The sequence below is a fragment of the Haloplanus ruber genome (genome assembly GCF_024494725.1).
In the GTDB taxonomy this organism is placed as follows: Archaea; Halobacteriota; Halobacteria; order Halobacteriales; family Haloferacaceae; genus Haloplanus; species Haloplanus ruber.
The window spans coordinates 1-221900 of the sequence record NZ_JANHDK010000002.1 but is presented as its reverse complement, the minus strand read 5'-3'; the positions used below and the strand labels follow the sequence as shown (position 1 = coordinate 221900).

236 protein-coding genes, 8 tRNA genes and 2 pseudogenes (1 of these 246 running past the window's edge) are annotated in these 221900 nt (G+C 67.5%); 150 read left to right on the top strand and 96 right to left on the bottom strand.

What is annotated here, in order from left to right:
- The 3 genes from NO878_RS09270 to NO878_RS09260 all read left to right on the top strand — a co-directional run.
- Positions 1-25, top strand: partial view of a DUF7561 family protein gene (locus NO878_RS09270; RefSeq protein ID WP_256405710.1) — the end only. The gene continues 185 nt to the left of window position 1, outside the view; 25 of the gene's 210 nt are visible here — the last part of the coding sequence; the start codon falls outside the window, past its left edge; it ends in the stop codon at positions 23-25.
- 48 nt (positions 26-73) lie between these two features.
- Positions 74-1852, top strand: a complete 1779-nt coding sequence (locus tag NO878_RS09265; protein WP_256405935.1) for a helicase C-terminal domain-containing protein — start codon at positions 74-76, stop codon at positions 1850-1852.
- A 128-nt stretch (positions 1853-1980) separates the two neighbouring features.
- Positions 1981-2181 carry a DUF7317 family protein gene (locus NO878_RS09260; RefSeq protein ID WP_256405709.1) on the top strand — a complete coding sequence of 67 codons (201 nt, stop codon included), beginning with the start codon at positions 1981-1983 and terminating at the stop codon, positions 2179-2181.
- Here NO878_RS09260 and NO878_RS09255 read toward each other — a convergent pair.
- A complete protein-coding gene (locus NO878_RS09255) occupies positions 2178-3284 on the bottom strand; it encodes a 60S ribosomal export protein NMD3 (RefSeq protein ID WP_256405708.1) in 1107 nt (368 codons plus the stop codon). The genes NO878_RS09260 and NO878_RS09255 overlap by 4 nt on opposite strands.
- 91 nt (positions 3285-3375) lie before the next feature.
- On the opposite strand from NO878_RS09255, the gene htpX reads away from it, so the two are divergent.
- The 5 genes from htpX to NO878_RS09230 all read left to right on the top strand — a co-directional run bounded on the left by htpX (position 3376) and on the right by NO878_RS09230 (position 7618).
- Positions 3376-4248, top strand: coding sequence for a zinc metalloprotease HtpX (gene htpX / locus NO878_RS09250; RefSeq protein ID WP_256405707.1), 873 nt, complete (start codon positions 3376-3378; stop codon positions 4246-4248).
- A complete protein-coding gene (gene pspAB / locus NO878_RS09245; RefSeq protein ID WP_256405706.1) occupies positions 4248-4859 on the top strand; it encodes a PspA-associated protein PspAB in 612 nt (203 codons plus the stop codon). Before htpX ends, pspAB begins: the two co-directional genes overlap by 1 nt.
- Positions 4860-4978: 119 nt before the next feature.
- The gene (gene radA, locus NO878_RS09240; RefSeq protein ID WP_256405705.1) at positions 4979-6010 is read left to right on the top strand and encodes a DNA repair and recombination protein RadA; all 1032 of its coding nucleotides are present in this window, start codon (positions 4979-4981) and stop codon (positions 6008-6010) included.
- A gap of 86 nt (positions 6011-6096) precedes the next feature.
- Entirely contained in the window at positions 6097-7227 is a 1131-nt protein-coding gene (locus NO878_RS09235; RefSeq protein WP_256405704.1) for an NAD(P)/FAD-dependent oxidoreductase, read from the top strand.
- A 1-nt stretch (position 7228) separates the two neighbouring features.
- A complete protein-coding gene (locus tag NO878_RS09230) occupies positions 7229-7618 on the top strand; it encodes a helical membrane plugin domain-containing protein (protein ID WP_256405703.1) in 390 nt (129 codons plus the stop codon).
- Positions 7619-7620: 2 nt separating this feature from the next.
- On the opposite strand, the gene sufU is transcribed toward NO878_RS09230, so the two are convergent.
- The 3 genes from sufU to NO878_RS09215 form a co-directional block, all read right to left on the bottom strand.
- A complete protein-coding gene (gene sufU / locus NO878_RS09225; protein WP_256405702.1) occupies positions 7621-8040 on the bottom strand; it encodes a Fe-S cluster assembly sulfur transfer protein SufU in 420 nt (139 codons plus the stop codon).
- Positions 8041-8128: 88 nt separating this feature from the next.
- Positions 8129-9103, bottom strand: a complete 975-nt coding sequence (locus tag NO878_RS09220) for a transcription initiation factor IIB (RefSeq protein WP_256405701.1) — start codon at positions 9101-9103, stop codon at positions 8129-8131.
- A 251-nt stretch (positions 9104-9354) separates the two neighbouring features.
- Positions 9355-10098 carry a DNA polymerase sliding clamp gene (locus NO878_RS09215; protein ID WP_256405700.1) on the bottom strand — a complete coding sequence of 248 codons (744 nt, stop codon included), beginning with the start codon at positions 10096-10098 and terminating at the stop codon, positions 9355-9357.
- Between the two features lie 160 nt (positions 10099-10258).
- On the opposite strand from NO878_RS09215, the gene NO878_RS09210 reads away from it, so the two are divergent.
- Both NO878_RS09210 and NO878_RS09205 read left to right on the top strand, forming a co-directional pair.
- Positions 10259-10906 carry a helix-turn-helix domain-containing protein gene (locus tag NO878_RS09210; protein WP_256405699.1) on the top strand — a complete coding sequence of 216 codons (648 nt, stop codon included), beginning with the start codon at positions 10259-10261 and terminating at the stop codon, positions 10904-10906.
- Positions 10907-11098: 192 nt separating this feature from the next.
- Entirely contained in the window at positions 11099-11866 is a 768-nt protein-coding gene (locus NO878_RS09205) for an RlmE family RNA methyltransferase (RefSeq protein ID WP_256405698.1), read from the top strand.
- Between the two features lie 15 nt (positions 11867-11881).
- On the opposite strand, the gene NO878_RS09200 is transcribed toward NO878_RS09205, so the two are convergent.
- A complete protein-coding gene (locus NO878_RS09200; protein WP_256405697.1) occupies positions 11882-12625 on the bottom strand; it encodes a queuosine precursor transporter in 744 nt (247 codons plus the stop codon).
- Positions 12622-12798, bottom strand: coding sequence for a ribbon-helix-helix domain-containing protein (locus NO878_RS09195; protein WP_256405696.1), 177 nt, complete (start codon positions 12796-12798; stop codon positions 12622-12624). Before NO878_RS09195 ends, NO878_RS09200 begins: the two co-directional genes overlap by 4 nt.
- A gap of 162 nt (positions 12799-12960) precedes the next feature.
- Between NO878_RS09195 and eno the strand changes: the two genes are divergently transcribed.
- A complete protein-coding gene (gene eno / locus NO878_RS09190) occupies positions 12961-14232 on the top strand; it encodes a phosphopyruvate hydratase (protein WP_256405695.1) in 1272 nt (423 codons plus the stop codon).
- Positions 14229-15572 carry a glycerate kinase type-2 family protein gene (locus tag NO878_RS17175; protein ID WP_256405694.1) on the top strand — a complete coding sequence of 448 codons (1344 nt, stop codon included), beginning with the start codon at positions 14229-14231 and terminating at the stop codon, positions 15570-15572. Before eno ends, NO878_RS17175 begins: the two co-directional genes overlap by 4 nt.
- A gap of 7 nt (positions 15573-15579) precedes the next feature.
- On the opposite strand, the gene tatC (NO878_RS09180) is transcribed toward NO878_RS17175, so the two are convergent.
- Positions 15580-17805, bottom strand: coding sequence for a twin-arginine translocase subunit TatC (tatC, locus tag NO878_RS09180; RefSeq protein WP_256405693.1), 2226 nt, complete (start codon positions 17803-17805; stop codon positions 15580-15582).
- 122 nt (positions 17806-17927) lie between these two features.
- Here tatC (NO878_RS09180) and tatC (NO878_RS09175) point away from each other — a divergent pair, with 122 nt between their 5' ends.
- Positions 17928-19397 carry a twin-arginine translocase subunit TatC gene (tatC, locus tag NO878_RS09175; protein WP_256405692.1) on the top strand — a complete coding sequence of 490 codons (1470 nt, stop codon included), beginning with the start codon at positions 17928-17930 and terminating at the stop codon, positions 19395-19397.
- A 91-nt stretch (positions 19398-19488) separates the two neighbouring features.
- Positions 19489-20118, top strand: a complete 630-nt coding sequence (locus tag NO878_RS09170) for a histidine phosphatase family protein (RefSeq protein ID WP_256405691.1) — start codon at positions 19489-19491, stop codon at positions 20116-20118.
- Between the two features lie 44 nt (positions 20119-20162).
- Here the strand turns inward: NO878_RS09170 and larE are convergent, their stop codons facing one another.
- Complete coding sequence (gene larE, locus NO878_RS09165) at positions 20163-21035, bottom strand: ATP-dependent sacrificial sulfur transferase LarE (protein ID WP_256405690.1); 873 nt, start codon at positions 21033-21035, stop codon at positions 20163-20165.
- Positions 21036-21166: 131 nt separating this feature from the next.
- On the opposite strand from larE, the gene NO878_RS09160 reads away from it, so the two are divergent.
- The 6 genes from NO878_RS09160 to rpiA all read left to right on the top strand — a co-directional run bounded on the left by NO878_RS09160 (position 21167) and on the right by rpiA (position 28938).
- Positions 21167-21559: a hypothetical protein gene (locus NO878_RS09160; RefSeq protein WP_256405689.1), complete on the top strand. Its 393-nt coding sequence runs from the start codon at positions 21167-21169 to the stop codon at positions 21557-21559.
- 82 nt (positions 21560-21641) lie between these two features.
- Complete coding sequence (locus tag NO878_RS09155; RefSeq protein WP_256405688.1) at positions 21642-23651, top strand: helix-hairpin-helix domain-containing protein; 2010 nt, start codon at positions 21642-21644, stop codon at positions 23649-23651.
- Positions 23652-23876: 225 nt separating this feature from the next.
- Positions 23877-25001, top strand: a complete 1125-nt coding sequence (locus tag NO878_RS09150; protein ID WP_256405687.1) for an ORC1-type DNA replication protein — start codon at positions 23877-23879, stop codon at positions 24999-25001.
- Between the two features lie 46 nt (positions 25002-25047).
- Positions 25048-26433, top strand: coding sequence for a PQQ-binding-like beta-propeller repeat protein (locus NO878_RS09145; protein WP_256405686.1), 1386 nt, complete (start codon positions 25048-25050; stop codon positions 26431-26433).
- 302 nt (positions 26434-26735) lie between these two features.
- Positions 26736-28016, top strand: a complete 1281-nt coding sequence (gdhB, locus tag NO878_RS09140) for a glutamate dehydrogenase GdhB (RefSeq protein ID WP_256405685.1) — start codon at positions 26736-26738, stop codon at positions 28014-28016.
- Between the two features lie 229 nt (positions 28017-28245).
- Positions 28246-28938, top strand: coding sequence for a ribose-5-phosphate isomerase RpiA (rpiA, locus tag NO878_RS09135; RefSeq protein ID WP_256405684.1), 693 nt, complete (start codon positions 28246-28248; stop codon positions 28936-28938).
- A gap of 49 nt (positions 28939-28987) precedes the next feature.
- Here rpiA and NO878_RS09130 read toward each other — a convergent pair whose 3' ends face one another.
- The gene (locus NO878_RS09130) at positions 28988-29155 is read right to left on the bottom strand and encodes a DUF1931 domain-containing protein (protein ID WP_256405683.1); all 168 of its coding nucleotides are present in this window, start codon (positions 29153-29155) and stop codon (positions 28988-28990) included.
- 152 nt (positions 29156-29307) lie between these two features.
- On the opposite strand from NO878_RS09130, the gene larB reads away from it, so the two are divergent.
- The 5 genes from larB to NO878_RS09110 all read left to right on the top strand — a co-directional run bounded on the left by larB (position 29308) and on the right by NO878_RS09110 (position 33077).
- Positions 29308-30078 (top strand): nickel pincer cofactor biosynthesis protein LarB, encoded by a 771-nt coding sequence (gene larB / locus NO878_RS09125; protein WP_256405682.1) that lies wholly within the window; start codon positions 29308-29310, stop codon positions 30076-30078.
- 140 nt (positions 30079-30218) lie between these two features.
- Complete coding sequence (locus NO878_RS17295; RefSeq protein ID WP_424020075.1) at positions 30219-30368, top strand: DUF7563 family protein; 150 nt, start codon at positions 30219-30221, stop codon at positions 30366-30368.
- A gap of 135 nt (positions 30369-30503) precedes the next feature.
- Positions 30504-30755, top strand: coding sequence for a GIY-YIG nuclease family protein (locus NO878_RS09120; RefSeq protein ID WP_256405681.1), 252 nt, complete (start codon positions 30504-30506; stop codon positions 30753-30755).
- 174 nt (positions 30756-30929) lie between these two features.
- Positions 30930-32297: a phosphoglucomutase/phosphomannomutase family protein gene (locus tag NO878_RS09115; protein ID WP_256405680.1), complete on the top strand. Its 1368-nt coding sequence runs from the start codon at positions 30930-30932 to the stop codon at positions 32295-32297.
- A gap of 81 nt (positions 32298-32378) precedes the next feature.
- A complete protein-coding gene (locus NO878_RS09110) occupies positions 32379-33077 on the top strand; it encodes a DUF7546 family protein (protein ID WP_256405679.1) in 699 nt (232 codons plus the stop codon).
- Here NO878_RS09110 and samp2 read toward each other — a convergent pair.
- Entirely contained in the window at positions 33066-33662 is a 597-nt protein-coding gene (gene samp2 / locus NO878_RS09105) for a ubiquitin-like small modifier protein SAMP2 (protein WP_424020076.1), read from the bottom strand. The genes NO878_RS09110 and samp2 overlap by 12 nt on opposite strands.
- A gap of 78 nt (positions 33663-33740) precedes the next feature.
- On the opposite strand from samp2, the gene NO878_RS09095 reads away from it, so the two are divergent.
- Complete coding sequence (locus tag NO878_RS09095) at positions 33741-34712, top strand: replication factor C small subunit (RefSeq protein WP_256405678.1); 972 nt, start codon at positions 33741-33743, stop codon at positions 34710-34712.
- A gap of 27 nt (positions 34713-34739) precedes the next feature.
- On the opposite strand, the gene NO878_RS09090 is transcribed toward NO878_RS09095, so the two are convergent.
- Complete coding sequence (locus NO878_RS09090) at positions 34740-35447, bottom strand: DUF429 domain-containing protein (RefSeq protein WP_256405677.1); 708 nt, start codon at positions 35445-35447, stop codon at positions 34740-34742.
- Between the two features lie 128 nt (positions 35448-35575).
- Between NO878_RS09090 and alaS the strand changes: the two genes are divergently transcribed.
- The 8 genes from alaS to NO878_RS09050 all read left to right on the top strand — a co-directional run bounded on the left by alaS (position 35576) and on the right by NO878_RS09050 (position 43083).
- Positions 35576-38344 carry an alanine--tRNA ligase gene (alaS, locus tag NO878_RS09085; RefSeq protein WP_256405676.1) on the top strand — a complete coding sequence of 923 codons (2769 nt, stop codon included), beginning with the start codon at positions 35576-35578 and terminating at the stop codon, positions 38342-38344.
- Between the two features lie 70 nt (positions 38345-38414).
- Positions 38415-38666 (top strand): hypothetical protein, encoded by a 252-nt coding sequence (locus tag NO878_RS09080; protein WP_256405675.1) that lies wholly within the window; start codon positions 38415-38417, stop codon positions 38664-38666.
- 62 nt (positions 38667-38728) lie between these two features.
- On the top strand, positions 38729-39499 hold the full coding sequence (locus NO878_RS09075) for an alpha/beta fold hydrolase (RefSeq protein WP_256405674.1): 771 nt from the start codon (positions 38729-38731) through the stop codon (positions 39497-39499).
- 31 nt (positions 39500-39530) lie between these two features.
- Positions 39531-40226: a type 1 glutamine amidotransferase gene (locus NO878_RS09070; RefSeq protein ID WP_256405673.1), complete on the top strand. Its 696-nt coding sequence runs from the start codon at positions 39531-39533 to the stop codon at positions 40224-40226.
- Positions 40227-40265: 39 nt separating this feature from the next.
- Positions 40266-41054: an HVO_0234 family beta-propeller protein gene (locus NO878_RS09065; RefSeq protein WP_256405672.1), complete on the top strand. Its 789-nt coding sequence runs from the start codon at positions 40266-40268 to the stop codon at positions 41052-41054.
- Positions 41055-41091: 37 nt separating this feature from the next.
- Positions 41092-41943 (top strand): ribose-phosphate diphosphokinase, encoded by an 852-nt coding sequence (gene prs, locus NO878_RS09060; RefSeq protein ID WP_256405671.1) that lies wholly within the window; start codon positions 41092-41094, stop codon positions 41941-41943.
- Positions 41940-42587, top strand: coding sequence for a uracil-DNA glycosylase (locus NO878_RS09055; protein WP_256405670.1), 648 nt, complete (start codon positions 41940-41942; stop codon positions 42585-42587). Before prs ends, NO878_RS09055 begins: the two co-directional genes overlap by 4 nt.
- A 76-nt stretch (positions 42588-42663) precedes the next feature.
- Positions 42664-43083 (top strand): HIT family protein, encoded by a 420-nt coding sequence (locus NO878_RS09050; RefSeq protein WP_256405669.1) that lies wholly within the window; start codon positions 42664-42666, stop codon positions 43081-43083.
- Between the two features lie 435 nt (positions 43084-43518).
- Here the strand turns inward: NO878_RS09050 and NO878_RS09045 are convergent, their stop codons facing one another.
- Positions 43519-43770 (bottom strand): TrmB family transcriptional regulator, encoded by a 252-nt coding sequence (locus NO878_RS09045; RefSeq protein ID WP_256405668.1) that lies wholly within the window; start codon positions 43768-43770, stop codon positions 43519-43521.
- Between the two features lie 288 nt (positions 43771-44058).
- Between NO878_RS09045 and NO878_RS09040 the strand changes: the two genes are divergently transcribed.
- The 3 genes from NO878_RS09040 to NO878_RS09030 are packed head-to-tail and all read left to right on the top strand — an operon-like array spanning position 44059 to position 46342.
- Positions 44059-44526, top strand: coding sequence for a hypothetical protein (locus NO878_RS09040; protein ID WP_256405667.1), 468 nt, complete (start codon positions 44059-44061; stop codon positions 44524-44526).
- 37 nt (positions 44527-44563) lie between these two features.
- The gene (locus tag NO878_RS09035; protein WP_256405666.1) at positions 44564-45076 is read left to right on the top strand and encodes an MOSC domain-containing protein; all 513 of its coding nucleotides are present in this window, start codon (positions 44564-44566) and stop codon (positions 45074-45076) included.
- 51 nt (positions 45077-45127) lie between these two features.
- Positions 45128-46342 (top strand): iron-containing alcohol dehydrogenase family protein, encoded by a 1215-nt coding sequence (locus NO878_RS09030; RefSeq protein ID WP_256405665.1) that lies wholly within the window; start codon positions 45128-45130, stop codon positions 46340-46342.
- Here the strand turns inward: NO878_RS09030 and NO878_RS09025 are convergent, their stop codons facing one another.
- Entirely contained in the window at positions 46343-46786 is a 444-nt protein-coding gene (locus tag NO878_RS09025) for a peroxiredoxin (RefSeq protein WP_256405664.1), read from the bottom strand.
- A 47-nt stretch (positions 46787-46833) separates the two neighbouring features.
- Entirely contained in the window at positions 46834-47754 is a 921-nt protein-coding gene (locus tag NO878_RS09020) for a hypothetical protein (protein ID WP_256405663.1), read from the bottom strand.
- 122 nt (positions 47755-47876) lie between these two features.
- Between NO878_RS09020 and NO878_RS09015 the strand changes: the two genes are divergently transcribed.
- The gene (locus NO878_RS09015; RefSeq protein ID WP_256405662.1) at positions 47877-48623 is read left to right on the top strand and encodes a ParA family protein; all 747 of its coding nucleotides are present in this window, start codon (positions 47877-47879) and stop codon (positions 48621-48623) included.
- On the opposite strand, the gene NO878_RS09010 is transcribed toward NO878_RS09015, so the two are convergent.
- Entirely contained in the window at positions 48624-49139 is a 516-nt protein-coding gene (locus NO878_RS09010) for a DUF7858 family protein (RefSeq protein ID WP_256405661.1), read from the bottom strand.
- 162 nt (positions 49140-49301) lie between these two features.
- Between NO878_RS09010 and NO878_RS09005 the strand changes: the two genes are divergently transcribed.
- Complete coding sequence (locus tag NO878_RS09005) at positions 49302-50165, top strand: transcription initiation factor IIB (protein WP_256405660.1); 864 nt, start codon at positions 49302-49304, stop codon at positions 50163-50165.
- Here NO878_RS09005 and NO878_RS09000 read toward each other — a convergent pair.
- From NO878_RS09000 to NO878_RS08970, 7 genes are read right to left on the bottom strand one after another with little or no spacing between them, the layout of a single operon-like run.
- The gene (locus NO878_RS09000; protein ID WP_256405659.1) at positions 50144-50848 is read right to left on the bottom strand and encodes a MinD/ParA family ATP-binding protein; all 705 of its coding nucleotides are present in this window, start codon (positions 50846-50848) and stop codon (positions 50144-50146) included. The two genes, NO878_RS09005 and NO878_RS09000, sit on opposite strands and share 22 nt — an antisense overlap.
- Positions 50845-51627, bottom strand: a complete 783-nt coding sequence (locus tag NO878_RS08995; RefSeq protein WP_256405658.1) for a DUF7857 domain-containing protein — start codon at positions 51625-51627, stop codon at positions 50845-50847. Before NO878_RS08995 ends, NO878_RS09000 begins: the two co-directional genes overlap by 4 nt.
- A 17-nt stretch (positions 51628-51644) precedes the next feature.
- Positions 51645-52469 (bottom strand): DUF7856 family protein, encoded by an 825-nt coding sequence (locus NO878_RS08990; RefSeq protein ID WP_256405657.1) that lies wholly within the window; start codon positions 52467-52469, stop codon positions 51645-51647.
- A 27-nt stretch (positions 52470-52496) separates the two neighbouring features.
- Positions 52497-52835, bottom strand: coding sequence for a DUF7855 family protein (locus NO878_RS08985; RefSeq protein WP_256405656.1), 339 nt, complete (start codon positions 52833-52835; stop codon positions 52497-52499).
- 51 nt (positions 52836-52886) lie between these two features.
- Positions 52887-53165 (bottom strand): DUF7854 family protein, encoded by a 279-nt coding sequence (locus NO878_RS08980; protein WP_256405655.1) that lies wholly within the window; start codon positions 53163-53165, stop codon positions 52887-52889.
- Positions 53165-56860 (bottom strand): LAGLIDADG family homing endonuclease, encoded by a 3696-nt coding sequence (locus tag NO878_RS08975; RefSeq protein WP_256405654.1) that lies wholly within the window; start codon positions 56858-56860, stop codon positions 53165-53167. Before NO878_RS08975 ends, NO878_RS08980 begins: the two co-directional genes overlap by 1 nt.
- Positions 56861-56907: 47 nt before the next feature.
- Entirely contained in the window at positions 56908-57510 is a 603-nt protein-coding gene (locus NO878_RS08970; RefSeq protein ID WP_256405653.1) for a conditioned medium-induced protein 4, read from the bottom strand.
- 126 nt (positions 57511-57636) lie between these two features.
- Here NO878_RS08970 and NO878_RS08965 point away from each other — a divergent pair, with 126 nt between their 5' ends.
- The 5 genes from NO878_RS08965 to NO878_RS08945 all read left to right on the top strand — a co-directional run bounded on the left by NO878_RS08965 (position 57637) and on the right by NO878_RS08945 (position 61673).
- Positions 57637-59058 carry an esterase-like activity of phytase family protein gene (locus NO878_RS08965; protein ID WP_256405652.1) on the top strand — a complete coding sequence of 474 codons (1422 nt, stop codon included), beginning with the start codon at positions 57637-57639 and terminating at the stop codon, positions 59056-59058.
- Positions 59059-59158: 100 nt separating this feature from the next.
- Positions 59159-59743: a biotin transporter BioY gene (locus NO878_RS08960; RefSeq protein WP_256405651.1), complete on the top strand. Its 585-nt coding sequence runs from the start codon at positions 59159-59161 to the stop codon at positions 59741-59743.
- A complete protein-coding gene (locus NO878_RS08955; RefSeq protein WP_256405650.1) occupies positions 59740-60438 on the top strand; it encodes an energy-coupling factor ABC transporter ATP-binding protein in 699 nt (232 codons plus the stop codon). Before NO878_RS08960 ends, NO878_RS08955 begins: the two co-directional genes overlap by 4 nt.
- A complete protein-coding gene (locus NO878_RS08950; RefSeq protein WP_256405649.1) occupies positions 60435-61142 on the top strand; it encodes an energy-coupling factor transporter transmembrane component T family protein in 708 nt (235 codons plus the stop codon). The genes NO878_RS08955 and NO878_RS08950 overlap by 4 nt, the downstream gene beginning before the upstream one ends.
- A gap of 51 nt (positions 61143-61193) precedes the next feature.
- Positions 61194-61673: a cupin domain-containing protein gene (locus NO878_RS08945; protein WP_256405648.1), complete on the top strand. Its 480-nt coding sequence runs from the start codon at positions 61194-61196 to the stop codon at positions 61671-61673.
- A 27-nt stretch (positions 61674-61700) separates the two neighbouring features.
- Here NO878_RS08945 and NO878_RS08940 read toward each other — a convergent pair whose 3' ends face one another.
- The gene (locus NO878_RS08940) at positions 61701-62861 is read right to left on the bottom strand and encodes an acyl-CoA dehydrogenase family protein (protein WP_256405647.1); all 1161 of its coding nucleotides are present in this window, start codon (positions 62859-62861) and stop codon (positions 61701-61703) included.
- 56 nt (positions 62862-62917) lie between these two features.
- The gene (locus tag NO878_RS08935) at positions 62918-63265 is read right to left on the bottom strand and encodes a hypothetical protein (protein ID WP_256405646.1); all 348 of its coding nucleotides are present in this window, start codon (positions 63263-63265) and stop codon (positions 62918-62920) included.
- 124 nt (positions 63266-63389) lie between these two features.
- Between NO878_RS08935 and NO878_RS08930 the strand changes: the two genes are divergently transcribed.
- The 7 genes from NO878_RS08930 to NO878_RS08900 all read left to right on the top strand — a co-directional run bounded on the left by NO878_RS08930 (position 63390) and on the right by NO878_RS08900 (position 70882).
- Positions 63390-64511: a tRNA (guanine(26)-N(2))-dimethyltransferase gene (locus NO878_RS08930; protein ID WP_256405645.1), complete on the top strand. Its 1122-nt coding sequence runs from the start codon at positions 63390-63392 to the stop codon at positions 64509-64511.
- 238 nt (positions 64512-64749) lie between these two features.
- Positions 64750-65280, top strand: a complete 531-nt coding sequence (locus tag NO878_RS08925; protein ID WP_256405644.1) for a hypothetical protein — start codon at positions 64750-64752, stop codon at positions 65278-65280.
- 60 nt (positions 65281-65340) lie between these two features.
- On the top strand, positions 65341-66021 hold the full coding sequence (locus NO878_RS08920) for a class I SAM-dependent methyltransferase (protein WP_256405643.1): 681 nt from the start codon (positions 65341-65343) through the stop codon (positions 66019-66021).
- Between the two features lie 2 nt (positions 66022-66023).
- A complete protein-coding gene (locus tag NO878_RS08915; RefSeq protein ID WP_256405642.1) occupies positions 66024-66452 on the top strand; it encodes a disulfide bond formation protein B in 429 nt (142 codons plus the stop codon).
- 53 nt (positions 66453-66505) lie between these two features.
- Positions 66506-67765, top strand: coding sequence for a YihY/virulence factor BrkB family protein (locus NO878_RS08910; RefSeq protein WP_256405641.1), 1260 nt, complete (start codon positions 66506-66508; stop codon positions 67763-67765).
- A gap of 42 nt (positions 67766-67807) precedes the next feature.
- On the top strand, positions 67808-68662 hold the full coding sequence (locus NO878_RS08905; protein WP_256405640.1) for a phosphatase PAP2 family protein: 855 nt from the start codon (positions 67808-67810) through the stop codon (positions 68660-68662).
- 225 nt (positions 68663-68887) lie between these two features.
- Entirely contained in the window at positions 68888-70882 is a 1995-nt protein-coding gene (locus NO878_RS08900; RefSeq protein ID WP_256405639.1) for a PKD domain-containing protein, read from the top strand.
- A 53-nt stretch (positions 70883-70935) separates the two neighbouring features.
- On the opposite strand, the gene glnA is transcribed toward NO878_RS08900, so the two are convergent.
- Positions 70936-72309 (bottom strand): type I glutamate--ammonia ligase, encoded by a 1374-nt coding sequence (gene glnA, locus NO878_RS08895; protein WP_256405933.1) that lies wholly within the window; start codon positions 72307-72309, stop codon positions 70936-70938.
- 126 nt (positions 72310-72435) lie between these two features.
- Between glnA and lrp the strand changes: the two genes are divergently transcribed.
- Positions 72436-72900: an HTH-type transcriptional regulator Lrp gene (gene lrp, locus NO878_RS08890; RefSeq protein ID WP_256405638.1), complete on the top strand. Its 465-nt coding sequence runs from the start codon at positions 72436-72438 to the stop codon at positions 72898-72900.
- 42 nt (positions 72901-72942) lie between these two features.
- Here lrp and NO878_RS08885 read toward each other — a convergent pair whose 3' ends face one another.
- Positions 72943-74031: an aminopeptidase gene (locus NO878_RS08885; protein WP_256405637.1), complete on the bottom strand. Its 1089-nt coding sequence runs from the start codon at positions 74029-74031 to the stop codon at positions 72943-72945.
- Between the two features lie 109 nt (positions 74032-74140).
- Between NO878_RS08885 and NO878_RS08880 the strand changes: the two genes are divergently transcribed.
- A complete protein-coding gene (locus NO878_RS08880) occupies positions 74141-74707 on the top strand; it encodes a cyclodeaminase/cyclohydrolase family protein (RefSeq protein WP_256405636.1) in 567 nt (188 codons plus the stop codon).
- Here NO878_RS08880 and NO878_RS08875 read toward each other — a convergent pair.
- The gene (locus NO878_RS08875; RefSeq protein ID WP_256405635.1) at positions 74704-76845 is read right to left on the bottom strand and encodes a heterodisulfide reductase-related iron-sulfur binding cluster; all 2142 of its coding nucleotides are present in this window, start codon (positions 76843-76845) and stop codon (positions 74704-74706) included. The two genes, NO878_RS08880 and NO878_RS08875, sit on opposite strands and share 4 nt — an antisense overlap.
- A gap of 88 nt (positions 76846-76933) precedes the next feature.
- Here NO878_RS08875 and NO878_RS08870 point away from each other — a divergent pair, with 88 nt between their 5' ends.
- A complete protein-coding gene (locus tag NO878_RS08870) occupies positions 76934-77068 on the top strand; it encodes a hypothetical protein (protein WP_256405634.1) in 135 nt (44 codons plus the stop codon).
- Positions 77069-77172: 104 nt separating this feature from the next.
- Here NO878_RS08870 and NO878_RS08865 read toward each other — a convergent pair whose 3' ends face one another.
- Positions 77173-77409 carry a DUF2249 domain-containing protein gene (locus NO878_RS08865; RefSeq protein ID WP_256405633.1) on the bottom strand — a complete coding sequence of 79 codons (237 nt, stop codon included), beginning with the start codon at positions 77407-77409 and terminating at the stop codon, positions 77173-77175.
- Between the two features lie 40 nt (positions 77410-77449).
- Here NO878_RS08865 and NO878_RS08860 point away from each other — a divergent pair, with 40 nt between their 5' ends.
- Positions 77450-78013, top strand: a complete 564-nt coding sequence (locus NO878_RS08860) for a cupin domain-containing protein (protein ID WP_256405632.1) — start codon at positions 77450-77452, stop codon at positions 78011-78013.
- A gap of 62 nt (positions 78014-78075) precedes the next feature.
- Complete coding sequence (locus tag NO878_RS08855; protein ID WP_256405631.1) at positions 78076-79104, top strand: threonine aldolase family protein; 1029 nt, start codon at positions 78076-78078, stop codon at positions 79102-79104.
- A gap of 5 nt (positions 79105-79109) precedes the next feature.
- Here the strand turns inward: NO878_RS08855 and NO878_RS08850 are convergent, their stop codons facing one another.
- Positions 79110-80051, bottom strand: coding sequence for a cation diffusion facilitator family transporter (locus NO878_RS08850; protein ID WP_256405630.1), 942 nt, complete (start codon positions 80049-80051; stop codon positions 79110-79112).
- Between the two features lie 76 nt (positions 80052-80127).
- Between NO878_RS08850 and NO878_RS08845 the strand changes: the two genes are divergently transcribed.
- The 3 genes from NO878_RS08845 (at position 80128) to NO878_RS08835 (ending at position 82271) form a co-directional block, all read left to right on the top strand.
- Positions 80128-80691 carry a metallophosphoesterase gene (locus NO878_RS08845; RefSeq protein ID WP_256405629.1) on the top strand — a complete coding sequence of 188 codons (564 nt, stop codon included), beginning with the start codon at positions 80128-80130 and terminating at the stop codon, positions 80689-80691.
- A 192-nt stretch (positions 80692-80883) separates the two neighbouring features.
- Positions 80884-81045, top strand: coding sequence for a DUF7859 family protein (locus tag NO878_RS08840; protein ID WP_256405628.1), 162 nt, complete (start codon positions 80884-80886; stop codon positions 81043-81045).
- 59 nt (positions 81046-81104) lie between these two features.
- Positions 81105-82271: an inorganic phosphate transporter gene (locus NO878_RS08835; protein WP_256405627.1), complete on the top strand. Its 1167-nt coding sequence runs from the start codon at positions 81105-81107 to the stop codon at positions 82269-82271.
- A gap of 1 nt (position 82272) precedes the next feature.
- On the opposite strand, the gene NO878_RS08830 is transcribed toward NO878_RS08835, so the two are convergent.
- Positions 82273-83652, bottom strand: coding sequence for a hemolysin family protein (locus NO878_RS08830; protein WP_256405626.1), 1380 nt, complete (start codon positions 83650-83652; stop codon positions 82273-82275).
- A 102-nt stretch (positions 83653-83754) separates the two neighbouring features.
- Between NO878_RS08830 and NO878_RS08825 the strand changes: the two genes are divergently transcribed.
- The 3 genes from NO878_RS08825 to NO878_RS08815 are packed head-to-tail and all read left to right on the top strand — an operon-like array spanning position 83755 to position 85126.
- Positions 83755-84042, top strand: a complete 288-nt coding sequence (locus NO878_RS08825; protein WP_256405625.1) for a glutathione S-transferase N-terminal domain-containing protein — start codon at positions 83755-83757, stop codon at positions 84040-84042.
- A complete protein-coding gene (locus NO878_RS08820) occupies positions 84042-84554 on the top strand; it encodes a redoxin domain-containing protein (RefSeq protein WP_256405624.1) in 513 nt (170 codons plus the stop codon). Before NO878_RS08825 ends, NO878_RS08820 begins: the two co-directional genes overlap by 1 nt.
- On the top strand, positions 84554-85126 hold the full coding sequence (locus NO878_RS08815) for an L-threonylcarbamoyladenylate synthase (RefSeq protein WP_256405623.1): 573 nt from the start codon (positions 84554-84556) through the stop codon (positions 85124-85126). The genes NO878_RS08820 and NO878_RS08815 overlap by 1 nt, the downstream gene beginning before the upstream one ends.
- Before the next feature lie 10 nt (positions 85127-85136).
- On the opposite strand, the gene NO878_RS08810 is transcribed toward NO878_RS08815, so the two are convergent.
- On the bottom strand, positions 85137-85805 hold the full coding sequence (locus NO878_RS08810) for a CRISPR-associated protein Cas4 (RefSeq protein ID WP_256405622.1): 669 nt from the start codon (positions 85803-85805) through the stop codon (positions 85137-85139).
- An 82-nt stretch (positions 85806-85887) separates the two neighbouring features.
- On the opposite strand from NO878_RS08810, the gene NO878_RS08805 reads away from it, so the two are divergent.
- Together NO878_RS08805 and NO878_RS08800 are read left to right on the top strand one after the other, a co-directional pair.
- On the top strand, positions 85888-86376 hold the full coding sequence (locus tag NO878_RS08805; RefSeq protein WP_256405621.1) for a hypothetical protein: 489 nt from the start codon (positions 85888-85890) through the stop codon (positions 86374-86376).
- Positions 86377-86506: 130 nt separating this feature from the next.
- Entirely contained in the window at positions 86507-87349 is an 843-nt protein-coding gene (locus NO878_RS08800) for a winged helix-turn-helix transcriptional regulator (protein WP_256405620.1), read from the top strand.
- Positions 87350-87518: 169 nt separating this feature from the next.
- On the opposite strand, the gene NO878_RS08795 is transcribed toward NO878_RS08800, so the two are convergent.
- Positions 87519-88001: a hypothetical protein gene (locus NO878_RS08795; RefSeq protein ID WP_256405619.1), complete on the bottom strand. Its 483-nt coding sequence runs from the start codon at positions 87999-88001 to the stop codon at positions 87519-87521.
- Between the two features lie 306 nt (positions 88002-88307).
- On the opposite strand from NO878_RS08795, the gene NO878_RS08790 reads away from it, so the two are divergent.
- A complete protein-coding gene (locus NO878_RS08790; RefSeq protein ID WP_256405618.1) occupies positions 88308-89429 on the top strand; it encodes a sensor histidine kinase in 1122 nt (373 codons plus the stop codon).
- A 66-nt stretch (positions 89430-89495) separates the two neighbouring features.
- Positions 89496-91040, top strand: coding sequence for a bacterio-opsin activator domain-containing protein (locus tag NO878_RS08785; protein WP_256405617.1), 1545 nt, complete (start codon positions 89496-89498; stop codon positions 91038-91040).
- Between the two features lie 83 nt (positions 91041-91123).
- Here NO878_RS08785 and NO878_RS08780 read toward each other — a convergent pair whose 3' ends face one another.
- Positions 91124-91699 carry a response regulator gene (locus NO878_RS08780; protein WP_256405616.1) on the bottom strand — a complete coding sequence of 192 codons (576 nt, stop codon included), beginning with the start codon at positions 91697-91699 and terminating at the stop codon, positions 91124-91126.
- Between the two features lie 151 nt (positions 91700-91850).
- On the opposite strand from NO878_RS08780, the gene NO878_RS08775 reads away from it, so the two are divergent.
- Together NO878_RS08775 and NO878_RS08770 are read left to right on the top strand one after the other, a co-directional pair.
- Positions 91851-92198 (top strand): winged helix-turn-helix domain-containing protein, encoded by a 348-nt coding sequence (locus NO878_RS08775; RefSeq protein ID WP_256405615.1) that lies wholly within the window; start codon positions 91851-91853, stop codon positions 92196-92198.
- Positions 92199-92464: 266 nt separating this feature from the next.
- On the top strand, positions 92465-92815 hold the full coding sequence (locus NO878_RS08770) for an ArsR/SmtB family transcription factor (protein WP_256405614.1): 351 nt from the start codon (positions 92465-92467) through the stop codon (positions 92813-92815).
- A 114-nt stretch (positions 92816-92929) separates the two neighbouring features.
- Here the strand turns inward: NO878_RS08770 and NO878_RS08765 are convergent, their stop codons facing one another.
- Positions 92930-94846 (bottom strand): HAMP domain-containing sensor histidine kinase, encoded by a 1917-nt coding sequence (locus NO878_RS08765; protein ID WP_256405613.1) that lies wholly within the window; start codon positions 94844-94846, stop codon positions 92930-92932.
- Between the two features lie 437 nt (positions 94847-95283).
- On the opposite strand from NO878_RS08765, the gene NO878_RS08760 reads away from it, so the two are divergent.
- Positions 95284-96945 (top strand): ATP-binding protein, encoded by a 1662-nt coding sequence (locus tag NO878_RS08760; protein ID WP_256405612.1) that lies wholly within the window; start codon positions 95284-95286, stop codon positions 96943-96945.
- 34 nt (positions 96946-96979) lie between these two features.
- On the opposite strand, the gene NO878_RS08755 is transcribed toward NO878_RS08760, so the two are convergent.
- Positions 96980-97717 carry a DUF7847 domain-containing protein gene (locus tag NO878_RS08755; protein ID WP_256405611.1) on the bottom strand — a complete coding sequence of 246 codons (738 nt, stop codon included), beginning with the start codon at positions 97715-97717 and terminating at the stop codon, positions 96980-96982.
- A gap of 150 nt (positions 97718-97867) precedes the next feature.
- On the opposite strand from NO878_RS08755, the gene NO878_RS08750 reads away from it, so the two are divergent.
- The 4 genes from NO878_RS08750 (at position 97868) to NO878_RS08735 (ending at position 100770) form a co-directional block, all read left to right on the top strand.
- Entirely contained in the window at positions 97868-98779 is a 912-nt protein-coding gene (locus NO878_RS08750; protein WP_256405610.1) for an ABC transporter ATP-binding protein, read from the top strand.
- Complete coding sequence (locus tag NO878_RS08745; RefSeq protein WP_256405609.1) at positions 98776-99582, top strand: ABC transporter permease; 807 nt, start codon at positions 98776-98778, stop codon at positions 99580-99582. Before NO878_RS08750 ends, NO878_RS08745 begins: the two co-directional genes overlap by 4 nt.
- Positions 99579-100397, top strand: coding sequence for an ABC transporter permease subunit (locus NO878_RS08740; protein ID WP_256405608.1), 819 nt, complete (start codon positions 99579-99581; stop codon positions 100395-100397). Before NO878_RS08745 ends, NO878_RS08740 begins: the two co-directional genes overlap by 4 nt.
- A gap of 109 nt (positions 100398-100506) precedes the next feature.
- Positions 100507-100770: an MTH865 family protein gene (locus NO878_RS08735; RefSeq protein ID WP_256405607.1), complete on the top strand. Its 264-nt coding sequence runs from the start codon at positions 100507-100509 to the stop codon at positions 100768-100770.
- Positions 100771-100847: 77 nt separating this feature from the next.
- On the opposite strand, the gene NO878_RS08730 is transcribed toward NO878_RS08735, so the two are convergent.
- The 3 genes and pseudogenes from NO878_RS08730 to NO878_RS08720 all read right to left on the bottom strand — a co-directional run bounded on the left by NO878_RS08730 (position 100848) and on the right by NO878_RS08720 (position 102435).
- On the bottom strand, positions 100848-101255 hold the full coding sequence (locus NO878_RS08730) for a hypothetical protein (RefSeq protein WP_256405606.1): 408 nt from the start codon (positions 101253-101255) through the stop codon (positions 100848-100850).
- A gap of 93 nt (positions 101256-101348) precedes the next feature.
- Positions 101349-101768 (bottom strand): annotated as a pseudogene (locus NO878_RS08725) (DUF234 domain-containing protein); the annotation flags it as partial.
- 558 nt (positions 101769-102326) lie between these two features.
- Positions 102327-102435: transfer RNA gene (locus NO878_RS08720), tRNA-Ile, on the bottom strand.
- Between the two features lie 249 nt (positions 102436-102684).
- Here NO878_RS08720 and NO878_RS08715 point away from each other — a divergent pair.
- Together NO878_RS08715 and NO878_RS08710 are read left to right on the top strand one after the other, a co-directional pair.
- A complete protein-coding gene (locus tag NO878_RS08715) occupies positions 102685-104112 on the top strand; it encodes a sulfatase (protein WP_256405605.1) in 1428 nt (475 codons plus the stop codon).
- A gap of 2 nt (positions 104113-104114) precedes the next feature.
- On the top strand, positions 104115-104540 hold the full coding sequence (locus NO878_RS08710; RefSeq protein ID WP_256405604.1) for a GtrA family protein: 426 nt from the start codon (positions 104115-104117) through the stop codon (positions 104538-104540).
- A 33-nt stretch (positions 104541-104573) separates the two neighbouring features.
- Here NO878_RS08710 and NO878_RS08705 read toward each other — a convergent pair.
- A tRNA-Asn gene (locus NO878_RS08705) sits at positions 104574-104646 on the bottom strand.
- Between the two features lie 111 nt (positions 104647-104757).
- On the opposite strand from NO878_RS08705, the gene cca reads away from it, so the two are divergent.
- Positions 104758-106107: a CCA tRNA nucleotidyltransferase gene (gene cca / locus NO878_RS08700; protein ID WP_256405603.1), complete on the top strand. Its 1350-nt coding sequence runs from the start codon at positions 104758-104760 to the stop codon at positions 106105-106107.
- Here the strand turns inward: cca and NO878_RS08695 are convergent, their stop codons facing one another.
- The 4 genes from NO878_RS08695 to NO878_RS08680 all read right to left on the bottom strand — a co-directional run bounded on the left by NO878_RS08695 (position 106108) and on the right by NO878_RS08680 (position 109629).
- Complete coding sequence (locus NO878_RS08695; protein WP_256405602.1) at positions 106108-107109, bottom strand: histone deacetylase family protein; 1002 nt, start codon at positions 107107-107109, stop codon at positions 106108-106110. It lies immediately after the preceding gene.
- Positions 107110-107541: a histone gene (locus tag NO878_RS08690; RefSeq protein WP_256405601.1), complete on the bottom strand. Its 432-nt coding sequence runs from the start codon at positions 107539-107541 to the stop codon at positions 107110-107112.
- 78 nt (positions 107542-107619) lie between these two features.
- Positions 107620-109068 (bottom strand): single-stranded DNA binding protein, encoded by a 1449-nt coding sequence (locus tag NO878_RS08685; RefSeq protein WP_256405600.1) that lies wholly within the window; start codon positions 109066-109068, stop codon positions 107620-107622.
- Positions 109069-109191: 123 nt separating this feature from the next.
- On the bottom strand, positions 109192-109629 hold the full coding sequence (locus NO878_RS08680) for a hypothetical protein (protein WP_256405599.1): 438 nt from the start codon (positions 109627-109629) through the stop codon (positions 109192-109194).
- 124 nt (positions 109630-109753) lie between these two features.
- Here NO878_RS08680 and NO878_RS08675 point away from each other — a divergent pair.
- Positions 109754-109826, top strand: a tRNA-Arg gene (locus NO878_RS08675).
- A 148-nt stretch (positions 109827-109974) separates the two neighbouring features.
- Here the strand turns inward: NO878_RS08675 and NO878_RS08670 are convergent.
- The gene (locus NO878_RS08670) at positions 109975-110397 is read right to left on the bottom strand and encodes a hypothetical protein (RefSeq protein WP_256405598.1); all 423 of its coding nucleotides are present in this window, start codon (positions 110395-110397) and stop codon (positions 109975-109977) included.
- Between the two features lie 76 nt (positions 110398-110473).
- On the opposite strand from NO878_RS08670, the gene NO878_RS08665 reads away from it, so the two are divergent.
- Entirely contained in the window at positions 110474-111091 is a 618-nt protein-coding gene (locus NO878_RS08665; RefSeq protein WP_256405597.1) for a DUF309 domain-containing protein, read from the top strand.
- A gap of 219 nt (positions 111092-111310) precedes the next feature.
- Here NO878_RS08665 and azf read toward each other — a convergent pair whose 3' ends face one another.
- Complete coding sequence (gene azf, locus NO878_RS08660) at positions 111311-112099, bottom strand: NAD-dependent glucose-6-phosphate dehydrogenase Azf (protein WP_256405596.1); 789 nt, start codon at positions 112097-112099, stop codon at positions 111311-111313.
- A gap of 87 nt (positions 112100-112186) precedes the next feature.
- On the opposite strand from azf, the gene NO878_RS08655 reads away from it, so the two are divergent.
- A complete protein-coding gene (locus tag NO878_RS08655; protein ID WP_256405595.1) occupies positions 112187-112522 on the top strand; it encodes a dihydroneopterin aldolase family protein in 336 nt (111 codons plus the stop codon).
- A 78-nt stretch (positions 112523-112600) separates the two neighbouring features.
- Positions 112601-113002: a DUF5790 family protein gene (locus tag NO878_RS08650; RefSeq protein ID WP_256405594.1), complete on the top strand. Its 402-nt coding sequence runs from the start codon at positions 112601-112603 to the stop codon at positions 113000-113002.
- Here the strand turns inward: NO878_RS08650 and NO878_RS08645 are convergent, their stop codons facing one another.
- Genes NO878_RS08645 through NO878_RS08630 form a run of 4 tightly spaced genes read right to left on the bottom strand, consistent with a single transcriptional unit; the run spans position 113003 to position 116631 of the window.
- Positions 113003-113734 carry a creatininase family protein gene (locus NO878_RS08645; RefSeq protein ID WP_256405593.1) on the bottom strand — a complete coding sequence of 244 codons (732 nt, stop codon included), beginning with the start codon at positions 113732-113734 and terminating at the stop codon, positions 113003-113005.
- Positions 113735-113770: 36 nt separating this feature from the next.
- Positions 113771-115696, bottom strand: a complete 1926-nt coding sequence (locus tag NO878_RS08640; RefSeq protein ID WP_256405592.1) for an ABC transporter ATP-binding protein — start codon at positions 115694-115696, stop codon at positions 113771-113773.
- 55 nt (positions 115697-115751) lie between these two features.
- Complete coding sequence (locus NO878_RS08635; protein WP_256405591.1) at positions 115752-116054, bottom strand: DUF7538 family protein; 303 nt, start codon at positions 116052-116054, stop codon at positions 115752-115754.
- Between the two features lie 37 nt (positions 116055-116091).
- Complete coding sequence (locus NO878_RS08630; RefSeq protein ID WP_256405590.1) at positions 116092-116631, bottom strand: DUF192 domain-containing protein; 540 nt, start codon at positions 116629-116631, stop codon at positions 116092-116094.
- An 87-nt stretch (positions 116632-116718) separates the two neighbouring features.
- Between NO878_RS08630 and NO878_RS08625 the strand changes: the two genes are divergently transcribed.
- Positions 116719-116792: transfer RNA gene (locus NO878_RS08625), tRNA-Val, on the top strand.
- Positions 116793-116837: 45 nt separating this feature from the next.
- Here NO878_RS08625 and NO878_RS08620 read toward each other — a convergent pair.
- The gene (locus NO878_RS08620; RefSeq protein WP_256405589.1) at positions 116838-117182 is read right to left on the bottom strand and encodes a hypothetical protein; all 345 of its coding nucleotides are present in this window, start codon (positions 117180-117182) and stop codon (positions 116838-116840) included.
- A 40-nt stretch (positions 117183-117222) separates the two neighbouring features.
- On the bottom strand, positions 117223-118215 hold the full coding sequence (locus NO878_RS08615; protein ID WP_256405588.1) for a hypothetical protein: 993 nt from the start codon (positions 118213-118215) through the stop codon (positions 117223-117225).
- A gap of 105 nt (positions 118216-118320) precedes the next feature.
- Here NO878_RS08615 and NO878_RS08610 point away from each other — a divergent pair, with 105 nt between their 5' ends.
- The 4 genes from NO878_RS08610 to NO878_RS08595 are packed head-to-tail and all read left to right on the top strand — an operon-like array spanning position 118321 to position 122139.
- On the top strand, positions 118321-119715 hold the full coding sequence (locus tag NO878_RS08610) for a signal recognition particle protein Srp54 (RefSeq protein WP_256405587.1): 1395 nt from the start codon (positions 118321-118323) through the stop codon (positions 119713-119715).
- Between the two features lie 45 nt (positions 119716-119760).
- Positions 119761-120960 (top strand): MFS transporter, encoded by a 1200-nt coding sequence (locus NO878_RS08605; RefSeq protein WP_256405586.1) that lies wholly within the window; start codon positions 119761-119763, stop codon positions 120958-120960.
- A 39-nt stretch (positions 120961-120999) separates the two neighbouring features.
- Positions 121000-121581, top strand: coding sequence for a magnesium transporter (locus NO878_RS08600; protein WP_256405585.1), 582 nt, complete (start codon positions 121000-121002; stop codon positions 121579-121581).
- Complete coding sequence (locus NO878_RS08595) at positions 121582-122139, top strand: magnesium transporter (RefSeq protein WP_256405584.1); 558 nt, start codon at positions 121582-121584, stop codon at positions 122137-122139.
- Here the strand turns inward: NO878_RS08595 and NO878_RS08590 are convergent.
- From NO878_RS08590 to NO878_RS08580, 3 genes are read right to left on the bottom strand one after another with little or no spacing between them, the layout of a single operon-like run.
- The gene (locus NO878_RS08590) at positions 122136-122510 is read right to left on the bottom strand and encodes a secondary thiamine-phosphate synthase enzyme YjbQ (protein WP_256405583.1); all 375 of its coding nucleotides are present in this window, start codon (positions 122508-122510) and stop codon (positions 122136-122138) included. The genes NO878_RS08595 and NO878_RS08590 overlap by 4 nt on opposite strands.
- A 43-nt stretch (positions 122511-122553) precedes the next feature.
- Positions 122554-122970 carry an RNA-binding domain-containing protein gene (locus NO878_RS08585; protein ID WP_256405582.1) on the bottom strand — a complete coding sequence of 139 codons (417 nt, stop codon included), beginning with the start codon at positions 122968-122970 and terminating at the stop codon, positions 122554-122556.
- The gene (locus tag NO878_RS08580; RefSeq protein ID WP_256405581.1) at positions 122967-123518 is read right to left on the bottom strand and encodes an AAA family ATPase; all 552 of its coding nucleotides are present in this window, start codon (positions 123516-123518) and stop codon (positions 122967-122969) included. Before NO878_RS08580 ends, NO878_RS08585 begins: the two co-directional genes overlap by 4 nt.
- Before the next feature lie 111 nt (positions 123519-123629).
- Here NO878_RS08580 and NO878_RS08575 point away from each other — a divergent pair.
- Positions 123630-123729, top strand: a tRNA-Arg gene (locus NO878_RS08575).
- A gap of 237 nt (positions 123730-123966) precedes the next feature.
- Here NO878_RS08575 and NO878_RS08570 read toward each other — a convergent pair.
- On the bottom strand, positions 123967-124263 hold the full coding sequence (locus NO878_RS08570) for a type II toxin-antitoxin system RelE family toxin (RefSeq protein WP_256405580.1): 297 nt from the start codon (positions 124261-124263) through the stop codon (positions 123967-123969).
- Positions 124253-124450: a hypothetical protein gene (locus NO878_RS08565; protein ID WP_256405579.1), complete on the bottom strand. Its 198-nt coding sequence runs from the start codon at positions 124448-124450 to the stop codon at positions 124253-124255. The genes NO878_RS08570 and NO878_RS08565 overlap by 11 nt, the downstream gene beginning before the upstream one ends.
- A 312-nt stretch (positions 124451-124762) precedes the next feature.
- On the opposite strand from NO878_RS08565, the gene NO878_RS08560 reads away from it, so the two are divergent.
- Together NO878_RS08560 and NO878_RS08555 are read left to right on the top strand one after the other, a co-directional pair.
- Positions 124763-125308: a hypothetical protein gene (locus tag NO878_RS08560; RefSeq protein WP_256405578.1), complete on the top strand. Its 546-nt coding sequence runs from the start codon at positions 124763-124765 to the stop codon at positions 125306-125308.
- Between the two features lie 171 nt (positions 125309-125479).
- Positions 125480-126292: a bacteriorhodopsin gene (locus NO878_RS08555; protein ID WP_256405577.1), complete on the top strand. Its 813-nt coding sequence runs from the start codon at positions 125480-125482 to the stop codon at positions 126290-126292.
- A 24-nt stretch (positions 126293-126316) separates the two neighbouring features.
- Here NO878_RS08555 and NO878_RS08550 read toward each other — a convergent pair whose 3' ends face one another.
- Entirely contained in the window at positions 126317-126679 is a 363-nt protein-coding gene (locus tag NO878_RS08550) for a DUF5518 domain-containing protein (RefSeq protein ID WP_256405576.1), read from the bottom strand.
- Between the two features lie 40 nt (positions 126680-126719).
- Entirely contained in the window at positions 126720-127304 is a 585-nt protein-coding gene (locus NO878_RS08545; protein WP_256405575.1) for a DUF7474 family protein, read from the bottom strand.
- Positions 127305-127444: 140 nt separating this feature from the next.
- Between NO878_RS08545 and NO878_RS08540 the strand changes: the two genes are divergently transcribed.
- Positions 127445-128530, top strand: coding sequence for a DNA primase large subunit PriL (locus NO878_RS08540; protein ID WP_256405574.1), 1086 nt, complete (start codon positions 127445-127447; stop codon positions 128528-128530).
- 14 nt (positions 128531-128544) lie between these two features.
- On the opposite strand, the gene NO878_RS08535 is transcribed toward NO878_RS08540, so the two are convergent.
- Positions 128545-128742 (bottom strand): DUF7472 family protein, encoded by a 198-nt coding sequence (locus NO878_RS08535; protein ID WP_256405573.1) that lies wholly within the window; start codon positions 128740-128742, stop codon positions 128545-128547.
- A gap of 197 nt (positions 128743-128939) precedes the next feature.
- Here NO878_RS08535 and NO878_RS08530 point away from each other — a divergent pair, with 197 nt between their 5' ends.
- The gene (locus NO878_RS08530) at positions 128940-129635 is read left to right on the top strand and encodes an SWIM zinc finger family protein (protein WP_256405572.1); all 696 of its coding nucleotides are present in this window, start codon (positions 128940-128942) and stop codon (positions 129633-129635) included.
- Here NO878_RS08530 and hjc read toward each other — a convergent pair.
- Complete coding sequence (gene hjc / locus NO878_RS08525) at positions 129632-130054, bottom strand: Holliday junction resolvase Hjc (protein ID WP_256405571.1); 423 nt, start codon at positions 130052-130054, stop codon at positions 129632-129634. The two genes, NO878_RS08530 and hjc, sit on opposite strands and share 4 nt — an antisense overlap.
- A gap of 48 nt (positions 130055-130102) precedes the next feature.
- Positions 130103-131380, bottom strand: a complete 1278-nt coding sequence (locus tag NO878_RS08520) for an adenosylhomocysteinase (protein ID WP_256405570.1) — start codon at positions 131378-131380, stop codon at positions 130103-130105.
- A gap of 92 nt (positions 131381-131472) precedes the next feature.
- Between NO878_RS08520 and NO878_RS08515 the strand changes: the two genes are divergently transcribed.
- Positions 131473-132582, top strand: coding sequence for a sensor histidine kinase (locus NO878_RS08515; RefSeq protein WP_256405569.1), 1110 nt, complete (start codon positions 131473-131475; stop codon positions 132580-132582).
- On the opposite strand, the gene NO878_RS08510 is transcribed toward NO878_RS08515, so the two are convergent.
- On the bottom strand, positions 132579-133868 hold the full coding sequence (locus NO878_RS08510; protein WP_256405568.1) for an amidohydrolase: 1290 nt from the start codon (positions 133866-133868) through the stop codon (positions 132579-132581). The genes NO878_RS08515 and NO878_RS08510 overlap by 4 nt on opposite strands.
- An 83-nt stretch (positions 133869-133951) precedes the next feature.
- Between NO878_RS08510 and NO878_RS08505 the strand changes: the two genes are divergently transcribed.
- The 3 genes from NO878_RS08505 (at position 133952) to hisG (ending at position 136844) form a co-directional block, all read left to right on the top strand.
- Entirely contained in the window at positions 133952-134599 is a 648-nt protein-coding gene (locus tag NO878_RS08505) for a hypothetical protein (RefSeq protein WP_256405567.1), read from the top strand.
- Positions 134596-135897: a hypothetical protein gene (locus NO878_RS08500; protein WP_256405566.1), complete on the top strand. Its 1302-nt coding sequence runs from the start codon at positions 134596-134598 to the stop codon at positions 135895-135897. The genes NO878_RS08505 and NO878_RS08500 overlap by 4 nt, the downstream gene beginning before the upstream one ends.
- 101 nt (positions 135898-135998) lie before the next feature.
- On the top strand, positions 135999-136844 hold the full coding sequence (gene hisG / locus NO878_RS08495) for an ATP phosphoribosyltransferase (RefSeq protein ID WP_256405565.1): 846 nt from the start codon (positions 135999-136001) through the stop codon (positions 136842-136844).
- On the opposite strand, the gene NO878_RS08490 is transcribed toward hisG, so the two are convergent.
- Both NO878_RS08490 and NO878_RS08485 read right to left on the bottom strand, forming a co-directional pair.
- Positions 136816-137253, bottom strand: a complete 438-nt coding sequence (locus tag NO878_RS08490) for a DoxX family protein (protein ID WP_256405564.1) — start codon at positions 137251-137253, stop codon at positions 136816-136818. The two genes, hisG and NO878_RS08490, sit on opposite strands and share 29 nt — an antisense overlap.
- Positions 137254-137303: 50 nt before the next feature.
- The gene (locus tag NO878_RS08485; RefSeq protein ID WP_256405563.1) at positions 137304-138338 is read right to left on the bottom strand and encodes a CPBP family intramembrane glutamic endopeptidase; all 1035 of its coding nucleotides are present in this window, start codon (positions 138336-138338) and stop codon (positions 137304-137306) included.
- 122 nt (positions 138339-138460) lie between these two features.
- On the opposite strand from NO878_RS08485, the gene NO878_RS08480 reads away from it, so the two are divergent.
- Entirely contained in the window at positions 138461-138742 is a 282-nt protein-coding gene (locus NO878_RS08480) for a hypothetical protein (RefSeq protein WP_256405562.1), read from the top strand.
- Here NO878_RS08480 and NO878_RS08475 read toward each other — a convergent pair.
- Both NO878_RS08475 and NO878_RS08470 read right to left on the bottom strand, forming a co-directional pair.
- Positions 138689-139063, bottom strand: a complete 375-nt coding sequence (locus tag NO878_RS08475; protein WP_256405561.1) for a DUF7473 family protein — start codon at positions 139061-139063, stop codon at positions 138689-138691. The genes NO878_RS08480 and NO878_RS08475 overlap by 54 nt on opposite strands.
- Positions 139064-139072: 9 nt before the next feature.
- On the bottom strand, positions 139073-139633 hold the full coding sequence (locus tag NO878_RS08470) for a TATA-box-binding protein (RefSeq protein ID WP_256405560.1): 561 nt from the start codon (positions 139631-139633) through the stop codon (positions 139073-139075).
- Between the two features lie 123 nt (positions 139634-139756).
- Between NO878_RS08470 and NO878_RS08465 the strand changes: the two genes are divergently transcribed.
- A complete protein-coding gene (locus NO878_RS08465) occupies positions 139757-140770 on the top strand; it encodes a TIGR01177 family methyltransferase (RefSeq protein ID WP_379823593.1) in 1014 nt (337 codons plus the stop codon).
- A gap of 7 nt (positions 140771-140777) precedes the next feature.
- On the opposite strand, the gene NO878_RS08460 is transcribed toward NO878_RS08465, so the two are convergent.
- Both NO878_RS08460 and NO878_RS08455 read right to left on the bottom strand, forming a co-directional pair.
- Positions 140778-141374 (bottom strand): protein sorting system archaetidylserine decarboxylase, encoded by a 597-nt coding sequence (locus NO878_RS08460; protein WP_256405558.1) that lies wholly within the window; start codon positions 141372-141374, stop codon positions 140778-140780.
- Complete coding sequence (locus NO878_RS08455) at positions 141371-142387, bottom strand: AAA family ATPase (protein WP_256405557.1); 1017 nt, start codon at positions 142385-142387, stop codon at positions 141371-141373. The genes NO878_RS08460 and NO878_RS08455 overlap by 4 nt, the downstream gene beginning before the upstream one ends.
- 150 nt (positions 142388-142537) lie before the next feature.
- Here NO878_RS08455 and rnz point away from each other — a divergent pair, with 150 nt between their 5' ends.
- Positions 142538-143455: a ribonuclease Z gene (gene rnz / locus NO878_RS08450; RefSeq protein ID WP_256405932.1), complete on the top strand. Its 918-nt coding sequence runs from the start codon at positions 142538-142540 to the stop codon at positions 143453-143455.
- A 6-nt stretch (positions 143456-143461) separates the two neighbouring features.
- Here rnz and NO878_RS08445 read toward each other — a convergent pair whose 3' ends face one another.
- A complete protein-coding gene (locus tag NO878_RS08445) occupies positions 143462-143644 on the bottom strand; it encodes a hypothetical protein (RefSeq protein ID WP_256405555.1) in 183 nt (60 codons plus the stop codon).
- A gap of 120 nt (positions 143645-143764) precedes the next feature.
- Here NO878_RS08445 and NO878_RS08440 point away from each other — a divergent pair, with 120 nt between their 5' ends.
- From NO878_RS08440 to thsA, 8 genes are all read left to right on the top strand, one after another.
- Positions 143765-144136 carry a hypothetical protein gene (locus tag NO878_RS08440; protein WP_256405554.1) on the top strand — a complete coding sequence of 124 codons (372 nt, stop codon included), beginning with the start codon at positions 143765-143767 and terminating at the stop codon, positions 144134-144136.
- Positions 144137-144188: 52 nt separating this feature from the next.
- Positions 144189-146156: a DUF460 domain-containing protein gene (locus tag NO878_RS08435; protein ID WP_256405553.1), complete on the top strand. Its 1968-nt coding sequence runs from the start codon at positions 144189-144191 to the stop codon at positions 146154-146156.
- A 129-nt stretch (positions 146157-146285) separates the two neighbouring features.
- Positions 146286-146900, top strand: a complete 615-nt coding sequence (locus NO878_RS08430) for a DUF2391 domain-containing protein (RefSeq protein WP_256405552.1) — start codon at positions 146286-146288, stop codon at positions 146898-146900.
- Between the two features lie 37 nt (positions 146901-146937).
- Positions 146938-147939 carry a tyrosine--tRNA ligase gene (locus NO878_RS08425; protein WP_256405551.1) on the top strand — a complete coding sequence of 334 codons (1002 nt, stop codon included), beginning with the start codon at positions 146938-146940 and terminating at the stop codon, positions 147937-147939.
- A 57-nt stretch (positions 147940-147996) separates the two neighbouring features.
- Complete coding sequence (gene eif1A / locus NO878_RS08420) at positions 147997-148287, top strand: translation initiation factor eIF-1A (protein WP_256405550.1); 291 nt, start codon at positions 147997-147999, stop codon at positions 148285-148287.
- Between the two features lie 39 nt (positions 148288-148326).
- Positions 148327-149190 carry a serine/threonine-protein kinase Rio1 gene (rio1, locus tag NO878_RS08415; RefSeq protein ID WP_256405549.1) on the top strand — a complete coding sequence of 288 codons (864 nt, stop codon included), beginning with the start codon at positions 148327-148329 and terminating at the stop codon, positions 149188-149190.
- A 46-nt stretch (positions 149191-149236) separates the two neighbouring features.
- A complete protein-coding gene (locus NO878_RS08410) occupies positions 149237-149767 on the top strand; it encodes a KH domain-containing protein (RefSeq protein ID WP_256405548.1) in 531 nt (176 codons plus the stop codon).
- 195 nt (positions 149768-149962) lie between these two features.
- Positions 149963-151627, top strand: a complete 1665-nt coding sequence (gene thsA, locus NO878_RS08405; protein ID WP_256405931.1) for a thermosome subunit alpha — start codon at positions 149963-149965, stop codon at positions 151625-151627.
- 167 nt (positions 151628-151794) lie between these two features.
- On the opposite strand, the gene NO878_RS08400 is transcribed toward thsA, so the two are convergent.
- Both NO878_RS08400 and sufS read right to left on the bottom strand, forming a co-directional pair.
- On the bottom strand, positions 151795-153486 hold the full coding sequence (locus NO878_RS08400; protein WP_256405547.1) for a globin-coupled sensor protein: 1692 nt from the start codon (positions 153484-153486) through the stop codon (positions 151795-151797).
- Positions 153487-153561: 75 nt separating this feature from the next.
- On the bottom strand, positions 153562-154839 hold the full coding sequence (gene sufS / locus NO878_RS08395) for a bifunctional cysteine desulfurase/selenocysteine lyase SufS (protein ID WP_256405546.1): 1278 nt from the start codon (positions 154837-154839) through the stop codon (positions 153562-153564).
- Between the two features lie 122 nt (positions 154840-154961).
- Here sufS and NO878_RS08390 point away from each other — a divergent pair, with 122 nt between their 5' ends.
- Positions 154962-155633 carry a DUF4352 domain-containing protein gene (locus tag NO878_RS08390; RefSeq protein WP_256405545.1) on the top strand — a complete coding sequence of 224 codons (672 nt, stop codon included), beginning with the start codon at positions 154962-154964 and terminating at the stop codon, positions 155631-155633.
- On the opposite strand, the gene NO878_RS08385 is transcribed toward NO878_RS08390, so the two are convergent.
- The gene (locus NO878_RS08385) at positions 155630-155920 is read right to left on the bottom strand and encodes a DUF424 domain-containing protein (RefSeq protein ID WP_256405544.1); all 291 of its coding nucleotides are present in this window, start codon (positions 155918-155920) and stop codon (positions 155630-155632) included. The genes NO878_RS08390 and NO878_RS08385 overlap by 4 nt on opposite strands.
- Before the next feature lies 1 nt (position 155921).
- Positions 155922-156653, bottom strand: coding sequence for a tetratricopeptide repeat protein (locus NO878_RS08380; protein ID WP_256405543.1), 732 nt, complete (start codon positions 156651-156653; stop codon positions 155922-155924).
- 80 nt (positions 156654-156733) lie between these two features.
- Between NO878_RS08380 and thpR the strand changes: the two genes are divergently transcribed.
- Positions 156734-157285 carry an RNA 2',3'-cyclic phosphodiesterase gene (gene thpR / locus NO878_RS08375; protein ID WP_256405542.1) on the top strand — a complete coding sequence of 184 codons (552 nt, stop codon included), beginning with the start codon at positions 156734-156736 and terminating at the stop codon, positions 157283-157285.
- A 258-nt stretch (positions 157286-157543) separates the two neighbouring features.
- Positions 157544-157840 (top strand): DUF8011 family protein, encoded by a 297-nt coding sequence (locus tag NO878_RS08370; protein WP_256405541.1) that lies wholly within the window; start codon positions 157544-157546, stop codon positions 157838-157840.
- A 403-nt stretch (positions 157841-158243) separates the two neighbouring features.
- Here NO878_RS08370 and NO878_RS17170 read toward each other — a convergent pair whose 3' ends face one another.
- The gene (locus NO878_RS17170) at positions 158244-159263 is read right to left on the bottom strand and encodes a zinc-dependent alcohol dehydrogenase family protein (protein WP_256405540.1); all 1020 of its coding nucleotides are present in this window, start codon (positions 159261-159263) and stop codon (positions 158244-158246) included.
- Positions 159264-159470: 207 nt separating this feature from the next.
- On the opposite strand from NO878_RS17170, the gene NO878_RS08360 reads away from it, so the two are divergent.
- The 9 genes from NO878_RS08360 (at position 159471) to NO878_RS08320 (ending at position 163832) form a co-directional block, all read left to right on the top strand.
- On the top strand, positions 159471-159623 hold the full coding sequence (locus NO878_RS08360) for a 50S ribosomal protein L39e (RefSeq protein ID WP_049937522.1): 153 nt from the start codon (positions 159471-159473) through the stop codon (positions 159621-159623).
- Positions 159624-159902 (top strand): 50S ribosomal protein L31e, encoded by a 279-nt coding sequence (locus NO878_RS08355; RefSeq protein ID WP_256405539.1) that lies wholly within the window; start codon positions 159624-159626, stop codon positions 159900-159902.
- 1 nt (position 159903) lies between these two features.
- Positions 159904-160575, top strand: coding sequence for a translation initiation factor IF-6 (locus NO878_RS08350; protein WP_256405538.1), 672 nt, complete (start codon positions 159904-159906; stop codon positions 160573-160575).
- Positions 160576-160611: 36 nt separating this feature from the next.
- Complete coding sequence (gene rpl18a / locus NO878_RS08345; RefSeq protein ID WP_256405536.1) at positions 160612-160788, top strand: 50S ribosomal protein L18Ae; 177 nt, start codon at positions 160612-160614, stop codon at positions 160786-160788.
- On the top strand, positions 160788-161246 hold the full coding sequence (pfdA, locus tag NO878_RS08340) for a prefoldin subunit alpha (protein ID WP_256405930.1): 459 nt from the start codon (positions 160788-160790) through the stop codon (positions 161244-161246). Before rpl18a ends, pfdA begins: the two co-directional genes overlap by 1 nt.
- A 6-nt stretch (positions 161247-161252) precedes the next feature.
- On the top strand, positions 161253-162338 hold the full coding sequence (gene ftsY, locus NO878_RS08335) for a signal recognition particle-docking protein FtsY (protein ID WP_256405535.1): 1086 nt from the start codon (positions 161253-161255) through the stop codon (positions 162336-162338).
- Positions 162339-162376: 38 nt separating this feature from the next.
- Positions 162377-162898: an Ntn hydrolase family protein gene (locus NO878_RS08330; RefSeq protein ID WP_256405534.1), complete on the top strand. Its 522-nt coding sequence runs from the start codon at positions 162377-162379 to the stop codon at positions 162896-162898.
- A gap of 190 nt (positions 162899-163088) precedes the next feature.
- Entirely contained in the window at positions 163089-163700 is a 612-nt protein-coding gene (locus NO878_RS08325; protein ID WP_256405533.1) for a hypothetical protein, read from the top strand.
- A 58-nt stretch (positions 163701-163758) separates the two neighbouring features.
- A tRNA-Phe gene (locus NO878_RS08320) sits at positions 163759-163832 on the top strand.
- 334 nt (positions 163833-164166) lie between these two features.
- Here the strand turns inward: NO878_RS08320 and NO878_RS08315 are convergent.
- The 8 genes from NO878_RS08315 to thiD all read right to left on the bottom strand — a co-directional run bounded on the left by NO878_RS08315 (position 164167) and on the right by thiD (position 173694).
- A complete protein-coding gene (locus NO878_RS08315) occupies positions 164167-164547 on the bottom strand; it encodes a Rieske (2Fe-2S) protein (protein WP_256405532.1) in 381 nt (126 codons plus the stop codon).
- Between the two features lie 246 nt (positions 164548-164793).
- On the bottom strand, positions 164794-165735 hold the full coding sequence (locus NO878_RS08310) for a sugar kinase (protein WP_256405531.1): 942 nt from the start codon (positions 165733-165735) through the stop codon (positions 164794-164796).
- A 52-nt stretch (positions 165736-165787) separates the two neighbouring features.
- A complete protein-coding gene (mutL, locus tag NO878_RS08305; protein WP_256405530.1) occupies positions 165788-167920 on the bottom strand; it encodes a DNA mismatch repair endonuclease MutL in 2133 nt (710 codons plus the stop codon).
- Between the two features lie 55 nt (positions 167921-167975).
- A complete protein-coding gene (locus NO878_RS08300; protein WP_256405529.1) occupies positions 167976-168443 on the bottom strand; it encodes an FKBP-type peptidyl-prolyl cis-trans isomerase in 468 nt (155 codons plus the stop codon).
- Between the two features lie 58 nt (positions 168444-168501).
- Entirely contained in the window at positions 168502-168855 is a 354-nt protein-coding gene (locus NO878_RS08295) for a 4a-hydroxytetrahydrobiopterin dehydratase (RefSeq protein ID WP_256405528.1), read from the bottom strand.
- A gap of 54 nt (positions 168856-168909) precedes the next feature.
- A complete protein-coding gene (locus NO878_RS08290; RefSeq protein WP_256405527.1) occupies positions 168910-169500 on the bottom strand; it encodes an NAD(P)/FAD-dependent oxidoreductase in 591 nt (196 codons plus the stop codon).
- Between the two features lie 95 nt (positions 169501-169595).
- Positions 169596-172208: a DNA mismatch repair protein MutS gene (mutS, locus tag NO878_RS08285; protein ID WP_256405526.1), complete on the bottom strand. Its 2613-nt coding sequence runs from the start codon at positions 172206-172208 to the stop codon at positions 169596-169598.
- A 73-nt stretch (positions 172209-172281) separates the two neighbouring features.
- Positions 172282-173694 carry a bifunctional hydroxymethylpyrimidine kinase/phosphomethylpyrimidine kinase gene (gene thiD / locus NO878_RS08280; RefSeq protein ID WP_256405525.1) on the bottom strand — a complete coding sequence of 471 codons (1413 nt, stop codon included), beginning with the start codon at positions 173692-173694 and terminating at the stop codon, positions 172282-172284.
- 196 nt (positions 173695-173890) lie between these two features.
- On the opposite strand from thiD, the gene NO878_RS08275 reads away from it, so the two are divergent.
- The 3 genes from NO878_RS08275 to NO878_RS08265 all read left to right on the top strand — a co-directional run bounded on the left by NO878_RS08275 (position 173891) and on the right by NO878_RS08265 (position 177338).
- Complete coding sequence (locus NO878_RS08275) at positions 173891-175012, top strand: helix-turn-helix transcriptional regulator (RefSeq protein ID WP_256405524.1); 1122 nt, start codon at positions 173891-173893, stop codon at positions 175010-175012.
- A gap of 128 nt (positions 175013-175140) precedes the next feature.
- On the top strand, positions 175141-176763 hold the full coding sequence (locus NO878_RS08270) for a DUF7096 domain-containing protein (RefSeq protein WP_256405523.1): 1623 nt from the start codon (positions 175141-175143) through the stop codon (positions 176761-176763).
- Positions 176760-177338: a response regulator transcription factor gene (locus NO878_RS08265; RefSeq protein ID WP_256405522.1), complete on the top strand. Its 579-nt coding sequence runs from the start codon at positions 176760-176762 to the stop codon at positions 177336-177338. The genes NO878_RS08270 and NO878_RS08265 overlap by 4 nt, the downstream gene beginning before the upstream one ends.
- Positions 177339-177397: 59 nt before the next feature.
- Here the strand turns inward: NO878_RS08265 and NO878_RS08260 are convergent, their stop codons facing one another.
- The gene (locus NO878_RS08260; protein WP_256405521.1) at positions 177398-178153 is read right to left on the bottom strand and encodes a DICT sensory domain-containing protein; all 756 of its coding nucleotides are present in this window, start codon (positions 178151-178153) and stop codon (positions 177398-177400) included.
- A gap of 102 nt (positions 178154-178255) precedes the next feature.
- Here NO878_RS08260 and nucS point away from each other — a divergent pair, with 102 nt between their 5' ends.
- From nucS to NO878_RS08240, 4 genes are all read left to right on the top strand, one after another.
- The gene (nucS, locus tag NO878_RS08255; RefSeq protein WP_256405520.1) at positions 178256-179002 is read left to right on the top strand and encodes an endonuclease NucS; all 747 of its coding nucleotides are present in this window, start codon (positions 178256-178258) and stop codon (positions 179000-179002) included.
- Positions 179003-179102: 100 nt separating this feature from the next.
- Positions 179103-181796: a phosphoenolpyruvate carboxylase gene (gene ppc / locus NO878_RS08250; protein ID WP_256405519.1), complete on the top strand. Its 2694-nt coding sequence runs from the start codon at positions 179103-179105 to the stop codon at positions 181794-181796.
- Positions 181797-181869: 73 nt separating this feature from the next.
- The gene (locus NO878_RS08245; protein WP_256405518.1) at positions 181870-182400 is read left to right on the top strand and encodes a 50S ribosomal protein L16; all 531 of its coding nucleotides are present in this window, start codon (positions 181870-181872) and stop codon (positions 182398-182400) included.
- Between the two features lie 43 nt (positions 182401-182443).
- On the top strand, positions 182444-183307 hold the full coding sequence (locus NO878_RS08240; RefSeq protein ID WP_256405517.1) for an ATP-grasp domain-containing protein: 864 nt from the start codon (positions 182444-182446) through the stop codon (positions 183305-183307).
- Here the strand turns inward: NO878_RS08240 and NO878_RS08235 are convergent, their stop codons facing one another.
- Positions 183308-183688: an Hsp20/alpha crystallin family protein gene (locus NO878_RS08235; RefSeq protein ID WP_256405516.1), complete on the bottom strand. Its 381-nt coding sequence runs from the start codon at positions 183686-183688 to the stop codon at positions 183308-183310. It abuts the gene before it with no gap.
- A 125-nt stretch (positions 183689-183813) separates the two neighbouring features.
- Between NO878_RS08235 and NO878_RS08230 the strand changes: the two genes are divergently transcribed.
- Complete coding sequence (locus NO878_RS08230; RefSeq protein ID WP_256405515.1) at positions 183814-185025, top strand: phosphoglycerate kinase; 1212 nt, start codon at positions 183814-183816, stop codon at positions 185023-185025.
- A 120-nt stretch (positions 185026-185145) separates the two neighbouring features.
- Here NO878_RS08230 and NO878_RS08225 read toward each other — a convergent pair whose 3' ends face one another.
- Positions 185146-186171: a type II glyceraldehyde-3-phosphate dehydrogenase gene (locus NO878_RS08225; RefSeq protein WP_256405514.1), complete on the bottom strand. Its 1026-nt coding sequence runs from the start codon at positions 186169-186171 to the stop codon at positions 185146-185148.
- 50 nt (positions 186172-186221) lie between these two features.
- Complete coding sequence (locus NO878_RS08220; protein ID WP_256405513.1) at positions 186222-186971, bottom strand: response regulator; 750 nt, start codon at positions 186969-186971, stop codon at positions 186222-186224.
- Positions 186972-187084: 113 nt separating this feature from the next.
- Between NO878_RS08220 and NO878_RS08215 the strand changes: the two genes are divergently transcribed.
- Complete coding sequence (locus NO878_RS08215) at positions 187085-188035, top strand: aminopeptidase (protein ID WP_256405512.1); 951 nt, start codon at positions 187085-187087, stop codon at positions 188033-188035.
- A gap of 63 nt (positions 188036-188098) precedes the next feature.
- Here NO878_RS08215 and NO878_RS08210 read toward each other — a convergent pair whose 3' ends face one another.
- Positions 188099-188590: an Lrp/AsnC family transcriptional regulator gene (locus tag NO878_RS08210; protein ID WP_256405511.1), complete on the bottom strand. Its 492-nt coding sequence runs from the start codon at positions 188588-188590 to the stop codon at positions 188099-188101.
- A gap of 226 nt (positions 188591-188816) precedes the next feature.
- Between NO878_RS08210 and NO878_RS08205 the strand changes: the two genes are divergently transcribed.
- The 5 genes from NO878_RS08205 (at position 188817) to NO878_RS08185 (ending at position 193757) form a co-directional block, all read left to right on the top strand.
- Positions 188817-189269: an NAD-binding protein gene (locus NO878_RS08205; protein WP_256405510.1), complete on the top strand. Its 453-nt coding sequence runs from the start codon at positions 188817-188819 to the stop codon at positions 189267-189269.
- Positions 189266-191440, top strand: coding sequence for an amino acid permease (locus NO878_RS08200; RefSeq protein ID WP_256405509.1), 2175 nt, complete (start codon positions 189266-189268; stop codon positions 191438-191440). The genes NO878_RS08205 and NO878_RS08200 overlap by 4 nt, the downstream gene beginning before the upstream one ends.
- A 71-nt stretch (positions 191441-191511) precedes the next feature.
- Positions 191512-192174 carry an HVO_0476 family zinc finger protein gene (locus tag NO878_RS08195; RefSeq protein WP_256405508.1) on the top strand — a complete coding sequence of 221 codons (663 nt, stop codon included), beginning with the start codon at positions 191512-191514 and terminating at the stop codon, positions 192172-192174.
- A gap of 7 nt (positions 192175-192181) precedes the next feature.
- Positions 192182-192829, top strand: a complete 648-nt coding sequence (locus tag NO878_RS08190; protein ID WP_256405507.1) for a protein-L-isoaspartate(D-aspartate) O-methyltransferase — start codon at positions 192182-192184, stop codon at positions 192827-192829.
- A gap of 154 nt (positions 192830-192983) precedes the next feature.
- Positions 192984-193757: a protein-L-isoaspartate O-methyltransferase family protein gene (locus NO878_RS08185; protein ID WP_256405506.1), complete on the top strand. Its 774-nt coding sequence runs from the start codon at positions 192984-192986 to the stop codon at positions 193755-193757.
- Between the two features lie 16 nt (positions 193758-193773).
- Here the strand turns inward: NO878_RS08185 and NO878_RS08180 are convergent, their stop codons facing one another.
- The gene (locus NO878_RS08180; RefSeq protein ID WP_256405505.1) at positions 193774-194217 is read right to left on the bottom strand and encodes a DUF7382 domain-containing protein; all 444 of its coding nucleotides are present in this window, start codon (positions 194215-194217) and stop codon (positions 193774-193776) included.
- Positions 194218-194293: 76 nt separating this feature from the next.
- Between NO878_RS08180 and NO878_RS08175 the strand changes: the two genes are divergently transcribed.
- Complete coding sequence (locus tag NO878_RS08175; RefSeq protein WP_256405504.1) at positions 194294-195325, top strand: ATP-binding protein; 1032 nt, start codon at positions 194294-194296, stop codon at positions 195323-195325.
- Positions 195326-195653: 328 nt separating this feature from the next.
- Here the strand turns inward: NO878_RS08175 and NO878_RS08170 are convergent.
- Positions 195654-195726, bottom strand: a tRNA-Asp gene (locus tag NO878_RS08170).
- A gap of 246 nt (positions 195727-195972) precedes the next feature.
- Here NO878_RS08170 and NO878_RS08165 point away from each other — a divergent pair.
- The 9 genes from NO878_RS08165 to NO878_RS08125 all read left to right on the top strand — a co-directional run bounded on the left by NO878_RS08165 (position 195973) and on the right by NO878_RS08125 (position 206718).
- Complete coding sequence (locus NO878_RS08165) at positions 195973-196203, top strand: DNA-directed RNA polymerase subunit H (RefSeq protein ID WP_256405503.1); 231 nt, start codon at positions 195973-195975, stop codon at positions 196201-196203.
- A complete protein-coding gene (locus NO878_RS08160; RefSeq protein ID WP_256405502.1) occupies positions 196200-197759 on the top strand; it encodes a DNA-directed RNA polymerase subunit B'' in 1560 nt (519 codons plus the stop codon). The genes NO878_RS08165 and NO878_RS08160 overlap by 4 nt, the downstream gene beginning before the upstream one ends.
- A 1-nt stretch (position 197760) precedes the next feature.
- Complete coding sequence (gene rpoB, locus NO878_RS08155) at positions 197761-199587, top strand: DNA-directed RNA polymerase subunit B (protein ID WP_256405501.1); 1827 nt, start codon at positions 197761-197763, stop codon at positions 199585-199587.
- Between the two features lie 9 nt (positions 199588-199596).
- Complete coding sequence (locus NO878_RS08150) at positions 199597-202530, top strand: DNA-directed RNA polymerase subunit A' (RefSeq protein ID WP_256405929.1); 2934 nt, start codon at positions 199597-199599, stop codon at positions 202528-202530.
- Positions 202523-203740: a DNA-directed RNA polymerase subunit A'' gene (rpoA2, locus tag NO878_RS08145; protein ID WP_256405500.1), complete on the top strand. Its 1218-nt coding sequence runs from the start codon at positions 202523-202525 to the stop codon at positions 203738-203740. The genes NO878_RS08150 and rpoA2 overlap by 8 nt, the downstream gene beginning before the upstream one ends.
- A 79-nt stretch (positions 203741-203819) precedes the next feature.
- Positions 203820-204245: a NusA-like transcription termination signal-binding factor gene (locus tag NO878_RS08140; RefSeq protein ID WP_256405499.1), complete on the top strand. Its 426-nt coding sequence runs from the start codon at positions 203820-203822 to the stop codon at positions 204243-204245.
- 183 nt (positions 204246-204428) lie between these two features.
- Complete coding sequence (locus NO878_RS08135; protein WP_092635289.1) at positions 204429-204857, top strand: 30S ribosomal protein S12; 429 nt, start codon at positions 204429-204431, stop codon at positions 204855-204857.
- Positions 204857-205483, top strand: a complete 627-nt coding sequence (locus NO878_RS08130) for a 30S ribosomal protein S7 (RefSeq protein WP_256405498.1) — start codon at positions 204857-204859, stop codon at positions 205481-205483. Before NO878_RS08135 ends, NO878_RS08130 begins: the two co-directional genes overlap by 1 nt.
- A gap of 41 nt (positions 205484-205524) precedes the next feature.
- The gene (locus NO878_RS08125) at positions 205525-206718 is read left to right on the top strand and encodes an iron-containing alcohol dehydrogenase (RefSeq protein WP_256405497.1); all 1194 of its coding nucleotides are present in this window, start codon (positions 205525-205527) and stop codon (positions 206716-206718) included.
- On the opposite strand, the gene NO878_RS08120 is transcribed toward NO878_RS08125, so the two are convergent.
- Entirely contained in the window at positions 206715-207479 is a 765-nt protein-coding gene (locus NO878_RS08120; protein WP_256405496.1) for a DUF5781 family protein, read from the bottom strand. The two genes, NO878_RS08125 and NO878_RS08120, sit on opposite strands and share 4 nt — an antisense overlap.
- 164 nt (positions 207480-207643) lie before the next feature.
- Here NO878_RS08120 and NO878_RS08115 point away from each other — a divergent pair, with 164 nt between their 5' ends.
- From NO878_RS08115 to NO878_RS08080, 8 genes are all read left to right on the top strand, one after another.
- On the top strand, positions 207644-209833 hold the full coding sequence (locus NO878_RS08115) for an elongation factor EF-2 (RefSeq protein WP_256405495.1): 2190 nt from the start codon (positions 207644-207646) through the stop codon (positions 209831-209833).
- Positions 209834-209914: 81 nt separating this feature from the next.
- Entirely contained in the window at positions 209915-211108 is a 1194-nt protein-coding gene (locus tag NO878_RS08110; protein WP_256405494.1) for a sensor histidine kinase, read from the top strand.
- A gap of 170 nt (positions 211109-211278) precedes the next feature.
- Positions 211279-211881 carry an amino acid-binding protein gene (locus tag NO878_RS08105; RefSeq protein WP_256405493.1) on the top strand — a complete coding sequence of 201 codons (603 nt, stop codon included), beginning with the start codon at positions 211279-211281 and terminating at the stop codon, positions 211879-211881.
- The gene (locus NO878_RS08100; RefSeq protein WP_256405492.1) at positions 211878-212831 is read left to right on the top strand and encodes a homoserine dehydrogenase; all 954 of its coding nucleotides are present in this window, start codon (positions 211878-211880) and stop codon (positions 212829-212831) included. The genes NO878_RS08105 and NO878_RS08100 overlap by 4 nt, the downstream gene beginning before the upstream one ends.
- Positions 212832-212972: 141 nt before the next feature.
- Positions 212973-214238 carry a translation elongation factor EF-1 subunit alpha gene (gene tuf, locus NO878_RS08095; RefSeq protein WP_256405491.1) on the top strand — a complete coding sequence of 422 codons (1266 nt, stop codon included), beginning with the start codon at positions 212973-212975 and terminating at the stop codon, positions 214236-214238.
- Complete coding sequence (gene rpsJ, locus NO878_RS08090; protein ID WP_251327913.1) at positions 214239-214547, top strand: 30S ribosomal protein S10; 309 nt, start codon at positions 214239-214241, stop codon at positions 214545-214547.
- Between the two features lie 81 nt (positions 214548-214628).
- Positions 214629-214700 (top strand) — tRNA-Ala (locus tag NO878_RS08085).
- A gap of 154 nt (positions 214701-214854) precedes the next feature.
- Positions 214855-215202, top strand: a complete 348-nt coding sequence (locus NO878_RS08080; protein WP_256405490.1) for a nuclear transport factor 2 family protein — start codon at positions 214855-214857, stop codon at positions 215200-215202.
- Positions 215203-215483: 281 nt separating this feature from the next.
- Here NO878_RS08080 and NO878_RS08075 read toward each other — a convergent pair whose 3' ends face one another.
- Complete coding sequence (locus NO878_RS08075; RefSeq protein WP_256405489.1) at positions 215484-216131, bottom strand: DUF7344 domain-containing protein; 648 nt, start codon at positions 216129-216131, stop codon at positions 215484-215486.
- A 68-nt stretch (positions 216132-216199) separates the two neighbouring features.
- Positions 216200-218434 carry a bacterio-opsin activator domain-containing protein gene (locus tag NO878_RS08070; RefSeq protein WP_256405488.1) on the bottom strand — a complete coding sequence of 745 codons (2235 nt, stop codon included), beginning with the start codon at positions 218432-218434 and terminating at the stop codon, positions 216200-216202.
- Between the two features lie 179 nt (positions 218435-218613).
- Here NO878_RS08070 and NO878_RS08065 point away from each other — a divergent pair, with 179 nt between their 5' ends.
- Positions 218614-220506 (top strand): methyl-accepting chemotaxis protein, encoded by a 1893-nt coding sequence (locus tag NO878_RS08065; RefSeq protein WP_256405487.1) that lies wholly within the window; start codon positions 218614-218616, stop codon positions 220504-220506.
- A gap of 16 nt (positions 220507-220522) precedes the next feature.
- Here NO878_RS08065 and NO878_RS08060 read toward each other — a convergent pair whose 3' ends face one another.
- The 4 genes and pseudogenes from NO878_RS08060 to NO878_RS08045 all read right to left on the bottom strand — a co-directional run.
- Positions 220523-220834, bottom strand: coding sequence for an ASCH domain-containing protein (locus NO878_RS08060; protein WP_256405486.1), 312 nt, complete (start codon positions 220832-220834; stop codon positions 220523-220525).
- Positions 220835-220876: 42 nt separating this feature from the next.
- Positions 220877-221100 (bottom strand): annotated as a pseudogene (locus tag NO878_RS08055) (peroxiredoxin family protein); the annotation flags it as partial.
- A gap of 11 nt (positions 221101-221111) precedes the next feature.
- Entirely contained in the window at positions 221112-221456 is a 345-nt protein-coding gene (locus NO878_RS08050; RefSeq protein ID WP_256405484.1) for a hypothetical protein, read from the bottom strand.
- 120 nt (positions 221457-221576) lie between these two features.
- On the bottom strand, positions 221577-221900 hold a 324-nt coding region (locus NO878_RS08045), incomplete at its 5' end, for a PGF-CTERM sorting domain-containing protein (protein WP_256405483.1).

Genomic DNA, 221900 nt, shown 5'->3' with positions numbered 1-221900 from the left:
CGACGTGGCGGCACTGTCCGACTAGCCCGCCGACGTTCGACAGTATTACCTGCGGCGCCCGGCTGTGGCCACCGTGGACCCCGAGCGCATCCCGCCTTCGTTTCCGGCCCCGTCGTTCCGTGGCAACCAGCGCGAGGCCTTGGCGGACATCCGCTCGGCTTTCGCCGCGGGCAACGACGTGGTACTCGTGCGCGCACCCACCGGGAGCGGGAAGTCGCTGCTCGCCCGCGCCGTCGCCGGAGCGGCCCGGACGCCCGCCGAAGCCGACCCCGCCGAGCCGACCGGCGCATACTACACCACGCCCCAGGTGTCACAGCTCGACGACGTGGCCGCCGACGACTTGCTCGACGACCTCAACGTGATCCGGGGGAAAGGCAACTACACCTGCATCCTCCCCGACGAGACGACGACGCCCGTCGACCGCGCGCCCTGTGCCCGGGAGTCGGGCTACGACTGCACGGTACAACACCGGTGTCCCTACTACGCCGACCGCGCCATCGCCTCCAACCGGTCTATCGCGGCGATGACACTCGCCTACTTCATGCAGACCGCCGGCTCGGAGGTGTTCGGCACCCGTGACGTGGTGGTGATCGACGAGGCCCACGGCCTCGCAGAGTGGGCGGAGATGTACGCCACCGTCGACCTCCGGCCCGACACCGTCCCGGTCTGGGACGAGGTGGGCGTGCCCGATGTGGACGGCGCCGCCGACCCGCTCGACCGGACGGCCCGCTTTGCCGAGACGCTCGCTGGCGTCTGTGAACGCGCTGCCACGGAGCTGACCACGTCGTCGGAGCTGACACCGGGCGAGGCCGCCCGCCGCGACCGGTTACAGGACCTCCGCTCCGATCTTCAGTGGTTCGTCTCCGACTACCGCGACCCGACCAGCGCGACCACCTGGGTCGTCGACCAGCCCGACGGTGAGGAGAGCGCCATCACGATCAAACCACTCGACCCCGGGCGATACCTCCATCACACCGTCTGGGACCGCGGAACCAAGTTCGCCCTCCTCTCGGCGACCATCCTGGATAAGGCGGCCTTCTGCCGCGGCGTCGGTCTCGATCCCTCGAACGTCGCACTGGTCGACGTTCCACACACCTTCCCCTTGGAGCATCGCCCGCTCTACGACGTGACCCAGGGAAAGATGACCTACGAACACCGCGACGAGACGCTGCCCGACGTGGCCCGTCTGCTGGTTCGGCTCATGGCGCGCCACCCGGACGAGAAGGGCCTCGTCCACTGTCACTCCTACGCGATCCAGGACCGACTGGCCGACCACCTGTCGGACTTCGGGGTCGACGCCCGCCTCCGCACCCACGACCGGGCGAACCGCGACCAAGCGCTCGCGGACTGGCAAGCCGTCGACACCCCCGATGTCTTCCTCTCAGTGAAGATGGAGGAGGCGCTGGACCTGCGCGGTGACCTGGCCCGCTGGCAGGTGCTCTGTAAGGCCCCCTACCTCAACACCGCTGACTCACGGGTGGCCCGTCGCCTGGAGGACGGACAGTGGGCGTGGTACTACCGGGTCGCCCTCCGGACGGTGATCCAGGCCGCGGGACGGATCGTGCGGGCGCCCGACGACCACGGCGCCACCTACCTCGCGGATTCGAGCCTCCTCGACCTCTTCGAACGCGCCCGGAGCGACACCCCGTCTTGGTTCGCCGACGCCGTGGATCGGATGCGACGGCCGACTCTCCCGGCGTTCGACCCCGCAGCGGCGCTCGACGGCACGGACACGACGCCCGGAACACAGAGCGGCGGCCGGACCGCGCCCCCATCCGGAACGGCGTCCGGCGGGTCCGAATCGAGCGACGGCGGCGACGACCACCCGCTGTCGGACGTGTGGGGCGAGTGATCCGTGGTATCGGTTCGCATATATTGATTGGCCACTTGTTTCCTTATCCACGGCAGAACCTATCATACGCTGTCTGTGTACCTAGAAAGGTTTAGGTACCTACGACTATTTCTCGGATACGTACCCAAATGCGCACACACTCGATTGAGTCGTCGGTGATCCTGTATCGCAACGGCACGCTCACGCTCTCGCAGGCCGCGCGGCACGCGGGCTGTTCCAACGACGAGATGGCGAGCGCGGTGGATGCATACACGCGGCGTGTGGGGACCGACGCCGACAGCGCCGACGCCGATGTCGGTGGCCGTGGCCTCCTCGCCGACGCCGACTAGTCGGGCAGCAGGTGGAGACCGGCCCGCGTCTTGACGACGGGGACCGTCTCGGCGTCTGCGTCGAAGAATGCCGGGCGCGACACGGTCTTTGCCTCGTAGGTCTCCGGGTCGAGCACCTGTACCGCGTGGGCGTCCTCGACGGCCACCACCGTCGTCTCGACGGCGTCCTCGCGGGTCGTCAGCCGTCTGGCGGCGAGTTCCTCGTCGTCGAACGACGCCTCGTAGGGGTCGCCGGAGGCCAGGCGAACCCCTTTCAGATTCCCGCTCACGCTCCGAACGAGCACCGGCCCCGCGTCGTCGTCCGGGGCGATCACGTCGCCGGGCGTGAACTTCGGCAGTCGTACCGCGTAGGTGACTCGGTAAACCTCGTTTCCGTCGCCGTCCTCGGTGACGAGGGTGGGGTAGCTCTCGACGCTCCCGCCGAGTTCACGGACGATCCGAGTTGCGACCCCTTCACCCATCTGTGTCGTGGAGATGCGGATGTCCACGCCGTCGTCGACCTCCTCCACCTCGGTAATGAAGGCGTTCCGATCGCCCGCCGACTCCCGGTCACCGATGTACGCCTCCGCACGCTCGACGGCGCGATTCCGCTCCGCCGCTGTGGGCGTCCGGTCGGTGGCCCGTACCTGGACGATGGCGTTGTAGTAGCCGCCGGCGATGCGCCCACAGCGGTCGCAGGTCCCCCGTGATATCTTCACGGGGACGACGACCGACTCCTCGAGAGGTGTCTCGCGCACCACGCCGGTGAACTGGCAGTGCATCCGGATGGTGTTCTCGTCGACTTGTTCGGGGTCGACCGCCCACGTGACGTTTCGGGCGTCGACGTGTACGCCGAGGGCCTCCCGAACCTCGTCGACGGCCACGTCGGTGTAATCGCGGGCGTCGACGTCCACCCACCGGTTCCCTCGGTGGACGGCGCCACAGCCGGAACAGACCAGCACCTCGATCCGCTCGGGGGCGTCCACGAGCGCGAAGTCCTCGAAGTAACAGGCGTCGCAGAGCCGGCGGTCCCGGTCACGGGGTTCGCCGGGCAGTGGCTCCGCTCGCGTCGGCACCGGGTCGCCACAGCGCGGACAGAACTCCCGAGACTCGGTGTCGCTCATCGCCAGATCGTAGTCGCCCACGGCGGTTAAGCCCCGCGACACGCGGTCGGATGTCGATAACGTTTACCGGTGTCCGCCCCTACTGTTGAGCATGGAGTGGAAACCCGACTGGGGCCTTCGAGGCCGGATGGTCCTGACGATGTTCCTCCTTTTCGTCCTCTACATCGTCTTCGTCGTGATCCTGTCGCGGTACATGGGGCTGTTCAGCGTCGTCCTCGTGATGGGGCTGTTCTCGCTGGGACAGTTCTTCTTCAGCGACCGCCTCGCGCTGTACAGTATGGGCGCGAGACGCGTCGACGCCGACGAGTATCCACGCCTGCACGCCATGATCGAGCGCCTCTGTCAGCAGGCCGACCTCCCGAAACCGGACGTCGCGGTTGCGGATACGAAGATGCCCAACGCCTTCGCTGCCGGCCGCTCGCAGCAGCACTCGACGGTCTGTGTCACCGAGGGTCTCCTCCGCACCCTCGACGAGGAGGAACTCGAAGGCGTGATGGCCCACGAACTCGCCCACGTGAAAAACCGGGACGTGATGGTGATGACGATTGCCTCCTTCCTCTCGACGCTCGCGTTCATGGTCGTCCGGTGGGGGTGGCTGTTCGGCGGCGGCCGCAACCGTCAGGGCGGGGGCGGCGTCGTCGTGGCGGTCCTCGTCTCTCTGGTCGTCTGGGTCGTCTCCTTCCTGCTCGTCCGGGCGCTCTCGCGGTACCGCGAGTACGCCGCCGACCGGGGAGCCGCCGCGATCACCGGCCGTCCCTCGGCACTCGCCTCGGCGCTTCTGAAGATTTCCGGGCGGATGGACGACGTCCCCGACCGTGACCTCCGTGAGCAGTCCGAGATGAACGCCTTCTTCGTCATCCCGCTCCGGAACGGTGTCGTCGGCCGCCTGTTCTCGACGCACCCGTCGACCGAGAAGCGTGTCGACCGCCTGCGCAACCTCGAAGGCGAGATGGAACGGCGCTGATGGGCCTGTTCGATGCGCTCCGGTCGGTCCTCGGCGTTCGTACCGACGCCGACGCGACCCGCGAGGCCGACCCCGAGGATCTGTTCGGCATGAGCACTGCCTATCTCACGATGGAGGCCGACCTCGATTTCGTCCCCGTCGACGCCGCGGCACTCTGCTTTTCCGCTGTCGATAGCACCGACTTCGACGCGACGGTCGACGACGTCGAGGAGATCCTTCACGCCGGCGAGGCCGAGACGGGGACGCGTTTCTACCGCCACACGGACGATCACGGCTACCACTGGGTCGTCCTCGAGGACGACGACCCCGAGGACCTGGTGACGAGTGTCCACTTCGCCGCCGACACGTTCGTCGAGCAGGGGTACGGCTCCCGCCTCCTCGCGGCGGTGTTCGGCTTCGAGCGCCCCCGCGACGGCGCCCGCGCGTACTGGATCTACTCCTTCCGCCGCGGCGCGTACTACCCCTTCGCCCCGCAGTCGGGTCGTGACCGTGACAACCGCCTGGAGTTCAAACTCCAGTCCGTCCTCGACGGCGAACTCGACGTGGAGGACGACGAGAGTTACTGGTATCCGCTGTGGCCCGACGACGACGGCGGCCACCCGTGGACGTAGCGCGCCACTCCGGATGAACTTCCGCGTTCCGTGATATCGAGGGCCACGCCCTCGTGCCGTTTTACTTTCACCACGGTGTTAACGAGGCTTTATGTGCGGAGGGGCACAAGCGAAGTCACATGGCAGAAGACGACCTCGAGAACCTTCCGGGAGTCGGCCCGGCGACGGCCGATAAGCTGACCGATGCGGGCTTCGAGAGCTATCAGAGCATCGCGGTGGCGAGTCCCGCGGAGCTCTCCAACACGGCCGACATCGGCGAATCGACGGCGAGTGACATCATCAACGCGGCCCGCGAGGCAGCGGACATCGGCGGGTTCGAGAGCGGGGCGGCCGTGCTCGAACGACGCGAACAGATCGGCAAACTCACCTGGAACGTCTCCGAAGTCGACGACCTACTCGGCGGCGGCGTCGAGACCCAGTCCATCACCGAGGTGTACGGCGAGTTCGGCGCCGGTAAGTCCCAGGTCACCCACCAGCTTTCGGTCAACGTCCAGTTGCCTACCGAGTACGGTGGTCTCCGCGGAAGCGCCATCTTCGTCGACAGCGAGGACACGTTCCGTCCCGAGCGCATCGACGACATGGTCCGGGGCCTCGACGACGAGATCATCCAGGCGACGATGGACGACCGCGACATCGAGGGATCGCCCGGCGACGAGGACGCGATGGAGGCACTCGTCACCGACGTACTCGACAAGATCCACGTCGCCAAGGCGTTCAACTCCAACCACCAGATCCTGCTCGCCGAGAAGGCAAAGGAACTCGCGAGCGAACACGAGGACACCGAGTGGCCCGTTCGCCTGCTCAACGTCGACTCCCTCACCGCGCACTTCCGTGCGGAGTACGTCGGTCGGGGCGAACTCGCGGACCGCCAGCAGAAGCTCAACAAACATCTCCACGACCTGATGCGGATCGGTGACCTCTACAACACGGCCGTCCTCGTCACCAACCAGGTCGCCTCGAACCCCGACTCCTACTTCGGCGACCCGACCCAACCCATCGGGGGCAACATCCTCGGTCACACCTCGACGTTCCGGATGTATCTGCGGAAGTCGAAAGGCGACAAGCGGATCGTCCGCCTCGTCGACGCGCCCAACCTCGCCGACGGCGAAGCCGTGATGCGCGTCAAAGACGAGGGCCTCGTCCCCGAGTAGGCACGATCTGGGGGATTCCCACGTTATTGTACTCACCGCACAATTTTACGTAGTAGCGGCACGTCGTCCGACTCGGTGATCGATCAATGACCGAACGGATCGTCGTCCTCGGCGGGGGGACCGGAGGAACCGTCCTCGCGAACAAGCTCGCATCGAAACTCGACACCGGGGACGCGGCGGTGACGCTCGTCGACGAGACTGGCGTCCACGTCTACAAACCCGTCTGGCTCTACGTGGCCTTCGGCGACGCGGAGCCGGCGGACGGCCGGCGTCCGCTCGACGACCTGCTCGACCGGCAGGTACGGCTCCGAACGGGGCGGGTGACGGACATCGACACCGACGCGAAGCGGGTGACCGTCGATGGAACGTCGGCGCTCGATTACGACCACTTGGTCGTCGCGACGGGGGCACGACTCGTGCCCGACCGGATTCCCGGTCTCGTCGAGGGCGCCCACGATTTCTACAGCGAGGACGGTGCCGAACGGCTCCGTGACGCCCTCGCCACGTTCGACGGCGGCCGTGTCGTCCTGTCGGTCGCCGGGATGCCGCACATGTGCCCGGCCGCGCCGGTGGAGTTCACGCTGATGGTCGAGGACTGGCTCCGCGACCGGGAGGTGCGCGCGGAGAGCGACGTCGTCTACACGGCGCCGACCGAGCGGTCACACAAACTCCCGCCGGTCGCGGACTGGGCCGACGAACGCTTCGACGCCGCGGGCGTCGAGAGCCACACCGATTTCGCGGTGGCACGCGTCGATCCGGGCGAGCGGACGCTCCACGCGACCGACGGGCGAACGCTCGACTACGACCTACTCGTGACCATCCCGCCGCACGCGGGCGTCGACCTGGTTGCCGAGGCCGGTCTCGGCGACGACGGCTGGGTCGAGACCGACCCGCGGACGCTCGAAGCGGCCCGCGCCGACGACGTGTACGCTATCGGCGATACGACTGATATCGAACGGCCGATGGCAGGAAGCGTCGCCCACTACCAGGCGGGTGTCGTCGCCGACCGGATCGCGGCCCGGGTCCGGGGCCACCGGCCGACAGCGACCTACGACGGCAAGGTGCTCTGTTTCCTCGAAGCTGGTATGGACGAGGCGACGTTCGTCTCGTTCGACTACGACTCCCTCCCCGACCTGCGCGCGGAGTCGGCACTCGTCCACTGGGCGAAAGGCGCGTACAACGAGTCGTACTGGCTGACCGCACGGGGGTTGATCTGAGATGAGCGACGACGACCTGGCGGCTGCCGTCGCCGAGGACCCCGAAGCGGTGGCGGCGTTCGTCCGCCGTCTCGACGATGTGAACGAACTACTCGACGTGCTTGCCCTCGCGACCGAGGCGGCCGACGACGAGATGGTGTCGTCGGTGGCGGGCACCGCCGGTTCGTTGGGTGAACTGGCCGACGAAGCGACGGAGCCGGAGACGATCCGGGGGGCGCGGACGCTCCTGCGAGCGCTCGGTGACGCGGGCGACCCCGAGACGGCCTATCGAGAGGTCGGTGTCGTCGGTCTCCTGCGGGCGCTCCGCGATCCGGAGGTCAAGCGTGGACTGGCGTTTCTGGTGGCGCTCGCGCGAGGGATCGGGCGAGAACTAGAGCGGGGAGAGGAGTAAGGCTACTCCTCGGTGGTCGTCTCGTCGATGTCGAGGTCGCCCTCGTGAATCTTCGCGCCGTCCTGAATCACCTTCTCCGCGAGGACGGCGCATTTGATCCGCATGGGGCTGATGTCGACGCCGAGCATCTCCACCACGTCGTCACGGTCCATCTCGGCGAGTTCGCCGAGCGTCGTGCCCGGGAGACGCTCGGTGAGCATGCTCGCACTCGCCTGGCTGATCGCACACCCGTCGCCGGAGAAACTCACGTAGTCGATGGTCTCCCCGTCGTCGTCGAGGCGCACGTCAATTTTGATCGTATCGCCACACGACGGGTTCTCGCCGACGTGGGTGAACGTGGGATCCTCGAGTTCCCCGTGGTTGCGAGGGTTCTTGTAGTGATCGAGGATCTGCTGTCGGTACATATCCGATCCCATACCCATGAGTAGCTTCAGGTAGGGTACTTTCGCGTAAAAGGATTCCGGGGTACGGGGACCCGTGTGGGCCACTGTGAGCCGGTTTCGGGTCGCCTCAGACGGCGGCCGCTTGGCCGGCGTCCTCGTAGGCTTGGAGGAGTTCGCGGTACCGGTTGCGGATGGTGACCTCGCTGATGTCGGCCACCTCGCTTACGTCTCGCTGGGTGATCTCCTCGTTGGTGAGCAGCGGCGCGGCGTAGACGGCGGCGGCCGCGAGGCCGACCGGGTTCTTGCCGCTGTGGAGTCCGCGTTCCTTTGCCGCATCGAGCATCCGCCGTGCCAGTCGGTCGGCCTCGTCCGAGAGGTCGAGGTCCGACGTGAATCGGGTGACGTAGCTCACCGGGTCGGCCGGGGCGACTTCGAGGTTGAGTTCCCGCACCACGTACCGGTAGGTGCGCTTGAACTCGCGCTCCTCGACCCGGCTGACGCGGGCCATCTCGTCGATGGTCCGCGGGACGCCCGCCTGCCGAGCGGCGGCATAGAGTGCGCTGGTGGCGACGCCCTCGATGGAACGTCCCGGCAGGAGGTCGTCCTCCAGCGCCCGTCGGTAGATGACACTCGCGGTCTCGCGGACGTTCTCGGGGAGGCCAAGCGCCGAGGCCATGCGGTCGATTTCACCGAGGGCCTGCCGCAGGTTACGCTCCTGGTGGTCCTGGGTCTGGAACCGCCGGTTCCACGTTCGCAGGCGCTGCATCTTCTCGCGCTGGCGCGAACTCAGCGCCTTTCCGTAGGCGTCCTTGTCCTGCCAGTCAATCGTCGTCGACAGCCCCTTGTCGTGCATCATCTTCGTCGTCGGCGAGCCGACTCGGGACTTCTCGTCGCGCTCCCGGGCGTCGAAGGCCCGCCACTCGGGGCCGCGGTCCACCTCGTCGGCCTCGACGATGAGTCCACACTCGCTACAGGCCGTCTCGCCGTGTTCCTCGTCGGTCACCAGCGCGCCGCCACACTCGGGACAGACGTGTTCGGTCGTCGACTCTTCGTGCTCTTGAATTTCGGTACTCTCGGTCGTCCAGATACGTGCTTCTGTCATGATGAGGTAATCGCCACCGACGGCCGAGACGGGGACCGTGCCGCCGTGACGGTTCTTAACCCACAGTTAGTGTTCTAGGTATATAAAACAACCGCTGAAATGCACGAGAGTACATAAACAACCCGCAATTCGTGACAGCAAACGTATGATATCGGCGGTCGGGAAAAATCCGAACGATAATAAATGATGGGGTGGCCGATCGCGGCGCCGGTCGACGTGGAACGGGGTCGTGAGCGGCGGGCGCTCGACGGTTATTCGCTCTGGATGCGCGGCGCGAGCATGAACGTCACCTGTCCCAGACCTTCGGCGAACTCGTAGTGGAGTTTCACCGGGAACTCCTCGCCCAGTTCGACCGTTACCTCGGCGTCGCCGGGGATGGCCTTGTTCATGTCCTTGAGATAGTCGAGCGAGAACAGCGAGTCGGCCGGACCGGCCTCTAGGTGAATGAGGTCTCCAGGACCCATCTCGAAGTCGACGTCGTCGGTGTCGCCCTCGGCCTCGATGTGGAACGTCTCCGCCCCCTCGTCGACACGGAGGTCGATGTGGTCGGAGACCATATCGGCGGCGGTGATGCCGCGGTCGAGTTGGTTGCCCTCGACCACGATCTCTGCGGGCAGATCGAGGTCGGGGATATCCGGCTCCTGGCGGATCGAGTCGGGATCGATGAGCGCCAGCGTATAGGAGAGCCCGTCGATCCGAATGTGGAGTTTGCGGGTCTCCTCGTCGAGTTCGAGGTGGACGAGGTCACCGGCGTTGCCCATCCCCGCGATATCCTCGAGTCGGGCGAGGTTGACGCCGATGACGCCGCCGTCGGCCTCGTAGGACTCGAACGCCGCGGCGTCCAGTGAGAGGTCGACCATCCCCACGTTCGCCGGATCGACCGCCCGAATCGACAGGCCGTCCTCGTTGAGCCGAACCTTACACTCGTCGACCAGCACGCTCACGGAGTCGAGGGCGTCCCGGAGCGTCGACGCGCTCACGATGGCCTTGAACATGTACCCGGTGGTACGCCCCGGGCGTTAAAAATACCCGCTGTTCGTCGCGGGCGAGCGCGCGTGTCTGCCTCCGGTTTATACGAACACCCCGATGGCGAAGGAAACTTGGTTAACCAAGCATACCTGCTATGAACCCTCGTTGGATACTGCTGTACACTCTATGGCCATCATCGTCGAACTGCGAATACCGACCCACCAGTTCGAGTTCGGTCGGCGACTCCCGGTTGGCTCCGGGGAGACCGAACTCGAACGGGTGAACGCAGTGGAAGACTGTTCGGCGCCGGTCTTCTCGCTGTCCGACCTCGCCACCGACCATCTCGACGGCCGCGACCCGTTCGCCGATACGGACGGCTACCGGTTCGAACCCGTCGACGTGTCCGGGGACTGCTCACTCCGTCTCGTCTCGTGGGACGCCGAGGCCGAACCCTTCTTCCGACTTCTCGACGACCACGGCGGCTCCATCCGTCGCGGCACGGGTGCCTCGGAGGCGTGGACGTTCGAGGCGGCGTTCCCGAGTCACGACGACTTCTCGTCGTTTCGATCCGCCACCGATGATCTCGACGCTACTATCGAAATCGAGCGCGTCTACAACCCCACCTCGGGGACCGGCGCTTGGTACGGACTGACACCCAGACAGCGACGAACGCTCGAACTCGCGGTCGACCGCGGCTACTACGACATCCCCCGGCGCTGTACGACCATCGAACTGGCCGACGACCTCGGCATTTCGGATCAGGCCGTCACCGAGCGACTGCGCCGCGGCATCGTGACCTTCGTCACCAACGCCCTGTTGTCCGAAGACGGGTGACGATCCTCTCCCCCTGTGAACGGCCGCGCCGGGGCGACACTGGAGTCATCGGTGGCCAAGGCGACCGCTAGCGACGGATCGAGGCTACGCATCCGACGTGCATATCCGGGTCGACCGCCTCGGTTCGCGTATGAACGTGGACACACACCCGTCGGCCGTCCGTTCGCGGCCGCGACGTCCGGTGAGTCGCCCATGACCGGGCGCGACGAGTACTACAACCGCTCGAAACAGGAAGGGTATCGTGCCCGGTCGGCCTACAAGCTCAAACAGCTCGACGAGGCGGCGGGCCTGCTCGCCCCGGGCAACGTCGTCGTCGACCTCGGGGCGGCGCCCGGCGGCTGGCTTCAGGTTGCCGCCGAGGCGGTCGGCGAAAGCGGCACCGTCGTCGGCGTCGACCGCCAGCGCATCCGGCCGCTCGATCACGACGTTGTCGAGACGCTCCGGGGCGACATGACCGAGGCCGAGACGGTCGACCGCCTCCGCGAAACCGTCGGCGACGCCGGCGCCGACGCCGTCGTCTCCGACATGGCGCCGAACATGACCGGCGAGTACTCCGTCGATCACGCCCGGTCGATCCACCTCGCCCGGCAGGCCCTCGGCGTCGCCGAGGACGTCCTCGCGCCGGGCGGCGACCTGGTCGTGAAGGCCTTCGACGGCCCGGACCTCGCGGCCCTCCGTACCGATATGGACGACTCCTTCGAGTACGTGCGCTCGATCCGGCCCGACGCCTCCCGGGACTCCTCTTCGGAGGTGTATCTCGTCGCCAAGGGGTATCTCACGGCGCCAATCACCGCCGGCGACGAACTCGTCGTCGACGTCGTCGACCGCGGCGACGAGGGCGACGGCATTGCCCGCGTCGACGGCTTCACCGTCTTCGTTCCCGACGCCGAGGTGGGCGACCGGGTCGAGGTGCGGATCGACGAGGTCAAGCCGCGGTTTGCCTTCGCCGAGCGGGTCTGAGCGGACGCCCCCGGATTACTCGCGCTCGGGGTCGCCCGTCGCGGCGGCCGCGGCCTTCGCGGCCGCGTCAGCCCGCGAGCGCACGAGGCCAACGACGGCGTACACGAACGGCGTGTCGACCAGTGCGATGAGCAGTTTGAGGAGATACTGGCCGAGCATCAGCCCGACGACTAAGGACCACGGTGTCGGGGTGCCGATGCCCGCGTACCGCGGCAGGAGGTAGAAGGCGACACCGACGAAGATGACGGTGTCGATGGCCTGGCTCGTCCCCGTCGAGACGACGTTCCGGAGCCAGAGGAAGTCGCCGTCGGTCGCCTCTCGGAGCCGGTGGAAGACGAACACGTCCCAGTTCTGGCTGACGAGGTAGGCAAGCAGGCTGCCTGCGACGATGTTCGTGCTCGCGCCGAGCACCGCGGCGAACTGTGCGGGGTCGACCGGCGAGTTCGGCGACGCCGGCGCCAGGATGGTCGACCACACCAGCGCCAGCAACACGAAGTTCATGACGAAGGCGACGTTCACCATGACCTGTGCCGCCCGCCGGCCGTACAGCTCCGCGTAGCAGTCCGAGGCCAAGAAGGTGAGCGCGTACGCCAGCGCCGCCCCGGGCAGGCTGACGGTCGCGCCGACCCGCGGCAGCGCGACCGGCAGCGGAACGGCGAGTACCTTCGAGGCGGTCAACTGCGCCGTCACCAGCGCCGTCACGAACAGCGCGAGGATGGCGACGCGGCCCGCCGGCAATGCGTCCCGTCTGCCGTTCATTCGTCGGACTCCAGACGCCCGTGCCTGGCGTCGATCTCGTCGAGCAGATCCAGATTCTTCCTGACCGACGCCCGAATCGCGTCGCTCCGGTTTACGAACTTCCCGTCCTCGCCGACGTGTTCGTCGAGGTCGGCCAAGAGTTCGTCCGGAATCTCGACGCTGATCTTGGTCACGCCACTCCCCCCAGTTCGCACCCGATCACACGTGCTAATATTCTCATGGTGTTCTCTCGGGCATATTCCCCGATGGAGGAGTTAAACGCGACGGCTTTACCGCGTGATACAGTCCCCACTCCCCATCTATTTGCCTGCCGCCCGACGTAACGTAGCCACGACATGACCGACGCGTCCATCGAAGCCATCACCGCACGCGAAATTCTCGACAATCGCCTGGAGCCGACGTTGCGGGTCACCGTCGAGACGGCCGCTGGCACCGGCCAAGCCGACGTTCCCCGGGGTCGCTCTCGTGGCGACCACGAGGCCGTCGACCTGCGGGACGGTGGCGACCGGTATCGGGGTCGCGGGGTCCGGCAGGCGGCCGCACACGTCGAGGAACGCATCGCGCCCGCGCTCGTCGGCCACGACGCCACCGCCCAGCGAACCGTCGACGCCCGCCTCGATGCGCTCGACGACCCCGACGACCCGCTCGGCGGTAACGCCACCACGGGTGTTTCGCTGGCCGTCCTCCGGGCCGGCGCGGTGGCGACCGACCAACCCCTCTATCGCTACGTCGGCGGCGCCGACACGCACGTCCTCCCGCTCCCCTTTTTCGACATGATCGAGGGCGGCGAACTCGCGGGCGGCGACCTTCCCTTCCAAGAACACCAGGTCGTCCCCGTCGGCGCCGACTCCGTCGCCGAGGCGGTCCGGATGGCCGCCGAGGTGTACTACGAACTCGGCGACATCGTCCGCGCGGAGTACGGCGAGGCGTCGCTCAACGTCGGCGCCGAAGGGGGGTACAACCCGACCGGCGTCGCCGATCCGCGGACGGCCTTCGACCTCGAACTCCGGGCCATCGAGGCGTGTGGCTACGACGGCGAGTTCGCCCTCGCGGCGGACGTCGCCGCCTCTCACTTCTACGACCCCGAGACGGAGACCTACGCCCTCCTCGACGACCGTCTCTCCCGGGCGGAGCTTCTCGCATTTTATGAGGAACTCGTCGATACCTACCCCATCGTCTCGCTGGAGGACCCGCTGGACCAGCACGACTTCGACGGCTACGTCGACCTGACCGACCGCCTCGACGTGCAGGTCGTCGGCGACGACCTCTTTGTCACCACCCCCGACCGACTGCGACGGGGGATCGACCGCGGTGCCGCGACCGCCCTCCTCTGGAAGGTAAATCAGGTCGGCACCGTCACGGCGGCACGCGAGGCGTCGCGGCTCGCGACCCGGAACGGCTACGCGGTGCAGGTGTCGGAGCGCTCCGGACAGACCCCCGATACGTGGCTCGCTGACCTCGCGGTCGGCCTCGGCGCCGGGCAGATCAAGACCGGCGTGACCCGCGGCGAGCGCACCGAACAGTACAACCGCCTCCTCGCAATCGAGACCGAACTGGGTGACGCCGCGACGTTCGGCCCGCCCGTCGAGGGGACGCTCGTCCCGTGACGACCGTCCGCAACCGGTCGGCGCTCGTCGACCACGGCAACGTCGCGGCCAGACGGGCCCTCCTCGATATCGCGTCTGCGGCCGTCGACGCCGTCCACCCCCGTCAGACCGTCCCCACGGCCGTGACCCGCGACGGCGACTGCCTTCGGATCGGCGAGCGAACCGTCGACCTCGGGGCCGTCGACGAGGTCTATCTCCTGGCGGCGGGCAAAGGGTCGGCCGCCGTCGCCGCGGCACTGCGCGCTCGGCTCGGGGACCGCCTCACCGATGGCGTCGTCGCCGAGAAGGCAGGTGGCGAGCGCACCCTCGACGACCTCACCGTCGTCGGCGCCGGGCATCCGGTCCCCGACGCCGAGAGCCTGCGGGCCGGCCGGCGGATCACCGCACTCGCCGACGCGGCGGGGCCGGACGATCTGGTGCTTGCCGCCGTCACCGGCGGCGCCTCGGCGACGCTCGCCGCCCCCGCCGCCGACCTCTCGCTTTCCGACCTCGCGGACACGACCGATCGGCTCCTGCGAGCGGGCCTCCGGATCGACGAGATCAACGCCGTCAGGAAACACTGCTCGACGCTCAAGGGTGGCCGACTCGCCCAGCGGGTCGCGCCGGCGACGCTCGCGACGCTCGTCGTCGTCGACGAACCCGCCGGCGACCCCTGGGGGCCGACCGTCGGCGACGCGTCGACGTTCGCCGACGCGCTCGCCGTCCTCGACCGTCACGACCTGACCGACGCCGTTCCGCCGGCCGTCTCCCAACACCTCCGTCGCGGCCGGGAGGGCGCGGTCTCCGAGACGCCCGGGACAACCGACGGCGACGTCCTCGTCCTCGCCGGACCAACCGACCTCGTCGAGGCCGCCCGGGATCGGGCCGCCGGCCGCGGCTACGAGCCGCTGATCCTCTCCTCGACGGTCGAAGGTGAGAGCCGCGAGGTGGCAACCTGTCTGGCGGCGCTCGCCCGCGAGGCGGCGACCCACGGGCGGCCGGCCGCCCCACCGTGTGTGTTGATCTCGGGCGGCGAGACGACCGTCCGGGTCGGTGGAAACGCCGGTGCGGGCGGCCCGAACCAGGAGTTCGCCCTCCGGTCGGCGGTCGCCCTCGCTGACGAGCCGCGGGTGACGACGCTCGCGCTCGGCACCGACGGCACCGACGGCCCGACCGCCGTCGCCGGTGGGATCGTCGATCACACGACGGTGTCCCGCCTCGACGCGGCGGGGTTCGACCCCGCCGCCCACCTCGACCGACACGACGCGACGCCGGCGCTCCGAGCCGTCGACGACGCGGTGGTGACAGGCCCTACGGGGACGAACGTGATGGACCTCCGCCTGACGCTCGTCGAGGCGTGAGGCGCGGTCACACCTCGGCGTCGGCGCTCGCCTCGCTGTCGGCCGAGTCGCGTCCGGAGAGGTCGCGGCGACCGCCGAGTGTCACCACGAACAACACGGCGATACCGACGCCGTAGGCGACCATCAGCGGGATGGTGACGAGGAACATCGTCATGACGTCCGCAGGGGTGGCGACGGCGGCGAACGCCAGCACCCCGACGGTCACCTCGCGCCAGCGGCCGCGCATGGACCGGTAGGAGACACCCGCGGTGTTGAGCAGGAGCATGAGAACGGGCACGTCGGTCAGGAGGCCGATGCCTGCGGTGGTGAAAAAGATGAGCCAGAAGAAGTTGGTGATGCGGTAGGCGATGACCATCTCGGCCCGGACGCCCTCGGCGACGAGATAGGAGATGACCGTCGGAGCGACGGTGGTGTATCCGAGGGCGAACCCGCCCAACAGGCCGACGACGAGGGCTGCGACCCACCCGAATATGACGTTCCGGTTGCCGCGGACGAACCCGCGTTCCCGGAGCGCCGGCCACGCGTAGTACGCCACTATCGGAGCGGTGACGAGGACGGCAATCAGCGTCGAGAACTTCACCTCGAAGATTAGCGCCTCCATGGGGTGGAGGGCCACCACCTCGATCCGGTCGGCGGCGGTCACCTGGTCGGGCAACTGCGAGAGGAACTGCTCGAAGACGCGGCCGATCCCGCCGGTGTAGAGCCACCCGAACGTCGACGCGAGGACGATTCCGAAGACGGCGGCGATCCGGAAGGCCCGCGAAGTGAGCGAGTCGAGGATGAACGCGACGTCGGTGTAGTAGCCGCCGACATCGTCCTCGTCGGCCTCACCGCCGGTGAACTCGTCGAGGAAGGTCCCGCCGGCGCGACTCGCCCGGTCGCCCAGTTCCTCGGTCGTGGACTGTGGGGCGTCGCTCCCGCTGCTGCTGTCGCCGTCACCGTCGCTCTCGGCTGCCCGCCGCTCTTCGGCCTCGTCGAACCGGTCGAGGATCGCTCCGGCCTTCTCCTTCCGGTCGTCGTCCATCGCCTCGTTGGCCATCGTCAACGCCTCCTCCTCGCTCAGGTCGGCGAACGCCTCGGGCGGCGCCGCCCTGATCCCGTCGGCGTCGAGTTCTCCGAGGTCGATCTCCGTCGGCTCGCCGACCGTGACGGGATCGACCGCGGCGTCGAGTTCGGCGTACACGTAGTACATGAACCCGACGGCGCCGGCCAGGAGCGCCCCAATCGACGCCCACACCGCGAGGGCGACTGTCCGGGCCACCGGAAGCGTCGATCCGGGTTCTAGGAAGCGACGACTGCTCCCCAGCCGCGCTAGCAGGTCGTTGGCGAGCGCGAGGCCGCCGTAGGCGTAGAAGCCGTACACCAGGAGGGCGCCGACGACGCCGATCCCGGCGATGACGTTCCAGTGGCGTCCGGCGGCCGTCCACACGTCGAGGCGCTCGCTGCCGCGCTTGGCCGTCACCACGAGCTTCGAGAGATAGAGGCTGAACCCGTAGAGGACGAGCATCGGCGCCGCCCACATGAGTTGCGTGAACGGGTCCGGCGGCGTGAACAGCGCGCCGGCGGCGACCATGGCGACGGCGGCGTACCGCCAGCGGTCGCGGAACGTCTCGTAGGGGACGATTTCGGTGTAGGAAAGGGCGCTCATCGCCAGCGGCAACTGTGCCGCTATGCCGAAAGAGAGCGTCAGCAGGAAGATGAACTGCGCCCAGAGGACGATAGAGTAGGTCGGCCGGAACCCCGCGGAGATGGCGTTGTTCGCGAGAAATGAGAACATCACGGGGAAGAAGACGACGTAGCCGTAGACGAGACCCGCGATGAACAGCGTCACCGAGAGCAGCCCCCCGGCAGCAATCTTCCACCGTGCCACCGGCGACGACGGCCACCAACCGCGCTCTTCGAGGGCGTCGCGCGAGAAGTAAATGAAGACGGGAATCGCCATGATGATTCCGGTGACGAGACCGATCTTCGCCTGCAGGAGGATCACGTCGAACGGCGTCTGCGCGATGATCTGGAGTTCCTCGGCGGTCACCGCGGACATCCGGGCTTCGGTGACGTTGCGCAGGAACTCCCAGATGTAGAGCCGGAGGGCATAGAACGAGCCGATGAACCCGACGAGGAAGACGATGAACACCTTCTGGAGGTCCTTCTGGGCGGAGCGGAGCATCGCACCGGCCGTCTCCCGCCCGGCGTCCAACGTCTGACGGGTGTCCTCGTCAAGCGCACTCGACATGCTACATCGAACCCGTCTCGTCGTCATCAATCTTTTCTCTCCGGTCCTGCCCGGGGCGGGGCGTCTCGTCCGCCGATCCGATGGAAAAAGGCCTATAACAGCCGGGGGGATACTTCGGGTGAATGGCTGAGGACTCGGAGCCGGACACGCCGTCCGAGGCGGCGGCGGACGGCGATCCGGACTCGGAAGACGCCGATGTGGATCCCGCCGATAGCCGCGGGACCACGGCGTCCGACGACGCCGGGGCCGGATCCGTTCCCGACGCCGACGATCCGGCGCTCGATTCCGACACCGACACCGTCTACTCGCCGTCGGACGCCCCCGATGCCGGCGGCTCCATCGAGGACTACCTCGACGACGAGTCTTCGCTCACCGCCGACGAGACGGCCCCCGAGGGGGCGACGGGGACCGACGACCCCTTCGACATCGACGAGCGCCGGAGCGTCTCTGACGCCGTCGGCGCCCCCGCTCCGGACGAGGCCCTCGACGAGGATCCGGAACTCGAACTCGCCCCGGAGGTGACCGCCGACGCCGAGGTGGAGACGGACGCCGAGTCGGCGGACCGGGATGCCGACGACGGGGCGCCCGACGGGGCGGCTCCGACCGGCCGCGACCTGCGCGACAGCACGGCCCCGCAGGGCTGGACCCGCGAGGACGACACGGACGAGGCCGACACCGGAGCGACGCCGCCGCCCGATCCGGTGGCGACCGCCGACAGCGCAGATCCAGCCGCCGAAAGCTCCGATACGACGCCCGCGACGACCGGCGGCTCCGTCGTCAGCGGCGAGACGACCGTGGAGCCACAGCCACCGTCGGCTCCCGATCCGTCGAGCGACGTCGACGACGGCCTCGTCGGCGAGGGGCCGGCCTCGGACGAGGAGATGCCCCTCGCCGCCCACATCGAGGAGATGGTGCGCCGGCTGGCGGTCGTCCTCGTCGTCGGTGGCGTCGTCGCCCTCGGGGTCTTTCCCATCGCCGACAACGTCATCAACTACCTCTGGAACGCTCACATCCCGGGGGCGGCGACGAACCCCGACCTGCGGCCGCGCCTGTACGGCCCGCTCGAACTCCTGCTCACCGAACTGAAGGTTGCCGCGCTGGCCGGCTTCGTCGTCGGTCTGCCAGTCGCCGTCTACGAGACGTACCTGTTCATGCGCCCCGGCCTGTTCCCGCGCGAACGCCGCTACTACCTCGCTGCCGTCCCGACTAGCCTCGTGTTGGCGCTGATCGGTGTCGGCTTCGCCCACTTCGTCGTCCTCCCCGCCATCTTCGCGTACTTCACCGTCTACACCGAGCAGTCGGTCGAACTCATCGCCTTCGGACTCAAGGAGACGTTCGGCCTCATTCTCGTGCTCATGGGCTATATGGCCCTCGTCTTCCAGATTCCGCTGTTCATCATGCTCGCGATCATGATGAATCTCACCACCCGGCAATGGCTCGAAGGCCGGCGCCTGCTGTTCTGGGGTGGGTTCCTCGGAATCTCCTTCCTCGTCAGCCCCGACCCGACGGGGATGGCACCGATCATCGTCGCGGCGACGATGATCACGCTGTTCGAGGGGACCCTCGCCTTGCTCCGGTGGACCGGAAACTGATCCGTGTGATCGATTGACGAACCGAGTGCCGGGGTGTCGTCCGGTATCGTCCCCAGGAACGCTCTTGTCGGAGACGGCCGTAACAGTTGCCATGACTACCGTTTTGCTCACCAGACACGGCGAGACGACGTGGAACCGCGAGGGCCGTCTCCAGGGCTGGGCACCGACGCCGCTGACCGACCGCGGGCACGCACAGTCGCGAGCGCTCGCCGACGCCGTCGCCGCCGACTACGACGTGGACCGCGTCCTCGCCTCGGATCTTCGACGGGCCAAGCGGACCGCTACCCACCTCGCAGAGTGCGTGGACCGTGAGCCGACCTTCGAGTCGACGTGGCGCGAACGCGACTTCGGGTGCTACCAGGGCCTGCCCCACGAGACGATGTTCGAGGACCACGAGCGCCTCTCGCTCCGCCGTGCCGGCCACGACGCGGTGGACGCCCGCCCGGAGAGCGGCGAGAGCCTCCGGGACGTGCGGGAACGCGTCTTGGCCGGTTGGGAGCGACTCCTCGCCGAGAGCGGCCCCGCGGAGACGGTGGCTGTCGTCTCTCACCGCGGTCCGCTCTCCTTACTTCTCGGCGCCGTCGAGGGCCGCGACGTCGTCTCGGCGGTCGTCGACGGGGAACACGCCAACTGCGGGCTGAACGAACTCCGCGTGACCGACGGTCGGGCACGGCTGATCACTGAGAACCGAACCGACTTCCTCGACGGCGTCTCGGCGTAGGTGAGTCTCGTTCGACGCCCCGAAACCGGCGCGCCCGTCGCCGCTTAGTCCTCGCCGGTGGGGTACTCCTGGGCGAACACGTCGGCGACGACCGGTTCCTCTTCGGTGTCGTCGTCCGGGCTGACGCTCCCCGTCCGGTATCCGTGCAGGTCGAGCGTGACGTGATCGAAGCCCACGTCGCTGAGGTGTTCGCGCGCCGCGCGGACGAACTCCTCGTCGAGGGCGGCGTCGAGTTCCGCGGGTGCCACCTCGATGCGCGCGAGGCCGTCGTGGTCGCGCACTCGAAACTGCGAGAAGCCCCAGGTCCGCAACACCCGTTCGGCCTTCTCGACGCGCGTGAGCCGTTCCTCGGTCACCTCCAGTCCCGTCGGGATCCGTGAGGAGAGACACGCCATCGAGGGCTTGTCGGCGACCGAGAGGTCGTAGCGCTCGGCGGCCTCCCTGACCTCCGCTTTGGTGAGGTCGTGGGCGAGCAGCGGCGAGAACACGTCGAGTTCCTCGACGGCGCGAAGTCCGGGTCGGTGTCCCTCCCCCGGGTCCGAGGCGTTCGTCCCGTCACAGACGGTGCCGATCCCACGCTCGCGAGCCACGTCGTACATCTTTCCTAAGCGCATGGTCCGGCAGTGGTAACACCGATCCTCGCCGTTGGCGACGAAGTCGGGGTCGTCGAGTTCCGAGAACGTCACCGTCTCGTGGGGGATTCCGATTTCCTCGGCCACCCGGACGGCATCGTCGAGTTCGGACGCGGGGAGCGTCTCGCTTCTGGCCGTACAGGCCAGGGCGGCGTCCCCGAGGGCCTCGTGGGCGAGGGTGGCGACGACCGCCGAATCGACGCCGCCGGAGAACGCGACGACGACCCCGTCGCGCGCGGCGAGGTCGGCGCGGGCGGCGTCGAGTTTCGCGTCGAGTGTGGTCATCGTCCGCCATTCCGCGCCGACGGGCAAAAGCGCGTCGTCCGTCCCTCGGCCAAAGGCTCAATCGTGTGGCGCCGAACGGCGGGTATGACCTGCGTCTGCGGGATTCGACCGCCACGGGAGGCCGATCCCCGGTGACTGCCCCCGACGATCCGAGCGGCGAGTCGGGTCTCGGCCTCGTCGATGCCGTCGACGTCGAGGCTGGCCCCATGGCCGTCGGCCTCCTCGTCGGTGTGGGTGGCCTGCTCTTCCTGCTGGAACCGCTCGTCGGCCCAGTCCGGATCGGCCAGGCACGCGTCCGCCCTGTCGCGCTCTCGACGGTGGTGCTCGCCGGTGGGTTCTGTCTCGGTGCCGTCGTTTTCCTCCGGCGGGACCGACGCCTGTTCGGTCTCGCACACGGCGTCTTCGGCCTGGCGTGGGCCGGCATCGCGGCCGGCACCGCCTTCGGAAACGGGACCCTCGTCATCGCTGCCGTCCTGTTGGTCGTCGCCGGCGCTGGCGCCCTCGTCTCCCGCGGTCGCCGGTGACTCCATCCCCCCGTCGGCCGCGCCCGGACCCCGTCCATCGGACCCGCAACGTTTTGCCGGACGCGGGGATACTCGTTCCCGCATGGAGCTTACGGCCATCCCGGGTGTCGGCGAGAAGACGGCGGCTGCGCTCGCCGACCTCGCCGACCCCGAACGGGCGCTCCGGGAGGGGGACGTGGCCGCACTCGCCGAGGCGCCGGGGATCTCTCCGGGTCGGGCCGCCGCCATCGCCCGCGCAGCCGTCCGCCACGAACACGACGCCGACGGCGAGTTCCTCGCGACCGACCGCGCCCGCGACATCTACGAGGATATCCTCGCGCTCCTGAAGGCGCGGACGGTCACCGACTACGCCGCCCGCCGGATGGAGACGTTCGTCCCGACGGGGGCCGCCTCTCGGATCGCGGAGGTTCGCGACCTGGTCGAGCAGGCGACCAACCGTGAGGTCGACCCTGCGACCCTCGAGGCGCTCGCCGACGTGACGCCGCTTGTCGATCCGCCGCCGACGCGGGTTCGCGACCGCTGTCTCGCCACCGCCGACGCCGAGCGGTACGCCGAGGCGGAGGACGCCGTCCCCGAACTCTCGGTCGAGGTGGTCGACGATGCCCGCGACCTCGCGGAACTCGCTCGCTCGTACGCGACGGTGATCGCTCTCGACGAGTCGTTCGCCGGTGTCGACGTGACCGGCGATGTCCGGGTCCGCCCGGACGCCCTCGAACACCCTGCCGAGGTGGTCCCCGAGCGCCTCCTCGCCTTCTTCGCGGCGAACCGCGACACCCTGCTCGCGGCGGCGCGGGTCCACGACGCCGCGGGAATGGCCCCACCCTGTGACCTCGACGGGCTTCGCGACGCGCTCTCGCGACTCGACGACGACGGCACGCCCGTCGGCGACGACGAACTCGACCGGCTCACGACCGCCGTCGACGACCTCGACGCCGCGGTCGGCACGGCCGAGTCCGTCGCCAACGACCACCTCCGCACCGCCATCCGCGAGCGCGACGTGACCATCGAAGGCACCGACTTCCTCTCCTTGGTCGAGCAGGGCGCCCGCGTCGACACCCTCCTCTCACGGGAACTCGCCGACGAGTTCGACCGCGCGGTCGCGAAGGCCCGCGATCACCTGATCGACAGCCTCGACCTGAGCGACGAGGCGGACTTAGCCGAGCGGGTCTTCGGCGGCGACCCGACCTTTCCACTGAAGCGAGAGGAGGAGGCGGTCTCGCGGCTCCGTACCGAACTCACGGCCGCCCGCGACCGTCGGGCCGCCCGCCTCAAGACGGAGTTGGCCGACGACCTGCGGGCGCTTCGCGACCCCGCGGAGCGACTGGTCCGGGCCGCGCTCGAGCGGGACGTGGAACTCGCTCTCGCCCGCTTTGCCGACGACTTCGACTGCACTCTGCCGGAGGTTGGCGACGACGTGCGCGGCGTCGCCGTCGAGGGCGGCCGGTCGCCCTTGCTCGATGTCTCCTTCGACGAGGTCGACCCCGTCGACTACACCGTCTCCGGGGTGACGCTCCTCTCGGGGGTCAACAGCGGCGGCAAAACCTCGACGCTCGACTTGCTGGCGCTCGTCACGGTCCTGGCACACATGGGCCTCCCGGTTCCCGCTGTGGCCGCCCGGGTCGAACGCGTCTCCGAACTTCACTACTACGCCAAGAGTCAGGGCACCCTCGACGCTGGTGCCTTCGAGGCGACGCTCCGGGACTTCGCCGACCTCGTGACGGGTACCGACTCGCGGCTGGTGCTCGTCGACGAGTTGGAGAGTATCACGGAACCGGGCGCGAGCGCGAAGATCATCGCCGGCATCCTCGAATCGCTCGCTGGAGGCGACGTGACGGCCGTCTTCGTCTCTCACCTCGCCGGCGAGATTCGGGACGCCGCGGGCATCGACGTGGCCGTCGACGGCATCGAGGCGGTGGGGCTCGTCGACGGCGAACTGCGGGTGAACCGCTCGCCGGTGACCGACCACCTCGCGCGCTCGACGCCCGAACTTATCGTGGAGAAACTGGCGACGGAAGCCGGCGACCGAACACCCGACGACGATCCTCCGACCGACGAGGACGACTTCTACCGGCGCTTGCTGGAGAAATTCTGAGCAACACACCGTTCCATTTCTGCGCAAAAACGCGTTACCGTACGAGCATCCCGGCGTCGGTGAGGCGCTCGACGCGGAACCGACGGCCCTTCGCCGGAGCCAGCCCCAGTTCGATTCCGTACCGCAGTGACCCGGGTGCGGAAACCGAGGCGTAGCGCCCTCGGCGCGGCCGTCGCGCTCGACCTGCGGCAACTGTTAAGTGGTCACGCGAGCGAGGTGAAAGTGATGACAGAGGACCCCGACGAGGGGATGCTGTCGTGGGACGAGTCGGTGTTCCGGGACGAACACGTCTTCGAAATCGACTACGTGCCCGAGACATTCGATCACCGCGAGACTCAGTTGGAGAACCTGAAATACGCGCTCCGTCCCGCGGTGCGTGGCTCCCGCCCGCTCAACACGATGGTCCGCGGTCCGCCGGGGACCGGCAAGACCACCGCCGTCTTGAAGCTGTTTGGCGAACTGTCGGGGCAGCCGGGTGTGCGGACCGTCCGGGTGAACTGCCAACTCGACTCGACGCGCTATGCCGTCTTCTCCCGCGTGTTCGAACACGTCTTCGACTACGAACCTCCCTCGTCGGGCATCTCGTTTAAGAAGCTGTTCGGGCAGATCACCGACCGCCTCGTCGACGACGACGAGGTGTTGGTGGTCGCACTCGACGACGTGAACTACCTCTTCTACGAGAACGAGGCCTCGGATACGCTCTACTCGCTGTTGCGCGCCCACGAGGGGTCCGCGGGCGCCCGCATCGGCGTCATCGTCGTCTCCTCGGATCTGGGACTCGACATCATGGAGGAACTCGACGGCCGGGTCCAGAGCGTCTTCCGGCCCGAGGAGGTGTATTTCCCCGTCTACGACGCCGACGAAATCGTCGACATCCTCGGAGAGCGGATTGACCGCGGCTTCCACGACGGCGTGATCGGGACGCGCGAACTCGACCGGGTGGCCGAACTCACCGCCGAGAGCGGCGACCTGCGGGTCGGTATCGACCTGTTGCGCCGGGCGGGGCTCAACGCCGAGATGCGCGCCAGCAAGACGATCAGCACCGAGGACGTCGAGGCGGCCTACGACAAGTCGAAATACGTCCACCTCTCGCGCTGTCTGCGCGAACTTTCGGAGTCCGAGCGGGCGTTGGTCGAGACCATCGCCGAACACGACGGCCAACAGGCCGGGACAGTCTACGAGGCGTTCCACGAGGCCACGGATCTCGGCTACACCCGCTACTCGGAAATCGTCAACAAACTCGACCAACTGGGGGTCATCGAGGCCGACTACGCCGACGTCGAGGGCCGGGGCCGATCACGGTCGCTCACCCTCTCGTACGACGCCGAGGCTGTCCTCGACCGCCTCTAACCCGGGCGGAACACCTTTAGCCGCGGAATCCAGCATACGAACGAGAATGGCACGTGACACGTTCACACGCCGCGGCTACCTCGCCGCCGTCGTCGGCGGGGTGACCGCCGGTTGCGGTAGCCGTGCGGACGAGGGAACGGCGACGGAGACAGCCACGTCGCCGCCCCCGACGACCACGGCCCGCGCCACCACCTCGGCCGGCCTCGCGGCCGCCGACCCCCCCGACGGCGACACGGCCGACCTCGCGGGGTCGTTCGAGCGGGGGCCGGGAAGCTGTGCCCTGACGGCGTCGTCCGTCGCCGACGGCACGTGGCCGATGGCCCACCACGACCCCGCGGGGACGAACGCTGCGCCGGCGGCCAACGGCCCCACCGGGTTCCCACTCAACGAGCGCTGGACCATGTCGGCACTCGAAGCACAGGTCACCCTCCCCGTCGCCGACGGCGACTTCGTCTATCTGGTGGCGGCCGATCCTGACTCCGATCCGAGCGTGCCGATGTCGGCCGTGCTGTGTCACGACCCGCGACGCAACGGCGAGATCCAGTGGCGTCGCCGGGTCGACGCCATGCCGGTCGGGCCGCCGGTCGCGGCCGGGAACACGGTGTACGTCCCCTTTGGATCGCCCGAAGACGTCCGCGTTCAGGCTATCGACCGCACCGACGGGTCGCTCCGGAACGTCTACGACCTTCCCGGGCGGTTCGTCGAGGGGCTAGCGACCGCGGGGACGAGTCTGGTGATGCCGAGCGAGGAGACCTACCGCGTCGTCGACGCCCGGACCGGCGAGCACTGCTGGTCGTTTGCGCCGAACCGGGGCCGCGGCAGCGAGCGCCGCGACCGGAAGATTCGCGCGGCCACCGTCGGTGACGGCGTCGCCTACGTCGGGACCGGCTACCCCGACGGCGATCCGACGACCGGGATCGGACACCTGTACGCGGTCGACCCCGCCTCGCCGGGCGTGCGGTGGCACGTCTCGATGAACGGCCCGGTCGGGCGCATCGCGGTGGCCGACGACCTCGTCGTCGCCACGACCGGCACCGGCGTCGCCGGCTTCGACGCCGCGACGGGCACCCGGCGGTGGGCCGTCTCCGTCGAGTCGTCGGTCCGCCCGGCCACCCTCGCCGTCGACGACGGTATCGTCGCCTACGGCACCCGGCGGACGCTTCACGGTCTCGACCTCTCGACCGGCGACGAGCGCTGGACGGTCCCTTTCGGCGTCCGTGGCGACGTGATCTTCGTCGGCGATATCCTCTATGCGGTCGGGCGGAGCGATCCCACCAGTCAACGCATCCTTCTCGCCGCCGTCGACGTCACCTCCGGTCGCCAGCGCTGGCAACAGGAGCTATACGATCCCATCGTCGACGTGATGGCCGCCAATGGCTTCCTCTATGCCATCACGACCGACGGCCGCCTGTTCGCGTTCACCAGCGTCTAACCGGACCCAACGGCGTCGGTCGGGCCGTTCGTGCCGTCCCGACGAGCGTCGTCTGTCCACTCTCCCCGCTGGCCCGGTCGGGTCGGCGGACTGGACTGTAGCCATTCCCACCGCCGCGGCCGACCGCGGTCACTCCCCGATACACCCGCCACCCCCCGATTATTGAATAGTATTCGAACAAGAGACGGATATGAGAAAAAATATTTCAAAAATACGATTTATCGTTCATTCCAATATCATTAAATAATATTAGGTGAAATAGGTGGTTCCCGGAGGACAACACCTTCGGACAGATCTCAGCCATGTCAGAGCAGAAGACGGTGACAACGGCGGACGAGGAAGCGGAATCGGCGCTGGCGACCGCTCGTGCGCAACTCGAGCGTGCGGCGACACACATCGATGTCGACGCGGGGATCGTCGAACGTCTGAAACATCCGACGAAGGTGCTCCGCGGGTCGGTCCCGTTGGAGCGTGACGACGGGACCGTCGAGATTTTCACCGGGTACCGCGCACAACACGACGACGTTCGCGGCCCGTACAAGGGCGGCCTCAGATACCACCCGGACGTGACCGAAGACGAGTGCATCGGCCTGGCGATGTGGATGACGTGGAAGTGTGCCGTGATGGACCTCCCCTTCGGTGGTGCGAAAGGCGGTATCGTCGTCGACCCGAAGGACCTGAGCGCCGCCGAGCAGGAGCGTCTCACGCGGCGGTTCGCGGAGGAGATGCGCGATTTCGTCGGCCCGACGGTGGATATCCCCGCGCCCGATATGGGAACAGACGCCCAGACGATGGCCTGGTTCATGGACGCGTACAGTATGCAGGAAGGTGAGACCGTCCCCGGTGTCGTCACGGGGAAGCCACCGGTCATCGGCGGCAGCTACGGGCGGTCCGAGGCACCCGGCCGAAGCGTCGCCCTCGTCACGCGCGAGACGGCCGACCATTACGACCTCCCACTGGAGACGGCGACGGTCGCCGTCCAGGGGTTCGGAAGCGTCGGGTCCGAGGCGGCTCGACTCCTCGACGAATGGGGCGCGACGGTCGTCGCGGTCAGCGACGTGAGCGGTGGGATCTACGACGCGGACGGCCTCGATACACACGCAATCGAATCGCACGGTGAACGGCCGGAAGCCGTCTCGCCCACCGAAGGCACCTCACAGATCACGAACGAGGAGCTACTGGAACTCGACGTCGACGTGTTGATTCCCGCCGCCGTCGGTAACGTGCTGACGAACGCGAACGCCGACGCCGTGCAGGCCGATATTATCGTCGAGGGCGCCAACGGACCGACGACGACGGAGGCCGACCGGATCTTCGCCGAGCGTGGTGTCCCGGTCATCCCCGATATCGTCGCCAACGCGGGTGGCGTGACTGTGAGTTACTTCGAGTGGCTACAAGACATCAACCGCCGTCAGTGGTCCTTGGAACGGGTTCACGAGGAGCTAGAGGCGGAGATGCTCTCCGCCTGGGAGGACGTTCGGGCCGAGTTTACCGCGCGGGACGTGACCTGGCGAGAGGCGGCGTACATCGTCGCGCTCTCTCGGGTTGCGGAGGCAAAGAGCACGCGCGGACTCTGGCCGTGACCTCCGGGGCCGCGTAGCGCGACCCCGGCACCACGCCACCTCGGGTGCTTCGGCCGAATTCACGAGCGACGCGCTTCGGTGTGTCGGGTGTGACCGCGGTGAGGCTCTCGGACGGCGTCGGTCTCGTCGTCATCGAGGCCGCTGACCGGCCGTTCGCGGCGGTCACTCGCCGGCGACGCTTCCCCGTCGGACCGCGGCGCTTTTGCCCGCCGCCTGCGCACCCGTGTGCATGAAGGCGCCGGGTGGATCGGACGCGGCGAAGCGTCGCGCGGGCGAACACGCTGCTGACACAGTGAGCGACGGCGACGTCGTCGGCCTCGGCACCGGAAGCACGGCCGCCCACGCCATCCGGGCGCTGGGGCGGGCGGTCGACGCCGGCCTCGACGTCCGCGGGGTTGCCACCTCCTACGCCGCCCGCGATTTGGCCCGCGAGGTGGGGGTCCCACTCACCGACCTCGCCGCTGTCGAACGGATCGACGTCGCTATCGACGGCGCCGACCAGGTGAGCGACGACCTGGCGCTCATCAAGGGTGGCGGGGCCGCCCACGCCCGCGAGAAGGTCGTCGACGCCGCCGCCGACCGGTTCGTCGTCGTCGCCGACCCCTCGAAGGAGACGGCGACGCTCGACCGCCCGGTTCCGGTCGAAGTGTTGCCCGACGCCCGGGCGACGGTCCGCCGGGCGGTTCGCGACCACGGCGGGACGCCGACGCTCCGGACCGCCGAGCGAAAGGACGGGCCGGTGGTGACCGACAACGGCAATCTCGTCCTGGACTGTGCGTTCGGCCCCATCACGGCGCCGGAATCGCTGGCGACGGATCTCGCGACGGTTCCCGGGGTCGTTGCTCACGGCCTGTTCGTCGGCCTGGCCGACGCGGTCCACGTGGGCCACGCCGACGGCGTCCGTGTCCGCACGACGGACTGATCACGCGCCGCTATCCGGTCGAAAAAAGTCGAGAAGGAAGGGGACCGACTTACAGGTCGCGCGGCTGGACGGTCTTCCGGTCGTTCTCCTCGGCACGCCGGGCGGCGTCGTCGAGCAGTTCCTCGACCTCCGCGTCGAGGGCATCGTAGAAGTCCGAAGCGACGTTCTTGTCCTGGAGCGCTTCCTTGACGGCGGCTTTGACGATGAGGTCTGCCATACGACCAGTACATACCCACCCTTATTAATAAGATTTCCCAAATCGGCCGCACGTACCGCCACAGTGCCCGTTCTCGCGCGGTTCGCCGCAGATATATAAATACTGGGGCGAAAAACCGACACCTACGAGTGTCTCACGGCCGGACGACGGGTATGCGCGACCTTCTGGACGCGGTGGCAAGCGGCGAGTTGTCGCCGGCCGAGGCGGAGGCTCGACTCGCCGGCTACGCCACGACCGACGCCGGCCGGTTCGACGCGGCACGCGAGCGCCGTCGAGGGATTCCCGAGGCCGTCCTCGGGGACGGCAAGACCCCCACCGAGGTGGCGGCGATGGTCGACGCCGCCCTAGAGACGACTGGGCGTGCCATCGTCACCCGCGCAACCGACGGCCACGTCGCGGCCGTGACCGACGACCTGCCGGCGGAGGCGACGGTCGACCACGACGAACGCGCCCGGACGCTGGTCGTCGAAGCGCCGGGGTTCGACCCGCCGCGCATCGACGCGACGGTGGCCGTCGTCACCGCGGGCACCTCCGACGCCGCGGCGGCGGGCGAGGCGGCCACCCTGGCCCGGGCCGTCGGCGCCACGGTCGAACGTGTCGACGACGTGGGTGTCGCCCATCTCGGCCGGATCGTCGACCACCTCGACGCCCTTCGCGACGCGGACGTGGCCGTCGTCGCCGCCGGTCGCGAAGGCGCGCTCCCGACGGTGGTCGCGGGGCTGATCGACACGCCGGTGATCGGTCTTCCGGTGTCGACCGGCTACGGCTACGGCGGTGAGGGCGAATCGGCGCTCGCCAGCACCCTCCAGTCTTGTACCGTCCTCTCGACGGTCAATATCGACGACGGATTCTCCGCTGGCGCGCAGGCCGGACTGATCGCGCAGGCCGTCGCCGCCGCCCGCGAGGGTGACAGCGAGACGTGATCGACGTGCCCGAATTCGTCGACTACGGCGCCTTTGCCGCGCCTTCTGGACGGTTGGTCATGACCGCGTGCGCGCGCGTTAGCCATTTAGGTGTGTGTGCCTAACACAGGGTACCGGCACCGGTGGTAGCCGGCTCAATCATGGCACGATGCGATCACTGCGGGTCACACGTCTCGGAGCGCTTCGAACGGGTGTTCGCTGACGCGAACGGCCAAATCTTGGCCTGCCCGAGCTGCTCGGCCAACGCCGGCATCGCCGAAGCATCCAGACGCCGCACCCCAAACGCGTAACCACTGCAGCGGCGTTCGACCACCACGCGAAGCCACCTTCCGGTCCACTCGATGTCGTCAGCCACGCCCATCGCGCCCGGCCCGGCGGCGATACACACCGTCACCGTATAGGGGCGCCCGATCCGTGCGTCGGATATGCATTACGTCTACGTCCTCGAGTGTGCCGACGGCACATACTATACGGGCTACACGACGGACGTGGAGCGACGCGTCGCCGAACACGACGCGGGCGAGGGGGCGAAGTACACCCGGGGGCGCACGCCGGTCGAACTCCGCCACGTCGAACGCTACGACACGCGTTCGGCGGCGATGTCCCGCGAATACGAGATCAAGTCGCTCTCGCGGGCGGCGAAAGAGCGACTCGTCGCCGGCGGCGACGCCGACTGACCGCCCCACCGATCACACACTCCGTCGAGTCTCCCGTCCACGGTGTTCTCACACGCCTGCTGGTGTATGTTATTAGTTGACCCAATACCGCGACTTCGTCCTCCGTACCGACGGTGAATCTTCGCCCACCCGACCGACACCCATCTTTTTGCCACCGCCGTGGGAGGGTGGGGTATGGACGCCATCTCCTTCGGCACCGACGGGTGGCGCGCCCGTCTCGATACCTTCACCGACGCACGGGTCCGGATGGTCGGCCAGGCGGTCGCCGACTACCTCGCCGACGAGGGGTTCGACGCCCCGGTTGCCGTCGGGTACGACGCTCGGGCGACCTCCGAGGGCTTCGCCGAGTCGCTTGCCGAGGTCCTCGCCGACAACGGGATCGACGTCCTCCTCCCGACGCGGGACTGTCCGACCCCCGTGATTGCGTGGTCGGTCGTGGACCGCGACCTCGCCGGGGCGCTGATGGTCACCGCCTCTCACAACCCGCCCGAGTACAACGGCGTGAAGTTTATCCCCGGAGACGGGGCGCCGGCCTTGCCCGCGGTGACCGACGCCATCGAGGCCCGTCTCGCCGACCCCCGTGCCGACGGTCCCCGAGGCTCGGTCGACCGCGCCGACCTCGTCGCCGCCCACGCCGCCCACGCCCAGGACCTGATCGCCCCCGACTGTGCCGGTCTCACCGTCGTCTACGACGCCATGCACGGCAGCGGCCGCGGGGTGACCGACGCCCTCCTCGAATCCGCGGGCGCGACGGTCATCCGCCGGCGCTGTGACCGGGACCCCGACTTCGGCGGCGTCCCTCCCGAACCAAGCGCCGAACATCTGTCCGGTCTCGTCGACGCCGTGGCGGCCCACGACGCCGACCTCGGGATCGCCAACGACGGCGATTCCGACCGCCTCGCGGTCGTCACACCCGACCGCGGCTTTCTCGACGAGAATCTCTTTTTCGCTGCGGTCTACGACGCCCTGCTGGCCGAGCGCTCCGGCCCCGCGGTCCGCACCGTCTCGACGACGTTCCTGATCGACCGGGTCGCCGCCGCCCACGGCGAGGAGACCGTCGAGACGCCCGTCGGCTTCAAGTGGGTCGCCGAGGCCATGGTCGACCACGACGCCCTGATCGGCGGCGAGGAGTCCGGTGGCTTCTCGATCCGAGGACACGTCCCCGAGAAAGACGGTGTCCTGATGGCGTTGCTCGCGGCAGACGTGGCCGCGGCCGAACCGCTTGACGCCCGCGTGGATCGCCTGCTCGATACCCACGGCGACATCGTCGCCGACAAGGTGAGCGTCGACTGCCCCGACGCGCGGAAGGCGGCGGTCGTCGACGCCCTCGGCGACGCCATCCCCGAGACGGTCGCCGACCGGGCCGTCGAGGACGTCATCACGCTCGATGGGTTCAAACTCCTGCTCGCCGACGGCTCGTGGCTCTTGGTCCGTCCCAGCGGGACGGAGCCGAAGATGCGCGTCTACGCCGAGGCCGAGACCCGCGAGCGGGTCGATGCCATCCTCGACGAGGGCCGGGAGCTTGTCGCGGCGCTCGTCTAGCCCGGATGTCGACACCTCCATGTTCCTCCGCCCCCGAGACTCGACTATGCCATCCGGGCGTACCCACGCCGTGATCCCTCCGTGAGCGGCGCCTACGGACCCCTCTCGCGGATTCGGCGGCTCCTCGCCGCCGAGACGGCGGCCATCCGGTGGTGGCTGCTCGCCGTCGCAGCCGAACTCGCGGTCGTCACCGCCTACCTCGCCGTCTCCAACGTGGTCGTCACCGAACCCCGCTACGTCGTCTACCCCTTCCTCTGGATCAACGCGGGGGTGTGGGCGGTGATTCGCACGGAGACGCCGACCGTCGACCGCCGTCAGTGGGGCGTCGCGGCCGCCTTGGCGGGGGCGTATCTCCTCCTCCTCTTGGTAGTCGGCGGCACCCTCCAACTCGGCATCGACAGCCCACTCAACGGCGGTACGGTCGCCTCGATCCACTGGAACATCCCGGGGCTGGGGCCGATCCTCGTCTACGGCACGCCGCGGGTCAGGCTGTCGATCATTCCGTTCAAACTCGTCGGCTACGTCGCCATGACCTACCTCGTCTACGCTCGCCTGCTCTCGGCGACGCGGGCGGTACTCTCCGGCGTACTGGGGCTATTCTCCTGTGTCGGCTGTACCTTCTCGCTGCTCCTCCCCCTCCTCGGAGCGACGACGCTGTTCGGATCGGCGCTGACCGGCCTCGCGTGGGATCTCTCGACGCTCGTCTTTCTCTGTACCGTCGCCCTGCTTTACTGGGCCGACCGGATCGGGGCCGCGCTCTCTCGCCGGCTACCGCGCTAACTGTCCGCGTAGGCGGTCGCCCTCGCCGGCCGGTTCGACCTCGAACCCCAACGATTCGTAGAAGGGACGCACCTCAGGGTCGAACGCGACGACGAGGCGCTCCCGTTCCGCGGCGGCGGCCGACACCAGCGCGGTGCCGACCCCCCGACCGCGCCACCGACGCCGGGTCGCCACCGCGGTCACGCGGTCGCCGTCGCGGACGAGGGCGCCCACGATCCGCCCCTCGACGGTCGCGACGTGGACCGCCTCCGTGTCGATCCGCTCTCGGACCGTCCCGGCATCGGTCGACAGCATCGCCCCGTCGAGAACGCGCATGACGTCGAGGTGGTCGTCGGCGTCGGCGAGGCGGACCCGGACCCGGTCGTCGACGCCGGCCGTCCCGCCGCCCTTGACCAGGCGGAGGACGCGCACGTCGCCCTCGGCGTCGACCGCGCGGTCCTCGGGCACGGGAGCGTCGTCGACGAGGACGGCCGCCTCGTGCGGGCTAAACTCGAGGGCCGCGAGGAGGTCGCCGTAGGTGGCGTCGGCGGCGAGGTCGACCGTCCGAGTCCCCTCGCCGACCACCTCGACTGCAACCGTCGGCATGGATACGTGGAGCCGGCCGACGGGCCTGAACCTTCGGGTTCCGCTCGGTTTATGTGCCGACCGACCCCTCGATAGGGTATGAGCGATGCCGAGGGGTCGTCGGCGGGTCGAGAGATCTGGATCGAGAAGTACCGCCCCCAGACTCTCGACGAGGTGCACGGACAGGGCGACATCGTCGACCGACTACAGAGCTACATCGAGCGCGACGACCTGCCCCACCTCCTGTTTTCGGGACCGGCCGGCGTGGGCAAGACCACCTGCGCCACGGCCATCGCCCGCGAGGTGTACGCCGACGACTGGCGGGGCAACTTCCTCGAACTCAACGCCTCCGACCAGCGCGGCATCGACGTGGTGCGCGACCGGATCAAGAACTTCGCGCGGTCCTCGTTCGGCGGCTTCGACTACCGGATCATCTTCCTCGACGAGGCGGACTCGCTCACCTCCGACGCCCAGTCAGCGCTCCGCCGGACGATGGAACAGTTCGCGGACAACACCCGCTTCATTCTCTCGTGTAACTACTCCAGTCGGATCATCGACCCGATCCAGTCGCGGTGTGCGGTCTTCCGGTTCTCGCCGCTGTCCGACGACGCCATCGGCGCACAGGTCCGACAGATCGCCGATGCGGAGGACATCGACACGACCGAGGACGGTCTCGACGCCATCGTCTACGCCGCTGGGGGCGATATGCGGCGGGCGATCAACACGCTCCAGGCGGCGGCGACGACCGGCGACGTCGTCGACGAGGAGGCCGTCTACACCGTCACCGGCACCGCCCGCCCCGAGGAGATCGAGTCGATGGTCGAGGCCGCTATCGAGGGCAACTTCCCCCGTGCTCGCTCGACGCTGGAGACGCTTCTCGTCGACTCCGGCATGGCCGGTGGCGACGTGATCGACCAACTCCACCGCTCGGCGTGGGACTTCGACCTCGACGACCGCCGGACCGTCCAGTTGATGGAACGCCTCGGCGAGGCCGACTACCGCATCACCGAAGGCGCCAACGAGCGGGTGCAGTTAGAGGCGATGCTGGCGGCGCTGGCACTCGAAGAGTGAGCCACCCGGTGGCGCACGTCACCCGTCTCACCCGGGATAGACGATCACCTGGTCGTCGCTCGACTCCCGCCCCTCGGGCAGGACGCCGAACGACCCGCGACGCGCCGTGACCGCGAGAACGGCGGCGTCGAGGACGTCGTCGAGCCGACCGGCCCGAATCCGGCGGTGCCACGCGGCGCCGTCGCGGCGGTCGTCGACGAACGAGCGCACCGCCGCGCCGACCGACGGATCGACCGCTTCGAGGACCGACAGCCGGGCGTCGAGGCCGTCGTCGTCGCGTTTCGAGCCCAGCGGGCCGTGGCCGATACGCTCCGCGAAGGTGGCGTAACACACCTCTGGGTGGCTCTCGTAGACGCGGGCCGCGGCGTCGCAGGCGTCGAGAACGCGGTCAACCTCGCGAATTCGTGGAACGAGCCCCCAGCTCTGACTGCCGAGGCTCCCGCCGTTGGCCTCGCGGGCCGCCTCGTAGTCGTCGGCGTCGACGGCCGCACGGCAGGGGACGGCGAAGACGGAGCCGTGACGCTCGCCGAGGCGGGCGGCAGCCGCCTCGTCGCATGCCCGCCCCGGCGTCTCGGGCAACCCAATGGGAATGTCGACGAGAATCGGCTCCGCGTCATCGTACTCGTACAGTACGTTGAGCATCGCCGGTTCGGTCGTGATCGTCGTCCCGTCGTCGTCGACGGCGACGACCACCCAGCAGCCACTCGCCCAGTCGACACCCAGAGCCGTGCTCATGTGCCGCGGTTGGGTCCCGGTCGACATAAGCCGTCGAGTCGGGCGGGGACCGCCGGTCACCGGACGCCGACCGCCGCGAGACGCCTTCCCGGAACTGTTTTAGGCGGAGACGGGCCAACGTGGTGGTAATGAGCGAACTCGAAGACGCCTACCGCCTCGAGTACTTCGAGGAGGAGGGGTTCACACGACAGGAGTGTGCCTCGTGTGGCGTACACTTCTGGGCGCGGGTTGACCGTGAGACCTGTGGCGAGCCCCCCTGCGACGACTACGCCTTCATCGGCACCCCCGGCTTCGACGAGACGTACACGCTGGAGGAGATGCGCGAGACCTTCCTCTCCTTTTTCGAGGATCAGGGCCACGAGCGCATCGAGCCCTACCCCGTCGCGGCGAACCGCTGGCGTGACGACGTCCTCCTGACTCAGGCTTCCATCTACGACTTCCAGCCGCTGGTGACCTCCGGTGAGACGCCGCCGCCCGCCAACCCCCTCACCATCTCCCAGCCCTGTATCCGGATGCAGGACATCGACAACGTGGGCAAGACGGGGCGACACACGATGGCCTTCGAGATGATGGCCCACCACGCGTTCAACGCCCGCGACGACGCCGACGGCGAGTACGCCTACGAGGGCGAGGTGTACTGGAAAGACGAGACCGTCGAGTACTGCGACCGGTTTTTCGAGTCCATGGGCGTCGACCCCACGGAGATCGTCTACATCGAGGACCCCTGGGTCGGCGGCGGCAACGCCGGCCCCGCCTTCGAGGTGATCTACCGCGGCCTCGAACTCGCCACGCTCGTCTTCATGTCGATGGAGCAGGACCCCGACGGCGAGTACGAGATGAAAGACGGCAACCGCTACAGCCCGATGGACACCTACATCGTCGACACGGGCTACGGGCTCGAGCGGTGGACCTGGATGAGTCAGGGGACGCCGACGGTCTACGAGGCCGTCTACCCCGACATGATCGACTTCCTGACCGACAACGCAGGGATCGACCACTCCGCGGCGGAGCGAGACCTGATCCAGGAGGCCGCCCGCCTCTCCGGCTATCTCGACGTCGACGAAATCGACGACCTGGCGAGCGCCCGGGCGGCGGTGGCGGACGAACTCGACGTCGACGCCGCCGAGTTGACCGCCCTCCTCGAACCGCTGGAGGACGTCTACGCCATCGCCGACCACTGCCGGACGCTCGCCTACATGCTCGGCGACGGTATCGTCCCTTCGAACGTTGGCACGGGATATCTCGCTCGAATGGTGCTCCGGCGGACCAAACGCCTGGTCGACGGCCTCGATATCGACGCGCCACTGGACGAACTCGTGGACATGCAGGCCGACCGCTTGGGCTACACCAACCGCGACACCATCCGCGACATGGTCCGCACCGAGGAGCGGAAGTACCGCGAGACGCTCGAACGCGGCCGGCGCAAGGTCGAGAGCATCGCCGAGGAGTACGCCGAGCGCGCCGAGCCGATTCCCCGGCAGACCCTGATCGAACTCTACGACTCCCACGGCATCCAGCCCGACATGGTCGCCGACATCGCCCGCGATCACGGCGCCGCGGTCGACGTGCCCGACGACTTCTACGGGCTGGTCGCCGCCCGTCACGGGGAAGGCGGAGACACCGAGTCGGCGGACGAGCGTGACACCCGACTGGCCGACCTCCCGGAGACGGAACGGCTCTTCTACGACGACCAGGAGCGGATCGAGTTCGAGGCGGTCGTCCTCGACGTGTTCGAGCGCGAGGACGGCTACGACGTCGTCCTCGACCAGACGATGTTCTACCCGGCGGGCGGGGGTCAGCCAGCCGACACCGGCACGCTCTCCACCGACGAGACGACCGTCGAGGTGACGGACGTCACGCGTCGCGACGGCGTCGTCCTCCACCGGACGGCCGACGACCCCGGCAAGGGGGAGTTCGTCCGCGGCCGGATCGACGCCGACCGCCGGTTCAGTCTGATGCGACACCACACCGCGACTCACATCGTCGGCCACGCCGCCAGGCAGGTGCTCGGCGACCACGTCCGACAGGCCGGTGCCCAGAAGGACACCGACCGCGCCCGACTCGACATCCGCCACTTCCGGCGAGTCTCCCGCGAGGAGGTCAAAGAGATCGAACGCGTCGCCAACGAACTCGTCCGGGACAACGTCCCGGTCACCCAGGAGTGGCCCGACAGACACGAGGCGGAGGCCGAACACGGCTTCGACCTGTACCAAGGGGGCGTTCCTCCGGGCCAACAGATCCGCCTGATCCACGTCGACGACGACGTGCAGGCGTGCGCGGGGACGCACGTCTCCCGAACGGGCGATATCGGCGCGATCAAGATCCTCGGCACGGAGCCGATTCAGGACGGGGTCGAACGACTCGTCTTCGCGGCCGGCGAGGCCGCCATCGAGGCGACCCAGGACACCGAGGATGCCCTCTACGCCGCCGCCGACACCCTCGACGTGGACCCCGAAGACGTCCCCGAGACGGCCGAGCGCTTCTTCCAGGAGTGGAAAGAACGGGGCAAGCAGATCGACCGCCTGAAAGAGGAACTCGCGGAGGTGCGCGCGGCGGCGACCGACGCCGACGCCGTCGACGTCGGCGACGTTGCGGCCGTAATCCGGCGGATGGACGCCGACGCCGACGAATTGCGCGCGACTGCGAACGCCATCGTCGACGAGGGCGCGGTGGCGGTCCTCGGGAGCGCCGCGGGCGGCAGCGCTCAGTTCGTCGTCGGCGTGCCCGATGACGTCGACCTCAACGCCGGCGAGGTCGTGGGTCAGTTGGCGGGGCGCGTCGGTGGCGGCGGCGGCGGCCCGCCCGACTTCGCACAGGGTGGCGGCCCCGACGTCGACGCCCTCGACGACGCCCTCGACGACGCCCCCGACGTCCTCCGGACGATCCGGAACACCTGACCGGCGCGCGAGTATCACGCGTGATGCTCACGGCCGAGCGTTGATGTGTGATGCCGGGATCATCGCACACGTGACGTCGTTTCGGCCACCGTCTCCCGCCGCGTTGTCAGGTTACGGACTGCTCGCCGCCGGCTTGGTGGCGCTTGCGAGCGTCTGGGTACCTGGTGGGTCGGCGCTAAAGCGGGTATCGCCGCTCGCACTCGCGACCGGCACGGTTCCCGTCGACGCACCGTCGCTGGCCATCGGCGGCGGCTTGCTCGCCGTCGGTCTCGCGGCCATCGCTCTCGGTCTCTCCTTGCTTTTCGCCCGCGCGTCTCGGTAGTCTCGGCGCTACACGGCCCGGGACGAGAACGGCTAAAGTAGTTCCCCCGTCTACCGTCGATCATGCCTACCGCGTCCAACGGGTCCGTGTCGCTGTACTACGAGGCTGACGGCGATCCGGACCGCGAAACGGTCGTCCTCCTCGGCGAAGCGGGGTACGGTGCCTGGCAGTGGGGCTGGCAACACGCCGGGCTGACGGGACCATTCGAGACGCTGGTGACGGACCTCCGCGGTGCCGGTCGCTCCGATGCCCCGGCCGGGCCTTACGCCGTCGACGACTTGGTTGCCGACGTCCAGGCCGTCCTCGAAGCGCACGGTCGCCGGCGGGTCCACGTCGTCGGCGCCGGTCTCGGGGGGATGGTCGCGCTCGAACTCGCGCGGGTCTCCTCGCGCCCGCGGTCGCTCGCTCTCCTCGGGACCGCCCCGGTCGGGTCCGACCTGACCCTCGATCCGCTGTTCGGTGATCCGTCCGATCCCGACGCCTTGGAGACGTCGCTCGGCGCCGCCTTCTCGCGGGACTTCCTCGACGCGCATCCCGATGTCGTCGAACAGGTCGTCGACTGGCGCGCCGCCGAGGACGCCACCCCCGAGGCGTGGGCGGCACAGGCGGCCGCCGTCGAGGCGTTCGACGTCTCGGATCGATTCTACGAGGTCGACGTGCCGGCGCTGGTGGTTCACGGCCGAGACGACGCCGTCTGGCCGGTCGCGTACGGCCGTCGGCTCGCCGACGAGTTGCCCCGCGGGGAGTTCGTCGGCCTCGACGGCGGCCACCTGATCGGGATCGAGCGCTCTCGCGGGGTCAACGACCGACTGTTCGGCTTCCTCGGGGCGTAAGACCCAACCGTCACGACGGCCTTCCGTCTCTATGTCTCGCCCCCGTCTCGTCCTCCTCGATGCCTCTCACGGCGCCGACCACACCCGCCGTAACTTCCGCCGAGAACTGGATGCCGACCTCGTCGAGTTCGACGTGACTGCCGGCGACCTGCCACCGGGATTCGACTACGACGGCGCCGTCGTCACCGGGTCGCGGGCCTCCGTCTACTGGGACGACCCCTGGATCGACGACCTGCTCACCTGGATCGAGCGGGCGGCCGACCGCGACCTGCCGATCCTCGGGGTCTGCTACGGCCACCAGGCGCTTGCGGCGGCCCTCGGCGGTCGCGTCGCAGCGATGGACGACATCGAGATCGGATACCGGGAGATACGCGCCGTGGCGCCCGACCCGCTGTTCACGGGGATCGACTCCCCCTTCGTCGCCTTCGAGACTCACTCCGATTGCGTGGTCGACCTCCCGCCCGGCGGGACCGTCCTCGCGGAGAGCGAGCGGGGTGTTCAGGCGTTCCGGCACGGCGACTGCTGGGGCGTGCAGTTCCACCCCGAGTACGACCGGGGGAGCGCCGAGACGGTCACCCGCGAGAAGGACCTCCCCGCCGCCCGGATCGACGCCGTGATGGAGGGGATCGACGCCGACGCCTACGCCGCGGCCTGCCGGACCAAACGCCTGTTCGACAACTTCACGGCACAGGTGCGGTCACGAACCGCCGCAGCGACGGACGGGTAGTTCTCACACGTTTTTCAACGCCGGCCACGGAGGTGGCGTATGAGCCACGATCTGACCATCGACGAGAAGCGCGTCTACGCCGACCGGACGGGCGCCACCGAGGTACTCGTCGCCGCCGAACAGGGACTGGTCGTCGCGTCGCTCTCGGCCGATCTCGTCGGCGAGTTCGGCCTCGACCACCGGGCGACCGTCCGGGACGTGGCCGCGACCGGCGACCGCCGCGTCGTCGCCACCGACGAGGACGTCCTCGTGGGGAGTTACGACCCGACCGACTTCGGCCCGGCCGTCGCCGTCGGCTTCGACGGCGAGGGGGCGCCGGTGGCGGCCGCTCCCGACGGCCGGGTCGCCCGCCTCGACGGCGACTGGACGCGACTGGGCGCCGTCGACGACCCGCGCGCGGTCGACGCGGGGATGATCGCGGCGGCCGACGGTGTCCACCAGGTCGTCGACGACGGCCTGCGGTCGGTCGGCCTCGCGGACGCTCGCGACGTTCACGGCCGGGGGATGCCCTTCGCGGCGACCGCTGCTGGCCTCTACCGACTGGGTAACGGCTGGATGGCGGAACGCGACGGCGCAGCCACCGCGGTGAGTGCCGACGGCGACCGTGCCGTCGCCGTCGACGACGACGGCCTCCTCGTTCGTGAAGGGGTCGCGTCCTGGACGGGCGTCGAGACGCCCGCGACCGAGCGGGTCGTCGACGTGGGGTTCACCGAGGCGGCGACGGTGGCGGTGACGGCCGCGGGGACGCTGCTTACGGACGCGGGCGACGGTTGGCGGACGCGGGCACTGGGTGTCACCGGCGTCTCGCGACTGGCGGTCCAGGCCTAACGGAAACGGTTTTCGGCCCGGCCGTCGACCGCCCGGTATGATCGTTCCGGGTTCGGAGTCACAGGCGCTGGGTGCGGCGCTGGCCGCCGAGACGGGGCACTCGCTCGCGGCGGTCGGCTACGAGCGGTTCCCCGACGGCGAACGAATGGCGTCGGTCGCGGGTCCCGACGACGCCGACCGGGCGGTGGTCGTCGCGGCGACCACCTCCGACGCAGCCCACGTCGAACTCCTGCAGTTACAGGATGCCGTCCGCGAGGCGGGCGTCGACGAGGTGGTGACGGTCCTCCCCTACATGGGCTATGGCCGACAGGAACGCGCGTTCGAACCCGGACAGCCGGTGTCGGCCCGGGCCGTCGCCCGCGCGATATCGACCGGGACCGACCGGGTTGTCCTCGTTAATCCCCACGAGGCGTCGGTAGCGGACTTCTTCGACGTCCCCTGTGACATCGTGCGGGCGGCGTCGCGTCTGGCGACCCCGCTGCCCGCGGACCTGACCGATCCGCTCTTTCTCTCGCCCGACACGGGCGCTCTCTCTCTCGCCGAGTCGGTGCGCGACGCCTACGGCCGCGGTGCCGTCGACTACTTCGAGAAGGTGCGCCACTCGGGCACCGAGGTCGAAATCACGCCGAGCGACGCCGCCGTCGCGGGCCGGGACGTGGTCGTCGTCGACGATATCGTCGCCACGGGGACGACCATGAGCGAGTCTATCGCCGTCCTCGACGACCGGGCGGCCGCCGCGGTGTACGTCGCCTGTGTCCACCCCCTGCTCGCGCGGGCGGCGCGGACGAAACTCGAACGCGCCGGCGTCGAGGCCATCTACGCCACCGACACCATCGAACGCGACGTGACCGCCGTCTCCGTCGCGCCGACCGTCGCGGACGTCCTGTGACGGACGACCCCACCCCCGAGGCCCCATCCCTGGACGACGCCCTCGTCCTCGATCCGGACTGTCGCCGGTGTCCCGCCCTCGTCGACGCCCGCGACCGGATCGCGTGGGGCAACGGCCCGACGGACGCCGCCGTGGTCGTCGTGGGCGAGGCACCCGCCGCGGGCGACCCCGATGCCGAGGCGTGGGCGGGGGGTAACCGAACCGGCCTCGCCTACACCTCGCGACACTCCGGCCGGCGGGTCCGCTCGCTGCTCGCGAGTGTCGGCGTCGACGACGCCTTCTATACGAACGCCGTGAAGTGCTTTCCCGCCGACGGCGACGGGTCGAACCGCGAACCCACGGACGCCGAGCGGTCGAACTGTCGGGCCCACCTCCAGACGGAACTCGACCGTGTCGACCCGTCGGTCGTCCTCGCGACCGGCAAACACGCGACGGTGACGCTTTTCGCCGCTGCGGGCCGCGAGCTCGACGGCTTTCTCGATTTGGTTCTCGACCCGGTCGACGTCCTCGGGACGACGGTCGTCCCCCTCCTGCATCCCTCCTACGCCGACGTGTGGCGGTCGCGGCTCGGCTACGACCGCGAGGGTTATCGGGTGGCGCTCGCCGCGGTCCTCCGGGACTGCGGCGTCGACGCGACGACATAGGTGCTTTCCCGTGAGACACGGGTCCCGGTAAGCCCCGCCGTGTAGTTTCTTTATGATGGACGCAGTATCCACAGCCATGACCGACTGCATCTTCTGTGCCATCGTCGACGGCGACATCCCGAGTGACACCGTATACGAAGACGACACCGTCGTGGCCTTCCTCGACGCCAACCCGCTGGCCCGCGGCCACACGCTCGTCATCCCCAAGGCCCACCACGAACGTCTCGACGACCTCCCCGCGGACCTCGCGGCCGACGTCTTCGCCGCGGCCCACGATCTGACCGACCGCGTAGAGCGGGCGGTCGACGCCGAGGCGACGACTGTCGCCGTCAACAACGGCGAACTGGCCGGCCAGGAGGTGCCACACGTTCACGTCCACATCGTTCCACGGTTTGCTGACGACGGCGGCCGCCCGATCCACGCTCTGATCGACGAGCGCCCGGACGTGGACGACGACGAACGCGCCGAGGTGGCCGCCGCCATCGAATCCGCCTGAACGGCGACGCCCGACGCCGAAACTCGTCACACACGATTCATTATATAGGTAAATGATTCAAAGGTCATGCAAGCAAACGCATTTATACTGTGGATTCGTCCACTCTTGTGCGAGAGGTGATCGAAGATACGAACGAATAGGATCGCACCGTGACCGATTCGCCGATTCGGTCCACCGCATCGTCAACGCCACATGAGACGGTCAGTCTCCAGGGTGAGCCGACTGGGAATGCTACCCATAGTTCGTCCATGGCCGACGCACCCACTCGCTCCCGGTGGTGCGTCCACCCTGTTTTCGCGACATGCCACATCACCCGCCCGCTGGCCACGGGCATCGATCCACGATAGCCTACTCCTGTCGCCGCAATCGACCCGTCGTCAGCGTCGCATGCACCGATCCGCTTCGCTCCGTAGCGCCGACTCCGACTGTCCCTCGCTACGACGCCGAGGGGACGTACTGTGCGCCCTCACGGCCGACCACGTCGCGCTCTGTTAGCGTGCTCAACACGGGAAAGAGGGTTATCTTTCGGAGGTGTAGAGCCTCGTGCAGTTCCTCGACTGTCGCCCCGTCGCTGGCGGCGAGAAACACGTAGACGAGTTTCGACTCCGCGGACTGGAGCGTCTCGGGAACGTCGATGTTCGATTGGTCACGCCCGGTCGTGTCGGGGTCGAGGGTAGTGGCTGTCATCTCGATTAGTTGATCTGGCTACACTTCTATAAACCTTCCCGTGATATGATATGTCGTGATCGACCCGGATGGTCTGTCAACAACCGTGTACAATGATCCGGTATATTCTGATATATAGGCTCTGTATAGCTCGTTACGGCACACTTCGACGTTCGATCTGATCACCGTTGGAACGGTCCGATCCTTGTGCTTTGGCCAAACCTACCAGAAATAATATCGTTTCTTCAGGGTGGATTCCAGCCTTCGATCCACCGTCAGGCCGAAGTCGTGGGCGCACGTATGGCTCGCATGCCGACGGCACCTGCGGCTTCGCTCGCCGTGTCGCTCCTGTTTCCGGTTGGCGTCGCCGCCGCCGTAATCGCGACGCTCGTGATGGACGTAGTGATGGCCCGGCTTCCCGAGGGCGAGACGCCGCCGTTCGTCGCGGCCGGGGTTCTGACCGGGCGTCCCCCCGACGACGCCCCCGGTCGCCTCGCCGTCGTCGTCCACTACCTCGCCGGGGTTCTAACCGGCCCACTTTTCGTCTGGCTCTCGCTGACGGCGACGGCCCTGCTCGGCCCGTCGCTCGTCACGACCGCCGCCACGACCGGCCTGCTCTACGCTCTGATGGTCGGCTTTTTCGCCGTCGTCGTGTTGCCCCGGTCGCGGATCGCCGACGGTCGGGTTCCCGCCGTCCGCCGGGACTGGGCGGTGTCGGCGGCCGCGTACCTGGTCGTCCTCGTTCCGCTCGTTACCCTCGTCGGCCGGACGCTCTGACCCCATCGATTATGCGTCGCGGCCGCCGAGAGACAGTATGGCTCGCGTCACCGATCTCTTCGTCGCGCCTGCAGGCTCCGAGCCGATGGAATCGGTCGACCGCGTCGAGGCCGTCGCGGACGCCGGCCTGCGCGGCGACCGCTACTGCACCGGCGAGGGGTATTACTCCCCGTACGACACCTGTCAGGTGACGCTCGTGGCCAGCGAGGCGCTCGCGACAATCGAGCGCGAGACGGGTATCGACCTCACCGACGGCCAACACCGGCGCAACGTCGTCGTCGCGGGCGTCGACGTTCACGACCTCCTCGATCATCGGTTCCGACTCGGTGAAGCGACACTCGTCGGCACCCGCCCCCGTCCGCCCTGTGCCCACCTCGAGGAACTCGCCGCGCAGGCGGGCGTCGCCAGCGCCCTCGGCGACGGCCGCGGTGGAATCTGTGCCGACGTGATCGAGGGCGGGGCCGTCGCCGTCGGCGACGGCGTGACCGACCTCGGGGACCGGGACCGCACCGATGCCATCGTCGAGCGGTTGCGCTCCGAACACGAGTGAGGTGGCCGTCGCCCGGCCCGCACTTAACACCGACCCCACCGTACGGGACGTATGCCCACCGACGCTCCGTCCGACCGGCAGTTTACCTTCGACTACGACCCCGGCGAACTCCGCTGTGGCCGCGGCTGTGTCGCCGGTCTCGGCGACATCCTGGCCGCTCGCGGCCTCGATACCGCGCTCGTCGTCACGGGATCGAACGTCGGCGCGACCCCTGCCGTAATGGACCCGGTCACGGCTGGTCTCGGTGACCGCCTCGCCGGTGTCTTCGACGAGACGACTCCGGAGAAACACCTGCGGACGGGGTTGGCGGGTGCCCGCCGCGCCCGTCGTGAGGGGATCGACGCCCTCGTCGCCGTCGGGAGCGGGAGCAGTCTCGACGTGGCGAAGGTAATCGTCGCGCTGGCGAGCCACGAGGACCCCGCGGCCGCCGCCGAACAGGCCGTCGAGACGGGGACCGTTCCCGTCGGCGCCGACCCCCTGCCCATCGTCGCGGTGCCGACGACGCTCGCGGGCGCCGACCTCTCGGTCATCGCCGGCGTCGGGCTTTCGCTCGACCCCGCGGAGACGCCCGCCCACGAGATTCCCAACGGCTCGCTCAGCGACGCGCGACTCATGCCGACCGCGCTGTGCTACGATCCTGTGCTGTTCGAGACGACGCCAACGTCCGTGCTCACCGCCTCCGCGATGAACGGGTTCGATAAGGCCGTCGAGTGTCTCTACTCGCCGTACGCGACGCCGGTTACCGACGCCACCGCGACCCGTGCGCTGTCGCTCATGTCCGCGGGATTCCCGACCCTCCCCGCCGAGTCGATGGACGCGGACCGCCTCTACGACGCGGTCTGTGGGGTCGTCCTCGCCCAGTACGGCATCTCCACGCCCGGCACCTACCGGGCGTCGATTATCCACGCCTTCGGCCACGGCTTCTCCCACGATTACGACGCCCACCAAGGTGTCGTCCACGGCATCCTCGCGCCGCACGTCCTGCGCTACGTCTTCGATCAGGTCCACGCCCGCCGCGACTTGCTGGCCAAGGCACTCGGCGTCGACGACGGGACCGATCCCGCCGACGCGGTCGCCACCGCTGTCGCGGGCGTCGCCGCCGACCTCGGACTCCCAGCCAAACTTCGCGCGCTCGACGGTCTTGCCCGCGACGATCTGTCCGGGATCGCGGCCGAAATCCACGGCGACGGGCTGATGGACGCCGCGCCGGCCGGTGTCGATCCGACGCCCACCGAGATCAGGTCGGTCCTCGACGCGGCGTGGTGACTACCCGCCGACGACGAACGTCTCGCGGGCATCGTCGAGGACTTCACGCGCGTGATCGCCCGGGTTGGGGGCGTACGTCGCGAGCACCTCGTCGTCGGCGAGCAACACGGTGCGGCGGTCGGCGTAGCCGTGATCCGTCGAGACGCCGAACGCCTCGGCGACCGTTCCCTCCGGGTCCGCGAGCAGGTCAAAGATGAGTCCCTCCGCCTCCGCGAACTCCGCGTGGCGCTCGGCGTCGTCCATCGAGACACCGTAGACGGCGACGCCGAGTTCACGGAACTCCGGGAGCGCCGCCTGGAACTCCGAGGCCTCGACCGTACAGCCCTTGGTGAAGTCCTCGGGGTAGAAGAAGACGACCGTCGGTTCCGTGAAGTCGGGCGTCACCGATTCGCCGTGTTGGTTGCGCGCCGAGACCGCTGGCGCCGGATCGCCGGGTTCGAGCATCGGCCTCGTTTCGGCCGCGACCGGCATAACGGGTTCGACACCGGCGGTTACCCCCGGAGTGCCGCGACCAGCATTCCCGCCCCGAACAGCCCCAGGGTCGCCACCGCGTACGCGACGACGGCCAACCGCTCGACGGCGAAGACGACGAAGACCCCGGTCGCACACAGGAAGACCGTCCCGAGGGCGCCGAGCGCAACGCGGACCGACCGGTCGAGGCCGTCCGTCGACTCCTCGTCCGCCTCCGTTTCCGCCTCGGCGACCGCCTTCAGGGCGGCCCCGACCCGCTCGGTCGCCCCGCTCGGCACGACGAGGAGGAGCGGTCGCCCCCACCAGCCGCGGCGCCGATACCGGAGGAAAAACAGGGTGTAGTCGCCCACCTGCCGGCGGTGGACGCGGCGGAGTGGCGTCAGATCGCAGGTCCGGACGGGTCGCTCGTTCGGATCGAGCCTTCCGCTTCGACCGTATTCCACGGCGGCCGCGCCCACCGCCCACCGGAGCCGTCCCGTCGCCGGATCGAGTCGGCCGACCGTGTACCGAAGGTCGACCGCCCACCTAGCGGCGACGAACGCCAGCGGGTAGGCGAGCAAAAGTCCCGGCTGGAGCGCCAGCGGCAGGAGGAGGAGAGGGCCGCCGACGACGGCTACCGGCAGGTAGCGACGGCGAACCCACCCGGCGCTCGGCAGGACCGTGCCGAGTTCCCGCTCCGTCCCGTGTGTCGACGCGAGTCGGAGGTACCACAGCGACATCGGCCCGCCGACGAACAGGAGGACGCCGACGAGGAGGAGCGCCCCGGTGTCGCCGCCGATGCGCCCCCCAACGGCCAGTGCGACGAGGGCCGCCACGACTAAGAGGCCGACGACGCCGACGACGCCGGCCCCGAGGTGAAAGACGAGCAGTCTGAGTCGGTCGGATTCGCGGTCGGGAAGCGCCGCCCACGTGACCGCCGAGTCGTCGGTGGCGGCGACCATACCCACTCTGGGGCCGACGTCGACAAGGCTCTTGTCCCGTTCGTCGCCCGACCGCACCACCTCTCACGGCACCCGAAGCTCTCGCCCCGAGTTTTTAATCGGAGGGCGCCGCACACCCTGGTATGAGCGACGGTGACGCCGGAACGGTGGCGGCACTGGTCGGCGCGACCGGTGGGGCAGGGACCACGCGACTGTCGGTCGAACTCGGGGCGCTTCTCGCGGCCGACGGGCGGTCGGTCGCCGTCCTCGACGCCGCCTTCGCCACGCAAGGCCTGTCCGACTACCTCTCCGGTCGACTCGACCCGGACCTGACGGCGCTGCTCACCGACCGACGGGAGGCGGCGCTCGAAGACGGGCTGGTCGACCTGCCGCTCGACGTCGACGGACGAGTGGCCTGCTGTCCCGCCGCGGCACCGTTCAAACGCCTCGCCCGCGCGAAATCCGCCGCCGCGGCCCAGCGGTTCGAGTCCCGGGTCGCCGCCGCGGCCGACGGCTTCGACCACGTCGTCGTCGACACGCCGCCGGTGGCGTCGAATCAGTCGGTTGCCGCGGTGAACGCCGCCGACCGGGTCGCCGTCGTCACCCCGGCCACGACCCGTGGACGCGACGCCGTCCAGCGAATCCGTGGCCGCCTCGACGACGTCGGATCGGCCGCCGACGCTGTCGTCGCGACTCGCGGTGATCTGGAGGTTGCGGACGCTACCGTGTCCGAAACGGCGGCGGCGGTGACAGCCGCTCCAACCTGTCTGGAGGAGAGTTCGGTCGCAACGGCCGTTGCCGACGTCGCCGCCGTCGTCTTCGACGCCGACCTGTCGGTCGAGGAGGGAGCCGGACTGTTCGACTCGGTCGGCGGGTTCGTCTCGCGGTAGCTACCGCAGGTCGCCGACGGAACTCATCGTCTCAGCTAGCGCGTCGCGCTTGTCGACCGTCGCCGTCCCGTCGGGTTCGAGCACACCCTCGACGGCGTCGGCCAGGTCCGGAACGGGGTCGTGCGTCTCGATGTACGTCGCCAGCGCGAAGTCCGCCTCGTCGGCGCCCGCGAGTTCGGTCGCTTCGGTTCTGGCGAGGTCACCGGCCAACCAGTCCCGGACGATCCGACGCCCCGTCGGGCCGAGCGGCGACAGCCCCGTGACGCCACAGCAGTGGAGCAGTTTGGCCGCCGTCATCGGCGCGATTCCCGCTTCGCGGGCACAGTCGCCGACGCTCGTCCCCGCCGCGTACGTCTCGACCACCGTCGCCGCCGCCTCGGGCGTACACGGCAACGCCTCCGTGTGGTCGTCCAAGCGGGCGACCAAGTCGTCGCCCGTCGCGTCCACCGTCGGCACCCCGCGCTCGCGCTGTCGTTCGTGTACTTCGATTCCCGCGGCGATGTCGGACAGCCCCATCACCGTGTACTGGCGCCGCACCGGTTGTAAAACCTACCGCCGATCCGCGGGATCGACGACAGAACGTACCGGTGACCGATAGGCTTCTGCTCGGCGAATACCGCGAATCCACGGGTTCGCGCCCCTGTTTAAATACTCCATCGGGACCAACTTTCGACTGTGATGAGTCAGGCACGCGAGGCGGAGTGTCCGGAGTGCAGTGGTCGACTGAACACCCAGGGGACCGAGACGGTCTGCGGACAGTGTGGACTCGTCGTCGACGAGTACCGGATTGACCACGGGCCGGAGTGGCGCTCGTTCGCCGACGACGATACGTCGCCCGAGCGGACGGGCGCGCCGCTCACTCAGTCGCGTCACGACCGCGGGCTCTCGACCGACATCGGCCGGTCGACCCGCATCAAGGGACGGAAGCGGCGTCGGTTGTCGCGGATGCGGACCCAGCACAACCGCGCCCAGATATCGACGAAACGCGAGCGCAACCAGGTGTACGCGTTCACGGAGATCAGGCGATTGGTCGGGGCGCTGTCGCTCCCCCGGCACGTCCGCGAGTCGGCGTGTTCGCTGTTCCGGTCGGCACAGGAGGCGGACCTGCTCCGCGGGCGGTCACTGGAAGGATTTGCCTCCGCGACGGTCTACGCCACCTGCCGGGTGTGTTCCGTGTCCCGCACCGTCGACGAGGTGGTCGACGCCGCAAAGGCCAGCGAGGCAGAACACCGCGCGGCCTACCGCGCGCTGAACCGCGATCTCGATATCGCAACCGGACCGATCCACCCCGTGGAGTACATTCCCCGGTACGCCAGCGAACTCGACGTGAGCGAGGCCGTCCGCCGGAACGCGGAGGCCCACGCACGGCGCCTCCGCGAGTCGGGCGATACCGCGGGTCGCAACCCCAGCGGCGTCGCCGCGGCCTGTCTCTACACGGCCGCCCGCGAGAACGGCGCGTCGCTCACCCAGCAGGACGCCGCCGACGTGGCCGGCGTCACGCCGGTCACCGTCCGCAACACCTACACGCTGTTGACCGAGTGACCGTCGCGGCCGCGGCGTTCCCGCTTGCAGGTCCGAACCCTACCGCCGAGCGAGCGAAAGACCTCGGCGGCGGCCGAATCCGGCGCCGCCGACGCGACCGGTCGCTCGTCGTCGACGGACCGACCGACGCGCGGATCGGCCGGCACCGCCGAGACGGGGGCACCGAGCGTCCGCCGGAGTGCGTCGGCCGGCACGTCGTCGTCGGCAGCCGTCCGGTTGAGCACAACACCGATCAGCCCCGCGTCGAGTTCCCGCGCCAACTCTCGCGTCCGGACCACATCGGCCAGTGCGAACCGACGCGGCGACGCCACGAGGACGCAGGCGTCGGCGACGGCCAGCGGCACCCCGACGTCGGCACGGAGACCGGCCGGGCAGTCGACCACTACGTCGCCGACACGGGCCGCCACCGTCCGGAGCGCCTCCGCGAGACGGCTGACGTCCGCCGCCCGGGCGCCGGCCAGCGACCGACCACAGGGCAGTAGCGACACCCGTCCGTGACGGACGGCCTCCATCGGATCTGCCCGCCCCGCGAGCACGTCGTGGAGGTCCGGTCCCTGGCTGTGAGGCAGGTCGGCCATTCCCAGGTCGGCGTCGACGACCACCGCATCGAGCACCGCCCCCAGGTTGTACGCGACGGTCGTCTTTCCCACGCCGCCTTTCCCGCCGGCGACGGCGACGATCACGCCAGCCTCCGGAGGGCGGCGTAGGGCACGTCGACCGCCGCCGCTCGCTCCGCGAGCCTCGCCGCTCGCGCCGAGACGGCCCGGAGTCGCTCGGCGTCGGCCGCGACCGCTTCGTCGAGGGTGGCGAGATCATCCGTGCCGTCGATAGCGGCCGCCACCGTCTCGGCCGAGGCGTCCGTCAGTTGCTCGCCCCGTTCGATCCGCCGTTCGGCCGCCGCCAGCCACGCCGTGACCGCCGGCGGGACCGTCGTCGGGTCGTCGCTCGACGCCGCCGGATCGGTCCCGGTCGCGGACGGAATTCCGTCCGATGCCGACGCATCGCCATTCTGCGACACCGCCTCGTCGTCCGGGCGTTCCCCCGTGCCCGTCTCCATCGCCGCGCCCGCCGCCCCCGCTCCGCGCGCCGCCGACGCGTCGGGCAGTGCGTCGGCCGGCGGGCGCGCCGCGTCCAGTCCTCGGATCGCCGCCGCGGCCGTCGACGCTGACGCCTCCGCTCTCGCGCGTCCTTCGTCCCGGACCTCGACGGGCGGCCGTTCGTCGGGTGCCGGACAGGCGTATCCGAGCGTTCGGCGGTCGCCAGCGGGAACGACGCCCGCGAACCCGTCGGGGTCCCACCCTCGTTCGGGAACGCCGGCGCGTCGCGGAGGAAGGACTGGGCCGGACAGGCAGTTTGTCACCCTAACCCGGCGGTCGACCGGCGACGGATTGTGCAGTTCGACCGTCACGAGGGCGACGTCGTCGCGGCCGTCGAGTCGCGTGAGCGTCCAGTCGGACTCCATGGCCCCGACTGGCCGCGTTACCGGACATAAATCACCGGCGCGTCGAGGGTCGCCGCTGCTGCGTCGGCCCCAGAGAAGCGGTCGAGACCGTCGACGACGACCGGCGCGTCGAGGGGTGCGAGACGCGCGACGCCGAGGGCTGCCGTCGTCGCGTCGCCCTCGTAGGCTCCCGGTGACTCGCCCACCGTCGCACTCCCCGGGACCGCCTCGACGGCCGTCCGAAACGTCTCCCACACCCTCGCCGCCAACTCCTCGCGAACCCGCCGTTCGAGGTTCGCCACCCGGTCTTCCAGTTCGAGGCGCTCCTCCCGTCTGTCGCGGGCCTTCCGTGCCGCTCGCTCCGCACGGTCGAGCGCCTGTTCGGCCGCAATCCGCTCGGTTTCGGCCTCCGCGAGGTCACTGGTCGCGGCGTCCAACTGCGCCTCGACAGCCGTGGTGTCGGCACCCGTCTCGTGCCGTGCCTGTATCCGCCCCCGGAGTTCGGCGACCCGCTCCCGGAGGCGCTCCTCCTCGGCGCCCGCCGCCGCGACCCGCCGGCGTGCCTCCCTGACGTCGACCGCCGGCGGCGACGCCGCGGCCAGTTCGTCCCGTGCCGCCACGAGTTCCCCGGCCTGTTCTGCCTCGTGGCCCCGTGCCCGCGCCACGGCGGCGAGCGCCGCCCGCCGGTCGAACCCTGACGGCGGCAGGCAGGCGACGTGGTCGTGGACGCTTCCCGGTTCGGGGCACTCGACGTGGACCGGCGACGCCTCGCCACGAATCGCCCGACGGAGCGCCGTCGCCTCGACGCCCGTGACCTCGACTGCCCATCCCTCCCGGACGGTCCCGTCGATCCTCACCCGCATGTGTGTCGTCGCCGATTGGCTCGCCGGTCACAGGTCGGCATCGCGCATGGCCTCCGAATCGGGATGGTCGGTCCCCGCCGCGAACTTGTCGTAGGGCGTGCTCGGTGTCTCGCGGGCCTCGTAGGCCGTGGCGGCCGCCCGCACCGCTTCGGGCACGGTCTCGAACTCGTTGAACGGACGCGTCCGTTCGATCTGGACGTCGTCGCCGTGTTTTGCCCGGAGCCGCAGGGCGAGAAACGCTCCCAACTCCGTCTCCTCCAGCAGCGTCGCGCGACCGAACCGTCGGACGACCGTCCCCTCGTGGCTCCGACAGACGTTCCGGAGCGTGGTGCGGGCGTCCCGCGAGTACGTGACGACGAGTAGCACCGTTGCCCTCCCCTGTCGTGACGGAGTACCTAACCCTGTCGGTACCGGCAGTCAGTCCAGTCGCTCGACGTCGAACGACGCCGGCGTCGCCGGGGCGTGTTCGGCGATCCGATCTCGCGCCTCGGCCCGCGAGGACGCGATCACCACCACGTCCTCGACGGCCTCCGCACCGTGACCCGCGTACGCCCCGAGACCGCTCCCCTCGAACTCCGTCGCGTACGTCCGAAGCGCCGCGAGCACCCGCTCCTCGGTCGCCGCGAGGTCTGCCTCGCCCGCCTCGAACGCCCTGAGTGCCTCCTCGACGTTCCTGATCGCGGAGATGCGGTCCATCAGACTACCTTGTACTGGTCCGTCATCGGGCTGTACACGTCGCCTTTCCGGCGCAACTGCTCGATCTGATCCATTACCTTCTCCTCCTCGATGCCCTCGGTCTGTGCGCGCTCGACGATGGCGTCGAGCGGTGCCCCCGCCTCGCCCTCGTACTCGGCGTCGACCGTCTCGATGACGTCCTTGATGCTCTTGATGCGGTCGCGCTGGCTCTTCGAGGTTCCCGTCTCGATGACGTCGGCGTCGAACTCCCCCGTCTCGGGGTCGACGCCGATATCCTGCAGACAGGAGCGGACGATGTCGATCACACGCTCGGCGTCCTCGCGTTCGACCGTATCGGAGAGTCGGACCCGCGCGCTCGCCTCGGCCAGTCGGACCAGTGCCTCCAGCTTGCGGGCGGTGACCGGAACCGGGGCGTCCTCGTCTGCGCCCTTCGCACGGAGGTCGACGTAGAAGTCGCGGATGGCCGCCTTCGCGTCGTCGGCCATCGTCGGATAGCAGGTGCGTTTGGCGTACGCGATGTACTTCCGGAGCAGTTCGGGATCGATGGCCGGATCGACCGTGTCCGTGACCGACTCCACCTCTGCCTGGCTGTGGTTGGCGTTTGCCACCTCCGTCCGCTGGGTGTTCAACTCCCCCGCGTAGTTCGTCCGCAGGATGTGTTCGGCCAGCGCGGCGTCCTCCTCGGGGTCGGGCTGGTCCGTCACGGTGAAGATCAGGTCGAACCGTGAGATCAGGGCCGGTTCGAGGTCGATCTGTTCGCCGATGGGTTCGTACTGGTCGAACCGGCCGTACTTGGGGTTCGCGGCGCCGAGAAGCGAACACCGGGACTTGAGGGTGGCGTTGATGCCAGCCTTCGAGATGCTGATCTCCTGTTGTTCGAGGGCTTGGTGCATCGCGGACCTGTCCTCCGGGCGCATCTTGTCGAGTTCGTCGACGGCGGCGATCCCTTGGTCGGCCAACACCAGGGCGCCCGCTTCGAGGCTCCACTGTTGTCCCTCGCCGAAGTCGTCGCGGACGGCCGCGGCGGTCAGCCCGGCCGAACTGGACCCTTTCCCCGAGGTGTAGACCGAACGCGGGGCGATATTCCGGATGTAGGAGAGGAGCTGTGAGTTGTGCGAGACGATACCGTTGCCGAGGTACGTGTGCGTCCCGGCGACTTCGAGGTCGTATACCCAACTGTAGTCCGGGTCGACCGTTTCGATTGTCTCGATGCAGTCCCACGAAATATCGTTCTCGACGAGCCGTCGGAGTGCCCGGAGGTCGTCGGCGACTGCCATCGCTTCGTCGATCCGACCTCGGACCGCGTCTTGGACGTCTCGGGTAACCCCGCCATCGGGGGTCACGACACTCCGCTCGTAGTTGCTGATCGACTTCTGTGAAACGCCCGCCGCGTCTGCGAGTTCGTCCTGAGAGAGGTTCAGCTCTCGACGAAGACGCTCAATTTCACTCCAGTCCCCACTTTCCAACTGTTCTCGAACCTCACCGAGCCATTCGAGTCGCGCTTCGAACTGATCGAGGACCGTCCGAAGGCTCTCTCGACTCGGATTTCGGTCGCCGCGTTCGTAGTGCTGGTACGTCGTTCGTGGGATGCCACAGTCGAACTGTGATAGTGCGAGTGCCTCGCGAACGCGTTGGAGGGCCTCGGACACATCCGGAACGATGTCGGTATTCGTATTCTCGGAAATATCCGTGAACGCAGTCGACGCAGCCGTCTTTCGTTCGGTGACGAATCCGACTTCTTCGACGTAGCTGACGAAGTCGGTTCCGCTGATCCGGAGCCGGTAACTCCCGTTTTGACGGCTTCCGAGCGACGTCTCGATTCCAAGACTGACGAGCAGACTGCGGACACCTTCGAGCAACTCCTGGCTCATCGACGCGACGGTGATCTCGCGTTCCGTTCGTGAGACGTGTCCCTCCCCCTCGACGTATGCCTTCAGGAACTCCCGTTTGATCGAGGGGCTGGCGCGGAACAGACAGTCCGGAACGCGTTGATCGGCCGATTGTTCCAGAATTGCTGGTTCGATCTCTCTGAGAAAATCGACAAATTCGACCGAGGAACAGCCGATGATCTCGACGCCGTCACGGTCGTGGTGTGGTTTGCGCCACCAGTGCAGGCCGAGTGAATCGAGACAATCGGCGACGTCGTCGAGGACAGCTTCGTCGGCGTTCGTAACTGTTGCCGTCGCGCTCGATTCGGGTCCATTTATGTGTCCTTCCCCAATCTGATATCCGAGTAGGCGGGCCAGTTCCGGGGTCAATTTTTTCGGGGTGTCGATTCGGTTTGCCGGCCCGCTGTCGACGCGGTAATGATCGATATCGAGAGAGTCGTCCCACTCGCCATCGAGACGCCTCGGAAGTGCAATGTGTGTTCCTTCGGTCAGTTCTTCGGCCTTCCGGGTCTCCATTCCGAGATTACTCTGAACGAACAGCGGGTGTGACGGCGTAACTTCCACCTCACGGCCGGATTTGGTGCGAATGCGGTACATCCGATCGGGTGCTTCTCGCTTCCAAACTTTCGTCGCCCGTCCGCGGGAAACCGTCCCGCTGGCCGTCACTGTCTGGACGGAGAAGTCGACCGACTGATACACTCCGTCGTCGACCGACACGGGATCTTCCAGCCGCGATTCGACGAGTTCTCCGAGCATTCGCTCCGTTCCATCGCCGAGTACGATTTTGGTGTTATATTTCTGACACTTCCCCGTCCCCGGATCACCGATCAACAGCATATGCAGGTCGCCCCGGATCCGCGACCCGTCGGGGAGGTCCTTCGTTACGCCCGAGAACAACTGGAGGATCATCGCGAGTTTCTCCTCGTCGTAGCCGTAGATGGAGGGCGCGACAGAGGCGATCATCTCCTCGTAGATGTCCGGGTGGTTGGACAGTTCGACGATGTCGCGTTTGTCTTGCTCGCTGATCTCCATGTCCTCGAACTGTTCGTCCTCGATTTCGACGCTGACCCCGTCCATATAGAGGTCGAACAGTTGGGACTTCTCGTTGCCCTCCGTCACCTGGTCGATGTGGAGGACGCCGGTGACGGTGACGTGATCCCCTGCGGTCACCTTTCCGGTGATGTCGTCCTCGATGTCGATGTCGATGCTCTGGGGTGTCTCTCCGCCGCGCAGGCCCTCGGGTGACTCCTGCACCCGGAGCTTCTGGGAGTCGACAAACTCAGACTGGTCGTAGTTGACACGGAAGGGACCCTGTCGTTCACAGCCCTGACACTCGTGGGGTTCCTGAAACCCGCCGTCGGACTGGGGGATGTAGGTCATCGTGCCACAGCGCTGGCACTCGAAGGCGGCTTCGGTGATCTTCGGGCGGACGTCCGTCGCCTTGCGGATGATGCCCGAGACGGCGATCATCCGGCCGACGTGGTTGTCGTGGACGCGGATCGAGCGGATGTCGACCGTCTCGGGGTGGTTCCGCAGGCGGACGTGGGCTTGCCCGAGCGAGACGTCCGCGGGCAGGTCGTACACTCGAAGGGCCTCCTCCGCGAACTCGCCGATCTGTTCCGGCTGAGAGAGGAAGTCGTCCGCGAGGTCCTGATCGAAGGTGTAGAGGTCGTCGTAGTCGAGGTGGAGGGATCGCTGTTCGTTGGGGTACCGCTGTGCGAGGCGGCTGATTTCGTCGCTGTAGTAGTTCCGGTAGAACCGGACGAACCGGTCGATTAGCTCCTGGTTTTGCGACGACTGCGCCATTGCCACTCCCTGGTCCCGGATCGCCTAAGAGTCTTCGCACCGATGGCTCAGAGCGACACGTCCGTCTCGATGTCCTCGGTCGCCTCGCGCAGGCCGTCCTCCCGGGAGTCACTCGCCAGACGCCCCGAGAGGTCCGCGTCCGTCAGGAGGTCCGCGAAGGCGTCCCGGAATCGCTCGTTCGCGTGGGTTGCGGCGCGATCCGCCGCCACGACCCGCCGGACGCGCGTGACCGCCGCGAGGTCACAGTCGAGAGCCGCGGCGACCGCCTCGTCGTCTGCTCCGTCGACGATCCGTTCGCGGATCGCCGCGAAGTCGGGGTGGTCCCGGTCGTCCGCCCGGACGAGGTGACAGTCGAGTCGCGCTCGAACGACTGTCTCGGCGTCGATCCCCAGCCGATCCGCGAGGGTCGCGTCGGTCGCCCCGTCGTGGAAGCCGTCGATCAGTCGGAGGTACGCCGCGGTCCCGAGGTCAGTCTCGAACTCCTCCCGTTCGCGCATCGTTTCGAGTAGTTCCTCTAGGCGCGCGGTTACCCGTTCGGGGTCGACCGCGTCGACGAGCGAACCGCGGGCTTCCGACTGGCGCTCCGTGACCGTCTCCGTCCCCGTCGCGTCGAGGAAGACGTCCCGTAGCTCCGCGGTTTTGTCGTCCATACGAAATGACCGTTCCTCGTGGGCAAAAAACGCACGGCGCGTGTTATGTATGTGAACAGTTGTCTCGGCTATGAGTGGTACTCCTATTATAAAGGTAGTTGCGATCCCCGGCGCGACGATCCGTCGATGTCAGACGATACCCGACGCGACGACGCGACTCGCGGGAGCCATTCGACCAACCGTCGCTCCGTGCTACTCGGTGGCGGGGCGGTACTCGGACTCGGGACGGTCGGTTCGTCCGTCGTGCGTGGGCTTCTCGGCGGGGACGACTCGACTGCCGCGCACGATCCGTCGCGGATCAGCGACCCACAGATCGAGTTTTTCGACGTCGACGAGTCGTACCTCTCGCTCGGGGATGTCACGTTCCGCGGCGGCAATACACTTGACCTCGTCGTCGGCCTCGGGAGCGGGGCGTACGCCCGCGACGACGAACCGGACGACCGCTTCTATACGATTGCCGACCGCGGCCCGAATATCAACTGTAGCGACGCCCCGGCCGTCGCCGACCGAAGCGTCGAGTCGATCTGTGGCGACGACACGGGTGGCAAGATATTCACCAATCCGGGCTACACGCCGTCGATCTACACCGTTCGCCTCGACAGCATGGCCCCCTCCCAGACGGCAGCCGTCACCGAGACCATCCCGCTCAAGGACAGTGACGGACACGATATCACCGCGATCAGCAACCCGCTGGAGTCGACCAACACCGAGGGGGCACACTCGATCAACGGCAACCGGATCCCGTACGACCCCAACGGCATGGACATCGAGGCTATCGTCCGCCTGCAGGACGGAAGCTTCTGGATCGCCGAGGAGTACGCCCCGAGCATCGCCCACGTCGCGTCGGATGGGCGTGTCCTCGACCGACACGTCCCCGAGGGCGTCGACGAGGACCTCTCGGCGGCGACCTATCCCGTCACCCCCAGTCTGCCGGCCGTCTGGCGGCGGCGCAAGCTGAACCGCGGGATCGAGTCGCTCGGCGTGCTTCCCGACGAGGGATCACTCGTGTTCGCCATCCAGTCACCGCTCGCGAACCCCGACGTCGCCACCTCCGAGGCTTCGCGGAACATCCGGATCGCTCAGTTCGACGTCGACCAGAACGCGGTCACCGACCAGTACCTCTACCGACTCGACCGACCGCAAACCTTCGCCCGCGACAGCCGAAACGGTGACCCGACACAGAGCGACGTCAAGATCAGCGAACTCCGCGTCCTCGACGAAAGCCACCTCCTCGTGCTCGAACGGGTCAGTCGGACGACGAAACTCTACGTCGTCTCGATGGACGAGACCGACCCGATTCCGGCGGAGTACGACGCCTTGGACCGTGAACCCACGCTGGCGAGTCAGTCCGGCGACGAGTTGTCCGTCGACCACTTCGAGAAGACGCTCGTCTTCTCGACCGACGATCACGACGGGTTCGCCTCGAAACTGGAGGGGGTCGCGATGCCCAACCCGGAGACGCTGATCCTGATCAACGACAACGACTTCGGCTACTCCGGTGCCGAAACACAGATTGCCCGCCTCACACTCTCCGAACCCATCGTCTGACCCGCGTCCCGGTTCGGTGGCGTCGGTTCCCGGCGTTCCGAGCCGTCCCGACACCGCGTCAACCACTACGTACTAAGTGGTTTACGAGCGTCGGGCCGGTATGACGACCGCAACGGACTCAGTCGAATTGGTCGGCGAGGAGGCCACCGGCAACGTGGCTCGTGCCGTGTTGTTCGCGGCCGCGACGAGCGCGACAGCCCCGGTCGACATGGTCCACCCGCTCGCCCCGAACGTCCCCATCACGCTCCAGACGCTGTGGGTGTATCTCGCGGGCGTCGTCCTCGGCCCCCTGTGGGCGGGGGTGGCGTTCACCCTCTACTTGCTCGCCGGACTCGTTGGACTGCCCGTCTTCGCCGGCGGCAACGCCGGTCTCGGGGTCGTCCTCGGCCCGACCGGCGGCTTCCTGATCGGCTTTCCGCTCGCGGCGATGACAGTCGGGGCCGTCGCCCACGGTCTCGACGGCCTCACCGCGCCCGATGCCATCCCCGTGCCCCGACTCGTCCTCGCGCTGGTCGCGGGGACCGCTGTCGTCTACGCCGCCGGCGCCGTCGGCTACGCCTTGGTGCAGGCTATCGGTCTCGTCGCCGCCGTGTCGGCCGTCGTCGTCCCCTTCCTTCCCGTGGCCGGACTGAAGATCGCCGCGACGGTTGCCATCGCCCGCAGCGATGCTATCGTCGCCCGATGACGATCACGGTCGAGGGGTACACCTACCGCTACGGCGAGACCCTCGCCGTCGACGATGTCTCCGTGACCGTCGAGGACGGCGAGTTTCTCGTCCTCGCGGGGGCCAACGGCTCCGGCAAGACCACCCTCGTCCGCGGGTTCAACGGCCTGCTCACCCCCGACCGTGGGACCGTCTCGGTCAACGGCCGTCCCGTCGAGGACGACCCCGTCGCCGCCCGGTCCAGCGTCGGCATGGTGTTCCAGGACCCCCGCGACGGCTTCGTCGCCGCCACCGTCGGCGCCGACGTGGCCTTCGGCCCCGAGAATCTGGGCCTCTCGCGTGCAGCGATCGACCGCCGCGTGGCCGACGCTCTCGACGCCGTCCGCATGGCCGGCCGCGGTGAGGAGCGCATCGACGAACTCTCCGGCGGCGAACGGGAGCGTGTCGCCATCGCCGGCGCGCTGGCGATGGACCCCGACCACCTCGTCCTCGACGAACCGTTCACCGGTCTCGACTGGGCTGCCCGACGATCCGTTCTGGCGCGCCTGCGGGGACTCCGCGAAGAGGGGGTCGGCGTCGTCGTCGTCACCCACGACCTGCGGGACGTGGCGGCGCTTGCCGACCGAATCGTCGTCCTCGCGGACGGGGTGGTCGCCGTCGACGACCCCGACCCCGACCCCGCGGCGCTCGCCGAACGCGGTGTCCGGCCTCCATGAACCTCCGGTACGTCGCGGGCGACACCTACGTCCACCGCCTGGACCCGCGGAGCAAACTGTTCGTCCAGGCGGCCGTCGCCGTCGCGGCGTTCGCCCACACGACGCCCGCGGGACTGGCCGCGCTCACGGCGTTCGTCGGCGGCGTCTGCCGACTGGCCGCGACGCCGGTCACCGCCAGCCTCCGCTCTTACCGTGCGTTCCTGCCCTTTCTCGTCGCCGGCCCACTGGTCGAGGGAGCGACCGTCGGCGCCCCGTGGTTCGTCGTCGCCGACGCCGTCACCCCCGCACTGGCGAGCTATCGGGTTCTCCTCCTCCTTCTCGTCTCGACGGCCTACATCCGCACCACCCGCGTTCGCGAGTCGCGGGTCGCCATCCAGTGGCTGTTGCCCGGGCGGATCGGGGTCGTCCTCGGTGCGGGCGTCGGGTTCGTGCTCCGCTTTCTTCCCGTCCTTCGCGATGATCTCGCGACCGTCCGGGCGGCGATGCACGCCCGCCTCGGCGCCGAACGCACCCTCCGCGAGCGGATCAGGCTGATCGGCGTCACCGGTCTCCGGCGGGTGTTTCGCCGCGCCGACCGGTTCGCGCTTGCCCTGCAGGCCCGCTGTTTCGCGTGGAATCCCACGCTCCCCGTACTCTCGCCGACGTGGCGGGACGGTCCCGCCCTGCTGGTGGCCGTGGCGTTACTGGCGTGGGCCGCCGTGTGACCGACGACCGGTTACCCCCCGACATTTGCCTTCGGCGCCCGAATCGCCCATATGCGCGTCAACGAGGCCGACCTCGACTGGGAGACGGTCGACCACGGCGAGACGGGGTTCCGGCGGAAGCGACTCGCCGCCGCTGCCGACGGTGACCGCCTCGGCTGTTCGCTCTACGAACTCCCGCCAGGCGAGAAATCGTGGCCCTTCCACTTTCATACCGGCAACGAGGAGGCCGTGTACGTCCTCGCGGGGACGGGACAACTCCGAACCGCCGACGGGGTCGAACCGCTGTGTGCTGGCGACTACGTCGCCTTCCCGACTGGCCCCGACGGCGGCCACCGCGTCGTCAACGACGGCGACGGCCCGCTACGGTATCTCGCCGTCTCGACGATGGACGATCCGGACGTGACGGTCTACCCCGACTCGGGAAAGATCGGCGTCTACGCGGGGTCGCCGCCCGGCAGCGACGACTCGCGGACGGTCGCGGGCTACTACCGCCGCGACGACGACGTGGACTATTGGCTCGACGAGGGCTGACCGTCGCGGCACGGCCGCTCCCTCCCGTCACTCGAACGCCGACAGCCCCGTCAGATCCTCGCCGAGAATCAGCGAGTGGATGTCGTGGGTGCCCTCGTAGGTGTACACCGTCTCCATGTTCGCCAGGTGGCGCATCGGCGGATAGTCGGCGGTGATGCCGTTGCCGCCGAGCATCTCGCGGGCGCGTCGGGACTCCTCGCGAGCCATCCGAACGTTGTTTCGCTTGGCCATCGACACCTGCTGGGGCCGGAGGTCACCCCGCGCTTTCAGGTCCGCGAGGCGGTGGGCCAGTAGCTGTGCGGTCGTGATCCGGGTCGCCATCTCCGCGAGTTTCTCCTGTTGAAGCTGGAACGAGCCGATCGGGCGACCGAACTGCTCGCGCTCGGTGGCGTACTCTCGGGCCGTCTCGAAGCAGTTTCGCGCGGCGCCGACGGCGCCCCACGCGATACCGTAGCGGGCCTGCGTGAGACAGGAGAGCGGCCCCTTCATCCCCTCGACGTCGAGGACGTCCTCCTCGGGTACCCACGCGTTCGAGAGCCCGATCTCCCCGGTGATCGACGCCCGTAAGGAGAGCTTCTCGTGGATCGCCTGCGTAGTCACACCATCGCGGTCCGTCTCGACGAGAAAGCCTCGAACCGGGCTGCCCTCGGCGGAGCGGTCCCGCGCCCAGACCACCGCCACGTCGGCGATGGGCGCGTTCGTGATCCACGTCTTCGACCCCGAGAGCCGGTAGCCGTCGCCGTCGCGTTCGGCGGTCGTCGCCATCGACGACGGGTTCGAGCCGTGTTCGGGTTCGGTCAGCCCGAAACAGCCGACCGCCTCGCCCCGTCCGAGGGCAGGCAGCCACCGCTCTTTCTGGTCGGGTGTCCCGAAGGCGTGGATAGGGTACATCACCAGCGCACCCTGGACGCTCGCCATCGACCGGACGCCGGAGTCCCCGGCTTCGAGTTCCTGCATCAGGAGTCCGTAGGCTCGCTCGCTCACGTTCGGCAGGCCGTAGCCGTCGAGGTTCGGCGCGTAAAAGCCCAACTCGCCCATCTCGGTCACGAGTTCTCTCGGAAACGTCCCGTCGAGGAAGTGTTCGCCGATGTCGGGGCGAACCTCCTCGTCGACGAACTCACGGGCGGTGTCCCGGATCAGCCGTTCTTCCTGATCCAGGTCGGCCTCTAGGGCGACGTAATCGAGCATGGAAGGTGTCGGTACCGTCGGGTAAAAAACGCTTCTCACGGCCTGCCGCCCGCCGATCAGATGAACTCCCGCACCTCGGAGTACCACATGTCGTGGTGGTCGACGGCGTCGACTCGCCTGGCCACCTCGACGGCCAGCGCGTGCCAACACCGCTGACTCGGATCCGCGGTATCGAGGTTGTACTCCGCGTCCTTGCAGGTACAGCCGCCGTCCTCGACGACGTACTCGTCGTCGTGACCGACGACGACGGTAAAGTCGCGGTACTGCTTGACTCGTTCCTCGGAGACGGCTTCGATGGCCCGCTGTCCCCGGTCACCGTGGGCCGAGAGGATGGCGTCGACAATCGGCCCGGATAGCTCTCCGGCCGCCGAGAGCGCCGCACGCCAGTCCGTCTCCTCGCTCACGGCCCGAAACCTCGGGCCTCGGCGTCTAAAGGGGTTCGGTCGATCCGACACACGGCGGACGGACGGCAGACGCTCCGCCCACCGAACCGCGGCGCTTTTCGCCACGGGCCTGCCCAGTCCAGCTATGCGCGTCACCGAGGGTGGAGTCGAGTTTCAGGTGCCCGACGCCCGCGACGGCGCGAGCGAGGGCCGCGGCGACGGCGTCTTCTACAACCCCACACAGGAACTGAACCGCGACGTGACCGTGGCTGTCCTCCGGGCCTACCGGGACCGCGAGCCTCGAGCCGACTCGTATCTCGACGCCACGACTGCGAGCGGCGTCCGGGCGCTCCGGGCCGCCAACGAGGGGTGGGACGTGACCGCCGCCGACACCGATCCCGACGCTGTCGCCCTCGCCCGCGAGAACGCCGCCGCCGCCGGCCTTGCGGCCGACGTAACGGTGACCGAACGGAACGCCAACGCCCTCATGCACGAGTCGGTATTCGACGTGGTCGACCTCGACCCCTTCGGCACGCCGATTCCCTTTGCCGACGCCGCGTTCGTCGGCGCCCGTGATCTCGTCTGTGTCACCGCCACCGACACCGCACCCCTCTGTGGCGCCCACTTCGAGAGCGGCGTCCGCTCGTACGGCGCGATCCCCCGCAACACCGAGTATCACCCCGAGATGGGGCTTCGTGTCCTGCTCTCGGCGATGGTGCGGACGGCCGCTCGCTACGACATCGCCGCCCGCCCGGTCTGCTCGCACGTCTCCCGGCATTACGCCCGCACCTACCTCGAACTCGACGGGCGGGCGACCCGCGCCGACGAGTGTATCGACGAACTCGGCTACGTCCACCACTGCGAGGACTGCCTCGCCCGCGACGCCGAGTGGGGGTTGATCACCCACCCGCCAGCGGAGTGCCCGGCCTGTGGGAGCAATCGCGTCGTCACCGCCGGTCCCCTGTGGCTCGGGGCGATCCGCGACCGCGAGTTCGTCGCTGCCGTCCGCGACGCCGTCGACGACGACATGGGCGAGGCCGACCGCGCCCGCCGACTGCTGGAGACGGTCGAGACCGAACTCGACGAACCGACCCACTACGATCAACACCGCCTCTGCAAGCAGTGGGGCCGCTCGGCGAACGCGATGGACGAGTTCCTGGGCGACCTCCGGGCGGCCGGTCACGACGCCTCCCGCGCCCACTACGGCGGGACGACGTTCAAGACCGACGCCGACGTCGAGGCGATTCGGGTCGCAACCGCCGACTGACGGCCCCGCCCCGATACGGCGGCCGCCGCGTCCGGCTACTCCCGTGACTCTTCCGTCTCGCCGGCCGGGTTGTCTCTCCGTGAGTCTCCGGCCCGTCAGGTGCCGGTCGGTGGCGGTGCCGACCGGTTCCCGGTTCCCGGTTCCTCGGCACGGTGGCGTCTCGCCCGACCCACGGAGCGGCGTGATTTCCTCGCTACCCGCCCAAATCTCCATATACGCCGGACTCCATGTGATACGTATGCACACCGTCACACGCATCGTCGCCGCACTCCTCGTGACCCTTGCGCTGGTCGCCGCCCCGGCGCCCGTCGCCGCCCAGTCGAGCGATCAGCCGACGTGGGCGGACGACCTCTTTACCGACCTCGAGGAGATGCAGCCGCGGTTCAACGCGAACGTCACGGAGGCCGACATGAACTTTGCCGAGCGCCAGGTGTTCAACCAACTCGCCGGCAACGTCGTCAACGTCCACTTCGTCGGGACGGACGTGGTCTTCTCGTTCCGGATGCGCCCCAATGGTCGGATCACCGACCTCCGACAGTCGGCACGCGACGGCGCCGACCTGCGGATGTCGATGACCCGTGGGACGGCCGAGGATCTGGTCGCCCGACAGAACCCGGTCCCGCCGTTCGTCGACGCCGTTCGGAACGGCCGAACCGTCCAACGGGACGGCGAACAGACCGTTCGCGGCGTCGTGATCAACGGTGCGGACGGCAAACCCGTGAAACAGGTGACGTGGACGATCATCAACACGGTGAAAGGGCTGCTGTGACCGCCCGAAACGACGGCGTTCCAGCAGAGGTTTGTGGCTCGCTCTCCTCGTGACCCGGTAATGAGCGTACAGGCCGAGTTCGACGCGTGGGCGGCGGCAGGCAAGGACAGAGGGATGGAGGAGCGCCACTGGCACACGGCAAAGGAGGCGCTCGCCCGGATGCCCGTTGAGGCCGGCGAGACGGTCCTCGACCTCGGCACCGGCTCCGGCTACGCCCTCCGAGCGCTCCGCGAGACGCGCGATATCGGCGCGAGCGTCGGTCTCGATGCCTCGACGGCGATGGTCTCGAACGCTCGCTCGTACACCGACGAGGCGCTGCTTGAGTATCTCGCCGGCGACTTCCAGCACCTCCCTTTTCAGGACGACGCCATCGACCATATCTGGTCCATGGAGGCGTTCTACTACGCCACCGATCCGGCAACGGTACTTGAGGAGATCCGGCGGGTCCTTCGCCCCGGCGGCACCTTCTTCTGTGCCGTGAACTTCTTCGCGGAGAGCGAACACACCCACCAGTGGCAAGAGCAGGTCGACGTCGAGATGCAACTCTGGGACCGTGAGCGGTACCGCGAGGCGTTCCGCGCGGCCGGCCTCCACGTGGCCGAACAGAACACCATCCCGGACCGTGAGATCGAGATCCCGCCGGCGGAGGCGTTCCCGACCGAGGACTGGGACCGGCGCGAGGACATGGTCGACCGCTACCGGGAGTGGGGGACGCTCTTGACGGTCGGCGTGGCGCCCTGACCATGCCCTCCGGCGACGCGTTCGACCGCCTCGGCGCTACACGGCGCCGTCTGGCTCTGGGGACGGCCGTCGCGGCAGTTGCGACGACCGGCAGCCTCTGGTTCAGTCTCGGTCTCGGGCTGACGCCCTGCACGCTGTGCTGGTACCAGCGCATCCTCATGTACCCGCTCGTGGTCGTCCTCGGAGTCGCGGCCCTCGACCGGCGACCGGACGTCTATCGGACCGCCCTGCCGCTTGCGCTTCCCGGCCTCGGCATCGCGGCGTATCACTCCGTCCTCCAGGCGACGACGACACAGTGTACCCTCGGCGGCCCGTGTGCGGCCGTCCAGTGGCGGGCGCCGGTCTTCGGTCTCTCCATCCCGAACCTCTCGCTGGTCGCGTTCACCCTAGTCACGGTCTTGCTCGCCGCGACGTGGGTGAGCGAGCGCTGACGGCGTCCGGCGGCGCCCACGGTCTTTTGCCGTCGCCGGCCGAATCGCTCGCCGTGTCCGTTCGACTCGCCCGGCCGCTCACCGTCGTGCGCGCCGTCGCCGACGACGTTCGCGACCGCGATGTCTCCACGTTGGCCGCCAGTATCGCCTACTACGCCTTCATCTCCGTGCTCCCCTTGCTCGTCCTCGCGACGGTCGTCGCGACGACCGTCGGCGGTCCGTCGCTTCGGACGACCGTCGTCGACCTCGCCGGCCGGTATCTCCTTCCCGTCGGCCGGGGGGTCGTCGACGATGCGCTGACGAACACGACCGGCCAGGGCGGGATCACCCTCGTCGGACTCGGACTCCTACTCTGGAGTGCGCTCAAGCTGTTTCGTGGCGTCGATACCGCCTTCGCCCGGATCTACGGCACCACCCCGCGTCGCTTCCTCGGGAGCGTTCGCGCGGGCGTGACAATTCTCCTCGCCGCCGGCGTCGGCGCCTTTGGCGGCGTCGCCCTCGTCGGTGCCGTCGCCGTCCTCCGCCTGCCCGCCGCGTCCATCGTCGCGCCGTTGCTTTTCTTTTCGGCGCTCTTCGCCGCCCTCTTTCCGGTGTACTACGTGACGCCCGCGGTCGACCTCTCGCCCCGCGAGGCGCTTCCCGGTGCCCTTCTCGGCGCGCTCGGCTGGACGCTTCTCGGGACCGCCTTCGCCCTCTATGCCGCCGTCGCGACGACGAACGGGCGGTTCGCACTCTACGGCGTCCTCGGTGCCGTCCTCCTCCTCGTGACGTGGTTCTACCTCGCGGGACTGGTCTTGCTCGTCGGCGCGACGCTCAACGCCGTCCTCGGCGGCCGCGCGACCGCCCCGAACCGGCAGGTACAACATCCGCGGGACCGAGACGACTTGACGACGGCCATGACCGGAGACGACACGCGACGCGACGCGGAGCCCTCCCCGGCACCGGATATCGAGGACCTCAACGAGCGGGTCGAGGCGCTCCGTGCCGACCTAGACGACTTCGAGGCCGACGTCGAAGACCGGACGGTCGACAAACCGGCCCTAGAGGAAGACCTGAAGGCGTACGTCCGCCGCCGGATGCGCCGCGGCCACGCCCGTGGCTGGGGCCCCTACCTCGTTCTCCTCTACGGCACGGCCATGACCCTCGGCGCCTTCTATTTCTTCAGCAGCGACCTGCTCGCCATCGTCGCGATGATCGTCATCTTCCTCTCGACGCTCGGACTCTACGCGCTGTTCGTTCTCGTGGGTGCGGGGCTTTCCCTGTTGGAGAAACCCGCACAGGCGCTCGACGCCGTGCGCCGGTTCCGGCGCTGACGGTGCCGAGAGATATATATTCCTCCCCAACAGTCCCAAGATATGTCACTCGTCGCCGGTGTCGCCAGCCGGGGCGTCGGCGAGGCGGGGGTCGTCGGAACGCTGCCCGACGCCGTCGTCACGATTGCGGAACTCGTGACCCGCCTCGGCGACCCGCTGATCCTGTTTGTCCTCGTCGTCGCGGCCTACCTGCTGGCGACCCGATTCGACGTGGCCGCCCCTCGGATGGCCGCCGCGCTCGCGCTCGCGCTCGGCGCGTTCACCCTGACGCTCGCGCTCAAACACGCCTTCGCCCTCCCCCGTCCGCCCGGTGCGGGCGCCGACGGCTACGGGTTCCCTAGCGGCCACGCAATCGGCTCGACCGTCGTCTATGGCGCCCTGGTGGCGCTGCTCCCGGATCGAAAGCGCTCGGCACCCCTCGTTGCAGCCGTCGGGACGCTGGTTGCCCTGATTGCCCTCTCGCGGGTCGTCATCGGGGTTCACTACCTCGTCGACGTCGTCGTCGGCGTCGCCGTCGGCCTCGCCTTTCTCGCCGCGACGCTCCGTCTCGGCCCCGGCGTCGCCCCCGAGCGTGTGACAGTCGCCGACGCCCGCCGGGTTTTCGTCGTCGCCCTCGTCGTCGGTCTCGCCGGCATTACCGTGGCCGTCGTCAGGGATACCGTGGTCGCCGTCGCGGCCGCCGGAGGTGGCCTGGCCGGCTGGCATCTCGCCGCCGACCGGGTCGTTGCCACCCCCGACACGACGCGCCGACTCGTCGCCGCCTTGGCCGTCCTGCCTGCCGTCGCGCTCCTCGTCCCCGCCGTTCTCGATGGGGGCGTCTCGCTCCCGGTCACCGCCGGCCTCGCAGGCGGCGTCGTGGCACTCCTGGTCGCGCTTCCGGGATTGGCGGCGGGCTGACGCCGCTCGCCCCCCGAGTCGACGGACGGCGAGATGATCGCACAGCCGCGAAAGCACCCATTAACGGGGCTTCAACGCGTCAAATACTATTCACTTCCCGGTCGCGTGTCCGTCTGATATGCTCCGAGCGTCTCCCGGGGCCGTCCCGAGTGATACACCCGACGACACACCAGCCACCGTATCCGTTGTCACCCGCGGCGCGAAGGCCAAGGCCGGTGAGCGACGATGAGCGGGGGAATTTCGTTACAGGATTTCATCGACGCGAGCGAACTCGACCTCGAGCCACCGGCGGACCTGCGCGAAGAGATCAACACGACGCTCGCCGACCTCAACCAAGACTTGTACGGCGGTGGCGGCGGCGGGGACGCCTCGCTGTCGGTGAGCATCGGCGCGCCGTCGTCGCCGGCGACCGGGGAGACGGTGACGTTCACGGCGAGCGCGTCGAATCCGGACGGCTCCGTGACGTACGACTGGCAGGTCGACGGCACCGCGGCCGGGAGCGGGCCGAGTCTCGAGACGACGTTCTCGTCGAGCGGCGACCACACGGTGACGGTGACGGCGACCGATGGAGCGGGCGCCACCGCCACCGCGACGGTGACGGTATCCGTCTCGGCACCAGCGACCGATCCCGCGGATCGCTTCAGCGTCGACACGTTCGACGTCGGAACACCGCAGGGGGCGAACAGTTTCGAGGACGCGCTCGTTGCCGTGATCAGCGACGCCGACGGCGACGACGACATCACGAAAGTGACCGTCACAGCGAGGGAACTGGACTCGAGCGCGACGTTCTCGGGGACGACGGAGATGTCCGGCGGTCAGGCGACCGTTGAGGCGGCGACGGTGGACGAGGACGGTGACTTCGACGTGCCCGACGAACCGTACGTCGCCACAGTGGAGGCAACCGACGCGGACGGAGGTCCGGTCGAACTCGAGACGCAGGTCGCGGGTGCAACCGCTATCGACACTGCGGGAGAACTGGGGAGCATCAGTAACCCGACGAACTCGACTTACCCGCTCGACGGGACGTACGTCCTCCTCGAGGACCTCGACGCGAGCTCGATCGGTGGGCCTCCGAGGGGGGGCGGGAGCGGGGGTACCACCACTGGCGGCCTCACTCCGATCGGGACGGACGCAGAACCCTTCGACGGCGAGTTCTACGGCAACGGCAAGACCATCGACGGTCTGTTCGTCGGGCGGTCGGAGACGGAGGGTGTCGGCCTCTTCGGATACTCCGACGGCGAGATCCGGAACTTCACGCTCTCGAACGCGGAGGTGACGGGGAAAGATAAGGTCGGTGCGGTGGTCGGCGAGAACGGTGGGGACGTGAGGAACGTCTCGGTGAGTGGATCGGTGACCGCCGTGGCGTCCGAGAGTGGGAACGGCAACCTCGCGGAACGCGGCGTCGCCGGTGGTATCGTCGGCGAGAACGACGGCGTCGTCAGCGGCTGTGACGCCGACGTGACGGTCGAGGGCTTCCGGCCAGTCGGTGGTCTCGTCGGTACCAACTCGGCCGGTGAAGTTGGCGGATCGACGGCAACCGGCGACGTGACTGGGGTGAACGAAGTCGGCGGCGCCGTCGGCGCGAACGAATCCTCGGCGTACTCGGTCGGCGAGATACGTGGCTGTCTGGCTACCGGCGAGGTTCGGGGCGAGACGAACCCCGACACCTCCGGCGACGACAAACGGAACATCGGCGGCCTCGTCGGCGTGAACGTCTCCGGTACCGTTTCGAAATCCGCCGCGGCGGGCGCGGTGTTCGGGAATAAGAACATCGGCGGCCTCGTCGGATACAACGAGTTGGATCGAGCCGTCGACGAACCATCGCGCGTCGAGTACTGCTACGCGACGGGTGACGTAACCGGCGAGTCGAACGCGGCTCAGGACCCGCCGGATCAGATCGGTGGACTGGTCGGCCTCGCCGACGGCGAGGTGGTCAACTCGTACGCCGCTGGAACCGTGACTCCCACCACCTCCAGCGACACACACGGTCTCGCGGACGGGGCGAACGTGAGCGGGTCGTACTGGGACAGGAGAGCGACTGGACAGACCGCCTCAGAGGACGGCGCGACGGGGCTCACCACCGCCCAGATGCAGGGAAGCAACGCCCCGGCCAACATGGGCGCGTTCTCGTTCGGCGGCCGGTGGGAGACGGCGACCAACCCCGCCGACTACCCGGTCTTGGCGGCCATCGACAGGCAGGCACAACTCGACGCTCGATGACGACGCGTCGCTGACGTTCGTCGCGCGCCGAAAAAATCCGCAGACGAGTGCCGTTAGAACTTCTCGAGGTAGCGGTCGATCTCCCAGTCGGAGACTTCGACGATGTACTCGCCGAACTCCTGGGACTTGGCCTCGACGAACTTCTCGGCGACGTGGTCACCGAGAGCATCCTGGATGACTTCGTCCGCTTCGAGGGCCTCGACGGCCTCGCCGAGGTTCGAGGGCAGGGTCGTGATTCCGTAGTCCTCGCGTTTGGCCTCGTCGAACTCGTAGATGTTCTCCCGAACCGGATCGGGGCAGTCGAGGTCGCGTTCGATCCCGTCGAGACCGGCGTGGATCATGGCCGCGAAGGCGAGGTAGGGGTTACACGACGGGTCCGGCGAGCGGAGTTCGATCCGCGAGGCGGCGGGCACGCGTGCCGCGGGCTTGCGGATGAGCGCCGAGCGGTTGCGGTCCGACCAGGCGACGTAGACGGGCGCCTCGTAGCCCGGCACCAGGCGCTTGTAGGAGTTCACCGTCGGGTCGGCGACGGCCGTGATGGCGGGCGCGTGTTCGAGGATGCCCGCGAGGTAGCTTTTGGCCGTGTCGCTCAGGTTGAACTCGTCGTCGCTGTCGTGGAAGGCATTCTCGCCGTCCTCGGTGAACAGCGACATGTGCGTGTGCATGCCCGACCCGTTGATCCGCGCGATGGGCTTGGGCATGAACGTCGCGTGCAGGTCGTGTTCGGCCGCGATGGCGCGGACGACCGCCCGGAAGGTGGCGACGTTGTCGGCCGTCGACAGGGCGTCGTCGTACGTGAAGTTGATCTCGTGTTGGCCCTGGGCCACCTCGTGGTGCGAGGCTTCGATGTCGAAGCCCATGCTTTCCAGGCCGTAGATGATGTCGCGGCGCACGTCGCCTGCGAGGTCCTTCGGCGCAAGGTCGAAGTAGCCACCCGCGTCGTTGGTGACCGTCGTCGCGCGCCCGTCTTCGTCCTCCTCGAACAGGAAGAATTCGGGCTCGGGGGCCATGTTCACGCTGTAGCCCATGTCGTTCGCGCGCTCGATGGCGCTTTTGAGGACGCCACGTGGGTCACCCGAGAACGGCTCGCCGGTCGACGTGTCGATCACGTCACAGATGAGGCGGGCTGTCGCGCCCTCCTCGTCGTCGCGCCACGGGAGCACGGCGAACGTCGACGGATCGGGGTCGAGCCGCATGTCGGACTCTTGGATGCGGACGAAGCCGTCGATTGAGGAGCCGTCGAAGTAGATGCCCTCCGTAAACGCCTTCTCCGCCTGGCTCGCCGGTACCGAGACGTTTTTGACCGTTCCGAGAATGTCGGTAAACTGGAGCCGGAGGAAGTCGACGTTCTCCTCGTCAATCTCGTCGATGACGTCCTGTTCTTCCGCCGTCAGACCGCCGTCAGTCGCCGCAGTTTCGTCCGTCATGTTCTGGACAGGCATAATCTATACTCCCAGTATTAAGCCCTTTTTGTTGTCTGCAATTTCCCCTCGGTCTCGAACGGAATTGGATATTCGTAAACTTCTATACCCCCGGGGTCGTTCGTAACTGCCATGACGTACGAAAATCTCGACGCCAAGCTCATCAATGCGCTTCTGGGCGACGGCCGCGCTAGCCTGCGAAGCCTCGCCGAGGAACTCGACGTCTCCGTGACGACTGTCTCCAACCACCTCCGCGATCTAGAGGACGATGGCGTCATCGAGGGATACACCCCGCGCGTGAACTACGACGCCATCGGCTACGACGTGACGGCAATCCTCCAGTTGAAAGTCGAAGGGAGCGCGCTCCCCGACGTCACCGAGATTCTGCGCGAGCAAAAGCAGATGATCAGCGTCTACGAGGTCACCGGCGACTACGACGTCATCGCCATCGGCAAGTTCCCCGACACCGACGGGATGAACGAGCAGATCAAGACGCTGCTGACCGACGAGCACATCCGAGAGTCAAACACCAGCGTCGTCCTCAACGCCGCCGTCGAGAACAAGCAGTTCGAACTCGACATCGACCCGGACGAGTAAGGTCGCAACGGCCCGCCAACCCGGAGTCCTCCGACCTACGCGCTACTCGAAGCCGTCCTCGAAGACGAAGGTCCCGTCCCGCTGGACGACTTCTCCGTCGACTTCGATGGTGGAGTCCTCGGACATATCGACGATCATGTCGACGTGTTCGGCGCTCTCGTTGCGCTCGTTTTCCTCGCCGACCGTGTCGGCGTAGGCGTTGCCCACCGCCATGTGGACGGTATCTCCCATCTTCTCGTCGAACAGCATATTGTACGTGAACTGGTCGATAGAGCGGTTCATCCCGATTCCGAGTTCGCCGAGATACCGCGCCCCCGCGTCGGTGTTCAGAATCCCCGTCAGCACCTCCTCGTTGCGCTCGGCGCTGTGGTTCACGACCTTCCCGTCCTCGAAGCGGAGTCGTGCGCCCTCGATCTCCTTTCCTTTCCGGTAGAGGGGCATATCGAAGTGAACCTCGCCCTCGACGGACTCCTTGACCGGCGCGGTGAACACCTCGCCGCCCGGTAAGTTGTGCTCGCCGTAGTCGTTGATCGTGGGGTTGCCCGCGACGGACATGGTCACGTCCGTCCCTTCGCCGCTCCGGATCCGCACCTCCTCGGCGCCGTCGAGGATCTCGACCATCTGCGACTGGTGCTCGCGCTGTTCGTCCCAGTCCAGCGTGACGGCGTCCCAGACGAAGTTCTCGTAGCCCTCGGTGCTCATCCCCGCGAGTTGGGCGTGGCCGGAGGAGGGGTACTGCGTGAGACACCAGCGCGTCCCCAGTCGTTCGTCGAGGACGGGCCGCATCGCCCGGCGGTAGGCGGCGTTGGTCTCGGGGGTCACGTCACCCTGTTCGGAGACGTTCGGCCCACCGCGGGCGATGATGGCCGCGTCCGTCTCCTCGTAGAGTGCGAGTTGGTGGGCCGGCGTCTCGAAGCCCTCGTCGTCGCTCGCGCGAAGGTACGCCCGGTTCGCTCGCTCGGAGTTGTTCAGGTACACCGGGTTCGCCCCCCGGTCGCCGAGCACCTCGTGGAGCGCGACCGCCAGATCCTCGGCGACCGCTGGCATGCTGACGACCACGTCGTCGCCGGCCTCGATTCGCGTCGAGTGATCGACGATGATCTCTGCGTGCGTGCGAATGCGCGGGTCCATGCACGGCCGTTCCGTCGCGGGCGGCAAAGCCTTTCGGAGTCTGCCCGCGCCGCCGCGTCACGTCCGCCCACGCGAATCCCTTTGCTCCCGAGGCGCGAACCGAGCGACAGTGACCGACGACACGCGAGCGCTCGGCCGCCTGCTCGACGACGTCGCGTCCGCGAGCGCCGCCCCCGCTGGCGGCACCGCCGCCGCCGTCACCGGCGCCCTCGGGACCGCGTTGTGTGAGATGGTCTGCCTCCACACCGACGGGAACGAGGCGGGCACACTGGCCGACGTGCGCGCCGACCTTCGCATCACGCGCGATCACCTCACCGATCTCGCCGCGGCGGACGCGTCCGTCGTCGACGACCTGTTCGCGTCGGACGGCAACCCAAGCGAGGCGGGCCGCAAGCGGGCTGTCGGCGTCCCGCTCACGACGGCCGCGGCGTGTCTGACCGCCCTCGAACTGGTCGTCGAGGCCACGGAGCGAGGAACCCCTCCCACCGTTGCCGACGCCGCAACCGGCGTCTTGTTGATCGACGCGGCGCTCCGGGCGTCGCTTCGCACCGCCCGGCACAACCTGTCGTGGGTCGCGGACCCCGTGTTCGTCGCGGGAATCGAGGAACGGGCTGCGAGAATCGACGCCCAGGCCGACGACGCGCGCCACCGGGCACTGGAACACGCGGACCGCTAACTGGAAGCGTTTCCGCCCTCGACGGCTTCGACGAGCAGTTCCGCGACGTCGACGATTTCGATGTCGTCCTCGTAGCCCCCGGTCTTGCGGCCGTCCTCGTACATCGTCATGCACATCGGACAGGCGACGACGAACTTCTCGACGTCGCCGTCCGTGTCCTCCAGTGCCTCGCGCATCCGCTCCTCGCTCGGCTTGGTCTCCTCGTCGTGATCCATCCAGAGGCCGCCGCCACCACCCCCACAGCAGAAGGCGTCCGCGCGGTTCCGGGGCATCTCCGCGAGGGTCGCTCCCGTCGCCCGGATGAGTTCGCGCGGCGCCTCGTACTCGTCGTTGTACCGGCCGAGGTGACACGGATCGTGGTACGTGACGGTGTAGTCGAGTTCGTCCCCCGAGAGGTCGAGCGCACCGTCGGCGACCAACTCCTCGACCGCCTGCGTCCAGTGGAGCACCTCCACCGCCCCGTCCGCGTTCCACTCGCCGTCGTAGTCGAACCCCATCAGCGGATCGTCCGCGAACTCGGCGTACTCGATTTCGGGATATTCGTTCACGAAGGTGTTGTACGAGTGGGGGTCGGTACAGACGATGGCCTCGGGGTCGACCGCCTCGAACTGCTCGACGTGGTGACCGGCGAGGTCGACGTAGAGGAACTCCTCGCCCAGTCGGCGGACGTCGTTGCCGTCGTATTTCTCGTCCTCGAAGAGGATGCCGTACTCGACGTCGGCGCGTTCGAGGAGTCGTGCCAGCGACCGGGCCACCCGCTTGTTTCGCTCGTCGTAGCTCGGGTAGTCGCCCACGTACCAGAGATACTCCACGTCGGTCTCGCGGGCGTCCGCAACCTCGAACTCGAGGTCGTCGGTCCAGTCACCGCGTGCCTCGGGGCGCTCCCCGAAGGTGTTGCCCTTCCGCATGACGTTGTCGAACACGTCTTGCACGTTCGAACCGACGTCACCCTGATCGGTGAGCTGTCGGTTCATACGCGTGAACGAACTCAGGTGTTCGATCTCGACCGGGCAGGCGTCCATGCAGGCCATACACGCCATACAGGACTCCATCGTCCCGGCGTCGATGACGCTCGTCCCACCGTCGGCGACGATGTCGACCGCTTCGGTCTCGCCCGCGTCCAGTCGCTCGCGGTACGTCTTCAGATCGAGGATCACGTCCCGCGGATCGAGCGGCCGGCCCACGGATTCGGCCGGACAGGCCTCCGAACATCGGCCACAGTTGGTGCAGGCGTCCTGATCGAGCAACTCCTTCCAGGTGAAGTCCTCGACGGCTTCGGCGCCGGTGTCGGCGTCGAGGTCGGCCGGAATCCCGGGGAGGCGGGCGCCCGCGTCCTCGTCACGGGTCACGACGTTGGCGTACGACGAGAGCATGTGGAACGGCTTGCCGTACGGGATGGCGGCGACGAACGCCAGCGCAAGCAGCGAGTGGGCCCACCAGACCACGGGGTAGATTGCCTCCGCCGTCGCCGCACTCAGCCCTGCCACCGCCAGTACGTCCGCGACGAACCAGCCGACGAAGCTCACCGTCTCGAACGAGGGAAACCCGGTGCCGAGGATGCGAACCCCCTCGGTGAGGTAGCCGCCGACACCGAGCAGAAAGAGCGCCCAGACGAAGAGGTCGTCCTCCAGTCCCGTGTGTTTCCCTTGGAGCCGCCACTTCCGGGCGGCGTACCGTCGGTAGAGCGCGATTCCGAGGCCGACGACGAACAGGAGTCCCATCGCGTCCATCACCAGCGAGTACGACAGGTAGAAGTCGCCGACGAAGAAGGACGACTCCGCCCCGAGGGCGCCGGTAATGGGTCGGTAGACGTCGATGTCGATGGCCAGGATCGTCGTCCCGATCAAGAGTGTGAGAAATCCCCACATGATGAACGCGTGCATGACCCCGCCGACGACGTCGCGGTCGAGGAGCGTCCGGTTCGAGAGGACGGTCCGCGTCGCGTCGACGACGCGGTTTGGCAGGTCGTCGAGGCGGTCGATCCGTTCCTCTTGTCCGGTGGTGTAGCGCTCGACTCGCCGGTAGACGCCGTACGCGAACGTCAAAATGGCGACGGCCGAGAGCAGATAGAAGGCGATCTCCCCGACATGCCCGATGCCCCAGAACGTCGGTCTGGTCACGGTCCCTTGGACGGCCATGTAGTGACGTTCTCGAATCCCGGGATAAAGGTTGGCACGGCCGTGGCCGACGCCACTACTATGTCTCCGGTAGCCGTACCGCTCCACGATGGCTGCACTCGATGGGTTCGACCACCCCGCTTGGATCGCGGGCGTCGCCACGGCCGCCAGTTACGGTCTCGGGCTGTTTGCCCTGTTCGTCCTCCTTTTCGTTCTTCCCTTCCTGCTCTTTACCGTCGTGTGACTGCCTTGATTCAGCGGCCGGCGGGAGGATCGACCGGCGCACCCTGAAGGCGGCGACCGCCGGGCAAGCGACCGCGAGGGCTGTCTTCCCCGGGTACCGCCACGTCAGGCGCGTGTGATCTTGACGTGCCACTCCGTCGGGGACCGACGCGTCGTCTCGTACCCGAAGCCCCGCCGTTCCAACACGTCGTACAGCGGTGTCGGCTCGAACCCGCTCACCAGCAGGAGCGATTCGCCCTCGGCTAGTTCCACCAAGGCGGCCGTGATGTCGTCGAAGGGGTTTCCCTCGATTTCGCGGGCGTCCAGTCGCTCGCTGCCCCTGTCCGCCCGGTTCGAACTCATGCCGCCCCGTAGGGGACGGCCCGGACTATACGTTCTCCCGATGACGTTCGACCGTCCATTCTTCACCCGCCACGAACCGGTTCGGCAGGGGACTTTCCCACTGGCGCGACCAACGGTAGGGTATGGCCTCCGAGTCAGAGCACGGATCACCGCCGACCGCCGGGCGGCCGACCGCACGCCCACCTGTCAGCGTCGCGCCGGCGACCGGCCCACTCCGGACCCCGGCTCACGTCTCTCCGACCGGCGGCACGCACGACCCGCAAGTCGACGGACACCGACGATCTGTCACCCACACCTCATGACCACGATCCACGACCTCCAAGAACTGGACGGACAGCCCCACGCGAACGTGTTTCCCGACCGCGAGCCGAAGACGGTCAGACTCTCACTCGATGCGGACGAATCGGTCCCGGCCCACTCTCATCCCGGGCGCGACATCGTCCTCTATCTGGTCGAGGGACGGATCGAGTTGTGCCTCGACGACCAGAGCCACGAGATGACGGCGGGCGAGGTCGCCCGCTTCGAGGGCGAACGGGACATCGAACCCCGGGCCGTCGAGCCGAGCGTCGCGCTGATCGTCCTATCGCCCCGGGCGGACGCGTAGCCCCCGTACGACTTCGGGGCCGCCGACCCTACGCTTTTTACCGCGGGCCACGGAGTCGATCCGTGATCGACCTGCGTTCAGACACGGTGACGGCGCCTTCTGACGCGATGCGCGACGCGGCCCGCGACGCCGCGGTCGGGGACGACGTCTATCGCGACGACCCGACGGTGAACGAACTTGAACGGCGGGCGGCCGACCTCGTGGGCTGTGAGGCCGCCCTGTTCGTCCCGACGGGAACGATGGGAAATCAGATCGCGGCCGCGGTCCACGCCGACCCCGGTGGCGAGGTCCTCGTCGACAGCGAGGCCCACGTCGTCCGCTGGGAACTCGGTGGTCTCGCGACGAACGCCGGACTCCAGACCCGGACCGTCGACGCCGGCGACCGGGCTGTCCCCTCGCCGGGGCAGGTACACGCCGGCTGCCACGACCGTGACCTCCACCGTCCGGGGACCGCCCTCTGCTGGCTGGAGAACACGCACAACGCCCGCGGTGGCGTGGCCGTCCCTGCCGAGCGCGTCCGCGAGACGGCCGCTGCCGCCGCCGACAACGGCGTTCCGGTCCACCTCGACGGCGCCCGCCTGTTCAACGCCTGCGTCGCCCTCGATGTCGACCCGGCCGCGATGGTCGCGCCCGTCGACTCCGTGCTCTTCTGTCTCTCGAAGGGGCTGGGCGCGCCGGTCGGGTCGATGCTCGCCGGGAGTGAGGCGTTCGTGGAGGCGGCACGCCGAGAGCGGAAACGTCACGGCGGCGGGATGCGACAGGCGGGAATCGTCGCCGCCCCCGGCTTGGAGGCGCTGTCGAATCGCGACCGTCTCGCGACCGACCACGCAAACGCCGAGCGCCTCGCTGCCGGTCTCGATGCTCTCGACGGTGTGTCGGCGCCGACTCCCGACACCAACATCGTCGTCGCCGACGTCGGGGGGACCGGCCTCGACGACGCGGCGTTCGTCGACGCCTGTGCGGCCCACGACGTGGGTGCCGTTCCGTTCGGCGGGACGACCGTCCGCTTCTGTACGCATCTGGACGTCGACCGGACGGACGTTTCGCGGGCGCTCGACCGGATCGAAGACGCCGTCGCGTCGGCCGCCTAGCGCCGCTACAGTTCCGGCTCGACGTAGACGAACGTCACCCGTTCGTCGCGCTCTCGGAGCTTCGACTCGATCAGGCCGATATCCTCATCGAGGGCCGCCGTATCGAGGTCGTCAGCGAAGCTCACGTCGGCGGCGACGAGGATGTCGTCCGGCCCGACGAACATCGTCCGGAACTGGTCGACGTGTGTTACGCCCGGATGGTCGCGGATGAGCGACTGGAGGTCTTCATCCAAGTTCGCGGGGACGCTCTCGCCGAGGAGAAGGCGCTTGTTCTCCCACGCCAGTGCGAGCGCGAACCCCATCAGGAGGAGGCCGATGAGCGCCGCGGAGACGGCGTCGTAGATGTGGTTGCCCGTCACCCGCGAGAGGACGATGCCGGCGAGCGCCAGCACAGCCCCCCCGAGGGCGATGGCGTCCTCGGTGAAGGCGGTGAGTGTCGTCACGTCGCTCGTCGACCGGAACGCCTCAACCATCCCCGTCCAGCCGTACTCCGCCATCTGGCTCCGGAGTTCGGCGTGTGCCTTTATGAACGCGTATGATTCGAAGGCGATGGCACCGAGGAGGACGGCGACGCTCACGTAGACGGTATCGAAGGTAACACTCGCCACCGTCACCGTTCCGGGCGCGACCTGGTGGCCGTGTCGGATGGCGTCGTAGCCGTGTTTCAGGCTCTCCCACCCCGCGATGCCGAACAGCAGGACCGACACCAGGAAGCTATAGAAAAACTGCGCCTTTCCGTAGCCGAAGGGGTGACCGCGGCTCGGGTCCTTGGCGCTGTATCGGATGCCGATCAGGAGAAACACCTGATTCCCGGTATCGGAGATGGAGTGGTAGGTCTCCGAGAGCATCGACGGACTCCCGGTGAGCAGGAAGGCGCCGAACTTCAGCACCGCGATGGCACCGTTCGCGACCAGTGCGGCGAGAACGACGGACTTGCTGCCAGCCATGTGACGCCCGTCGGCCGGCCCCCGATTCAACCTTCCGACCGCAACCGTGTTGTCGGCGCGACTCCTCGCTCGACCCATGCTCGTCGTCTGTTCGGACACCCACGGCACCGACGACTCCCACCTGCTCGGCCGGACGCGGGAGGCCGTCGCCGCCGCCGACCTCGTGATCCACGCCGGCGACTTTACGACGCCGGCGGTCCTCGATGCCTTCCGCTCGCTCGCCGACCGACTGGTCGCCGTCCACGGCAACGCCGACACCGAGGCCGTCCGCGCGCGACTGCCGCCAGCCGCCACGACGACCTACGCCGACGTCCCGGTCGCGGTCACCCACACCGAACGCGGCGGTGCGACCGGGCTCTCGCTGTTCGGCCGGGAACGCGGCGCTGCCCTCGTCGTCTCGGGACACACCCACCGACCGACGACCGTCGCCGGCGACGACGGCGGGCCGACCCTGCTCAACCCCGGGAGTCACGCCGACCCGCGCGGAAATCGCCCCGGACACGCCGAACTCTGGTCGGTCGACGCCGACCTCCCGCCGGTCGTACGGGACGCCGACCGGCCGGCGTCGGGGCTGGTGGGCGTCCTCCGTACGCCTGACGGCGACGTATTCGACCGGATTCGGGTGCCGCTACAGGACTGACTGGTCCTGGCACGAAACGAAAGCGAAGTGGAGGGCCGAAGTGTCCGCGTGGAGGGCCGAAGCGAGGTCGGGGAGACCACGCAACTATCGATACGATTGACGACATGATATAAACACCGTAGGCTCAAACGCCTATTTGACTCTGTCTGACGTGGCGAAACGGCTTTGTGCGATCCGGTCGACCCTCGTTTCATGTCGAATTCCGCCGTCACGCTCCAGCTCTCCGGACTCCTCGAAGACCCGGTATTCCTCGCGTTGGCGGGGCTGATGCTGTTGCTCGTCTTCTTCGGGTACCTGCTGGTCCGCCGGACGCTCCTCTCGCTCCGTGAGGGATACGACGAGGGATACCGGTAGCGCCGTGGGTCGCGCCCGGTACCCATTAGTACCCCCCTCTCCCAGAACGGCACGAACTGATGGTCGCCACCGGAACGCTGTTGACGTTCGTGGTCGCCGCGATAGCGAGTCTGTTTATGGCGTGGGCCATCGGCGCCGGCTCCTCGGGGTCGACGCCGTTCGCCGCCGCGGTGGGGGCAAACGCCATCTCGGTGATGCGGGCCGGGTTCGTCGTCGGCCTGCTTGGCTTCGCCGGCGCCGTCCTCCAGGGGGCGAACGTCACGGAGGCGGTCGGCACCGAGTTGATTGGTGGCGTCTCGCTGACCGCCACCGCGGCCATCGTCGGCCTGCTCACCGCGGCCATCCTCGTCGCTATCGGGGTCTTCACCGGCTATCCCATCGCTACCGCCTTCACCGTCACCGGCGCCGTCGTCGGCGTCGGCCTCGCCCTCGGCGGCGACCCAGCGTGGGCGAAGTATCGACAGATCGGGCTGTTGTGGGTGCTCACCCCGTTTGTCGGCGGCGGCGTCGCCTACGGCACCGCTCGGCTTCTTCGGTCGCCTTCGATACCCGAACGTTACGCCATCGCCCCGCTTGGCGGCCTCGTCGGCGCCCTCGTGGCCACCATCGACTTCGCGCTCCTCGGCCCACCCGGCGAGGGTGGCTCCATCGCGAGCACCCTCGGGACGGCCGTCCCCGGTGGCACGCCCGTCGTCGCGTTCGCCTGTGCGCTCCTCGTGACTGCGGTCCTCTTTCGCGGCCTCGTCACCGATCCCGAGACGACTCAGCGGCGGTTCCTGCTCACACTCGGCGGACTGGTCGCCTTCTCGGCCGGCGGGAGCCAGGTCGGCCTCGCTATCGGCCCTCTCGTTCCCCTCCTCGACGACCTGGCGATTCCCCTGCCCGCGGTGCTCGCGGGCGGCGGGTTCGGCCTCCTGCTCGGCTCTTGGACCGGCGCCCCGCGCATGATCAAGGCGCTCGCACAGGACTACTCCTCGCTCGGCCCCCGGCGGTCAATCGCGGCGCTCATCCCCTCCTTTGCTATCGCGCAGGCGGCCGTCGCCTTCGGTATCCCTGTCTCGTTCAACGAGATCGTCGTCTCGGCGATTATCGGCTCCGGCTACGCCGCCGGCGGCAGCGGCGTCAGCCGCCGAAAGATGCTCTATACGGTGTTAGCGTGGGTCGGATCGCTCGTCCTCGCGCTGGGGGTTGCCTTCGCCGCCTTCTCCGTCATCGACGCGCTCTGAGTTAGCCCTCGGCCTCCGCCTCTGCCTCTTCGGGGGTCGCTTCGTCGTCTTCCTCGTCGTGGATCGTGATCCGGGCGCTCATGATCCGGGTGTTGTCTACCTGCTCGATCCGGATCGTGACCCCGTCGTAGTCGATGGTCTCGCCCTCCTCGACCAGGCGCCCGGCACGGTTGAAGACAAAGCCCGCGAGCGTCTCGAACTCCTCGCCCTCCGGCAGATCGAGGTCCAACACCTCGTTCACCTCGTCGATGTTGACCTCGCCGCGGACGATCACCACGTCGTCATCGAGGAACTCGAACGGTTCCTCCTCGTCGCCCTCGAGGATGTCGCCGACAATCTCCTCGACCATGTCCTCCAGCGTGATCAACCCCTCCGTGGTGCCGAACTCGTCGATGACGATCACCATCCGCATCCGGTTTTCCTGGATCTCTTCGAGGAGTTCGTCCACGTTCTTCGACTCGGGGACGTGGAGAGTCGGCTGAACCACGTCGGTCAGGTCACCGTCCCCCTCTCCGTAATGTTGCTCGCGGATGAGGTCACGCAGGGTAACGACGCCGATGATGTTGTCGAGGTTCCCCTCGTAGACGGGAATGCGCTCGTGGTCGCTCTGGACGCAGGTTTCGATGGCTTCGTCGATGTCGGCGTCCTTCGGCACCGCGGTCATGTCCAGGCGTGGCGTCATCACCTCCTTGGCGATGGTGCGGTTGAACCGGAAGATGCGCTGGAGCATCTCGCGCTCTTCCTCCTCGATGACGCCCTCGCGCTCCCCGGTCTGGATCATATTCTGGATCTCGTCGCGGGTGACGTAGGTCGTCTCGATGGCCGACCGCCCCCCAGTCACGCGGTTGATGATCCGGGTTAGGTAATCGAAGACGATGACCAGTGGCATGAGCACGAGTTCCGAGTACCTGAGCGGCCGTGCGATCCGCAGCGCCCACGATTCGGTGTTTTCGACCGCGTAGGATTTCGGCGCACTCTCCCCGAACAGGAGGACGAGCGTCGTGATTCCGAACGTCGCGGCGAGCACCGCCCGCCCCTGTGACATGTAGATGGCAAAGAGTCCGGTCGCGATGGAGGACATCGCGATGTTGACGATGTTGTTGCCGACGAGAATCGTGATGAGCAGTCGGTGGGGGTCGGATTTTAGCTCCCGAACCGCCTCGGCCTCGGGGACGCCGTCCTCGACGAGTGCCTCGACCCGGTGTTTGGCGAGCGAGAACATCGCAATCTCCGAGGAGGAGAAAAACGCCGACAGGCCGATCAACACGAGAATCGCTATCGACCCGGCGATGGTGACGGTCGAATCGGTCACTGGCACGATATCGGCAATCTGTGCCGGATATCCGACTCCCGCGGCGCTCGCTGTCGGCGACAAACCCATGGAGTGTTTCCCCTACTCACGGCCCTGAATTAAGCGTTGCCCTCACGCCCTCTCTCCGCCCCGAACGAAGGCCTTAGGCCGCCGCCAGTCCTACGCGTCGGCATGCCCGACGAGGAGCCTCCGATCACCCTGTATCGCCTGCAGGCGTGTCCGTACTGCGAGCGTGTCGTCCGGACGCTGCAGGACCTCGACCTCGAGTACACGTCGCGGTTCGTCGAACCCATGCACTCCGAACGCGACGTCGTCAAGCGGGTCGCGGGGTCGCGTCCCGTTCCCGCTATCGTCGACGAACGAACCGGCGTGACGATGTCCGAATCCGCCAACGTCGTCGACTATCTCGAATCGACGTACGGCGACGGCCTTGTCGACGCCACGGGGGGTGCCGACTGATGGTCGACTTCGAGGTAGTCGACCTCCCCGCTACCGACCACGTTGCCGAGGGCGACGAGGCACCCGACTTCACCCGCCCGCTCGTCAACGACGAGTTCTGGGCGGACGCCAGTCTCTCCGAGTTGACGGCCGAGGGACCCGTCTGTCTCGTCTTCCACTCGATGGACGGCTCGTTCCCCGCGACGTACATCTGGAACGAACTCCGGGACCGCAACGTCGACGAGCACTGCACCGTCGTCGGCGTCTCCATCTCGACGCCCTACGCCCACAAGCGACTCATCGAGGAACGGGACATGGAGTTCGACCTCTTTTCGGACCCCGCGAACGGCGTCGCCGAGGCCTACGGTGTCACCCACGACCTCGACGGCATGACGGGTGTCTCCGAGGCCCGCCCCGCGACCTTCCTGGTCGACGCGGATCGCACCGTGCAGTACGCGTGGGTCGCCGAGGAGTGGCCGGACTTCCCGCCCTACGACGACCTCGAACGAGAGATCCGCGCGCTCGCCGACTGATGGCCCTCGACGACGCTGTCACCGCGGCCCGCGACGGCCGCGCCGTCGTCTACCCCACCGAGACGGTCTACGGTCTCGGCGCCGACGCCACCGACGCCGACGCCGTCGAACGCGTGTTCGACCTGAAAGAGCGGCCGCGGGACAAGCCGCTCTCTCTCGGCGTTCCCGACGTGGACGCGGCGCTCGAACACACCCGGCCGACCGACCGCGCCGAGCGGTTCATGCGCCGCTTTCTCCCCGGCCCCGTCACCGTCGTCGTTCCGCGGCGGCCGACGCTTCCCGACGCGCTTACCGCCGGTCGCGACCGTGTCGGCGTGCGCGTCCCCGACCACGAGACGGCACTCGCTCTCTTTGACCGGACGCCGCCTCTGACCGCCACCAGTGCCAACCGCTCCGGCGCGCCCAGCGTCACCCGGGTCGCCGACCTTGACGCCCGGGTCCGGGACGGCGCGGCCGCCGTCGTCGACGGCGGCGAGACGCCCGGCACCGAGAGCACTGTCGTCGATCCTGCCCGGGGTGTGATCCACCGCCGCGGCGCGATGGCCGACGCGATTGAGACGTGGCTATCGTAAGCTCACAGGCCTAGAGGCCGAGCAACGACCGAAGCGACCGCGACCGGACGCCACACGCCTCGCGGTAGTCACACGCCGCACACTTCGCGTCGTCGTCGATCCGCGGCGGCGGGCCGTCCATCCCCCGCACCGTCCGAATCGTCCGCCGATACGCCGCCTTGTTCCGCGTCGTCAGGTCGACCCGTCGGACGACGCCGTGGGCGGGATACTCGATCAGCGCCGACGGCACCGCGCGTTCGCGCTCCCAAGCCAGCGCCTTCGCCATCGCCACCGCGCGCACCCGCTGGGGGTGCCACACGCCTCGGTCCGGTGGCTGTCCCGGCGAGACGAACGACGGCGTCGGCGGATCGCCCTCGTTGCCCGGCAGAATCTTGTGAGCCACCCCCCGGCACTCCCGTCCCGTCAATCTAACCTCGCGGGCCGCGGGATCGACGAGTTCCGTCCAGTCCTCGCGGCTCGCCAGTCGATCCAGGGCCGCCCGGTACGCCGCAGGCGGGCGGTCGACGGGTTCGGCGGCCAACGTCGCGTCGTCCGCTGCCCTGAGTTCCGGATACCGGAAGGCAAGTGACTGCCGCTTGCGGACCGTCGGCGGTGGCTGACCGTCGTCTCCGTCGCGGTCGGCGTAGTACTGCTGACGCGGACAGTACGCCGCCCGGGCGAGCGCCGAGAACGCGATCACAGCCCCCCTGGCCCCCTGACCGTATTTTAACCTCCGCGTAGCGACGACAGCGTTCTTTGTGATGCCGGTCCCACGCCCCGCTATGTTTCGTCGCCTCCGCGAGACCGGTCCGGGACTGCTCGTCCCCCTCGCCTGGTCCGTCGTCGCCGCCGCCCACGTCGGTGCCGTCTCGTCGCACGCCCTGTTCGTCGCCCACGTGGTGATGGCCGCCCTCCTGGCGACGTTCACCGTCACCGGGTGGGCGGAGATGTCGGCCGGTGTCCTCCGGGCGTGGCGGACCATCATCGCCGTCGGCTTTGCCGCGACGGTCCTCGGTGTCGTCGGATTCGTCGCCGGCCCTGATCCGTTGCTCGCCGTCTCGTTGTACGCCTGGATGGGACTTCCGGCGCTCGGACTGCTCTATACAGGCCGGGCCATCGACGGTCCGGCACCCGCGTATCTCGGCGGCGGGACGGTTGCGGCGCTCGGTATCGTCGTCTACGCGGCCGTGCCATCCGCTGCGGTCCCCGGTATCGCGGTGGTCGGTCTCGGGCAGACCGCCGGTATTCTCCACGCCGTCGCTCGGTACTGATCGGCTCCCGCGTCGCTATCCCGTCCGACACCGCGCGAGATTGGTGGTCGCTATTGTTCAGTATGTGGTATTATAATATAAGTTATCACTGGGAAAGGTTTATTAATTGATAGATACGTTGTGCCGTGATATGGGGGGACACAGCGAGAGCGACTCACGTCCACCGTCGGTGCGACAGCGACGGATCCTCGACCTTGCCGAGGACCATCCGAGCGCGTCGGTGGACGAACTTGCATCGATGCTGTCGACCGGGACGGCGGATTTGGTCGAGCGGGTCCTCGACGAGTACGGGGACCCCGCGGCCGACGACGACCCGGCGGAAACGGGGAGCGACACGCCGGACGCGGACGCCACGGCAGGTGGAGAAGGCGATGCGAAGTCGCCGACGGCGGACGACAACGGCAGCGCACCCGACCCCGGCACGGCGATGACCGACGGACAGGGAACGCCGAAGTCAGAGCCAGCCTCGTCGTCGGAGTCGGAACCGGACGCCGACCAAGTGAGCGACGACTATCCCTCGGTAGCCGACCTTCCCGAGAAACACCGCGAGGCGCTGGCGGCCGTCGCGGCACGGCCGACGGCCACGCAACGGGAGATTGCGGAACGACTTGGGGTGACCCGTGCGACCGTCAGCCGGTGGATGAGCAGCATCGAGGGGTTCGACTGGCGGGACCGCGAGTCGTTCGTCGACGCCGTCTTCGACGACCCGCCGTCGCCCGACGTGACGACCGACGGCGGCCCCACGACCGAGTCCCCGGCATCAGCCGACGGGAACGCCCCGACGCCCGTCACAACGAAACTCGACCGTCTCGAAGAGCGCATCGCGGCCCTCGAAGCGTCCGACGACCCGGACGACGGAGCGTCCGCGTTCGACGACCCCGAACTCGTCCACAAGGTCGTTCACGCCTGTTTGAACGCCGACACCGTCTCAGAGGACGAGGAACTCCGGATCTTAGCGGAGTTGCTGGCGTGACTAAACGACCGTGACGGCGAGGGGGCGTGGGTGCATACGTGTTCGAACGGCTCACGAAGTATCGACCGCCCAACGTGTGTTGCGCCGTCGGCAACGCCTAGAAGATTGCCTGACCGGTCGGTCCTGTGGTTCGAACGCCTCCACACCGGCGAAGCCGTCTCGGAGCATCTCAGGTCGGCAACGCGACGAACAGTGCGGCGATAAAGAGGACGATTACCGCTCCGGTGAGCGTGACGATATACATCCCGGCGGCGACTCCCAGACCGGCGACCGTCCGGAGCGTCAACCACTGCTCCGCCGCCTGTCGCCAACAGTACAGACGGACACCCAGGGTGCCGAGTCCCAGCACCGCTATCGGGTAGCTTACCAGCACCGCACCGAGCCGCCCCGCTCGAAACCGTGGGTCTTGCGGCGTCGACCCGATATGAAGTAGCTTCCAGCCAGCAACGAGTACGACAATTTGACCGAGTGCGATACCACCAACGAGCAACGCATAATTGACCGGAAGCCGGTCGGTTGGCCACCTCCCGAGTCGCGTGCGAACGTCCGAGATCATCAGCGATGGCAGACAGCCGAGGGCGACAACACCGACTACTGCTAGGTGCTGCAACAGCGTCGTCGCGACGTCTCCGATGATCGAATACGGGATCACAGCGTTCGCATGTGTTGGCTCGTGTATATGATTGCCTTTGAGTTAACCAGCGGTTGAAGTCTCACCGTGGACGAATCTCCCCAGCGGCGGCGGGTCCCCGTCCAAGCGGGCCACGGATCGAAATACCGCTCACGAGGCTCGAACGCGCTGTTTCTGAGTCAGAGTCAGAGGGGGAATAATAAACACGCGCCCGACCTAACGAGGACATATGAGGCACGTTCAACTCCGCTCCCAGCGGAGGTGTCCTCACCAGCTATCGGGGCTGGTAGCCCTGCAACGGTCGTACGGGGGGACTACGCGAGACCGATGACCGACGAGTGTACTGCAGCGATCCCGTTGGGCGCGCTTCCGGATCCCGCTCTTGCTTACACCGTAGACGGCCGTGACGCCCGCATTACGACGACGAATCAGAGCTTTGAGCGGCGGTTCGAGTCGACGTCACCCGACGCGCTCGTCTCGACGGTATTCGAGCGATTTTGCCACAGTGCCACGACCGGTGAGCAGGATCCGATGACCCACCTCGTTCGGGGTGATCCCGTCGGAGTCTATCTCGACGGGGACGGAAGTCGGGGGCCGTTTTTCGCGCGGGTGATCCCCGCCGACGGGGACGCCGGATATCTCGTCTTTTCGGACTTAGAGCAGTGTCCCCCTATCGAGGAAATGCCCGCTGTCGATCAGGTCAGTAGTGTGATCAGCCACGACCTTCGTAATCCGCTCGATGTCGCCAAGGCACATCTCACCGCAGCGCGGGAGACGGGGGACCCGGCCCACTTCGACTCGGTCGCCGACGCACACGACCGGATGGAACGGATCATTCGCGACGTTCTCACCCTCACGCGCGGCGACGCCATCGTAGACCCCTCAGAGCACGTCGCTATCGAAGCCGCAGCGACGGACGCGTGGCAATCTGTCGACACGACCGGGGCAACGCTCGAACTCGCCGAATCACTCCCGACCGTCACCGCCGACGCTGATCGGGTTCGACGACTGTTCGAGAATCTGTTCCGGAACAGTGTGGAGCACAACGCCACCGATAGCCGGACACAGCGCAGCGACAGCGTGGAGCGCGACTCCACGAACAGTCGGGGTCGATCCGCGGACGCTCACGACCCGACCGCCGACCGAGAACAGGCAGACCCGAATTCAGCGTCCCGTGACCAGTCGCCCGACCGAAGCGACGAGGAGGCCCCCGAAGACAGCGTGACGATCACTGTCGGCGCGCTCGCGGACGGCTTCTACGTCGCCGACGACGGCACAGGCATCCCCGCGGACGAGCGGGAGACGGTTTTCAGGCCGGGCCACTCGACCATGAACGGCGGGACCGGACTCGGCCTCGCAATCGTCGAACAGATCATCGCTGCCCATGACTGGAACGTCACACTCACCACAGCCGACTGTGGCGGGGCACGGTTCGAGGTCCGCTTTTAGCGCCGATGGTCGACCCTACGACGATGACCGAGAACGAACGTGCGGCCCAACGCGGTGGTTCCACCCATGGATGAGCGACTCCACCGGGCACCGATTGGCGTTCTCGCCGTCTCTGCCGAGGGGGTCGTATTGGACAGCAACGAGGTCGCTCAGACGCTCACCGACGCCACAGATCCGGCTGGAGAGGCGCTTGCGGACGTGTTTCCGCGATCTGTCGACGACACCCTCTTGGCCGCATTCGGCGGTGACTCCGTCACCGAGACGGAGTTCGAGGAGTATTACCCCCACTTGGATCGGTGGCTTGCTGTCTCGGTCGTCGCGCCAGACGAGGGGGGAACGGTCTATCTCCGGGACGTGACAGAGCGAACCCGCGAGAAGCGGTCTCTCGAACAACTCCGACAAGAGCGCGAGCGAACGGAGCTTATCGACCACGTCCGTTCGGACATCCTCGCGGCACTCGTCGATGCCACCTCGCGTGAGGAAATCGCCGAAACGATCTGTCGGGGACTCGGTGAGACCGATCTGTACGAGTTCGCGTGGGTTGGCGAACGCGACGTGGGAGCCGACGATGTCGTCGTTCGGGCCGTCGCGGGGGCGACCGGCGAACTCTTCGAAGCCGTCCGTGACGCGGCCGCCGACGAGACGATGACGACGCCCGAGGAGCGTGCAATCGACGACGGCCGACTCCAGGCTGTCCAGCCACTCACCGACAGTTCCGCCGTTCCCGATCCGGTCCGGACGGCTGGCTTTGCCGACGGCGTCCAGTCCGTCTTGAGCATTCCAGTCGTCTACGGGCCGAACGTCCACGGGGTGGTCGGCGTCTATGCGAGTGGTACCGAAGCGTTCTCCGAACGAGAGCGGGCAAGCTTCGAGACGCTGGGTGAGGTCGCTGGGTTCGCGGTCACCGCGGTTCGAAATCGGAACCTGCTGCTTTCGGATAGCGTCGCAGAGATCACCTTCGAACTCGGCGACGGGTCGGTGCTGGCGCGGCTGAGTCAGTCGCTCGATTCGGCGTTGACACTGGAGGGCTTGGTGCCACAGGCCGACGACGCGCTGTTATGTTTCGTCTCTATCGACGGCGACGGCATCGACCGCATCGATCACGAGACTGCGGGGGTGACACCAATCGAGCGGACGCGAGTCATCCGCGAATCCGAGTCCGGTGGGCGCGTCGAACTCACCGTCCGCGGGTCGACTCCGCTACTCGCCATCTCCTCGCTCGGCGGCACCGTCCGGCGTGCTAGCTTCGACGACGGGACGGGGCGTCTCGTCGTGGACCTGCCCCCGGACGGTGACGTCCGCCGTATCGTGGAGACCGTCGGCCGGGAGTACGACGCCGAGTTCGTCGCCAAGGAGGAACGGAACCGGTCTGTCACGACCGCTCGTGAGTTCCGTGACGAACTGGACGAACGGCTGACGCCGCGACAGCGGACCGTCCTCCGAACCGCCTACTTCGCCGACTACTTCGAGTCGCCTCGGGGAAGCACGGCCGAAGAAGTCGCTGCGTCACTGGATATCACGGGATCGACGCTGCTCCATCACCTGCGTGCCGGCCAGCGGAAGCTTCTGGACGCCTATCTCGACGAGCGTGTGCCGTCCGAGAGAGAGTGAGGTGCCCTCGCAGGTCCCAGTGCCTCCGACTGTACGCAGGGCCTCGCTCCCTCATCGACCGCTCGTCGTGGCGCGACCGGTCGTCACATCTCCCCGCGGTTGATCTCGTCGAACTGAGCGAAGATGTCCTCGTCCGCCAGTAGGCGTCTGGCCTTGGCTTCGAGTCGTTCCGCCCGCTCGGTCACCTCGACAAATCGTTCGTGCTCGCGGTGCTTCTTGGGAGTTAGCTCGGTTTCGAGCACCGCTCGCTTGGCCTCGGCACTGAAATACTTCCCGAGCGTTTCGTAGGCGAGGATTCGTCGCTGTTGATCGACAACCGCACGGACATCCTCGCGGTCGACCGGCTTGCAGAGATAGTCGTCGAACGGCATATCGAGTACTTCGATCCCGGGATCGACCGCGGTCACCATGACAACCCGTCCGTCGTATCCACGCTCGACCAGTTCCGACAGCACGTCGTCGCCGGACATCCCCGGCATATGGCGATCCAGCAGGACGATATCCACCGACGTCTCCGCGACTGCGGAAAGCGCGGTTTCGCCACTGTATGCCGTCTCGACGTCGCAGTAGCCCCGCAGTCGCAATGCATACGCGTCTGCCACCTCCTGTTCGTCGTCGACGACGAGCGTCCGCACCGCCGCACTATCGTTTCCGGACATCTGTCTCGGGTAGTTACACGTTGTCGAGTCCGGAGCTACATAACTGGTGAGCTTCTTCGAGACAGAGCATCTGCACTCCTAGAGTGTCGATCGCTGTGCGGTCTGCATACTTAGCCCCGATATCCAGTATGGACGGCGTTCTCGTAGACGTATGTCGGTTACCTCGACCCAAAAGCCGAAGCAACAACCCGAGTGGACGGCGGATATCGACCTCTCGGCGACTGAACTGTTCGAACTCTTCGGAGACGAATACACTCGCCGCGTGTACCGTACGATCACGGAGCAGCCACGAAGCGGTCGTGGGGTCGCCGAGGCAGCGAACGTCTCCCGCGCGACGGCATACCGCCGCCTCAACGACCTTCGTGAGGCGGGCCTCGTTCGCACCGAGATGATGCTCTGCGACGATGGACATCACAAGGAACGGTTCGAGTCCGTGGCTACGTCTCTCTCCATCTCCCTCGGCGATGGCATTGAGGTCACGGTCGACGCCGCGGACTGATTCTGCCGCTTACGGATCGGGCCTCCATCCCACGACCGGCCCCCGATAGCCGAGTCAGGCGAGTCTCTCGGATGTTGACCCCGCGTCGATCCTTCCAGACCTGTTCGGTCGTGGCTCCACAGCGTTCGGACAGACGTCCCGCCGGAATGTCACGCCGCCCGTCGCCGAGGACGCACTCTATACAACTAGATCGCCGCTCCCCGGGGCGTCTGCATTGGTAGCCACCGATTACAGAGGGTATGGGTGCGACACTACTGGTACGGACGATGACGAGTGCCTTTCCACGCCAGAGTCACGTCGAGTATAGCCCACACGAGCGAACGAACCTCACCGTCTCCAGTGACTCTCAGGAAGATGCCCTCCAAGCGCTGTCGTCGGGGACGGCACAGGCGATCCTAGGGGCGCTAGACGGCGACCCGAAGACGACCTCCGAGATTGCGGACATCGTCGATACGTCGATACAGAACGTCCACCACCACCTCCAGCGACTCGAGGAAAACGACCTCGTCAAACCGGTCGACGCGTGGTACTCCGTCAAGGGCAGAGAGATGACCGTCTACGCGCTCACCGCCGAGAAACTCGTCGTCCAGTTCGGGACCACCGAGCAGTCACCGTGACGGACAACGGCGGTCGGCCCACACTCCCCGGCCCGCCCCGTTTCGGCGACGGACGCCGACGACCGAGTGACCGATTCGCGAGGACGGGCCAGCAACAGGGCCGTGCGAGCGGTGCTATTCGACCTGTTTCCCACTCTCGGTTCGATCCGTGAGATCGGTGAGCGTTATCGTGACTGTCGTGCCGTCCTCGGTTTCGAACGAGAGGTCACCACCGAGTGCGTCGACCCCCCATCTGAGTTGCCAGAGCCCGAGTCCCCGGCCGTGTTGGAGCGGGCTCTCCGTTCCGGCCGCCAGCGATTCGAGTTCGGCCGCTGGAATCCCGGCGCCGTCGTCGCTGATCGCGATACTGTACCCGTCGGCTATCGGCCGTATCGAGACAGTGACACTGGTCTCCGCGTATCTCACTGCGTTTTCTAACGGGCTAGTCAGCGCCGTTCGTAGAATCTCGGCGTCGGTCCAGAGTGTCGCCGTCGGTGGGAACTCCGTGTCGACGGTACTGTCGTCGGATTCGATCTGCGAGAGCAGATCGGGAACTACGACCGTGAGATCAACCGTCTCCGGGTCGGGATCACGGGTCATCAGGTGGTCGATCCGTCGGGCACGAGTGCCAATCGACGCCAACTGGTCCGTTGCCGCCAAGACGGCCTCGACATCGTCGCCCTCCGTTCGGTCGGCTAGCTGCTCTGTGTGGCTTCTGATGACGTCGAGTTGATTCCGGAGGTTGTGTCTGAGCAGTCGGTTGAACACTTCGAGGCGCTGCTCGCGCTGTTCGCGTTCCTCGACGAACTGCTCGAGATCATCACGCATATCGGCCATCGCCTCCCCGACGGGTCCCGGAATCTCCTCGCCGATTGCCGTGTCGTCGAACTCCCGACGGGCGATCTTTTCGGCCTGTGCGGTGATCGTCTCGATATACGCCTTCGTTCTGTGAAGACTGGTGCTGAGCTGTCCGACCTCGTCGCTCCGGTTTCCATCCGGAATCTCGGCCGTCAGATCCCCTTCGGCGACCGCTTCCGCCTGACGCGACAGCCGTCTGATCGAACTGATCGGCCCGAAGTGGATCATCGCGGTGATCAGTACGAAGCCGCCGATGGTGAGTCCGATCAGTCCAGTCAGATCGGCCTGGACCTGGTTGGTCACCGCGAGCGCCGTCGACTTGGGAACTTCCTTGACGACGACCCAGTTGACTCCGTCGCTCGGGACGCTGTGGTACCCTCTCACCTCCGTCTCATCCAGTTCGGCACCGCTGATCGGCGTGAACTGCGTCGGTCGCTCCTCGATTCGGGATTCGACCTCGGTAACGGTCGATTCGCCCTTGTACGGACGAAACTCGTTTGGACTGTTCTTCTCGAACATGACGTACCCACTCACGCCGCCGAGAACGACGGTGCTCGTGCCGTTGGCCGCGTCGGCTGCCGCCGCGACCCGCGTGCTAGGGTGGTACTCGCCGATCAACACGTGCTCTCCATCGCGCGTCGGTGAGGCAATCGCGACCGACATGTTGCCGTCATCCAGATAGACCCACGAGATGAGGGTATCCGCCGTGTCGCCAAACCGGAACACCACCTCCTCGTTGGACGCCGTCTGTCCCCAGTCAATCGCGGTCGCAGCCAGGGGTTCGCCGGCCACATCGTCACTGCTCGCGACGACCTGTTCTGTCGTGCCGTTCGATGGCTGCTCGGTCGGCCGCTCGACGACGTGCAGGCTGACAAGTTCGTCCGACGTTCGATTCAGCTCTCTGGCAAGGGTGGCTTCAGTTCGCGTCTGATTCGACGGATCGATGCCTTGGTGTGAAGATAACAGCCGAATCGACTCCTGTTCTCCCTCGAACCACCGAGCGAGACTCTCTGCTTCGAGTTCCGCGTTGGCTTCGACCGAGTCTAACTGTTCTTCCGTGACTCGGTCGGAGACCTGACTTGCAATCGCCGTCCCGCCGGCGACGATAACGGCGGTAATGAGCAACGAGACAGCAAAGAGCTTCACCGCGTACCGTGAGCGGATCACTTCCGGCAGAAAGCCCTTACTGTCCATTCACGGCCACGTTTTCGGAGGACGATAATAAGAAACACGCCTGTCAGTTCCCACCGACCGATCACGTTCGCGGCGTCGTGTGAGCCGTCGCCCCCTCGGCTAGCAGTCGGACGCGCACCGAACCCAGCCTATCTACGCGTCGGTCGAAGCACATTCTGTGCCGGCGGCCACTCCGTTCGACACACCACACGGTGGGACGTCCCACTTCGATCAGTTTCCGAGCGCGAGACAGTGGGCGTCCAGTTATTACTGTCAAGTGTCACGACTCGCATGCCCGATCTCTCCGCGGGTGATCGACATCCCCAAGCCCCGACCGACGGTCATCGCTGATCGTGCGTTCCCTCGCACGTTGGCCCTCCACGTTCCGAAAGTGAACCACACAACAACTGTCGTCTTCACCGGCACGACAGCCAGCCCGTAGTCCGAGGCATCGAACGGTGAGTCTCGCCACGACACTCACAACGTTGGTGCTCGATGCGCTGGCATCGGCGCTTCTACTGTGGACGACGTGGCGGGCCTACGACTCCAGAGAACAACCCAACGCGGACCCGTTTCTACTACTCGTAACCACGCTGACCCTCTGGGCGGTCTTTGCACTTGGCGCCACGATCATCGGCGCGACGGGCGTGAAAGTCCTCGAACCGTTTTTCGATATCGCGCGGTTCGGTACCTTCTCGTTTCTGCCCATCGCTTGGATCGTCTACGCACTCAGCTATGCCGGTCACGGGCGGATGACGACACGGAAACGGATCGGCCTGCTGTCAGGCATCGTGTTGCCGCTGGTGATCGGCGGGATTACCCTCACTAGTGATGCCTCCAAGTCGGTCGTCGGGCCGGTGATCGGGCTTGCGCTCGGGTGGACGATCCTGTACGGGCTCTCCCTGCTCCTGTATTCCCTGTATGCGACGTATCTCCTGATCGACCTCAGTTGGGGCCATCCGCGCGTTTCGAGCACACAAATCGTTCTGCTGGCGTCCAGCGTCGCGGCTCCGACCCTCCTCACGCTTGTCGCGGACAGTACCCAGCCGGTCGACGGCTCGACGTTCGGACTACTCCTGTCGGGCGTATTGCTGACCGCTTCGATACGACGATATCCGGTGATGACCGGGTTCCCGAAAGCCGACTACGTCGCGCGGACACGCGTGGTCGAAACCCTACAGGAGGCGCTCGTCGTCCTCGACTGGGACGATCACGTCCTCGACGTCAACGAGGCAGCGACAGAACTGTTCGACGGCTCCGCGGAGCGGATCATCGGCGAGCCAGTCCGGTCGGTCATCGACGGACTCGACGGAACCGAATTCCCCACGGGAGCGACGGGAACGGTCGGGCTTCGGACGTCGAAGGGCCGCCGCCGGTTCCAGTTCAGCGTCTCCGCCGTCGACGCAGCCACGCCCGATGACGCGGACAACCCCGTTGCCAGAACCGTGCTCTTCCGCGACATCACCGACCGGGAGACCAGAGAACAGCGACTCGCAGTGCTCAACCGCATCCTCCGACACAACGTGCGAAACGACCTCGATGTCGTGCTCGCGTACGCCGACCACGTCGCCGACGACGACGTACGGACCGGCATTCGAGAGGGCACCACTAGTCTTCTGGAACTGAGCGAAAAGGTCAGAGAGGCGGAGACTGTCATGACCGAGCGCACCGGCACACCGGAATCGGTCGATCTGACCGACGTCGCGAACACCGTCGTCGACCGGGTTCGATCCGAGGACGATTCGGCCACCATCTCGCTCGTCTGCCCCGACAAGGTGGTGATCGCCTCTCACCGCGCTGTCCTGCGACAGGTGCTCTCCGAGTTGGTCGAAAACTCACTCGAACACACCACGACGGACTCGCCGCGTGTCGAAGTCACCGTCCGGGAGGTGTCGGACGAGACGGTCGAACTTTCCGTCGCGGACGACGGCCCCGGACTCCCCGAGCGAGAACAGGATATCCTCGCCGCCGGGACCGAAACACAACTCGAACACGGCCACGGTATCGGACTCTGGTTCGTCAACTGGGCGGTTACCCAGTTGGGAGGCGACCTTCAGTTTCGGGAAAACGACCCCCAAGGCAGCGTCGTCACGGTTCGCCTCTACGACCGGGTAAGCTAGGGGCCGCGGTGGATGCCGTCCGCACCCGACGGACTCAGGCGAGAGACCTGTTCGGGGACGCTGAGCCGCCGCGCAGTTGCACGAACGAATCGGCGATGATACCGTACATGAGGATCACAACCGTCGAGTTGATGACGAGCGAGGCCAGCTGACCGGCGGCCGGCGAGACGAAGGCGAGCAGCGAGCCGACTGCACCACCGATTGCGCCGACGACACCGAACAACACGACGAGTGCGAGCAGTCGCCAGCGGTTTCCGCTCGCCAGCTCCCAGCTCCGACGGAACGCCTCGACCACCCCGGTGTCCTCGACGGCGACGGCAAATAGTGCGAACTGGAGGCTCACGGCGAGAAACAGTCCGGGGACGAGGAGAAACGCGAACCCAATCGGAATCACCACTCCAAGGACGACGCTGATAACGGTCGCGGACAGAAACGCACGCCCGATACGCCGGGTAAACAGGTTCCCGGGAAGCGACGAGAGCGCGGAGAGGTCACGCGACAACAGACGCGCGGTCACGAGAAAGATGCCGATGCCGAACAACAGCGCGAGTACGGCCACCGCGGCTGCAACCTCGGTCGATAGCGGGAGTGCGAAGCCGACTCCGGCGCCGTTGGCTTGCACTTCCGACGGGAGTCGATTTACGATGACGGCGTTGAACGATCCGAGAAACAGGACCTGATAGCAGATCATCAACACGAGTGCAACGATGCCACTGATCGAGAGCGAACGTCGGGCACCACGCCCGATCGCTCGGCCTAACTGGAGGGCCATGCGTGGCGCGTCGAGAGTGAGACGTATGAAACGTCGTCCACGGTCTCTGGTTCGGCAATCCCGGCAAGCTCGGCCGTCTGCGGGTGCCGGTGTTGCCGGGCCTGAGACGTCTGTGCTGTATTGATACCTCGACGGGCCGTCGAGTCGTTCGTGACGGTCATCAGCGCAACGAACCTCTCGAAGCGCTACGACGACGTGCTCGCCCTCGACCGGGTCGACCTAAACGTCGAGGCCGGCGAAACGTTCGGATTTCTCGGGCCGAACGGCGCGGGGAAGTCGACGTTCATCGACATCCTGCTCGGATTCGTCGCGCCGAGTGACGGCACGATGTCGGTGTTCGGGCACGACTGCCAGGACGACGGCGTGGCCGTCCGTGAACGCGTCGGCGTCCTTCCGGAGGGGTACGCCCCGTTCGACGGACTCTCGGGGCGTCAGCACGTCGAATACGCCATCCGGTCGAAGGACGTCGACGAGAATCCCGTCGACGTGCTCTCCCGTGTCGGACTCCGTGACGATGCCGCGCGCCCGGCGACGGACTACTCGAAGGGCATGCGCCAGCGACTCGCGCTCGCGATGGCGCTCGTCGGGGAGCCGGACCTTCTCGTCCTCGACGAGCCGACGACCGGCCTAGATCCGAACGGCGCCGCCGAGATGCGAACCATCCTCCGTGAGGAGACCGACCGTGGCGCGACGATTTTCTTCTCGAGTCACGTCCTCGAGCAGGTCGAGGCGGTCTGTGACCGGGTCGGAATCCTCCAGAACGGCCGGTTGATCGCGACCGACACCATCAGCGGGTTGCGCGATGCAATCGGCGGTGGCACGAAACTGGTCATCACGCCCGCGGCGGTCGACGACGACGCCCTCGATGCCGTCCGGCGGATCGACGGCGTCGAGACGGCAGTCGAACGTGACGGCGCCATCGAGGCGACGTGTACCAACGACGCGAAGATGGACGCACTGGTCGAACTCCACGACGCCGGCGTCGAGGTCGTGAACTTCCGCACCGAGGAGGCATCGCTCGAAGACATGTTCGTCGAATTCACCGGAGGCGCGCGGGCGTGACGTGGCGCGTGATCGCTCGTCGGGACTGGCGGCTGTTACTCGACGCTCGGCTCCCAAAGATTGCGCTCGTCGGGTTGGTCGCCGTCGTGTCCATCGCGGCGTACGTCTACCCCGTTATCGGCACCGAACCGATCACGACGAGTCGGTTCGGGGCCTTCGTCACTGGTTGGCTTGGGGGAATTCTCCCCGCAATCGGCGTGTTGTTCGGCTACGGCGCTATCGCCCGCGAACACGAATCCGGGGCGCTTCGACTCGCGCTGTCGATGCCACACGGCCGCTCGACGCTCGTGCTCGGACGGTTCGTCGGGCGGGCAGGCGTGTTAGCGGCGGCCATCGTCGTCGGCATGATGATCGCAGGGGCGCTGGTTGTCTACCCGCTTGGAACGCTGCACCCGCTTCGCTTTCTGGCGCTCGTGCTCCTGACTGTCGCCCACGGTGCTACCTGGGTCGGCATCGGCGTCGCCGCGTCGGCACTCGTCACGACGAACCGCCAGGCGCTCGTCCTCGCCGTCGTCGCGCTCTTCGTGTTGGTGATCGTCTGGGACGCTGTCACGGCGGGAGCCGAGGCCGGGGTTGTCGCGGCGGGAATCACCGACGGTCCGATCCGTACCGTGGTTCAGATCGGTGCACAACTCGACCCCGGAAGCGCCTTCGACACGCTCGTCACCGCCCTCGCCGTGAGCGACCGGAGCGCTGGCGCGTGGTATGACGGTCCGACGCTTGCGCTTCCCGTCTTGATCGGCTGGCTTTTCGGCCCGCTATCCCTGGCGATCCTCCGGTTCAAGTGGAGAGACCTCGCGTGACCTGGCGCGATGTCGCCACCCGAGATATCCGCGGTGCCAGCCGGTCGGCCGGCATCTGGATTGTCGGCGGGGTTCAGATCCTCCTGTTCGTGGGGGTCACCGTCGTGGAGTTCGTGCTCAACGACGGCTCGTTCCTGACGTATATCGAGCGTCTCACGGGGGTGGTCGCGGTGACGATTCCGCTCGTTGCACTCCTGCTCGGCTACAAATCGATCCTCGCGGAGCGGGCCGGCGGCCAACTCCGGCTCGCCCTCTCCGTTCCACACTCCCGCCGAGACTTGGCAGTCGGCAAGCTCGTCGGGCGGTGTTTCGTCTTCGTCGTACCGACAGCGCTCGCGCTCTGTCTCGCCGGCGGCATCGCCGTTACACTTGCCGACGGGAGTGTCCCGTGGCTGTGGTTGCCGTGGTTCGCCGGCGTAACGATCCTGTATGGGGTGGCGTTCGTCGGGGTGGCCGTCGGCGTCTCGCTGTCGACAGCCACCGGTCGACGCGTGACCGTCGGTGCCATCGGCGCGTATCTGGCGACTGTCGTCCTCTGGGAGGATCTTCATACGGCGGTGCTTTTGATTCTCCACCGGTTCGACACGGCGGTACTACGCGATATGCCTAGCTGGGCCCTCTTCGCCCGTCTCGCGGCACCGAGCGAATCCTACGAGTTGCTCGTCCGGACCGGGTTCGCCGTCGACCGGGCCGGTCGGTACGTCGACAGCGGCGTCGCGTCTATCACGTGGTTGACGGCGCTCGGGCTGTTGGTCGCGTGGACGCTCGTTCCCGTCGCACTCGGCTACCGCCGGTTCGAGGCCGCGGACCTGTAGCGAATCCGAGTTCGTCGGCGTGCGAGTTCTGCGCCACCCGCAGTCTCTATTCCGTCGACCGTGCGTTCACGGGAACAACTCTTTTACTCGTCTCAGCAAAGGGAACCATATGCCTACGGACGAAGCCGAGCTGCTCAGACAGGAGCTGGAGTCGGTGTTCAGTGCCGCGGACTTCCCGGTCGAGGACCCGATGGAGCTGGTGCCAGTGCTGCCGGACGGCCCGGCAACCACATTCGAGGCCGGCGACGTGACAGTCAGCGTGATGGACTTCGGAGCCAAGTACGGCGACTACCAGGAGTATCCCTACGAGACGGCCGAGGATCTCGTCGACGATCTACTCACCGGCTTTCACGAGGAAGGGCTGTTCGAGTAGCGGGCCGTGGGTGTCGTCCTTCTGCGGGGTTCGTTCCACCCCCGACCGCCGGCTCCGACACACCTGGTCCGATCCCGTTACTGCTCGGCCAGCCAGGATTTGGCCTCCGCTTCCGTCGGAAACACGCGGAATTCGTAGTCCGGATGGATGGCGCTCAGATCCTTCTCTACCTGCTCCATCTCCATGCTGGCAATCGTCGATTCGCCGTAAACGCCGGCACCGCGGCGAATCCCCTGTTCGACGAGGTCGGGTATCCACGTCTCGGCGAGCCACTGCTTGTCAGCGTCCTCGTGGGCGGTGATCTCCCGCGTATCGACGATGTACTTGTCGACACCGCGTTCGGCCATGATCTCTTCCCACCGCCGGGAGTTCTCTCGGAACTCCTCTCCCTCGGTGAATCCGTCCCATCTAAAAATCGGTACGTCGAGCTCTGTATCCCAGTTGACGGTGTACGCGTCCGCCTCTTCGAGTAACTCTACCGTCATGCATTGCGATCCTCGCGAATCGACCGACAAAATATCACGGTCACCACTATCACTCGTGATACGTGATGGCTAGGTGTGGCGGACTCCACATCGCTAGTGCGACACGCTTGGGTCAACGATCTGTTCGAGGTCGAACAACTGCAGATCGTCACGGTCGGCCGCTGCATCCTGGACAGATTGCGTGAACCCGTTTCGGGCGAATAGCGCATACTCGTGCTTGATTTCGCTACCTTCAGGCGACCATCGAATCTCATCAGTATGATCCTCAAGCGAGGCGAGCGCACTGTAACCGAGAGGCGCGGACGTGAACTTGCATTCCCCAGTCACCATCGTCCCGCCTGTAGCGAACCCAACTACAGCTACCTCGTACTCGTTGTACCACCAGCGGCCGATATCGGTGAACCTCAGATCGGGATAGCAATCAGGAAGGATGACCTGACAGCAACTTTCAAACTCCTGACTCACGAAATCCGCGAGCTCCGGTTCGATGACTGTCTCGTAGGCGTCGACGCCCGAAAATCACGACCATGTCAGCATCATCCGACACGTAGCAGTCTCGAAGCCGACTGAGTTCGTCCTCCCGATCCACGAATCGCTCCATATCTTCTGAGTGGCGTCCAGTCAAATAAGACCCCCAAATAGACTAATTCAGAATAGGCTAACCGAAAATAGGCTATCTGAATATTGTTTTCTGGACAGAATACGGTGACAGCAGAAACGACCCGTTATCCTCGCTCATGAGATACGTGTTGCCCCCACAACGAGCGAATGATTACGGGGGTACCGCTCCCAGTCATCAGCGAAGGCACGACAGCGGCGACCCGCATTCACCGTATGAGTGAACTCCAGATTGCCCGAAATGTATGTTCGGTTCGGCAAACGTGGAACTATGGGTTTCAGGCGGTCACGCGCTCGAATACGTTGGCTCACAATCGTGTAAATTCTGGATGGGCCCTGCCGGATTTGAACCGCGCGGACTTCGCTTCGCTCGTCCGCTGGGCTCGAATCCTTTGTGTGGTCTTTTTCCCCAAGTTTTTGCGAGGGAGCGGAGCGACCGAGGAAAAAGTGGGATGGGCCCTGCCGGATTTGAACCAGCGATCACCCGGTGTCCCATGACCGCGGCAGTCTCGCCGCGAGCCAGTATGAGCCGGGCGCTTTAACCGGACTAAGCTAAGGGCCCTACAACGGCTCTCCACGCTCCGGCGTCTTGAACGTGCCGGACACCGCATCGCCCTCTCCGACCGGCGTCCGGTCGGCTCCGGCGGTCCCGTGTCGATCGTGCCGCGAATTCGCCGGCAACGATCCGCCGACGGCGACGGCCGCCGATCAAAACCTTGAGTACGGTCGTCGTTCAAGGTGGAGTAACAGCGGTCGTCGACAACGTCGGGTCGGCCCAGTCGACGGCCATCGCTGTCGCCGACAACCGCTCATGACAGACACGCCCGTCTCCAACGTCCTTCTCGTCACTGTGGACTCTCTGCGCGCCGACGCCATCGAACCGTACGGCGGTGAGTACGCCACGCCAACACTGGCCGCACTCGCCGACCGCGGCACCGTCTTCGAGAACGCCTTCGCCCACGGCAACTGGACGCCGATGTCGTTCCCGTCGATTCTCGCCTCCCGACCGGTGTTCGCCGACACCGGCCGTATCGGCGTCGACGGGACTACCACCCTCGCCGAACGGCTCCGGTCCGCGGGCGTCGCCACCGGCGGCTTCAACGCCGCCAACGGCTTTCTCACCGAACACTGGGGGTACGACGACGGGTTCGACGACTTCGACGCGTTCGTCGGCGGCGGCGCGGACGGCCGTGCCGGCGAGTTCGTCGCTGCCCACCCGACCTGGGGGGCGTGGCTCCAACTCGTCACCTCCCCGTTTCGCCGGGCCGGAAGCTTCCTCCGCGGCGGGAGCGACGAACAACCCTTCACCGACGCCTCGCGGATGCTAGACGTAGAGCACGAGGCCACCTCCTTCCTCGAGGAGGCGGACGGCCCGTTTTTCCTGTGGGTCCACTACATGGACGCTCACACGCCGTACGTCCCCGCACCGCGATACCTGCGTGAGGTCACCGACCGCCGCGTCGGCAAGGCGCGGATGCTGGTCGCCCACGTCCGAACGGGCTTGGGGTGGTCGGTCGGTGACGGCACGCTCGCCGACCTGCGAACCCTGTACCAGGCCGCGGTCCGTCAGGTCGACGCCAGCCTGGACCGACTGCTCGCGTCGCTCGATACCGCGGGCCTCGCGGACGACACCGCCGTCGTCGTCGCTGGCGACCACGGCGAGGAGTTCATGGATCACGGCCACCTCGCTCACTATCCCAAACTCTACGACGAACTCGTCCACGTGCCGTTGCTGGTCGACGTCCCCGGCCTCCCGGCCGGCCGTGTCCCCGAACACGTCGGCCTCGACGCCATCCCGCCGACGGTCTGTGACCTACTCGGGGTCGACCCCGCGCCGGAGTGGGCCGGCGAGAGCCTTCTGCCGACGCTCCGTGACGGTGTCGCGCCGCCAGATGAGCCAGTGGTGACCGTCACCGTCCGCGGCGAGGACGTGACCCAGCAGCCGATTCCTCGGTCGCTCGACGAGGGGGAGCTGTTGGTGAGCGCCCGTGACGCCGACTGGCTCTACATCCGAAACACCGAGACGGGCGCGGAGGAACTCTACGACCGCCGGTCGGACCCCGAACAGCGCACCGACCTGGCGACGGCCGACGATCCGTCTGCCGTCGCCGCCCGCGAGCGTCTCCGCGAGGCCGTCCTCGATCACGTGACGACCCTCGACGCGGTCGACCGCGACGCGCCCGCGGCCGGCGTCGACGAGGATATCGAGACGCGGTTAGAAGCACTTGGCTATCGCTGACGATGCTCAGACGCTTCTTGCGAGCGGTCTTGGTCGGACCGGAGGCGCCACAGATCCGCCGGTTTTTCCTCGTCGGCGCCCTCGCGGCCGGCCTCCAGACGGCCCTACTCGGCACGCTCGTCGAGTGGGGGAACATTCAGTATCTCATCGCGGCGACCCTCTCCATCGAGGCGACCATCATCTTCCAGTACGGTGTCAACAACCGCTGGACATTTTACGACTCCCGACACGACGGCTGGCGCGAGTACGGCCGTGGTCTCCTGCGGACGAATCTCGTCCGTGGCTCGGCCATCCCGATCCAGGTGGGCGTGCTGTACGCCCTCGTCTCGGCGGCGACTGTGCCCTATCTCGTCGCCAACGGCGTCGGCATCGTCATCAGCGGCGTCTATCGCTACGTCCTCGACTCGCGGTGGACGTGGAAGGGTTGAGACGGCGAGTTACGGGTCGAAAATCGAAGGAGGCGCCGTCGCCAGGGCTCGAACCTGGGACCACCTCGTTAACAGCGAGGTGCTCTACCATCTGAGCTACGACGGCTCGAATGCTGATAGTCGAAGTTGCCTCAAAGGGCTTTCGTTTTCACCCGGTCCCGTCGGTCGGTCACACGCGACCGACACCCTTTCGCCCGCCCGGACGGATGACCCCTCCATGAGCGATTTGGAGACGGTCTTCGTGCGTGTGGCCGACCGCGTGACTCCCGCGCCGGCCGAGCGGGAGCGACTCCGGACGGCCGTCGACGACCTGACCGCTCGGGTCCGAAACGCCCTCGCGGACCTCCCGGTCGACGCCCGGATCGTCCAGGTCGGCTCGACGGCCCGCGGTACGTGGCTCGCCGACGACCGCGATATCGACCTCTTCGTCTGCTTCCCGCCCGACATCGACCGCGCCGACCTGGAGCGGTACGGCCTCGACGTCGGTCGCGCGGCCCTCCCCGACGGCCGGGAGGAGTACGCCGAACACCCCTACGTCACCGGCGACATTCGGGGGTTCGACGTCGACCTCGTCCCCTGTTACGACGTGGCGGACGCGACGGCCATCCAGTCGGCGGTCGACCGCACCCCCTTCCACGACGCCTACCTGCAGGAGCACCTCGACTCGGATCTGAAGCGGGACGTGCGCCTCCTCAAGGCCTTTCTCACCGGCATCGGCGCCTACGGGAGTGATCTCCGCACCCGTGGCTTCTCGGGCTATCTCTCCGAACTTCTCGTCCTCGAATACGGCGGTTTCGAGGCGCTCCTCCGAGCCGCCGCCGACTGGCAGCCCCCCGTCCAACTCGACCCCGAGGATCACGGGACTGCGACCTTCGACGACCCGCTCGTCGTCGTCGATCCGACCGACCCCGAGCGCAACGTCGCCGCCGTCTGCGCCGCCGAAAACGTCGCCCGCCTCCAACATCACGCCCGCGACCTGCTGGCCGACCCTCGCGACGACCCCTTTCAGCCGACCGACCCGGACCCGCTGGACCCAGACACGGTCCGCGCTCACCTCGACCGTCGGGGTACCACCCCCGTGGCCGTCGTCTTCGAGACGCCGGACCTCGTGGACGATCAGCTCTACCCCCAGCTTCGCAAGTCCCTCGACGGAATCGTCGGTGAACTCGACCGTCGGGGGTTCAGTCCCGTTCGCTCTACGACGTTCGCCGACGAACGGGCGGTCCTCTTCGTCGAACTCGCGGTCGCCAAACTCCCGGCTATCGAACGCCACGAGGGTCCCCCAGTTCACGTCCGCGAGCACGCCACCGGCTTCTACGAGGCCTACGCCGATACCGACGCCTACGGTCCCTTCCTCGACGCCGACCGCTACGTCGTTGAGCGCGAGCGCAAGATCACGACGGCCCGTGACTTCCTCGCCGGCGACGCTCTCTTCGACGTGGCGCTCGGCGCCCACGTCGAGACGACGCTGGCGACGGGCTATGACCTGCTGGTCGGTGACGATGTGGCTGTGCTGGCCGACGAGTTCGGCCGCTGCCTCGCTCGCTACTTCGATCCCGGGCTGTGACTACAGGTCGTGACGGTCCCGCAGGTCGTCGAGCAGGTCGCGGGTGGCCGCCGTCGGCTCCCCGTCGTCCGCGACCGGCGAGCGCCCGTCGAACGTCTCGTGAACGGTCGCGATGCTCTCCGAGAGCGTATCGAGGCCGTAGCCTCCCTCTAGGATAAATCCCAGTCCGGCGTCGGCGTCGGCGGCCGTCTCCCGTACCGCGTCGGTGAGGAGGGCGTACCCCTCCGTCGAGACGCGCATCCGCGAGATGGGATCGTGGCGGTGGGCGTCGAACCCCGCGCTGACGAGCAGGAGGTCCGGATCGAAGCGCTCGACCGCCGCGCCGATGGTCTCCCACGCGAGCAGGTAGTCGGGGTCGCCGGCACCCGACGCGAGGGGGACGTTGAACGTCGCCCGCTCGCCGGCCCCCGAACCGATCTCGTCGGCGTCGCCCGTTCCCGGATACAACCCCTGTTCGTGGATCGAGGCGTAGAACACGTCGCCGCGGTCGTAGAAGATATCTTGGGTGCCGTTGCCGTGGTGGACGTCCCAATCGAAGATGGCGACGCTGTCGGCCGCCCCGTCGTCGATGACCGACTGGGCGGCGACGGCGGCGTTGTTGAAAAAGCAAAAGCCCATGGCGTCGTCCCCGACGGCGTGATGGCCCGGCGGCCGTCCGAGCGAGAAGGGGGTCCGGCGGCCATCGTCGCCGGCGAGGGCACGCTCAGCGGCCCACTGTGCCAACCCGGCACTCGCCAGCGCGGCGTCCCAGGTCCCCTCCGAGGCGACGGTGTCGGGGTCCCAGTTCCCGCCGCCGTCCGCACAGAACGCCTGTAGGTCGTCGACGTACTCTTGCTCGTGGACCGCGGCGACGGCCGACACCGAGGCCGGGTCGGCCGACACGTACTCGACGCCGTGTCGACGCGAGAGTTGCTGGCGGATGGCCCGCAGACGGTCCGGGGTCTCCGGGTGCCGTTCGCCGGTGTCGTGCCCGAGACAGGTTTCGGTGTAGCCGAACTGCATCTATTTGAAGAGGGTGAAGTACGTCTCGATGTCCTCGGCCTGGATCGTTCGCCGGTCGGCGTGGTCCGCGAGCGTTGCCGCCGCGGCCGCGACGTTGTCCGCGTAATCCTCCAGGATGTCGGCGAGTGCGATTCGCGCGTCCATCGACACGCGGTAGCGCCCGTCGATATCGAGTCGGGCGATACGGTCGACGGGCGCCACTGGCAGTTCGAGCGACTCCCTGTCGACGACTTGCTCGACGCCGAAATCGGCGGCCATCAGGGTCTTTCGGCCGTCCGCCGTCGCCCGGTCGGCGGCGTCGATAGCGAGGTCCGCCCCGTGGGTCTGGATACGCCGGGCAAGTTCCTCCGCCGCCCCCGCGCTCACCCGGAGGTCGCCCGCGTTCCGACGGATGATCGTGTCCACCGGGGCGAACGGTAACTCGACGCTCATACCGTGATACCCGTCCGTATCGTGTATAATCCTTTCCGTCGCCCGAGCGACCGCCCGTCTGCCCACTCCGGTCCTCGGCTAGTACACCTCGTCCGCGTCGATCCGGCCACCCCGGACCGGGCCGCGGACGGTCACTTCCTCGCCCAACCGGAGGTCCGCCTCGGTGTCGACGCTCCGCGTCTCGCTTCCGTCGTCGAGGACGACCGGATCGCCCGCCTGCACGACCGTCCCCGTGAACTGAATCGTCTCTCCGTCAGCCGGTTCGTCCGCCGTCACGCCGCCGTCGGCGTCGGCGCTGGCGTCGCCGTCGCCGAAGGCGCCGAGTCCCGGACTCCCGTCGCGCCCGCCGGTTCCGGCGTCGCTCCCGGTGTCCCCGTCGGTGCCAGGTGCGTCCGTCGGTGGGTCGGTAACCGTCACCGTCGACCGCCACCCCGCCGAGGCTTCGAGGTCGTCCTGCCACCCGTCCTGAATCTCGACGTCCGTGACGACGAGGTAGTCCGCGAGGTCGATATCGAGGTCGGCCTTCTCGCCCCACAGGGCGACTCGAATGTCACCCGTCTCGTCTTTGAGTCGGACGTTCCGGACCTGCCCCTCGGAGCCGTCGTCGCGGTCGAACGTTCGCTTCGGGTCGGTTTCGATGACGCCCCCCGCGAGGTCGGCCATCTCGTCGAGTTCGAGGTCGGCGATGTCGTCGGTCTCGGGATCGTAGCTGATCTCCTCGTCGATCCCCTCGACTGCGCCCCGCGACCCGACGTGAAGTTCCAGGTCGCCGTCGCGCTCCCGGACGTAGCCGTCGATCACCTCGACGCTCGCCCCGGCGTCGAGTTCCGTCGCCCGGTCGGCGCGTTCGTCCCACAGCGTCACCCGGACCCGCCCCGTCTCGTCGCCGAGGGTCAGGTTGGCGACCCGGCCCTCGGAGCCGTCGTCGCGGTCGAACGTTCGGATCGAATCCGTCGCCAGCACTCGGCCCTGCAAGTTCACATCCGAGAGGCCGAGCGAGAGGTCCTCGATCCGGTAGGTGTCCCGTATCTCGACGTCGACCTCGGCGTCCTCGTCGACTTCCGCCTGGTCGACGCTCACCTCGATGCCGCTGTACCCCTCCTGTGGCCGACCTTTGATCCGCAACACGTCACCGACCGTCAACTCGCCGTCCGCGACCGACTGGGCCATCCGGTCCCAGAACGAGATCCGCACTTGGCCCGTGCCGTCGGCCACGTCGACGTTGATGACGCGCCCCTCGTCGGCGTCGTCGTCCTCGTCCCCGTCGCCGTCACCGTCGCGGTCGAACGTCCGCAGGTCGCCGACCCCGATCACCTTCGCGAGGAACTTCACCTCGTCCATCCCAGGGGCGATGTCGGCGACGCCGCTTACCTCCTCGTCCTCGAGTTCGTGGGCGATGAGCATCGCCGCCGTCTCCTCGTCGGCGAGCCCCCCCATCTGCTCGACCTTGTCGTGGACGGCGGCCTCGAACTCCTCGAACGCCACGTCGGTGTCGAGGTCCTCGTAGACGTCCTCGATTACACCCATCGTACCGTGCAACAGGCGAACCCTCCGGTTAAGCGTTGTCCTTGCCCGAACGCTGCCGTTCCGTCCGTCGATTCCTTCCGCTTTCGGTGCCGTCTCACGGCCCACGATTCTCCCCACGATTGCCTATGAATCTACGGCCACGTCCGCGACCCGCTGCCGTCCGCCCGCCGCGTCGTGGACTACCCGTACCGACCCCGGTCGGCCGCTCGCCACCCCGATTCTCGCGACGTACCCACGGGGAACGAGCGCCTCCGTGCAGGCGGCGTCGGGCGGCGCGTCCCGCCGCGTCGTCACGACCACGGTCAGGCGGTCGCCGTCGACCGTCGCTGACCCGAGTCCGGCGACCGAACAGCCGTTCGGCCCCGTCACACACCCCGTCACCCGGACCCGAGACGCCGAGGCGTCGACCGACGCCGTCTCCGACTCGTCACACCGCCCCGTGTCCCGAACCGACGCGTCGGTCAGGCGGAACGGGTCGTCCGGCGACGACTCGCCCGGCGATGCGGCACAGCCGCCGACCGCAAGGAGCGACAGCGTCCCGAGCAGGGTCCGTCGATCCATACCGGTCCCCTCGACGGGTGTGGACATACCCCTTCCGGAGACTCAACGGGGTGTTTGACCCTCGGGGTCGGTCGCCGTCGCGGATCGTAACCGTCTTATGTCGATCCCGGGTATGAGTAGATGAGTCCTGATAGGGTAGTGGACTATCCTCTTGGCTTGCGGAGCCAGGGACCGGAGTTCAAATCTCCGTCAGGACGTTCATTTCAGTCGTAACCTGACTTCCTCAGGTTACTCCTTTCCATTCACGCTCTGACGTGCCCCGCGCTCACTTCGTTCGCGTGGGACTCCGTCAGGACGTTTTCGACGCCACGACGACCAGCGTCGCGAATCAGTCGTAGCCGCCCCTCACTCGGTGTTTCGAGCCCGCGCCTTCCACTGCCGTTCCTGCTGACGTTCGGCGACGTGTCGTCGGCCGTCCGCGACCCGGTCGTGGACCTCCTCGCCGAAGGCCACCACGTCCTCGAGGAACGTCGCCTGGAACGTTTCCAGCACGTCGTAGGACCACCGGCCGGCCGGCGTCTCGTCGTCACAGGCCGGCAACACCCCTCGTGGGAGATGTTCGTCACGCAGGCGGTTCGCCGCCCGCTCGTGGCCCGCCGCCCGAAGTCGCTTCTCGGCGGTCGCCAGGTGATCCATCGCCCGCCCGGTGCTGTGGTGGAAGGCGACCAGGTGGCCGTGGGCCCGGTGGAGGTTCTCGACCGCTAGTTCCACCTCGTGGAGCGCTTCGCACTCGATCTCGGTCAGTTCTCCGTCGTTCGCGTCGTCCATGTAGTATCATAACACTTGTCATGGTATGTGACTTACGACGGCGTGACTTTTCCCCGTCCATCGTCAACGGCGACGCATGGACGCGGCGCTCCGGGCAGGCATCGCCCTCCACAACGCCGGCGAACACCACGCCGCACACGACCCCTGGGAGACGGTGTGGCTCGATCTGGAGACGGGGACCGACGACGAGCGACTGCTCCACGGCCTGATCCAGTTCGTCGGGGCGATTCATCACGCCACGACCCGCAACTGGAGCGGGGCGACCGGCCTCGCGGCCAGCGCCCACGACTACCTCGCCGGACTCGACCCGTCGTACCACGGCGTCGACGTCGACGCCGCGCGGCGCGCCCTAGCGACGCTGTCGGCCGACCCCGAGGTGATCGACCGGCGTCGCCCCCCGCCGCTCCGGCACGAGGGCCGGGTCCTGGGCCTGGGCGATCTCGATTTCGAGGCTATCGCCGCCGCCGCACCGGCGCTGTCGGCCGAATACGGATACGACGAGACGGCGGTCGACAGCGCCGTCGCGTACGCTCGTGAGGAGGTGGCCGACGGCGAGCGGACGCTGTTCACCGGCATGCTCTTCGAGTTCGTCACCGCCGAGGAACCACAGCGAGCACTCGTCGCCCGTCGACTGGGCCGGCACGTCGACCGGCGGGACCGGGAGTACGACGACGTGGCCGGCCTGTTCGACTGATCCCGACTCAGAGTAACGAGACGGCGTACGCCAGCGACGAGAACACCATCAGGAAGACGAGCACGAGAGCCATAATCTGTTGGCGATCCATACGCATCTTTCCGGCCTGAGCGCCGAGTACCTTTCGACACGCCGAAAGACAGTGTCCAAACAGGAGTCACGGATGCGGTCGGTTCTCGATCTCCTCTCACGACCACAGAGGGCCTCGGCGATCCGCTGTCAGGCCTTGTCCCGCGGCTCGCCTTCGAGCGTGTACGCCGCCGAATCGTCCTCGGGGTCGTAGCCCAGTGCCTCGCGGGCGCGCTCGATGGAGTAGTACTTCCGCTCGTTGTCGGAGATTCCGTAGACGATTTCGTACTCGTAGTCGGCTCGGATACAGCGGTCGAAGAGGTGCGCACAGTCGCGGTGAGAGAGCCACATCGCCTGGCCGCGCTCGTAGTTGCGCGGCGGGTGGCTCTCGGTGAGGTTGCCGATCCGGACACAGACTACCGAGAGGTCCTCGGTGTCGTGGTAGTAGCGCCCGAGCGTCTCGCCGGCCGCCTTGCTCACGCCGTAGAGGTTGCCGGGGCGTGGGAGTTCCGTCCCATCGAGACCGTAGTCGTCGTCGGTGCGGTACATCTCGGGGGTACGCGCGTCGGTTTCGTACGCCGAGACGGCGTGGTTCGATGAGGCGAACGCCACCTTCTCCACGCCGGCGTCGACCGCCGCCTCGAAGGCCGTCTGCGCGCCGTCGATGTTGTTCTCGAGCACTGAGTTCCACGGTGCCTCGGGCCGAGGATCGCCGGCGAGGTGAATCACGGCACCGACACCGTCCATGGCCTCGACCATCGCCGCCGTGTCGGTCACGTCCGCGACGATCACGTCGTCGTCGGTCACGCCCGGCGGGAGGCGGTCCGCCGACAGCGGTTCCCGGTCGAGCAGCCGCCACTCGTGATCCTCGCCGATCCCGCGCAGGATGGCTTGCCCGACGCGGCCCCCCGCGCCAGTCAGTAACACCGGGTCGTCCATTCGAACGTCAATGGGACGACCGAGACCAAGTAAGGACCGATTCAGCGCGGGCGACAAGCCTTACCCCCGCCCGCCCGACGACCGACCGTGGTCACCGACGCTCAACACGCCTGCTTCGAGGCGGGCATCAAGTTCGGATCGCTCTACCACCAGTTCGCGGGCACGCCCGTCTCGCCCGACAGCGCCGCGAGCCTCGAACGCGCGATGGTCGAGGCCATCGAGAATCAGCCGTTCTGTGAGTCGGTCGCCGTCGATATCGACGCGGACGCCCTCGCCGCGGCCGCCGACGATCACGGCTACGTCGAACTCACGGGGCGGTTCATGGAGGTGGAGATGCGCATCGAGTACGAGGGTGTCGTCGTCCGCACCGAGATGACCATGACGGACGGCTACCCGCTGATGCGCCCGGTCGCCGTCGAGTAGCGCACACGCGACCGACAGTCCGGTTTCACTTTCACTTTCGGGCGTGCGTTTAACTCGCATGCCGGCGAACCGTCACCCATGAGCCAGACGACGTTCAGCGACGACGAACTCTTCGGCGAGGCCGCGGCGGAGATGCGCGACGACGTCGAGGAACATCTCGCGGCGGCGCGCGCCGAACTCCCCGAGGCCGACGAAGTCTGGGAGACCGAGGCCGACAACGTCCTCGGCGTCCTCAACGGTCTCCGGTCGGCGCTCGACGTCGGCGAAGCCGAGGACCATCTCCGGCAGGCGAAAAAGTGGTACACGATGGGCGAACGCGCCGACGCCTTCGACGACGCCGCCGACCTCGCAGCGGCCATCGAAGACCTGGAGGGCCTGATCGAGACGATTCGGACGACCCACGACGACGTGAGCGACCTCACGAACGCGGTGCCGGAACTCCGAGGGTCCCTACAGGAACTCAACGCCGCCGACGATTGATCACGCCGGTCGATCCCGTTCGGCCACCGCGGTCAGGAGTCGCGCGAGCGAGTCGGCCGCCGTCGCCAGCAGTTCCTCACCCAGCGCTGCATCGCCGGCCGCCGGATCGCCGACGACGCCGCTATCGGTGAACTCGTCCGAGTCGTGAGCGAGGTTCGTCCCCGTCCCCGGCACCCAGTCGCCCCACGACTCGCTGCCCTCCTCGCGGGCCGCCGCGACCCGCTGTTCCCGCACCAGTTCGGGATGGGTCGCGCGCAACAGTGCCGTTTCCAGTGGCCCGCCGTGACCCATCTCGCTCCCGTGGTCGCCGACGGCCTCGAACCAGGTGAAGGGGACGGCGTAGGCGTCGTCGTGACGGCTGATCGTCGCCGTCACCTCGCCGAGCGCGGGGATGTTCCCACCGTGACCGTTGACGACGACCACCCGGTCGAAGCCGTGGTGGGCGAGGCTCCCAACCACGTCCCGCACGTAGTCCCGGAAGGTGTCGGGTGACACCCACAGCGTCCCGTCGAACTGTCGGTGTTCCTCCGCAACCCCGACCGGCACCGCCGGGGCGACGACGACGTCGCCGTCGTACTCGTCGGCGCCAGCCTCGGCAACCGTCTCGGCGTGGTAGGCGTCGGTTCCGAGGGGGGCGTGGGGACCGTGCTGTTCGGTGCTGCCGACCGGCACCAGCGCGAGGTCGGTGTCGGCGTCGCGTACGTCCGTCCACGTGGCATCGCTGAGGTGCATATCCGTCTCTCGTCGGCGAGGGACTTCAACGGCCGGTCAGTCGTCCAGGTCGGCGTCCACGTCGGCGCGGGCGCCGCGTTCGGTCGCCCGTTCGACGAACTCCGCCGGGAGTGCGTCGATTTCCCCGGCCTGCACGCCCCAGAGGCTAGCGTAGAGACCGTCGGCCGCCAGCAACTCCTCGTGGGTGCCTCGCTCGACCACCTCGCCGTCGTCGAGAACGACGATTCCGTCGGCGTCTTTCACCGTCGAGAGGCGGTGGGCGATGACGAACGTGGTGCGGTCGGCGGTCAGTCGGTCCAGCGACCGCTGGATCAGCATCTCCGTCTCGGTGTCGACGTCGCTGGTGGCCTCGTCGAGGATCAGAATCTCCGGGTCCTTCAGCATCGCCCGGGCGATGGCGAGGCGCTGACGCTGGCCGCCCGAGAGCTTCACGCCTCGCTCTCCGACCATCGTGTCGTAGCCGTCCGGCAGGTTCGTGACGAACTCGTGGGCCTCGGCGGCCGCAGCGGCCGCCTCGACTTCCTCGTCGTCCGCGCCGAAGGTGCCGTAGGTGATGTTCTCGCGGACGGTGCCGTAGAAGAGGAACGTCTCCTGGCTGACGTAGCCGATGGCACCACGGAGACTGGCTAGCGTCACCTCCCGGACGTCCGTGCCGTCGACCCTGACTGCCCCCTCGTCGACGTCATACATCCGCAAGAGGAGTTTCAGCGCCGTCGACTTCCCGGCGCCGGTCGGGCCGACGAGCGCCACCGTCTCGCCCCCACCCGCCTCGAAGGAGACGCCGTCGAGGATTGGCGCTTCCTCGTAACCGAAGGTCACGTCGTCGTACTCGACCCGGCCGTCGGTGACGGCCAGTTCCGCGGCGTCCGTCGCCTCGTCGATGCCGGCGTCCTCGTCCATCAGCCCGAAAATGCGGGCGGCGGAGGCGTACGCCCGCTGGTACATGTTGATGATCTGCCCGAACTGCGCCATGGGCCAGATGAACCGCTGGGTGTAGAGGATGAACGCGACGAACTCGCCGGGGCGGAGCGTCCCGGTGAAGAGCCACGGTCCCTCGCCACGAAACACCCAGAGCCCACCGATGGTGAAGGTGAGCGCGAAGCCGATTCCCGCGAGCACCCTGAGTCCGGGGAAGAACTTGATCCGCGTCTCGATTGCGTCCCAGTTGGCGTCGAAGTAATCACCCGACACCTCCTCGACTCGGTCGGCCTCGTAGCCCTCGGTGCTACTCGTCTTGATAACTTGGATGCCCCCAAGGTTGTTCTCCAGTCGCGAGTTGACCTGTCCGACCGTCGAGCGTACCTCGGCGTACTTCGGCTGAATGGTCTCGACGAACCGGTAGGTGAAGACGGCGATCAGGGGGACGGGCAGGAGCGCGACCACAGCGAGCTGTGGGTTCATCCACAGCAAGATGGCGGCGATGCCGATCACCATCACGCCCAGTCGGAACGCGGCGTTCAGGCCGTCGTTGAGAAAGCGCTCGAGTCGGTTGACGTCGTTCGAGAGTACCGACATCATCTCGCCGGTCTGCTTGTCGGCGAAGAAGGTCATGTTCAGCCGCTGCATCGCGTCGTACGTGTCCGTCCGGATGGCGTGCTGGACGTATTGAGCAAATCGGTTCCACCCCCAGTTTCGCACCCAGTGGAGGGCGGCCCCGCCCAGATACGAGACGAGGACGATGCCGACGATCAGCCAGAACTGCCGCTCGGGGTCGGTCGGCAACCACCGCCCCGGCACCAACGGCAGGTCGAACGGTCCCTCGTCGAGGAAGATGGCGTCGACAGCGATGCCGAGCAACAGCGGCGGCAACAGGTCGAGCACCCGCGCCAGGATGCTGGCGACGACGCCAACCGCGAACACGCCGCGCCGCTCCTCGCCGTACGCGGCGAACAGCCGTCGCATCGGGTTCGCCGTCCGCTCCCGTTGCTCCTCGAAGGGATCGTCGTCCGCGGGGACGTCCATCGCCCCTACTCGGGGACGAGAGATCAAAAGGCTGACCCGTCGGTGCCGTCCCACCCTACAGCGACCGTTCCTCGACCCCGGGGTCGACGCCCGCAGCCGACAGGTCGACACGCACCCGCTCCCGGAGCGGGTCGGGCACCGTCTTGCGTCCCACCGGCACCGCCGTCTCCCCGTCCCCCTTTACCTTCCAGTAGAGGACACAGTCGCTCGGCGCGTAATACTCGACGGCGTATCGCTCGCCCTCGCCGCGGTAGTGGACACGGGCCGCGAACCCCTCGGCGCGCCACCCCTCGCGGTCGTCGAGCGCCGCGACAGTCTCGGGCGTTTCGTCGTCGCGGCCGGGTTCACTCCCGCTCATGGCCCCGCTTTGGGAACTGCGGGCCTGTGCCTTTCGGTCACGCGTCCTCGATTCGAACCTGGTCGCCTTCCTCGACGCCCGTCCGGTTTGTATACCCCATCGGCACCTCGAGGACGTACTTCGCACGCCCCGAATACTCCGTCAGATCGCCGTCCGACTCCACCGGCGCGTGGTGGATGGTCGTGATCGTCCCGTCCGCAGCCACGAACACCATATCCAGCGGGAAGGCCATGTCACGCATGACGTACGCGTGCCTGCCCTCCTCGTCGTGGACGAACAGCATCCCCTGGCCGGGTTCGAGGGCGCTGGTATCGCTCAACCCGGTGTAGCGTTTCACGAACGAGTCGGCCACCCACGCGTCGACCGTCGCCAAACGCGTCCCGTTCTCGTCGACGAGGTCGACCGCTGTCGTCTCGTAGCCGCTCCCCGGCGTCGATACCGTGGCGGTATCGGCGGGCGTGGCGGTGTCGGTCGCTGCTGCGGTCTCGGTGGCCGTCGGCTCCGGTCCCGGGCCTCCGGAACACCCTGCGAGGACGACGAGGACGGCGACCAAGACGAGTTGCACGCGGCGACGCATGTGTTCCAGACGCGCCCCTGCGAGCCTAAGTGTTTCGCGAGCGGAGACAGAAACCGTTATTCGGCCGGGGGACGGTGTTCGCGACGAGGGCTCGTAGTCTAGTTGGTTATGACGCGGCCTTTACAAGGCCGAGATCGGTGGTTCGAATCCGCCCGAGCCCACTCGACGCCCGACGAAGCGGCGTCCTCGCGCCGCATTCACGTCCGCTATGCCGGACTCGCTTCCGCCCTGACGTCGTCGGTTTCCTCGGGGACGTCGACGGTGAACGTCACCCGCTTCTGTTCGTCGGCCTCGAACGAGGCGACCTGGCGCTCGTCGACGAGGACGGTCCCTTCGCTGTCGAGCAGTTCGAGTGTCACCTCGACGTCGCCGGCCGCGCCGTCGTTCCGGACGACGACGTGGACGTCGCTCTCGCCGAACAGGGCGTCGATACCCCCCTCGAACTCCGTTTCGACGACGACCGGCTCGGGCGAGGAGAGGGCGCCACAGCCCGCGGTGCCCGTCAGGAGTGCGACGCCGAGGCCCGCGACTGTCGACCGTCTGGTGTACATACTCCGGAGTATCCGGTGGGAGGGCAAGGCTCTTCCGGCATCACAGTAGGCGGATCAGAGAGTTTTCCACCTCGCCGGCGACGGTGACAAAGCGGCCCTCGCGCCGAAACTCCTCGATTGGCTGGCCGACGTGGCGGTTGCGAATCTCCTCCTCGACGGCCGCCTGGTCGACCGTCGTCGCCGTCGGGAGGACGTAGGTGCGCTCGACCCACGACGTCGCGTCACGGACGTCGAGGCGACGACCGGTGGCGACGGCGTCGCTCAGTGGGTAGTCCGCGTCGACCGGTTCGAGTTCCCGTCCCGTGACGAAATCGGCCGTTCCGAAGCGGTCGATGAGGGCGGCGAGACCCTCGTCTTCGTCGGCGCGAACCGTCGCGGAGCGGTGCTGTTCGAGGGCCGTCGCCAACGGCGCCGTCGCCGACTCCTCGGCGCCGATGCTGACGAACACGTCGGGGTGGAGGCCGACGACTCGGGTCCGTCCCTCCTGCACCCGGGTGAACCGCGCCACGTCATCGACGTAGCCGTCGGCAGTGAAGCCGGCATCCTGGAGGGCCGCCCGGAGCGTGTCGGTGTCGAACGCCCCGCCCGCGATCCGATAGGACTCGTTGGCGATCCGGGAGTGGTTCACCGTCAGGACCGCCTCGAGCGAGTCGACCGGCACCGCCGCGCCGAAGTACGACTCCGTGCGCTGTCGCCAGTACCGATCCAGCGACGTCGCGAACGCCTCGCTGGCGTCTGCCCGCACCGCCGACAGCGAGAGATGCGTAAACTCGTATGTGTGGGGGGTGACGGGCGTCGGCGCCACCAGCCACGACCGGTAAGGGTCGAGCGACCGGTCGCCCACGGTCGGCGTCGGCGTGGCAGTCGGCGACTCGGTCGGTGGGGCTGTCGTCGTCGGTGTTGCCGTCCCCGTCCGTGTCTCCGTCCCCGTCGGCGTCGACGCCGCGGACTCGGTATCGGAGCAGCCGGCGAGACCGCTCGTCGCGGCCGTCAGCGCCGCCAGTGCCCCGCGAAGGTACGCGCGTCGATCCATCGCCCGGCGTTGGGTCCCGGGTGACTTATACTCGTTCCCGCGGGCTGGCCCCGCCGTTCGCCGTGAACAAAGGCTTTACCGGCGCCGGCGCGTAGCAGCGGGCAAATGGTACTCGATGATCTCGGGAGTTCCCTCCGCGGCACCCTCTCGACGCTCCAGGGGAAATCCCGGCTCGACGAAGACGACGTGGAGGAGGTCGTCAAGGAGATTCAACGCTCCCTACTCCAGGCCGACGTCGACGTGAGTCTCGTGATGGACCTCTCGGACTCGATAGAGACGCGTGCCCTGGAGGAGGAACCCCCCGGCGGCACGAGCGCCCGGGATCACGTCCTGAAGATCGTCTACGAGGAACTGGTCGATCTGATCGGTGAGTCGACGGAGCTGCCGCTGGAGCCACAGACCATCCTGCTCGCCGGCCTCCAGGGGTCGGGCAAGACCACCTCCGCCGCGAAGATGGCGTGGTGGTTCTCGAAGAAGGGACTCCGTCCGGCGGTCATCCAGACCGACACGTTCCGCCCCGGCGCCTACGATCAGGCCGAACAGATGGCCGACCGCGCCGAGGTGGAGTTTTACGGCGACCCAGACTCGGACGACCCCGTCGAAATCGCTCGCGAGGGGCTGGAGGCGACCGCCGACGCAGACGTCCACATCGTCGACACCGCGGGTCGACACGCCCTCGAAGACGACCTGATCGCGGAGATCGAGGAGATCGACTCGGTCGTCGATCCCGACCGGTCGCTGCTCGTCCTCGACGCCGCCATCGGTCAGGGTGCCAAAGAGCAGGCCAGCCAGTTCGACGACTCCATCGGCATCGACGGCGTCGTCATCACGAAACTCGACGGGACGGCGAAAGGCGGCGGCGCCCTTACCGCCGTCAACGAGACCGACTCCTCCATCGCCTTCCTCGGCACCGGCGAGACGGTCCAGGATATCGAGCGCTTCGAGCCCGATGGCTTCATCTCGCGGCTGCTGGGGATGGGCGACCTCAAACAGCTCTCCGAGCGCGTCGAGCGGGCGATGGCCGAGACGGGCGAGGAGGACGACGACTGGGATCCCCAGGATATCATGGAGGGTTCCTTCACCCTCAAGGACATGCAAAAACAGATGGAGGCGATGAACAACATGGGACCGCTGGATCAGGTGATGGACATGATCCCCGGCATGGGTGGCGGGCTGATGGACCAACTTCCCGACGACGCCATGGACGTGACCCAAGACCGGATGCGGACCTTCGACGTGGCGATGGATTCGATGACCGACGAGGAACTCGAAAATCCCCGCTCCATCGGGCAAGAGCGGGTCGAACGCATCGCCCGCGGCGCCGGCGTCGACGAGGAGTCGATCCGCGAACTCCTCGAACAACACCGGATGATGGAACGCACCATCAAGCAGTTCCAGGGGATGGGCGATGGCGATATGCAGCGGATGATGAAGAAGCTCCAACAGGGCGACGGTGGCGGCGGGATGGGTGGCATGGGCGGCATGGGACCGTTCGGCTGACGGACGCCCGGGATTTTTCCGCGAGAGCGTTCGTAATCACGCCCCGTGCCGACCGCCAGTCACCCGTGGCTGAAACGCCTCCGGACGCTCGATGTCCTCGCGCTGACCGCGCTGCTGTGGTTTCTGGCCAAGTTCCTCCGATACGCCTTCCCGCCCCTGTTCGGGACGTTTCGGGCGCTCTACGGCGTCTCCAACACCGAACTCGGCACGCTCTTTTCGGCGCTGATGGCCGGCTACGCCGTAATGCAGTTTCCTTCCGGCGCGCTGGCCGACCGGATCGGGACCGTCCGCGTCATCGTTGCGGGCGCGCTCGTGGCGTCGGGTGCGTCCCTCTCGCTGTTTGTCTCGACGCGATACGCCTTACTGACAGTCGCCGTCGTCGGCATCGGCCTCGGCACCGGCGCTCACAAGACCGTCGCCATCACGCTCCTCTCGGCGGTGTACCGCGACCGAACCGGGCGGGCACTCGGCGTGATGGACACCGTCGGCGAGTTCGGCGGGGCGCTCGCTCCCATTCTCGTGGTCACCGTCCTCGCCGCCGCGATGCCCTGGCAGTCGCTCTTTCTGGGGGCTGCCCTCGGAGGACTCGCCCTCGCGGGCGCCTTTGCCCTCCGCGTTCCCGGCCGCCTTCCGGACGGGGGTGCGACCCCCGAAACCGGCGCTGATACCGGATTCTGGACGTATCTCGACGCCTTCACCGCCCCCGCTCTGACGGCGTTTGCCGTCGCCGCCGTCTGTATCGCGTTCGCGGTCAGCGGTATCACCGCCTTCCTCCCGCTGTTTTTGCAGAGTCGGGCCGGGGTCGACGCCGGTGCCGCCGGCCTGCTGTACAGCGGGTTCTTTCTCGTCTCGGGAGTCCAGCCGATCACCGGCGACGTCGCCGACCGTCTCGGTCGCCTGCGTGTGATCGCCGCCCTCCTCGCCCTTGCGATCACGGCGCTGGTCGCGTTGCTCGTCGCCGACACCGGACTCCTCGCTGTCGGGACGGCGACGCTCGCGCTCGGGGTCGGCATCCACGGGGTTCGCCCCGGCCGCGACGCCCACCTCATGACGATCATCCCGGAAGACGTCGTCGGCGGCACGCTCGGCATCGTCCGCACGTCGATGCTGGGAATGAGCGCCGTCTCGCCTGCGGTCGTCGGCTATCTCTCCGACGTTTCGACGTTCGACGTCGCCTTCGGCGTGCTGGCCGTGGCGTTCGGTCTCGCGATGGCCATCGTGCTCGGCCTCGCGCTCGCCCGATAGTCGCCCGACTTTTCAGCCCGGCCCGCGTTGCCTTCGACGATGCGCGTCCGCGAGGTGGCCGTCGAGGCCTACCGCGAGGCACTCCCGGCGCTCGGCGCCAGCCTCGTCGGTGGCCTCGTGGCCGGACTCGTCCTCGGCGGGATGCGCGCGGACCTCCGGGCCGTCGAGGGGTTGCTCGTCCTCGTGCCCGCTCTGCTCGCCACCCGCGGCAACGTCTATGGCTCCTTCGGGGCTCGCCTGGCGACCGGCCTCCACCAGGGGCTGATCGAACCACGGGTCGGGGCCGGTGACCCTCGACTCCGCGCCGCCGCGGCCGCGGCGCTCGCCAACGGGGTCGCCACCTCGCTTTTCGCGGCCGGTGCGGCGTTCGTCATCCTCTCGACGCTCGGTATGCCCGTCACCGGTCTCGGTCGACTCGCCGGCATCGCCCTCGTCGCCGGCCTCCTCTCGGGGGTCACACTCACCGCCGTCGTCGTCGCCGTCGTCTTCGCCGGCTACCGCCGCGGTCACAACCCCGACACGCTCGTCGGCCCCCTCGTGACGACCACCGGCGACGTCTTCGGCGTCCTCTTTCTCCTGATCGCCGTCCGAACCGTCGCGCTCCTGTTGGGGGTCGCCTGAATGTCGACGACGTGGTCCGTCCGCGCTATCACCCGTGCGATGCTCCCCGTCCTTCTCGTCCTGACGCTCGTCGAACTCGGGAGTGGACTCGTCCTCGGGCGCTTCGAGGCGACGCTCCTGCGTTACCCCTCCCTCCTCGTCCTCGTCCCCGTCACTATCGGCACCGCCGGCAACCTCGGGAGCATCCTCGCGGCTCGGCTCTCGACGGCCTTCCACCTCGGGACGCTCTCCTTTGCCGCCGACGACGAGACGCTTGCCGGCAACGCCATCGCCACCGTCGCGCTCGCGGCCTCTATCTTCCCGCTCGTCGGTCTCGGCGCGTGGGGGCTGACCGCGCTCACCGGTTCCACCGCCCTCCCGCTCTCGACTGTGCTCGCCGTCTCGCTCGCCAGCGGCCTCTCGCTTGCTGTCCTCGCCGTCGCCGTCACCGTCGTCGCCACCTACGCCGCCTACCGCTTCGAACTCGACCCCGACGACGTGGTGATCCCCGTCGTCACCAACGTCTGTGACGTCCTCGGAGTCGTATTGCTCTACCTCGCGGTCCTGCTGTTCGTTTAGACGACTCGCACCGTCCGATCGCGGGGGCCGTCACACTCGACGAAGAGAATCGACTGCCACCGGCCGAGCGCGGGGGCACCGTCGACGACCGGAACCGTCTCGCCCGGACCCAACAGTAAGGCCCGCAGGTGCGAGTCCGCGTTGTCGTCCAACCGGTCGTGTTCCCACCCCCCGTCCGGCACCAGTTCCGACAGGAACGTCTCCACGTCGTCGAGCAGGTTCGATTCGGCCTCGTTGATCACGACGCCCGCGGTGGTGTGCTCGACGAAGACGGTGACGGTGCCCGTGGCGTCGTCCGGGACCGCCGCGGCCACCCGGTCGGTCACGTCCACCACGTCGAGACGCTCGTCGGTCGAGACGGTGAACTCCATGCGCGTCCCTCGGCCGACGCATTCAAAAAAGCCGTCCCCGCTCTCACCCGTCGTCGGGATCGACCGGCCGCCCCTCCTCGGTCGGCGGCGCGACGTGGTCGATGAACGCCTCCACGTCGGGGTCGTGGACTGTCACCTGTACCTCGATGTCACCGAGTTCGTCCGGGTTGCCGACGGCGAAGTTGATGACGCCCTCGAACGCCGCCTGCTTTTTGAGCGCGAACGCGAAGCCGTCGTCGTCGGCCCGCCGGAAGAACGCCTTGCGGGCGCTGTCGAGAATTTCCTGCTCGTATAGGCGCTCGGAGAACTGCTCCATCGAGTGTGCGTCGGCTACCAGCCGTCCCGGTTCCGTCACGAGTTCGGCGTTCGGAAAGAGGTTGTGGACCGCGTCGGCGACCCGGTCGGTCACCTCCGTGTCGCGGACAGGTGCGATCACTCGCACGTCGATCCGGTGGATCATCGCTCGGCCTCCGCGGCCAGCAGGTCGCGAATCCGGTCGTGAAACGCCGTCAGCGACCCCGTGTTCTCGACGGTCACGTCCGCTTGGTTCATGACCTCGTCCATGCCAAACCCGAGTTCCCGCTGTTCGCGCTCACGGAGGGCGTCCCGGTCAACGTCGGAGCCGTCGCGGCCGCGGTCGGCCAGTCGCGACGCCCGGGTCTCGAACGGTGCTTCGACGCTCACGAGGACGAACGCGTCGCCGAACGCCGCCTCGAAGCGGTCGACCTCCGCGGGCGACCGCAACCCGTCGACGAGTACCGTCCCCGACTCCGCCAGTGCCGCCTCGATCCGCGGCAGCGACCGCTCGGCGATGGCCGCCGCACCCCCCTCCTCGCGGAGCGCTGTCGCCACCGCTCCGTGGTGTTCGTCCGGATCGAGCCCCCGGTCGCGGCACGCCTCCCGGATCACGTCGCCCATCGTCACGACCGGCACGCCCGCCTCGCGCGCGACCGTGGCGGCCTCCCCCTTACCGCTCCCGGGAAGCCCCACGGTGCCGAGTACCTTCATTGACCGTCCGTACCCGCCTCGTGGCCTTATACCCTGTCGTGTCGGTCCGCCGTCTCGCCTTGCGGACCGAGCCGAACCGCTTTTTGACTCTCCCCGCCTTCTCGCCGATGAGGGCACGTAGCTCAGTCCGGATAGAGCGTCGGACTTCTAACCCCGACGGCCCGCGGGGGAAGCCATCCGACGGTCGTGGGTTCAAATCCCATCGTGCCCGCTATCTGCGAACGACAGTGAGCAGTAGTGGCGACTGAGAGTTGAATTCAGGGAGCGGCTTCGCCGCGACCGTGGTTCAAATCCCATCGTGCTCGTGGCAGTACCAAAAAGTCGGCATCTGGCTGCAGAGAGAGTTTATTTCGAGGTTTCGAACACGAGAGCGAATGGACTCGGATCGCTTATTTCCAACCGAAATCCGTTGATTTCGAGAAGCTGACCGACGTAGCCACGGACCCGTTCAATCGAATCCATAGCGCTTGTGCGCCTCGTCGATGTCCACGATCTCGATCACGCGGACTTCCTCGTTCGCTTCGAGTACGTCGTAGAATGCGGTGTGAGTTCGCCCGATATGCAGACGATAGAGCTCCTCGCCCTCGACCACCAGCTTTTCTTTGTCACCGGATCCTGAATCCGGCCTCGGATACGGATCGTCCGCTAATTTCCGGAGATTGTCCGTTACGATGCGTGTGCTCTTCTGGTCTAGCGCGGCGACATACTCACGGGCTTCCTCCGCGAGGAGGACTTCATAACTCATCAAGCGAGGTCAGTTCGTCAGCGTCTGCTTCGCGGACTTCCTTCGCTCGTTCTGCGAGTTGCCGGCGCTGGTGTTCCCGGATCAGTTCTCCGAGCAGGTCGTCATACGTCTCGCCTGCCCCCTTGAGCTCGTTCAGTTCCTTCCATCGCTCCTCTGTGACCGGAATTCGTTTGCTGGCGTTGGACATCTGTGCTGACCTCTCTGTTCAGTCCTTACAACGCTTACAGGCAAAATGTTTGGGTGGGCGAACCGAATTCGCTACTATCGGGGTTGCATATCGCCGGAGAGTCGGACCCCATCGTGCCCGCTCACTCGTTTCACTCGTTCGCGAACGGCAGTCAGTCGTCCCGGCTACCGGATAGGGGTGGCGTCGTCGGCCGGGGCTATCTAGCCGGAATTCCATCCTCGACTACGCCCGGCCTCGTCGAGGACGATGCCGTCCATCGGTCGAAGCACCGGCACGCTAAGGTTAATGTTCCGACCCTTTCCAGGGGCGACCATGGATACGGAGTCCGAGACGGACGACCGGACCACGACGGTTCGACGACTCGGCGGTACGGGCCTCCTGTTGACCGTTGCTGGCGCACTCCTGCTCTCGCTTCCCACGTTTCTCGTGGCGCTTCCCGGGGTCGTCCTCGTCGGCGCTGGACTCGTTTTGCTCGCGGCCGCGGCGTCCGTCCACCTGGCGGGGCGTCCGGGGCCGCCGGTGGCGCTCCGGTTTGCCGTCGTTCTCTGGCTGGCTGGGACGATTGCAATCTTCGCCGGCACGAGGCGCGGCCGCTCGCTGGTTCCGGTGGGCGCACTCGCCGTTGCGCTCTCGGGATACCCGCTCGGTGTCTGCCTGCGCAGGCGGCGGCCGACGTGGGCCGCCTTCACCGTCTTCTTGGCCGTGGTTGCGACCGGTGTCACAGCCGTCCTACAAACTAGTCCGTTTCCCATGGGCCCGGTGTTGGGCGTCCTCGTCTTTGGTGGATTGCCGGCGCTTCCGCTGTTCGCGCTCGGCTGGCTACTTGGTCGCGGCGGACAGCCGGCAAGCGGCGCGTAGCCACACGGTCACACGTATCACTCGCCTCGTTCGGTCGTTCGCGGCCACCGTCGCGTCTCGCTCACCCCGTGATCCAGCCGGTCGGCGACAGATCGAGTAACCAATCCGGAGAATATTGTCGAACCGTCTTCAGGTATTTATACGTACAGAACGTATGGCACGCGGATCACGATGCCCAACCCAACCGACTCACTCGGCGTGCTACTCCAGACACAGGGAGAAGCGGTCTCACAGATACAAAACGACGTGTTGCTCAGTTCCTCGCTCTGGGTCAACATCGCCCTTGCGGGACTCGCTGCGCTGTTGTTCGTATACATGGGGCGGAACGTCTCTCCGGGACGTCCGCGGCTCATCTGGGCCGCGACGCTGATGATTCCGCTCGTCTCGATTTCGAGCTACCTCGGCCTGCTGTCGGGGTTGACTGTCGGCTTCATCGAGATGCCCGCGGGACACGCACTAGCCGGAGAGGAAGTGATGAGCCAGTGGGGTCGGTATCTCACGTGGGCGCTGTCGACGCCGTTGATCCTGCTCGCGCTGGGATTGCTCGCCGACGCCGACACCGGAAGCATCTTCGCGGTCATCGCGGCAGACGTGGGAATGTGTCTGACCGGCCTGGCTGCGGCGCTCGTCACCTCGTCGTACCTGTCGCGCTGGCTGTTCTACGTGATCAGTTGTGCCTTCTTCGCCGTCGTCCTGTACGCCCTGTTGGTCGAGTGGCCGCAGTCGGCGGCGGCGGCCGGTACGGGTGAGATATTCGGGACGCTTCGAGCGCTCACGGTCGTGTTGTGGCTCGGGTATCCCATCATCTGGGCCGTCGGCGTCGAGGGCTTCGCGCTCGTACAGTCCGTCGGACTCACCTCGTGGGCGTACTCCGCGCTCGACGTCCTGGCGAAGTACGTGTTCTCGTTCCTGTTGTTGCGGTGGGTCGCCGCCAACGAATCGGTCGTCTCGAACTCCGGCGTCGGGTCGTTCGCTGACGACTGACGGCGGCACACCCCCGACCGCTTGTTACACCTCGTCGACTAGGTACGACCCAAGATAGCCGCCGAGTGCGCTCAGGCCGACGGTGTAGACGGCGGCGATCACCCCGAACACGATGATGACGAGGAGGCTACCGATCCCGAAGGCCACACCGCCCTCGACGCCGAGAGCGAAGAGACCCAGAAAGGAGACGAGAAGCAGGCCGAAAAGCACCAGTGGGACCGTCGCGATGGCGCCGGAGAGCGCGCCGACCCGGAGGCCCCGAGAGGCGTCGGCCCCGTTCAGGTAGGCGGCCACCCCGCCCCCGAGGACGGGCGAGAAGGGGACGAAAGAGAGGACGACGGTCACGACGGCGCCGAGCAGTGCGTGGAGGGTTGAATCGGAGACCATACCAGGGGGTGAACGGCCGCCGAAAAAGTCTCTTCGGCCCCTACAGGCTCCGCTCGATGACGCGTTTCGCCGCCGTAGCCTTCTCTTTCCACCCGTAGCCCGACTCGTAGACGTGGCGTTTCTGTTCGACCAGCGCCGCGGGCGAGGCTTCCTCGAACCCGCCGCGGTCCCACGCCCCGCTCTCGCGGAGCCACTCGACGACGTGCTCCTTTGTTTCGGGCCACGAGAGGCCGACCATCTCGTACCACGCGATCATGGCGAAGACAGCGTTGTCGTGACAGCCGGGGACGCTCCCGCGCTCGTAGACCGTCTTGATCGGATCACGGGTGGGAACCGACACCGCCTCGCGGTACTCCTCGGCGGGCAGGAGGCGGAGTCGGTCGTTGGCGTCGTCGACGCGTTCGTCGCGGCGGAGTCGTTCGACGGCCGCCTGCCGGAGCGGGCCCCACTCCTCGACCAGTTCCGGGAGGTCGTCCGCGTCGGTCACACCCCCCGAGAGCACCGCCACCACGTCGACGTAGGCGGCCTCCATCGCCGCCCACGGCGTCCCCTCGAACCGGCAGTCCGTGTCGTGGAGGCTGTTGGTCGTCCGGCAGTCGGGACAGGGGTAGTCGAACGTCGGCACGACCGCTTCCAGTGCGGGCGCGAACTTAGGTCGTGTGGTCCGGCGGCGTCCCGCCCGCCCGTTCGGATGGCAAGGCTTAGCCCCGCCCGACACGCCCCCGACCGTCGCGCTTATCCACCCCGCCACACAAGCGTCCGCCGATGCGTCCTGACCCGCTCTACGCCCGGTATCCCTTCCTCGACGCGGCACGGGCGGCGGTGCAGGCGGCCGACATCTCCCCGCCCCGACTGGTCACCGAGGGCGACCCCGCCGTCGACCGCGCCCGCGAACGGGTCGAACGCGCGCTCATGTCGGGGACCGTCGCCCCCGAGACACCCGAACGCTGGAGCGACCGGGACGAACTCCTCTCGTATCCCATCGCCCGCATCCTCGTCTCGCTGGTCGATGTCCCCGCGGCCGTCGAGAAGTACGCCGACGCGGAAGCCGAGACGGCCTTCGAGCGCCTCCGGACGGACTTCGCGGCCGACGACGCGGAACTCCGGAGCGTCTCGACGCCGCGGGCCGACCTGTCGACGTTCCTCGACGAGTTCGATCTCGACGGAGCCGTCCGGCGGGTCGCGGACGAACGCGGCGGTTCCGCACCCGACGCGTTCCGCGTCGACGTGACGGCCTATCTCCGCCTGGCCGATCCGGACTGGGGGGCAGACTGGCGGCTGGTCAACCGCGACCTAGCCGACGGCGCGGTGCCCGTGGCGACAGACGAACTCCACCGACTGCTCCGGGAGGCCGTCCGCCGCCGGGTCGCGTCGGGCCTGCCCTTCGAGGTTCGTGGGAGTACCGGCGGCGACGCCCTCGCGGCCGCCCTCGACGACGACGTGACCGCGCTCCGGGACCGCCTTGCCGAGCGCGAACGCCTGCCATCGGTCGAGACGGTCACCCCCGAACGGTTTCCACCCTGTATTCAGGCGTTGCTCGACCGGGCCGACGGCGACCTGCCCGCTCACTCGGCGTTTGCCGTCACAGCCTTCCTCGTCTCGCTCGGCCTCGACGCCGACGCCATCGCCGAGCGCTGGCCCGGCCTCGACGACGGCAACCTCTCCTACCGGGCGACCGTCCTCGCCGACGACGGCGGGGGTGGAAGCCAGTATCCGGCCCCGTCGTGTGCGACGATGCAGACCTTCGGGGACTGCGTGAACCCCGACGAGCGCTGTGAGACTATCGACCATCCGCGCCGGTACTACGCGGCGGCGGTGGCCGCCGCCGAGCGATCCACGAGCGACGACTGACTCCCTCGGCGTCGTCAGTCCGCAAGAAGGAGGCCGACGCCGGCCATCGCGAGGATGAACACGGCGATGGTGGCGATGAGGGCCAGACCGCCGGTCGATCCGAGGCCACCGTCGTTGTAGGTCGCGCCGATGCCGACGACGAGCGCGACGAAAACGCCCACTGCGCCGACGGAGATGGCGATTTTCCGGACCATCCCCTCTTCGAGTTCCATATTCGGGCATCCATCGGCCCCGGCAAAAGAGCTTCGATGCTCGCGCCGTCGGCGATATTTCGATATTCCGCGCCGAGAACATCTGAGACGAAGGGTTAGGTGCCTCCAGTCCCTACCTTCGGTAGGGAACGATGCCGGGATTCCACCGGTGTCATGCGCCTCTGATCGCCCCGCAGTCACCCACCCTCAGTCACACCATGACGCACTCAGCACACACACCCGCGTCACTGCCAGCCACCCGCTCGAAGACCACGCTGCCGGCCGCCGACACGACCGGTCGCGCCCGGCGCGCCCGCGTCGAACCCATGGCCGTCCGGCCACTCCGCGACGGCCGGTACGCCGTCGAGACCGATGGCGACGGCGAGACGTACGTCGTCGACCTCGACGCTACGACCTGCACCTGCCCGGACCACGAGATCAGGGGTAGGCGGTGCAAACACCTCCGTCGGGTCGCCCTCGAAGTGACCGCCCGCCTCGTCCCACCGCCGGGCCGCCGGACCGCCGTCTGTGCGGTCTGTGGCGGACGGGCGTTCGTCCCCACGACCGCCCGCGGCCCGGCGCTCTGCGTGCGCCACACCCACCGCCCGGGCCGCCCCGTCGTCGACCGGGAGACGGGCGACCGACTCCTCGTCGTCGCCGCTACGGGGGCGCGTGCCGACCGCGTCGAGACCGACGAGGGGCGTCTCGTCGCCGACTACCCGTCGAACGCCGAGTACGGCCGTCACGAACCCGTCTTCAGGGCCGTCTACGTCGACGCCCTCCGGCGCGACGGGCCGGTGTCCGTGTACGCCTTCCCGGCGTCTCGCCTGCGTCCGCCTCGGATCGAGGGGGACGATGGAGGTGCCGGGGCCGACCTCTCGGCCACCGCCGACGCACGGCTAAGCGCCGCCTAGGCGTCGTCGAGACGAACCTGCGTCGAGTGGCCGGCGAGCGCCGACAGATCCTCGCCGTCGGCGAGCGCCGTCTCCTTTTTGACCCGGTAGTTGCCGCCATCGGTGACGTAGCAGTCGTCGGGATGGAAGAAGTACCAGTCCTCGCGGTCGAAACGGACGGCGATTCGGGCGTTAGCGCCGAAATTGCGCGCGAAGTAGATCAGCGACTCAACCTCCTCGCCCGAGAGATAGATCGGATCACCGGCGCTGGATTTCGCCTCGATGGCGAAAAAACGGTCACCGTCGCCGGCCAACACGTCGGGGAGGTCACGCTCCGTGGCGCTCCCACTCGCGGGGGCGCGCATCACCGCAAAGCCCGCCGCGTCGAGTTCGTTGACGAGTTCGCGCTCCCGACGGTCGCCCTTGCGATTCGCGGACATGGATTCGACTGGGCGACGGCGGCTCTTAAGTTACCGGACCGCTCGCCCTCAGGTTCCGTGGTCCCAGGAGTCCATGTACTCGCGTTGCTCGTCGCTGAGGTCGTCGATAGCGATGTCCTCGGCGTCGAGTTTCACCTCCGCGACCTCCCTGTCCAGTCGATCCGGAACGTCGTGGACGCCGGGGTCGTAGTCCGCGTGATTCGCGGCGAGTTCGCGGGCACAGACCGCCTGAACGCCGAAGCTCTGGTCCATCACCTCGACGGGGTGGCCCATCGACAGGGGGCCGGCGAGGTTCACCAGTCGCCCCTCCGCGAGCACGTTCAGTCGGCGGCCGTCCGACAGTTCGTACTCTTGGACGCCGTCGCGGACCTCGCGGGTCGAGACGGCCATCTCGTCGAGGTCTTCGAGGTTGATTTCGACGTCGAAGTGACCGGCGTTGGCCAGGAGCGCGCCGTCGGCCATCCGCTCGAAGTCCGCGCGGGTGACGACATCGCGGTTGCCGGTCGTCGTCACGAAGATGTCACCCTCGCTTGCGGCCTCGCGCATCGGCATCACGTCGTAGCCCTCCATGTGGGCCTCCAGCGCTCGCCGGGGGTCGACCTCGGTGACGATCACGTCGGCGTTCATGCCCGCCGCCTTCTTCGCGACGCCGCGGCCACAGTAGCCGTATCCCGCGACGACGACGGTCTTGCCCGCGACCGAGAGATTCGTCGTCATGGCGATGTTGGCGAGGGCTGACTCGCCGGTGCCGTGGACGTTGTCGAACAGCGTCTTCATCGGCGTGTCGTTGACCGCGAACATCGGATAGTCGAGGGCGCCATCGTCGGCCATCGACCGCAGGCGGTGGACGCCCGTGGTGGTCTCCTCGCACCCGCCCTTGAGCTGGGGAATCAGCTCCGGGTGTTCGTCGTGGATGTGCGTGACCATGTCGGCACCGTCGTCGACGGTGATCGTCGGATCGACGCCGACGACCGCCTCGATGGCGTCGTAATACTCGTCGGTGTCGACCCCGTGAGAGGCGTAGGAGGTGACGCCGTCGACGGCGTGGAGCGCCGCACTCACGTCGTCCTGTGTCGACAGCGGATTACAGCCCGCGATGGCAACCTCCGCACCGCCGACCGCGAGGAGTTCGACCAACACGGCCGTCTTGGCCTCGACGTGCATCGCCATGGCGATTCGCTCGCCGGCGAGCGGTTCGTCGGCAGCGAATGATTCGCGGAGCGCAGCGAGGATGGGCATGTGGGCCTCGGCCCAGTCCATCTTCCGTCGCCCCGCGGCCCGCGCGCTCGCGGGGTCGTCGAGGCGCTCGGCTATCGTGCGTGTCATACGTATTGTAGCGCGAGCGGCGGCAAAACCCTACCGTCTCCCCGCGACGAGCGGCCGTGGCTATTTTGATGATGGTCGCGTAATTTCCGCTGGTGACTCTCTGGCCACGCCCCGTCCACGGCGCGGACCCCCGGGCTGTGGCGGGCGGTGGGATCCTCGTCGCCCTGGGGTGGGCCTTCGTGGCCGTCCACACCGCGACGGCGCTCGACTCGGCCGGCCGCCTCGGCTCGGTACTCGGGCTGGTCGTCCCGCTTGGTCTCGCCGCGACGCTCTTTGCCGGCGCCATCTGTGTCTACCGCTACGACCTCGGCACCTCGGCGCTTCGCATCAGCGGCTGGACGCTCTTCGGCACGCTCGCGTTCACCGCCGTCATCGGCGGTGCTCTGGTCGCTCTCGACTCCGTTGTCCCCCTGTCGACGCTTCCGGTCGTCGTCGTCAACGTCGCAGCCGGCGGGGCCGTTCTCGGCCTGTTGGTCGGCCTCTACGACGCCCGCCAGCGCCGCCTCCGTCGCCAACTCACCGCCGAACACCGCCGCGCCGACGACTTCCGCCAGCGACTCAGCGTCCTCAGCCGCGTCCACCGCCACGACTTCCGCAACAAGCTCAACCTGATCGTCGGCACCGCGGATCGCCTCCGGAGCGACGCCGCCGACGCCGACGCCGAGACGCTGCGCTCCCGGGCGCGGACGATTCACGATGCCGGCACGGACCTCGGCCGAGCAACCGAGGAACTCCGCGAACTGGAGCGGCTTCGCACCGACGCCGCGATGGGTCCCCGACCGACAGATCTGGTTCCCGTCGTCGAGACGGCGGTCGCCGCCCTCCGGGAGTCCTTTCCGGACGCGAGCGTCGTCACGACGCTCCCCGAGACGCTCCCGGTTCGGGCGTCACCGCTCGTCGGCCGTGCCGTCGAGGAACTCCTCGACAACGCCGCCCGGCACAACCACAGCCCCCGGATCGAGGTCGAGGCCGACCGCGGTGACGGGGTCGTCGCCCTGACCGTCCGCGACGACGGGGAGGGCATCCCGTCCGGAGAGGTCGCCGTCCACCGTGCGGCCGAGGAGACGTCGCTCGATCACAGCGACGGCTTGGGGTTGTGGCTCGTCGCGTGGATCACCGAGCGCTCCGGGGGGACGGTCGACATCGAGCATCCGGACCCGGGCGGCACCGCGGTGACGATTCGGCTGCCGGCCGCCGACTAGTCCGCCCGCGCTACCAGGTCGCGAGCGCGTCGCTCGGCCCGCGCCATCACCGCCGCCGCGTCAAGCGTCAGCACCTCGCGGTCGCGCATGAGCACCTGCCCGTCACAGACCGTGTGGCGCACGTCCGATCCGTTGACGGCGTAGGCGAGGTGGCTCACGAGGTCGTGATCGGGCGTCAGATGTGGGGCGTCGAGGTCGACGACGGCGAGGTCGGCCGCCGCGCCCGGTTCGATCCGCCCCGCATCGATTCCAAGCACCGCGGCCCCACCCGCGGTCGCCATCCGGACGGCGTCCGGGGCAGCGACCGCGCTCGCGTCCCCGGCGGCGAGTTTGCCCAGCATAGCCGCGTCGCGAAGTTCGTCGAAGAGGTCGAGGTCGTTGTTCGAGGCGGCGCCGTCGGTGCCGAGACCGACGGTCACGCCCGCATCGAGCAGGCGTTGGATTGGCGCCATTCCCGAGGCGAGTTTCATATTCGAGGCCGGACAGTGGACGACGCCCGTCCCCGTCTCTGCCAGAAGATCGATCTCGTCACCGTCGAGGTGGACACCGTGTGCCAGGAAATCGCTCTCGCGACAGAGGCCGAGGTCCTGCGCCCACATCAGCGGTCGGCGACCTCGCTTCTCGACGATTGGGTCGACCTCGTCGGCGGTCTCGTTGGCGTGGTAGTGTACCGGGACGCCGGCGTCGGCCGCCCCCTCGGCGGCGAGCGAGAGCAAGTCTGGTGTCACCGTCGTGAGGCTGTGGGGCATCACCGCCGTCGAGATCCGGCTGTCGGCGGCGCCGTCGAACCGCCGCGCCATCTCGACGCTCTCCTCGATGTCGGCGCGGGCTGCCGCCTCCGACTTCCCGGCGGAGATGGCGCCGTGACCGAGACGGGCCCGCAGGCCCGCCCGCTCGACGACCGCGGCCGTGCGGTCGATTTCGAAGTACATGTCCGCGAAGGCGGTGGTGCCCGAGCGGATCATCTCCAAGACGCCGAGTTCGGCCCCGGCCTCGATGTCCCCCGGTTCGAGCGCCGCCTCCACCGGCCAGATATCCTCGCGGAGCCACCGATCCAGCGGCTTGTCGTCGGCGTGCCCCCGCAGGAGCGTCATGGCGACGTGGGTGTGTGCGTTCACCAGCCCCGGAATCACCAACCCGCCGTCAGCGTTGAGGGTCTCATCGCCCGAGAGATCCGGGCCGACCGCGACGATATCGCCCGCCTCGCGGTCCACCAGTACGTCCGCGTCGACGACGGTCATGTCCGGGCGTAGGACGCGACCGCCGTGGATCAGAAGCGTCCCCATACCCCTCCTGATCCCCCGGGCGAGTTAAGCGCCGGGGATCGGCAAAAAGAGATTTAGGCGTCGCTCCGGGAGTGTGGCGGAAGATGCCCTCCACGACGCGAAGACGAACCCTCCAGCGCGTAGCGACGCTGCTCGCAGGCGTCGGCCTCGCCGGCTGTTCCGGCGAGTCGTCGTCGACTTATCCGCCCGAAACCACCGACAACGTCGCCTTCGACCCCGAGTCACACAGCCTCCGCAGCTCCGATCCCGGGCCGATTCTCTGGTCCGGCGACCGGCCGACGACCCAGCCAGGCACGGACGACGACGCGCGGCGCCGACACTGGACTACCCGCCGCTTCGTCGCCGACGCCGACGACGCGGCCGCGATCTCCATCGCCGACGTCGACGGCGCCGCGGACGCTCGCGACTTTCTCGACGCGACCGACTACGACGCCGCCACGGTGTACGTCGACCAGGCCGGCATCCGCGAGTGTTTTACGCAGGACCTCTGTCACGTCCGCTGGTCGGAGACGGAAGTCGACACCGACTACGCCCGCTACTACCGCGACGCGGACGTCGCCTGTGAGACCGACGCCCGCGACGTGCTCGTGACGCTGATCCGCATCCCCGAGGCGCTCGACCCCGACGACGTGAGCAGCTACGGGTCGAGTCGCGGCTCGGGCACCTGCGAGCGGAGCAACGAGCACCTGCGACGCCGGCGGAACCGGAGCGACGACGGAGGAGCGCGATGACTCGCCTCAGCCGACGGGGGGCGCTCGCTCTCCTCGGAGCCCTCGCCGGTTGTAGCGGCGCGAACCCCCTCGACTCGGAGTCTGTTCCCCCCGAACTCGACGCCGCCGCCGTCCGTGCCGTCGCCAGCGACTCGGCGCCGACGGTTCCCGCACGGCTCCCGGTCGATATCGGCTCCGATCACCTCGCCGCGACCGAACGCCGGGCGCGGTCGCTTCTCGATGCGGTGCCCGCGAGCCTCGGTCCCGACGAGATTCCGAACGGCGCCATCCGCGAGAAGCTTCGCGACGCGCGTCGCCGCGCCGCCGAGCGACTCTCGGCGTCGGCCGAGGCCTCGACCCCGTTCGAGCGGCTGCTGGCCTTCGCGGACGCGCGGGCCGAGGCACGCTTTGCCGCCGGCGCGTGGCGGGCCATCGACGCGGGGCTGACCCGGGAGGACCTCGCGGCCGAGGCCGAGACGGTCCGGGCGGACCGGCGGGCACTCCGAGAGCGGTGGCGCTACGTCGGTGCCGACCCCGTCGAGGCGATGCTCGTCCACGCCGCCATCGAAGACCGAATTGTGTCCGGTCGGAGCCACATCATCGGCGAACCCCGCCGCTATCGCCCCGGCACCTCGCTCGGAGTCGGCGAGATTGCCGAGGAGGTCGAACGCGCCCGCGTCGCCGTCGAGGACGCCGCCCACTGCTACGACCGGCTGACCGCGTCGCTCGACGACCCCGTCGACCTCCGACCGCGACTGATCGACGCCCGACGGCGACTGCACGAGGCGTTCGAGGACGAGCAGGACGCCCTGTCGTCGGTCGACCCGCGGGAGCCGTGGCGGATCGATGGGGTCGATGTCGCGGACACGCCGGCCGCCGAGGCGCTGGAGGAACTCTTCCGACCGGTCGATCCGTCGGACGACGACGACTGGACCGACGCCGCACCCGCCGAGGCACTCACGTGGGCCCACGCCTCCTTCGTCACGCTTGCGGCCTTCCGGTCCCTCCGCGAGCAGGTGCGCGAGGGCGAGACGTTCGCCCTCGAGTCGGCCGCGGACGTGAACGCCGTGCGGACGGCCGCTATCGAGGCGCTTCGCGCCGCCGAGGCGTCGCCGGCGGACCCGGCGCTGACGCGGCACGCCACGACCGGACTCGCCGATCAGCTGGCGCGGGCCGACGAGGAACTGTCTATCGAGGGTGAAAGTGTCCGGACCTCTTGGCTCCGCGACGACGCCGCGACGTATCTGACCGTCGCGGCACGAGCGCGGGCGACGCCGGCGGTGAGCCGACGGGTCGCCGCAGCGTTGCGAGCAGCGTAGCCGGCGCTCCGGCGGCGCACCCGGTTCGCGGCCACAGCACCCTGCGGTCACGCGACCCCGCCCCCGAAAAGCAATTCCCCCCTGCCCGCGACAGTCCGATAATGCGCATCGCCGTCCCCAACAAGGGCCGCCTGCACGATCCGTCGATAGACCTGCTCGAACGCGCCGGGCTACACCTCCAGGGCGGCGCGGACCGGAAACTGTACGCGGACACGGTTGATCCCGACGTGACGGCGCTGTTCGCTCGTGCGGCCGACATTCCCGAGTACGTCGCTGATGGCGCGGCCGCGGTCGGGATCACCGGCCTGGATCAGGTCCGCGAGTCGGGTCACGACCTGACCGACCTACTGGATCTGGAGTTCGGTCGGTGTCGACTCGTCGTCGCGGCGCCCGAGGACGGCCGGATCGAGACGGTCGCGGATCTCGACGGGGGCACCGTCGCCACCGAGTTCCCCCGAATCACCCGCGACTTCTTCGCCGAACAGGGGGTCGACGCCGAGGTGGTCGAGGTGACTGGTGCGACGGAGCTGACGCCTCACGTCGACATGGCCGACGCCATCGTCGACATCACGTCGACGGGGACGACGCTGCGGGTCAACCGTCTGACCGAGATTGCGGAGGTGCTCGCGAGTTCCGTCCGCCTGGTCGCTCACCCCGACGCCGTCGACAACGAGAAGGTGCAACAACTCGTGACGGCCTTCGAGTCCGTCCTCGCGGCCGAGGACCGCCGCTACCTGATGTTGAACGTGCCCGAGGACCGCCTCGACGACGTACGGGACGTGTTGCCCGGCATGGGCGGCCCGACGGTGATGGACGTGGCGGGCACCGACGACGTGGCGGTCCACGCCGTCGTCGAGGAACAGGCCGTCTTCGGCGTCATCAACGACCTGCAGGCGATTGGCGCGAGCGACATCCTCGTCACCGAAATCGAGCGGCTGGTTGAGTAGCGTCGCCGTCCGTGGCATCGCCCGTGTACCAGTACGCCCAGAGAATCAACACGCCCTGTAGCGGTAGTCGCACCCAGCGAGCGAACGCCGAGGGATCGCCGCCGCCGGGCGCCCCCTCGACGACGACCATCGAGACGGCCATGTAGACGTTTGCGGGGAAGACGGCGACGAGCAACGCGACCGTCGCCCACGCCGCGTACCGTCGCGTCCGCGGCACCAGCACGCCGACCCCAACGCCGACTTCGGCGATCCCGGACAGATAGACGAGCGCGAGCGGCGCGGGGAGCGCCGGCGGCACGATCTGAACGTACAGTTCGGGAACGACGAAATGCAGGACGCCGGCGACGACGTAGAGCGGCCCCATGACGTACAGAAGCGGGCGTTTGAACCGGGACAGCGGGAGGCGCATCTACCCCTCACTACGGCGACGGGGGTGAAGCGAGTTTGGGTACCCGACGGTCACTCCCGGTCGCCCGGCGTCGGTTCCCAGCGGTCGCTGTCGACCTCCCGTTCCTCGCCCGTCTCCCGCAGGTCTGGGGTCGTCACCGACGGGTCGATCCCCACGTGTCCCGTGCGCCACCGCGCCCACAGGGCGATGGCAACCGTTCCGACGGCCATCGCGCCGACCCCGAGTAGGCCGGCCTCGGGGCCGAAGTTCCCGCCCGTGAGGAGTCGCGGTCCCGACACCTCGACGACGAGGAGGCTCGTGTCGACGCCGAGACCGGAGACGGGAAAGCCGTAGACGCCGCCCTGAAACAGGTTCCAGGTGATGTGGAGACCGATGGGCACGGCGAGTTCGCCCGTCAGGACGTATCCCGCCGCGAGCATCCCTCCCGCGAGGACGATGGCGGCGGTGCTCAGCGTCGTCGCGTTCGGGTTGTTGGCGTGTGCGAGACCGAACACGAGCGACGAGCAGAGGACGGCGACGCCGACGGCGCCCCGACGCCCTATCCATCCGGCCAGCCCCTCCGCGGCGTTCGTCAGGAGATAGCCCCGCGCGAGCAGTTCCTCGTAGACGCCGACGACGAGAAAGACAGCGATCAAGACGAGAAAGCGGGCGACGAAGTCATCGCGTGGGTCGAGGGTCCCCGTGACCCGCAGCCATCCGGCGGCAAGTGAGACGCCGAACACGAGCGTCATCAGCCCCGCGCCGAGCGCGAGACCGAACCCGAGATCGAGCCACCAGTCCCGATCCAGCCGGAAGCCGAAATCGCGCAGTCGACGCCGGTCGACGTACCGTCCGGCGATCACCACCGACAGCGAGACGACACCCCCCACGAGGGCGATGCTCACGACGGTCCCGACGGCCGCGGCGACGGCCTCGCCGACTGCCGCCGTCAGCGCCCCCTGCAGCGCCCTGATACTCCCCGTAGCGCCAACACCCAGGCTCGTCCCGACGGTCAACAACACGGTGACGACGACGAGCAACGCGACCCGGAGGAGTGCCCGCGGCCGGCGTTCGTCGTCGTTCCACAGCAACGCTCGTGGCCCCATCGCCCGTACTTGGGTGGCGCCGTCAATAGGAGTTGCCGTCACCCCGTGCCAGGAAAGTTCAATCAGATTCTATAATGAATATATACACAACTTATGTGTTCCCTGAGAACAAAGGGCACGGTATGAGCTCCGCGACCACCGACCACGACCTGCTACCGTCGGTCGAATCGCCGGTCGACGCGGTCGACTCGCTCTGTTCGGCCGGGGCTGCGCTCGGTATCGCCACCTACGCGGTTGGACTCCTACTGGGTGACGTTGGGGCGGCGGCGACCGGTGTCGGTATCGGCGTCGCCTCCGTGTTCGGGGCGCTGGGGGTGCGGAGCGTCCGGACGGCCGTCGGCGCGCTGTGGTCACCCCGGGGCCGAGCGGACGAGCACGTAGAGGCTGAAGATAACGCTCCCTAGGATGACGCTGATGACGGCGTGGATGGCCGTGACGCCGGCGGTGAACCGGCGGTCGAGGTCGTAGACGTACCACACGAGGACGGCATCGAGGGCGAGTGCGACCAGCACCGCGGGGATGGAAGGGAGTTCCAGCGCCGCCGCGACGACGGCGACCCCGGCGGGGACGGGGCCAACCAGGAACGCGTTCTTGATCGGCACGTCGCCGAGAACGTTCCGGGCGGCGAGGTGGGCGGTTACGGAGAGAAACAGCGCAAAGAGGGCGACGGTGCCGGCGACGGCGAGCGGCGGCGCCGACCCGACACCCGTCTGCAAAGGACCCATCTGCGTCGGTTATCCCAGGAGACCGAGTTCTTCGAGCCGGGAGACGATGACGTCGACGGCTTCCTCGGCGTCCTCGGGCTGCTTGCCGCCCGTGATGACGAGTTTGCCGGAGCCAAAGAGGAGCGCGACCACGTCGGGGTCGTCGAGTCGGTAGACCAGACCGGGGAACTGCTCGGGTTCGTATTCGATGTTCTCCAGTCCCAGTCCGATGGCGATGGCGTTCAGGTTGAGGTTGCGCCCCAGATCCGCGCTCGTGACGATGTTCTGGACGACGATGTCGGGTTCCTCGTCGACGTTGATTCGGAGGTCGCGGAGCTTATCGAAGACGATGTGGAGGCTCTCGTGGACGTCCGCCGTCGACTTCGCGCCCGTGCAGACGATTTTGCCGGACCGGAAGATCAGTGCCGCCGACTTCGGGTTCTGTGTCCGATAGACGAGCCCGGGAAACTGCTCGGGGTCGTAATCGGCCCCCTCCAAGTCCATGGCGACACTCTGAAGATCGAGTTCCTGCCCGATGCCGGTAGAAGCCACCACGTTCTCGATGTTTATCGTCTCCTTGGGATCGGTCATGTATCGACTTAAGTGTCGTATTTAAGGTTCAAAAAGGTTGGTGCGCGTAGCTGATACGTCAATTCCGGGAGCGGTCGGTGACGGTCCGGTATCCTCATGCGTCCGGGCCGCGGACGACGACGCGTGTACGGTCTCGAACTCGCGGGCGAGGACGACGCCTTCGCCGCCCGGGAAGCGGCGTGTGCGGCGACGGGAGTCGAGGTGGTTGCGCCCGGTCTCGCGACGGCCCGCGGCGTCGACGCCGAGCGCCTCCGGTCGCTCGCCTACACGCACCGCGCCAGCCACCTGCTCGGCCGCGCCGCGGCGAGCGTCGACGCCGCCCGGGCACTGGTCGAGGCGGCGACGATAGCCCGGACGGGAAGCGTCGCCGTCCGCGCTCGCGACGTGCGGGGGACGGCGGGCGTCGACACCCGTCGCGTCGAGCGCGCCCTAGGAGCGACGCTCGTCGACCGTGGCTTCACGGTCGACCTCGATTCCCCCGACCACGAACTCCGGGCGTGTTTCGCGGGCGACACCTGTCTCGTCGGATGGCTCGCCGCCGAGAGCGTCCGGGACTACGGCGACCGCCGCCCCACCGACCGCCCGTTCTTCCAGCCGGGGAGTATGTCCCCCCTCGACGCCCGCGCGCTCGTCAATCTGACCGGCGTCGGTCCCGGGGACCGGCTTCTCGATCCAATGTGTGGCACCGGCGGCACCCTGATCGAGGCGGGCCTGATCGGCGCTCGCCCTGTCGGGATCGACGCCCAGTGGAAGATGGTCCATGGCGCCCGCGAGAACTGCCGGGCGTATCTCGACACCGAGCCGACGATCCTGCGCGGGGACGCGACCCGTCTGCCGCTCGCTGACGACAACGCCGTCGACAGCGAGAGGTCGGTGACCTCTCTGGCAGATGGCAACGCCATCGACGCCGTCGTCTTCGACGCACCCTACGGCCGCCAGTCGAAGATCGAACGCCACTCGCTCGCTGACCTCGTGGGCGGTGCGCTGACGGAGGCACGGCGGGTGGCGCCGCGAGCCGTCGTCGTCGGCGACCGCTCCTGGAGCGAGGCAGCGCGCGCGGCTGGTTGGACCGTCGAGACCACGTTCGAACGGCGGGTTCACGGCTCGCTCGTTCGGCACGTCCACCTTCTCCGGTGATCGCAACTCAGGCCGCCGCGGAAAGCGCCACGACCGTCTCCCCGGCGCGCACGGTGTCGCCCTCGGCGACTAGCAGGTCGTCACGGTCGTACGCCGGTGGCAGGAGGACGTCGGCCCGACTCCCGAAGGCGATGTGACCGATCCGGTCACCCCGGCTCACCTCCTCGCCCGTCGAGAGGTAGGGGTGGATGCGGCGGGCGAACCAGCCGGCGATCATCGAACACTCGCAGGTATCGAGAGTCACGTCCACGCGCTCGTTGCGGTCCGAGTCCTTGCTGAAGGCGGGGCGGTGGGCGCCCGGCCGGTGGGTCAGCGACTCGACGACGCCCGCCCGCGGTGCCCGAAGGACGTGCACGTCGGTGACGTTCATGAACACGCCGACGCGGAGACGGCCGTCCTCCTCGCGGACGACGGAGACGCGGCCGTCGGCCGGTGAGACCACGCCTCGGGGCGGCGGTGACCGCGCCGGATCGCGGAAGAAGTGGACGACGAACCCGCCGAGCGCGAGCGCCAACGCGGCCAGTGGCGGGGCGACGAACGCGAGCGGCACCGCGGCGACGAGCGGTGGGAGGGCGTACCGCCGAGCGCCGGGTGCCAGTCTCACGACTGCCCCTCGGCCCGTGCGCCCCACGTCGACAGTAGGTGCGCGAGGTGGAGGCGGTCGTCGGTCCCGGTCACCAAGTCGTGGTCGATGTCGCCGGCGAGGCGGTGGAGGTGGGCGAGTTCCTCGCCGTCGTAGCGCCTGCGAGCCGCCGACAGTAGGTCCACGAGTAGAGACTGGCCATCGTACCCCTCGTCGTCGAGGAGCGTCCCGACGGTCTTGCGGGCGTCGGTCAGGTTGCCGGCCTCCGCGGCGGCGAGCACCGACTCTAGGTCGTCGTCGTGGCCAACGTCTTGGAGCGTCTCGTGAACCGTCGACATGGTCACCTCGTCGGCCTGTTCGGCGGTCGTCTGTGCGCCGAGGATCGCCCGCCGGAGGTCGCCCTCGGCGTAGCCGGACACGAACTCCAGGCCGTCCTCGTCGTACGGGACGTCCTCGGCGGTTAGGATTCCCTCGACGACGGCCTCGATTTCGTCGCTCGTCGGCGCCCGGACCGGCACCGGAAAACACCGGGACCGGATGGGCGCGATGAGCGTCGAGGGCTGGCGGGTGACGATCACGAACTGGGTGGTGCGGTGGTACTGCTCCATCACCCGGCGGAGCGCCTGTTGGAAGTCCTCGCGGATCGCCTCGGCGTTGTCGAGGACGATGGTCTTGTAGTCGCCCGACATCGGGGCGTAGCTCGCGGATTCCTTCAGCACGCGGTTGATCATGTCGCGTTTCGCCATGCGGGACCGCCCGGCGAGAAACTGCTCGAACCGGGGGTCCTCCCGCAGTTCCTTCTTCGTACGGCCGAAGAAGTCCGCGACGTTGATCTCCACGAGGTCGTTTGCGGGGTCCGCGTGGGCGGCCTCGGCGAGGGCCCGGACGGCCGCCGTCTTGCCGGCCCCCGGTGGCCCCTGGACGACGAGGTTCATCGGCTCGTCGACCGCCCGCCGGAGGCGGTCACGGACCGACGACTGTGGCAAGTCGTCGAGGCTCGGGGCGTGTGTGTCCGTCCAGAGCGGGGCGTCCATCGGCGCCTCCTAGTCGACCGACGGGTAAGAATCCCTATGTCTCGGGGCCGGGTCGGCTTCGGGCACACTACGACCCCGGCCGACGTGATGGCGGGCGCTACCGACACCGATACGGGTTTACGGCCCCCGCTCGGAGCGGATCGTATGTCGATGCGCGTGACGTTCCTCGGCACCAGCGGGGCCGTTCCGACGACACAGCGGGCGCCGAGTGCCGTCCTCGTCAACCGCGAGGGGGAGCGGTTTCTCTTCGACTGCGGCGAGGGAACACAGCGACAGATGATGCGGTTCGGCACCGGCTTCGACGTCTCTCACATCTTCGTCACGCACCTCCACGGCGATCACATCCTCGGGATTCCGGGCTTGATCCAGTCACTCGACTTCAACGACCGCGCCGACCCGTTGGCGATTCACGTCCCCCCGGGCGCCCGGGGCGAGATGGAGCGCTTGGTCCACGCCGGCGGCCACCGCCCGGGCTACCCCGTTCGTATCCACGAAGTCGCGCCGGGGTCGGTCGCCTACGACGCCGCGTCGTTCGAGGTCCGCACCGTCGAAACCGAACACCGCACCCGCTCGATGGGGTACGCGCTGGTCGAGGACGACCGCCCTGGGCGCTTCGACCGGGAGCGAGCCGAGGAACTCGGCGTGCCGGTCGGCCCGAAGTTCGGCCGCCTCCACGAGGGCGAGTCGGTCGAACTCGACGACGGGCGCGTGATCGACCCCGAACAGGTGGTCGGCCCGCCCCGCCCCGGCCGGCGGCTGGTGTACACTGGCGACACCCGCCCCGTTGAGGCCGTCGTCGAGACGGCCGCGAACGCCGACCTCCTCGTTCACGACGCGACGTTCGCGGCCGACGAGGCCGAACGGGCCCGTCGAACCGGTCACTCGACCGCCCGCGAAGCCGCCGAGGTGGCCGCCCGCGCCGGCGCCAAGCGCCTCGCGCTGACGCACGTCTCCTCGCGATACGCCGGCACGTGGGAGCGCCTCGAACGGGACGCGACGGCCGCCTTCGACGGCGAGTGCTTCGTCGCCAGTGATGGCCAGACCGTCGACGTTCCCTACCCCGAGTAGGGAGTCTCAGTCCGCCGACGCGCCGGTCACGAGGATGCCGACGATGGCCACTGGGAGGGCGTACACGAGCAGGAGGGCGACGAATCCGATGACCCTGATCAGCGGCCCGCCGCCGCCGGAACCGGTCCGGACGAACGTCAGTACCACGAACCAGAGGGTCGTCAGGCGAACGACCTGCGGGTCGACCATGCCGGGCGGTCGGCGGTCGCGGATAAGTCGGTTTCGACGGACGGCTCGCCCGGATCGCTGGCCCCTGGGCGCCTCGACAGAAGTGAAAACCGTCAACTGACCTCGGGACGTTGGTCGACCGTGGACTACCGACCCGCCCAGTGCAACATCGGTTCTCGTCAGCGCCGCCGCCGAGCCGTGTTCTCCGCGGCTGGACTGTTGGTCGCGAGCGCCGTCGTGGCCGCATATCTCGTCGGCGCTCTCCCCAAACTGCTGTTGGTCGGCGTGTTCGTTCCCTTCGCTGTGGCCTTCGAGTGGGGGATTCAGGCCTACGAAGGGTTCTGCGTGCGCCTCGCGCTCCTCGGCCGGTACGACTTCGCCGGCGAGGACGGAACCGGTGCGGTCACCGACCCGAGCCACCGCCGGCGTGACCGCCGCTACGCCCTTCGCCTCAGCGTGATTAGCGTCGTCCTGGCCGCGGTGGCGACGGCGCTAGTCGTCGCGGCGCTGTAGTCCGGCCGCTGTCGGCGTGGAGTATTTATCCAACGCCCACCTACCGCGAGTCGTGAACGCCCGGACGAGTGCGCTCGACGCGCTAGTGTTCGGCGTCGACGTACAGAGCGGCGACGTCCGCGGGGACGCCCCGTCTTACGCGGTTGTCGCCTACGACGGTGAGAACCTCGACCGGGACGTCGTGTCCTTCCGCAAGCTCCGACGCCTGATCGAGCGTGAGGAGCCGACTATCGTCGCCACCGACAACGTCTACGAACTCGCGACCGATCACGACGACCTCGTGCGCTTTCTCCGGTGGCTTCCCGGGGGGACGCGACTGGTCCAGGTGACCGGCGCCGAGCGGCCGGAACCCCTCTCCCGGGTCGCCTCGCGTCACGGCGTCCCCTACGGCAAGAAGCCGATGGCGGAGGCGGAGGCCGCGGCCCGCCTCGCCGCCGCCAATGTCGGCCACGAGGTAACTGCCTTCGCCGACACGACGACGGTGAAGGTATCCCGTGGGCGGTCGACTGGATCGGGCGGGTGGAGTCAGGATCGCTACACCCGGCGGATCCACGGAAACGTCAAGAAACGCGCCCGCGAGGTGGCCGACGCGCTCGACGAGGCGAATCTCGACTACGAGCGCGAGATAACCGAGAAGTACGGCGGCTACGCCAACGCCACCTTCACCGTCGAGGCGGCGCCCGACGACCTCCCGGTGGGCAAGTCCCGCGCCGGCGACACGCGCGTCGAAATCGAGCGGGAGCGCCGCGACGGCATCGAGTTCGAACCGCTGGTGAAACGGCGGGACCGCGTCCTCGTCGGGGTTGACCCCGGGACGACCACCGCCGCGGCTGTCGTCTCGCTGGACGGCGAGGTGCTCGACGTGCTCTCGACGCGCACCGCGGACACCGCGGACGTCATCGAGTGGCTCGTCGACCGCGGGCGGCCGGTCGTCGTCGCCGCCGACGTCGAGCCGATGCCCGAAACCGTCGAGAAGTTCCGCCGAAGCTTCGACGCGGCGGGTTGGGTCCCCGACGCCGACCTTCCGGTCGACGAGAAACTTCACCGCACTCGCGAGCACACCTACGACAACGACCACGAACGCGACGCGATGGCTGCCGCGCTCTTTGCCTTCGACGGCTACGCGGACCAGTTCGAGCGGATCACCCGGAAGGTGCCCCCGCAGTTCGACCGTGGTGAGGTGCTCGAACGCGTCGTCGCCGGCGAGGAATCCGTCGAGGCGGCGCTCCACGAACTGTCCGACGACGACGGCGACGAGGAGGCCGAGTCGACCCACGAACCGCGGGAACTCACGCCGGAGGAGCGACGCATCAAGCGTCTCGAACGACAGGTCGACCGGCTGGAGGACACCGTCGACGACCTCCGCGGCCGCCTCGAAGAGAAAGACGAGCGAATCGCGGAGTTCGAGGAAGAGCTCTCGGAGGCTCGCCGCGAGGAGCGCCGCGAGGTGCGCGAGCGCCGCGAGATCAACCGGCTGGAGCGCGAAACCGAGCGACTGGAGCGCGACCGCGACCAAGAGCGCGAGCGCGCGGACGAACTCGAATCGAAGTTAGAGCGGCTGAAAACCCTCTGGAAGCTCGATCACTCCGACTTTGCCGACGTGTCGGCGGGCCGCGACCTCGTCCCCGTGAAGATGATCGAGCAGTTCACCCGGGACGCCATCGACGACGCCGACACAGCCTTCGGGCTGGCTGCGGGCGATGTGATCTATCTCCGGGACGCCAGTGGCGCCGGCCGGTCGACCGCCGAGCGTCTGGCGGCGACGGAGCCGCGCCTCGTCCTCCGGTCCGGGAACCTCTCGAATGCCGCCGACGAGGTGCTGTTCGAGGCCGAGGTCCCCGTCGCACCCGCCGCCGACGTGACCGTCCAAGAGGTAGACGAACTCGCGGTCGCTCGCGAGAGCGAGGTTGCGGCCGCAATCGAGGACTGGGAACGCCGCGCCGAGGAACGGTCCAAGGAGCAGAAATCGGAGATGGTCGACCAGATCATCAGCGAACACCGGGCCGAGAGTGGCGACTGATCCGGCCTACGGTAACTGGGTAGTGGTGGTTCACCGGACCGTCTCGGCGACCCACCGGTGCTGACTCACGATACCCCGTAGGAGCCACCGGCCCCCTACGGCTTTGGGTCTCGGGTGAGACCTGCGGGTATGAGCGAGGACGCGTCCGGGGCAACGCCTCGGCCCGACGAGGGCGACGGGGAGCGGGACGAGGACCCGCCCGACATGGGTGACCTCTTCGACGAACTCGAGGAACTGGCGGACATCGTCGACACGCCGGCTGGCCGCAGACAGGTCCACGAAACCATGCGTGTGGCGATGGCGGCGAGTGCGAGTACCGCGACGACTCCGTTTGGCCGCGTGATCCGGGGCTACGACCGCGGCGACCTCGCGGAGGCGGTTCTCGGAAGCTTCCTGTTCGGCGTCCCGATGGCCGTCGAGGGTGGCACCCAAGAAGTCGGTGACTTCCTCGTTGCCCGCCCCCTCTATCTCGGCGGGACGATCCTGTTCGGGGTCGGTCTCGTCATCGGGATCATCTACGTCGCCGACTTCCAAGACGTGCGCGTCCACAGGCCCATCCTCGGGGTGATCCCGCGCCGGCTGGCCGGGGTCGTCGGCGTCTCGTTTACGATGGCGCTCGTCCTGCTGACGGGGTGGGGGCGGGTCGACTGGGCGGAGCCGACACTCGCCTTCGCCAACGTCGTCGTGGCCTTCGTCCCGATGGGTGTCGGGGCGGCGCTCGGCGACATCCTGCCCGGGTCGTAAGGGGAAGTCATATTTTCCCGCTCCCGCGGTATACGGTATGGACGCCTACGAGCGGATCACCCGGAACGCGACCGAGGTGGTCACCGAGTCGGAGGGACGGGAACTGGCCGAGGACCCTGAGGGCAAGCGTGCGTACGTCGGCTACGAGCCGTCGGGCGTCCTGCACATCGGCCACATGCTCACCGCGACGAAGCTGATCGACCTGCAGGAGGCTGGCTTCGAGGTGACGGTCCTGCTCGCGGACGTCCACGCCTATCTCAACGACAAGGGGACCTTCGAGGAGATCAGGGAGACGGCCGAGCGGATGAAAGCGCAGTTTCTCGCGTACGGCCTTGACGAGGAGCGCACCGAGTTCGTCTACGGCTCCGAGTTCCAGTTCGACCGCGAGTACGTCCTCGACCTGCACGCGCTGGAACTGGAGACGACCCTCTCCCGGGCCGAGCGGGCGATGGCAGAGATCAAAAGCGGCGACTCGGTGCGGGTCTCCCAGGCGGTCTACCCGCTGATGCAGGCGCTCGACATCGTCTACCTCGATGTCGACCTCGCGGTCGGTGGGATGGAACAGCGGAAGGTCCACATGCTCGCTCGCGACACCCTGCCGGGGATCGGCGAAGCGTCGCCGACCTGCCTCCACACGCCGTTGATCGCCGACCTCGATACGGGCGTTGGAAAGATGTCCGCCAGCGAGGGCGTCTCCATCTCGATGGAGGATTCGACGGCCGACATCGAGCGGAAAGTCAACGACGCCTTCTGCCCGCCGACCCGGGACCCCGACCCGGACGACGAGGGCCGCGAACGCGAGAATCCCGTGCTTCAGATCTTCGAATACCACGTCTTCCCGCGGTACGATACGGTCGTGGTCGAACGGCCGGACGAGTACGGTGGCGACCTGACCTACACAGACTACGAGTCGCTGGCGGCTGATCTGGACGCTGGCGCGTTGCATCCGGCCGACGCGAAGGGGGCGCTGGCGACGTATCTCGACGAACTCATCGCGCCCGGGCGGGCGAAACTGCGGGACGCGATATCCGACGCCTGAGGGCGGGCGCGACGATACGTCGGCGGTTTTAAAACTCGCGACCGCGAACGCCCGGCCATGAGCGAGAACGAAAACGGCGGGCGCACGGACCTTCGAATGCCCGACGACGACGAGGTGTTCGCCGTCGTAACGGACATGCTCGGAGCCAACCGGGTACAGGTACGGTGTGCGGACGGGCAAGAACGCACCGCCCGCATTCCCGGCCGGATGCAAAAACGCATCTGGATCCGGGAAGACGACGTGGTGCTCGTCGAACCGTGGGACTGGCAAGACGAGAAAGCCGACATCTCGTGGCGATACGAGAAGTCGGAGGCGGACCAGTTGCGGCGCGAAGGGCACATCGAGTAGCGACGGGACTTTTGAGGCGTGACGACGTAACGAGAGTGAATGAGTGACCGCGAGGAGTACGGCCTGCTCGACCCCGAGGAGGGCGAAGGCGACGACTTCGGCGACGAGTGGGAAGAGATCGACGTGTCCGATACCGACGCGGACCGCATCGCCAGAAAGCGGGACCGCGAGTTCGCCGAATTCCGCAAGCGCCTGAAAGACGCCGACCAGTTCAAGGTCGCTCAGTCGGTGTTCGACGACGCCACCTTCGCGGCAATCTACAAGCTCGTCCAAGACGGCTACATCGACGCCTTTGGCGGCCCCATCTCGACGGGAAAGGAAGCGAACGTCTACGAGGCGCTGGGTGCCGACGACCGCGACGTGGCGGTGAAGATCTATCGTATCAACGCCTCGAACTTCCAGCAGATGCGGGCGTACCTCGAGGGCGACCCGCGATTCGAGGGGATCGGCTCCGATAAGAAGAAAGTCGTCCTCGCGTGGACGAAAAAGGAGTTCGCCAACCTCCGACGGGCGCGGGCCGCGGGCGTCCGGGTGCCCGAACCCATCGCCGTCGAGCGGAACGTCTTGGTGATGGAACTGGTCGGGTTGGTCGAGGAGCGCGCCCGGCGACTCGCGGAGGTGACCGTCGAGAACCCCGAGACGGCCTTCGAGGTGGTGCGAGAGTATATGCGACGGCTCCACGGCGCCGGTCTCGTCCACGGCGACCTCTCGGAGTACAACCTGATCATCCACGACGGGGAACTGGTCGTCATCGACCTGGGACAGGCGGTGACGGTCCACCACCCGAACGCCGACGACTTCCTCGACCGGGACTGCCGGAACGTCGCGTCCTTTTTCACGCGTCAAGGAATCGACGTCGACCCGGCCGACCTGCGTTCGTTCGTGACGGCGGCGGAGCCGTGATACCCGAGCGAGAACGCTTAACCCGCTCCGACCGGTATCCTGCGGTATGCAGCACGTGAAGGTTCCGCAGGACCGCCTCGGCGTCCTCATCGGCGAGGGTGGCGAGACCATGCGCGAGATCGAGCGGCGCGCGGAGGTTCGCCTCGACATCGACTCCGAGAGCGGGAGCGTCGCCATCGACGCCACCGGTGACCCCGTCACGGCGATGGTCGCTCCCGACATCGTCCGCGCCATCGGGCGCGGGTTCAAGCCGGACGCGGCCCTCTCCCTCCTCGACGACGAGATGCGGATGTTCGAGTTGATCGACATCGAGGACGCCACCCGCAACAAGAACGACCTCCAGCGACAGAAGGGACGACTCATCGGCGAGAACGGTCGCACCCGGGAACTGATGGAGGAACTCACTGGCGCCGAGGTGGTCATCTACGGCACCACGCTCGGGATCATCGGCCAACCCGAGGAGGTCCAGGCTGTCCGCCGGGCCGCCGAGATGATTCTCGACGGGGCGCCCCACGGCGCCGTCTACGGCTTCCTCGAACGCAAGCACAACGAACTCACCCACGGCGTCGAACTGTAACCGTTCTCACGCCGTCACTTCTTCCGCTGAGCCACGGTACCGAGTGACGATATTCCCCCGGTGTGACAGACACTCTCGTGACCGCTAATCACCTGACTGCGGCACGACGTACCATACGCAGTATCAAAAGGTTTTTATAGAATCACAATCAATCAAAGGTTGATTATGTCTCAGCGAATGCAGCAGGGCCAGCCGATGATCATTCTCGGCGAGGACTCCCAGCGAACCCAGGGCAAGGACGCCCAGTCGATGAACATCACGGCCGGCAAGGCCGTCGCGGAGGCCGTACGGACCACACTCGGTCCGAAAGGCATGGACAAGATGCTGGTCGACTCCGGCGGGAGCGTCGTCGTCACGAACGACGGCGTCACGATCCTGAAGGAGATGGACATCGACCACCCCGCGGCGAACATGATCGTTGAGGTGTCCGAGACCCAGGAGGACGAGGTTGGCGACGGCACCACGACGGCAGTCGTCATCGCGGGCGAACTCCTCGACGAGGCCGAGGAACTCATCGACCAGGACATCCACCCGACGACCCTGGCACAGGGGTACCGTCAGGCCGCGGAGAAGGCAAAGGAGATCCTCGAAGAGAACGCCATCGACGTCTCGGCTGACGACCGCGAGACGCTCGTCAAGATCGCCGCCACGGCGATGACGGGTAAGGGCGCCGAGAGCGCCAAGGATCAGCTCGCAGACCTGCTGGTCGACGCCGTCCTCGCCGTGCGCGACGACGACGGTAACGTCGACACCGACAACGTCTCCATCGAGAAGGTCGTCGGCGGCGCTATCGGCAACTCCGAGCTCATCGAGGGCGTCATCGTCGACAAGGAACGCGTCAGCGACAGCATGCCCTACGCGGTCGAGGACGCGAACGTCGCCCTGATCGACGGCGACCTCGAAGTCAAAGAGACCGAGATCGACGCCGAGGTCAACGTCACCGACCCCGACCAGCTCCAGCAGTTCCTCGACCAGGAGGAAAAACAGCTGCGCGAGATGGTCGACCACCTGACCGAGATCGGTGCCGACGCCGTCTTCGTCGGCAGCGGCATCGACGACATGGCTCAGCACTACCTCGCACAGGAGGGCATCCTCGCCGTCCGCCGTGCGAAGGACAGCGACCTCTCGCGGCTCGCCCGCTCGACCGGCGCCACGGTCGTCGGCTCCGTCGACGATCTGACCGAGGACGACCTCGGTGTCGCCGGCTCGGTCGCCCAGAAGGACATCGGCGGCGACGAGCGCATCTTCGTCGAGGACACGCCCGACGCGAAGTCCGTGACGCTCGTCCTCCGCGGTGGGACCGAACACGTCGTCGACGAAGTCGAACGCGCCGTCGAGGACTCGCTCGGCGTCGTGCGGACGACCCTCGAAGACGGGAAGGTTCTCCCCGGCGGCGGTGCGCCCGAGGCGGAACTCGCTCTCGGCCTGCGCGACCACGCTGACTCCGTCGGTGGGCGCGAACAGCTCGCCGTCGAAGCCTTCGCCGAGGCGCTCGATGTCATCCCGCGCACGCTCGCCGAGAACGCGGGTCTCGACCCCATCGACTCGCTGGTCGACCTGCGCGCCCAGCACGACGCTGGCGACCTCTCGGCCGGCCTAGACGCCTACACGGGCGACATCATCGACATGGAGGAGGAAGGCGTCGTCGAACCCCTCCGCGTCAAGACCCAGGCCATCGAGTCCGCCACCGAGGCGGCCGTCATGATCCTGCGCATTGACGACGTCATCGCGGCCGGCGACCTCAAGGGTGGCGGCAGCGACGACGGCGGCGACGAGGGCGGCCCCGGCGGCATGGGCGGCGGCATGGGCGGCGGCATGGGCGGCATGGGCGGCATGGGTGGCATGGGCGGCGCGATGTAAGCTCGGCCACCAGCCCGCTTCCGTCGACCCCTGCGACCGCGAGTCGTCTAGTCCTTCGATCAAACCCTACGCTTTTATCGAGACCCTGACCCCGCGAGCGTTCGCTGTGCGCTGTTCGTTCGCGACACCAAGACAAACGTCACGCAGCCCCGGATCGCCAGCAGCCCTCAGAACGGCCGATCCGCGTCGCCCCGAGCAATCTCCCGAAGCTGCTCCTCGTCGAGTTCCTCGATCACCGCGTCCGGGATGCTGTCGGGCAGGTCAGCCCGGCGGTCCGCGGCGACAGGGCTGCCACCGTCGGTCGTGGCGTCGTGTCCGCCGTCGACCGACGACTCCGTTCGCGTCCGTGTGGCGTCGGTCACCGCGGTCATCTCGATCCCCTCGGCCGAGGCAAGGTCGCCGACGGCGTCGTCGATGACCGTGAGCTGACGCGACTGTGAGCGGACGCTCTGCAGGACGCTGTCGGCTTCCTCGGTCATTTCGTCGGCGTTGGCGGCGATTTCGTCGACCATCTCGGAGAGCTCCGCGCTCGTCGCGGCCTGTTCGTCGGTGGCGGCCGCGACTTCCTCGATGCCCGTCGCCACCTCGTCGACGGCGTCGACGATGCGCTCTAAGGCGTCCCGCGTCTCGCCGACCCGCGAGGCACCACGGTCGACGGCCTCGTCGGCCTCGTCGAGACTTCGTGCCGTCCGGTCGATGTGCTGGGTCACTTCGGCGATGATCTCCTCGACCCGGCCCGCCTGCTCTTGGGTGTCCTCCGCCAGGCTCTTGACTTCGCTCGCGACGACGGCGAACCCCTCGCCTGCCTCGCCGGCCCGTGCCGCCTCTATCGACGCGTTCAACGCGAGGATGTTCGTCTGGTCCGCGATGTCGTTGATCACCTCGACGATGCCTTCGACTTCGTCGATGGCGTCGACGAGTTCGTCCACGTCGTCACCGATGTCCTCCTGCTTGGTTTCGACGCGTCCCATGGTGTCCATCGCAGACTCCGCGGCCTCGTTGCCGGCGGCCGCGGCCTCCCGGGCCGTCCCGCTGGTGTCGGCCACGTCGTCGGTCGTCGCGGCGATTTCCTCGATCGTGGCGCTCAGGTCCGCAATCTCCGCCGACAGATCGGTCGTCCGCTCGGACTGCTGGCCGACGATCTGGTCGACGTTCGTCATCCGCTCGGTGACGCTCGCGGCCTCCGTCTGCACCTCGTCGATAGATCCGGCGATCTCCTCGCGCAGTTCGCGTGACGCCTCGATCTCGCTACGCAACTGTCGCGAGTGTGAGTGGAGGTAGGTGTCGTTGACCACCTGCATGTCGAGGTTCGTCCCTCGGACCGCCGACTTCGCGGTCTCGAACCCGTCCTCGATCGCCGCGGCCACGTCGTCACGGTGTTCCTCGGGGAGGTCCGCCGTCGCGTCCTCGACGGTCATCGTCGCGAGTTCGTCGAGGACGATGTTGAGCAGGTTGCCGAACATCCCGCCGAAGTAGTGAAGCGGCATGTCCAGCCGGTCGTGGAGATTGCCGATCCGCGTCCGGTGTTTGAAGTGCTCGCGGTCGTACTCCCCGCTGGTCAGCGTCCGAAGGTAGCCTCCGATAAGCTTCCGGAAGGCGTCGTCGTCACGCGGTGACCGGTCGAAGATCTCCTGGGTCCGGTCGTGGCCGTAGATCGGTTCGACGAAGGCGTCGATGAGCTCCGCCTCGCGCGACTCGACGAGTTTGTCGAGAGACGCCAGCCGGTCGGCGTCGTCGTCGGTGAACCCGACGAACTCCTTTCGCCACGCAATCTCCGATTCGGTCAGCCCCAGTTCAGTCGCCAACTCTTCGGGTGTCGCGTCCGTGCCGATCGATTCTCCGTCAACGAGGCTACGCATACCTGCTTCTTGCGCCTTCGGTTCATAATGGAACGCCTCAAAATATCACGGCCGATACTGCCGGGGACGGCCGACTCAGGCGAACAGGTCGCGGGCGTCGGTGACCGCATCGATCAGTTCGTCGATCTCCTCGCGGGTGTTGTAGACGTAGAAGGAGGCTCGTGCGGAGGCGGCGATTCCCAACTTGTCGTGGAGCGGCTGGGTGCAGTGATCGCCGGCCCGGATCGCCACGCCGTGATCGTTGACGATGCTGGAGAGGTCGTGGGCGTGGACGCCCTCGACGTTGAACGCGACGAGACCACCCCGGTCGTCGCCCGGGGGACCGTAGATGTCGACGCCATCGAACTCACTCAGGCGGTCGTAGGCGTACTCGGCGAGCAGTTCCTCGTGGGCCTGGACGGCGTCCATGCCGATTTCCTCCATGTAGTCGACGGCAGCGGCGAAGGCGATTCCCTGCGCGATAGAGGGGGTGCCTGCCTCGAACTTCCAGGGGAGGTCCTCCCACGTCGACTCCTCGTAGGTGACCCGTCGGATCATGTCGCCGCCGTACAGGTACGGCTGCATCGATTCGAGTATCGCCTCCTTGCCGTAGAGTGCGCCGATCCCGGTCGGGCCACACATCTTGTGGCCGGAGAACGCGAAGAAGTCGGCGTCCATCGCCTCCACGTCGACCGGGCGTGTCGGTGCCGACTGGGCGCCGTCGACGAAGATCAGGGCGTCGTGGTCGTGAGCCAAGTCGGCCAGGTCGGCCACCGGGTTCACGGTCCCCAGCGTGTTCGAAACGTGGACCACCGACACCATCGCCGTCGAGTCGTCGATCAACTCGGCGGCGTGGTCCATATCGAGGTAGCCGTCGTCGTCGACGCGGATGTACCGCACCTCCGCTCCGGTTCGCTTGGCGATCTGTTGCCACGTCACCAGCGACGCGTGGTGTTCCATCTCCGAGAGGACGACGGAATCATCAGGGCCGAGTTCGGTCAGTCCCCACGCGTAGGCGACGAGGTTCTCCGCCTCGGTCGTGTTTTTCGTAAAGACGATTTCCTCGCGACCCGCCGCGCCGATAAAGTCGGCGACGGTGTCGTGGGCCTCCTCGTAGGCCACGCTCGCCTCTTGGCTCAGCTGGTGGATGCCCCGGTGGACGTTAGCGTTGTAGCCGCGGTAGTAGTCGCTGATCGCCTCGACTACCTGCTCCGGCGTGTGGCTCGTCGCGGCGTTGTCCAGATAATAGAGGGGCGTGTCGTCGTCGGGACCCTGTCCGGGCGTCTCCACGTCGCCCCCGACCAGGCGGTCGAGGATCGGGAAATCGGCCCGGATGGCCTCCACGTCGATTGGATACGATTCCTGGACTCCCATCGCTAGAACGTACGATCCGGAGGGATAACACCCCTTCGGTGTCTCACCCCCGCCGCAACCGTGCCCGGTTACCCTACCGACCCACCAGCTTCTTTACGCGTCCCCTTCGTTCACGTACCACTATGCAACGCCGACGGGTCCTGGGGATCTGTGGAGCGCTCGCGACGGGACTGCTCGCAGGGTGTAGCGGCAACTCGGAGAGTACGCCGACGGGGACGGCAGAGCCGACCGCCACGGCGACGGCGACGCCGGAACCAACGGCCACCGCCACGGCGACGCCGACGGAGACGGCCGAGCCGACCGCTACGCCGGCGACCGGCCCTGGCGGTCCCACCCACGAACTTGACGAGTCGTTCGTCGTGGGAGGCGACGGAGGCCGAATCAACTATCGTTTCATCGACTTCTACCGCGCCGACAGCCTCGGCAGCAGCGCCAACCCGGCGACCGCCGATGGAACCTTCGTAATCGTCCTCCTGGAGTTCGGGAACCCACAGGACTCGGCCATCTCCTTTCCCCCCAACTCCTTCGTCGCCAGCAACGACGAGCAGATTCGGTATATCGACGAGGAAGCGACGCCGAAGGTCGACGACGACGACCGACTGGACACCCAGCCCATCGCCACGACGACGCTCTCGGCCGGCCAGTCGGCAGCCGGCGCGGTAGTGTTCGATCTCGATCCGGAGCAGTCCTACTGGCTCGAGATCCGGCCGACAGGCAAGGGAGGCGAGACCCATTACGTCGAAATCGGTTCCGTCTCGGAGATTCAGACGCTCGAAAGCTCGATGGTCGGCTAGAGCCAGAGCAACTGGGCGTGGCGCGTGCCGTCCAGTTCGAGGACGTTCTCCTCGTCGACGAGGCCGGCGTCGATGGCGACACGGACACAGCGCTCGCCGACGAGGTTCGCCACCGACGCCCGCGTCAGCGCGTCTACCACGTCATCGGCGTCACCGGTTTCGCCGCCGTAGAACTTCTCGGTCACCGTCAGCGACACCTCGTCGTCGGCGTAGGTTTCGCCGAGACACCCGTCGTCACACACCGCGACGAGGAGTCCCTCGGGGGTGTCGCGTTCGCGGATCAGCATCCTACTGGTCCTCGACCAGTTCGCGCTCAGCCTCCTCGCGAAGCTCCGCCGCCTGCTCTTGGACTCGCTCGGCCTCTTCATCCTGGCCGAGTTCCTCTAAGGCTCGTGCCTTCTCCTCCAGCACCGAGGCGTTGCGCATCCCCAGTCGGATCGCGTTGTCGAAACAGTCCACGGCGCTCTCGTGGAGGCCCCGCTCCGACAGGAAGAATCCGCGGTTGTACCACGCCTGTCCGAACCGAGGGTCGACCTCGACGGCGCGTTCCGCGTGTTCCAGCGCCTGCTCGGTCCGTCCCCACTCCCAGAGGGCGTACGCCAGGTTCGTGTGGGCCGTGGCAGCGTGTTCGGAATCCTCGTCGATGTCGAGGGCCTCCTGGTAGGCGCCGATGGCCTCGTCGTACTCCTCGAGTTCGGCGTGGGCTGCGCCCTTGTTCACCCACGCCTCCTGTTCGATCCGGTCGTCCGTCGCGAACTGCGCTGCGCGCTCGAACGTCCCGGTCGCCTCCTCGAAGCGGTTGATGCCCATATAGGAGAGTCCGACGTCGACCAGTTGCTCGGCGTCGACCTGGTCGCTCCCGACGCTACGCTCGTCGAGGATATCCGTCAGCACCCGCGAGTCCACCGGGTCGACCTCGGCCGGATCGACCGACAGCTCCGGCGGATCGAGCGAGAACTCCTCGTACTCCTCGTCGAACCCCTGTCCCTCCGAGAAGCGATGGGGTCGCTCGTCGTCCATACCGTTCGCTTGGATATCGGGGCGGTTAAGGCCTGCGTCACGGGCCAGCACTTACGTCCTCGGCGCGGTGACCGCCCGCTATGCGACTGTTCGTCAGTGTCGACGTCGACCCACTATCCGAGGGGGTCGCAGCCGCACAGGACCGCCTGCCCGACGCCGGCAGCCTCCGCCTCGTCGACCCCGAGAACGCCCACGTCACCCTCGCGTTCCTCGGCGAGGTTGCCCCCGACCGACGGGACGCTCTCACGGCCGCTCTGACGACTGCCGTCGACGACGCCGGCGTCGACCCATTTACCCTGTCGCTCGGCGGCTACGGCGTCTTCCCTTCCCCCGAGTACATCAGCGTCGTCTGGGCTGGCGTCCGCCGCGGTGGCGCCGAACTCACCCGCCTCCACGAGGCGGTCGAGCGTGAAACGACGGCCATCGGATTCGACCCCGCCGACCACGACTTCACGCCCCACGTGACCCTCGCCCGGATGGACGACGCCCGGGGGAAGGCGGCCGTCCAGCGACTCATCGAGGACGCCGATCCCGAAATCGGGGCCGTCGAGGTGCGCGAGGTTCGACTCACGGAGAGTACGCTCACCGACGACGGCCCCGTCTACGAGACGGTCGACCGATTCCCGCTGTAGCCGCGCGACACCGGCGTGTTCCGAAGATAGGGAATACCGCACAGGTTCGAGGCTACCCAATTCCCCCCGTTAGCATGAACCTGCATACTACCTATCGGGACGATACCGGCTCCGAGAGACGTTTCAGTAGCCGTGCGAGCTATCGGGCGCGAGTCGGTTACCGCCATCAGCATCGTTCCACGACCAACCTATACCCGTCTCGGTGGTAGGTACGTGAATCCCCGCCACATTTGCATGTCGCGGGAGACGATACGCTTGATGCCCTCTCTTATCGACGAAACCGTGTTCGGCGAACCCTCCAGAGGTCTTGGATTGGTTTACCTCTGTGGCGCACTTCTGCTGGCGGGGCAGCAAGGGTACTACGTCATTGTCGAAGGGGCGACACCGTTCTATGCTGAACTGCTTTTGAGCGCCGGGATGGCCCTCTCCGGCATTGCCGAGTCCCTGCCGAAACCTCGACGACGGGCCGCTGGCGTCTTGCGGCTCACGGCACTCGTCGTAGTGGTGAGCATGCTCGTAATCTTACTCGTCACACCCGAACTCCTCATCGACTAAGACCGGTGATCGATTCGAACTCACTGCTGCCGACCGGGTGGTATTGAGGAGGAACCGCCACGACTGCTGACGATTCACGGGATGAATCTGCCGTATCAGGCGGCACCGATTTTGTATCGCGATATGTGATTTATCGAGGCTCACGGATGCCGTCGGTGGGGCGTTCGGGTTCACTACTGCTGATCGGTCCGTGACGCTCGGTCGGGACCCCCCACCACGTCTGGCTGGGGGGTGCAAGACGATGGGCGCGCGACCGCAGGAATCGGACTCGGCTTGTACACGCTGACTACGGGCGACCACCGCGTCGACCTCCATCCGCCCCAAATAAATCGCATACTGCGATATCGAATGTCTACCAGAGCCACGAATCGCCGTCGGCGCTATCGACTCACGATGCGCCCGTCTACGGGGCGACCGACACGACGACCTTCCCTTGGTGGTTGCCGCCCGCGACGTACCGATAGGCCTCGCGAATGTCTGTCGCCGCGAACGTGCGGTCGACGACCGGATCGAGGCCCGCGGCTTCGATTGCGCTGGTCATACGGTCGACCATCGCGCGACTGCCGACGCCCAGCGATCCCTTGACTGTCAGCCTCTTGGTCAGAATGGGGCTTGGATCGACTCGCCCTTCCGGCCCGGAGAGGACGCCGATCAGGTGGACGTGCCCGCCGAAACAGGTCGCGTTCAGTGATTTCTGGAGGGTTCCGGAGCCACCGACCTCGACGACGTGGTCGACGCCGCCGGTCTCCTCCCGAACGGCCTTGCCCCACTCGGGGGTTTCCTCGTAGTTGAGAGTCCACGCCGCCCCGAGTTCGCGGGCGCGTTCCAACTTCTCGTCGCTCGACGAGGTGACGAACACGTCGGCGCCCCGCATCGTCGCGAACTGTAGCGCGAACGTGGAGACGCCGCCGGTACCCAGTACCAGCACCGTCTCGTCGGCGGTCAGATCACCCTCTTCGTGCAGTTCACGCCACGCAGTCAATCCGGCGCAGGGCAGCGTGGCTCCCTGTTCGTACGAGAGGGTGTCAGGGAGGCGTGCGAGGCTGTCGGCCGGGAACGTCGCGTACTCCGCGAGGGCGCCGTCGACGTTGCCACCGGACGTCCGTGCAATCTTTTCCGACGCGACTGGGCCGTCGATCCAGTCGGGCGCGAAAGGGGTCACGACGCGGTCACCTTTCGAGAGGCGCTGGACGTCTTCGCCGACCGCAGTCACCTCGCCGGCCCCATCGGACAGCGGGACGACCGGCAGTTCGACGCCGGGATATTCGAGGTTCTCGTTGGCAATCGCCAGGTCGCGGTAGTTGAGCGAGGTAGCTCGGATCTCGACGAGTGCCTCGTCAGCCGCTGGTTCTGGCTGGTCGCGTTCGACGTCGACGATTCCGGAGTAGTCACTCGAGAACTCCTGTACTTCGTAGGCTTTCACGGCTCACACGGAGGGTGCTGAGGAGTTTCAGTCTTTGGTCCGGCGGGCCTTTCGCCGGCAACACCGATAGCTGTCGGGGCGGGCGTGTCGATTTCCGGGCTACCGTTTTGCCGTCGTGTCGAATGAGAGCGCCGAGGCGAGGCCCGCCTCCCGGCCGACGCCCGAAAGAACAAGATTTTATGCGGCGACGGGGTAGACAAGGGCACTATGGGTAAGAAATCGAAGGCGAAAAAGAAGCGACTCGCCAAACTTGAGAACCAGAACAGCCGCGTCCCTGCGTGGGTCATGCTCAAGACGGACCGACAGGTCACCCGCAACCCGAAGCGCCGCAACTGGCGCCGGAACGACACGGACGAATAGATGAGCGCCAACGACTTCGAGGAGCGCGTCGTCACCGTCCCGCTCCGCGACGCCCGGGCGGAACCGTCGACCGAGCGTGCCGACCGGGCGATGACCATCGTCCGCGAACACCTCGCGAAACACTTCAAGGTCGACGAGAACGAGGTCCGCCTCGATCCGGACATCAACGAGGCGATCTGGGCGCAGGGCCGGAACAACCCGCCGAGCAAGCTTCGCGTTCGCGCCGCCCGCTTCGTCGAGGACGGCGAATCGATCGTCGAAGCAGAGACCGCCGAATAACGTGTTACGCGCCTCCTTCGCCGGATCGTCCTACGTCGGGGTGTTCGCCCGCGCGACCGACGACTGTCTGCTCGTTCGCCCCGACGCCGACGCCGACACCGTCGACAACATCGCGGCCGAACTCGGCGTCGATCCCGTGTCGACCACGGTCGGTGGCTCCGGGACCGTCGGCGCCCTCGCCGTCGGCAACGAGCACGGACTCCTCGTCTCGAGTCGGGCGACCGACCGCGAGATTTCGACCATCGAAGCGGAGACCGGTCTCGACGTGACCGAGCTTCCCGGTCGGATCAACGCCGCGGGCAACGTCGTCCTCGCGAACGACTACGGCGCGTACGTCCACCCGGATCTGAGTCGGGAGGCGATCCAGACGGTCAAGACAGCCTTGGACGTGCCCGTCGAACGCGGCGACCTGGCCGACGTGCGTACCGTCGGCACCGCCGCCGTCGCGACCAACGAGGGAGTGCTCTGTCACCCGAAATCGCGCGAGCCGGAACTGGAGGCGCTCGAAGACTGTCTCGACGTGCGGGCCGACATTGGCACCGTCAACTACGGTGCGCCGCTCGTCGGCTCCGGTCTCGTCGCTACCGACGCGGGCTACGTGGTCGGTACGGATACCACGGGACCGGAGCTCGGACGCATCGAGGAGACGCTCGGCTACATCGACCGCCAGTAGGAAGATACTTCCCGCTTCCTCACGACCGTTCGGTACATGAGCGAATTCGTCGTCAGCGGACGCTTTCAGGACCGAACCGGCTACCGTCAGTTCCAGAAGGCGGTAGACGCCACCAACGAGAATGTCGCGCGCGAACACACCCTCGCCCAACTCGGGAGCGAGCACGGCCTCAAGCGCACGCAGGTCGAGATTGAGGAGGTGACCGCGGCATGATGGGTGGTGGCGGTCAGCAGCAACTCCAGCAGCTCTCCCAGGAGATCGAGGCTATCGACGAAGAGATTGCGGAGCTCGAAACCGAGATCGAGTCGCTCCGCACCCGACAGAGCGAGATCGACGAGGCAGTCGAGGCCATCGAAACCCTCGACACCGGCGCGACGGTTCAGGTGCCTCTCGGCGGCGGCGCGTACCTCCGTGCCGAAGTGCAGGACATCGACGAAGTGATCGTCGACCTCGGCGGCGGCTACGCGGCCGAACAAGAGCAGGGTGACGCCATCGACGCCCTCGAACGCAAGCGGGACGTGCTCGACGACCGGATCGACGACGTCGACGACGAAATCTCGGAGCTCGAATCCGAGAGCGAGGAGCTCGAACAGCAGGCCCAGCAGATGCAACAGCAGATGCAGCAACAGCAGATGCAGCAACTGCAACAACAGCAGGACGAAGGCGAGTAGCGGCCGATGTTCGACGGACTGAAGGACAAACTGGACAGCTTCCGGAGCGACGTCGAGGAGAGCGCCGAGGCAGCCGAATCCGAGGCGGACCCGGACGACGACGCCGCGGCCGCGACGGAGGCCAGTTCCGACGACGGTGCCGACCCCGAGACGACGGCTGACGCTGACGGGACGCCGTCGGACCCGGACGACGCCGACACCGACTCCCCCGGCCGGCTCCAGCGAGCCAAGGCCTTCGCCACCGGCAAGGTCGTCCTCGAAGAGGAGGATCTGGAGGACCCCCTCTGGAACCTCGAGATGGCACTGCTGGAAAGCGACGTCGAGATGGGTGTCGCGGAAGCCATCTTGGCGGAGATTCGGTCGAATCTGGTCGGCGAGACCAAATCCCAGATGGCGAGCACCGGTGACCTCGTCGAGGACGCCCTCCGGGACGCCCTCCTCGAGGTCATCAGCGTCGGCCAGTTCGACTTCGACGAGCGCATCGCGCAGGCGGAGAAGCCGGTGACCATCGTCTTCACGGGCGTCAACGGCGTCGGGAAGACGACCACCATCGCCAAACTGGCCCGCTATCTGGAGGCGCGTGGTTACTCCGCCGTGCTCGCCAACGGCGACACGTACCGCGCGGGCGCCAACGAGCAGATCCGAGAGCACGCCGAAGCCCTCGATACGCGCCTGATCGCTCACGAACAGGGCGGCGACCCCGCGGCCGTCGTCTACGACGGCGTGGAGTACGCCGAGGCCAACGACGTGGACGTCGTCCTCGGTGACACCGCCGGCCGCCTCCATACCTCAAGCGACCTGATGGCCCAACTGGAGAAGATCGACCGCGTCGTCGGCCCCGACCTCACGCTGTTCGTCGACGAGGCGGTCGCCGGTCAGGACGCCGTCGAACGCGCCCAGCAGTTCGACGAAGCCGCCGAAATCGACGGTGCCGTTCTGACAAAGGCGGACGCCGACTCCCAGGGCGGAGCCGCTATCTCCGTCGCCTACGTGACCGGCAAGCCCGTCCTCTTTCTCGGCACCGGGCAGGGATACGACGATATCGAACGGTTTGATCCCGAGTCGCTGGTTGACGACCTCCTCGGCGCGTAGGCGACACGCCTACCTCCGTTCGTCACGAAAGCACACACGTGAGCACAGTCGCCGCTGTCGCCTGCCCCGCCGGGGTCGTCCTCGCCGGCGACCGCCTCGTCACGAGTGGGGGTCACGTCCGGAGTCGGTCACGACGACACGTCCTCGATTTCGACGGCGTCGGCGTCGCCGTCACTGGTGGGGACGTGCCGGCTCTTGCCGACCGCCTCGACGCCGAGATCCGCGCGTACCGTACCGAACACCGGCGACTCCGGATCGACGCGTTCGCCCGTCTCGTCGGTGACGTCGCCGCCGACTTCGACGCCGCGGTGCTCGTGACCGCCCCCGACGACGGGGGCGTCCCGCGTCTCCGTTCGGTCGACCCCGACGGTGGAATCACCGAGGAGTCGCTGGCGGCACTCGGGAGCGGCGCGGCCCTCGTTCTCGGCGTCCTCGAAGCCGGTGAGTCCCCCGACACGCTCGACGACGCCGCGGCACTCGCCCGTGACGCCCTTGCGGCCGCTGCCGAGCGCGACCCCGGTACCGGCACCGATACCGATATCTACCGCCTCCCGGCGTGACGCCGTTCGGGTCCACGGCGACGTCGGGCGATGCCTACCTCTCGTGGTGGCGACGTGGCTGTTCGCGCAAGGTGGACAGGACGTACGCTCGTACTCACAGACCGGCCAGAGTAGGGGTTACGCCTCCCCGCGGCGCGAGAGTCCCGTGCCGGCCGTCAGAGCTATGCGCGCCGACCGCCACGTCTCTCCTATGTCGGGGGAGCGACGGCCGTCGTCACCGGCGGGGACCGGGGGCGAGAGCACTCACGCCGAGAGCGACGCCGACGCCGACAACTCGGGTGCCCTCGGCTCTTGGGGACGGATGGAACTCGTGTTCGCCGCGTTGCTCGTCGTCGCCGTCGCCGGCACGGCGGCGCTCATCCTCGCGCCGCCCAACGACACGACTGCCGCGGACGCCGACAGCGGCGCGACCGGGCCGGCCGCCGCGACACCAACTCATACGCCGACCGCGGCGCCAGCGGCGGCGACGTCGCCGAACGTCACGATGCGTGTCCGGTCGGTCGAGAACTGCGGGTCCCGGTGTCGGACGGTCACCATCGCGCTGTCGAACGAGGGGGCGGAGGCGGCCCGCGACGTCCGTGTCGCCACCAGCATCACCACCGGCGACAGCCTCGTCTGGGAGGCGAGTTCCGACGTCGGGCGCATCGCGACCGAGGAGACGGCCACGCGGACGCGGACGGTCCGTATCGGCTACGCTGACGCCGCGAAGATCAAGGCCAACGACGGCCGTATCCGGATCGAGACGGTCGTTCGGACGGCCAACGCCACCCGCACGTTCACCGAGGAACGGACGGTCGTCTGACCGCCCGCCCGCGGCGTTTCGAAATCCTTTTGACCGTTATCCGCCTCCACCGAGATGCGCCGCCTTAGCTCAGACTGGGAGAGCACTCGACTGAAGATCGAGCTGTCCCCCGTTCAAATCGGGGAGGCGGCATTCACCCACTTTTTGCTGCGTCGGGTTTCCTCGCTCGCTTCGCTCACTGCGGGAACCACTCCTTGCAAAAACGTGGGGAAAAACTCCCGGACGCTCCCTGCGGTCGCGTCCGGTGAAACCTCGCTTCGCTCGGTACAGCTTCACTCGATTTGAGCAGACGAGTCGCAGCCCGGAACAGAAAGTGAAGCGAGTCGCACGCCCGGACCGTCTCGGCGAGTTCAAATCGGAAGGTGGCATCCACCCACTGTCCCCCTCATCGGGGGATTCTTCGCTCGTTGTGGGAACCGCTTCTGGAAAACACGTGGGGAACACCCCTGTACTCGAAGACTGTCCGTCAGTCTATCCGGCGGCCGCCGTCGAATCGCTCGTCGGTCAGAAATACCGTCCCGTCGCGGACGGTCACCTCGATGGTGTCGAGCGACCGGCCTCTCGGCGGCCCGCGGGTACAGTACCCGTCCGCACAGTCGAAGCGCGCGCCGTGTTTGTGACAGACGAGTTGGTCGCCGTCGACGAGTGCGCCAAGCCCCCGGTCGAGTTTCACCTCTGGCTCGTGTGGACAGCTATTGCGGTAGCCCACGACCGCCGTCCCGTCGCGTTTCAGGATTCCCTCGATCTGTCGTCGCCCGGCGGTCGCCTCGAACCGGGCGGTCCCGCCGTCGGGCAGGTCCTCGACCGGGGCGATGCGATGCCCGTCGGTCGCTCCCTCTTCGGTCATGGCTGCCCTCCGTTCCGGGGTGAAAAAGGGTTGTCGAGACTAAAATCGGCATCTGACTCTCTGATGGATTTATGTTGTCAGCGACAGTACGTTCAGATGCCGACGCCCTCCGGACCTCTCCCCGTGTGCCGGTGGCGTCGGTCCCCGCATCGCGTCTCCCCGACCCGACCGACGCTTCGCACCGGCCTCGCCCCGAGTTCCCCGACCGGGGCGCCGGCCGGCCGCGACTGCTGTCACTCTTTGCTATCACTCCCGGTCGTCGCGGATCGCCGCCACATCGTCCGGCGATCCGACGACGACATCCCCCACGATGGTTCGCTTGAGCGCCGCCGTCGCCGCCCCCTGGCGCAGCGCCTCCTTCACGCTCGTGTTCCGCTGTCGCCCGGCGAGGAAGCCGCCGACGAACGCGTCGTGGACACCCGCGGGGTCGCGTGTCTCCACGGCGAACGGCGACACCTCGTGTATCTCCCCACCGTGGAGGCCGACCGTCGGGTGGCGGTACTCCTTGCGGGTGACGACCACCGTCGTGCAGTCGTATCGCGTCCGGAGGTTGTGGGCGGCGGGCACTACGTCGCCGTCGAGGCCAAAGACCGCCTCGGCGTCCGCCTCGTCGACTACGAGTACGTCCACATCGTCGAGGAGATGGTCGTACAGGTCGCGGGCTTGGTCGGCGTCTAGCCCTGTCGCGCCGAAGCGCGTGTCGAAGGCCCGTGTCGTGTCTGCCTCGCCGGCGACCGAGAACAGGGTCGCTGTCGTCTCCAAGAGTGTCTCCGACCGGGCGGGTGTGGCCCCGCTGACGAACAGGGTGTTGGCCTCCCGGACCACCCCAAGCGGGAGGTCCTCGGCGGCGGCCGTGGCGACGGCAGCGCCGTCGCGGTCGGGAACCGTCCGCGCGCCGGCCGCCCCGCCACGCTCGACGAACGCCGTCGACGCTCGCCCGGACCCTGCCCAGACGACGCCCGTCCGGACGCCGTGACGACGCAGTTCGCCGACGACCCGTCGTCCGAGTGGCGTGTCCGGCAGTTTCGACAGCCACGCGGCGTCGAGGCCGAGCGTCGTCGCCGCGACGGCGACGTTGCTCTCGGGGCCGCCGACGTGGGCGTCGAAGCCGGCCGCCGTCTCGATGCGTTCGCCCCGTGGCGGCGAGAACCGAAGGGTGGCGTCACCGACGGTAACCAGATCCGTCACGGCCGCATTTCGGCCGACCGACGCAAAAAGCTACGCACGCTCCGTCAGTCGATCACTCGGCGCGTCTGCCGCCGTGACCCGGGTAGTCGCGCTCGAATCGGTCGGTGATCTCCTCGCGGTCGAATGAGACGACGACCGGCCGCCCGTGCGGGCAGGCGAAGGGGTTCTCGCAGTCGTCGAGCGCGTCGAGGAGGTCGACGACCGATCCCTCCGTGAGCGACGTGTTGCCCGTGATCGACGGGTAACAGGCCAGATCAGCGAGCAGCGAGTCGGCCACGGCGTCGACAGTCTCCCCTGCCGACGCCGCCCCCGTCGCGAATCCCGTCAGCGCGTCCCGCAGTAGCGACGGGTCGAGCGCTGCGTCGAACACCGTCGGGACTGTCCGCACCTCGACGGTGTGCTCGCCCGCCTGCTCCGCGTGGAAGCCGAGTGCCGCCAGCGCCTCGCGGAAGCGACCGAACAGCTCGTCCTCCCGGGCCGTGAGTTCGAGGTCCACCGGTTCGGCGAGCGCCTGCGTCGGCGTCTCGCCCTCCATCTCGGCGCGCAGGCGCTCGTAGTTGATCCGCTCGTCGGCCGCGTGCTGGTCGATCAACACCAGGCCGTCGGGCGTCTCCGCGACGAGGTACGTGTCGTCGTACTGCCCGAGCACCCGCATCGCGGGCAGGCGGTTGAACGCGCGGTCCGGCGCCGCACGTTCCCCGTCGAGCGTCCGCTGTTCGCTCGGCGGGCGAACCTCCGTGGTGCGCCACTCGCCGCCTGCGCTGCGGTCGGTCGTCGAGTCCCCGGAGCCGGCCCCCTCGCCGTCGCGTTCGCTCTCTGCCCCCCGTTCGTCGTCGACCGGCCCTGTCTCGTCGCTCTCGCGTGTCCCCGTGGCGTCGCTCGACGGCACCTCGTCCAGGGTGGCCGCCCGGGTCGACTCGTCGGCGTCCGGAGTCGCGTCGCGTTCCGTTCCCGTCAGGTCACCGTCGTCCGTCGACTCGACCTCCGTCGGGCCGCCTGCGACCGCCGAGTCGTCGCCGCTCGGCGTCGCCGGAGGCTCGTCCGCGTCGTCGTCCGGGCCGGGGTCGGAATCGGCGGCCTCGACCGCCTCGCCGCCGACGACCTCCCGATCCGGTGACGACGGGTCGATTTCGGTCTCCGCGGGCGCGGAGCGTCCCCGCGGGGCCGTCGAGCGGACCAGCCCCTCGTCTAAGAGCGCCTCGCGGACGGCCGTCGTCACCGCCTCGCGGACGCCCGCCTCGTCGTCGAACCGAACTTCCATCTTCCGGGGGTGGACGTTCACGTCGACGGCGTCGGGCGGCACCGCGACGAAGAGGACGGCAAAGGGGTACCGGTCGGTCGCGAGTTGTCCGCCGTAGGCGTCGAGGACGGCCTCGCGGAGCGTCCCCGCGGTGACGTACCGGCCGTTGACGAACGTCGAGAGGTACTCCCGCCCTGCCCGCGTCGTCTCGGGGTGACTCACCAGCCCCGACACCGAGTTGAGAGGCCCCGACGGCTCGGCCGATACGTCGATCATCGACGACGCCACCTCGCGGCCGTAGACCGCCAGGATGGTCGATTCAAGGTCGCCCGCCCCTTCGGTGGCGAACACCTCGCGGCCGTCGTGTTCGAGGGTCGTCGCCACCTCGGGGTTGGCGAGGGCGTACTGGGTCACCACCCGGTTGACGTGGTCGAACTCCGTCGTCTCCGCCTTGAGGAACTTCCGTCTGGCCGGCGTGTTGTAGAACAGATCCTCGACTTCGACGACCGTCCCCGGCGGACAGCCCGACGGGGTGACCTCGCCGGCGGTCCCGCCCTCGACGGTGAGTTCGTGTCCGCGCCCGCCGGATTGGGGACGCGACCGGATCGTCAGCCGCGACACCGCGCCGATGGTGTGTAGCGCCTCGCCACGGAATCCGAGCGTCCCCACCCGGTCGAGGTCGTCACTTCCCGTGATCTTGCTCGTCGTATGTTCCTCGACCGCCCGTTCGAGGTCCGCTGCGGTCATTCCGACCCCGTCGTCGCGGACGCGGAGTCCTTCGACGCCACCGCCTTCGACGGCGACGGTGATCCGGGAGGCGTCGGCGTCGAGGCTGTTCTCGAACAGTTCCTTCACGACGCTCGCCGGACGCTCGACCACCTCGCCGGCGGCGATGCGTCGGACCGTCGCGTCGTCGAGTGCGTGGATGGTCGGCGTCTCGCTCACGCTCGATAGTCGGGAGGAAGGGACATCAACGCCACGGTGCCGGCCGCCGACCCAGCTATTCGACGTCGATGACGTCGATGTCGAAGGTCAGCGTCTCGCCCGCCAGCGGGTGTTCGAAGTCGACTCGCACGACGTCTGCGCTCACTTCGACGACGGTGCCCACTGCACCGCCCTGTGCGCGAACCTGCAGTCCTTCGGCGGGGTCCTGACCGACCATTTCCTCGAACTGTGCGGGCTCGAACTCGCGGACGCTGTCGCCGTCGGCCTCGCCGTAGGCCTCCTCCGGGGGCACCGTGATGGTCTCGGAGTCGCCCGCTTCGAGACCCAGCAGGCCCTGTTCCATCCCCTCGATGAGGTTGCCCTCGCCCACCTCGACGGTGAGCGGTTCGAACTCACGCTCCGGTTGCTCCTCGAGGAGGCCGGTCTCCGCGGCGACCGACTCGTCGGTGGTGTCGAAGACCGTCCCGTCGTCGAGGCGACCGGTGTACGCGATGGTGACCGAATCGCCGGTAGAAATCGTCATGTTCGATTCAGTGCCGTGGGACGCATAAGGGCTTGGACTCCGTCGGGTCCCGCTCCGATCACTCCGTCGGCTCGTACCCCTCGTAGATGCGGTCCATCCGCGCCGCCATCACGAAGTCGGTCTTGTGGAGGCCGTCGATCTTGTGGGTCCACATCTCCACCTCGACTTCACCCCACGCGAGCGCGATATCGGGGTGGTGCCACTCCTCTTCGGCGAGTTCGCCGATCTCGTAGGTGAACTCCAGGGCGTCTCTGAAGTCCTCGAACTCGTAGCGGGCGAGCAGATGGTGGTCGTCGACGACCTCCCAGACGTCCCCTCGGAGGTCGGCCAGATACTCCGCGTACTCCTCGTCGGTCAGCGGTTCGTCGTCGCTGGTGCAGGCTTCACACGGTTCGTCGGCGAGTGCGGACATAGACACCCGTTGGGACGCCGACGGTTTGTACGTTCGCCCCGCACGTGGCCGAGATCAGCTCTCGTCGTCGACCATCGCGCCGAACGCCGCCGTCGCGTCCGCGGGCACGTCGAAGTCGTGGTAATGTTCGCCTTTCTCCTTGCTCAGGATGTTCAGCGCCGCCGCCGCGCCGTCGCCCGCCGCGATGACCGCCTGCCACTCCTCGGCCCGGACCATCGCGCCCGTGGCGTAGGCGTCCGCGACGCTCGTCTCCATCTCGACACCCACCTCGACGACGCCGTCGTCGTCCGTCGCACAGCCGAGGTCGGTCGCGAGACTCCGGTCGGCACCCGTCGCCAGGACCAGATAGTCCGCCTCGTGGTCGCCGTCCTCGGTCGTCACGGCGAAGCCGTCATCGCTCTCGGCGACGGCCGTCACTTCCTCGCCCTGCCGGCGGTCGACACCGAAGTCGTCGACCTGCTGGCGCGTCACGCCCACGAACTCCGCCCCGCCGATGGAGCCGATGCCGGGGTAGTTGAACAGGTGGGCCTTGTGCATCCACGTCTCGTCGGTGTCGAACACCGTCGTATCGAGACCGTTTTTCGCCGCGAACAGTGCCGCACTCAGGCCGGCGGGACCGCCGCCAACGACGATGACTGATGCCATACCACTACTATCGCTGTCCCGGCGGAAATAGGTGTCTCAACCGGAAGGAGCACCCGGATTCGGGGACAGCCCTTCGCCCCGAACGCGGGTGACGGTCACTCCTCGCCGTCGAGTCGGCCCTGCCACTCGCGGACTCGCGCCATGAGGTCGACCGGTGACGTCTCCGCGACGCTCGTCTCCTGCAGTTCCGCGAGGACCGACTCCGTGGCCGGATCGAGTGGCTCCTCGTCGTCCTCCTCGGTGCGCTGGAAGTCACCCGAGCCGAGGTCGAAGACGGCCTGTGTCGTCCCGTCGCTCGTTCCGGCGCCGCGGGCCTCGATGGCGCGGTCCTCGCGCAAGCGGTCGAGTACGTCTCGGGACCGCTCGACGACCGGATCGGGGACGCCCGCCAGGTCCGCGACGTGGACGCCGTAGCTCCGGTCGGTCGGCCCGTCCTCGACGGTCCGGAGAAACGTGATGTCGCCGTCGTCGCCGCCGTCGCCCGCGACGGCAACGTGAACGTTCTCGACCCGTGGCAGGTGGTCGGCGAGTGTCGTCAGTTCGTGATAGTGAGTGGCAAAGAGACACTTACAGCCCACCTCGTTGTGGATGTACTCTGTCGTCGCCCACGCAATGGAGATGCCGTCGTACGTCGCCGTCCCCCGGCCCACCTCGTCGAGGACGACCAGCGACTCCTCGGTTGCCGAGTGGAGGATGTTGCTCAACTCCTCCATCTCGACCATGAACGTCGACCGCCCGCCTGCGAGTTCGTCGAGGGCGCCGACCCGGGTGTAGATGCCGTCGACGACGCCCACCGTCGCGGCCCGTGCGGGGACGAAACTCCCCGCCTGTGCCAGCAGGGTTATCAGCGCCGCCTGGCGCATGTACGTCGACTTCCCGCTCATATTCGGCCCGGTGACCAGCAGAAACCCGCGGTCCGTATCCAGGTGGAGGTCGTTGGGAACGAAGTCCGTCGTCGTCTCGACGACCGGATGACGGCCGGCCTCAACGACCAGCGGTCCGGGGGCGACCACTTCCGGCCGCGTCCAGTCGTGGCTCGCGGCGTGGGTCGCCAGCGAGGCGAGGGCATCGACCGTCGCCAGTGTTCGCCCCACGTCCTGCAGGAGTTCGGTGTGGTCTGCCACCCGTTCCCGTAGCTCACAGAAGAGGTCGTACTCTAGGTCGCCGCGGGCTTCCTCCAGTCGCAACACCTCGCGTTCCCGCTCGGCCAACTCGTCGGTGGTGTACCGCTTCGAGTTCTTCAGCGTCTTGATCTCCCGGTACGACTCGGGGACGGCGTCGGTCTCGGAGTTCCCGACCTGGATGTAGTAGCCGTCGGTCTTGTTGCGGTCGACCTGCAGGTGGGTGATCCCCGTCCGTGCCTTCTCGCGGTCGGCGAGGCCATCGAGCCACTCCCGGGCCGCCTCGTAGCGGTCGATCAGGTCGTCGAGTTCGTCGTCGTAGCCGCGTTGGAAGAGGCCCCCCTCGGTGACCGTTCCCGGCGGGTCGGGGGCGAGCGCGGCGTCAAGTTCAGCCCGCAGCGACGCCGCACGCTCCCGGTTCGGGCGGTCGACGATGGCCGGCAACGGCGAGTCCTCCAGCCGGGAGTCCGCCACCGCCTCGCCGAGGGCTGGGAGAACATCGAGGGTGTCGCGGATCGACAGTAGGTCCGTCGCGTCCGCGCTCCCGCTGGTCGCCCGCGCGGCCAGGCGTTCGAGGTCGTAGGCGTCGTCGAGCACCTCCCGCACCCGGTCGCGAGCGAGGGCCGCCTCGACGAGCGCCGCCACGCTGTCGATTCGGCGGTCGATCACGTCCCGGTCGCGGCGGGGGCGGGTGAGCCACTCCCGGAGGCGACGCCCTCCGGCACTCGTCACCGTGTGATCCACCGTCGCCAGGAGCGACCCCTCGCGTTCCCCGTGCATCGTCTCCGTGAGTTCGAGGTTGCGCTGTGTCGTCGCGTCCAGGTCGAGGTGGTCGCCGGTGTCGTAGGTCCCCAGTCGCGTTAACGCGTCGAGGACGCCCACGCCCGTCTCCTCGACGTACGCGAGGACGGCGCCCGCGGCGGCGACGCCCGCTCGATCCGCGAGGCCGACGCTGTCGAGGGCGCCCGCCCCGAAGTGATCGCGCAGTCGGCGCTCGGCCCGCCCCGGAGCGAAGGCGGCGTCGTCGTAGTCGATCACCGGCGCGGTTGTCTCTCCCCGGTCCAACAGGGCGTCGTCGCGGACGGTCGGCCCCGGCAACACCTCTGCGGGGTCGAATCGGTGGAGTTCGGCCTCCACTTCCGCGGCCGAAGCCGTCGTCGTCACCAGAAACTCTCCCGTGGTCACGTCTGCGAGCGCGAGACCGTAGCGGTCGTCGACGTCGACGACAGCCGCTAGGAACTGGGCGGTTGGGTCCGTCGTCTCCAGTAAGGTTCCGGGCGTGACGATCCGGGTGATCTCGCGAGCGTGGCCGTCGTCGGTCTCGTACTGGTCCGCGACGGCGACGCGGTAGCCACGCTCGACGAGCGCCTTCAGATAGGGGGTGAGGTCGTCGACCGGCACTCCCGCCATCGGATACGTCGAGCCGTGCGAGGACTTCTCCGAGACCTTCAGATCGAGTTCGTCCCCGACGAACTCCGCGTCCTCCGCGAAGAACTCGTAGAAGTCGCCACACTGCATCGCCAGCAGATCGGCGTCGGTCTCCGCCTTCAGGGCGAGAAACTCTCCGACGATGCCATCGGCGGTCATACTCCCATCCGGACCGTCGTCGGCTAAAACACTGTGGGTCGCGGCCGCCGGCGACGCCCCCGCCCGTCGGTCCTCACTCGCCTGTCCCCGGCTGACCGCCGGCAGAATGCCGTTCGACGGCGTCCAGCAGCGTGAACACGCGCTCGCCCAGTCGTTCGGGCGTCTCGGCGACCACCTTCACGATGGCCTCCTTCCCGACGGCGCCGCGGTCGAGGACAGCCGCCGGCGTCGGATCATCGGCGTCGACGGCGCCGAACGCCCGCCGGGCGCCCCAGCCCATCGTCCCGCTTGCCTCGTCGGGTTCGGCGTCGCGGTCGTACGCCGTCACCGGCCCGTCCAACTCGCTCGTCGCCGCCTCGACTGCGTCGTCGAACCGGCAGTTGACGGCAAAGCGAAGGTCGGGGTCGAACTCCCGGGCCGCCAGCAGGAAGCGGGCGACGTGACTCGACGCGCCGAGTCGCACGCCGCGGTTCGGCGCCGCCCCCGAGAGTGTGCGCGTGATGCGGCCCTCGACGGCGGCCGTCTCACCGACCGCCTCGGCGTACTCCGTGGCGCCGACGACGTTCATCCCCACCTCGGGGATGAGCCGCGAGACGTCCCGGTCGACGAACGCTTCGACGACTTCGGCCACGTCGGTCATGGTCCGGTGTCGGTCGGCCGCCTCCCGGAGTGCGGCGAGGTGGTGGACCGCACCCGGGCCCTCGCCCACGGCGAGGCCGTACCGGATCGCTCGCTCCATGAACGCCGTCGCCGCCTCGACGGCGTAGTCGAGCGTCTCGCCGTGGGCGAGGTGGGCGGCCACCGCACTCGACAGCGTACAGCCCGAGCCGTGGGTGGCGTCGGTGTCGATCCGCGGGTGTTCGAACCGCCGGACCGTCGGCTCACCGTCCGGGAGCGTGCTGACGAGCGTATCCGTCACCGCCCCGCCGTCGCCGACGTGGCCGCCCTTGACGAGTGCGGCGTCGGCGCCCATCGACACCAGCGTCTCGCCGGCCTCTCGGGCGCCTTCCCGGTCGGTCGGCTCGGTCCCCGTCAACACCGCCGCCTCGTCGGCGTTCGGCGTGACGAGCGTCGCCTCGGCGACGAGTGACTCGTAGGCCGCCTCGGCGTCCGGATCGAGCAGGCGATCACCGCTTGCGGCGACCATCACCGGGTCGACGACGACCGGCGCGTCGGCGTTGCCTACCTGCTCGGCCACTAGATCGATCACGGAGTCGGTCGCCAACATCCCCGTCTTCACCGCTCCGAGGTCGAAGTCGCCGGCGACGGCGTCGTACTGGGCGCGAATCTCTTCGGCGGGCAGGACGTGCGAGCGCTCGACGCCGACGGTGTTTTGTGCCGTCACCGCAGTGACGACCGACGTGCCGAAGACGCCGTGGGCTTCCATGGTCTTCAGATCCGCTTGGATTCCCGCGCCACCACCGGAGTCGCTTCCGGCGATAGTAAGCGCGACGGGCGGTGAGACGGGCGCACGACGACGGGTCATCTCGTCCTCCCGAGCGTCCGCGCCGGCTGCACACGAGACGGCTCCGTACCGAGTGTCGGTGCCATAGTGTCGACTATTACGAGCTAATATTTATCGGTGATGGACGGGTATGGGATCGATCCGAGCGGCAAGACCTATCTATGCCCGGTAGAAACGCAGGAGCACGCAGATGTGGGTGCGTTCGCCTGGTCGGGTCGTGACCGTCGTCGCCGTCGCCATGCTCGCCGTCGCGGCTATCCCGGGGATCGGTGTCGTCGCGCTCACCGAGCGGCCGACATCGCCGGCGCAGATGGCCTCGGGGCCAACCTTCCAGCAGGGCGTCGACACCGATTCGGTTCGACTCATCGTCTCGGTCGACCCGAATGGGTCCGCGACGTGGACCGTCCAGTACTGGACGCGTCTCGACGACGAGAATACCACGGCCGCCTTCGAGTCACTCCAGGCGGACATCCGGGCAAATTCGGGGAACTACTCCGGCCGGTTCGCCGCACGGATGCGTTCGACGGTGTCGGCGGCCGAGAACGCGACCGGCCGCGAGATGAACGCGACCGACTTCGCGGTGAGCGCCGAGACGCGGACCCCGCCACAGTACGGCGTCGTCTCTTACACCTTCCGCTGGGAGGGGTTCGCCAGCCTGGACGGCGACACCGTCCAGGTCGGTGACGCCATCGAGGGGCTCTTCCTCGACGAGCGGACCCGTCTCGCCATCGAGTGGCCCGCGGGCTACACCACGGCCCAAGCGACGCCGGACCCCGACGAGCGCCGGACTAACGCCGCCGTCTGGCGCGGCGCCGAGACGAGTTTCGTCTCCGGCGAACCGACACTCGTCCTCGAACCCGCGACGCCGACCGCTACGGCCACCCCGACCGCCGCCGGTGCCGACGGTGCCGGCGGCCAGTCGACCGCCGCATCGGACGACGGCACCGGCCCGTCCTCGGTGCTCGGTCTCGGCCTGTTGGTCGCGCTCGTCGGCGGGGTGGCGTGGCGGTACCGCGACCGATTCCGCGGCGCGTCCGGTCCCGTGGCGAGCGCCGCCGACGCGGACGAGGGGGGTCGCGTCGCCACCGACGACGGCGATGGTGCCGACACCGGGGTTGCCTCCGAATCGGAGCGTGAGGACCTCCTGAGCAACGAGGAGCGCGTCCTCCAGTTCGTCAGGGAACAGGGCGGCCGTGTCAAACAACAGGAAATCGTCGAGGCGTTCGACTGGACCGAGGCCCGGACGAGCCAGATCGTCCGCGACCTGCGGGACGATGGCGCACTCGAAGGTTTCCGCCTCGGTCGCGAGAACGTTCTGAAGCTTCCGGACGAGGACTGATCCGTCAGCCGCCGGGAATCGGGCGGCTTGAAAGCGTTCAGGCTCGGCCTAACCACGGTTTAATCCGGGTTAACGGTGTTTCAGGTTCGTCGTGGTTTATCCACCTTAGCCGCGTAGTGAGCGCCAAGATGAGCAGAGACGTTCCGGACGTCGTCGTGTTCGCGCTTGCCGTCATCGCCGTCGTCGGGGCGGCGACGGTGCCGGCGTCGGCGCTGGGGTCACCGGCGTCGCCCACGGGGCACACGACGGCCGACGAGTTGTTGCCACAGACGACCGACGACGATGCCGGAGTACGGAACGACACGCCCGAAGAGGGCACGACGAACAACAGCGACTCTGTCGCGCCGGGCCAGCGACTCGCCGGCGTTGTCGGCGTCCAGGGCGCTGAAATCGAGGGCGAGATGGACGAACGGTCGCTGTCGACTCGTGTCTCCCGTGCCGGCTCCAACGACTCGAAGGCGGCCGTGGTCGCGTCGGACGTCAACCGGATCCGCGACCGACTCACCGACCTCCGCGAACGTCAGGAGCGCCTCCGCCAGCGACACCGCTCCGGCGAGCTCTCGACCGGGGAGTTTCGCGCCCGGATGGCCGTGACCAGCGCTCAGGTTCGCTCGCTTCAGACCCGGATCGAGGCGAACACGGAGGTGTCCGAGGACCTCCCCAACGAGACGCTCGCCTCCGCCGGCGTGAACCGGACCGAACTCGACCGACTGCGGGAGAACGCCGACGAACTGCAAGGGCCGGAGGTCGCCGAGATGGCACGCGACATCGCCGGCGAGAACCCCGGTCGGGAGATGGACCCCGAACGCGGTCCCAGTGAGTTGCCAGCGCCCGCCCAAGGCGGTGACGAGGACACCGGCCCGCCGGAGGAGCGTGGCCCGCCCGAGGACCGAGGCAACGGAACCGAGACGAACAATCGGTCCGCGACGGCTGGCCCGCCCGAGGACCGAGGTAACGGAACCGAGACGAACAATCGATCCGCGACGGCTGGCCCACCCGAGGACGACGCTCGGGGGAACTCGGGGAACGCAGGCAATTCGGGAAACGGTGAAGGTGCGGATAACTCGGGGAACGCAGGCAACTCTGGAAACGGTGAGGGCGCCGGTAACTCGGGGAATGCAGGCAACTCTGGAAACGGTGAAGGTGCGGATAACTCGGGGAACGCAGGCAACTCTGGAAACGGTGAAGGTGCCGGTAGCTCGGGCAATGGCGGCAATTCGGACGACGCAGATAATTCGGGAAACGGTGAAGGTGCCGGTAGCTCGGGCAATGGCGGCAATTCGGACGACGCAGGCAATTCGGGAAACGACGATAGCCCGGGCAATTCAGGCGACGGAGGAAGTTCGGACGACGCCGGAAACTCGGGAAACGACGATAGCACAAGTAATTCGGGTAACGGAGGCAGTTCGGACGACGCCGGAAGCTCAGGAAACGACGATAGCACAAGCAATTCGGGCGACGGAGGCAACTCAGGTGATGCAGGAAACTCGGGAAGCGGCGATAGCTCGGGTGATTCCGGGAGTGGCGGCGACGGCGCCGGGAGCGGCGGTGGCAACGGTGGCTCTAGCGGAAACAGCGGCGGGAGCGGAAACAGCGGCGGCGGCTCTGGCGGGAACGGTGGCTCCGGTGGAAACGGTGGCTCCGGTGGAAACGGTGGCTCCGGTGGAAACGGTGGCTCCGGTGGAAACGGTGGCTCCGGTGGAAACGGTGGCTCTGGCGGGAACGGGAACGCCGGGGGTGGCGGGCGATGACCGACACGCCTCGCGTTCTGATCGCCGACGACGAACCTGAGCTACTGGACCTCTATGCGACGTGGCTCGACGACATCGCCGTCGTGGTCGTTCTCGCGGGTTGTGGCGCGGCGGCGCTCGACCGCTGTGGCGAGGGCGACCTGGACGTGGTGATCCTCGACCGACACATGCCACGGGTTTCGGGCGACGAGGTGCTCGATGCCCTCCGTGACGACTCGGGTCCGCGGACCGCGTTCGTGACGGCGGCCACGCCGGACGTCGACATCGTCAACCTCGACATCGACGCCTACCTCACCAAGCCGGTTTCGCGGGACGAGTTCGTCGACATGGTCGAATCGTTGCTCCGGCGGGAGGCGTTCCCCGAGACGGTCGACCGGTACGTCGAGAAACTCTCGAAGCGGGCGGCTCTGCTCGAATCGGAGTCACAGTCGGTGCTCCGTGCCGATCCGATCTACACCGCCTTCGAGGCCGAACTGTCGTCTCTCGCCGCACGGATTGACTACCGGCCGCTGGACGACCCGTATCTGAACCGGGCGCTTGCGGACGGCGGCCACGACGACTTGGTCGATTCGTAGTATCCGCGTGCGACTTCGTGGTAGACCGCCGCGAGCGCTGTTGGGGCCGACGGTCGGTATCAGGTCCCGCCGCACCCGCCGTCGGGCGTGGTGCCGTCGGCTTCGGGGCTTCCGTGGGTGGTCCAGAGGTGCTCGATCACCTCGTCGACGGTCTCCGGGTCGTACGTCCAGAAGCCGTAGAACGATCCCGGCAGTCGCTCTTCGGCCAACAGCGCACACTTCATGGCGTCGACGCCGCCGCCGTCGTAGGCGACGAACCACGAGTCGTGGATTTCCGTCGCCGTCGAGACGTGGAGGTTCGCCGCCCCGACGCCGTCGAGTTCGTCGCAGCCCTCGGGGTGTGCGTAGACGTGGACCGCGAGGTCGCCCCGGTCGGCCAGGTGCGCGTACACGTCGGCCTGCGAGGCAAAGCGCCCGCAGGTCTGGAAGCCAGCGTGGAGTTCACCGTTCGCGCCGCGCCAGGCACGGTCCTCGATTTCCTTCGAGGCCGCCACCATGCGCTCGGTGTCGTAGGAGGTAAACAGCGTCTCTTCGAGTTCGTCGAGAACGGTCTCGTAGTTTTCTCGGGTGAACTCCGGGGTGACGCCGTTCGTCGACTCGAGCACGTCGCCCACGTCGACGGCGGCGAGGAAGTCGTTGTCGCGGCTCAGCACCGCGTAGTTGTGGGGCCCAGCGTCGCTCTCCGCCCGTTCGATGGTGAGATTGCGGTCGACGAAGTGTTCGCGGAGCGCCGTCGCCACGCCCGCTTCTGGGTTGAACACCGTCAGGGTCTTTTCTTCCGCCTCGACCGCCGCGATGAGTTCGAACAGCCCCATTCGCTCGTGTAGAGGGGCGGCCGCTATTTGTGCTTTTATGCCGTTCCGCTGGCTGCGCCGACACACCCCTTTTCCCCGGCGCCGCCGTACGGCCGGCGACGGATGACGGTCACCACACTCCATCGCCCGGCCCACCGGGACGCACTCGCCTCCCTCGAAGACGCCTTCCGGCGCGGCGACCTGATCACCGTCTTCGGACGGTGTTCCGTCGAATACGACGGCCGGGCGTCGAGCAGTCTCGGCGCCGGTGATCGCCTCCTCTTGCTCAAACCCGACGGCTCGGCGCTCGTCCACACCGACGAGGGGCGGACGCCGGTCAACTGGCAACCGCCGGGCTGTGATCACTTCGCGAGCGTCCGCGACGGTCGCCTGCGCGTGCGGAGCGTCCGTCGCTCGCCCGAGGAACTCCTCGACGTGCGCTTCGACCGCGTCCACCACCTCGTCGCCTACGACGTGACCGACCCCGACGACCTCGACTTGCGGGGGAGCGAGGCCGACCTCAAGGAACACGTCGTCGCCAATCCCGAGCGGATCGAACCCGGATTCGAGCCGTTGGCGACGGAACGCGAGACGACGGCCGGCCCGATGGACGTCTTCGGCGAGGACGCGTCCGGCCGGCCGGTCGCCGTCGAGTTGAAGCGTCGGCGGGTCGGGCCGGACGCTGTCGGCCAACTCCGCCGCTACGTCGACGCGCTCGAACGCGAGTTCGGCGCCGACACGACGATCCGTGGCGTCCTCGTCGCCCCGTCGGTCACCGACCGCGCCGCGTCGCTGTTGGAACGCGACGGATTGGACTTTGTCGCACTCGATCCGACGACCGGCCGCCCCCCCGACGACTCGGCGCCGTAGCCGACGGTCCGACACGAACGATCACGACGAGTCCGCGCCAGAGGCGTCAATACCACCCCATCCCGGCGTTTAATGTGTGTGGTCTCAATACCCACGTTCGATGGATCTCCACCACCGAACCGTCCGACAGGACGTCCGGGAACTCGGCGAACTCCTCGGCGACGTGCTGGAGGCGCAGTCCTCCACGCAGGCGTTCGAGGCAGTCGAGGAACTCCGCACCGCGGCCATCGACTACCGCGAGGGGAGCCTGCCGTCGCGCGAGCCGCTGCGAACGACGCTTGGATCGCTCGATACCGACCTCGAAGGGGCGGCCGCGCGGGCGTTTTCCGCGTACTTCGAACTCATCAACCTCGCCGAGGAACGCGAGCGAGTTCGCGCTATCCGCCGAAGCGCCCAGGAGGGCGGCCTCGCGGACAGCCAGCGGGCGACAGTCGCCGCACTCGTCGAGGCGGAGGCCGACGCCGAGACGGTCCAACAGGTGCTCGACGACGTCCTCATTCAGCCGACCTTCACCGCCCATCCGACCGAGGCCCACCGGAAGACGATCAAGGCAAAACTCCGGGCGATCACGACCCTGCTCGAAGGGCTGGACGAGCGCCGACTGACCGACGCCGAGCGCCGACAGTCTTGGGACCGCTTAGAGGCGGAGGTGACGAGCCTGTGGCAGACCCCGCAGGTTCGCGACCGAGCGCCCGAACCCGAAGACGAGGCGCGTAACGTCCAGTGGTACCTGGAGAACACGCTCTTCGACGTGGTGGGCGACGTGTACGCCGAACTCGAAGACATCCTCGCCGAGTCGTACCCGGAGGTGGACGTGCCCAAGCTCTTCGAGTTCCGGTCGTGGGCGGGGAGCGACCGCGACGGCAACCCCTCGGTGACCGTCGACGTGACGAGCCAGACGCTCGACCGTCAGCGCTCGGTCGTTCTCTCGAAGTATCGCGCGGAGTTGAAACGGCTCTCGGGCGTCCTCAGCCAAGACGCCGCCTGGATCACGCCCGGCGAGCAGTTCGAGGAGTCGCTCGTCGCCGACCGCGACCGACTGCCCACGGTGGCCAGCGAGGCCGAGGAGCGCTACCCCCACGAGTTCTATCGCCAGAAGCTGAAGCTGATGCGCGAGCGACTCGAACGGGTCGGTGACGTGCGCCCCGGCGGCTACACCGACGCCGACGAACTGGTCGACGACCTAGCGGCCATCGACGCGAGCCTGCGGTTGAACGACGCCGAATCTATCGCCGACGCCTACGTCGCACCCCTGATTCGGAAGGTCGACACGTTCGGCTTCTCGCTTGCCAGCCTCGACTTGCGCGACCACCAGCAGAACCACACCGAGGCAGTCGGCGAACTACTGGCGGGACAGGGCATCGACTATCACGACCGGGACGAGGACGGCCGGGTCGAGGTGCTCACCGAGGCGATCACCCAAGACGCGACGGTGGTCGACCTGGGGGAACCGGGCGACGTGAGCGAGACGACGGCACGCGTCTGCGAGCGGTTCGAGGCGCTCCGGCGCTGGCAACGGGAGTACGGCGCCGACGCCATCGACACCTACTGCATCAGCATGACCGAGGAGCCGAGCCACGTCCTTGAGGTGTTGTTCCTGGCGGATCAGGCGGACGTGGTGGATCTGCCGGCGTACAGCGGTCTCGATGTGGTGCCGCTGCTGGAGACGGAGAGCGCCCTCGACGGCGCCCGGCGCATCATGGGAACGCTGTTCGAGAACGAGGCGTACGCTGCGGCCCTCGACTGCCGGGGTGGCACCCAGGAGATCATGCTGGGCTACTCCGACTCGAACAAGGAAAACGGCTTCCTAGCGGCCAACTGGGACCTCTACCGGAACCAGCGGCGCCTCGCCCGCATCACCGACGAGTTCGACGTGCAGATGCGCCTGTTCCACGGGCGTGGTGGCTCAATCTCCCGCGGCGGCGGCCCGATGCACGAGGCGATGCTCGCCCTCCCGACCGAGACGATCACCGGCGAGATCAAGTTCACCGAACAGGGCGAGGCAATCGCCGAGAAGTACGGCAACCCGCGGATCGCCGAGCGGAACCTCGAACGGATGCTCGACGCCCAGATGCGCACCCGCCACCGGTCGATGGAGGGGCCGGTCGAGGAGACACCCGACGCGTGGACCGAGGCGATGGAGACGATGGCCACGGCCGCCAGAGACGCCTATCAGGACCTCCTCGACACCGAGGGATTCATCCCGTACTTCGAGACGGCAACCCCCATCACGGTCATCGAGGATCTCAACCTCGGATCACGGCCGGCCTCCCGGTCCGACGAGCGGACCGTCGAGGACCTCCGGGCCATCCCGTGGGTGTTCTCGTGGACGCAGTCCCGGTGTATCATCCCGGGGTGGTACGGCCTCGCGACCGGCATCGACGCCTACCTCGACGACGGTGGGTCGATGGAGACCCTTCAGGAGATGTACGACCGCTGGCCCTTCTTCAAGACCACGCTCGACAACGCCGCCCAGTCGATGGCACGGACGGACATGGAGATTGCGGAGGTGTACGCGGGGCTTGCCCCCTCCGAGTTGCGCGAGCGGTTCTTCCCGCGGATCAGCGGCGAGTACGAGCGGGCGACCGACCTCGCGCTGAGCATCTCGGACCGCGATGATCTGCTTCGCGAGGAGTGGCTTCGCGAGAGCCTCGACCGGCGCAACCCCTACGTTGACCCGCTGAACCTGTTGCAGACGCGGTTGCTCGCCCGGGACGACCGCACCCCCTCTGAGGAGCGGACGCTCCGCCTGACGGTCAAGGGGATCGCTGCGGGGATGAAGAGCACGGGCTAGGCGCCCGCTGGCCGGCGTCGCACGGCATCGAAGGCTTTATTCGCCGCCTCGGCCTCAGCTACGCCAAGTAACCATGTCAGACAAACCGGCCTCCATGTACCGGGAACTCAGCAAGCGCCCGTACACGCGACGCGAGTACATCACGGGCATCCCGGGCTCCAAGATTGCACAGCACAACATGGGTAACCTCCAGACCGACCCCCACGACTACCCGGTCCACATCAGCCTCGAAGTCGAGGAGGAGTGTCAGATCCGCCACGGTGCGCTCGAAGCTTCGCGGCTGTCGGCCAACCGACGCCTCCTGAAAGAGGTCGGCCAGGAGAACTACAAGATGGTCCTCCGGAAGTTCCCCCACCACGTCATCCGCGAGAACAAGCAGGCGACGGGTGCGGGTGCGGACCGTGTCTCCGACGGGATGCGACAGGCGTTCGGTAAGCCGGTCGGCACTGCCGCCCGCATCAACGCCAACGAGACGGTCTTCACCTGTTACTGCGACCCCGAGGACGCCGCCACGGTCAAGGACGCCTTCCGTCGCTCGTACAACAAGATCTCGCCTCCCTGCCGCATCGTCGTCGAGAAGGGCGAGAAACTGCTGGTCGCCTGAGTCGGACCCTCGGACTTTTCTCCGCGCCGCCGTCACTGGGGGTATGCTTCGCCTCGCGGTGACGACCCGCGCCGAAACCTTCGACCGGGTGCGCGACCCGCTCGCCGACCGCGACATCGCGGTCACACATCTCCCCGCGGAGGGGCGGACTATCGACCTCTCGACACCCCCGGACGAGCGGTTCGACGCTGGCTTTGTCTTTCCCTCGCGAACGCAGGCGGGGACCGCGCTGTCGGCGCTGTACGCCATCCCGTGGGTGAACGGACGCGGGACGGTCCTGACCTCGCGGAACAAGGGTGGCGTCCTCGCGGCGCTCGGTGCCGCGGGACTCCCCGTCCCCGAGACGACGATGGTATCGAGCCCCGTCGACGCCGAGGCCGTCGCCGACGCCGCCGCCAGCCTCTCCTGGCCGGTCGTCGTCAAACCCAACTCGACGACCCGTGGCACGGGCGTGACGAAGGCGACAGATCTCGACTCGTTGCTCGGCGTGATCGACTACCTGGATCTGGTCCACGACTACCGCGCCACCGGCGACAAGACATTCCTCCTGCAGGAGTATCTCCCCGACGCCCGCGACTATCGGGTGATGGTCGTCGACGGGACGTACGCGGGAGCGGTGGAGCGACACCTTCCTGCGGACGACCGGGCGGCTGGGCGGTGGAAACACAACGTCCACCGGGGTGCCGAGGCGACCGGGGTCGATCTCGACCCGGACCTCCGGCGACTGGCCGAACGGACGGCCGACACGCTCGGTGCGTCGTATCTGGGTGTGGATCTGCTGGTTACCGACGACCGGGCGGTCGTCGCGGAGACGAACGCGCGGCCGACAGTCGACGCCGCGACGAAGTACGTGCCGGACTTCTACGACCGACTGGCCGGGCTGATTCGGCGAACCGCCGAGGAGTAGCTACTCGACGTCGATGGCGGCGGAGTCGCCAAGCTTGTCCATAGTGACCTCTAGGATGCCGTTGTTGAACGTGGCCGACGCGGAGTGTTCGTCGACGCGGGTGGGAAGGCGGATGCGCTCGTCGTACTCGCGGTGCGGGGAGGCGGCGCTGATGGTGAGGGTTTCGCCGTCACACTGCAACTCGATTCCCCCCTTTTCGACGCCGGGCAGGTCGGCGACGAGTCGCACCTGCGCCGACTCGTCGTAGACGTCGACGTGAGTCTCGGAGCTGAATCCAGAGCCGTCACCGACAGGACCGGTCGCTCCCGTCATCTCGTTCATCATCCGTTCGATCTCGTCAAAGATGTCGCCGAACGGGTCGTCGCGGTCGTCGCCTCTCATGGACAGTCCTAGGCCGTTCGCGGTCAAAAACTTTCTGTCGCCAACTCCCACGTGAGGATATCACACGCCCGTCCGGGGAATCGGCCGTTTGAAGTACTCGCCCGATTATCGACGTGACGAGGCACATGTTCAAGACGCTCGACGATCTCGGGTCCGGGAAACGCGTCCTCGTCCGGTTGGATCTCAACTCGCCGGTCGAGGACGGTATCGTCAAGGACAACCGGCGGTTTACACGCCACGCCCGGACCGTTCACGAACTCGTCGAGTCCGGACACCGTGTCGTCGTCATGGCCCACCAGGGGCGGCCGGGCCGCGACTCCTTCGTCTCACTCGACCAACACGCTGACCTTCTGGCCGAGTACGTCGGGACACCCGTTGCGTTCGTCGACGACGTCCACGGTGACCGGGCCATCGCGGCCGTCCGTGATCTCGGCGCCGGCGAGGTCCTCATGCTCGAAAACGTCCGGATGTCCGAGGATGAACTTCCGGAGAAGACTCCCGCGGAACACGCCGACAGTGCCTTCGTTCGGGCGCTCGCCCCCGAGGTCGACTGTTACGTGAACGACGCCTACTCCGCGGCCCACCGCGCACACGCCTCGCTCGTCGGCTTCCCGCGCCGCCTTCCCGCCTATGCCGGGCGCGTCATGGAGTCGGAGTACGAGGCCAACACCAGCATCGCCAGCCGGGAATTCGACGGCCCCGTGACGATGGTACTCGGCGGCGCGAAGGCGACCGACGTCATCGACGTGATGTCGGCGCTCGACGACGAAATCGATCACTACCTGCTCGGCGGAATCGTCGGCGAACTCTTCCTCCGCGCGGCCGGCCACGACGTCGGCTACGACGTGGACGACGGCGAACTGTACGACCACCAGTGGGCGGACAACGCGGACCGCATCCGCGAACTCCTCGCGGAGCGGGACGACCGCATCCACCTCCCCGTCGATCTGGCGTACGAACACGACGACGACCGGGCCGAGATGCCCATCGAGGGCGTGGCGAAGACCCACCCGTTGCTCGACGTGGGGGCCAGCACTATCGCCGACTACGGCGAGATCATCGAGGACTCCGCGGCCGTCTTCGTGAAGGGTGCCCTCGGGGTCTTCGAGGACGAACGCTTTTCCGACGGGACCGTCGGCGTCCTCGAATCCATCGCCTCGACGGACTGCTTTTCGGTCATCGGCGGTGGCGACACCTCTCGGGCTATCGAACTCTACGGTCTCGAAGAGGACTACTTCTCTCACGTGTCCATCGCCGGCGGCGCCTACGTCCGGGCGCTCACCGGACAGACCCTCCCTGCGGTCGAGGCGCTGGCTGAAAACTGTCGTGACCGCTGACCCTGCCGACTGACGGCGGAGCGCTTCGCGCCTTGCGTCTACTCTGACCCCGAACAGGAGCACGTCGTTCGCTCCCCCGACCTGGCGTTCGAGCGGTGAGGTCGGCGACGTCGCTCAGTTCTATCGACCGTAGTCGATGCCGACGCCCATTGCGTCTGCGGTGGTCGCCATGCTCTCCGCGGCGTCGGCGGTGCCGGTGAGCGCCCGGACCGCGTCGATGTTCTCGGGCACCACGTCGCTTTCTTGATGGATCGCTTGGAAGAGATAGAGGTCGCGTTCCTCGACGGTGATCGACTCCGACCAGATGCAGTTCTCCCAGAGGTCGCCCCGGGGACGGCCGGCGTCGTGGGCGAACTCCTTGAGCTTGCCCGCACCGTCGATGTCCGCGTCCGCGGGGATCTGGAAGAGGCGGGTCTCGTCGGCAAACAGGTCACGTACCGCCGCGGCGGTCGCGTCCGATTCTAGCGTCACGTTGACGCTGTGGGTGTGCATCAGCGTCGCCGGCACCTTCATCCCGAGCGTATCGATGTTCAGATCCGGGAAGATCGTGTTCACGTCCGGGCCGTGGTGGGAGGGGATGGTCACCGGGTCGGGGAGAATGTCGTCGATTGGGCCGCGGCCGGTCTGTCCGGGGTCGCCCCCGCGGCGGACCAGCGTGACGCGTGCCTTCTCGACACCGTACGTCTCGTCGAGCGGCGCGAGGATGCGAGACAGTCCCGTGGTGTTACAGGAGACGACGCGCGCGGAGTCGGCGCCGACGGCGTTCTCGTAGTTGGCGCGGGCGTTGAAGCTCACGTCAGCGACGTCCGCGTCCTCGCCGCCCTGGAAGATGGCTGGCGTGTCGTGTTCGCGGTAGAGCGAGCGGTTTTCGGCACCGATCCCGGACGGTGTACAGTCGACGATCACGTCGGCGGCGGCGACCAGTTCGTCCACCTCGCCGGCGATGTCGAGTCCCGCTTCGCCGAACTGATCGGCGCGTTCGGGAACGGCCGCGTAGAGCGGATAGCCCTTGCGCGTGGCCGTCTCCGCCTCGAAGTTCGGTCGCGTCTTGGCCACGCCGGCGAGTTCCATGTCCGGTTGTGCCGTGACCGCGTCCGCGACGCGTTTGCCGATGGTTCCGTACCCGTTGACGCCGACCTGTGTCATATCGCGGAGTCGATGGGCGACGGTGATAATCGTTTCGAGCTATGCCCACCCTACCGGTACGCCATCGCCTGTGCGACCCGCTCCCCCCGGTAGTATCCAGGTGCGGTCGCGACGGTCGCGACCTTGATCTCGCCGTCGATTGCTCGGAGCCGAAATTCGGCTTCGGGGAGCGACACGCCCTCGCTCATGAGGCGGTCGAATCGGTCGCCCGCTCGCTCCCGGTCCGCCGGGTGGAGGAAGTCGGTGAACGACGACCCCTCCAAGTCCACGTGCGAGTCGGCGTTCAGGAAGTCGACGGCGGCGTCGTTCGAGTAGACCATCACCCCATCGCGGTCGAAGACGATGATCGGAATCGGTGCCGTGTCGACGAGGTTGTGATAGCGCTCTTCCGTCCGACTTACCGCCGTTTCGGCGCGAAACGCGCGAACGCTGTTCGCAATCCGGTTGGCGAGGATGGTATACTGGTCGGTCCCTCCACCCTTCTGGAGGTACTCGGTGACGCCAGCCGAGATGGCGCGACTCGCGATGTCCTCCGACCCGCGGCCGGTAAAGAGGACGAAGGGAAGCTTCGGACAGTTCTCGCGGACCGCCTCTAGGAATTCGATACCGTTCTGGCCGGGCATGTCGTAATCCGAGACGACACAGTCGATGTCCTCCGTGTCGAGTCGGCCGAGTGCCTCGGCGACGCCCGTCGCCGTCTCGACGGCGAATCGCTCGTCCGCGCGTTCGAGGAACGTCGACGCCACCGCCAGGAAGTCCGAATCGTCGTCGACGTGGAGGACCTGGATCGGGACGGCCATGGCCCGCATAAGGACCAGATGTGAATAGTGCTTCCGCCGGTCGCTCGCTCTCTGACGCCCGGGTTGCCGTGACGACGGAAAGGGCTAACCGACGCCCGCCCGTGACTTCGACCATGTCCGACACACTCCGCGAGGCCGCCGAGACGGCCGTTCACCAGTGTATGGCCGTGGAGGCCGGTGAGTCCTGTGTCGTCGTCACTGACGACAAGCGCCGCCACATCGGCGAAACGCTCTACGAGGTTGCCCGCGAGGTGACCGACGACGCGGTGCTCCTCCGATACCCGCCGGGCGAACAACACGGGACCGAACCGCCCGCGCCCGTGGCGGCGGCGATGGCCGACACGGACGTGGCGCTCGCGCCGACGACAAAGAGCCTGAGCCACACTCGGGCCCGCAAGCATGCGACCGACGCCGGCGCCCGCGTGGCGACCCTTCCGGGCATCACCGAGGAGGTGATGATCGCGGGACTGGACGCCGACTACGAGACCATCGCCCGGCACTGCCGTGCGGTACGCGACCGCGTCGCGGACGCCGACGAGATTCGGGTGACAACGCCCGCTGGCACCGACCTCACGGTCGCGCCTGGTGGTCGGTCGTGGCTCACCGACACCGGGATGGTCCACGAGGGCGGCGACTTCTCCAACCTACCGGCCGGCGAAGTGTTCGTCAGCCCCGAGACGGCCAACGGAACGTACGTCGTCGACGGGACGATGATGCCTCACGGGCTGATCGAGGAGCCGATCCGGTTCGAGGTCGAGGACGGCTACGTCACCCACATCTCCGACGACGCCGTCCGAGAGCAAGTCGAGGCGGGGCGCGAACAGGTCGGCCGCGACGCCGCCAACCTCGCCGAACTCGGTATCGGCACCAACGTCGGCGTGACCGCCCTCGTCGGCTCCGTCCTCCTCGACGAGAAGGCCGCGGGGACGGTCCACGTCGCTATCGGCGACGACGCGAGCATCGGCGGCGACACAGAGGCGCCGCTTCACCTCGACGGCATCATCCGGAACCCGACAGTGTACGCCGACGGGACGGCCGTGGAACTCCCGTCGGTCGAGCGCTGAGACCGTGCGCACCACGGGGGTCGCATCCCCGTGCGTGGCCGCTCCCGTTCCGACGGCGCGTCGTCACGCCTCGTCGTCGAGGGTCGCGTCATCGTCGTCGAGGAATCCATGATACGGGCAGACGTACTCGTCGCGGATGATCTGTTCGTCGACGATGTCGAGGCCGAGTTCGTCGAGTTCGCCGGCGATCCGGTTGAGGTCGTCGTGGTTCTCTCCGATGGCGTTTACGTACACGTTTCGCTTGCCGGTCATGATCTCACGGACGGCCGTGACTCCGTGTACTTTCCGGGCCGCGTTCGCGAGTACGTCCCGCTCCGTGACCGGCGCCGTGCAGATGATCTTCGTGTACAGCGGGTAGCCCGCCAGGTCGTAGTCGATATCGATGTGATACCCTCGGATGATTCCGCTCTCCTCTAGTTTGCCGAGTCGCGTTCGAACGGTACTCGGAGAGAGGTCGAGTTTCTCCGCGATGTCGCTCGACGACGTCCGCCGAGCGTCCTGCTGGAGATAGTAGAGGATGGACCGGTCGATGGCGTCCAGTTCCCCATCTTTCATGGATGTACCCTCTCGGCACCGCGACTTATGCGTGTTCGTCGCCCCGCCCGCCACCGACGGCGCCGCCCGCCGACGCCACGCGCCTAACTGGTGACGGAACTTGATGTATATGCGTGATATATCGACGGATCGTCGATTGAATCCGCTAGCTTATGTGCTTCCGTGATCTACGGTGGGTGTGCCCACGTCGCTGCGACGACCGACCCCAGCCCCACAGGAGGCCGCCATGACCATACGTCCGCTCCGACGCTCGACCGACGAAACGACCGGCGACAACCCCGAGGGACACTTCTGTGTCCTCGGTAGCGGCCCCGTCGCCGAAACCATCGCCCGGCGCCTGCACGCCGACGGACACGCCGTCACGGCCATCGGCGACGCGGCCGACGCGGCCGACCACCGCACCGTCCGCGGTGATCCGACGGACCTGCGGCAGTTGGAGGCGGCCGACATCGACACCGATTCGACCGTGATCGTCGCGACACCGCGGGACGAGCGGAACCTTCTGCTCGCCCAACTCGTCCAGACCCACTTCGACGCCACCGACGTCGTCGTCCGGGTGAACGACCCCGACCGTCACGACCCCGTCGCCGCCGCCGGTCACGATCCGTTCTGCGTGACGACCGTCCTCTCGGCTGTCCTCGTGGACGAACTGACGCGACCGGCGTACGAACACTCATGAAGGAACTCGAACGCGACCTCGGCCTACCCTCCGTGCTCGCGATCAGCATCGGTGCGATGATCGGGAGTGGTATCTTCATTCTGCCGGCGCTCGCCCTCGAAATCGCCGGCCCCGCGGTTGTCCTTGCGTATCTACTCGCGGGGCTGCTGGTGGTTCCGGCCGCTCTCTCGAAGTCGGAGATGGCCACCGCGATGCCCGAGGCCGGCGGGACCTACATCTACATCGAGCGCGGCATGGGCCCGTTGCTCGGGACCGTGGCCGGCGTCGGCACCTGGTTTTCGCTCTCGTTCAAGGGTGCGCTCGCGCTCGTCGGCGGCGTCCCGTATCTCCTCTTGCTGTTCGATCTCCCCCTGAAGCCGGTGGCGCTCGGGCTTGCAGGGGTCCTGATCTTGGTCAACATTGTCGGTGCGAAACAGACCGGCCGCCTCCAGGTCGCCATCGTCGTCGTCATGCTGGCGGCGCTGGGCTGGTTCGCCGCGGGGAGTGCGCCGACCGTCCAGTCGACCAACTACGCGAACTTCTTCGGCTCCGGTCTCGGTGGCCTCCTCGCCGCGACCGGTCTCGTGTTCGTCTCCTACGCCGGCGTCACCAAGGTGGCGAGCATCGCCGAGGAGGTCGAGGACCCCGGCCGGAACATTCCCCTCGGCATCTTGGGATCGCTCGCGTTCACGACTGTGCTATACGTGGCTATCGTGGCCGTTCTCGTCGGTATCACCGACCCCGGAAGCGTCGCGGGGTCGCTGACGCCGGTCGCCGTCGCCGCCGAGGTGACTCTCGGCGAGGCGGGCGTCGTCGCGGTCATCCTCGCGGCCATCCTCGCGCTCGTCTCGACGGCCAACGCCGGCATCCTCTCCTCGTCGCGGTATCCCTTCGCGATGAGTCGGGACAAGCTGGCGCCACCGTCGCTCTCGACGGTCAGCGACCGGTTCGGGACGCCGGTTACCTCGATCACGCTCACGGGCGCGGTGTTGCTCGCGCTCATCGCCTTCGTCCCGATCCTCGAAATCGCGAAACTGGCCAGCGCCTTCCAGATCATCGTCTTCGCCCTGATCAACGTCGCGGTCGTCGCCTTCCGCGAGGGCAACGCCGACTACGACCCCGCGTTCACGTCGCCGCTGTACCCGTGGATGCAGATTTTCGGGGCTATCACCGGCGTGCTCCTGTTGACCCAGATGGGGACCGTCGCGCTCCTCGGCGCCCTCGTGATCACGGTCGGGAGCATCGCCTGGTACTTCCTCTACGTCCGCCCGCGGGTGCGCCGCGAGGGGGTCGCCACCGACGCGATCCGCCGACAGGTGGGCCGGGACGCGCTCGCGGACGTCGAATCCGCCACCGCCGAGGACACCCACGAGGTGCTCGTCGCGCTGACGAAGGCCGTCGGCGCGGAGCGGGAACGCTCGCTCGTCGCACTGGCGGCGGACGTCGTCCGGCCACACGACGGGCGCGTGGTCGTCGTCCGATTCGACGAGATTCCCGACCAAGCCCCCCTCACCGAGGACGCGACCGTCCAGTCACCGGCCGATCACTCCTTCGAGGCCCGCGTTGAGGCGCTTGCCGCGGAGTTTGACGTTGCGGTCGAAGCCGACGAGGTCGTCAGCCACGACACCAAACACGCCATCGTCAACTTCGCCGACCACCACAGCATGGACGCCATCCTCGCCGAACACGAACCGCTCCGCCTCCGCTCGCGCCTGCTGGGCGACCCCGTCGACTGGGTCGTCCGGCACGCGCCCTGTGAGGTTCTCCTTGTGGACAACGTGGGCTACGACGCCCCGACACACGTCGCGCTCTCGGGTGACGGCGGGCCGTACGAATCGCGTGCCGTGACGCTGGCCGACGCCGTCGCAACGGCCAACGACGGCCGGATCGCACTCTGGTACCCAGACGAGGGGGCCACGACCCGACACAGCCGGACGGTCGACGAGTATCAGTCCGAGCTGTCGTCGCTGCTCTCGGTCCCCGTCCAGTCCGAAGCCGTTCGGACCGACGGTGGTGGCCGCACCCGGCCCGACCTACTCGTCCGGGCCGGCGCCGACCACCGGCTCCGGACCGTCCTGTTCGACGACCGGCCCAAGGTCCCGAACCCCGGCTGTACGACCGTCACCGTCTATCCGGAGGCCGACCGTCGACCGCCGCTTCCCCGGCGGCTACTCGAACGGTTTGTCTTCTGACGCCGTCGGGGGCCGACGCACGCCGTCGTCGGAAGGGCGGATTTTTACCGCCTGACCGGCTACGATTGGGTATGAGCCATCCCGGACCCGACGCGGGCGACCGCGTCGCACTCGCCTGTCCCTCCTGTTCGACGACGGAACCGACCGTCCACGAGGTGTTGAAACCCGGCGGGCAGGTCACCGTCCGCTGTACGGCCTGTGATCACGTCCACAAGGAACAGTACGACCCGCCCCGCGAGGTCGAACTCGACGTGATCGTCTCGCAGGACGACGAATCGCTGTCGACGACCGTCGACGCGCCGCCAGCCGACACGGTCGCCGTTGGCGACGAGTTCGTCGTCGAGACGCCGGAGGCGATCATGCAGGCGCGGGTCACGTCCATCGAGGTAGCGGGCGATACGCGCGTTGAGGAGGCGACGGTCGAGGACATCGCGACACTGTGGACGCGCGCCGTCGACAACGTCCGTGTCAACGTGACCGTCCACCCCAACGACGGGCGGCGAGACGACTCTCGGAGCGTCGCCGTCTCGGTTCCCGGCGACCACGAGTTCGTCGTCGGCGAGACGGCGACCTTCGGGGACGAGGAGTTCGAGATCACCGGCGTCCAGGTGCGCGACGACGCCCCCGAGTACCGCTTCGAGAAACTCGATCACGACGGCGATAGCGTGTTCGCGAAGGATACAAAACGGGTGTACGGCCGCGACGTCACCTCCGCCGCGTGGTCGGCGTGGTAACCGAGGCATGCCCACCGACTTTGACCGCGCCCGCGACGCTCTCGTCGACCGGCTGATCGAGGCCGGACGGATCGACCGCCCCGAGACCGAACGGGCGATGCGTGCCGTCCCCCGTCACGAGTTCGTCCCTGCGGAGCACCGCGACGCGGCCTACGACGACCGGCCCCTTCCTATCGGGGCGGGTCAGACAATCAGTGCCCCACACATGGTGGCGATGATGACGGATCTCCTCGCGCCCGACCCGGGAGAGGACGTCCTCGAAATCGGGACCGGCTGTGGCTACCACGCCGCGGTGACGAGCGAGGTGATCGGTGACGGGACCGTCTACAGCGTTGAGTACGAACCCACGCTCGCGCGCGAGGCGCGGGACCGACTCGCCCGCTTGGGCTACGGTGACGACGTTCGCGTCCGCGTGGGCGACGGCCACGATGGCTGGCCGGACCATGCTCCCTACGGCGGAGCGTATCTCACGTGTGCGCCCGCGTCGCTCCCCGCGCCCGTCGTCGAGCAGGTACACCCCGGCGGTCGCGTCGTCGGCCCGGTCGGACGCGGCCGGCAGAAACTCGTCGCACTGACCCGACGGGCCGACGGCACGGTCGACCGCGAGACTCACGGCGGCGTCCGGTTCGTCTCGATGCAGGGCGAGCACAGTTGAGCCACGCCGGCAGACGGCGATCTGATCCCTCTCGGGGATCACAGCGTCTCCGCCCGGGCCAGCGACAAGTGAGGCCCCGGTCGTCGTCGGTTCTCGCCCTCCCCGCGGTCCTCGGTTTCAATAGATGCATAAGCACCCGTTCCCTTGACCCGGCATGGACCAAACGGTGCTGCGCGAGGACATGGTCGACGGTCTCGATCATGCCCTCGGCGGCCTCGACGAGTCGCTCGGGGTCGCCATGCGGTCGGTCCCCCGGCACGCGTTCGTCGAGGACCGACCCTACGACGACCGGCGTGGCGAACACGCCGGGACCGCGGTTCTCGCACCGCGAACCGTCGCCAGACTCGTCGAGGCACTCGCCGTCGAGGACGAGGATACCATCCTCGTCGTCGGCGCCGGCGTCGGGTACACGGCCGCCCTCCTCGCGGAACTCGTCGGCGAGCGACGCGTCCACGCCGTCGACATCTCCCGCCGTCTCGTCCTCGAGGCGCGCCACAACCTCGGCCAGGCGGGCTACGAGGGTGTCCTCGTCGACCAGCGTGACGGTGCGGACGGCTTCCCCGAGTACGCCCCGTTCGACCGTGTCGTCGTCGAGGCGGCGGCCGTGCGCCCGCCGCGTGCGCTGATCGATCAACTCGTTCCGGGCGGTCGCCTCGTGATGCCGATGGGGACGCCCGATCCGACGCTCGTCGCCGTCGAACCCGACGACTCCGCCGACGGGTACGCGGTCGTCGAGGAGTTCGGCCCCCTGACGCTCGCACCGCTGCTCGTCGACGGCGAACAGGCGGGAGGCGTCACCCGCAACCGCACCGAGCGCGAGGACCGCGAGTTCGCCGAGCAGGGCTACTTCGCGCCGACCGGGTGGGAACAGGAGTGGATCGACTGGGACGAACGACTCGACGGCGGCCGTGGCCACCACCGCCGGTGACGGGTCGCCCGCTCTGTCACCCCCGAACCACCAGTATCTTCGCGTTCCCCCGGCGGTCGACGTAGCCGCTCCCAGCCGGCGGTTTCACCTCGATTACCAGTGTCCCCTCGTCCTGGTTCGACCGGAGACTCGGCGCCGCCACGACCGTTGCCGTGCCGTCCTCACCGGTCGTGGCCGTCCGGACGCCGTCGAGGTCGGCGCTGCCGGCCTTGACGATCACCGTCGCGTCGGCGACCGACGACCCGTCAGCCCCGACCACCGTCAGTTCGAGCGACCGCTCCCCGGGACTCACCACCTCCGGTTCCGGCCGGACGTCCAGTTCCGTCGTCGACAACCCCTGGATCCCGGTCAGCATGTTCATCATGACGCTCAGGCTGGCGACGCCGATGACCAGCGCGATGACCAGCCTGATCGGTAACCCCTCGATGGCCCGCCGATCTGCTCTGAACGAGTCGAACACGGGTCGGCCTGCCCCCGGCCTCGCATTTGAATCTCCGGACGGAGATTTAGGAACGGTCGGGCGACCATCCTCCGCCGTGCACGTACTCGGACGCGACGACGGGCCAGGACCGGCGGTCCGACTGGGGCGGTACCGCGCGGCCGACGGTAGCGACGGCGCGACGGTCGGCCTCGACTTGGACCGCCCGCACGCGGCGCTGATCGTCGGCAAGCGGGGCTACGGCAAGTCACACACGCTCGGCGTTCTCGCCGAGGATGCGGCGCGGGCGGCGGGGGTCGCCCCCGTCGTCGTCGACCCGATGGGCGGGTTCGACGGCCTCGCGGCCGGCGACACCGTGCCGGCACGGGTCGTCGGCGCGCCGACGATTCCTGCGGCGACGCTCCCGCCGCCCGCCTGGCCCGCGCTGTTCGACCTCTCTCCGACCGGTCCCGTTGGCGGCTTGCTCTGGGACGCTGCGGCGGCGGCCGACACCCTCTCTGCGATGGTCGAGCGAGTCGAGACGGCGGCCGCCGCCGACGACGTCCGCCGCGCCGCCCGGAATCACCTCGACCTCGCCGACTCCTGGGGCGTGTTCGACGCCGACGGTCTCACACCCGACGCACTGCTGTCGGGAGCGGCGACCGTCCTCGACTGTGCGGGACTCGACGACCGGGCCGCCGGGGCGCTGGTCCGGGCCGTCGCTCGCGGCCTGTACGACCGCTGTGTCGCGCGCTCACCCGACCGCCTGCCCTGGCTCCTGCTCGACGAGGGGCACGCCTTCTTCGACGGTGTTGCGGCACCGGCACTGGAGACGGTGCTGACGCGGGGTCGAACTCCCGGCGTCTCGCTGGTCGCAGCCACCCAACGGCCGAGCGCGCTTCCACCGGTTGCCGTCTCGCAGGCGGACCTCCTGATCGCCCACCGCCTGACGGCCGCGGCCGACGTGGAGGCGTTGGCGGCCGCCGCACCGACCTACCTCTCGGCGCCGCTCCGCGAGCGCCTGCCGACGACCCCCGGCGGCGCCGTCGTCGTCGACGACGCCACCGAGGCGGTCCACGGCGTACAGGTGCGTCACCGGGAGACGCCCCACCGCGGCGCCGATCCGCGGGCTAGCGACCGCGCCGACTAGTCGGCCAGTACGGTCCCGCAGTCCGAACACATGCCCCCGACGACCGGGGTGTGACACACGAGTTTTCACCTCGGAGTCCCTACGATTCGGTAATGGAGGGCGCAGATCGATTCATGCTGTACGGACTCTTGCTCATTCTCCTCGCCATCCTCCTCGGTCTCGGCATCACGTTCGTCGCGGGGTGAGGCGGTGCCGGCGGGGTCGTCGATGTGGGCGTGGTCCGCTCTCGCGGCCCAGGACGCCCGATAGCGGTGAATCCAGAACTGTCTCCGATTCGGTCAGCTGACTTCCGGGATACTCGTCGCTGGAAGGGTAAAATCGGGAAGAACGCCCGGAGCGGGATTTGAACCCGCGTCACGACCGTGACAGGGTCGTATGATGGGCCACTACACCATCCGGGCCTTCGCATCTATACAAATCGGGGACTGGAAAATAAGACTTGCCATATCGGGACGCCGTGTGCCGTTGTACCGCGCGCCGGAATGGTTTTGTACCGGGAGAGCGTGTGTCACCCCGTATCGAGCATCGCTCGGCGGCCAGGGCCGGCGGGCTGAATAGCCTTGCGTCGCGCTCCTTGGCAAGCGTTAAATACGTGGCCGTACAATGGCGCCGTAGTATCTCGTGATAACTTCTCCACCCGAACATCCATGGTAGACGTAAGCCAACACGAACTGGTTCCGGAGCATACAGTCCTCGACGACCCGGACCGGGTCGACGAGGTACTGGCGGAGTACAACGTCAGCAAAACCAACCTGCCGAAGATCAAATCCAGCGACCCCGCGTTGCCCGAGGACGCCGAGGTCGGCGACGTGATCGAGATCGTTCGCGATTCGCGAACCACGGAGCAAGCGACAGTGTACCGACTGGTGGTCGAATGAACCGAGAAAGCCGCCGTACCATCTCACGGGAGTATTTCTCACAGGAACGCCTCGCCGAACACCACTTCCGCTCGTTCAACGCCTTCCTCGACCGGGGGATGCAGGAAGTCGTCGACGAGAAAGAGCGGATCGAGACCGACATCGGCGACAAGGAGGGCCAAGAGCCGGTCTTCGTCGAACTCGGCGACGTGCGCGTAGAGACCCCGCGAGTGCGGGAAGCCGACGGAAGCGAGGAACTCCTCTACCCACAGGAGGCCCGCCTGCGCAACATCACCTACGCCGCGCCGGTGTTCATGGAGATGGCCATCGTCCGCGGTGGCGAGGAAGAAGAGGAGGTCGTCGTCGACTCCACCGAGACGAAGGTCGGCCGCATGCCGATCATGGTCGGCTCCCGCAAGTGTAACATCGCGGAGCTGACCCGCGAGGAACTGATCGACATCGGCGAGGACCCCGTCGATCCGGGGGGCTACTTCATCGTCAACGGCTCCGAGCGGGTGCTGATGACGAGCGAGGACCTCGCACCGAACAAGATTCTCGCGGAGTACGACACGAAGTACGGCGACGAGATCCAGGTCGCCAAGACGTTCAGCCAGCGACGCGGGTACCGCGCGCTGGTGCTCTGTGAGCGCAACCGCGAGGGGATTCTCGAGGTCTCGTTCCCCTCCGTTTCGGGGAGCGTCGACTTCGTGACGTTGGTTCGGGCGCTCGGCCTCGAATCCGACGAGGAGATCGTCCACCGCGTTAGCGACGATCCCGAGATTGTGAAGTTCATGCTGGAGAACTTGGAGATGGCCGAAGTCCAGACAGAGGAGGAAGCCATCGAGACGCTCGGCAAGCGGGTCGCCGGCGGCCAGGGGAAAAACTACCAGCTCAAACGCGCCAACTATGTGATCGACCGATATCTCCTGCCGCACCTCCACGAGGAGGGCGTCGACGAGGAGGAGGTCCGGATCAACAAGGCGTACTATCTCTGCCGGATGGCCGAGGCGTGTTTCGAACTCGCCTTGGAGCGCCGCGAGGCCGACGACAAGGACCACTACGCGAACAAGCGCCTGAAGGTAAGCGGCGACCTGATGCGGGACCTGTTCCGGACGGCGCTGAACAAGCTGGCGCGCGACGTGAAATACCAGCTCGAACGCGCGAACATGCGCAACCGACAGCTGACGGTCAACACGGTCGTCCGGTCGGACGTGCTGACCGAGCGCCTCGAACACCCCATCGCGACGGGCAACTGGGTCGGTGGTCGGTCCGGCGTCTCTCAGTTGGTCGACCGCACCGACTACATGGGTGTGCTGTCCCACCTGCGGCGCCTGCGCTCGCCGCTCTCGCGGTCCCAGCCTCACTTCGAGGCGCGGGACCTGCACGCGACCCAGTGGGGTCGCATCTGTCCCTCCGAGACGCCGGAGGGTCCGAACTGCGGACTGGTGAAGAACTTCGCGCAGGCGATGGAGCTCTCCCAGAACGTGGAGGACGAACAGGGACTCAAGCGCGAACTGGCGTCGATGGGGGTCGAGGGTATCCCCGGAATCGAAGGCGTCGACTCGATGGCGGATTAACATGGCTCAGGCACGCGAGGCGAAAGTATACGTCAACGGCAGTTTGGTCGGGACCCATCCCGACCCCGAACAGCTCGCAGAACAGATCCGCGAGGCGCGCCGCCGGGGCGACGTCAGCGACATGGTCAACGTCTCCATCAAGGAGCGGACCCGCGAGGTCATCATCAACGCGGACGCGGGTCGCGCCCGTCGGCCGCTGATCGTCGTCGACGACGGCGAACCACTCCTCTCGGACGCCGAAATCGAGGCCGTCAGCGCGGGGGACCTCGAATTCGAACAGCTCGTCGACCGCGGCTACGTCGAGTTTATCGACGCCGAAGAGGAGGAGGACATCTACGTCGCCGTCGACGAGGACGAACTCACCGAGGACCACACCCACCTGGAAATCGACCCACAGCTGATCTTCGGCATCGGCGCGGGGATGATTCCGTATCCCGAGCACAACGCCTCGCCGCGGATCACGATGGGCGCGGGGATGATGAAGCAGTCGCTCGGTCTGCCGGCGGCCAACTACCGGATTCGACCGGACACACGCCAGCACCTGATGCATTACCCGCAGCTGGCGATGGTCAAGACTCAGACCACCGAGCAGATCGGGTTCGACGAGCGGCCGGCGGCCCAGAACTTCGTCGTCGCCGTCATGAGCTACGAGGGGTTCAACATCGAGGACGCGCTCGTCATGAACAAGGGGTCTGTCGACCGGGCCTTGGCCCGCTCGCACTTCTTCCGGACCTACGAGGGTGAGGAGCGCCGCTATCCGGGCGGTCAGGAGGACCGCTTCGAGGTCCCCAGCCAGGACGTCCGCGGCGCCCGCGGTGAGGACGCCTACACCCACCTCGACGAGGACGGCCTCGTCAACCCCGAGACGAAGGTCGACGAGAACTCGGTCCTGTTGGGCAAGACGAGTCCGCCCCGGTTCCTCGAGGAGCCAGACGACATGGGCGGGCTGTCGCCCCAGAAACGCCGCGAGACGAGCGTCACGATGCGGAGCGGCGAGGACGGCGTCGTCGACACGGTCACGCTGATGGAAGGCGAGGACGGGTCGAAGCTCTCGAAGGTGAGCGTGCGCGACGAACGCATCCCCGAACTCGGCGACAAGTTCGCGTCCCGACACGGCCAGAAGGGCGTCGTCGGCCACCTCGCGCCCCAGGAGGACATGCCGTTCACCCAGGAGGGTCTCGTCCCCGACCTGGTGCTCAACCCACACGCGCTCCCGTCCCGGATGACGGTCGGCCACGTGCTGGAGATGCTGGGCGGCAAGGTCGGCTCCCTCGAAGGTCGCCGCGTCGACGGCACCGCCTTCCAGGGCGAGGACGAGGAGGATCTCCGCGGGGCCTTAGAGGAACACGGCTTCGAGTCCTCGGGCAAGGAGATCATGTACTCCGGGGTGACCGGGGAAAAGATCGAGGCCGAAATCTTCGTCGGGACCATCTTCTATCACAAACTCTACCACATGGTGAGCAACAAACTGCACGCCCGTTCCCGCGGGCCGGTGCAGGTGCTCACCCGCCAGCCAACCGAGGGTCGCGCCCGCGAGGGCGGCCTGCGCGTGGGCGAGATGGAACGTGAGGTGCTGATCGGTCACGGAGCGGCGATGGCGCTCAAAGAGCGTCTACTCGACTCCTCGGACCGCGAGAGCGTCTACATCAGCGCCGAAACCGGAATGGTCGCCGTCGAGGACACCGACCAGCGCCGGGTGTACGACCCCTCCACCGGTGACGAGGACGACATCCACGAACTCGAGGTGAGCTACGCGTTCAAGCTCCTCCTCGACGAGATGATGGCGCTCGGCATCCGACCGCGGCTGGAACTCGAGGACGCAGTGTAAACCATGTCAATGCAAACACCAAAAGAGATCGGCGGCATCCAGTTCGGGCTGATGGACCCGGAGACGTATCGGGACATGTCCGCGACGAAGGTCATCACCGCGGACACCTACGACGACGACGGCTACCCCATCGACATGGGGCTGATGGATCCACGCCTCGGGGTCATCGACCCCGGGCTGGAGTGTCGAACCTGCGGTCAGCACTCCGGATCGTGTAACGGGCACTTCGGGCACATCGAACTCGCGGCGCCCGTCATCCACGTCGGCTTCACGAAGCTCATCCGGCGGCTCCTGCGCTCGACGTGTCGGGAGTGTGGGCGCCTCGCGCTCACCGAGGAGGAACGCGATGAGTACAGTGAGAAGCTGATCCGGGCGGAAGAGCTCGGTAACGACCCCAACGACGTGCTGAAGTCGGCGGTCCGGCAGGCGCGCAAGCAGAGCTACTGCCCGTTCCCGGACTGTGACGGCGTGATGCACGACATCAAACACGAGAAGCCGACCACCTACTACGAGGTGCAAGACGTCCTCGCGGGGGACTACTCCGAGCGTATCGCGGAGGCGATGCAGCCCGACCCGGACGACGAGGACGGTGAGGGGACCAGCCCTCGCGACCTCGCCGAGGCGGTGGGCGTCGAACTCGAGCGGATCAACGACATTATGGCGGGGGAGTTCCGCCCCAAGAGCGACACGCGAAAGAAACTGGAGAAGGTCCTCGACGTGGATCTCACCGAGGAGGACATGAACAAGCTGATGCCCTCCGACATCCGCGACTGGTTCGAGGACATCCCCGACGAGGACATCGAGGTTCTGGGTATCGACCCCGCGCGGTCGCGCCCCGAGTGGATGATTCTGACCGTCCTTCCGGTGCCGCCGGTGACGGCCCGTCCCTCGATCACGCTCGACAACGGCCAGCGCTCCGAGGACGACCTCACGCACAAGTTGGTCGACATCATCCGCATCAACCAGCGGTTCATGGAGAACCGCGAGGCGGGTGCCCCCCAACTCATCATCGAGGACCTCTGGGAACTACTCCAGTATCACGTCACCACGTTCGTCGACAACGAGATTTCGGGCACGCCGCCGGCGCGACACCGCTCCGGCCGACCGCTGAAGACGCTCTCCCAGCGCCTGAAAGGGAAGGAAGGCCGATTCCGTGGGTCCCTGTCCGGAAAGCGCGTCAACTTCTCGGCACGGACGGTCATCAGCCCGGACCCCACCCTCAGCCTGAACGAGGTGGGCGTCCCCGACCGGGTCGCCAAGGAGATGACCCAGACGCTGAACGTCACCGAGCGCAACGTCGATGAGGCCCGACAGTACGTCGCCAACGGCCCCGAGGGCCATCCCGGCGCGAACTACGTCCGGCGCCCCGACGGGCGACGGCTGAAGGTAACCGAGAAGAACTGCGAGGAACTCGCCACCAAGGTCGAGGAGGGGTGGGAGGTCAACCGCCACCTCGTCGACGGCGACATCGTGATCTTCAACCGCCAGCCGTCGCTCCACCGGATGTCGATCATGGCCCACGAGGTGGTCGTGATGCCGTACAAGACGTTCCGACTGAACACCACCGTCTGTCCCCCCTACAACGCCGACTTCGACGGCGACGAGATGAACATGCACGCCCTCCAGAACGAGGAGGCGCGGGCCGAAGCGCGCGTGCTGATGCGGGTCCAAGAGCAGATCCTCAGCCCCCGGTTCGGCGAGAACATCATCGGGGCCATTCAGGACCACATCAGCGGGACCTACCTGCTGACCCACGACAACCCCCACTTCACCGAGACGCAGGCGCTCGACCTGCTGCGGGCGACGAGCGTCGACGAACTCCCGCCGGCGGACGGCGAGGAGGACGGCGAACCCTACTGGACGGGTCGCACCGTCTTCTCGGAACTCCTGCCTGACGACCTCAACCTGGAGTTCAGGTCGTCGGCGGGCGACACCGTCGAAATCGTCGACGGCCAGTTGGTTTCGGGTACCATCGACGAGGACGCTGTCGGCGCGTTCGGCGGCGAAATCGTCGACACCCTCACGAAGGTGTACTCCGAGACTCGCGCCCGCGTGTTCATCAACGAGGTGGCCGCGCTGGCGATGCGGGCGATCATGCACTTCGGGTTCTCGCTCGGCATCGACGACGAGTCGATTCCGCCGGCGGCCAACGAACAGGTCGACGACGCCATCGGCAACGCCTACGAGCGCATCGACGAACTCATCGAGCGCTACGAGGCGGACGAACTCGAGTCGCTGCCCGGGCGGACCATCGACGAGACCCTGGAGATGAAGATCATGCAGACGCTCGGCAAGGCCCGCGACAGCGCGGGCGAGATTGCCGAGGAGCACTTCGACGAGGACAACCCGGCGGTCATCATGGCCCGCTCGGGTGCCCGTGGGTCGATGCTCAACCTGACCCAGATGGCCGGCTGTGTCGGCCAGCAGGCGGTTCGCGGCGAGCGGATCAACCGTGGCTACGAGGATCGCACGCTGAGCCACTATCAGCCCAACGACCTCTCGGCGGAGGCCCACGGGTTCGTGGAGAACTCCTACCGTGGCGGTCTGACCCCGCGAGAGTTCTTCTTCCACGCCATGGGTGGCCGCGAAGGCCTAGTCGACACGGCAGTCCGGACCTCGAAGTCGGGCTACCTCCAGCGCCGTCTCATCAACGCCCTGTCCGAACTGGAGTCACAGTACGACGGTACCGTGCGTGACACCTCCGACACCATCGTTCAGTTCGAATACGGCGAGGACGGCACCAGTCCGGTGAAAGTCTCCTCGAACGACGACAACCCAATCGACGTCGAGGGGATCGCCGACCGCGTGATCGAGGCGGAGTTCGACTCCGATGTCGAGAAAGAGCGGTTCCTCGGCGGGCGCGAACCGCCGACGAACCTCTCGGAGTACGCCGGCCCCGGCCTGAACAAGGCCCAGGGCATGGAGGTGGAGTCGGATGACTGAAGCCGAGTACGAACACGTCACCGCGGACATCGAGGCGGTCGTCGAGGACACGGAGTTGCCCCGGCGGCTGAAAGAGCGGATCTACGAGACCATCGAGGAACGCGGCCCGATCCCGACCGAGCAGGCCGACGAAATCGCCCAAGCGACCGAGACGAAGTATGTCGACACGCGAGTCGACCCGCTGGACCCGGTCGGGACGGTTTCGGCGCAGTCCATCGGCGAACCGGGAACCCAGATGACGATGAACACGTTCCACTACGCGGGCGTCGCGGAGATCGACGTGACCCAGGGACTCCCGCGCCTGATCGAACTGGTGGACGCTCGGAAGACCCCGGATACGCCGATGATGACGGTGTATCTCGACGAGGAGTACGCCACCGACCGCGAGCGCGCCCACGAAGTGGTGTGGTCAATCGAGTCCACGAAGATCCTCTCGCTGGGTGACGTCTCGACGAACGTCGCGGACATGCTCGTCCAGGTCGATCTCAACGAGGAGACGCTGATCGAGCGGTGGCCGACCGTCGAGGACGTCGACGTCGTGGCCGCCGAGATTGCGGAGACCATCGAGGACGCGTTGGGCGTCCAGACCCAACGCTCGGAGACGCTCATCGAGTTCGGTCCCTCCGAACCCAGCTACCGCGAACTCCTCCAACTCGTCGAGGAGCTTCGCGACGTCGTCTTCAAGGGGATCGAAGAGGTCTCCCGCGTCGTCATCCGCAAGGAGACGGTCGCGGACGGGGACGAGGAGTTCGTCCTCTACACCGAGGGGTCGGCCTTCGGTGACGTGATCGAGATCGAAGGCGTCGACGCCTCTCGTACCACGTGTAACAACATCCACGAGATCTACCGGAACCTGGGCGTCGAGGCGGCCCGCGAGGCCATCATCAACGAGACGATGGACACCCTCGAGGAACAGGGCCTCGACGACGTGAACGTCCGTCACCTGATGCTGGTTTCGGACATTATGACCAACCGGGGGACCATCGAGTCTATCGGTCGGCACGGCATCTCGGGGTCGAAGGAGTCGGTGCTCGCCCGCGCGGCGTTCGAGGTGACGGTGAACCACCTGCTCGACGCCGCGGTCCACGGCGAGCGTGACCGCCTCGACGGCGTCATCGAGAACGTCATCGTCGGCAAGCCGGTCGCCATCGGCACCGGCGACGTCGACCTCCGGATGGGATCGTTCAGCGCACAGCCCTCGGACGACTAGCGATGGAGAACGCACGTCGGCTCCGGCGGGACACGAGGGGGCGGCGACCCACTGGTATCCGGCCGTCCACCCCTCGATAATGCGTATTACCCTGTCGGACCGCGACCGTCGGTACATCGCCTGCTTCGAGGACGAAACCGGGGCGACCGCCCGCGACTGTCTTGTCTACGAGGACGAGGACCGGGTCGTCTTCCTCGTCGCGGCCGGCGAGATGGCCGACGCGGTCGGCCCCGACGGCCGGCGGGTGCGGGCAGTCGAGGAGACGCTCGGACGCTCGGTCGAACTCGTCGAGGACGCCGACACGCCGGAGGCCTTCGTCGCCAACACCCTTGCGCCGGCGGCGGTCCAACACGTCACGATCAGCGAACAGGGCGACCGGATCGCCTACGCCGAGGTGCCGGAGGCGGACCGCGGCGCCGCCATCGGCCGCGACGGGCGAAACATCGAAACGGCCCGGCGGCTCGCCAGCCGACATTACGACCTCGACGACGTGCAGTTGACCTGAGTCTCACCCGTCGTCGGCGCCGTCTCTCACGGGCTCTCGACGCTCTTCCGGGACTTATCGTCGTTCTCCTGACGCCGATAGATCCTCAGATCGGAGTAGCGGGTGTCCTAACGCGTTCTGAGACGGTTTCGCTCCGGCCGAAAAGGGAGGCTTAAGTAGCTCCGTCGGCAACGAGGTTGCACTATGGCGAACGGCAAATATGCGGCCCGCAAACTCAAGAAGGACCGCCAGACGCGGCGGTGGTCCGACTCGGAGTACGCGCGACGCGAGCGCGGCCTCCGGAAGAAGTCGGACCCGCTCGAGGGGGCGCCCCAGGCACGGGGCATCGTCCTGGAGAAGGTCGGCATCGAGGCGAAACAGCCCAACTCGGCGATCCGAAAGTGCGTCCGGGTCCAGTTGATCAAGAACGGCAAGCAGGTGACGGCGTTCTGCCCCGGCGACGGAGCCATCTCCTTCATCGATGAACACGACGAGGTTACCATCGCCGGTATCGGTGGCGCGAAGGGTCGTGCGATGGGTGACCTCTCCGGCGTGAACTACAAGGTCGAGAAGGTCAACGGCGTCTCGCTCATCGAACTCGTGCGCGGTAACGCGGAGAAACCGGTTCGATAATGTCCGAAAGCGAAAGCGACTCCCCCGAGCCCGATCCGGACGCCCCGGCCGGCAGCGACGAGACGGAGACCGACGCCCTGCTGTTCGGCGTGTGGGAGACCGACGACATTGCGTACGCCGACCCGAGCACGAAGCGCTACATCAACGTGACTCCCATCGCGCACACGATGGGGCGACACGCCTCCAAGCAGTTCCAGAAAAGCGAAATCTCGGTCGTCGAGCGGTTGATCAACCGGCTGATGCAGACCGAGGAGAACACGGGGAAGAAACAGCAGGCGATGCGGATCGTCCGTGATGCCTTCGAACTCGTCCACGAAGGGACCGACGAGAACCCAGTGCAGATCCTCGTCACGGCTGTCGAGAACGCCGCGCCGCGCGAGGAGACCGTCCGCCTGAAGTACGGCGGGATCTCGGTCCCGCAGGCCGTCGACGTGGCGCCCCAGCGCCGCGTCGATCAGGCGCTGAAGTTCCTCGCGGAGGGCGCTTACCGCGGGTCGTACAAGACGCCGACGAGTGCCGCCGAGGCGCTCGCGAACCAGCTGATGGGCGCCGCCGACTACGACGTCGGTGCCTACGCCATCAACCAGAAAGAGGAAGCCGAGCGGGTCGCCGCCGCCGCACGGTAACCTCCCGAAGAGCTACTTACGTCCCGTCCGACGGTGGCGGTATGTCGGACATCGGGTCCCTCGATACGTCACACGCGATCCGGAGCCCCGCCCACGTCGAGTACGGATCGGGCGCAATCGACGCCCTCGAACCGTTCGCGGCCGACCGCGACGCCGACTCGGCGTTGCTGGTCACCGACGAGCACCTGTCGACGGCCGGCGTCGTCGACGACCCGCGCGCTCGCCTGGAGGCGGCGGGCGTCGACGTGACGGTGTACGACGGCGTCGCCCCCGAGCCGAAGCTCTCGATGGTCGAAGCGGCGGCCGAACTGGTCGCCGATCACGACGTCGTCGTCGGCGTCGGCGGCGGGAGTTCGATGGACACCGCGAAGTTCGCGGCGGCGCTTGCGGCCGCGGATCGCCCCGTTCGCGAGTTGCTGGGGATGGACAACGTCTCGACGCCGACGAAGCCACTGGCGCTTGTGCCCACGACGGCCGGCACCGGGAGCGAGGTGACCCACATCGGCGTCTTTGCCGACGAGCGCGCGGGCGGGGTGAAAAAAGTCGTCTTCTCGCCGCGGCTCTTTGCCGACCTCGCGACGGTCGATCCGGATCTGACGGCGACGCTGCCGCCAGGGGTCGCGGCGGCGACGGGACTCGACGCCCTGACTCACGCCATCGAGAGCTACGTCACGCTCCTGCGGACGCCGTACACGGACACGCTGGCGCTCCGAGCGGTCGAACTGGTCGGGGAGAATCTCCGGGCCGCGGTCACCCAGGGGGCGGCAAACGAGGCAGCCCGGGCCAACATGAGCCTCGCGGCCACCCTCGCCGGGCAGGCGTTCGTCAACTCCGGACTGGGAGCCGTCCACGCACTCACCTACCCGCTCGGCATGGAGTGTGACCTGGGGCACGGACTGGCGAACGGTGTGCTCTTGCCGCACGTGATGCGGTACAACCTGCCCGCGGAGGTCGACCGATTCGCGGACCTGGCGGCGGCACTGGGCGCCACGCGGCGACCCGGGGAGTCCGACCGGGCCTTTGCTGCACGGAGCGTTGAGGCCGTCTTCGACCTACTAGCGGACGTGGACGTGCCGACGAACATCGCCGCGTTCGGCGACTTCGACCGGGAGACCTTCGCCGAGTTCGCGGACGTTGCCTTCGAGCACTCGGCACACAACATCGAGCGAAATCCTCGGACGATGGACCGCGCGGACGTGATTGACGTCTTCCAAGCGGCGGCCGCCGGTCGCTAGTCCGCCGCCCGCCCCGCGTCGAGGGCGTACTCTCGGGTCGCGGTCACCAGGTCGCGGCGGAAGTCGCTCTCGCTCGGGTCCTCCGAGAGGGTACGAAAGAGGCGTTTGAACGTCTCCATCCCGACGGTCGGGGCGTCGGTGGCGGCGGCGCGCGCCAGGTCGTACAGCCGGTGTTCGGTGTCGATCAACTCGTGGCGCTCGACGAGCGCGAGGGCGAAGGCGGCGTTGACGGCGGTGATGTCGGGGTCGGCGCCGACGGAGACGCGACGCGAGTCGGGGGTCGTGGCAGCGGGACTGGGTCCGGGCGCGTCGGCGACGGCGGCCGCGAGCTGTGATTCGAGAAACTGGACGAGCTTCGCCGCCGGCGCCACCGAGAGGGTGATGTCGTCGGCGTAGATGTCGCGCATGTGGTTGGCGATCTGATAGCAGTGAGTCAGCTTCCGGCGCTCGACATCGCGGCCGGAGAGCGCGAGAAATAGCGCTTCGTCCGTCGACTGGGTGTGCGAGGCGTGCCCCTGTTCGTACCGGGCCATGTGTGCGAGTTCGTGGAGGGCGAGTTCCCGCGCCATGGCGCTCGTGGCGGCCTGTCGGGAGATGTTGAGCACGTGGTGGTCGTCGTAATGTGCGGTCCAGGTTCGCTCGTCCGGGTCGTCCCGGACGCGTACGTGAACCGGTCGGGTCAGGTCGTGTTCGGTGGCCAGCAGGTCGGCGGCGCCGAGAAACGGATCCGGTGGCGCGCCCGCCTCTACGCGTACATCCATGCTTACCGTTATCACGGGTCAGATCGGTAAGACGGTTGCGGTCCGGCGGTCGTCGTCGGCGAATCGTGGCATCACGTGACACACGGTGCCAGCCGCCGGAAATCGACGGTTTCGTTGCCGGCAAAACACTACCCTTTTGACCCTCCTGGCGGTATGTACCTGTAATGGGCCGACGAAAGAAGATCGTACAAGAATGTGAACGGCTGATGGACAAACCGGAGAACATCCGGAACATCGCCATCGCCGCTCACGTCGATCACGGCAAGACGACGCTGACGGACAACCTGCTCGCCGGCGCGGGCATGATCTCTCAGGACACCGCGGGCGAACAGCTCGCGATGGACACCGAGGAGGACGAGCAGGAACGCGGCATCACCATCGACGCCGCGAACGTCTCGATGACCCACGAGTACGAGGGCGACAACCACCTGATCAACCTGATCGACACGCCGGGCCACGTCGACTTCGGTGGCGACGTGACCCGCGCGATGCGCGCCGTCGACGGTGCGCTCGTGGTCGTCGACGCCGTCGAGGGCGCGATGCCACAGACGGAGACGGTGCTCCGGCAGGCGCTTCGCGAGGGCGTCAAGCCGACACTCTTTATCAATAAGGTCGACCGCCTCATCTCCGAACTGCAGGAGGGTCCCCAGGAGATGCAGGACCGCCTCCTGTCGGTCATCCACGACGTGAACGAGCTCATCCGCGGGATGACCGAGGAGATGGACGACATCACCGAGGACTGGACCGTCGGCGTTGAGGACGGCACCGTCGGCTTCGGCTCCGCGCTCTATAAGTGGGGCGTGTCTATGCCCTCGATGCAGCGGACGGGGATGGACTTCGGCGACATCATCGACCTCGAACGCGCGGACAAGCGTCAGGAACTCCACGACCGGACGCCGCTCTCGGACGTCGTGCTCGACATGGTGTGTGAGCACTTCCCGAACCCGCTCGACGCCCAGCCCCGACGTATCCCGCGCATCTGGCGCGGTGACGCGGAGTCCGACCTCGCCGGGACGATGCGACTGGTCGACGAGGACGGCGAACTCGTCATGATGGTCACCGACATCGGGATCGACCCCCACGCCGGCGAAATCGCGGCGGGGCGTGTCTTCTCCGGCACCATCGAGAAGGGCCAAGAGCTGTACGTCTCGGGGACGGCCCGGCAGAACCGCGTCCAGAGCGTCGGCATCTACATGGGCGGCGAGCGCGAGGAAGTGGAACGCGTTCCCGCGGGCAACATCGCCGCCGTCACCGGCCTCAAGGACGCCATCGCTGGCTCCACGGTGTCCAGCGTCGAGATGACGCCGTTCGAGTCCATCGAACACATCTCCGAGCCGGTCATCACGAAAAGCGTCGAGGCGCGGAACATGGACGACCTGCCGAAGCTGATCGAGACGCTCCAGCAGGTCGCCAAGGAAGACCCCACCATCCAGGTCGAGATCAACGAGGAGACGGGCGAACACCTCATCTCCGGCCAGGGCGAACTCCACCTCGAAGTCATCGGCCAGCGCATCGAGCGCAACCAGGGCATCCCGATCAACACCGGGGAGCCCATCGTCGTCTATCGTGAGGCACCCCAGGAAGCCTCCGGCGAGGTCGAAGGCGTCTCGCCGAACCGTCACAACAAGTTCTACATCACGGTCGAAACCCTGAGCGACGACATCGTCGACGAAATCCAGCTGGGGAACGTCTCGATGGACATGCCCGAACTGGAGCGCCGCGAGGCGCTGCAGGAGGCCGGCATGGACAAGGACACCTCCCAGAACGTGGAACACATCCACGGGACGAACATCCTCATCGACGACACGAAGGGGATCCAGCACCTCAACGAGACGATGGAACTCGTCGTCGAGGGCCTCGAAGAGGCGCTGGACGACGGCCCGCTCGCGGCCGAACCCGTCCAGGGCGCGCTGATCCGCCTGCACGACGCGAAGCTCCACGAGGACACCATCCACCGCGGCCCGGCACAGGTCATCCCCGCAGTCCGAGAGGCCGTTCACCGCTCGCTCATCGACGGTGAGATCCGCCTGCTCGAACCCATCCAGGACGTTCGTATCGACGTGCCGTCCGAACACATGGGTGCGGCCTCGGGCGAGATTCAGGGCCGTCGTGGCCGCGTCGACGACATGTACCAGGAGGGCGACCTCATGGTCATCGAGGGCATCGCGCCCGTCGAGGAGATGATCGGCTTCTCCTCGGACATTCGGAGCGCCACCGAGGGTCGCGCGTCGTGGAACACCGAGAACGCCGGCTTCCGTGTGCTCGCCGACAATCTCCAGCCCGATCTGATCGAGGAGATTCGCCAGCGCAAGGGGATGAAGCTGGAACTGCCGCCGTCGGTCGACTACATCTAAGGCGCCGTCGTCGGCCATCCTTCTCTCAGCGACGATAATTCGGTGGATAGTTTCATCACTCGCCTTCGTCTGTCTCCGGCGATGACTGGAGTACTCGCCCGCATCGACCAAGCACTCGTTCGACTGTTCGGGCCGGGACCGGCCGGCGGGGGTCGCCAGCGGGAACGGCTGGCTCGGATCGCGTCGTGTGCGGTCGTCAGCCTGACCGGCGTCGCGCTGTTCGTCCCAAACCTGGCGCCGTTCCTGGTGGGGTCACAACCAGCCGTCGGGATCGGATTGGCGGTCCTCGGGTCGCTCGTCTGTCTCGGCCTGGTCGCCGCCGGCGTCCTGTTGTACCGGAGTGACTTCTCGACGCCCAACGCCGTTCGGATCGCGGTGTGGAACTTCCTCGGGTTCGTCGTCCTCGGGGTTGTCTTGCTCGCACACGGCGCCTACCGTGGCGCGCTCGGGACCGTCACCCCGGCCGACGCGCTGGCGGCGGGCAACGTTCTCGCGATCAGTGCCGCCGCCCACGTCATCATCGGGGTCCACGACGCCCGGCGGGTTCGAGCCGAACAGCTAGCGCACGAACGGGAGAAATTCGCCGTGTTGAGTCGCGTCCTCCGGCACAACCTCCGGAACGACGCCACGGTGTTGATGGGGCAGTCCGAGCGACTGGCGACCGAACTTCCCGACGGTTCGCTCGCCGAGACGGCCGAACTCCTCTACGGCCGCGCCCGGTCCGTCGGTGACCTCGCCGACAAGACCAAGGCGATGGTCGAGGCGCTGGATCGGCGGTCGACGCCGAACGTGCGATTGAACGTCCACGACGTCGCCACGAACGCCGTCGACGACGTGTCGGCGGACGACGGAGCGGAGATTGCCGTCGACGTGCCACGGAACCTGTGGGTCTGGGCCGACGACAGCATCGAGCGGGCGCTCACTGAACTCGTCGAGAACGCGGTCGAACACGGCGGATCGGAGATTCACGTCAGCGCCGACGCTCCCGACGACGAGACGGTCCGGATCGACGTCGCGGATGACGGTCCCGGCGTCCCCGAGGACGAACGGATCGTCATCTCCGGCGACGAGGAGATCACACAGCTCAAACACGGGAGTGGTCTCGGTCTCTGGGTCGCCCGCTCGGTCGCGGAGGCCGCCGACGGTGACCTGTGTTTCGACACCGACGGCGAGCGAACGGTCGTTCGCCTCGCTCACGACCGGGCCGACGCCCCAGCCACCGTCGAGATGGTGAGCGACGACGCTGTGTCCGCCGCCCAGTCGCCCGCGACCTGAGGCCGTCCGCGACCGATGCAATCATATACCCCACTGGCACAGTGTACACCATGCCTTGCGGCACGACTACCGGCAGTCGACGTGTCGGCACGGAGCTACCCCGCGGCCCTTCCCCGTCGCCGATGACAATTATTACGTCGACGGGGCGTGCCGCGGGGGTGACGGCCTGAATGGTTGACGCGGGCGACGCGGAGACCGAGGCCGCCACCACCGACGACGCGGAGACGGACGCTGACGAGGAACGCACCGACGGCGGCGAGCGTTCACAGACCCACACGATCCGGCTAGAGCTCGTCGACAAACCCGGCGAACTCCTGTCGGCGCTTCATCCAATCGCGGAGAACGGTGGGAACCTTCTCTCGATATTCCACGAGCGTGGGAACCTCACCCCGCGGGGACACATCCCCGTCGAGGTGGACGTCGAGTGCCCGCCGGAGCGGTTCGAGACCATCGTCGACGCCCTCCGCGCGGAGGGGGTCAACGTCATCCAGGCGGGTGCCGAGCGGTACGGCGAGGAGCTGACTCTGTTGCTGGTCGGTGATATCGTCGACACCGATCTCTCGGATACGCTCCAGCGGATCGAATCGAGCACCGACGCGGCGCTCGCGGACCTGTCGCTGTCGGCGCCGGAGGGCCGCGGTGGCGCCTCCAGCGCGCGCCTTCGGCTGGCCACCCGGACCGGCCGGTCTGACGAAGTCTTCGAGCACGTGCGGCAGGTCGCCGACGAGAAGGACCTGAACGTGGTCGAGCCGCTGGTGGAGGTGGCGGAATGAGCCTCCGACTCGCGGTGATCGGCGCCGGCGCCGTCGGGCGCTCGGTCGTCGACCTCGCCCCGGAGTACGGCCACACTGTGACCGCGCTCGCGGACTCGCGGTCGGCGGCGGTCGACCCCGACGGCTTGGACGCAGCGACGGTTTTCGACCGGAAGGACGCGGAGGGTACCGTCGGCGCGGCCGACCCCGAGGACGCGCTGGCTGCGGAGTACGACGTCCTAGTCGAGGTGACGCCGACAACCCTGGGCGACGCTGAACCCGGCTTCTCGCACGTCAAGGCGGCGCTGGAACGCGACCGACACGCCGTGTTGGCGAACAAAGGCCCCGTGGCGGAGCGGTACGCGGACCTGATGGCGCTCGAAGCGGAGAGTGCGGGCACCGTCCAGTTCGAGGCGGCCGTCGGCGGCGCCATCCCCATTCTCTCGACCATCGCCGACTTCGGTCCCGGACAGATCACGGCGGCTCGTGGCGTGCTCAACGGCACCGCCAACTTCGTCCTCTCGCGGATGGCCGCCGAGGGACTGGGCTACGAACACGTCCTCGCGGAGGCACAGGACCTCGGCGTCGCGGAGGCCGACCCTGCCTTCGACGTGGAGGGGACGGACGCGGCGCTGAAGTTCGTCATCCTCGCGAACGTCCTCGGTGACGAGGATCAGATCTACAGTCTCGCCGACGCGGACGTCGAGGGCATCCGGTCGATTCCGGCGAGCGCACTCGACCTGGCCGCGGAGGACGGCCGGACCATCCGGCTGATCGGCGAGGCGACGGCCGACGGCGTCCGCGTGGGGCCACGGCTCGTCCCGCAACACGACGCGCTGGCGGTGACGGGGACACGCAACATCGTCCAGTTCGAGACGGTCAATGCCGGCCAACTCCACCTCAGCGGCCGCGGCGCGGGCGGCCCGGAGACGGCGACGGCCATCCTCTCTGACGTCGGCCGACTGGAGTAAGGCCCCGTCACCCCGCGGTCGTGCGGTACGGTGTCACGAACCGCAAGACAGCGATGGGACGCTCTGTGACGTGTATCGAAATGGTTTTAGGTGATTCGCGGCAAATAGTCGTCACCAAGCGCCTTAGCGCGTGATCCCACCATGAGTGACAAACCGCACCAGAACTTGGCCATTATCGGCCACGTCGACCACGGCAAGAGCACGCTCGTCGGGCGACTCCTGTTCGAGACAGGGTCCGTACCCGAGCACGTGATCGAGCAGTACCGCGAGGAAGCAGAAGAGAAGGGCAAAGGCGGCTTCGAGTTCGCCTACGTCATGGACAACCTCGCTGAGGAGCGAGAGCGAGGTGTCACCATCGACATCGCCCACCAAGAGTTCGACACGGACGAGTACTTCTTCACCATCGTCGACTGTCCGGGTCACCGTGACTTCGTGAAGAACATGATCACGGGGGCCTCTCAGGCCGACAACGCGGTGCTTGTCGTCGCGGCCGACGACGGCGTCGCGCCCCAGACGCGCGAGCACGTCTTCCTCGCGCGGACGCTCGGCATCAACGAGCTGATCATCGGCGTCAACAAGATGGACATCGTCGACTACAGTGAGGACACCTACAACGAGGTCGTCGAGGAGGTCAAGCAGCTCCTCAAGCAAGTCCGCTTCGGTACGGAGGACGCCTCCTTCATCCCGATTTCGGCCTTCGAAGGCGACAACGTCGCCGAGGACTCCGACAGCATGTCGTGGTTCGACGGACCGACGCTGCTCGAAGCTCTCAACGACCTGCCGGCCACGGAGCCGCCGACGGACGCGCCGCTCCGCCTGCCGATCCAGGACGTCTACACCATCTCCGGCATCGGGACGGTCCCGGTCGGCCGTGTCGAGACGGGTATCATGAACACCGGTGACAACGTGTCGTTCCAGCCCTCGGACGTCGGTGGCGAGGTCAAGACCATCGAGATGCACCACGAAGAGGTGCCCGAGGCCGGTCCCGGTGACAACGTCGGGTTCAACGTCCGCGGTATCGGGAAGGACGACATCCGCCGTGGCGACGTCTGTGGCCCGGCCGACGACCCGCCGTCGGTCGCCGAGACGTTCCAGGCGCAGGTCGTCGTCATGCAGCACCCGTCCGTGATCACGGCGGGCTACACGCCGGTCTTCCACGCCCACACGGCACAGGTCGCGTGTACCATCGAGTCCATCGACCAGAAGCTCGACCCCGCCAGCGGCGAGGTCGCCGAAGAGAACCCGGACTTCATCAAGTCCGGTGACGCCGCTGTCGTGACGGTTCGACCGCAAAAGCCTCTCAGCATCGAGCCGTCCTCTGAGATCCCGGAACTCGGGAGCTTCGCCATCCGCGACATGGGTCAGACCATCGCGGCCGGCAAAGTGCTCTCGGTCAGCGAGCGATAGATGCAGCAGGCACGCGTTCGCCTGGCGGGCACGAGCCCCGAGGATCTCGACGGCATCTGCGACGAAGTCCGCGAGATTGCGAGCAAGACGGGCGTCAACCTCAGCGGTCCGATCCCGCTGCCCACGAAGACACTGGAGGTTCCATCGCGGAAGTCCCCCGACGGCGAGGGGACTGCCACCTGGGAGCACTGGGAGATGCGCGTCCACAAGCGGCTGATCGACATCGACGCGGACGAACGTGCGCTGCGCCAGCTCATGCGCATTCAGGTGCCGAACGACGTCAGCATCGAGATCGTCCTCGAAGACTGATCACACGGCGCTAAGGCGTTTCATCGCCTTTTCGATCCGAACAGAAGCTTACAAGTACGCCCGACGGCTGGGTCACAATACGGGCTCGTAGATCAGTGGCAGATCGCTTCCTTCGCAAGGAAGAGGCCCCGGGTTCAAATCCCGGCGAGTCCATTCCTCTCGCTTCGTTCGACTCGTTACCTCGCCAGCGTGTCGCTCACACTACTTCCTGCCTATATCAAACCCGTATCGAGACTATAGCAAGGCCCGCAGCAAGAGTGCTGACAGAGACCGGACGACTTAGTACGCGACTCGTCGATGTGTACACATGAGCAACGCCGAGACAGTCAGAGAGTACTACGACCTGGTTGACGCCGAGGAGTACGACGATCTCGTCGCACTGTTCGCGCCGGACGTGACCTACGAGCGACCGGGACAGTCACCGATTGAGGGCCGAGAGGAATTACGTCGGTTCTACGAGGAGGAACGCCCACTGTCGAAGGGAAGTCACGAGGTGCACACGGTCGTTTCGGACGGCGACACCGTTGCCGTGCGGGGATCGTTCTCGGGACGGCAGGGCGACAGACAGGTCGCGTTCGGATTCGCCGACTTTCACGAGCTCGAGAACGGCCAGATCGTCCGCCGGTACACGTTCACCGACCGCGACGAGGTGTGAGAAGGGTCACCCGAACCACTAGTACGACGATAAGAACGGCTCCGCAACGCGACTCGAAACCGATGACCGGGTGTGTCGTCTGTGGTCGGCCGACGCCGCGACACGTACCGGAGGTGTTTTGTGGTCGCGACGGCTGTATCAAGTAGACGGCACGGACGGTCGACTCCTTTCAGCCCACGTTTCCACGTGTGGTTCCGTCGGCCGGCCTACCCCGTCTCTCTACTACCTACGAGCGACAGCGCCCGTGACACTCGAAGGAGCGTGGAGCGACGGGAACAGGCTCAGTTATCGAGGTCGATCCGGTCGACGAACGCGGTCAGGCGGGGGGTTGGTGTGGCGGTTCGTGCCGATGCATCGTACGCGACCAGTCCCGTGGACGCCAGTTTCGGGAGGTCGACGTGGTGAAGCGAGATCCGGAGGGACCGGTCGTCTTCGGGGAGCGCGGACGCCGTGTGGCGCTCGCGGAGGGCAGTGACGAGGTCCGCTACGGTGGTGTCGCGGTCCCGATTCGCGAGTAGCGTGACGACGTCCGCCCGATACGGTCGTGCGAGGAGGGCGCCGATGGCGTCCCAGGCGGGATCCTCGGGTGTCCGTAGATCCGGTGGCGATGGGGTGACAGACTCGAAGGTTGGTCGCTCGTCGAGGACGACGCCGTCCGGACAGCGGTCGATCCAGCCGACAGCCTCTAGTTGCGGGAGACATCGGTGACGGAGGTCGGTCTGCACTGGGTCGAGGTCGGTCTCGGAGACGGCCGCGGGTGCGAGGCCACGCTCACGTGCGAGGAGTCGGACAGCGAGTTCGCGTTCCGTCAGCGGGGACCGGTCTAACAGAAGCGAGAGGACTCGACGCTGGCGCAGGTCGCCGATGATCGACGACCGAGCGAGGGCGTCCCCACCTCCACTCGACCGTGGTCGCGGTGCGCCGTCCATAGATAGTGTCAGACAGTGATAACGCATAGTTTACCTACCCAAAATCTGTGACTCGCCGGTGGACCCGATCACAACTCGGCGAACACCACGTCGAGAAGCTTCTTCTCGGCCTTGCGAACGTGCTGGTGGAACGTCGAGGCGCCGATATCCAGCGACTCGGCGACGGCCTCCCCGGAGCGGTGCCGGGGCCACTCGAAGAAGCCACCAAAGTAGCCCGCTTCGAGGGCGGTTCGCTGACGCTCGGTCAGGTCCTCGGCGAGGACGTCCAGGATGTGCTGTGAGGTGGGATCTTCCCGGACCACCTGTCGGCGGCTGACGACTCTGACGTCGAGATACGACTCCTGGATGTGGGTAACGACCCCTCGGACGTCCGTCCCGGGCGGGAACTGGATGGTCGCACTGTACACGCCGTCCTCGATCCAGCCGCACTTGAAGTTCCCTCCGTAGTCGGCGACGATGGAGGTCAGCGGCGGATTGGAGAGTCGCTGTTCGAATCGCACTTCGTCGTCGCGTTCGTCGAACGTCCGCAACTCCGTCCACTCCGACCGGTGTTCGCCGAGCGCACGGATCATCTCCATGCCGTCCTCTGTCGCGGTCCCGTAGGCGAGATACTCGTCGTCGCCGACGGGTGTCACCCGGTCGATGGTGATCGTTCCTTCGGTCGAGTTTGGGACCTGATCGCCGAGTAGTCCCGGAATCCTGATCGTGAGTTCGACGACTTCGTTGCCCATGAGTGCCCGCTTGCGGTCGACGGCAGCGATGGCGTGCCCGATCACGTCGCCCAACTGTCCGATGACCGCCCGCTCCTCCACTGCGAACGCGTCGGGGCGGCCAGAGGAGACGCCGAGAACGCCGTAGAACATTCCTTGGTGGACAACCGGAATCACCGCGAGCGACTGGTAGCCCGACTCTCGTGCGGCCTCGCGAAGCCTCTGTGGCGTGTCGCTGTCGAGCGCGTTGCGGGTGATCTGCATCTCCCGCGTTCTGACGGCCCGGCGGATTGGGCCCTGTCCGGTCGCTTCATTTGGGGTGGTGGCGACCGACCGGTCGGTGAAGTCGTCGTCGACGCCGGCAGCCGCCCGCGTCTCCAGTTCCAGTCCCGCGTCGGCCGCGCTGATCCACGCGAACCGGTACGAGTCGGCGGCGGCCAGCCGATCACAGACCACCTGTTCGATCTCCTCTCGAGTGGACTGCTCGATGACCGCTTCGGTGATGCCACGCACGACGCCGTTGAGTTCGTCGAGGGCAGCGAGTTGCTCGCGCTGTCGCTCCAGTCGTCGCTCGTACTGTCTTCGCTCCGAGATGTCGGTGGCCATCAGGATCGCCCCGTCGAACTCGCCGTCGCGGTACACCGGCACGGCACGCCCCGTGAAGTACGCCTCCTTGCCGTAGATGGACTCGAAGGGAAAGTCGAACTCGATGGTCTCGCCTTCCTGCAACTGGCTGAAAAGAGCCGACTGCCCCGTCTCGACGATGGGTGGTAGCTTCCGGATGTCGACCCCCATCGCATCCGAGGTGTCTTGCTCTTCGGGGAGACCGATGATCTCCTCGGCCCGCGGGTTCTCGTACGTGATCCGGAGGTCCTCGTCGAGGCGGAACATCCCGAACGGAGCGTTCTCGACCAGTTCCTCGTTGAACCGCCGAGCGTCTCGGAGCCGTCGCTCCTGTGCGTTCCGTTCGGTGATGTCCCGGACGACACAGATCACCCCGCCGTCGTCGGACACGGTCAACGAGAGTTCCTGTGGGAACGTCGTTCCGTCCGCGCGTCGCCCGCGCGTCTCGCCGCGCCACGAGCCCTCGTCGTAGAGCGTGGGGAGAATCTCCTCCTCGAGTCGGGCGAGTTCCGCCTCGTCGTAACACCGGTGCCAGTGTTCGCCGACCATCTCCGCCGGATCCCCGTAGCCGTACACGTCGGCGTGCGTCTCGTTAACGTAGACGAACTCGCCGCTCTCGTCGACGACTGCAATCCCGTCGATGGCCGATTCCATCGCCCGCGACCGCTGTCGTAGCGCCTGCTCCCGTACCGGGCCGTCGCCCGACTGCCCCGCCAGACCGGCTTGATCGGCGTCGTCCGCGCCGGACGACCCCGGCGGTCGCCACCAGACCCGCGCGTGTGATCCCACCTCCTTCGTCTCGAGGTCGCCCCGGTCGACGAGTCGCTGCAGCCGCTCGTACACCGCCCGGCGGTCCACGTCGAGTGCCTCGGTCACCTCCGGGGTGGTGAGTGGCTCGTATCGACCCCCGTCTCGGTCGAAGACGGCCAGGGTTCGCTCGTAGATGTCCTGCGACGAACCTGACGCCATAGTGTCGTGTTTTTTCGTACACATATAGTTCCGTCGACGGAAGAGTCGGCCGGACGGGCTGTCCGGCCGGCGGACTCGTCGTCTCGCTTCTCTTCGGCCCCGCACGAGTACCCTATCAAATTATCATCATTGATGCGGGCGACACAATCCATATGATTCTCAGCGAGGAGGTGTCTCGTATGGCAGGGGTGAGTACGGATCGGTCGGGACTGTGGCAGCGAGTGAACCGGAAGTATCTCGAATACATCCCGACAGGGGACAAGATTCCGGAGAATACGTGGCGCACGCGCCACCGGAATATCGTTCGACTGTTGTTCGCACACGTTCCCTTCCTGTTTCTGTTGGGGCGGTTTTCGGGGACTGACCCGTACGTTACGGGGGCAACCTTCACCGCGGAGCCGATGGTATACGTCCTGTTCGCCCTCGGGGTGATCGTCGGAATCGGCCTGCTTGCCCGATGGGGTCGACTCCGACGACGGATACGGACGGCGCTCGCGGCGGTCGGATTGATGATGGCGTCGGCCGTCGTCGTCTACTTCTCCGGCGGGTTCATCGAGGCCCACTTCCACTTTTTCGTCATGGTGGCGGTGGTCGCCGCCTACGAGGACTGGGTTCCCTTCCTCGTCGGCATCCTGTACGTCGCCATCCAGCACGGCGTCTTCGGTATGATGAACCCTGCGGCGGTGTACAACCACACCGCGGCCATCCAGAACCCGTGGGGGTGGGCGTTCATCCATGCGGTCTACATTCTCGCCCTCTCGACCGCGTTGATCCAGAACTGGATCTCCATCGAGCGGTCCCGAGCGGAAACCGAGGAACAGATCGCAAACGTCGAGGAAAGTGAGGGACTGATCGAAGACCTCCAAGAGAAGCAAGCGGCAATCGAGGAGGCGAAAGCCGAGGCGGAGCGCCGACAGGCCGAGGTCGAACGCCTGAACCGGACGCTCCTGACCCAGGCCGACGATGTCGCCGCGGCGATGGACGCCGTCTCGGACGGCGACCTGACCGCCGACCCGCCGTCGGAGACGGATATCGAGGCCATCGCGGAGATCAGCGGGGCCTTCGAAGCCATGACCGACGAACTCTCGGCGACGATCCTCGATCTGCGCGCGTTCGCCGCGACCGTCGAGGACACCACCCGGTCGGTCCACGACGACGCTGCGGCGCTCGAACGCGACCAACAGGAACTGTCCAACGACGTTCGTGAGTTCGCTCGCGACCTCCGTGACCAGGCCGGAGAACTCGAATCCACCACGGACGAGTTGAGTACGCTCTCGGCGACCATCGAAGAGATTGCCGCGAACGCGAGCCAGGTTTCCGGCGAGGCTAGCAACGCGGCCGACGCCGCCGAATCGGGCGTCGAAACCGCCGCCGAGGCTATCGATGCCATCGAACACGTCGAGGAGACGGTCGCGGAACTTGGCGGCCTCGTCGAGGCGCTCGACGCCCGCATGGACGATGTCGCCGAGAGCACGGACCTCATCGAAGAGATTGCCGAACAGACGAACATCCTCGCGCTGAACGCCAACATCGAGGCAGCGCACGCGACCGCCGACGGCCAAGGATTTGCGGTCGTCGCCGACGAAGTGAAGTCTCTCGCCAGTGAGACTCGCGATCACTCGGCGGCTATCGAGCAGACGGTCGAACAGACGGTCGCCGACGTCGAGCGGGTGCAAGCCGAGATGGAACGGACCAAGGCACGGATCGAGACGGGGAAAGCGACGATGCACGACGCCGGCGACGCGTTCACGGCTCTGACTGACACCGTCGAAGAGGTCGACGCCTCGGTCGACGAGGTTGCGGCCGCGACCGACGACGGCGCCCGGACCACCGAGACGGTCGTCGACGCCATCGAGCGTGTGGCCGACCGGTCACGAGCCATCGCGGATCGCAGCGAAACGCTCGCCGACCGGGCCGACTCCGGCGCGACGACCGTCTCGGAGATCAGCTCGCGGCTCGACGCCCTCACAGAACAGACTGCGACGCTGAAGACACGGCTCGATACCTTTACCTGTGAGTCCGCCACGGAGGCGGAAACGGCATCGAAAGCCCCCCGCACCGACGGCAGGTAACTGGACCGCCCGCCGGTTAGACCCGCTCGAAGCGGTGCCGGACGATCTCTGAGTCGTCCTCCCACTCGAAGTTCTCGTGTGCACGCTCCAGGATCTGCTTGTACTGGTCGAGGTCGCGTGCGCCCTCTGCGCGGGCGTCGGCGTCGGTCATGTCACCGAGGGTTCGGTCGTCGACGGCGACGACCTCGAAGGTGGTGCCGTCGATTTCGAAGGTGTCGCCCTCCGCCGCGTACCGCTGTCCGCGGTGGATCTGTGTCACGTCGCCGTCGAGAGCCTGCTGGCGCATGCGGTCGTTCGGCAACAACGTGCCCGGGTCGAGCTCGCTCATATCGGTAGACGGGACTGGAGCGGCAAAACCCCTCGGCCGTGCTTACGCTCCCTCGAACCGGTCGGTGTAGTCGTTACGGGGGAATACCGGACGTAGTTGCCGTACGTCCGGTCGCCGGGGTTGTCGGCTACCTGTTCGTCCCGGACGACTCCCTCGGCGCCGATCACGTACGTCGCGGCGATTCCCGTCAGCCCGTGACTCGTCTCCTCGGTACCGCTGTACTGTGTCGCCACCTCTGCGTCCGGACCGACGAGTAACTGAGCGTCGAAGCCGTCCGTTACTCCCCGTCTGCGTCGGGAAAGACGAACCCATCACCGTCCGGATCGTCCGGGTCCGCCGACACCCAAACGTCCGTCACCGCCGTCGGCTCGACCGACTCCTCCCGTCTGTTGCCCATCGCGCCCACCTCCCGAGTCGGGAAGTCGTCGTCGGGTTCGGCGACCGTGATCGTCGAATGAGTGAACAGATATTCGGGCGTGATGCAGACATCGCCCGCCAGTTCACCCCTGATCACGCCGTCGTCGGTGAACGTAATCGCCCGTCGGTACTCCCGCTTGCAGGCCGGACACGTGCCGCCGTGGGGACGCTCGTCGGCGTCACCGGTCATGATACGGTCGGTCATCGCACGTTCCGAGTGGCGGACGGCGACGACATATCGTTTGTGACGGGGCAGTCGCTGTGTGTCCAGTGTCGATAAAAAGCGGCAGTCGGGCGACCGCTATCGGCGGTCAGTCGTGGTGAGTTAGTCGCGCCGGGTGGCCAGCAGGGCCGCCGCGAGCAGCGCGATGACCGCGACGATGGCACCGAAGCCAGGCCCGCCACTGCTGGTGGGCGTCGGCGTGTCGGTCGGTTCCATCGTTTCGGTCGGCGTCGGCTCGGGCGTTGCCGTGGCCGTCGGTTCCGGCGTTGCCGTCTCAGTCGGCGTCGGTTCCGCCGTCTCCGTCGGTTCCGGCGTTGCCGTCTGGACGTTCTGGACGATCTCTACCTCGATGATGTCCGTGTTCTCACCGTCGTCGGCCTCGAGGTCGTAGGTCCCCGTCTGGACATCCTCGAGTTCGATTTCGGT

Bases quoted from the DNA above. Each gene is read 5' to 3' on its own strand.
- NO878_RS09260 (WP_256405709.1), top strand. From the start codon at position 1,981: ATGCGCACACACTCGATTGAGTCGTCGGTGATCCTGTATCGCAACGGC.
- NO878_RS09255 (WP_256405708.1), bottom strand. From the start codon at position 3,284: ATGAGCGACACCGAGTCTCGGGAGTTCTGTCCGCGCTGTGGCGACCCG.
- htpX (WP_256405707.1), top strand. From the start codon at position 3,376: ATGGAGTGGAAACCCGACTGGGGCCTTCGAGGCCGGATGGTCCTGACG.
- pspAB (WP_256405706.1), top strand. From the start codon at position 4,248: ATGGGCCTGTTCGATGCGCTCCGGTCGGTCCTCGGCGTTCGTACCGAC.
- radA (WP_256405705.1), top strand. From the start codon at position 4,979: ATGGCAGAAGACGACCTCGAGAACCTTCCGGGAGTCGGCCCGGCGACG.
- NO878_RS09235 (WP_256405704.1), top strand. From the start codon at position 6,097: ATGACCGAACGGATCGTCGTCCTCGGCGGGGGGACCGGAGGAACCGTC.
- NO878_RS09230 (WP_256405703.1), top strand. From the start codon at position 7,229: ATGAGCGACGACGACCTGGCGGCTGCCGTCGCCGAGGACCCCGAAGCG.
- sufU (WP_256405702.1), bottom strand. From the start codon at position 8,040: ATGGGTATGGGATCGGATATGTACCGACAGCAGATCCTCGATCACTAC.
- NO878_RS09220 (WP_256405701.1), bottom strand. From the start codon at position 9,103: ATGACAGAAGCACGTATCTGGACGACCGAGAGTACCGAAATTCAAGAG.
- NO878_RS09215 (WP_256405700.1), bottom strand. From the start codon at position 10,098: ATGTTCAAGGCCATCGTGAGCGCGTCGACGCTCCGGGACGCCCTCGAC.
- NO878_RS09210 (WP_256405699.1), top strand. From the start codon at position 10,259: ATGGCCATCATCGTCGAACTGCGAATACCGACCCACCAGTTCGAGTTC.
- NO878_RS09205 (WP_256405698.1), top strand. From the start codon at position 11,099: ATGACCGGGCGCGACGAGTACTACAACCGCTCGAAACAGGAAGGGTAT.
- NO878_RS09200 (WP_256405697.1), bottom strand. From the start codon at position 12,625: ATGAACGGCAGACGGGACGCATTGCCGGCGGGCCGCGTCGCCATCCTC.
- eno (WP_256405695.1), top strand. From the start codon at position 12,961: ATGACCGACGCGTCCATCGAAGCCATCACCGCACGCGAAATTCTCGAC.
- tatC (WP_256405693.1), bottom strand. From the start codon at position 17,805: ATGTCGAGTGCGCTTGACGAGGACACCCGTCAGACGTTGGACGCCGGG.
- tatC (WP_256405692.1), top strand. From the start codon at position 17,928: ATGGCTGAGGACTCGGAGCCGGACACGCCGTCCGAGGCGGCGGCGGAC.
- NO878_RS09170 (WP_256405691.1), top strand. From the start codon at position 19,489: ATGACTACCGTTTTGCTCACCAGACACGGCGAGACGACGTGGAACCGC.
- larE (WP_256405690.1), bottom strand. From the start codon at position 21,035: ATGACCACACTCGACGCGAAACTCGACGCCGCCCGCGCCGACCTCGCC.
- NO878_RS09155 (WP_256405688.1), top strand. From the start codon at position 21,642: ATGGAGCTTACGGCCATCCCGGGTGTCGGCGAGAAGACGGCGGCTGCG.
- NO878_RS09150 (WP_256405687.1), top strand. From the start codon at position 23,877: ATGACAGAGGACCCCGACGAGGGGATGCTGTCGTGGGACGAGTCGGTG.
- NO878_RS09145 (WP_256405686.1), top strand. From the start codon at position 25,048: ATGGCACGTGACACGTTCACACGCCGCGGCTACCTCGCCGCCGTCGTC.
- gdhB (WP_256405685.1), top strand. From the start codon at position 26,736: ATGTCAGAGCAGAAGACGGTGACAACGGCGGACGAGGAAGCGGAATCG.
- rpiA (WP_256405684.1), top strand. From the start codon at position 28,246: ATGAAGGCGCCGGGTGGATCGGACGCGGCGAAGCGTCGCGCGGGCGAA.
- NO878_RS09130 (WP_256405683.1), bottom strand. From the start codon at position 29,155: ATGGCAGACCTCATCGTCAAAGCCGCCGTCAAGGAAGCGCTCCAGGAC.
- larB (WP_256405682.1), top strand. From the start codon at position 29,308: ATGCGCGACCTTCTGGACGCGGTGGCAAGCGGCGAGTTGTCGCCGGCC.
- NO878_RS17295 (WP_424020075.1), top strand. From the start codon at position 30,219: ATGGCACGATGCGATCACTGCGGGTCACACGTCTCGGAGCGCTTCGAA.
- NO878_RS09120 (WP_256405681.1), top strand. From the start codon at position 30,504: ATGCATTACGTCTACGTCCTCGAGTGTGCCGACGGCACATACTATACG.
- NO878_RS09115 (WP_256405680.1), top strand. From the start codon at position 30,930: ATGGACGCCATCTCCTTCGGCACCGACGGGTGGCGCGCCCGTCTCGAT.
- samp2 (WP_424020076.1), bottom strand. From the start codon at position 33,662: ATGCCGACGGTTGCAGTCGAGGTGGTCGGCGAGGGGACTCGGACGGTC.
- NO878_RS09095 (WP_256405678.1), top strand. From the start codon at position 33,741: ATGAGCGATGCCGAGGGGTCGTCGGCGGGTCGAGAGATCTGGATCGAG.
- NO878_RS09090 (WP_256405677.1), bottom strand. From the start codon at position 35,447: ATGAGCACGGCTCTGGGTGTCGACTGGGCGAGTGGCTGCTGGGTGGTC.
- alaS (WP_256405676.1), top strand. From the start codon at position 35,576: ATGAGCGAACTCGAAGACGCCTACCGCCTCGAGTACTTCGAGGAGGAG.
- NO878_RS09075 (WP_256405674.1), top strand. From the start codon at position 38,729: ATGCCTACCGCGTCCAACGGGTCCGTGTCGCTGTACTACGAGGCTGAC.
- NO878_RS09070 (WP_256405673.1), top strand. From the start codon at position 39,531: ATGTCTCGCCCCCGTCTCGTCCTCCTCGATGCCTCTCACGGCGCCGAC.
- NO878_RS09065 (WP_256405672.1), top strand. From the start codon at position 40,266: ATGAGCCACGATCTGACCATCGACGAGAAGCGCGTCTACGCCGACCGG.
- prs (WP_256405671.1), top strand. From the start codon at position 41,092: ATGATCGTTCCGGGTTCGGAGTCACAGGCGCTGGGTGCGGCGCTGGCC.
- NO878_RS09050 (WP_256405669.1), top strand. From the start codon at position 42,664: ATGACCGACTGCATCTTCTGTGCCATCGTCGACGGCGACATCCCGAGT.
- NO878_RS09045 (WP_256405668.1), bottom strand. From the start codon at position 43,770: ATGACAGCCACTACCCTCGACCCCGACACGACCGGGCGTGACCAATCG.
- NO878_RS09040 (WP_256405667.1), top strand. From the start codon at position 44,059: ATGCCGACGGCACCTGCGGCTTCGCTCGCCGTGTCGCTCCTGTTTCCG.
- NO878_RS09035 (WP_256405666.1), top strand. From the start codon at position 44,564: ATGGCTCGCGTCACCGATCTCTTCGTCGCGCCTGCAGGCTCCGAGCCG.
- NO878_RS09030 (WP_256405665.1), top strand. From the start codon at position 45,128: ATGCCCACCGACGCTCCGTCCGACCGGCAGTTTACCTTCGACTACGAC.
- NO878_RS09025 (WP_256405664.1), bottom strand. From the start codon at position 46,786: ATGCTCGAACCCGGCGATCCGGCGCCAGCGGTCTCGGCGCGCAACCAA.
- NO878_RS09020 (WP_256405663.1), bottom strand. From the start codon at position 47,754: ATGGTCGCCGCCACCGACGACTCGGCGGTCACGTGGGCGGCGCTTCCC.
- NO878_RS09015 (WP_256405662.1), top strand. From the start codon at position 47,877: ATGAGCGACGGTGACGCCGGAACGGTGGCGGCACTGGTCGGCGCGACC.
- NO878_RS09010 (WP_256405661.1), bottom strand. From the start codon at position 49,139: ATGGGGCTGTCCGACATCGCCGCGGGAATCGAAGTACACGAACGACAG.
- NO878_RS09005 (WP_256405660.1), top strand. From the start codon at position 49,302: ATGAGTCAGGCACGCGAGGCGGAGTGTCCGGAGTGCAGTGGTCGACTG.
- NO878_RS08995 (WP_256405658.1), bottom strand. From the start codon at position 51,627: ATGGAGTCCGACTGGACGCTCACGCGACTCGACGGCCGCGACGACGTC.
- NO878_RS08990 (WP_256405657.1), bottom strand. From the start codon at position 52,469: ATGCGGGTGAGGATCGACGGGACCGTCCGGGAGGGATGGGCAGTCGAG.
- NO878_RS08980 (WP_256405655.1), bottom strand. From the start codon at position 53,165: ATGGACCGCATCTCCGCGATCAGGAACGTCGAGGAGGCACTCAGGGCG.
- NO878_RS08975 (WP_256405654.1), bottom strand. From the start codon at position 56,860: ATGGCGCAGTCGTCGCAAAACCAGGAGCTAATCGACCGGTTCGTCCGG.
- NO878_RS08970 (WP_256405653.1), bottom strand. From the start codon at position 57,510: ATGGACGACAAAACCGCGGAGCTACGGGACGTCTTCCTCGACGCGACG.
- NO878_RS08965 (WP_256405652.1), top strand. From the start codon at position 57,637: ATGTCAGACGATACCCGACGCGACGACGCGACTCGCGGGAGCCATTCG.
- NO878_RS08960 (WP_256405651.1), top strand. From the start codon at position 59,159: ATGACGACCGCAACGGACTCAGTCGAATTGGTCGGCGAGGAGGCCACC.
- NO878_RS08955 (WP_256405650.1), top strand. From the start codon at position 59,740: ATGACGATCACGGTCGAGGGGTACACCTACCGCTACGGCGAGACCCTC.
- NO878_RS08950 (WP_256405649.1), top strand. From the start codon at position 60,435: ATGAACCTCCGGTACGTCGCGGGCGACACCTACGTCCACCGCCTGGAC.
- NO878_RS08945 (WP_256405648.1), top strand. From the start codon at position 61,194: ATGCGCGTCAACGAGGCCGACCTCGACTGGGAGACGGTCGACCACGGC.
- NO878_RS08940 (WP_256405647.1), bottom strand. From the start codon at position 62,861: ATGCTCGATTACGTCGCCCTAGAGGCCGACCTGGATCAGGAAGAACGG.
- NO878_RS08930 (WP_256405645.1), top strand. From the start codon at position 63,390: ATGCGCGTCACCGAGGGTGGAGTCGAGTTTCAGGTGCCCGACGCCCGC.
- NO878_RS08925 (WP_256405644.1), top strand. From the start codon at position 64,750: ATGCACACCGTCACACGCATCGTCGCCGCACTCCTCGTGACCCTTGCG.
- NO878_RS08920 (WP_256405643.1), top strand. From the start codon at position 65,341: ATGAGCGTACAGGCCGAGTTCGACGCGTGGGCGGCGGCAGGCAAGGAC.
- NO878_RS08915 (WP_256405642.1), top strand. From the start codon at position 66,024: ATGCCCTCCGGCGACGCGTTCGACCGCCTCGGCGCTACACGGCGCCGT.
- NO878_RS08905 (WP_256405640.1), top strand. From the start codon at position 67,808: ATGTCACTCGTCGCCGGTGTCGCCAGCCGGGGCGTCGGCGAGGCGGGG.
- NO878_RS08900 (WP_256405639.1), top strand. From the start codon at position 68,888: ATGAGCGGGGGAATTTCGTTACAGGATTTCATCGACGCGAGCGAACTC.
- glnA (WP_256405933.1), bottom strand. From the start codon at position 72,309: ATGACGGACGAAACTGCGGCGACTGACGGCGGTCTGACGGCGGAAGAA.
- lrp (WP_256405638.1), top strand. From the start codon at position 72,436: ATGACGTACGAAAATCTCGACGCCAAGCTCATCAATGCGCTTCTGGGC.
- NO878_RS08885 (WP_256405637.1), bottom strand. From the start codon at position 74,031: ATGGACCCGCGCATTCGCACGCACGCAGAGATCATCGTCGATCACTCG.
- NO878_RS08875 (WP_256405635.1), bottom strand. From the start codon at position 76,845: ATGGCCGTCCAAGGGACCGTGACCAGACCGACGTTCTGGGGCATCGGG.
- NO878_RS08870 (WP_256405634.1), top strand. From the start codon at position 76,934: ATGGCTGCACTCGATGGGTTCGACCACCCCGCTTGGATCGCGGGCGTC.
- NO878_RS08865 (WP_256405633.1), bottom strand. From the start codon at position 77,409: ATGAGTTCGAACCGGGCGGACAGGGGCAGCGAGCGACTGGACGCCCGC.
- NO878_RS08860 (WP_256405632.1), top strand. From the start codon at position 77,450: ATGACGTTCGACCGTCCATTCTTCACCCGCCACGAACCGGTTCGGCAG.
- NO878_RS08850 (WP_256405630.1), bottom strand. From the start codon at position 80,051: ATGGCTGGCAGCAAGTCCGTCGTTCTCGCCGCACTGGTCGCGAACGGT.
- NO878_RS08845 (WP_256405629.1), top strand. From the start codon at position 80,128: ATGCTCGTCGTCTGTTCGGACACCCACGGCACCGACGACTCCCACCTG.
- NO878_RS08840 (WP_256405628.1), top strand. From the start codon at position 80,884: ATGTCGAATTCCGCCGTCACGCTCCAGCTCTCCGGACTCCTCGAAGAC.
- NO878_RS08835 (WP_256405627.1), top strand. From the start codon at position 81,105: ATGGTCGCCACCGGAACGCTGTTGACGTTCGTGGTCGCCGCGATAGCG.
- NO878_RS08830 (WP_256405626.1), bottom strand. From the start codon at position 83,652: ATGGGTTTGTCGCCGACAGCGAGCGCCGCGGGAGTCGGATATCCGGCA.
- NO878_RS08825 (WP_256405625.1), top strand. From the start codon at position 83,755: ATGCCCGACGAGGAGCCTCCGATCACCCTGTATCGCCTGCAGGCGTGT.
- NO878_RS08820 (WP_256405624.1), top strand. From the start codon at position 84,042: ATGGTCGACTTCGAGGTAGTCGACCTCCCCGCTACCGACCACGTTGCC.
- NO878_RS08815 (WP_256405623.1), top strand. From the start codon at position 84,554: ATGGCCCTCGACGACGCTGTCACCGCGGCCCGCGACGGCCGCGCCGTC.
- NO878_RS08805 (WP_256405621.1), top strand. From the start codon at position 85,888: ATGTTTCGTCGCCTCCGCGAGACCGGTCCGGGACTGCTCGTCCCCCTC.
- NO878_RS08800 (WP_256405620.1), top strand. From the start codon at position 86,507: ATGGGGGGACACAGCGAGAGCGACTCACGTCCACCGTCGGTGCGACAG.
- NO878_RS08790 (WP_256405618.1), top strand. From the start codon at position 88,308: ATGACCGACGAGTGTACTGCAGCGATCCCGTTGGGCGCGCTTCCGGAT.
- NO878_RS08785 (WP_256405617.1), top strand. From the start codon at position 89,496: ATGGATGAGCGACTCCACCGGGCACCGATTGGCGTTCTCGCCGTCTCT.
- NO878_RS08780 (WP_256405616.1), bottom strand. From the start codon at position 91,699: ATGTCCGGAAACGATAGTGCGGCGGTGCGGACGCTCGTCGTCGACGAC.
- NO878_RS08775 (WP_256405615.1), top strand. From the start codon at position 91,851: ATGTCGGTTACCTCGACCCAAAAGCCGAAGCAACAACCCGAGTGGACG.
- NO878_RS08770 (WP_256405614.1), top strand. From the start codon at position 92,465: ATGACGAGTGCCTTTCCACGCCAGAGTCACGTCGAGTATAGCCCACAC.
- NO878_RS08765 (WP_256405613.1), bottom strand. From the start codon at position 94,846: ATGGACAGTAAGGGCTTTCTGCCGGAAGTGATCCGCTCACGGTACGCG.
- NO878_RS08755 (WP_256405611.1), bottom strand. From the start codon at position 97,717: ATGGCCCTCCAGTTAGGCCGAGCGATCGGGCGTGGTGCCCGACGTTCG.
- NO878_RS08735 (WP_256405607.1), top strand. From the start codon at position 100,507: ATGCCTACGGACGAAGCCGAGCTGCTCAGACAGGAGCTGGAGTCGGTG.
- NO878_RS08730 (WP_256405606.1), bottom strand. From the start codon at position 101,255: ATGACGGTAGAGTTACTCGAAGAGGCGGACGCGTACACCGTCAACTGG.
- NO878_RS08715 (WP_256405605.1), top strand. From the start codon at position 102,685: ATGACAGACACGCCCGTCTCCAACGTCCTTCTCGTCACTGTGGACTCT.
- NO878_RS08710 (WP_256405604.1), top strand. From the start codon at position 104,115: ATGCTCAGACGCTTCTTGCGAGCGGTCTTGGTCGGACCGGAGGCGCCA.
- cca (WP_256405603.1), top strand. From the start codon at position 104,758: ATGAGCGATTTGGAGACGGTCTTCGTGCGTGTGGCCGACCGCGTGACT.
- NO878_RS08695 (WP_256405602.1), bottom strand. From the start codon at position 107,109: ATGCAGTTCGGCTACACCGAAACCTGTCTCGGGCACGACACCGGCGAA.
- NO878_RS08690 (WP_256405601.1), bottom strand. From the start codon at position 107,541: ATGAGCGTCGAGTTACCGTTCGCCCCGGTGGACACGATCATCCGTCGG.
- NO878_RS08685 (WP_256405600.1), bottom strand. From the start codon at position 109,068: ATGGGTGTAATCGAGGACGTCTACGAGGACCTCGACACCGACGTGGCG.
- NO878_RS08680 (WP_256405599.1), bottom strand. From the start codon at position 109,629: ATGGATCGACGGACCCTGCTCGGGACGCTGTCGCTCCTTGCGGTCGGC.
- NO878_RS08670 (WP_256405598.1), bottom strand. From the start codon at position 110,397: ATGGACGACGCGAACGACGGAGAACTGACCGAGATCGAGTGCGAAGCG.
- NO878_RS08665 (WP_256405597.1), top strand. From the start codon at position 110,474: ATGGACGCGGCGCTCCGGGCAGGCATCGCCCTCCACAACGCCGGCGAA.
- azf (WP_256405596.1), bottom strand. From the start codon at position 112,099: ATGGACGACCCGGTGTTACTGACTGGCGCGGGGGGCCGCGTCGGGCAA.
- NO878_RS08650 (WP_256405594.1), top strand. From the start codon at position 112,601: ATGAGCCAGACGACGTTCAGCGACGACGAACTCTTCGGCGAGGCCGCG.
- NO878_RS08645 (WP_256405593.1), bottom strand. From the start codon at position 113,734: ATGCACCTCAGCGATGCCACGTGGACGGACGTACGCGACGCCGACACC.
- NO878_RS08640 (WP_256405592.1), bottom strand. From the start codon at position 115,696: ATGGACGTCCCCGCGGACGACGATCCCTTCGAGGAGCAACGGGAGCGG.
- NO878_RS08635 (WP_256405591.1), bottom strand. From the start codon at position 116,054: ATGAGCGGGAGTGAACCCGGCCGCGACGACGAAACGCCCGAGACTGTC.
- NO878_RS08630 (WP_256405590.1), bottom strand. From the start codon at position 116,631: ATGCGTCGCCGCGTGCAACTCGTCTTGGTCGCCGTCCTCGTCGTCCTC.
- NO878_RS08620 (WP_256405589.1), bottom strand. From the start codon at position 117,182: ATGTACACCAGACGGTCGACAGTCGCGGGCCTCGGCGTCGCACTCCTG.
- NO878_RS08615 (WP_256405588.1), bottom strand. From the start codon at position 118,215: ATGGATCGACGCGCGTACCTTCGCGGGGCACTGGCGGCGCTGACGGCC.
- NO878_RS08610 (WP_256405587.1), top strand. From the start codon at position 118,321: ATGGTACTCGATGATCTCGGGAGTTCCCTCCGCGGCACCCTCTCGACG.
- NO878_RS08600 (WP_256405585.1), top strand. From the start codon at position 121,000: ATGCGCGTCCGCGAGGTGGCCGTCGAGGCCTACCGCGAGGCACTCCCG.
- NO878_RS08595 (WP_256405584.1), top strand. From the start codon at position 121,582: ATGTCGACGACGTGGTCCGTCCGCGCTATCACCCGTGCGATGCTCCCC.
- NO878_RS08590 (WP_256405583.1), bottom strand. From the start codon at position 122,510: ATGGAGTTCACCGTCTCGACCGACGAGCGTCTCGACGTGGTGGACGTG.
- NO878_RS08585 (WP_256405582.1), bottom strand. From the start codon at position 122,970: ATGATCCACCGGATCGACGTGCGAGTGATCGCACCTGTCCGCGACACG.
- NO878_RS08580 (WP_256405581.1), bottom strand. From the start codon at position 123,518: ATGAAGGTACTCGGCACCGTGGGGCTTCCCGGGAGCGGTAAGGGGGAG.
- NO878_RS08570 (WP_256405580.1), bottom strand. From the start codon at position 124,263: ATGAGTTATGAAGTCCTCCTCGCGGAGGAAGCCCGTGAGTATGTCGCC.
- NO878_RS08565 (WP_256405579.1), bottom strand. From the start codon at position 124,450: ATGTCCAACGCCAGCAAACGAATTCCGGTCACAGAGGAGCGATGGAAG.
- NO878_RS08560 (WP_256405578.1), top strand. From the start codon at position 124,763: ATGGATACGGAGTCCGAGACGGACGACCGGACCACGACGGTTCGACGA.
- NO878_RS08555 (WP_256405577.1), top strand. From the start codon at position 125,480: ATGCCCAACCCAACCGACTCACTCGGCGTGCTACTCCAGACACAGGGA.
- NO878_RS08550 (WP_256405576.1), bottom strand. From the start codon at position 126,679: ATGGTCTCCGATTCAACCCTCCACGCACTGCTCGGCGCCGTCGTGACC.
- NO878_RS08540 (WP_256405574.1), top strand. From the start codon at position 127,445: ATGCGTCCTGACCCGCTCTACGCCCGGTATCCCTTCCTCGACGCGGCA.
- NO878_RS08535 (WP_256405573.1), bottom strand. From the start codon at position 128,742: ATGGAACTCGAAGAGGGGATGGTCCGGAAAATCGCCATCTCCGTCGGC.
- NO878_RS08530 (WP_256405572.1), top strand. From the start codon at position 128,940: ATGACGCACTCAGCACACACACCCGCGTCACTGCCAGCCACCCGCTCG.
- hjc (WP_256405571.1), bottom strand. From the start codon at position 130,054: ATGTCCGCGAATCGCAAGGGCGACCGTCGGGAGCGCGAACTCGTCAAC.
- NO878_RS08520 (WP_256405570.1), bottom strand. From the start codon at position 131,380: ATGACACGCACGATAGCCGAGCGCCTCGACGACCCCGCGAGCGCGCGG.
- NO878_RS08510 (WP_256405568.1), bottom strand. From the start codon at position 133,868: ATGGGGACGCTTCTGATCCACGGCGGTCGCGTCCTACGCCCGGACATG.
- NO878_RS08505 (WP_256405567.1), top strand. From the start codon at position 133,952: ATGCCCTCCACGACGCGAAGACGAACCCTCCAGCGCGTAGCGACGCTG.
- NO878_RS08500 (WP_256405566.1), top strand. From the start codon at position 134,596: ATGACTCGCCTCAGCCGACGGGGGGCGCTCGCTCTCCTCGGAGCCCTC.
- hisG (WP_256405565.1), top strand. From the start codon at position 135,999: ATGCGCATCGCCGTCCCCAACAAGGGCCGCCTGCACGATCCGTCGATA.
- NO878_RS08490 (WP_256405564.1), bottom strand. From the start codon at position 137,253: ATGCGCCTCCCGCTGTCCCGGTTCAAACGCCCGCTTCTGTACGTCATG.
- NO878_RS08485 (WP_256405563.1), bottom strand. From the start codon at position 138,338: ATGGGGCCACGAGCGTTGCTGTGGAACGACGACGAACGCCGGCCGCGG.
- NO878_RS08480 (WP_256405562.1), top strand. From the start codon at position 138,461: ATGAGCTCCGCGACCACCGACCACGACCTGCTACCGTCGGTCGAATCG.
- NO878_RS08475 (WP_256405561.1), bottom strand. From the start codon at position 139,063: ATGGGTCCTTTGCAGACGGGTGTCGGGTCGGCGCCGCCGCTCGCCGTC.
- NO878_RS08470 (WP_256405560.1), bottom strand. From the start codon at position 139,633: ATGACCGATCCCAAGGAGACGATAAACATCGAGAACGTGGTGGCTTCT.
- NO878_RS08455 (WP_256405557.1), bottom strand. From the start codon at position 142,387: ATGGACGCCCCGCTCTGGACGGACACACACGCCCCGAGCCTCGACGAC.
- rnz (WP_256405932.1), top strand. From the start codon at position 142,538: ATGCGCGTGACGTTCCTCGGCACCAGCGGGGCCGTTCCGACGACACAG.
- NO878_RS08445 (WP_256405555.1), bottom strand. From the start codon at position 143,644: ATGGTCGACCCGCAGGTCGTTCGCCTGACGACCCTCTGGTTCGTGGTA.
- NO878_RS08430 (WP_256405552.1), top strand. From the start codon at position 146,286: ATGAGCGAGGACGCGTCCGGGGCAACGCCTCGGCCCGACGAGGGCGAC.
- NO878_RS08425 (WP_256405551.1), top strand. From the start codon at position 146,938: ATGGACGCCTACGAGCGGATCACCCGGAACGCGACCGAGGTGGTCACC.
- eif1A (WP_256405550.1), top strand. From the start codon at position 147,997: ATGAGCGAGAACGAAAACGGCGGGCGCACGGACCTTCGAATGCCCGAC.
- rio1 (WP_256405549.1), top strand. From the start codon at position 148,327: ATGAGTGACCGCGAGGAGTACGGCCTGCTCGACCCCGAGGAGGGCGAA.
- NO878_RS08410 (WP_256405548.1), top strand. From the start codon at position 149,237: ATGCAGCACGTGAAGGTTCCGCAGGACCGCCTCGGCGTCCTCATCGGC.
- thsA (WP_256405931.1), top strand. From the start codon at position 149,963: ATGATCATTCTCGGCGAGGACTCCCAGCGAACCCAGGGCAAGGACGCC.
- NO878_RS08400 (WP_256405547.1), bottom strand. From the start codon at position 153,486: ATGCGTAGCCTCGTTGACGGAGAATCGATCGGCACGGACGCGACACCC.
- sufS (WP_256405546.1), bottom strand. From the start codon at position 154,839: ATGGGAGTCCAGGAATCGTATCCAATCGACGTGGAGGCCATCCGGGCC.
- NO878_RS08390 (WP_256405545.1), top strand. From the start codon at position 154,962: ATGCAACGCCGACGGGTCCTGGGGATCTGTGGAGCGCTCGCGACGGGA.
- NO878_RS08385 (WP_256405544.1), bottom strand. From the start codon at position 155,920: ATGCTGATCCGCGAACGCGACACCCCCGAGGGACTCCTCGTCGCGGTG.
- NO878_RS08380 (WP_256405543.1), bottom strand. From the start codon at position 156,653: ATGGACGACGAGCGACCCCATCGCTTCTCGGAGGGACAGGGGTTCGAC.
- thpR (WP_256405542.1), top strand. From the start codon at position 156,734: ATGCGACTGTTCGTCAGTGTCGACGTCGACCCACTATCCGAGGGGGTC.
- NO878_RS08370 (WP_256405541.1), top strand. From the start codon at position 157,544: ATGCCCTCTCTTATCGACGAAACCGTGTTCGGCGAACCCTCCAGAGGT.
- NO878_RS08360 (WP_049937522.1), top strand. From the start codon at position 159,471: ATGGGTAAGAAATCGAAGGCGAAAAAGAAGCGACTCGCCAAACTTGAG.
- NO878_RS08355 (WP_256405539.1), top strand. From the start codon at position 159,624: ATGAGCGCCAACGACTTCGAGGAGCGCGTCGTCACCGTCCCGCTCCGC.
- rpl18a (WP_256405536.1), top strand. From the start codon at position 160,612: ATGAGCGAATTCGTCGTCAGCGGACGCTTTCAGGACCGAACCGGCTAC.
- pfdA (WP_256405930.1), top strand. From the start codon at position 160,788: ATGGGTGGTGGCGGTCAGCAGCAACTCCAGCAGCTCTCCCAGGAGATC.
- ftsY (WP_256405535.1), top strand. From the start codon at position 161,253: ATGTTCGACGGACTGAAGGACAAACTGGACAGCTTCCGGAGCGACGTC.
- NO878_RS08325 (WP_256405533.1), top strand. From the start codon at position 163,089: ATGTCGGGGGAGCGACGGCCGTCGTCACCGGCGGGGACCGGGGGCGAG.
- NO878_RS08315 (WP_256405532.1), bottom strand. From the start codon at position 164,547: ATGACCGAAGAGGGAGCGACCGACGGGCATCGCATCGCCCCGGTCGAG.
- NO878_RS08300 (WP_256405529.1), bottom strand. From the start codon at position 168,443: ATGACGATTTCTACCGGCGATTCGGTCACCATCGCGTACACCGGTCGC.
- NO878_RS08295 (WP_256405528.1), bottom strand. From the start codon at position 168,855: ATGTCCGCACTCGCCGACGAACCGTGTGAAGCCTGCACCAGCGACGAC.
- NO878_RS08290 (WP_256405527.1), bottom strand. From the start codon at position 169,500: ATGGCATCAGTCATCGTCGTTGGCGGCGGTCCCGCCGGCCTGAGTGCG.
- mutS (WP_256405526.1), bottom strand. From the start codon at position 172,208: ATGACCGCCGATGGCATCGTCGGAGAGTTTCTCGCCCTGAAGGCGGAG.
- thiD (WP_256405525.1), bottom strand. From the start codon at position 173,694: ATGACCCGTCGTCGTGCGCCCGTCTCACCGCCCGTCGCGCTTACTATC.
- NO878_RS08270 (WP_256405523.1), top strand. From the start codon at position 175,141: ATGAGCAGAGACGTTCCGGACGTCGTCGTGTTCGCGCTTGCCGTCATC.
- NO878_RS08265 (WP_256405522.1), top strand. From the start codon at position 176,760: ATGACCGACACGCCTCGCGTTCTGATCGCCGACGACGAACCTGAGCTA.
- NO878_RS08260 (WP_256405521.1), bottom strand. From the start codon at position 178,153: ATGGGGCTGTTCGAACTCATCGCGGCGGTCGAGGCGGAAGAAAAGACC.
- nucS (WP_256405520.1), top strand. From the start codon at position 178,256: ATGACGGTCACCACACTCCATCGCCCGGCCCACCGGGACGCACTCGCC.
- ppc (WP_256405519.1), top strand. From the start codon at position 179,103: ATGGATCTCCACCACCGAACCGTCCGACAGGACGTCCGGGAACTCGGC.
- NO878_RS08245 (WP_256405518.1), top strand. From the start codon at position 181,870: ATGTCAGACAAACCGGCCTCCATGTACCGGGAACTCAGCAAGCGCCCG.
- NO878_RS08240 (WP_256405517.1), top strand. From the start codon at position 182,444: ATGCTTCGCCTCGCGGTGACGACCCGCGCCGAAACCTTCGACCGGGTG.
- NO878_RS08235 (WP_256405516.1), bottom strand. From the start codon at position 183,688: ATGAGAGGCGACGACCGCGACGACCCGTTCGGCGACATCTTTGACGAG.
- NO878_RS08230 (WP_256405515.1), top strand. From the start codon at position 183,814: ATGTTCAAGACGCTCGACGATCTCGGGTCCGGGAAACGCGTCCTCGTC.
- NO878_RS08225 (WP_256405514.1), bottom strand. From the start codon at position 186,171: ATGACACAGGTCGGCGTCAACGGGTACGGAACCATCGGCAAACGCGTC.
- NO878_RS08220 (WP_256405513.1), bottom strand. From the start codon at position 186,971: ATGGCCGTCCCGATCCAGGTCCTCCACGTCGACGACGATTCGGACTTC.
- NO878_RS08215 (WP_256405512.1), top strand. From the start codon at position 187,085: ATGTCCGACACACTCCGCGAGGCCGCCGAGACGGCCGTTCACCAGTGT.
- NO878_RS08210 (WP_256405511.1), bottom strand. From the start codon at position 188,590: ATGAAAGATGGGGAACTGGACGCCATCGACCGGTCCATCCTCTACTAT.
- NO878_RS08205 (WP_256405510.1), top strand. From the start codon at position 188,817: ATGACCATACGTCCGCTCCGACGCTCGACCGACGAAACGACCGGCGAC.
- NO878_RS08200 (WP_256405509.1), top strand. From the start codon at position 189,266: ATGAAGGAACTCGAACGCGACCTCGGCCTACCCTCCGTGCTCGCGATC.
- NO878_RS08195 (WP_256405508.1), top strand. From the start codon at position 191,512: ATGAGCCATCCCGGACCCGACGCGGGCGACCGCGTCGCACTCGCCTGT.
- NO878_RS08190 (WP_256405507.1), top strand. From the start codon at position 192,182: ATGCCCACCGACTTTGACCGCGCCCGCGACGCTCTCGTCGACCGGCTG.
- NO878_RS08185 (WP_256405506.1), top strand. From the start codon at position 192,984: ATGGACCAAACGGTGCTGCGCGAGGACATGGTCGACGGTCTCGATCAT.
- NO878_RS08165 (WP_256405503.1), top strand. From the start codon at position 195,973: ATGGTAGACGTAAGCCAACACGAACTGGTTCCGGAGCATACAGTCCTC.
- NO878_RS08160 (WP_256405502.1), top strand. From the start codon at position 196,200: ATGAACCGAGAAAGCCGCCGTACCATCTCACGGGAGTATTTCTCACAG.
- rpoB (WP_256405501.1), top strand. From the start codon at position 197,761: ATGGCTCAGGCACGCGAGGCGAAAGTATACGTCAACGGCAGTTTGGTC.
- NO878_RS08150 (WP_256405929.1), top strand. From the start codon at position 199,597: ATGCAAACACCAAAAGAGATCGGCGGCATCCAGTTCGGGCTGATGGAC.
- rpoA2 (WP_256405500.1), top strand. From the start codon at position 202,523: ATGACTGAAGCCGAGTACGAACACGTCACCGCGGACATCGAGGCGGTC.
- NO878_RS08140 (WP_256405499.1), top strand. From the start codon at position 203,820: ATGCGTATTACCCTGTCGGACCGCGACCGTCGGTACATCGCCTGCTTC.
- NO878_RS08135 (WP_092635289.1), top strand. From the start codon at position 204,429: ATGGCGAACGGCAAATATGCGGCCCGCAAACTCAAGAAGGACCGCCAG.
- NO878_RS08130 (WP_256405498.1), top strand. From the start codon at position 204,857: ATGTCCGAAAGCGAAAGCGACTCCCCCGAGCCCGATCCGGACGCCCCG.
- NO878_RS08125 (WP_256405497.1), top strand. From the start codon at position 205,525: ATGTCGGACATCGGGTCCCTCGATACGTCACACGCGATCCGGAGCCCC.
- NO878_RS08120 (WP_256405496.1), bottom strand. From the start codon at position 207,479: ATGGATGTACGCGTAGAGGCGGGCGCGCCACCGGATCCGTTTCTCGGC.
- NO878_RS08115 (WP_256405495.1), top strand. From the start codon at position 207,644: ATGGGCCGACGAAAGAAGATCGTACAAGAATGTGAACGGCTGATGGAC.
- NO878_RS08110 (WP_256405494.1), top strand. From the start codon at position 209,915: ATGACTGGAGTACTCGCCCGCATCGACCAAGCACTCGTTCGACTGTTC.
- NO878_RS08105 (WP_256405493.1), top strand. From the start codon at position 211,279: ATGGTTGACGCGGGCGACGCGGAGACCGAGGCCGCCACCACCGACGAC.
- NO878_RS08100 (WP_256405492.1), top strand. From the start codon at position 211,878: ATGAGCCTCCGACTCGCGGTGATCGGCGCCGGCGCCGTCGGGCGCTCG.
- tuf (WP_256405491.1), top strand. From the start codon at position 212,973: ATGAGTGACAAACCGCACCAGAACTTGGCCATTATCGGCCACGTCGAC.
- rpsJ (WP_251327913.1), top strand. From the start codon at position 214,239: ATGCAGCAGGCACGCGTTCGCCTGGCGGGCACGAGCCCCGAGGATCTC.
- NO878_RS08080 (WP_256405490.1), top strand. From the start codon at position 214,855: ATGAGCAACGCCGAGACAGTCAGAGAGTACTACGACCTGGTTGACGCC.
- NO878_RS08075 (WP_256405489.1), bottom strand. From the start codon at position 216,131: ATGGACGGCGCACCGCGACCACGGTCGAGTGGAGGTGGGGACGCCCTC.
- NO878_RS08070 (WP_256405488.1), bottom strand. From the start codon at position 218,434: ATGGCGTCAGGTTCGTCGCAGGACATCTACGAGCGAACCCTGGCCGTC.
- NO878_RS08065 (WP_256405487.1), top strand. From the start codon at position 218,614: ATGGCAGGGGTGAGTACGGATCGGTCGGGACTGTGGCAGCGAGTGAAC.
- NO878_RS08060 (WP_256405486.1), bottom strand. From the start codon at position 220,834: ATGAGCGAGCTCGACCCGGGCACGTTGTTGCCGAACGACCGCATGCGC.
- NO878_RS08050 (WP_256405484.1), bottom strand. From the start codon at position 221,456: ATGACCGACCGTATCATGACCGGTGACGCCGACGAGCGTCCCCACGGC.